This is a genomic window from Streptomyces sp. NPDC006602, assembly GCF_042870385.1.
Classification (GTDB): Bacteria; Actinomycetota; Actinomycetes; order Streptomycetales; family Streptomycetaceae; genus Streptomyces.
Window position 1 is genome coordinate 55691 of the sequence record NZ_JBIAHG010000011.1, and the last position, 230686, is coordinate 286376.

Consider the following 230686-nt stretch of genomic DNA (forward strand, 5'->3'; position numbering starts at 1 on the left):
CCGGTCGGGGCCGGTCATCACGCACAGCAGCAGCGTGATGGTGGCTACCGTCGAGAACGCCACCAGTGACATCGCCTGCGCCGAATCGCTGAATCCCGTCATCGCGTCGCCGCCTCCTCCCGCTTGACGTTCAGTTCCGACTCCCTGCGGATGCGGTCCGCGATCGGATCGACGTAACGGCGGGCCGTGTGCTCGTACAGCGCGATCGCCAGCCCGGTGACGGGCAGTTGAAGCAGCGCGAGCAGCAGACCGGTGGGCAGTCCGTCGGCGACCGTGCTCGTCATGAAGCCCGGAGCGGACGCGGACAGGATCAGGAAAAGCGTGAAGTACCCGAGCGCGGCGAGCGTGGCCGTGCGCCGCTGCCAGCGGTAGGCGCTGCGCAGGATCCGCAGGTCGCTGTGGTGGCCGAGGGCGGAGTGCCGTCGGGGACGCTGTCTCGCCGGTTCGGGTGGGACGGGTGGCTGCCACGGATAGGTGGCGTACGACGGTGACGCATCGTGCGGTGGGTGCTGAGTCGGGTGCTGATTCGGGTGCTGACGTGGGTGCTGATACGGGTACGACGGTGACGGGTCGTAGGACATCCCGGTGCTCCTTGCGCGGCTCAGGAGTTGGGGGGGCGAGCGGAGCCACGCACGCTACTCGGAGGTAGGCCTGTGCGCGAGGTTTTCACCAAACTGATTGGTCGGTACGCGCTTACTCCGCTGACCTCGGGTGTTACCCGCATTAACTCCGATTTTTGGGCGGGGTGTCACACTCGCGGCCGCTCTCCTCCTCTTGCTGGCGAGACCTCAAGACCTCAAGACCTCAAGACCCCAAGAGGAGACAGAACAATGGACATTGTCGTTTTCGGCGCGAACGGGCCGACGGGCCGGCTGGTCGTCGAGCGGGCGAGCGCGGAGGGCCACGCGGTCACCGCCGTCACACGCCACCCGGAGACCTTCCCGGTGCGGGGCCCGCTACTGCGGGTGATCGAGGCCGACATACACGATCCCGCCGCCGTCGAGCGTGCGGTGGCCGGGCAGGACGCCGTCATCTCGGCGCTCGGCGTCCCGTACGGCAAGGACCCGGTGACCGTGTACTCCGCCGGTGCCACCCACATCACCCAGGCCATGACCAAGCACGGCGTACGACGCCTCGTCGCCGTGACCTCCACGGTCCTCTTCGGAACACCGGCGCCCGGCGAGAACCTCCTGTTCCGCAAGGTGCTGGAGCCGGCCGTCATGCGGTTCATGGGCCGCACGGTCTACGACGACATGCGCCGCCTGGAAGCCGTCGTCCGCGACACCGACCTCGACTGGACGATCCTCCGCCCGGGCGGCCTCTTCGACACGGACACGGTCAGCGACTACGGGGTCGGCACGTCCCGCCTGCCCGGCCGCTACACGGCACGTATCGATCTGGCACACGAGCTGGTACGCCAGGTCGTCGACGCCGGTCACGTGCGCGCCTTCGTCGACGTCCGCACGACGGAGAACACGCCGACCTTCCTCCAGCTCATCCGGAAGGAGGCGGCCGGCGGCAAGGGGGTGCGGGGATGAGATGGAAGCGCGCCACGTCCATGAGTTTCACCCGGCCGATCAGCTCACCCTCCCTGTCCAGCACCATGTGGAAATGCCGGTGTCGGTCGTCGGGGTCGTGCTGTTCACGGCCGGCAGTCTCAGCCGCCGGGCGAGCGCCCACGCCGAGGCGATGCGCGAGTTGGACCGGATCGCCGACGCGCGGGAGGCCTGAGGATGGGTAAGGCAGTAGACCCGCTCACTGTTCCGTCAGCACCGGAAACCGTCGCGGCGCCAGCACCAGCAGCACCACGAACGCGAGAGCCGCCGCCCCCGCCGCCCCCAGGTACACCGCGTGCACCGCGTCCGCGATCGCGTGCCGGGTCGCTTCGGGCGCGGGGCCCGCGTCCAGGGCGCGGGTCACGGAGTCCAGGTCGCCCGCGCCGCCGAGCCGGCTCGCCAGTACGCCGTTGGCGACCGCGCCGAAGAGGGCCGCGCCGATGGTCTGGCCGGTCTGGCGGCAGAAGAGGACGGATGCGGTGGTGGTGCCGCGTTCCTCCCAGGTGACCGTCGACTGCACCCCGACGAGCAGCGGGAGTTGGAACAGGCCCAGCGCACCGCCCAGGAGCAGCATGAGCAGCGTCGGCTGCCATGCCTCACCCGGGTACGGCAGGAACGGGAACGCGAACAGGATCAGTGCGGCCGTGCCGATGCCCAGCATCGCCGTGTGGCGGAAGCCGATGCGCCGGTAGACGTGCTGGCTGAGCGCCGCCGACACCGGCCAGCTCAACGTCCATACGGAGAGGACGAATCCGGCGGTCACCGGTGCCAGGCCGAGGACGGACTGGGCGTACGTGGGCAGGAAGACGGTCGGGGCCACCATCAGCAGCCCGAGTGCGCCGAGGGCCAGGTTGACCGCGGCGATCGTACGGCGCCGCCACACCCACCCGGGGATGATCGGCTCGGCCGCCCTGCGCTCCACCAGCACCACGACCGCCACCAGTGCGAGTCCCGTACCGAACAGGGCCATCGAGGGGGCTGACAGCCACGGCCAGGCCACCCCGCCCTGTACCAGCGCGGTGAGCAGGACGCCGCCGCACGCGAACACCGCGAGCGCGCCCGCCCAGTCGACACGCGCGCGCGTGGCGGTCTTTCCCTCCTCCTCAGGTCGTACGTCTCGCTGCGGCTCGTGCAGGTGGCGGGCGATCAGCCACAGGGCGACCGCACCGATGGGAAGGTTGACCAGGAAGATCCAGCGCCAGCCCGCGTACGCCGCCAGGACGCCGCCGACGCCGGGTCCCGCGACCGCGGACACCGCCCAGACCGTGGACAGCTTGGCCTGGATCTTCGGGCGTTCCTTGAGGGGGTACAGGTCGGCGGCGAGCGTCTGGACCGTGCCCTGCAACGCCCCGCCGCCCAGGCCCTGCACGACCCGGAAGGCGATCAGGGCGCCCATGTTCCAGGCCAGGGCGCAGAGCAGGGAGCCGAGGAGGAAGAGGGCCGCGCCCGCTATCAGTACCGGTTTGCGGCCGAAGGTGTCGGAGAGCTTGCCATAGACGGGGAGGGTGACGGTGACGGCGAGCAGATAGCCGGAGAACAGCCAGGAGAAGACCGAGAAGCCGCCGAGGTCGCCGACGATCTGCGGTACGGCGGTGGAGACGATGGTGGAGTCGAGTGCCGCCAGTGCCATCGCGAGCATCAGGGCGGCGACCACGGCACCGCGTCGGTCGGGAGCGGCGGGTTGCGCGGCCTGCCGTATCGCGGGTTGCGCGTCGCCCACGCGGAGTCCTTTCCCCATGCATCCATCTGCCGTCGGACAGCTTCCCATCTGACGCGTACATCGCGGGAGGGCTTGACCCTGACGCCACGGGAGGGTGGAGCCTGACTGGGCCGCCGGGTGGAGCGGACCCCGAGAACGCATCCACCCGACGGTGGACTGCCCCTAGGGGTACCTCCGTACTACGGCTGGGGGAGGGTTCGTACCGCCGGAGGACGAGACGGCGGGGGGACGGTCCTTAACCTGGCTTTACGCCGCTGGGGAGCGGTCGGGGGTGGTTCACCGAAGGTCCGGGGGTGGGGTTTTCCCCAGCACAAGACGGGGCCGGGCACCAGCGCGCCGGACCCCTTCCCGGCGCCAGACTCATCGACGTACCACTTCGAACGGCTCATTCGCTGAGCAGCAGAAACAAGAGATTGACCTGTTGACCGACATAGGAGACATACCGTGACATCGGCTGTGACCATCACCAGGCACGGGGGCACTGGCGGGCGTACGGCCGTTGCCGCGCGGGCGCGGCAGGTCGTGAAGGCCTACGGGTCCGGAGAGACCCGCGTCGTCGCGCTCGACCACGTCGACGTGGACATCGCCCGCGGTCAGTTCACCGCGATCATGGGCCCCTCGGGGTCCGGCAAGTCCACCTTGATGCACTGCCTCGCCGGGCTCGACACCGTGACGTCCGGGCAGATCTACCTCGACGAGACCGAGATCACCGGGCTGAAGGACAAGAAGCTCACGCAGCTGCGCCGGGACCGGATCGGGTTCATCTTCCAGGCGTTCAACCTGCTGCCGACGCTGAACGCGCTCGAGAACATCACCCTCCCCATGGACATCGCCGGGCGCAAGCCCGACAAGGCGTGGCTGGGGCGGGTCATCGACACCGTCGGGCTCTCCGACCGGCTCAAGCACCGGCCCACCCAGCTCTCCGGCGGTCAGCAGCAGCGGGTCGCCGTGGCGCGGGCGTTGGCCGCGCGGCCCGAGATCATCTTCGGTGACGAGCCGACCGGAAACCTCGACTCGCGCGCGGGTGCCGAAGTACTGGGCTTCCTGCGGCAGTCGGTGGACGAGCTGGGCCAGACCATCGTGATCGTCACGCACGACCCGGTGGCCGCCTCGTACGCGGACCGGGTGCTGTATCTCGCCGACGGCCGGATCGTCGACGAGATGTACAAGCCGACCGCCGAGGCCGTCCTGGACCGTATGAAGGACTTCGACGCCCGGGGGCGTACGTCATGACCGTCCTGAAGACCTCGATGCGCAACTTCTTCGCGCACAAGGGGCGGATGGCCCTGTCGGCCGTCGCGGTCCTGCTGTCGGTGGCGTTCGTCTGCGGGACGCTCGTGTTCACCGACACGATGAACACGACCTTCGACAAGCTGTTCGCGACGACCGCGTCCGACGTGACGGTCTCCCCGAAGGAGGCCAAGAGCGACGACACGCCGCAGAACGGCAAGCCCGAGTCGCTGCCGGCCTCCGTGGTGGAGCAGGTCGAGCGGGCGGACGGCGTCAAGTCGGCCGAGGGCGGGGTCGGTTCGTCGGCCGTGACCGTCGTCGACAGCGACAACGAGAACATGGGCTCCAGCACAGGCGCCCCGACGATCGCCGCCAACTGGACGAAGAACGAGCTGCGGCAGATGGAGATCACCTCCGGGCACGCCCCGCGCGGGCCGACCGAGCTGATGGTCGACGCCGACACCGCCGACAAGCACCACCTCGAGCTCGGCGACGAACTGCGCACGATCTCCGTCGCCGGTGACTTCACCGCGAAGATCGTCGGCGTGGCCACCTTCAAGGTGACCAACCCCGGTGCGACGATCGTCTACTTCGACACCCCGACCGCACAGCGCGAACTCCTCGGTGCCACCGGCCGGTTCACGCAGGTCTACGTCACGGCCGCGGCCGGCGTCAGCGATACGCAGCTCAAGCAGAACGTCGCCAAGGCGCTGGACGGCACGTTCAAGCTGCAGACGGCCAAGGAGAACGCCGACGAGAACCGCAAGGACGTCGGCGAGTTCATGAACGTCATCAAGTACGCCATGCTCGGCTTCGCCGGGATCGCGTTCCTGGTGGGCATCTTCCTGATCATCAACACGTTCTCGATGCTGGTTGCCCAGCGCACCCGCGAGATCGGCCTGATGCGGGCCGTCGGCTCGTCCCGCGGGCAGGTCAACCGGTCCGTGCTGGTCGAGGCGACGCTGCTGGGCGTCGTGGGATCCATCGTGGGCGTCGGGGCCGGCGTCGGCATCGCCATCGGCCTGATGAAGCTCATGTCGGCGGCCGGCATGAACCTCTCCACCGACGACCTCACCATCAAGGCGACCACTCCGATCGCCGGTGTCCTGCTGGGTGTCGTGGTCACCGTCCTCGCCGCCTACCTCCCGGCCCGCCGCGCCGGGAAGGTTTCCCCGATGGCAGCACTGCGCGACGCCGGTACGCCGGCCGACGGCAGGGCCGGCCTGGTGCGCGGCCTGATCGGGCTCGTGCTGACGGGGGCCGGCGGGTTCGCCCTCTATGCGGCCGGCACCGCCGACAAGGCGAGCGACGGTTCGCTGATGCTGGGCGCGGGAGTGGTGCTGACCCTGATCGGCTTCGTCGTCATCGGCCCGCTGCTGGCCGGTGGGGTCGTCCGGGTGATCAGCGCGGTGCTGCTGCGGGCCTTCGGCCCGGTGGGACGCATGGCCGAACGCAACGCCCTGCGCAACCCGCGCCGTACCGGTGCCACGGGCGCCGCCCTGATGATCGGCCTGGCCCTGGTGGCCTGCCTCTCGGTGGTCGGCTCCTCGATGGTCGCCTCGGCGACGAGTGAGCTGGACAAGTCGGTCGGCGCGGACTTCATCGTCCAGGGCAACCAGCGGATCGTCCCGCAGGCCCAGAAGGCGATGGAGCAGACGCCCGGCCTGGCCCACGTCACCAGCTACAAGGAACTCAACGCCACACTCACCTCGCCCGACGGCAAGACCGACGGCTCCGGCGTCACCGCCGCCGACCCGTCGTACGCCGAGGACCTGCGCCGCGCGACCACCGCGGGCACCCTGACGGCCGCGTACGCCAAGGACGCCATGTCGGTCGGCTCGGACTACGCCAAGGCGCACGGCGTGAAGGTCGGCGACACCATCGACGTCGCCTTCAAGGGCGGCAAGACGGCGAAGCTGAAGGTCGCGGCCATCACGAGCGACGACAGCGCCCTCGACCAGGGCGCGCGCTACATCAGCATCGAGACGATGCGGAAGTACGTCCCGGCCGACCAGATCCCGCCGAACACGATCATGTTCGCCAAGGCGAAGGAAGGTCAGACCGAGCAGGCGTACGCGGCGCTGAAGAAGTCCATGCACGGCTACCCGCAGTACCAGGTCCGCGACCAGACCGACTACAAGCAGGAACTGAAGGATCAGATCGGCCAGCTCCTGAACATGGTCTACGGCCTGCTCGCCCTGGCGATCATCGTGGCGGTCCTGGGTGTGGTGAACACCCTGGCCCTCTCGGTGGTCGAACGGACGCGGGAGATCGGCCTGATGCGGGCCATCGGCCTCTCGCGGCGCCAGTTGCGGCGGATGATCCGCATGGAGTCGGTGGTGATCGCGCTCTTCGGCGCGCTGCTGGGCCTCGGGCTCGGAATGGGCTGGGGGGCCACGGCCCAGAAGCTGCTCGCCCTGGAGGGCCTCAACGTCCTCGAGATCCCCTGGCCGACCATCATCGGCGTCTTCATCGGCTCCGCCTTCGTGGGCCTGTTCGCGGCACTGATCCCGGCGTTCCGGGCGGGCCGGATGAACGTCCTGACCGCGATCGCGACCGAGTAGCCACCGCAGCCACCGCGAACGGGGAATGCCCGGCGCCGAGAAGTCACGGGGGGCTTCTCGGCGCCGGGTTCTTGTTTTTCGAGGCCCACGTCCTGACCCACCGAGTCGAGGGGTGGGCCGGCATAGGCCGGGGTCCAGGGGGCGCAGCCCCCTGGTACGGGCCACACCGGTGCCGAGTACCAGGCAACGGAGGTTATCCACAGCCCCGGCACCCGCCCGCGCAGCGACGTACGCTGGAGACCCCCGGCCGGTCCCCGCGTCGGGCCCTTCGCGATGCCCACCCCCAGACGAAAGCCGCCCCCGAATGAGCCTGCACGGTCTGCTCGACGCCGTAGTCAAGGACCCCGCCCTCACGGAAGCCATCACCGCGGCCGCAGACGGCAACCGCATGCACGTCGACCTGGTCGGCCCGCCCGCCGCCCGCCCCCTCGCGGTCGCCGCGCTCGCCCGCGAGGCAGGCCGGCCCGTGCTGGCGGTGACGGCGACCGGACGCGAGGCGGAGGACCTGGCCGCGGCGCTGCGCTCGCTGCTCCCGCCCGACGGCGTCGTGGAGTACCCGTCCTGGGAGACCCTGCCGCACGAGCGACTGAGCCCCCGCAGCGACACCGTGGGCCGGCGGCTCGCCGTGCTGCGCCGCCTGGCCCACCCCCGCCCCGACGACCCCGAGACCGGCCCGGTCTCCGTCGTCGTGGCGCCCGTGCGGTCCGTGCTCCAGCCGCAGGTCAAAGGCCTCGGCGACCTGGAGCCGGTGGCCCTGCGGACCGGGCAGACCGCCGACCTGAACGAGATCGTGCAGGCCCTCGCCGCCGCCGCGTACGCGCGCGTGGAGCTCGTCGAGAAGCGCGGCGAGTTCGCCGTGCGAGGGGGCATCCTCGACGTGTTCCCGCCCACCGAGGAACACCCTCTGCGCATCGAGTTCTGGGGCGACGACGTCGAGGAGATCCGCTACTTCAAGGTCGCCGACCAGCGCTCCCTCGAAGTCGCCGAGCACGGCCTGTGGGCGCCGCCCTGCCGTGAACTTCTGTTGACGGAGGACGTCCGCACGCGGGCGCGTGCCCTCGCCGAGCAGCACCCGGAGCTGGGCGAGCTGCTCGGAAAGATCGCCGAGGGGATCGCCGTAGAGGGAATGGAGTCCCTGGCGCCGGTTCTGGTCGACGACATGGAGCTGCTGCTGGACGTCCTGCCCAAGGGCTCCATGGCCGTCGTCTGCGATCCGGAGCGGGTACGCACGCGTGCCGCCGATCTCGTGGCGACGTCGCAGGAGTTCCTGCAGGCCTCCTGGGCGGCCACCGCCGGCGGCGGCGAGGCGCCCATCGATGTCGACGCGGCGTCCCTGTGGGCCATCGCGGACGTCCGGGACCGGGCGCGCGAGCTGGACATGATGTGGTGGTCGGTGTCGCCGTTCGCGGCGGACGAGGAGCTCGATGCCGACACCTTGAAGCTCGGCATGCACGCGCCCGAGACGTACCGCGGCGACACCGCGAAGGCGCTCGCCGACACCAAGGGCTGGCTCGCCGACGGCTGGCGTGTGCTGTACGTGACCGAGGCGCACGGCCCGGCGGCCCGTACCGTCGAGGTGCTCGGCGGTGAGGGCATCGCGGCCCGTCTGGAGGCAGACCTCGTATCGCTGAGCCCTTCCGTCGTGCACGTGGCGTGCGGCTCGATCGACTACGGCTTCGTCGACCCGGGGCTGAAGCTCGCCCTCCTGACGGAGACCGACCTGTCCGGGCAGAAGGCGGCCGGCAAGGACGGCGTCCGGATGCCCGCCCGGCGCCGCAAGACCATCGACCCGCTCACCCTGGAGGCCGGCGACTACATCGTCCACGAGCAGCACGGCGTGGGCCGCTACATCGAGATGGTCCAGCGGACCGTGCAGGGCGCGACCCGCGAGTACCTGGTGGTGGAGTACGCCCCCGCCAAGCGCGGCCAGCCCGGCGACCGCCTCTACATCCCCACCGACCAGCTGGAGCAGATCACCAAGTACGTCGGCGGCGAGGCCCCCACCCTGCACCGCCTGGGCGGCGCCGACTGGACGAAGACCAAGGCGCGCGCGAAGAAGGCGGTCAAGGAGATCGCCGCCGACCTGATCAGGCTCTACAGCGCACGGATGGCCGCCCCCGGGTACGCCTTCGCCCAGGACACCCCCTGGCAGCGCGAGCTGGAGGACGCCTTCCCGTACGCGGAGACGCCCGACCAGCTCACCACCATCGCCGAGGTCAAGGAGGACATGGAGAAGACGGTCCCGATGGACCGTCTGGTCTGCGGCGACGTCGGTTACGGCAAGACGGAGATCGCGGTCCGCGCCGCCTTCAAGGCGGTCCAGGACGGCAAGCAGGTCGCCGTGCTCGTCCCCACAACCCTGCTGGTGCAGCAGCACTTCGGGACGTTCGGCGAGCGCTACTCGCAGTTCCCGGTGAACGTACGCGCCCTGTCCCGCTTCCAGACCGACACCGAGGCGAAGGCGGTCCTGGAGGGCCTGCGCGAGGGCTCGGTGGACGTCGTCATCGGCACCCACCGCCTGTTCTCCGCCGAGACCAAGTTCAAGGACCTGGGCCTGGTCATCGTCGACGAGGAGCAGCGCTTCGGCGTCGAGCACAAGGAGCAGCTGAAGAAGCTGCGCGCGAACGTCGACGTCCTGACGATGTCCGCGACCCCGATCCCGCGCACCCTGGAGATGGCGGTCACGGGCATCCGCGAGATGTCGACGATCACCACGCCCCCCGAGGAGCGCCACCCGGTGCTCACCTTCGTCGGCCCCTACGAGGAGAAGCAGATCGGCGCCGCCGTCCGCCGTGAACTGCTGCGCGAGGGCCAGGTCTTCTACATCCACAACCGTGTCGAGTCGATCGACAGGGCCGCGGCCCGTCTCAGGGAGATCGTCCCCGAGGCACGCATCGCGATCGCCCACGGCCAGATGTCGGAACAGTCGCTGGAGCAGGTCGTCGTCGACTTCTGGGAGAAGAAGTTCGACGTGCTGGTGTCGACCACGATCGTCGAGTCGGGCATCGACATCTCGAACGCCAACACCCTGATCGTGGAGCGCGGCGACAACTTCGGCCTCTCCCAGCTCCACCAGCTGCGCGGCCGGGTGGGCCGAGGCCGCGAGCGCGGCTACGCCTACTTCCTCTACCCGCCGGAGAAACCCCTCACGGAGACCGCCCACGAGCGCCTGGCGACCATCGCCCAGCACACGGAGATGGGCGCGGGCATGTACGTCGCGATGAAGGACCTGGAGATCCGCGGCGCCGGAAACCTCCTCGGCGGCGAACAGTCCGGCCACATCGCGGGCGTCGGCTTCGACCTGTACGTCCGCATGGTCGGCGAGGCCGTCGCGGACTACCGCGCCTCCCTGGAGGGCGGCGTCGAGGAGGAGGCGCCCCTCGAGGTCAAGATCGAGCTCCCGGTCGACGCCCACGTCCCGCACGAGTACGCCCCCGGCGAGCGCCTGCGCCTCCAGGCGTACCGGGCGATCGCCTCGGTCAACACCGAGGACGACATCAAGGCCGTACGCGAGGAACTCGTCGACCGTTACGGCAAGTTGCCCGAGCCGGTGGAGAACCTGCTGCTGGTGGCGGGGCTTCGCATGCTCGCGCGCGCGTGCGGCGTCGGCGAGGTCGTCCTCCAGGGCAACAACATCCGCTTCGCGCCGGTCGAGTTGAGGGAGTCCCAGGAGCTGCGCCTCAAGCGGCTCTACCCGGGGACCGTCATCAAGCCGGCGGCGCACCAGGTGCTGGTGCCGCGTCCCAAGACCGCGAAGGTGGGCGGGAAGCCGTTGGTCGGGCGGGAGTTGCTGGGCTGGGTCGGGGAGTTCCTGACGTCGATTCTGGGGTCGTAGGCGGTGGTCCGGGGGCGACGACGTGGCTGACACAGGTTGGCGCGGGCGTCGCCCTCGGGGCGCGAGGGGGCGTGCGGCGCCCGTGCCGTAGCGGGAACGCGAGGAGGCCGGCCGGGCGGTGGCTGCGGTTGTCCGGTTGGCCGGCTGCGCTCGTGCTCAGGCCACCGGTCGTATGCGTGCGCCGGTGGCCTGGTGCAGTGCCGCCGCGAGCCGGTCGCGCACGGCGATCTGTGCGGCGATGCGTTCGTCCATGACCGCGAGGCGTTCGGCGGCGACCAGGAGTGCCTTGTCCGAGGCCGGTGCTGCCGTGACGTCGCCGTCCAGGCACGGCAGGAACACCCGTACGTCATCGAGGGTGAGGCCGGCGTTCAGGAGACGGCGGATGTTGTGGACGCGGACCACGGTGGCGGGGTCGTAGAGACGGTAGCCGTTGGAGGCCCGCTCGGCGGTGATGAGCCCCGCCTGTTCGTAGTGGCGCAGGGAACGCGGCGATGTGCCGGTTGCCGCCGCGAGCTCGCCGATGCGCACGTGGGTCTGTCCCATGCCGGCCAGTCTCATGCGACGACGGCGCCGCCGTCCACCGGAAGAACCACGCCCGTGATGAACGAGGCCTCGGGTGCGGCGAGTCGGGTGATGGCCCAGGCGACCTCCTCGGGTCGGCCCACCCGCCCGAGCGGGGTGTGGGCGAGCTGCCACTCGCGGATCGAGGCCCGGTCCTCGGGGGTGTACCCGGCGTGGTCGCCGATGGGCGTGTCGATCGCGCCGGGTGCCACGGCGGCGACGCGGATCCCGAGCGGGGCCAGCTCCACCGCCCAGCTGCGGGTCAGCACTTCCAGGGCCGCCTTCCCGGCCGCGTACAGGGAGTTGCCGGGCCAGCCACGCTGACCGACGGACGTCGTCACGTTCACGACGACCCCGCGGCTCTCCTCCAGGGCGGGCAGCGCGGCCTGGGTGAGCAGGACGGGGGCGAGGAGATTCGTCGCGAGGTGGGTGTCCGCCGATGCGCGCGTATAGGTGCGCAGGGACTCTGTGTTGACGATCGCGGCGTTGTTGACCAGTACATCGATACGGCCGTGTCGCTGGAGTGCGGCACGGACGATGGTTGCCGGGCCGTCCTCGGTCGCGATGTCCGCCGTGAGCGGGACGATGCGGGCCTCGTCGTACGCGGCGGTATCCGCGAGCGGCGCGGCGCGTCGGCCGACGGCGACGACGTGCGCTCCCTGCGCGGCGAACGCGCGTGCGGTGGCCCGGCCGATTCCGGTGCCGGCGCCGGTGACGAGGACGATGCGGGGCGTGTGGGCGTTCATGAGGTGATGGTCGAACCCTGACGCCGGTGACAAGGTCAAGCAGGCGTCGGTGTCGTTGCCTCGGGCGGCCCTCAGTCGGCACGGAACAGCGTGGTCGCCAGGGTCCGGAACACCTCCTCCGGGTCCTGGTCGCCGACCGCGCCGTCCAGGTTGTGGCCGAGGAGCAGCGTGGCGAAGCCGTGGGCCAGGGACCAGGCGGCGACGCCGGCCAGACGGGCGTCGACGCCGAAGTCCTCGGCGCGTACGGCGGAGACCGCCTCGCGCAGGGCGTCGGCGGCGACGGCGCGGCCGGTGGTCAGTTCCAGGTCGTCGCCGCGCAGCAGCTCGGGCGTGAACATCACCTGGAAGTACGCCGGGTGCTCGAGCGCGAAGCGCACGTAGCGCACGCCCGCGTCCTTCAGGTCCGAGGCCTCGTTGAGGGTGTCCGCGAGCAGCCCGAAGCCCTCGGCCGCGATCGCCGTGAGCAGTCCGGTGCGGTCTTTGAAGTGGTGGGCGGGCGCCGCGTGCGAGACACCGGCGCGGCGGGCGAGGTCGCGCAGGCTCAGCGCGGAGGGGCCGTCGGCGGCGATGACGTCGAGCGCGGCGGTGAGGATGGCGCGGCGCAGGTCGCCGTGGTGGTACGGGCGGGGCGTGCTGGGCCGGTGGGCGTCCGTCTTTTTCGGTTCGGTGGGGGGCATGGGCAGCAGCCTACGCTCGATCTAGGCATTGACAAGTTCGGGCGGGTGAGGCAATCTTGTCAGTGTCAAGTTATGCGGGTGGTCGGGACACGGCGAGGAGGCACGTCATGGGGGAGTGCGGCGATGAGGTCGGTGGGGTCGCGACCGGAGGCGGCGGTGGTGTGGAGCTCGCCCGCGTGCGTCAGCTGTGGCAGCTGCTGGAGCCGTTGCACGCGGTGCTGTATTACGCGCCGGAGGTCTTCGCGGAGGCAGCGGCACTTGGGTATGACACCGAGGAGCGCTGGCCGACGTACTTTCCGTGCCGTGCGGCCCCGTTGGGTGTCGTGGGCGCCGAGCGGGTGACGTCCGCCTTCTACAGCTTCAGCCCTCGCATGGTCGCCGAGCACGTCGATTCTGCGTGGTCGGTCGCGAGTCCCGAGGCGATGCTGCAGGCGCGGCTGCGAGGCGTCGACGGGGCGTACCGCGCGATATTCGGCGACCGGGCGGACAGCCCCGAACTGGCGGAGGCCGCCGCCCTCGCCCGGCGCGCGGCCGAGGCGGCGAACACCGCGGGCCGCCCCCTCGCCGCGGCCAATGCCGCACTGGAGTGGCCCAAGGCCCCGCACCTCCAGCTGTGGCACGCGGCGACGATCCTGCGCGAGCACCGCGGCGACGGCCACGTAGCGGCCCTGCTCGTCGCCGGCCTCGACCCGGTCGAGTCGCTCGTCTCCTTCGCCGCGATAGGCGCCGCGAGCGTCGAACGCTTCGAGAGCCGCGGCTGGAGCGCCACGGAATGGGAAGCCGCACGGGAGCGGCTGTCCGCCCGCGGCCTGGTCGACGAGGACGGTACGGCCACGGAGGCGGGCCGCGCGCTGCGGCGCCGCGTCGAAGAGGACACCGACCGACTCGCCGCCGCCCCCTGGCAGTCCCTCGGGCCGGAGGGGGCCGGCCAACTGGTCTACCTGCTCGGCGACTTCTGGGTCTCGGTGCTGTCGTCCGGACTGCTGCCGTCGGAGACGACGTTGGGAATCGGGAAAGTGTGAGTCGGGCTCGCCGGCCCGCTGTGCGGTGAAAGACAGGAAGCCGCCCGCGAGAGGTGGGTCTCCGTGGACGGCCTCTGTTTCACCTGGTGGTTCAGGGAGCCCGGCCGGGTCGCTGTGCCCGGCGGGCCTCATGACCTCCGTGAGTCTCCGGCCTTACGGCTGTTCGCGCCTGTCGCGATCCATACCGAGCTGGCCTTCCATCCGCTGTTGAGCGTCGTCGACCTGGCTCTCGTACTTGTTGCCCGTCTTCTCGTTGGCTTTCCGTTCCGCGGCGTCGGACATGTCCTTGCCCTTGCGGCCCTTCGCCTGGTTCTTGAATCTGTCGAGGATGCCCATCCAGAGCTCCTTCCGGAGGCGACTCGCAATCGACCATACGCCCGACTCGCGAGCAATGCCCATTTAGGGCCCATATGGTCTGGACCTCTCGGCCGCTACCGTGAGACCGGCACAACCCGCCCGAGCAGGACGGGAACCGGGGAGGCAAGGGGAGGGGCGCAACATGAGGAGTCCGAGGGGCGGAGCGACAGCCGCCGTCAGGACCGGGCTTGCGGTGTTCGCCGTCCTGGCCCTCGTCACCGGATGCGAAGAACTCGCAGACGGCGGCTCTTCGACGGGCACCGGTGCCCCGGCGCCGGACGGTCATGCCGTCAGCCCGCTGAAGAACCCGGACGGCACCGAACCGGGCCTCGCACCTGTGACCAGTGAGACCGACCAGGCCGCGGCCCGCAAGCTCATCGAGAGCCTGCGGACGAAGGGACGCGGACCCAGGACGGGCTACGACAGGGACGAGTTCGGCTACGCGTGGATGGACACGGCCAACGGAGTCCCGCTGGCCCGCAACGGCTGCGACACCCGCATTATCTCTATGGTTCGCGCTGTAATGGGGCTTTTCTCGCAGCGTATGCAGGGTGTGATCGGCTGTGCATAGTGAGAGGCACATGAGTCACGGGCTCCTGCGGACTCGCGGGAAGAAAGCCGTGCTTACGGTCGTCGTTGTCGCCGCGTTCGTCGCAGGCTGTGATGGCCTGGAGCCGGGCGGAAGCTCCGCAGGATCCGGACCGGACGCAACTGCCGGCCAGGCGGTGAGCCCGCTGACGAATCCCGACGGGACGAAGCCGGGACTCGCCGCGCTCACGTCGGAAGCGGACAAGGCCAACGCACGCAAGCTCATCCAAGGACTCACAACAAAGGGGCGTGGGCCGAAGACGGGCTACGAACGGGATGAGTTCGGCTATGCGTGGATGGATACGGCGGACGGGGTACCGCTGGCGAGGAATGGTTGTGACACGCGGAACGACTTGTTGAAACTCCATGGGCGGCACGTGCAGTTCCGTTCAGGTTCCGACTGCGTGGTCGTTTCGATGGACCTGTACGACCCGTACACCGGCAAGAACATCGCCTGGAAGAAGGCGAAGGCCACCGAGGTGCAGATAGACCACGTGGTCCCGCTGTCCTACAGCTGGCAGATGGGCGCCGCCCGATGGCCGGAGAGCAAGCGCAAGCAACTGGCGAACGACGTGCTCAATTTGCTTCCTGTCGAAGGGCGCGCCAACTCGGCGAAGCGGGACTCGGGGCCCGCGTCGTGGTTGCCGCCGAACAAGAAGATCCGGTGCTCGTACGCGGTGCGGTTCGCGCAGGTCGCCGACAAGTACGAGCTCCCGGTGACGATGGCGGACAAGGCGATGATGCTGAAGCAGTGCGAAGGCTGATCGAGCTGCGGTGACCTGGGAAACGCCATCGCTTTCGGACTGTGGGACACATACGGTCCCTACTGTGGCTGACCGCATACAGAAGATCGTGACGAAGCTGCCGGGACTGAAGAGCGTCACCGGAATATGGGAGACGGCTGACCGCAGTCTGGCGCGGGGTGATGCTGCCTTCCTCGCGGATCTCGGCATAGCTATGGCCGGGGCTTACGCCTCCGACGCCGGGCGGATTTGGCAGTACGGGAGCGTCTTCGACTACCTGCTCCGGTTGCTGTCCACCACGCCCGGTGCCGGGAACGTCGCCGCGGCGCTGCGGCTGGTCTCCTCCACGGAGGCTGCCGACAGGAAGCTGGACCGCTATGCGGCCTCCCTACTGGCCTCCAGCCACCCGGTGGAGGAACTGGCCGTAGCGTTCACCGGGAACGCCTCGGAGGAGCTGCGTGCGTGCCTGGTCCATGAAGCGGTGCTCAGGGGCGCCCACGTCACGGAGACTCCGGGGATCGCAGGGTGGGCGACGTCGCCGCACTGGAGGCACCATCCGCTGGGATGGCTGCCGTTGGCGCTGTCCGATGTGGAAGGCCAGCCGGATCTGCCGAGCTACAGCGCTCGCGGCGGCAGCCACTCGATGCCGTTCGGCTCGCCGGCGAATCGCGCGATGCGGGCCGATGCCGGGGCGCATGTGCCGTCGGTCGAGGAAACGACGACCGAAGCCGCCGCCAAGGGCATCGGCACCGCTGTGGCGAACTGGGCTGAGGAGTCGAACGGCCGGATCGAGGCGCGGGTCTTCGACCTGGCAGCTCCTCTGGTAGCCGAGTCGGTGCCGAGCATGTTGCTGGGACTGGGCCTGGAATGCCTGAAGAGTGCAGGGAAGAAGACCACCTTCTCGGTCGCGGCCTGCCCGCCGGACCAGGCATGGAGGGTCCTCTTCGCCGCCGCGTCCACGGGAGGTGCCTATAACTCCGGCGCACGCGGTGCTTACGGACGGCTGGCCGCGTGGCAGTCCCTGGCCGGCCTCTCCGGTACTGCCGAGGGCGCCCCCGCGGAGGAGGTCGAGGCATGTGCACGGGAGTGCGCCTGGTACGGCTTCGGAGCCGACGCCAAGTGGTTCGAGCGCGTGGCCTGGGACATCGGCCTGACCTCGGTCTCTCCAGGACGCCGACGACTGGCGGTGTTGGCCGCGACGGACACCGATTGATCATGCCCGGAACCTGCTTCGGTGAAGTCCTGACCGTGGGAACGACGTGCCTTGTGGCTGTCCGGTTAACGGGGTGAGAACCGGACAACCACAAAGTGTGGCCATGCAGCACGGGTTACGGGGTCGGAACGGACCGCATGGCACGGCGGAGACTGGCTCGCGCGGCGGTGAGGTCGTCCTCCGCCACACGCAGTTGGCCCTCCAGGGCGGCTATCTGATCCCTGGCCTCTGACAACGCTTGCTCCAGCGCGGTATTCCGCTGCTCGATCTGCTGTACCCGCTCGATCAGCTCATTCCGGTTCACGCCCTCCAACTCGGCGCCGAGAGACAGCCTGACCCGGTTACGGAGCCGATCGCGCTCCTTCTTGAGGTCCTTGATCTCTTCGCGGGCCAGTGCAAGATCCGTCCGCAACCCGGCCGGAGACACCTGAGATGCCTCCGGAGCGAGGGAGTTGCGGCGCTCCCGCGCTCGCTGGGCGGTGATGCCGTCCTGAACGGCCTGGTGCACATGAGGCTGGTTGTAGACGAACCACGTGGACACCGAGGCTTCCCGTGCCACTTGGGTGACGGTGATCCGTCGTCCCGAGCGGAGAAGGCCGTCCACGGCGTCGAGTGCACGCCTGGTCTTGTCTTCGCTGTCCTTGGCACGGCTGACGCGCAGGCGCTCGACCCGGGCGTTCCGGTCGTTGCCGCCGGAAGGAGCAGGGATTTTCATTCGGAACTCCGTGTCGTCAGCGCCTGTAGAGGGACGAAGGCCGCTGCCGAACGTGCCTTGCGCAGCTCGCGTGAGGCGGATTCGACGGCGGCCCGCTCCTCGGCGGGCAGCGCGTCGAGTTTCCGCCGCATCTCGTCGGCCGACTTCGAGTAGGCGCGGATCTGGTCGTCGAGATTGCGCACGACCCAGTCGGCGGCCTCCATCGCCAGGGCGGCTTCCTTGTCGGCCCGCAGGTCCGCGATCTGCTGTTCCAGGGCGGGGAGGTAGGAGGGATCGGGTCGGTAGAAGTCGCATCCGGCGCACTCAACCTGATGCCGGCCGAGGGCCGCGCCAACTCGTCCAAGGGTGACTTCGGACCCGCCTCCTGGCTCCCGCCGAACAAGCAGATCCGCTGCGCCTACGCGGTCCGCTTCACGCAGGTCGCCCTCAAGTATGAACTGGCGGTGACCGCGCCCGACCGGCTGATGATGTTGGAGCAGTGCGGCGGGTAGTCGGCGACGGCAGCCCGTGAAATCGGCGGGCACGCCGCAGTACCAGGCACGCCGCAGTACCAGGCACGCCGCAGTACCAGGCACGCCGTAGGACCAGGCACGCCGTAGGACCAGGCGATCCGTAGGGCCTGGCGAGCCGTATGGCCATGTGAGCCGTACGGCCAGGGCAGCCGGATGACCAGACGAGTCCGGTGAGGTTCTCGCAAAGAAGTCCACAAGGGACAAAGGGGTCGGCTCCGCTCAAGGCGGGCTGGTTCAGCAAGAAATGGTCAAGACCAGTCCATGATCCTTCCTTTGCTCTGTTCACGGCTCTTTCACAACAGGCAAGCTCTGCGCGTTTCTGTGGCTTCTCTGTCAGCGAGTTGAACGAGTTCGGCAAGTTCAGCAAGTTCAGCAACCGCCGTTGCGACTTGCGATGCGACCTCCGTTGCGACGTCCGCTGACGGTCGGGCCTGCCCTGTTGTGCCCTCCCGACCGTTGGAGTCGTAGCCGTGCGCGTTCGGCCCTACCGCCGTGTCCGCTCCGCCCGCCGTACACACCGCGCACAGCGGCGCATCGCCGTGCTGGTGCTGACGGCGCTCGCCCTGATGCTCACGACCCAGCAGGCCATGGCCGAAGGCGCCGAGCTGCACGCGGTCGACCTCTCGTTGCCGAGCCTCGCCTCGGTGACCGCCTGGCTGAAGGACCCGCACTGGGGGAAGCTGCCGGCCCAGGAATCCGGCACCGCCGCCGGAAAGCGTCACCACGTCTCCGCGCAGGCCACCGCCGCGCACCGGGGCGCCGGCCGCAAGCCGGGCCGGGGCAAGGGCGAGCTCGCCGCGTACCACCCGCACAAGTCGGCGGTGCGGCAGGGCAAAAGCCAGAGTGGCGGCCACTTCAACCCGAGGACCAGCAAGCGCAGTGCCACCAAGTCCTCGCGCACCGAGACCGTCTACACCAACGCCGACGGCAGCGTCACCCGCGAGATGTACACCAAGCCCGTCAACTACCAAGTAAGCAAGGGGAGATGGGCGCCCATCGATGTGGACGTGCGGGCGGGGCCCGACGGTCGCTGGCACGAGAAGGGCAACTCTCTCGCCGTCGACTTCGGGTCCAAGGCCACCGACGACGACCTCGCCTCCCTCACCGTCGACGACGATCACTCCATCGCCTACGGGCTGAAGGACGCCGCGCCCGTCAAGGGCACGGCCGACGGTTCCGACGTCACGTACCGACACGTCCTGAGCGACACGGACCTGCGGCTCGCCCCCACCGGCACCGGGATCAAGGAGTCGGTCGTCCTGCACTCCGCGGACGCCGCGAACAGCTGGACCTTCCCGCTCGACCTCAAGGGCCTCACCCCCGTCGTCACCGACAACGGCTCCATCGCCCTGCGTGACGCCGACGGCCGGACCGTCGAGCGCATCCCCGCGAGCTACGCCTTCGACTCGAAGGTGAACCCCCGCTCCGGAGACCCGGCCACCACCCACGACGTCACCACCGAACTGGTCCACACCGACGATGGTTACGCCCTCGAGCTGACCCTGGACGACGCCTGGCTGCACGATCCGCGCCGCGTCTTCCCGGTCACCGTCGACCCGACCGTCGACGACGGCTGGACCACCACCTACGCCGAGTCCGGGTCCGGCAACAACGTCGACCACTCCTACGAGCAGACCATCAAGGTCGGCTCCTACGACTCCGGCACCCACGCGGCGATCAGCTTCGTCAACCACTGGGACACGGCCTGGGACGCCAGCAACGCCACGGTCACCGAGTCGCACCTGGACCTCTTCGACACCTGGGCCTCCACCTGCACCGCCGAGCGGTTCGACGTCGCCCTGATCACCCAGGCCTGGACCCCGGAGGGCGTCACCAGCTACCCGGGCCCCACGCACGGCGCCTCCATCGGCAATCTCACGCCGTCCGTGCCCAACGCCTGCGCCAACACGGCCGCCGACCGGTCCGTCGGCGACTGGGTGAAGGTCCCGCTGTCGACCTCCGCCATCCAGGGCTGGTTCAGCGGCACCACCGCCGACCACGGCCTCGCCCTCTACGCGTCGACCACCGACAACCTGCACTGGAAGCAGTTCGGGGCCTTCAACGACCCCGCCCTCGGTCCGCACATCCTGGTGACGTACACCGGCAACACCGCGCCGCAGCTGTACGAGCAGTTCCCCGCCGACAACGCCGTCGTGGGCACCACCACCCCGGAGTTCACCGCCTGGGCCGGCGGCGCCAACTCCACCAGCGGCAGCAACAACCAGTACCGGTTCAAGGTCTACGACGCGAACAACGCGCTGGTCGTCGACTCGGGCCTGGTCGCCACCGGCGACTGGACCGTCCCGGCCGGAAAGCTCGCCTGGGGCAAGAACTACACCTGGCAGGTCCAGGCGTACGACTCCGCGACCGCCCTGTACTCACCCGCTGATCCCTACGCGCTGTCGGTGCAGGTGCCGCAGCCGGTGATCACCTCGGGGCTGTCGCAGAACAGCAGCGACCACGGTTTCGACGCGTCCATCGGCAACTACACGACCTCCGACACCGACGCGTCGATCTCCACCGTCGGCCCCTCCCTCGACGTCGAGCGCGACTACAACTCCCGCGACCCGCGCTGGACGGGCGCGTTCGGCGCCGGCTGGTCGAGCATCTTCGACGCCCGCGCCACCGAGCAGTACAACGCGTCCGCCGCGGTCACCGCCGTCAACGTCACCTACCCCGACGGCTCCCAGGTCGGCTACGGCAAGAACAGCGACGGCACCTTCACCCCGGGCGCCGGCCGCTGGGCCACGTTCACCTCGGTCACCGGCGGCTACAAGCTGACCGACAAGGACGACACCGTCTACACCTTCACCCAGTCCCTGGGCTCGGGTGGTTACGGACTGACCTCCGTGACCGACGCCAACGGCCGTGCCATCACCCTGACCTGGACCAGCTCTCACGTCACCAAGATGGCGTCCGCCGTCTCCGGCCGCTCCCTCAACCTCGCCTGGTCCACACCCAGCGGCGCCTCGGCCGCGCACGTCGCCACCGTCACCACCGACCCGGTCACCGCCGGCGACTCCACCACCGCGCTGACCTGGACCTACGGCTACACCGGCGACCAGCTGACCAAGGTGTGCGCACCCACGTCGGCCACCAAGTGCACGACGTACGGCTACCAGACCGGTTCCCAGTACCGCAACGCCTCCCTCGACCTCGACGCGGACGAGATGTGGCCGCTGACGGAGTCCTCGGGCACCACCGCGAAGGACGCCGTCCTCGCCAACGAGGGCACGAAGAACGCCACCTACGAGAACGTGACGCTCGGCGCGGCCGGTCCGCTCGCCGGCTCCTCGGCCACCGCCGCCTCCTTCAACGGCACCACCTCCGACGTCGCCCTGCCGAAGAACACGGGCAACGACACCGACTCCGGCGCCCTGTCGCTGTGGTTCAAGACCTCGGCCGGGCCGGGCGTGCTGTACTCGTACGCCTCCCAGCCCATCGGCTCCGGGCAGGCCGCCGGCTTCTACACGCCGTCCGTCTACGTCGGCACCGACGGCAAGCTCAACGCCGAGTTCTGGTACAGCGGCGGCGTCAACCCCATCGTGAGCGCCGCGTCCGTCGCCGACGGCAGGTGGCACCACGTGGTGCTGTCCGCCGCCGGCAACTCGCAGACCTTGTTCCTCGACAACACCAAGGTCGGCTCGCGCACCGGCACGGTCTCCATCAAGAGCGCGGACGCCTTCGGCAAGAACCAGGTGTTCAACTACCTGGGCACCGGCTTCCTCGGCGGCGACTGGCCCGACGAGCCGCACAGCAGCACCACCAGCGACGACGGCTACGCCACCTACTTCAACGGCTCCATCGCGCAGGCCGCCTGGTACGGCCGCCCGCTGGTCGCCGCCGACGTCAACGCCCTGTACCAGTCGGGCACCCACGCCTCCAGCCTGCTCACCTCCGTCACCCGGCCGTCCGGCAAGACCTTCGCGGCCATGACGTACGACCCGGCCTCCACCACCCTCACCCAGCTCACCGACGAGAACGGCGGCGTCTGGAAGCTCGTCGCGCCCACCGTCACCGGCTCCAGCCAGACCTACCGGGGCGCGGTCCTCGGCGCGGCGCCCGCCGGGTACTTCCGCCTGGGCGAGGCGGCCGGCGCGGGCACCGCTCTCGACGAGGTCCGCGGCGGCAACGGCACCTACAGCGCGGTGACCCTCGGCGCGACCGGCCCGTTCAGCGACCAGAAGGCCGCGACCTTCAACGGCAGCACCTCGTACGCGGAGGTGCCCACCTCCGTGCTGCACGGCACCAACGACCGAAGCGTGGAACTCTGGTTCAAGACCGCCGCCCAGGGCGTCATCGTGGGCGACCAGTCGGTGGCGATCTCCGGCGCGACCGCGGCGTCCGGCACCTGGTCCCCGTTGCTGTACGTCGGCACCGACAACAAGCTGCACGGCCACTTCTACGCGGGCAGCGGTTCCGCCGCCGCCACGTTCGGCTCCACCGGCACGGTCACCGACAACGCCTGGCACCACGCGGCACTCACCGTCTCCGGATCCACCCAGACCCTCTACCTCGACGGTGTCCAGCAGGCCACCTACTCCGGCGCCCCCAACGACCAGTCCAACACCCACCTCTACCTGGGTGCCGGCTTCTCCAAGGGCTGGGTCAACTCGCCCGCCGACGTCAGCCACTTCACGGGCTCCCTCGCCGAGGTCGCCCTCTACCACTCGGCGCTCACCGCGCAGGATGTCGCCGCCCACGTCGACGCCGCGAAGAACTCCACCGGGCTCCTCCCGGTCGAGACGGTCAAGGTGACCTCGCCGACCAACTCGACGCTCACGTACACGTACGACGTCACGAACAGCAACCGGGCCCTGACCGAGACCGACGGCCTCGGCAACAAGACGAGCTTCGGCTACGACACGGCCGGCTTCGAGCACACCGTCACCGACCCCAACGGCGCTGTCACCACCACCGGCCACGACGTGCGCGGCAACGTGGTCTCCTCGACGTCCTGCCAGGACCAGCCCGCCAACAAGTGCAACACCGAGTACTACACGTACTACCCGGACGACACCACGGCCCAGCTGACCACCGCCGACCCGCGCAACGACCAGCTGCTGACCGAGCGCGACGGCCGTTCGACGTCCGCGACCGACACCACCTACCTGACGTCGTACACGTACGACTCGGCGGGCAACCAGACCGCGATCACCGGCCCGGCCGTGCCCGGTTCCCCCGGTGGCCGCACCACGACCACCGTCGACAGCGACGGCACCAGCACCTATCCCTCCGCCGACGGCGGCGTGGTGCCCAAGGGCCTGCCGGTGAAGACGGTCTCGCCGGGCGGCGCGGTCAACCAGGTGTCGTACCTCAAGAACGGCGACGTGGCCTCGACCACCGACGCCATCGGTCTGGTGACCACCTACACCTACGACGGCATCGGCCAGGTCCGCACCCAGAAGGTGGTCTCCGACACCTACCCGAACGGCCTGGTGACGACGTACCGGTACGACGCCGCCGGCCAGGTCGTGGAGGAGGACGACCCGCAGCTCACCGACCGCGTCACCGGCGCCACGCACGCCGCCGTCTCCACGACCGTCTACGACGAGGACGGCAACGTCACCTCGCAGACCGTCTCCGACGCGAGCGGCGGCGACACCTCACGCACCGAGACCCAGACCTACGACGCCTACGACCACCTGCTGACCGAGTCGGACGCCAACGCCGCCGCGAGCGCGTCCAACGGCAACACCACGACGTACTCGTACGACACCTCCGGCAACAAGACCAAGGAGGTGACCTCGGCGGGCGTCGACACCCGCTACACGTACGACGACAACGGCAACCTGCTCACGCAGGGCCTCATGTACACCGGAGACCCGGTCAACCCGCAGACGGCGACCCTGCTGACGGAGTCCTCCCGCGCCTACGACCCGGCCGGGCGGCTCGCGTCCGTCACCGACGCGATGGGCAACACGACGGCGTACACGTACACCGACGACGGTCTGACCGCGACGGTGAAGCGGACCAGCGCGGACGGCACCAGCAGCTACGTGCTGGAGTCGGACCTCTACGACGCGGCCGGCAACCTCACCCAGTCCACCACCGACAACGGCGAGACCGTCACCAAGTACGCGGTCGACGCGGCGTCCCGCACCACCTCCACCGAGCTGGACCCGACCGGCGTGGACCGCGTCACCACGGTGTCGTACACCCCGGACGACCAGGTGGCCACCGAGAACGACCACGACTCCTCGGGCTACGACCGCACCACCACCAGCACGTACGACGACATGGGCAACCTGCTCAGCGAGACGCTGTACGGGGACGCCTCCGGTCACCCGGCCGGCTGGTGGAAGCTCAACCAGACCTCCGGCACCAACGTCACCGACGCCTCCGGCACCGGCAACACGGCCCGGGCCACCGACGTCACCTGGAACGGCGACGCCGCCACGCTCAACGGCACCAGCAGCAACGTGGCCACCAACGGTCCGGTGCTGGACACCACCGCCTCCTACACGGTTTCCGCCTGGGTGAACCTGAACTCGACGCCGACCCGCAACATGACCCTGCTCGGTCAGGACGGCGCGACCAACAGCCCCTTCTACCTGCAGTACAACTACTCCCACTCCGGCGCGCCGCTGTGGTCGTTCGACCTGACCAGCGGCGACACCACCTCGCCCTCCTTTACCGGCGCCTATTCGAGCGCCGCCGCGACCAGCGGAACCTGGACGCATGTGGTCGGCGCGTACGACGCCGCCACCGGTGCCATGAAGCTCTACGTCAACGGCTCCCTCGCCGGAAGCAACACCGACTCCGTGCCGTGGTCGTCATCCGGTTCGCTGACCATGGGCCGGTCCAAGTACGGAGGCAACCCGAGCGACTTCACCGACGGCTCGCTCGCCGATGTGCAGGTGTACCAGCGGGCCCTGTCCGCCGCGGACGTCACCTCGCTGTACGGCAAGGGCCGCACCGGTGGCACGGTCGGCTCCTCCACCGAGCAGACCACCAAGTACGCGTACGACAAGCGCGGCCTGCCGACGTCCACGACGGACGCCGAGCAGAACACCACGACGTACGCCTACGACGAGGCGGGCAACCTCGCGGTCACCACCGCGCCGGCCGTCCAGGCCGAGCCCGACGGCACCACCGCGGCGACCGTCCACCCCGTCACCACCAGCGGCTTCAACACCTTCGGTGAGGGAGTCGAGGAGCAGGATCCGAACGGCCTGGTGACGACAACGGCGTACGACGCCGACGGCAACAAGGTCTCCGAGGCGCTGCCGTCGTACACCCCGGCGGGCGCCTCCTCGCCCGACGCGGGCACCACCGTGTGGACGTACGACAGCGAGGGCAACCAGACCTCCGAGACCAGCCCGGGCGGGCGGACCACCTCGTACCTCTACGACCAGATGGGCGACCTCGCCCAGACCACGGCACCGGACGGCACGAAGACGCACGCCACGTACGACACGGCGGGCGACCAGTTGTCGGCGACGGACGGCACGGGCGCGCAGGCGCAGGCCACGTACGACTTCCTGGGCAGGCAGCTCACCTCGACGACGATGGAGCGCTACCCGTCGACGCGGACGCTGACGTCCACGAACTCGTACGCGGTCACCACCGGCAACCCGTACGGCGCGCACACCGCGTCGACCACCTCGCCGGGCGGTGTGACGACGTCGTACGGCTACAACCGGGCCGGTGACGTCACCTCGGTGACGGACGGCGCGGGCAACACCACCCGCTACACCTACGACTTCCAGGGCAACCAGCAGAAGACGATCCTGGCGGACGGCACCTGGACGGAGACCGACTACAACGCCGCGGGCGACCCGGCCTACGACAAGCAGTACGACGCGAACAACAACCTGCTCGCCCAGACGTCTCAGCAGTACGACGGCGTGGGCAACCTGACGGCGGCGACCGACGCGAACGGCCACACCACACGCTGGACGTACGACGCCGCGGGCACCATCACCCAGCAGGTGGAACCGGTCGACGCGGCCACCTCGATCACCACGACCTTCGGCTACGACGCGGCGGGCAACCGCACCCGCTTCACCGACGGCCGGGGCAACTCCTGGCGCTACACGTACACGCCGTGGGGCCAGCAGGAGAAGGTGATCGCACCGGCGACCGCCCAGTACACCTCGGCCGCCGACTCGACCACGACGTTCGCCTACGACGCGGACGGTCAGCTCACCACGGCCACGCTGCCGGGCGGCGTCACCACGTCGATGACGTACGACGCGAACGGGCAGTTGAAGACGATGTCCGGCTCCGGCGCGGACGCGGCGACGGCGAAGCGCAGCTTCAACTACGACGCGGACGGCCGGGTGCTGTCGGCGGACACGGACGAGGCGGGCATCGCGGGGGCGGCGGACCACCAGGCCGCGACACACGACGCGTTCACGTACGACGACCGGAGCGACGTCCTCACGGCGTCGGGCTCGGCCGGCTCCTCCAGCTTCACGTACAACGACGACGCGTCGATGCTGACGCGGACGGACGCGGCGGGCACCACGTCGTACGGCTACGACACGGCGGGCCGCCTGTCCTCGCTGAACGACGCGGCGACCGGCAGCCAACTGACGTACACCTACGACCAGTTGAACAACCCGAAGACGGTCAAGTACGGCTCGACGGGCCAGACCCGCACCTTCGGCTACAACAGCTCGCACGAGCTGACGAGCGATGTGCTGGTGCAGGGCGCGTCGACGGTGGCGAGCTTCGCCTACGGCTACGACCCGGTCGGCAACCTGACGTCGAAGACGACGACGGGCGTGTCGGGCGCATCCACCAACACCTACACCTACGACTGGTCGGACCGTCTGACCTCGTGGAACAACGGTACGAACACGACGCAGTACGCGTACGACGCGTCGGGCAACCGCATACGCAACGGCGCGGACGTCTACACGTACGACGCCCGTGACGAGCTGACGTCGGACGGCACGAACACCTACGGCTACTCGGCGCGCGGCACGATGACGCAGGAGTCGCAGGCTTCGGGGTCGGTGGCGTACAAGACGGACGCGTTCGGCGGCCAGATCACGGCCGGAACGCAGTCGTACACGCTGGACGCGCTGGGCCGGAACATCACCGACACCGACACCACGGACCAGTCGACGCGGACCTTCGCCTACTCCGGCGCGGACAACACGATCGCCTCGGACGGCGACAACACATACACGTACGATCCGGCGGGCGGCGTGATCGGCGTCAAGCCGGCGGGCGGCACGGGTGCGCTGGCCCTGACGGACCAGCACAGCGATGTGGTCGGCACCTTCACGTCGGGCGCCACGTCTCTGGCGGGTTCGGCCTCGTACGACCCGCTGGGCAAGGTGGTCTCCCCGACCGACACGGTCACCGGTCACCTGGGCTTCCAGTCGGGCTGGACGGAACCGGGCACGGGCGACGTGGGCACGGCCTCGCGCTGGTACAACCCCGGGACGGGCGAGTTCCTGAACAAGGACAGTCTGTCGCTGGACGCGGTGCCGAACTCGGTGGCGGCGAACCCGTTCGCGTACGTCGACGACAATCCGATGGCGGGTACGGACGAGTCGGGCAACTGTTCCTGGTACGACGTGGTGTGTGGTGCGAAGAAGGCCGTGCATCACGTCAAGAAGGCCGTCTCGCATGTGGCGCACAAGGTGTACCACGCGGCCAAGCACGTGGCCCGCAAGGTCGTGCACGCGGTCAAGCACGCGGCGCACAAGGTGGTCCACCGGGTGCGGGACGTGTACCGGGCGACGGTGCGGGTGACGCGGCGGGTGTACCACTACGCGTCCCGGCATGTCAGACGCGCGTATCACGCTGCGGTCCATGCGGTGCATACCGCGTATCACAAGGTGTCGCATGTGGTGCACCGGGTGGTGCACGCGGTCAAGCACGCGGCGCACAAGGTGGCGCACGCGGTGAAGAAGGCGGCGAAGGCGGTCGCTCATGCGACGCGGACGGCGTATCACGCGACGGTGTCTGCGGCGAAGTCGACGGCGAAGTTCGTGAAGCACCATGCGGCGGCGATCACGTCGTTCGTGGTCTCCACGGCGGTGTTCGCGGGCTGTGAGGCGGCGACCTGGGGTGTGGGCACGATCGGCTGTGCCGCGCTGGCGGGTGCGGCCGGGTCGCTGGTCGAGCAGGGCTTCAAGTGCGCGCAGAACGGCGGCGGTGACTGCAGCGCGGGCGCCTTCGCGGGCTCGGCCGTGGAGGGCGCGGCCGCGGGTGCGCTGGGCGGTGCGCTGGGCAGCCTGGGCGGCAAGCTGCTGGCGAAGGTGGCGCCCAAGGCGATGGAGGCCGTGGGCGGCCTGTTCGGCAAGGGTGCGGCCGAGGCGGGCGACGCCGCGGCGACGGATGCCACGGACGAGGCGGCTTCGGCGGCGCAGTCGGAGGGGGCGGGGACGCGGAGTCAGTCGGGGTCGGGCAAGAGTTGCCCGGTCCACAGCTTCACGGGTTCGACCCGGGTGCTGATGGCGGACGGCTCGGCGAAGGCGATCGACCATGTGCGGGTGGGCGATGTGATCGCCAACTCGGTGCCCGGGGCTGCGGGTACGGCGGCGCACAAGGTCACCGCGGTGATCGTGACGCACACGGACCACGACTTCGTCGACGTGACCATCAAGAAGGCGGCACAGTCGGCGGCCGAGCAGACGGTGAAGGGCGGGGCGAAGTCCTCCCTGGCCAGGAAGGTGGCTAGGAAGGCGGCCTTCGGCCTGGCGGCATCGGCGGCGGTTCTGGGCGCGCTGGCGGCAAGCCACGGCCACGGCCAGGAGCCGGCGACGGCACCAGTGGCGGCGGTCAGCACGGTGTCGTCCGCCCAGGACCCCAAGGCTGCGGCGCCCGGCGCGACGGCCGGGGACACGTCGGACGCGCAGGGCGCGCACCTGACGACGACGTTCCACCACCCGTTCTACGACGAGACCCAGTCGGCGTTCGTCGACGCCAAGGACCTCCACACCGGAGACGTCCTGCAGACCCCTACTGGCACCGCCGAGGTCACCAGCGTCCGCCTCTACCACGCGAACACGACTACCTACGACCTCACCATCGGCAGCCTTCACACCTACTACGTGGAAGCCGGGAACACTCCGGTCCTCGTCCACAACTGCGACAACGTCGACCGTGCTGAGGAAATCCGGCGCGGGATTCACGACGGTTCGAGGGATGGAGGCAGGCCATACAAGAACCAGACCGTTTCGGTGGTTCGCGCCGACACGGGAGACGGCGTAGTCTCCGTGGTTGCTGCCAGCGGAGATGGACTAGCGCCCGAGCAGCTTGGCGCTCTTGGTGCAGGAGAAGTGCCGGCACTGAACGACCCAGCCGAGCATGCTGAAGCCAATGCTCTGCAGCACATCGCGAACCAGGGGTGGACGGCAATTGACGGGGGGGCCAGCAGAAATGTGTGTCCCTACTGTGAAAATTCGATTCGGGATGCAGGGGGGCAATTGACTGGCCCCGCTAGCTGGAAGGGTAGGATTAATTACTTCCTCAAGGGCATCCCGAAGTTCCAGTTCAGGTGGGGACAACGCTCCTTTAGTTTCGGCAGGAGGTGAGAGGACATGCCAGAAGACCTCGCCAGTGCTCGGCGAATTCTGAGGCTTCGCGTCGCGATGAGGCGTTTTGCTCCGATCTTCGAGTCTGCTCTGTCCGACGTATGGCTCATGTTGTCCGAAGGGATTCCTGGAAAGAATGAATCTATTCGCATCGCTCGGATCTCTGGTGATGTCGAGAATGCATTGAGTCTCGACGATGTCGAGCAGCTCCAATCCTTTTTGGGTGAAGTTCTCGACGTGCTGGACGAGGATCCGGTGGGTGACGTCTACTACCCGTATACCGCTGCCATGCTCCTCGAGTTGTACTGCCGATCTGCGACAGGTGATCTGCCTGATGATGCCCCGGTCTCTCTTGAGGAGTGGGTAGCCCGCTTCGCGCGTCACGTCGACTGGCAACTCGAAAAGAGTGGCATCCCTGCTCCGGAGCCCGCGTTCTTCGCGCGCCAAGAAGAGGATCTTGCCGCTCTGGAGGTTTCGCTATCAGGTAATCGCGACGCCGCTTGGGTGGCCGCGATGGAGAAGTCCAGCCAGCTGGGGGAGCAGTATCTACAGCACTTGACCCGCGCGGTTCGTGCAGGGTGATAAGCGGTCGACAGACGTGACTCAGCGGCAACGCCAGCAGACGCCGGAGCCCTCACCTGCTGTCGTGGTGGAGGCTCCGGCGTCTGGCAGCAGGGCCTGCAGGGACGGTTCAAGGTGTATTGATGTCAAGATCTGACCGTGTGGACCCAGTCCAGATCGTCGCCCGCATCGGAGGGTGACGGCAGAGCTAAGTGACAGTGATAGGGCGTTCGAGGTCTGGGTGTACTTGGCACGCCAAGCCGGCTGGGATGTCATCGAATTCCCTCCGGATCCTCAGGCGTCGGCCGAGAGCGACTTTGGCTCTGTCATTGTTGAAGGAATCAAGTACAAAATCTGCTACGGGCTCCGGGTTCGGCAGACGTTGGCCGACGATTCGACCGGTAATCTGACCCGCAGGCCTGTTCTTTCCTATGCTTCGTGGGCGGAACCAGATCTCGAGTCTTATACATTGGAGTAAGGTGAGAAGAAAGCCCCGCACGATTTGTGCGGGGCTTCTGGCACTGGAGATGATCCATGGCAGCCGCAAAGCGTGTCACTTGCGACTGGGTGGTGGTCTTCCCGAATTTACGGCATGGCGAGAGCTCATCCCGTGAGATCTCACTGAAACTCGATCGCCTCAGGAGAAATTGCGTCTCGGGATCACGATGCACGAGCTCTCCAGGGATCATATGGATGTCGACGTCACTGAATTACTCCTCGGAGATGTCGATGGCGCAGTCCACACCCTCGTAGAAGGAAGTCGCTGCAGCGCGGAACGCCTCCTGTACCTGAGGAGAAAGTGCGCAACTCGGAAATGTTGTCATAAGGGGACCGGCCTTCCCCTTGAGGGCGACGGGACGAAATACGCAGGCCTCCAGGTGCAACAGGCGGGAGATCGACAGATCCTCTACGAGAACATCCTCGAATCTGACGCCGTGTATTGAGCAGTTCACATCAGATCGCAGATATCACGGCAGCTGAAGAAGCTGGGGCTGAAACCGGGTGAGCAGGTATGCAAAATCAACATGAGTAAACGGTGCTAGAGCGTGGGAGTGGGCTGTGTCTTTGCTGGGACTCGATGTGACGAGGACGGTGGGTACATCGGCGGGGATGTTCGCACTGTGGCGACTCTCACGCTTCGCTTCGGTCACTGACCTCGACGACTGGGAGGACGAGGTCGCCGACGATGAGAGCCTGCTGGAGGCTGTCCGGGAAGGCGCTCTCGTGCCCATCAACATCGGGGGCGATGGTGCCTACCAGTTCACCGTACGCGGAGTACCAGTGCTCGGCGGCCTCAGGGAGCGCGAGGCACGGTACCGATTGGTCTCGTCGCAGCCATACCTTCTTGTTTCTGATGGGCTCGTGGGCCTGGGGGGACTCGAGGCTGTGGGGGAGTACACCGGAGCGGACCGGCTGCAGGTTTCTCTGGAGCCGGGAAGGTACGAGGTCCAGGTGCACCTGATCGACTGGAAGGCCGAGCCCGGAGCGGCTGATGCAGACGGGAAACCGACGAAGGATGCCCTGGGAGATTTCGTCATCGAAATCTCCCAGCAAGTGCCGGAGACGAGCCGCCAGTATCGCCGGAGCCTGGAGACGTTCTCTAGGTAGTGGCGGCGTGCCCGGCTGCGGCATCACGGCACTACGCGCTCAGACGGCAACGGTCCCCGCCGCCGGGCGACGGGGACCGATCGCAGTTCCCCGGAGTGCCCGCGGGCCACACCGCCGACTGGGCCGGGTACGCGGCGGCTCCGACCGGTTCGTCGTACACCGTCGCCGGGACCCGGTTCCCCTCGGTGGACAAGGACGGTTCGGCCCTGGTCATCGGGGACGAGGGGGTCAGCCTGACGGCGGGGGAGGAGACGGCCACGGTCCTCTACCGTGCCTGTGCCGCCGTACTGAACTGGCCCGACGGAGGCCGCAGGCTCATCGGCGACGACGGCCTCTCCGTAGCGGTGGAGCCCGTCCTGTACGGGATCGACGCGCACACGATGGCGACCCTCGACGCTGCCGTGCCCCCGACCGCCACGGTACGGCTGCCACCTCGGCAGAGGCAGCCACGGCCGAACGCGGACATCGCTTCCGCGGCGGGCGATGCGGCGCGCGACGCAGGCGGTCCCGCCCGTCGTACGGGTTCCGGCACCGGATCCGGCCGGGCGGGGAAGACGGCGCCGGCGTGGCGTACCGGCGGCCAGACGGCGGCGCTCGTCGTCTTCGGGATCCTCGCGGGCCTCTGCTCCTGCGTGGCGCTCGCGTACACCGTCTTCGGCGTCTCGGATCCGCAGACCACCACCGGCGAATGGGCCGCGCTCGCGGCCTTTCTCTGGGGCGTCGCCGCTCTGCCGGCGTGGCCCGCCGTACGGATCGTGCGGCGCACCCGGCGCGTGTGAGCCGCGGGCGCCGACCCGTCCGTACGGAGGCGGTTTTACCGTGCCTTGAAGGAACCTTGTGAGGATCAAGGTGCCCGGTTTTCCAGGCGGGGAGGCCGCATCAGGTACGGTGCGATCCTCCCCCGGCGTCAGGTGGCCGGACACCTTGCGTAGGTGTGCCGGAGGGGTGCCGGTGTCAGGGGCTCAATCATTTTTGGTCCGCACGTCACGCATGCCGTGACGTGCTTTGTGAAGCGTGAACATGGGGTGGGGATGTCCAGTCATCGGCTGTCCAAGAAGGGCCGTTACATAGCCTGGGCGACGGCGGGTACCGCCGTCGTGGCCGGAGCCGGGATCGCGGCGCAGTCCTCCATGGCGGCGACAACCACCTGGCCCGCGCAGAAGACGTACACCGGCCGTGCCTTCGACGCCTGCGCCGCGCCCTCGCTGTCCGCGATGAAGGCCTGGCACACCGGCTTCTACGGAGCAGCCGCCGTCTACATCGGTGGCAAGAACCGCGGCTGCGCCCAGCCGAACCTCACCGCGTCCTGGGTGAAGTCGGTCAACACGGTCGGCTGGAAGCTCATCCCGCTCTACGTCGGCGCCCAGCCGCCCTGCCAGACCGGCTCCAGCCCCGAGAAGATCGCCGCCTCCACGGCCGCCTCCCTCGGCGCGACCGACGCGGCGGACGCGGTCGCCAAGGCATCGGCGCTCGGTATGAAGGCGGGCAGCGCGATCTACCTCGACATGGAGCCGTACGACATCACGAACAAGGCGTGCAACGACGCCGTGCTGACGTACGTCCGCTCCTTCACCAAGACCCTGCGCGCCAAGACGTACCGCGCCGGCTACTACGGCTTCACCAGCTCCAGCGCCAAGGCCATCGCGACGGCCACCGACAAGACGGACCTGCCGGGCAACCTCTGGTACGCGCTCTGGGACAAGCAGAACACCACCACCGCGGACTGGCCGTGGGGCTCCACCCAGTTCACCAACCACAGCCGAGGCCACCAGTACCTGGTCAACAGCAAGGAGTCCCGCGGTGGTTACACCATCACCGTGGACCGCGACGCGTGGGACGCGCCGGTCGCCATCGTCGGCTGAACCGGACCGAGCGAGGGGCGTGAGATGAAGGTCGTCGTCGCCGGGGCGGGGCTGCGGACGCCCGTGGTACGGGCGGGGTTCGCCGTACTGCCCTTGGTCAGCCTGGGGCTGCTGTGTCCCGTACCGTCCCTCGTACTCGCCCTGCGGCGGCGCGCCCGGGCCGACTGGTGGGCCTTCGCCGGCTTCAGCGCGGTGCTGGTGGCCTGGCTCATCGAGCTCGCGCTCACCCCGGTCGACACGCACGGGCCGCTGTTCGCGGTCGACGTGCTGCTGATCCTGCTGTCGATGGCGGGAGCCTCCACGCACGCGTGGAGGACCTGGCCGCGGAGGCAGGCAGGGGAGCCGGGGAGCACGGCAGTAGAGCAGTGAACCGTAGGGCAGTAGGCGTAGGGGCGTAGGGGCGTAGGGAGTAGTCAGTGGTCAAGCAGGTCAGACAGGTGTCCCAGGCGCGCCCGGCGCAGCGGAATCGGGTGGGGCGTACAGGGCGGTTGTCCGCCGTGGGGCGCGCCGCCGTCGTGTGGCTGCGCGCGCTGCGTGGGCGCACCATCGCCTTCGCGGTGGGCGCGCTCGCCGTCGTCGCCGCGCTGGCCGTGGCCGGCGTACTCCTCTTCTCGCACGACGACGGGCGGCCCCCCATCCCGGACGCCCGCGCACGCGTCTACGCGGACGTCGACGCCTGCCTGCTCACCGGCAAGCAGGGCATCACGGCCGACACCACCGCGGCCGCCGCCTGGCAGGGCATGCAGGACGCGTCGCTGAAGACGCACGCGCGCGTGAGCTACGCCCCGGTGACCGGCGAACAGAGCGCCGCGGCGGCGCGCCCGTTCCTCAACGGTCTGCTCCAGCGCTCCTGCGACGTCGTCCTCGCCGTCGGGCGGCCCGAGGTCGAGGCGGCCGAGCAGACGGCACCGCAGTACGGCAAGATCGGCTTCGTCCTGGTCGCCGACGGCGGCGGCCAGAAGGCCGGTACGAACGTGACCGCCGTCCCCGGCGGCGACGGCGTACGCGCCGGGGTCGCCGCCGCCGTGGAGCGAGCGGTGACCGGCCGGGGCTGAGCATCGGCGGGCCTCCGGGCTGAGCGCGTCCCCGGGGAGGACGCACGCCCGTTCCCGAAGTACTGGCGAATCGTTGGTCGAATGGGTTGGCCAGAGCTTGCCCACTGCCTACCATCGATCACCGCAAGACCTTGTGCGCCCGCCCGTCGCCCGACCGCCACCCTCAACGAGACGCTGCGCGCCGCACCTGCTTGTCTGCACAAACCCCTCGGGAGGCTTCCTTGCACCGCCGCCGTCGTCGCACCGCGCTCCTCCTCTCCGCCGCGATCGCCGCGGCCCCCCTCCTCACCGCCTGCGGAAACGATGCGCACCCCGGCGCGGCGGCCGTCGTCGGCGGCCAGCGGATCACCGTCTCCCAGCTGGAGAACCGGGTGAGCGAGGTACGTGCGGCGCAGCGGGCGGCGGTACCGGACGACGCGCAGTACGAGCAGGCCATCGCCAAGACCGGCACGCTCGCCCGTGACACCCTCCACAACATGGTCCTGGAGCGAGTGCTGCAGCGCGCCGCCCAGGACGCGGGCGTGACGGTCAGCCGCAAGGAGATCCAGCAGATGCGCAGCGGCCTGGAGCAGCAGACCGGCGGCTCCGAGGCCCTGGAGGCCGCCTGGCTGCAGCAGTACGGCATCGCTCCCGAGCGTCTCGACGAGAACCTCCGCCTCCAGCTGGAGGCCCAGAAGCTCGCCGCCCACCTCGGCACCGAGACCGGCGACCCCGCCTTCTGGAACGCCCTGGCCAAGGCGTCCGCGAAACTGAACGTCGACCTCAACCCGCGCTACGGCAGCTGGGACGTGGACAAGAGCAGCCGCGTCGACACGAAGACACCGTGGCTGCGCGAGGTCACGGCGACGGGGACGCAGGAGACGGCATAACCGGGGACGCAGGAGCGGCATAACCGCACGGCGGGGTTGTTCATACGATCACACTGCGCCCCCCTCGCCTGTGGATAACTGATCGCCTCGTCGGCGACGTGCGTTAGCTTCGAATCGTGAACGCAACCAGCCCCGAAGCCGCCACCAGCTCCGAAGCCGCCACCGGCCGCATCGTCCTGCTCACCACCAGCCACCGCGTCGCCCCCGGCCTGCTGTCCTGGCCCGCCTGGCAAGCACTGCACGCCGCCGACAGCGTGCTGTGCGCAGACGGGACGCACCCGCAGCTGCCGTATCTCCGCGAGGCCGGCATAACGGTCGACGAGGCGTCGCCCACCGCCGGGGAACTGGTCGACGCGTGCGCCGGAGGGCGGACGGTGGTCGTGGTGGCCACCGGCGAGGGCGAGCCGGCCCTCACGGACGGCCTGGCACGCCTCGCGGGCTCCGGCCGCGTCCACATGCCCGAGCTGGAGCTCCTTCCCGCCTCGTACGACCTGCCGGGCGCCCGCCTCCTCGACCTCGTCCAGGTCATGGACCGCATCCGCGCCGAGTGCCCGTGGTCGTCCCAGCAGACCCACAAGGGCCTGGCCAAGTACGGCATCGAGGAGGCGTACGAACTCGTCGAGGCCATCGAGGAGGGCGACCGCGACGAACTCCGCGAGGAACTCGGCGACGTCCTGCTCCAGGTCGTCTTCCACGCCCGCATCGCCGAGGAAGGCCGCCCGGAGGACGGGGCCGCCCCCTTCTCCATCGACGACGTCGCCGCCGGCATCGTCACCAAGCTCATCCACCGCCACCCGCACGTCTTCGGCGACGAGACCGCCACGACCCCCGACGAGGTCAAGGAACACTGGCTGCGCACCAAGGCGATAGAGAAGCAACGCGAGTCGGTGACAGACGGCGTCCCCCTCGGCCAGCCGGGTCTCGCCCTGGCGGCGAAGCTGGCCTCACGCGTCCGCACGGCGGGCCTCGAGGTCCCGCTCCCGACCGGCGAGGGCATCGGCTACGAGCTGCTCGCGCTGGCGGTACGGGCGGAGGCGGACGGGGTGGATCCGGAGGCGGCGTTGCGGGCGGCGGCTCGGGCGTACCGGGACGCGATCAGACAGACGGAGACGCGGTCGGAGTCGGCGGAGTGACCAACCAGCCCACGCCGCCCGCCCCCACTCCCGCCCTCTTCTCCTGGGAGTTCGCGACGGACCCCTACCCCGCCTACGCCTGGCTCCGCGAAAACGCCCCCGTCCACAAGACCGAACTCCCCAGCGGCGTGGAGGCCTGGCTGGTCACCCGTTACGCCGACGCCAAGCAGGCCCTCGCCGACCCGCGCCTGTCCAAGAACCCCGCGCATCACGACGAGCCCGCGCACGCCAAGGGCAAGACCGGCATCCCCGGGGAGCGCAAGGCCGAGTTGATGACGCATCTGCTCAACATCGACCCGCCGGACCACACGCGGCTGCGTCGGCTCGTATCCAAGGCGTTCACCCCGAGACGCGTCGCCGAATTCGCGCCCCGCGTGCAGGAGTTGACCGACCACCTCATCGACCAGTTCGCCGACAAGGGCAGCGCCGACCTCATCCACGACTTCGCCTTCCCGCTCCCCATCTACGCGATCTGCGACCTGCTCGGGGTCCCCCGCGCGGACCAGGACGACTTCCGCGACTGGGCGGGCATGATGATCCGGCACGGGGGCGGACCGCGTGGCGGGGTCGCACGGTCGGTGAAGAAGATGCGCGGCTATCTCGCCGAGCTCATCCACCGCAAGCGCGAGGCCCTTACGGCCCAGAGCACCCCCGGTGAGGACCTCATCTCCGGTCTGATCCGGGCCTCCGACCACGGCGAGCACCTCACCGAGAACGAGGCCGCGGCCATGGCCTTCATCCTCCTGTTCGCGGGATTCGAGACCACCGTCAACCTCATCGGCAACGGCACCTACGCCCTCCTGACCCACCCCGAGCAGCGAGGCCGGCTCCAGAAGGCCCTCGCCGCCGACGACACGGCACTGCTCGAGACCGGCGTGGAGGAACTCCTCCGATACGACGGCCCCGTCGAGCTCGCCACCTGGCGGTTCGCCACCGAGCCGCTGAGCATCGGCGGGCAGGACATCGCGGCCGGCGACCCCGTCCTCGTCGTACTGGCCGCTGCCGACCGGGATCCGGAGCGGTTCGCCGATCCGGACACCCTCGACCTCTCCCGGCGTGACAACCAACACCTCGGATACGGCCACGGCATCCACTACTGCCTCGGTGCCCCCCTGGCCAGACTGGAGGGGCAGACCGCGCTCGCCACGCTGCTCACCCGCCTCCCGGACTTGCAACTCGCCGTGGATTCCGCTGATCTGCGGTGGCGGGGCGGTCTCATCATGCGCGGACTGCGGACGTTGCCCGTCGAGTTCACGCCGCGTGTATGACTGCGCTCACCTGCGTAAAGCTGACCCACCCTCAACTCTGTGATCTTCACGTGATCTACGCGGCATTAACTTGTGACAAGTGATCGGCTGCCTATACGTTCACGGATCAGCGCGGCGCCTCACCCGCCGCGCTGGTCACTGTTGCCTCGCGAAAGGTCTCCGCATGCTCTCCGGGAACGGCCGCCATCGTCGCCCCCGCCAGGCTCCGGCCATCCTCGTCGCGGCCGGAGTGACCGGCTCCGCCATCGCGATCCCGCTCCTCGGTGCCACCGGCGCCAGCGCGGCGACCGGCACCACGTGGGACCAGGTGGCCAACTGCGAGACGGGCGGCTCCTGGAGCCAGGACAAAGGCGACGGGTACTACGGCGGACTGCACATCGCCCAGGAGGACTGGGAGCAGTACAGCGGCCTCGACTTCGCCTCGAGCCCCGACCAGGCCAGCCGCTCCCAGCAGATAGCCGTCGCCGAGAAGATCCTCGCGGCCAAGGGCGTGGGCTACTGGTCCACCTGCGGTCTGCTCAACGGCCTCAGCAAGGACTCGGGGGCGGCCGACGTCGACACGGGCGTGGCGGACGAGGTGACCTCGGGCGCCGACGAATCGTCCGGCTCGACCGGCTTGTCCGACTCCTCCCGATCGTCGGCCGACTCGCCCGGTGACACGTCTTCGGATGCGCCTTCGTCGTCCGCGTCGACCTCTCCGTCCGACGCCCGGTCGAATTCTTCCGGGAAGGCCGACAAGACCGGCGAGGGCGACAACCCGGCCAAGTCCGACACCTCGGCCGATTCCGACTCGACCCCCAGTGCCTCGCCGGACTCCGGCGGCGACTCCACAGGCGCGCCGAAACAGGACGACTCGGACAACTTCTGGCAAGAGGGCGGCTCTTCGGCCCTCGTCGACACCGGCGCCCTCGTCGCGGGCAAGCACCGCGGCGGCAGCGCCGACGAGACCGCGGTCGGCACCGACACCGCCAGTGCCGACACGAGCGCCTCCGGCGGCCGGCACGCCGCCCGCGCGGACTCGTACACCGTCCGCCCCGGAGACACTCTCGCGTCCATCGCCGACTCCCTTGACCTCGAAGGCGGGTGGCGTGAGCTCTACGCGGAGAACAAGCAGGCGATCGGCGCCGACCCGAGTGTCATCGCGCCCGGTCAGACCCTCATCGTAGGTATCGAATAGGGCGAAAACGAGCGGGAGTTCGCGCCGCATTTCGCGCTGAATGTCCGGTTCGGTGAAAGTGTGGGATGACTCTCAGAAGCCCTGATCGTCTTTGAAATTCCGCGGATCGCGTGTCTACCGTCAGGACCGCTCGCCAACACGAGCCCCGACTGCCGCAACGCCGAATCCTGCCAGCGGCCGTACGGGAACAGTCGTCGCGTAAAGCGCCGTAGGCAGGAGCGGGGGACCCAAGGTAAGTGCCGGGACCAGCAGTTGAAGCTGGCTCCGGCTTGGGGTGAAGCCATGTTCCGCAAGGGACGTGGCCGGGCAACTCAACCGGCCCGAACCCGACAGCTCACCTCGCAGGCGTCGGTGAGGGGATCCACCATGCTGTTTTCCGGCAAGGGCAAGCACCGCCGTCCGTCCAAGGCCACTCGTGCCATCGCCATCGCCGGTGTCACCGGTGCCGCCGTCGCCGCCCCGCTGATGGCGGCCGGCAACGCCTCCGCCGCCACCGCCTCCGAGTGGGACGCCGTGGCCCAGTGCGAGTCCGGCGGCAACTGGTCCATCAACACCGGCAACGGCTACTACGGCGGTCTCCAGTTCTCCGCCTCCACCTGGGCCGCGTACGGCGGCACGCAGTACGCCGCGCAGGCCAACCAGGCCTCCAAGTCCCAGCAGATCGCCGTCGCCGAGAAGGTCCTCGCCTCCCAGGGCAAGGGCGCCTGGCCGAACTGCGGCGTGAACCTGTCGAGCTCCGCCTACAACGGCAGCGCCGACACCTCGTCGAACACCTCCAGCGGCTCCTCGGGGACCACGACCCGTTCCACCGAGCAGCAGGCCTCCCGTTCCGCGGACCGCCCGGCCTCGAAGAAGACCGTCACCACCCCGACCGGCAAGAAGGTCAAGAAGGGCGACGGCGAGTACAAGGTCGTCTCCGGCGACACCCTCAGCTCCATAGCCGAGGAGAACGACGTCAAGGGCGGCTGGGCGAAGGTGTTCGAGCTGAACAAGGACATCGTCCAGGACGCCAACCTCATCTACCCGGGCCAGCAGCTGCACCTGAAGTGACACGCGGCTCGTAGCTGAACCACAGCGCTCTCCTGGACGTGGACTCCATAGTGGAGGCCTCGTGAGGGCCACCCCCGTCCCCACGGGCTCCCCGCTCCGGTGCGTCGTCCCCCGTACGCACCGGGGCGGGGCTTTTTGTGCCCCGCTTTTTGTTCCGTTCGGAAACAATTTACTTTCGGTTCTGTCCATGAGGTGGTCGACAGGCTGGCCGATCGCCCGGAGCCGGTTAGGCTCGTCTCGCAGAACCCACCGTGGTTCCGTGAGACCAGCGTCACATTGAAGAAGGAGATGCTCGTGCCGTCCATCGACGTCGTCGTAGCCCGGGAAATCCTGGACTCCCGAGGCAACCCCACGGTCGAGGTCGAGGTCGGCCTCGACGACGGCAGCACCGGCCGTGCCGCCGTTCCGTCCGGCGCCTCCACGGGCGCCTTCGAGGCCATCGAGCTCCGCGACGGTGACCCCAACCGCTACCACGGCAAGGGCGTGGAGAAGGCCGTCCTCGCCGTCATCGAGCAGATCGGCCCGGAGCTCGTCGGCTACGACGCCACCGAGCAGCGCCTGATCGACCAGGCGATGTTCGACCTGGACGCCACCGACAACAAGGGCTCGCTCGGCGCCAACGCCATCCTCGGCGTCTCGCTCGCCGTCGCCCACGCCGCCTCCGAGGCCAGCGACCTCCCCCTCTTCCGCTACCTGGGCGGCCCGAACGCGCACCTGCTGCCGGTGCCGATGATGAACATCCTGAACGGCGGCTCGCACGCCGACACCAACGTGGACATCCAGGAGTTCATGATCGCCCCGATCGGTGCGGAGTCCTTCTCCGAGGCCCTGCGCTGGGGCGCCGAGATCTACCACACCCTCAAGAAGGTGCTGAAGCGCAAGGGCCTGAACACCGGCCTCGGCGACGAGGGCGGCTTCGCCCCGAACCTCGGCTCCAACCGCGACGCCCTCGACCTCATCCTCGAGGCCGTCAAGGAGGCCGGTTACACCCCCGGCGAGCAGATCGGCCTCGCGCTCGACGTGGCCGCCTCCGAGTTCTACAAGGACGGCGTCTACCTCTTCGAGGGCAAGGAGCGCTCCGCCGCCGAGATGACGGAGTACTACGCCGAGCTCGTCGCGGACTACCCGCTCGTCTCCATCGAGGACCCGCTGTTCGAGGACGACTGGGCCGGCTGGAAGACCATCACCGACCAGCTCGGCGACAAGGTCCAGCTCGTCGGTGACGACCTGTTCGTCACCAACCCGGAGCGCCTGGCCCGCGGCATCGAGGAGGGTGTCGCCAACGCCCTGCTCGTCAAGGTCAACCAGATCGGCTCGCTGACCGAGACCCTGGACGCCGTCGAGATGGCCCAGCGCAACGGCTTCAAGTGCATGATGTCCCACCGCTCCGGCGAGACCGAGGACGTCACCATCGCCGACCTCGCCGTCGCCGTGAACTGCGGTCAGATCAAGACCGGTGCCCCGGCCCGCTCGGACCGCGTCGCCAAGTACAACCAGCTGCTGCGCATCGAGGAGATCCTCGACGACGCCGCGGTGTACGCCGGCCGCTCGGCCTTCCCGCGCTTCAAGGTCTGACCCTTCGAGGTCTGACCCTTCGAGGTCCGACCGCTTCAAGGGCTGCCCCTTACGGGGTCAAAGCCTTAGCCAGTCGTACGTACGTCCCCGTACCGGTCCCGTACCGTGTGCGGGGACGTACGCACGTGTGAGACGGGAGGCGGGGAAACATGGCCGTGAAGGACCGGGACCGTTTCTCCACCGCGACCAGGATCAAGCTGCTCGGCGAGCAGACCGCGGCGCGCGTCTACCGCTCCCAGACCAAGCGGCAGGCCCGCCGCTCCCGGCTCACCGGCCGGGCCGCGCTCCTCGCCCTGGTCCTGTGCACGCTGATCGTGGCCCTGGCGTATCCCATAAGGCAGTACGTCTCCCAGCGCGCCGAGATCGCCGGTCTCGAGCGGCAGCAGGAGCGGGCCCGGGAGCGGGTCGAGCAGCTGCGCGACCTCAAGGCGCGCTGGCAGGACGACGCGTACGCGCAGCAGCAGATCCGGCAGCGGCTCCACTATGTGCTGCCGGGGGAGACTGGTTACGTCGTCATCGACCCGGACGCGGCCAAGCAGTCGCGCGCCGACCTGGGTGCGGCCGACCGCCCCTGGTACGCGAACGTCTGGGACGGCGTCGACAAGTCCGACGCCTCCGACCAGTGATCCGACCAGTGATCCGACCAGCGAACTGACCGATAGAAAGACAGGCATGGAAACGCCCCCGCCCCCTACTGCGCGCACCGAGCCCACCGACGCGGACGTCGAGGCCTTCAGGCAGCAGCTCGGCCGGCCGCCGCGCGGTCTGCGCGCCATCGCCCACCGCTGCCCCTGCGGTCAGCCGGACGTCGTCGAGACGGCCCCCCGCCTCCCCGACGGCACGCCGTTCCCCACGCTGTACTACCTGACGTGCCCCAAGGCGAACTCCGCCATCGGCACCCTCGAGGCGAACGGCGTGATGAAGGAGATGACCGAGCGGCTGGAGAAGGACCAGGAGCTCGCCGCCGCCTACCGCGCCGCGCACGAGGACTACATCCGGCGCCGCGACGAGATCGAGGAGCTGAAGGGCTTCCCCAGCGCGGGCGGCATGCCGGACCGGGTGAAGTGCCTGCACGTCCTGGTTGCCCATTCCCTGGCGGCCGGCCCCGGGGTCAACCCGCTGGGCGACGAGGCGCTGGAGATGCTGCCGGAGTGGTGGCGGAAGGGGACGTGCGTGACGTCCGCCCAGGACGCCGCCCAGGTTCCGGAGGAGGCCAAGTGACCCGGGTCGCCGCCATCGACTGCGGTACGAACTCCATCCGGCTCCTCGTCGCCGACGCCGACCTGGCGACCGGCGAACTGGTCGACCTGGACCGCCGTATGACGATCGTCCGCCTCGGCCAGGGCGTCGACCGCACCGGCCGGCTCGCCCCCGAGGCCCTGGAGCGGACGTTCGCCGCCTGCCGCGAGTACGCGGCGGTCGTCAAGGAGCACGGTGCGGAGCGGCTGCGCTTCGCGGCGACCTCCGCCACCCGGGACGCGGAGAACCGGGACGAGTTCGTACGAGGGGTGCTGGACATCCTCGGGGTGGAACCGGAGGTCGTCACCGGCGACCAGGAGGCGGAGTTCTCCTTCACCGGCGCCACCAAGGAACTGACCGGCCGCGACGACCTCGCCAAGCCCTACCTCGTCGTGGACATCGGCGGCGGCTCGACCGAGTTCGTCGTCGGCGACGACCACGTGCGCGCGGCGCGCTCGGTCGACGTGGGCTGCGTCCGGATGACCGAGCGGCACCTGGTCCACGACGGGGTGGTGAGCGACCCGCCGTCCGAGGAGCAGATCGCGGCGATGCGGGCCGACATCGAGGCGGCCCTCGACCTCGCCGAGCAGACGGTCCCGTTGCGGGAGGCGCACACGCTGGTGGGTCTGGCCGGCTCGGTGACGACGATCTCTGCGATCGCCCTGGACCTCCCCGAGTACGACTCGACGGCCATCCACCACTCCCGTGTCCCGCACGAACGGGTCCGCGAGATCACCGAGTGGCTGCTGCACTCGACGCACGCCGAGCGCGCGGCGATTCCGTCGATGCATCCGGGCCGGGTGGACGTGATCGCCGCGGGTGCCCTCGTCCTGCTCTCGATCATGGAGCGGATCGGCGCGGAGGAGGTCGTGGTGAGCGAGCACGACATCCTCGACGGCATCGCGTGGAAAGCGGCGGAAGAGCTCGCGTAGCACTCTGCTGAGCAGGCCGGATGCCCGTTTGAGCACGTGCGAGAGGCCTTCACGGGGCACTCGGTGCGACACCGCCGAGAAAGTTCGTGAAGTTCTTCACAAGGAATTCGGCCCTCTCGGGGGACGAAGATGGGTCCGTTGGCCCTTCCGGGCGCCCCGCGCCCCTGTGAACGTGTTCAAAACAGACGGGCACGGACGTATCGCGGGGGCGATGGGGAGGGGGGTCGCAGGCGCCTCACGGGAGTGGTTTCGACCCAGAGAGGCAGCTCACGCGGCATTGACAACGCCCCGCCCTACACGCCGGTTCCTGCTCCGCACCATGACGTGGATCACGCGAGCGGCGGAGAATAGCACACACCCCCGGGAAGCTTGTGAAGGGGCGCACGAGCGACCCCCCTGAGGCGGGTGGATACTCGATGGCATGAGCACCACGGAGCGTCCCAGGATCCTCGTAGTAGGCGGTGGGTACGTAGGCCTGTACGCAGCTCGGCGCATCATGAAGAAGATGCGCTACGGCGAGGCGACCGTCACGGTCGTCGACCCCCGGTCGTACATGACCTACCAGCCCTTCCTTCCCGAAACCGCCGCCGGCAGCATCTCCCCGCGCCACGTCGTCGTCCCGCTGCGACGCGTGCTGCCCAAGGCGGAGGTCCTCACCGGCCGGGTCACCACCATCGATCAGGACCGCAAGGTCGCCACGATCTCCCCGCTGGTCGGCGAGGCGTACGAGCTGCCCTTCGACTACCTGGTCGTCGCCCTCGGCGCGGTCTCCCGCACCTTCCCGATCCCCGGCCTCGCCGAGCAGGGCATCGGTATGAAGGGCATCGAGGAGGCCATCGGCCTGCGCAACCACGTCCTCGAGCAGCTCGACAAGGCCGACTCCACGAACGACGAGGAGATCCGCCGCAAGGCGCTCACCTTCGTCTTCATCGGCGGTGGCTTCGCCGGTGCGGAGACCATCGGCGAGGTCGAGGACATGGCCCGCGACGCGGCCAAGTACTACAACAACGTCTCCCGCGAGGACATGCGCTTCGTCCTCGTCGACGCCGCCGACAAGATCCTGCCGGAGGTCGGCCCCAAGCTCGGCCAGTACGGCAAGGAGCACCTGGAGGGCCGTGGGGTCGAGGTCTACCTCTCCACCTCCATGGACTCCTGCGTCGACGGCCACGTGGTGCTGAAGAACGGCCTCGAGGTCGACTCCAACACCATCGTGTGGACGGCCGGCGTCAAGCCGAACCCCGCCCTCACGCGCTACGGCCTTCCGCTCGGCCCCCGCGGTCACGTCGACTGCGAGCCGACGCTCCAGGTCAAGGGCACCGACTACATCTGGGCCGCGGGCGACAACGCCCAGGTTCCGGACGTCGCCGCACGCAAGGCCGGCAACGAGAACGCCTGGTGCCCCCCGAACGCGCAGCACGCCCTCCGTCAGGCGAGGGTCCTCGGCGACAACGTGATCTCCGGTATGCGGGGCTTCCCGCAGAAGGACTACTCGCACTCCAACAAGGGTGCGGTCGCGGGCCTCGGCCTCCACAAGGGCGTCGCGATGATCGTCATGGGCAAGATGAAGATCAAGCTCAAGGGTCGTCTCGCCTGGTACATGCACCGCGGCTACCACGGTCTGGCCATGCCGACCTGGAACCGCAAGATCCGCGTCTTCGCGGACTGGACGCTCGCCATGTTCCTCAAGCGCGAGGTCGTCGCACTCGGTGCGCTGGAGACTCCGCGCGAGGAGTTCTACGAGGCGGCCAAGCCGGCTCCGGTCGCTGCCGCGAGCAAGGCCGAGAGCAAGCGCCAGGCCGAGGAGAAGCCGAAGGCCGAACAGGCCAAGGCCTCCTGACCTCCGGTCACTGAACGCCCCGAAGGGGCCGCCCGCCATCCGTGGTGCGGGCGGCCCCTTCGGCCTTTCCCTGCGTGGGGGCCGGCGTCCCCGGGGGCTCCGCCCCCAGCCCCCGGGGACGCCGGCCCCCACCACCCGACTCGGTCCGACAGGAGGTGACCGTGGCCTCCGAGGGGGCGGGCGGGCGGGTGAAGTCCGTGTGGGATGCATTCATTTTGCGCAGCTGTAACGCGAACGAGGGACTGCGACGCCGCCTCGCAGGTGTTTACGTGGGTACTGGACATTCCGGGATCCCTCGTCACGGAGGTGAACGCCATGGCAGACGCCGCCCTGCGGCTGAAGAGCCTCGTCGAACAGTTGTTGGGTGTACCGCTACCGGTGCGCATCCGCGCCTGGGACGGTTCACAGGCGGGGCCGCCGGGCGCGCCGACACTCGTCGTGCGTAATCGGCGGGCCGTGCGGCGGTTGCTGTGGAAGCCCGGCGAGCTGGGGCTCGCCCGTGCCTGGGTCGCCGGGGACCTGGACATCGACGGGGACCTCTACGCCGGCCTCGACCTGGTGTCCGGCCTCCTCTGGGAGCGCGGCGAGGACGCCCGCACCCTCGCCCAGGCCCTGCGCGACCCCGAGGTGCGGGCCGCCGTACGCGGGCTCGTCGCCCTCGCCGGGCCACCGCTGCCGCCCGCCCCGCCCCGCGAGGAGGTCCGCAGACCCCGCCGCCATCTGCACACCAAGCGCACCGACAGGCGCGCCATCAGCCACCACTACGACGTCGGCAACGACTTCTACGAGATCGTCCTGGGCCCGAGCATGGTGTACTCCTGCGCCTACTGGCAGGCCCCCGAGTCCGACGGCGGCACCCTGGAAGCCGCCCAGCGCGACAAGCTCGAACTCATCTGCCGCAAGCTCGGCCTGACGCCCGGACAGCGTCTCCTCGACGTCGGCTGCGGCTGGGGTTCCATGGCCATCCACGCCGCCCGCGAGCACGGCGTGAGCGTCGTCGGCATCACGCTCTCCCGTGAGCAGGCCGCGTACGCCCGCAAGCGCGTCGCCGACGAGGGACTCACCGACCGGGTGGAGATCCGCGTACAGGATTACCGGGACGTGACCGACGGGCCGTACGACGCGATCTCCTCCGTCGGGATGGCAGAACATGTGGGTGCCGAGCGGTACTTGGAGTACGCCGAGGTGCTCGGCCGGCTTCTCGAGCCCGGTGGGCGGCTGCTCAACCATCAGATCGCCCGCCGGCCCCAGCGGGACGAATCGACCTACAGCGTCGACGAGTTCATCGACTCCTATGTCTTCCCCGACGGCGAACTCGCCTCCGTCGGCACCACCGTCACCCAGCTGGAACGCGCCGGGTTCGAGGTGCGGGACGTCGAGTCGATCCGCGAGCACTACGCCCTCACGCTGCGCCGCTGGGTCACCAACCTGGAGGCGGAGTGGGCGCGGGCGGCGCGGCTCGCCGGGGCCGGGCGGGCCCGGGTCTGGCGGCTGTACATGGCCGCCTCCGCGCTCGCCTTCGAGCACAACCGCATCGGCGTCAACCAGGTCCTCGCGGTCCGCACTCCCGAGTCCGGTGACTCGGGGATGCCGCTGCGGGCCCGTACCTGGAACTGAAGCAGACAACAAGAGGGGCCCGTCGCCACCGGCGACGGGCCCCGACTGCCGTACCACTACTCCGACTTGATCGCCGCCAGCATGTTCAGCCGGCCCGCCCGCCGGGCCGGCCACAGCGCGGCCAGCACGCCCACCGTCGCCGCCAGGAGCAGGAAGACCGCCATCCGGGCCCAGGGCAGGACGAGTTCGTACGTCGACATCCTCGTGCCCAGCAGTTCGCCGGCCGCCCAGCCGAAGAACACGCCCAGGCCGATGCCCAGGACCCCGCCGAAGAGGGAGATGACCAGGGACTCCAGGCGGACCATCCGCTTGATGCCCTTGCGGTCCAGGCCGATCGCGCGGAGCATGCCGATCTCCTGGGAACGTTCGAAGACCGACATGGCCAGGGTGTTGATGACACCGAGGACCGCGACGAGGACGGCCATGGCCAGCAGGCCGTAGACCATGTTCAGCATCAGGGTGAACATCTGCGCGATGTCGTTGGAGAGGTCCTTCTTGTCCTGGACCTTGATGGCCGGGTTGGAGCCGAGGGTCTTCTCCAGCTCGTCCTTCGTCGCGCTGGACGCGCCGTCGGACGTCTTGACCATCACCTGCATGTCGGCGGGGTCCGACTGGTGCGAGGAGAGCGTGGCGTTGTCCAGGATGATGCCCTGGATCATCTCGTTGCCCTCGTAGACCCCGGCGACGCTCAGTTCCTGCTTCTTGCCGTCCTCGTAGGAGACGGTGAAGCGCGAACCGGCCTTCCAGCCGTGGGACGTGGCCGTCTTCTCGTCCACGACGACCTGCGCGCCGCCCACCTTGAAGGAACCGCTGTCCACCTTCAGGTCGGTCAGTTCGGCGATGGTGGCGCCCGTGACGCCGGTGAGGTACTCGGTCTCGCCGTCGATGCGGGAGGGCGCGTTGCGCAGCGGGCTGGTGGCGGTGACGTCGTCGACCCGGCCCAGCTTCTGCTCGACGTCCGGGGACAGCTCGTTGCCGTTCGCCATGGAGACCACGTAGTCCGCCTTGATCGCGGAGGCCGCCATCTTGTCGATCGACTTCTGCAGGCTGCCCGCCATCACCGTCATGCCGGTGATGAGGGTGAGGCCGATCATCAGGGCGGAGGCGGTGGCGGCCGTACGGCGCGGGTTGCGCACCGAGTTCTGGCGGGCCAGCTTGCCCGAGACGCCGAACACCCGCAGGAGCGGTGCCGCGGCCGCGATCAGCGGGCGGGACAGCAGCGGGGTGAGGATGAAGACGCCGATGATCAGCAGGACGGCGCCGAGGCCCATGGGGGCCTGGCCGTCCGAGCCGGACATCGTCGTCGCCGCGAGGATCACCGCGATGCCCGCCGCGGAGAACAGCGCGCCCAGGGTGTTGCGCAGCACCAGCGACTTGGTGGTCGCCGCGGCGTGCAGGCTGCTCATCGCCGCCACCGGCGGGATCTTCGCCGCCCGGCGGCCCGGCAGCCAGGCCGCCAGCATGGTGACGAGGACGCCGACCGCGAGAGCCGCCCCGACCGTGCCCGGCGTGATGATCAGCGGCCCGTCCGGGACGGTCGCGCCGAGCGAGCCCATCAGCGACCTGAGCCCCGCCCCGATGCCGATACCGGCGGCGAGGCCGGTCACCGCGGCGACCACGCCGACCACGAACGCCTCGAGGAGGACGGAGCGGGTGACCTGCCGGCGCGAGGCCCCTACGGCCCGCAGCAGCGCCAGCTCCTTGGTGCGCTGGGCGACCAGCATGGTGAAGGTGTTGGCGATGATGAACGTACCGACGAACAGCGCGATGCCCGCGAAGACCAGCAGTCCCTGCTTCAGGCCGGACATCGAGGAGGAGATCATCTCCGCCTGGTCGTCGGCCAGTTGCTGTCCGGTCGTGGTCTCGACGACGTCCTTCGGCAGCGCCTTGTCCAGTTCGGCCTTCAGCGCGGCCTGGCTGACGCCCGCCTTTGCCCGCACGTCGATCTGGTCGTACGTGCCGGTCTTGCCGAACAGCCGCTGGGCGGTGGCCGTGTCGAAGAGGGCGAGGCTGCCGCCGGCGGCGACATTGCCGTCGTCGGTGGTGAAGATGCCGGTGATCTTCGGGTCGAGAACCGGGCCGTCCACCGACAGCCGTACGGTGTCGCCGACCTCGTACCCGGCGCGCTGCGCGGTCTGCGAGTCGATGAGCACCTCGCCCGCACCGCTCGGCACATGCCCGCTGACCAGCGGATACCGGGCGTCCTTGGGGCCCCAGTAGTTCCCGCCCCGGGACTGGAAGCCGCCGCCGATCAGCTTGCCGTCCTTGTCGGCGATGGCGGTGAAGCCGTTGACGACGCCGATGGCGGAGGCGGCCCCCGGAACCTTCGCGCTCTCGTCGAGCAGTGCCTCGGTCAGCTCGGCGGTCTTGCCGACGGTGTCGCCCTTGTCCTCCTGGGTCTCGGGCTCCACGGCCACGTCGACCTGGTCGAAGCCCTTGGCCGAACTCTTCTGGTACGCCTCGGAGATGGTGTTGGTGAAGACCAGGGTCCCCGACACGAAGGCCACGCCGAGCATCACGGCGAGCACGGTCATGAGCAGTCTGGCCTTGTGCGCGAACACGTTGCGCAGGGCGGTGCGGAACATCAGCTGGTACGGCCCTTCGCGTCGAACTCCTTCATGCGGTCGAGTACGGACTCGGCGGTGGGCTCGTACACCTCGTCGACGATCCGCCCGTCCGCGAGGAACACCACCCGGTCCGCGTACGCCGCCGCCACCGGGTCGTGGGTCACCATCACGACCGTCTGCCCGAGTTCCCGTACGGAGTTGCGCAAAAAGCCCAGTACTTCGGCACCCGCGCGCGAGTCGAGGTTTCCGGTCGGCTCGTCGCCGAAGATGATGTCGGGCCGGGAGGCCAGGGCGCGCGCCACGGCGACGCGCTGCTGCTGGCCGCCGGACAGCTGGGAGGGGCGGTGGCCGAGCCGGTCGGCGAGGCCGACCATCGCGATCACCGAGTCCAGCCACTGCTTGTCCGGCTTGCGGCCCGCGATGTCCATCGGGAGCGTGATGTTCTCCAGGGCCGTCAGCGTCGGCAGCAGGTTGAACGCCTGGAAGATGAAGCCGATCTTGTCCCGGCGCAACTTGGTCAGCTGCTTGTCCTTCAGGGAGCCGAGCTCCGTCTCGCCGATGCGCACCGAACCGGAGGAGAAGGTGTCCAGACCGGCCACGCAGTGCATCAACGTCGACTTGCCGGACCCCGAGGGTCCCATGATCGCGGTGAACTCGGCCTGCCGGAAGTCGACGGAGACCCGGTCGAGGGCGACCACCTGGGTCTCGCCCTGTCCGTAGATCTTCGACAGATCCGTGGCACGCGCGGCCACGGTGGTGGCCCGGCCGGCGATGGATGCGGTGGTCACGAGAAGGCACTCCAGGAGGACGAGGGATGTGTCGGAGGGGACGTCATCCATCGTCGGGGCCGCGAGCCGCCGTGTAGTCAGCCGCTGTTCCGGTTCTGAAGGCAGCCTCGGGTCGGACCACACTCCGCGGTGTCATACCTGGGGATGACGGCCACCCTGACTGTCGCCTGATCGCCTCCACGCGGGCCGCCTTGCGCAGAACAGGTGGAGCCCCCTCGTTCGGACGGTGAAATTCCGTCATTCCGCAGGCGCGTCCGGACGTCGCACGCAAGGCTATTGGCAAGTGCGGATGGCCTGATCCGGGTGCTGATGCTCCCTCAGGCATCAATAAAATAAGACAACATGGGTCCACCCCGCGGATGTTCGGGGCATGTATCCCGATAGGCTCGGAACCTCGATGCGGAGCCCATGGCCTGCCCGGATGGTGGAATGCAGACACGGCGAGCTTAAACCTCGCTGCCCCTTCGCGGGCGTGCCGGTTCAAGTCCGGCTCCGGGCACTTCGGGCACCTGCACCCTCCATCAAAGAGTTCACCGCGCGACCGTTGACAGCGGGCGCGTGCGGTCGGAAACTCATGTCCGAAAGTAAGTGAAGTAAACTTCACTATGCGAACGCGTCACACTGATGGAACAACGGACACACGGAGGCTGGTCGATGCGCACCACCGTCGGCATCATCGGAGCGGGCCCCGCCGGCCTCCTCCTCGCCCGGCTGCTCCACAACGCCGGCATCGCCTCGGTCGTCCTGGAAAGCCGCGACCGCGCCTACGTCGAGCATCGGCAGCGGGCCGGAATCCTGGAACAGGGCACGGTGGACGTACTGCGCGCGGCCGGCGCCGGGGAGCGCATGGACCGTGAGGGCCTGCGCCACGACGGCATAGAGCTGCGCTACGCCGGGAAGCGCCACCGCGTGGACTTCCCCGCCCTCACCGGCGGCCGGTCGGTGATGGTCTACGCCCAGACCGAGGTCTGCAAGGACCTCATCGCCCTCCAGCTCAAGGAGGGCGGCCCGCTTTTGTTCGAGGCGGAGGCGCTGGCCGTCGAGGGCGCCGACACCCCCAGCCCCCGCGTCCGCTTCCGGCACGAGGGCGTCGAGGACGTCCTGGAGTGCGATTACGTCGTCGGCTGCGACGGCTTCTGGGGAGTGGCCCGCGAAGCGGTCCCGGCCCCGGTGTCCCGGACCTTCGAGCGGACGTACCCCTTCGGCTGGCTCGGCATCCTCGCCGACGTCCCGCCCTCCCACGACGAGCTGGTCTACGCCCACCACGACCGCGGCTTCGCCCTGCTGTCCATGCGCTCCCCGTCCGTCTCCCGGCTCTACCTCCAGGTGCCCGAGGGCGCCGACGCCGAGGCGTGGAGCGACGACGACATCTGGGCGGAACTGGAGCGCCGGTTCGAGACCGCGGACGGCTGGCGCCTGGAGCGCGGCCCGATCACCCAGAAGTCGGTCACCCCGATGCGCTCCTACGTCCACGAGCCGATGCGGCACGGCCGTCTGTTCCTGGCCGGCGACGCGGCCCACATCGTGCCGCCCACGGGAGCCAAGGGCCTCAACCTCGCCGTCGGGGACGTCGTCACCTTCGCCAGGGCACTGACGTACGAGAAGGAGACCGGCTCGGCCGAGCTGCTCGACGCCTACTCGGCGACCTGCCTCAGCCGCGTCTGGCAGGCCGAACGGTTCTCCTACGACATGACGACCCTCCTGCACCGCGCCCCCGACGCCACTCCCTTCGAGGACCGCCTCCAGCTGGCCCGGCTGGAACGGCTCGCCTCCTCCCGGGCCGCCGAGACCGACCTGGCCGAGGGGTACACGGGGTTCCCGTTCGGGTGAGGGGGGCGAGAGAGGGTGGGGCCCGCCGTGGCTGGGAATCACGGGGCCGCGTAGCGTGTTGCGCACCACGACGAGGGAAAGATCCTCCCCAAGCACTAGGGTCATTCCTTTGCCTACCTATTACTCTTGAGCCAAGGCCCACACAGACGGTGGCCATGGAGGAGTGAAATGAGGAGCAGCAACCCGGTCTTCTCGCGACGGGGGTTCAGCCGCGACAACGGCTACGCGGGCTTCAACACCGCGCCGCAGGCCGGGGGCGCAGCTGTAGGCACCCAGGGCAACCCGTACGCGCAGCCGCAGGCCGGCAACCCGTACGCGCAGAACCCGTACGCGCAGCAGGACCTTCAGCAGGGCGCACCGCCGCAGGCCCCGGTCACCACCGGCCGCATGACGATCGACGACGTCGTCCTGCGTACCGGCACCACACTCGGCGTCCTGATCGTCACGGCCGCGCTCGCCTGGGCGCTGCTGCCGATCGACGACGCCAACATCAGCCGTTCGTACGGCATCGGCATCGGTGCCGCGCTGATCGGCATGGTCCTGGCCTTCGTCCAGTCCTTCAAGCGCAAGGCATCGCCCGCGCTGATCCTGACGTACGCCGCGTTCGAGGGTGTGTTCCTCGGCGTCCTGTCCAACATCGTCGACAACCGGATCGCCGACGGTGCGGCCATGCAGGCCGTGATCGGCACGATGGCGGTGTTCGCCGGTGTGCTGGTGGCGTACAAGGCGGGCTGGATCCGCGTCAACCGCCGGTTCGTCGGTTTCGTCATGGCGGCCGCGCTCGGCTTCATCCTGCTGATGATGGTGAACCTGCTGTTCGCCGTCTTCGGCGGCGGTGACGGCCTCGGCTTCCGCAGCGGCCCGCTCGGCGTGGTCTTCGGCGTCGTCGGCATCCTGCTGGGCGCCTGCTTCCTCGCCCTGGACTTCAAGCAGGTCGAGGACGGCATCGCGTACGGCGCGCCGCGCGAGGAGGCGTGGCTGGCGGCCTTCGGGCTGACGCTGACGCTGGTGTGGATCTACATGGAGTTCCTGAGGATCATCGCGATCCTCAACAGCAGCGACTAGCACGTACCGCGTGCGACGACATGCGCGAAAGGGCCCCGGGTTCCGTCCCGGGGCCCTTTGTCGTGGTGCTGCCGTGGTGCGCGCCTAGAGGAAGTTGCGCGCCGCCCTCCTCAGGTCGTACTCGTGGACGATCGCCTTCGCGTGGCCGTACGCGAGGTTGTGCTCATGGCGGAGCCAGCTGACCTTTTCCTCGAAGCGGAAGAGAGAAGGGCCTTCTTCGACGGTGCGGAGCCAGTCGGACACTTCACGACCGGTGCACTGGGGGATGCGGGCGAGCATGTTGCGGTGGGTCTCCTCGGAGAGGACGTGGGACATCGGCGCCTCCGGACGCAAAGGGGATGTAAGCCGGTCCTTCAGGTCACGGTGCCTGAGCGCGCGCCCGTTGGCAACAGTCCCGGTGGGGCGCGTACGCTCGCGGCGTGGTGGATACGACGCGTCTGTGCCGTGCAGTGGATCATTTTGCCGACCGGTTGCGGGCCGCGCCGCAGAGTCGCCTGCAGCGGGGGGCTGCCGCTGAGGCGCTGGGTCTGGCCAGGGAGTTCGCTCGGTGGGCGCAGGAACTGGAGGCGCCCGGGGCGGAGCCTCGGGAGATGCCGGATGCGGGGATGTTCGCCGCCGCCGACCAGATCACCGTCGCGGTGCATGACTTGGCCCTCGTGCTTACGGACGAGGGCCAGGTCGATGATGCGGTGCGGTTGGTGGAGGAGGCGCAGAAGCGGGCGGGGGTCTGAGGCGCGTGGGCGGGTGCGAGTCCGCTGTGGCTGGTCGCGCCCACGCGGCGGAGCCGCACATCGCTTCAGCCCCGCGCCCCTGGGCGTGCTGCGGTCCCCGGTGCCTTAGAGCTCCGAACAAAAGTGGAGCCCGGCTCGCGGCGTCTGGCACGCACGCTCGCCGCGTTGCCGAAAGCCCCTAGTAGCTCCGCTACGAGGAGCTTCCGGCGCCTTGCGATCGCACGCACCAGACGCCGCGAGCTGATCGGACTCCACTTTTGTTCGGAGCTCTTAAAGCGAGGCTATGACTTTGTCCGCCAGGATGTAGACGTTCTCCTCGCCGCACGCGAACGTCAGCGTGTACGCGCCCGAGATGCCCGAGCCGCCGAGCAGGGTCGGTGTCTCGCCGGCGCTCAGGGCCTTCGCCAGGCGTTCGGCTGTCTCGCGGTGGCCCGGGGTCATGCAGAGGGTGGTGCCGTCGGCGAAGACGTAGACGTCGAGGGTGCCCAGGGGGCCGGGGCGGACGTCGGCCAGCTCGACCTGGGACGCGGCGAGTTCCTCCAGCGTGGCCACCGTGCGTTCGTGGTCGTTCGCGACGGGTGACGAGACCGGGACGAAGTCCGGGTGCGAGGGGTGGCGGCGGCGGGCGGCGGCCAGCTCCGCGGAGTCCCCGGCGAACTCGTCGGCGTCGGCGCCGTGCTCGGCGACCGGCTCCAGGCCCACGAAATCGGCCTGCCGGGGCAGGAACAGCTCACTGTCGGGCAGACCCAGCAGTGAGGGCGCGTCAGAGGCGTCACGGGCCTCCTGCGCGGCCCAGAAGGCCCGCGCCTCGGCGAGCTCGCGCTCACGTTCCTCGGCGAGGGCCTCGGCCACGGCGGCGCGTATCTCATCGACGTCGGCGGAGTGGCGGGCGGCCGGCACGCGACCCAGCGCCGCGGTGGCGTTGCCCGCGGCGATCTCGTTGTGCAGGGCGGCGACCTGTCGGCGCAGCACCATGAGGGTGCGCAGCACGGCGACGCCCACGGCGCCCGTGGCGGCCGTGGTGACCAACAAGGCGATCGGCATGGCGCTCACTGACGTACTCCCGGTTCAAAGTCGACCCCCGACTTCCTACATCAGCTTGAAGGGCGGACTATCCAGCTGTCAGTGCGTAACGTCACGAAACGGACAGCGCTTTGGCCTGGGGGGTGTTGCTGGAGTGGTGCTGACCTGCGTGAATCCCTTTTCGGGGGAGATAGGTCACATCCTGGGTGAGATTGGATCACAAATCGGCCCAGAGCCTGGGGGGTTCCCAGGTTCCGGGCCGATGGGTGACGCTTGGTTCCTGTGCGATTACCGTGAGTTGGTCAGCTCAGGCGCTCGATGACCATCGCCATGCCCTGGCCGCCGCCGACGCACATCGTCTCCAGGCCGAACTGCTTGTCGTGGAACTGGAGGGAGTTGATGAGCGTGCCGGTGATGCGGGCGCCGGTCATGCCGAAGGGGTGGCCGACGGCGATGGCACCGCCGTTGACGTTCAGCTTGTCGGGGTCGATGCCGAGCTCGCGGTAGGAGGGGATCACCTGGGCGGCGAACGCCTCGTTGATCTCGACCAGGTCGATGTCCTCGATGGTCAGGCCCGCGCGGCGCAGGGCCTGGTTGCTCGCGTCCACGGGGCCGAGGCCCATGATCTCGGGGGAGAGGCCGGAGACGCCGGTCGACACGATGCGGGCGAGCGGGGTCAGGCCGAGTTCGCGGGCCTTGGTGTCGCTCATGATGACCAGCGCGGCGGCGCCGTCGTTCAGCGGGCAGCAGTTCGCGGCGGTGACCATGCCGTCGGGGCGGAAGACCGGCTTGAGGCCCTGGACGCCCTCCAGGGTGACGCCGGCGCGCGGGCCGTCGTCCTTGGAGACGACCGTGCCGTCCGGGAGGGTGACCGGGGTGATCTCGCGCTCCCAGAAGCCGTTCTTGATGGCTTCCTCGGCGAGGTTCTGGGAGCGGACACCGAACTCGTCCATGTCCTGGCGGGTGACGCCCTTCCAGCGGGCGAGGTTCTCGGCGGTCTGGCCCATCGCGATGTAGGCGTCCGGCACGAGGCCGTCCTCGCGCGGGTCGTGCCAGGTGGTGCCCTCCTGCTCCGCCACGGCGGCGGTGCGGGCCTCGGCCTCGGCGAAGAACGGGTTGTGCGTGTCGGGGAGGCTGTCGGAGTTCCCCTTGACGAAGCGGGAGACCGTCTCGACGCCGGCCGAGATGAAGACGTCGCCCTCGCCGGCCTTGATGGCGTGCAGGGCCATGCGGCTGGTCTGGAGCGAGGAGGAGCAGTAGCGGGTGACCGTGCAGCCGGGGAGGTGGTCCATCCCCATCTGTACGGCGACGATCCGGCCGAGGTTGTTGCCCTGCTCGCCGCCGGGCAGACCACAGCCGAGCATGAGGTCGTCGATGTCCCTCGGGTCCAGCTCGGGGATCTTGGCCAGTGCGGTCTGGATGATGGTGGCGGTCAGGTCGTCGGGGCGCAGGTCCTTCAGGGAGCCCTTGAAAGCGCGGCCGATGGGAGAGCGGGCGGTCGAGACGATCACGGCTTCGGGCATGACGGCTCCATTGGCGTACGGGGGTTGTGCAGGGCTGTCTGGGAAGTTACCCGTACGTATGGTCGGGGTCACGCTCATGGCGGTGTGACCCTGACCGCAGTTTTCTAAGCGCTTGCTTTTCTCGCCCCCGCCGCCCCTTCCCGTCCCGTCCCCGGGGGCTGCGCCCCCGGAACCCGCTTCGGCCCGAAAGGCCTCGTCCTCAAACGCCGGACGGGCTGAGATGGGGCTGACCATGTGGGTGGGCAGGGACCCGCGCCTCCACGCATCTCAGGGAGACGGGGAAACGGGGGTCGGTTCCGACACCGGGACCCGCCGGCGCCGGCGGCGCTTGAGCAGGGCCCACGGCCCCTTCGGGCCCGTCGGCATCGCCGCCGTGACCTCCGTACCGGCCTCGGACGCGGCCTCCGCCGCGGCTCGGGCGACCGGCAGGAAGCCCTCGCGGCGGGAGGCGTCCGGGCGCTCCTCGTCCGCGGGCCAGAGGCCGAGGGCTGCGCAGACCGTGGGGAGGACCGCCATCGCGGCCGTGGCGTAGCCCTCCGCCGAGGGGTGGTAGTTGTCGGGGCCGAACAGCTCGCGCGGGTTCGCCGCGAACTCGGGGCCCAGTAGATCGCCCAGCGAGACCGTACGGCCGCCCTGCTCGACGGCTCCGATCGTCTGGGCGGCCGCCAGCTGGCGCGAGGCCCGGCGGGCCAGCCAGCGCAGCGGCTGCTGCACGGGCTCGATCGTGCCCAGGTCGGGACAGGTGCCGACCACCACCTCCGCGCCGGCCGTGCGCAGCCGTCGTACCGCCGCCGCCAGATGACGTACCGAGCGGGTCGGCGGCATCCGGGTGGTCACGTCGTTCGCCCCGATCATGATCACGCAGATGTCGGGGACCGGATCCGGGTCGGCCAGGATCAGCGCCACCTGGCGGTCCAGGTCGTCGGAGGTCGCCCCGGGGAGGGCGACGTTACGGAGCACCACCGGGCGTTCCGCCACCGCGGCCAGGCCCGACGCCAGCAGCGCGCCCGGCGTCTGTCCGCCCCGGTGGACGCCCTGGCCGGCGGCCGTGGAGTCGCCCAGCATCACCAGCCGCAGGGGCGGTTCGCCGGGCCTGGTGTAGGAACTGCCGTACCGGCCGTCCGCCTGCGGGACGCACGCCGTCCCGTTGCCCACCTGGCGCTTGGCCAGCTGCACCTCCGCCAGCACCAGACCCATGGCCGCCGCGCCCACCAGACCGATACCACCGCCGCCGTACGCGGCACCGGCCGCGATCCGCCGGGCCACCCTCGCCCTCGACATGCTCGTCATGCGTCGCCGCCACCTCCTTGTGTCCGTACATCAAGTCCTTGCCCCGTACGGACCGTCGCCCAATCTCAACGGGGAGTGAACGACCGTCACGTGTTCCGAAGAAGCCATAGGCTGGCGGAACCAATCACGACCATTTCTTTTGCAAGCATCCGGAGACAAACGGTGCAATTCCACGACTCGATGATCAGTCTCGTCGGCAACACCCCGCTGCTGAGGCTCAACAGCGTGACCAAGGGCATCAGGGCGACCGTCCTGGCCAAGGTGGAGTACTTCAACCCGGGCGGCTCGGTGAAGGACCGCATCGCCCTGCGCATGATCGAGGCGGCGGAGGAGAGCGGCGCGCTCAAGCCCGGCGGCACGATCGTCGAGCCGACCAGCGGGAACACGGGTGTCGGGCTGGCCATCGTGGCGCAGCAGAAGGGGTACAAGTGCATCTTCGTGTGCCCCGACAAGGTGAGCACCGACAAGATCAACGTGCTGCGGGCGTACGGCGCCGAGGTCGTGGTCTGCCCGACCGCCGTGGACCCGGAGCACCCCGACTCCTACTACAACGTCTCCGACCGGCTGGTCCGTGAGACGCCCGGCGCGTGGAAGCCCGACCAGTACTCCAACCCGAACAACCCGCTCTCCCACTACCACTCGACCGGCCCTGAGCTGTGGGAGCAGACGGAGGGGAAGATCACCCACTTCGTCGCGGGCGTGGGCACCGGCGGCACCATCTCCGGTACGGGCCGCTACCTGAAGGACGCCAGTGACGGTCGCGTGAAGGTCGTCGGCGCCGACCCCGAGGGTTCCGTCTACTCCGGCGGCTCGGGACGGCCGTATCTCGTCGAGGGTGTCGGTGAGGACTTCTGGCCCACCGCCTACGACCGGACCGTCGCCGACGAGATCGTGGCGGTGTCGGACAAGGACTCCTTCCAGATGACCCGTCGGCTGGCCAAGGAGGAGGGCCTGCTGGTGGGCGGCTCCTGCGGGATGGCAGTCGTCGCCGCGCTGAAGGTCGCCGAGCGGCTCGGGCCCGACGACGTCGTGGTCGTCCTGCTGCCCGACAGCGGGCGCGGCTACCTCAGCAAGATCTTCAACGACGAGTGGATCGGTCAACATGGGTTCAGCGAAGACCAGCCCAGCACCGAACCAACAGCCGGGATGGTACTAGCGAAGAAGGCAGAGGCAGAGGCGGGAGGCATCCCGAGCTTCGTGCACATGCACCCTGACGAGACCGTTGGGGAGGCAATCAGCGTGCTGCGCGAGTACGGGGTATCTCAGATGCCAGTGGTAGCCCCCGGAGCGGGGCACCCTGACGTGATGGCTGGGGAGGTGGTTGGCGCAGTGGAAGAGCGAGTCTTGTTGCACGCCGTGTACGTCGACCGCACCCCCTCAGACGCGCCTCTGTCGAAGCACATGTCAGACCCGCTGCCGGTAGTAGGTGCAGGTGAACCGGTAGCGCGTCTGATGTCCGCCCTCGAAGGTCGAGACGCGGCGGTCGTCCTGGTGGATGGCAAGCCCGCCGGGATCGTCACCCGTCAAGATCTCTTGGCCTTCCTGTCCACTCAGGAGCGCAAATGATCGAGAAGCCAGAAGTTTCAGAGCACCGTGACGCGTGGGTCGAACGGGAGCTGAGCAAGCTCCTGCCAGTCATCACGGAGGAGTCATGGAACGAAGTGTGGGCCGTGATCGGCCCTAAGGCAGCCTGACCCTTTAAACAGCACGGCCCCCAGGGGAACCGCTAGCGCTAACTAGCGACCTGGGGGCCTACCGCTAGCGCTAACTAGCGGGAACACCTTGAGAGGCATCCTCAAGATGCAGGTCCAGCGTACAAGGCACACCCGTGCCTACGTACAGATCCCCAACGGGATCGCACGTCACGAATCCCTCAGCCTTGAGGCTGTCGGACTCCTCACCCGTCTCCTGTCGCTCCCGGACGCCAACGGCGCAACGGTCGAGCGCATCACCTCCAAGGTTCCCAACGGCCGCCGCTCTGTCGGCAACGCCATGAACGAGCTGATCCACCACGGCTACGTGAAGCGGGCCAAGGTCCAGGACCCCGAGACGGGGCGATGGGTCACCCTCACCACCGTCACGGACTCTCCGGGTGACCACATGCCGACTGTCGGGGAGCCGACTGGTCAGGCTGTCGGCGCTTCTCCCAAGGGAGAAAAGACCCCGGAGGAAATGACCTCCCTACCTGAGCCCGTCGAGCAGCCTTCTGGCTGCACGGACGAGAGCAAGCAGGAAGGGGAGGGATCTTCCGACCAGATCGACACACAGACTTCCGGAACCGCTGACTCGGTGACCGGTCGAGCCGTGGCCTGTCTCGGCCGCCTGGGGCGCGTAGAGCCCCAACTGAAGCTGTCCATGCGGGAATGCATGCGCCTCGCTCCGCTGGCCGCTCAGTGGCTCTCTGATGGCTTCCACGAGATGGAAGTGATCAAGACCCTCACCAGGGCTCTCCCCGAGCCCGTTGAATCCGCGGTGGCCCTGGTCTCCTACCGCCTCAAGAACCACGAGCCCCAGAAGGCCGCCCCGGTGCTGTCGACGCCTGCCGTCGCTCCTGTGCAGCGGGCCAAGTGCCCCGAGTGCGAAGTGATCTTTCCTCTCGGCCACCCCGGCGGCATCTGCCGCAACTGCCGCTGACTGCGGCTGAGCACTCCCAACCACCCACTCTGAAAGGACGAGTGTGTCTACCTCCGCAACCCCTTGGTACATCAAGGGCATCCTGTACGTAGCTCTGCCGGCTGCATGCCTCGCTGCCCTCTACCTCTCGATTCCCGGAGAGGTCGACTTGGCGCGAACGGCCGGATGGTCTGAGAGGTACGCGCCTGCCATGCCCGTGTGCCTCTCGGTGTACGCCCTCTCTGCGGGTGCCATCGCCACGTACCGCAGGAAGATGAAGCTCCCCGGACAGGTGACAGCTCTCATCGGATCTGTCATGGCGCTGCTGTTGGCCATGAGCGCGCAGAGCATCTCTCACCTGATCGAGCAGAGCTACATGGAAGGTTCCGCTCTCCTGGTGGTGGCGGTCTCTTGCGTCCCCCCTCTCACCATCGCGCACCTGGTGCACATGGCTGAGACTCCCACGCAGGTCAAGTCTGCGGCTGAGGAGCTGGAAGAGCTGAGGGACCTCACGCAGACCCTCATGACGGCCCTGGTTGCCTCTGAGAGCCGTGCTCTCCTCTCTCACTCCGGTCGGGTGCTCGTGGAGGTGGAGAGGGTCTCTCAGACCGTGGAGGAGCTGACGGAGGAAGCTGAGGAACTCTCCGAGGAACTTGAGGGATCTCTCAACGAGGGGCGGGCTGCCAAGCCTCGCAGGAAGGTTCTCGCTCTCACCCGAGAGACCATCGAGCAGACTCGGGAGACCCTCAAGGCTGAGGGCAAGAAGCCGACCGTTGAGAGGGTCTGTGAGGCCCTGGGGATCTCTCAGGCGTCCTACTACCGGTACCGAGCGGCGTAGCCCCTCAGACGCGAACGAGGGCCCTCCCCGGGATACGTGGGGAGGGCCCTCAGCTCTGAGTGTACGTGATCAGGTCAGACGGTCTGCTGCCTGGCGAAGTCAACGAAGTGATCCCACTGAGAGAGGGGGAAGGTGAGAGTCCCTTGTTCGGGGCTCTTGCTGTCCCGGACAGGGACAAGACCAGAGGTAGCGGCGACGTTGGGGGCCACTTCAAGGCAGTTTCCCCCTCCGTTGCCGCTGTAGCTCGACGCGACCCACCGGGCTCCGGTCAGGTCAGGGGTGGTGCTCATCAGGAAGTGCCTCCATAACGGACCGGATCAGGTCCGCAGACTTGATGGGGGACAGGGCAGAAGCGCTGAGCAGATCGTAGGCCCGAACCTTGGCCAACACCTCTGCCTTTTCTTCCAGCAGTGTCCCCGAACTGATGCTCTCCTCATAGGCTACTTGCTGCCCTGAGTCGAGCGTCCAGAGCGACAGTGACCCACCTGCAAGAGCGTGGCCCCCGTGGGAGAACGGAAGCACCTGGACGAACGAGGTTGGTGTGAGGGCAAGGTCCGCAAGCGCGGCCAACTGTTCCCCCATGACGTGTGGGCCGCCGTAGGGCCGTCGCAAGACAGCCTCATCCAGGATCACCGAGTAGTCCGGCCGTGGCTCCCCCAGTAGAAGCGCCTGACGGCTCAGGCGGAGCGTCCACAGCTCTTCAATCTCGTCCTCACTGGCCTTGGGGTTGTGCGTGCGGAACTGGGCACGCGCGTAGTCCTCGGTCTGGAGCAGGCCAGGAACGATCTGGGGTGTGTACTCCCGGATGATGAGCGCTTGAGCCTCAAGCTCCATCCGACGCCGGAACTTGTCCGGGTGGGCTTCCTTCTTACAGAGCGCGTACAGCTCAGTGAAGATCCCACCCGCCTCGAACAGCTCGTCAAGCTGTGCCGGCAGCTCGGGCGGAGGCATGTACTCAGCCGTCTCGACCCGCGCTAAGTGGCTCTTGCTGATGGTCAGCTTCCCCGCCAGGGCCTCAAGGGTCAGCGACCGATCTTCTCGATACCCCCTGAGCTTCGCCCCGAACAGGTGTCGGGCGCTGAGTTCAGGAGTCAACTCCCTTGATGGCCTTGGCATGTGTGCACTCCCGTTTTCCCAAGATTGAAGTTGGGACAAGAACTGCTAGGGATCGTAGGCGACTGAGGGTGACGATGGGAGTGCACAGGGAGAACGGCCCCTGAGAGAGGTATCCCCCATGCCTGAAGCAGCCAACGAGACCCCCCAAGCCACGACAGTAGAGGCGCGATGGCGGCCCAAGACTGACGAGATCGTCAGGGACGCCGAGAGCGACAAGGTCGGTGTCTACAAGGCGACTTATGACGGAGTCGCCTACCTCCGCCCCGTGGGTGGCGGGTGCGAGTGGCCCACCGATCAGGGGAACCTGCGTAAGGCCACGCAGGAGGAGAAGGTAACCGCTCGGCTCAAGGCGGAGAACCGTAGGAGCAGTGGCTACTGATGACCGTCCGAGCTGTACTGAGGTACGTCACCTACCTCCTCCGGAAGGACGAGACGGCAGAGGACGAGTTCGCAGCTCGTTGTGTCTGGGGAGACGAAACGGAGTGTGGGGCGGAGTCGGGGAACATGCAGACTCCTGAAGAGGTGCACGACTGGCAGGTGAAGCACACAGAGGAGACCCGGCACAACCGGTACCGCCGTGTACGGGCTGACTACCAACTGTGGGTGCCCACCGAGCACGTACCGCCGGCAGAGCGGCACCCCTCCAATCCCCAAGGTCTTGAACCGGCGAAAGTCGACCGGGTGAAGGTGTGACCGGTGACCAGCCGTCCACTGACGACTGGATTTTAGGCCGCTGCTGGCTGTACTGCCTTCGCGTCGACATTCCTGTCAAGTGGATAGGGCCCATACGAATACGCCTTGGCGAGGTTCCCATGTTCGGTTGCGCAGACTGCCGCACCCAACTTGAGGCCTTGGCCGAGCAAGTCATCAGGGAAACGGACCTGCATACCGCCTTGGTGGCTCGATAGACACCCACCCCGCCGGATGACACGTCGATGGTTTCCCCCAATTGTCGAACAGGCCCGGCGGGGTGGGGCTGCACTTCTCTGTCGGTGTCCTTGAATTGGGCGATCCTCAAGGGGGGGACAACGAGTGTCCGACAGAGAGCCCATGAAGTAGCCATGTCGCGGGAAATAACGGCCTCGTCGGCTGCATCCGGTCCGATCCCGGACATGGGCGCAGACTGGCCCCGACCGTTCTCGTCCCCCCGAAGGGCGGTCGGGGTCTCTTCGTACCTGAGAGAGGGAAAATGCCTTTCCGCTGCACTGCCAGGGCGTTCATGCCGCCCACTACGGCTCGGTTGGGGCGAGAGGTCGCCCCCTACCTGGATGACAAGGACGAATATCCAGACGAGGGACCGGAAGAGCCGTATCAGTGCCAGCTAGCGGACACCGAGCACGACTTTCACGCCTGCTTTTACCGGACCATCGCAGCTTCAGACAAAGAGGTCTGGTTCTGTTGGGACGAAGAGACTGATCTCTACTACGTGACCATCCGTGAAATCTGCTGGAGCCAGCGAAGGACAGGCTCTAGCGCGTGTGTGTTGTTCAAAAGCCATCCGGGAGTCTGTGACTGGGGATACGTCGATCCTGATTGGATCGCCCTCTGTGCCAAGTTGGACCAGGCGATATCCCATTACCAAGAACACGGCGTCATGCCGGACTTTAATGACCTGTGAACACACTTTCAGTAGGGGAAATGGAGCAGACCACCGTTTATCGAGACCTTCGGGGTCTCCTAGTCGATCCTTGCCGGAATTGCGGTCGTTGGTCGGGTGCCGGCATCACTTGCTGTGTGCCTTGTTCCAATGGCGGTAAATACCCCCATCAGGCATTGTGCGAGAGAAACGAGCACGAACGCACGAGATACCCCAGAGAATTCCTTGATCCTCGGGATATCTGCCCCAAGTGTGAGAGGTCACTGATCACTGAAGACTGGGTCTTCAGGGATAGTCGATGGCGGTGCAGGAACATCGCCTCTTGCGGGTGGAGAGGCGACAGGCCAAGCACCTGAGCCGGGGTATACCAACCGGCTCCATAGATTACGTACGTGTCCTCTGGCCTCGAACGGGACGAAGAAGCCCTGAAGTGTGAGCCACGGAACAATGATGTTGTTACCTCACCCAAGTGATGCATCATTGCGAGCCCGCTGAGGGGGCCTCGAAGCCGCGGTGCCGGCTGTGGGAGGTCGAGTAAGGGAGCTGGAGCGCGGACCAGCGGATTAGCGCTTGTTCCCTTGTGAATGTTGAAACCCGTACACGATGGAAGGAAGGCGCCCCTGCGGTCCTCGTGAGTTCATTTTCGTTATATTACCCCGTATGTATGCACCACATGGTGTGAGGTAACATTAATAACCTTGTGCGCTTGTGAATGATAATGATGCATAGGCTAAGTGATGCATAGATACGAGCGTCAATAGGAGCGCTATTCGTGCGTGAATTCAGGTGCATTCTTTGTGCGTTTGTGAACACTGCACGCTGCCCCTGGGGGTGCAGTCGAGTGCGCAGCCCTAGGCCAATTGTGTGATGTGGGTCACGGACATAGCTACGTGAATGCGGACACAATAGGCATGGCTCAATGTCCAATATGAGGCATCTATATACCTGGCATGGGTATATATGAAACAACCTTGCATATCACAGACGCATAACATGCCTGCCTGCTATGCCCCTTTATGACTGATGTAAAGGTAAAGGGAATGCAAATAAGTTGCCTGCCGGGTGGTGGGGTATTCTGTCCTAGTTTGGTGTGATTGCCGGCCGGGTGGCTCACCCCTTCTGACCTGCGGTTTTGCGGCACTATGCGTGAGCGCGCGTCTTCATCCCAAGCTCATTCCCAAAGTTGCCTGCCGGGTGGAAATCGGGAAACGTACTCCCTGCAACACCGACCGCGCCGAACCGGAGCGGCCCCGGAGTACCGCCCCAGAAGGGGAGTGCGGAAACGGGGTCAGCAGAGAAGGGGATTCAGGCGCAAGGGGTTAGGGGTTGATGAATGACCAGCCTCGGTGGTGGTCCGGCCGTGAATGCGACGGGTGACACCGAAGAACACGTTCCTTGATAACTGGATAGCGAGTCTGAGTGGCAGTCGTGCTGACTGGTCATTCTCTGAGCGTGAGTATGTGACGCGCTCTCTGAACGGGTCTGTAGGTCTCGTGAGTTAACCGGTACACCGTGGGTGTGCGTCGGGCTCTCACCTGAAACCACAAGCCTTCTGAGAGCGTCTGACGGGGTCTTGCCTGCCGTGGCAAGGGCTAGCGAAAACGCATTGACGGGATGACACAAGAGGCAGGCTGACACGACGACGCGCGTCCTCTCACTCTCCGAGTGAGCATCCATAGGAGCAGGCTGCCAACCTGCGACCGATAACCGGGATTGGTCTTCCGGGATGAATAGACCTACATGCCTAGCAATTGTGGCGTGAGACAAGCTGTGAAAGCCGTTGTGCCGTTCCCACGGAACCAATCAACACAAGCGGAAACAGTGCGGCTGACAAAGCATGAGGGAAGCACGTAACGCACAACTGAGATTGCCTACGGCTCACACACAACGGATTGCGGCAAGCGTGCTAGCGGCACGGTGACTGATACTCGCCCGACCGTCTGAGTGCGTCTCTAAGCGTCCACCGTGAGTGAGTCGGGGGGAGTGTCGGTTAGGCACTTGCAAGGGCCCGTGAGGGCCGTATTGCAGACATGAACGGAGAGAGATGGTCTGCAAATGGAACAACACATGCCCGTGTGAAACGGGAACTGTGCGCGTCCGATTCTGTTGGTGGAAAGACAGGGACGTCGTGCGGGAAGTGACTGTCACTATGCGGCCGGAATTTGCAAGCCGCATCCTGGCACGTCTCAAGGTTACTTCTCCGGATACGACCATGACGTACAACCATTTCTAGGGGGAGTAATGGCAGTAACCGCTGAAACCACGTCCGCTAACCGTGAGCGCGGGCTCATCCCGGTTGGTAGCTACTCGTTTCACCGCGAGTACGCCAATCACGATGTGTTTGAGGTGAGCGTCACGGATGCGGCAGGCACGTTCCGCTATGAGGTCCGGGCATGGGGAAACATGATCCGTAGCGTAGAGGCATTCACCAGCAGCATTGCGCATGTGGGTATCTGTCAGCGTGCAAAGGTGGATATCTACCGCACGGGCTATGCCCTGGTGAACGGCTACAACGTGCGAGTCACCCCGCTTTCGTAGGGGAGTCGGGTACACAGTGGATTTAGGGATACGTCTCCTGTGTGCCCTCTCACCCATTACGAATAGACGTAATGGAGCAAGGGGAGGAAACGCAATGAAGGTTATTGAGTGGCACTACGAGTTTGGTCGGGGCATGGGCTTTCAGCTCGTCCAGGGTCACATCCAGCTCAATGTGATTTGGGAATACGGGAAGGATGTCATCCGCGTACAGCGGACTGAGGGTGACACGCCCTTTGAGGACGTGCGCACGTTCCCGATTCCGTCCGACTACCGGGGTAAGTCTCGGCTGGACATTGCTGAGGGCATGCGGGATCACATGAAAACCGTGTGCCGGATCATGTGGCGTAAGGAATACGGCCAGGACGGGGTGACCGAATTCGACCGTGAATGGAAGCTCCTGGCGTTCCCCAAGGGAAGCAAGGTGCAGGAAGACACCGGTTTCAGTGGTCGCCTCTTGGGTGTCGTCGTCGGCCACGTGCGGTGCGGATCCGTGCGTGAAATCGAGATGCGCGTTACGTCGCGCAGGAATCCCCACTACAGGTGCGGGGAGATCATCCGCGTAGAGGTTACGAACCCCTGGCTTAAGTCTCGGGAGGTCTGAGCATGTCTCGACACCCGCGCATCGTCCTGGAAAGCACGTTGTCCCGTGAGCCTGAGGTGTTGTTCTACATGCTCAGGGGCGGCGTCCTCATCTCAGACGACGACCGGTATTTCTCGCGTGAAAGGGCTATCGCTGAGGTCGAGCGACGCAACGTCACAGACCCCGGACACACGTGCGTAGGTATTCCGTCCCGACTTACGGCATGCGAGGGGTGCGAGAACCATTTGGTGGACGTCATCTTTGATGCCGACGCGCGGCATCTGACGAACATCACATGGAAGCTCTGCGCGCGCCACGAGGAAGACTCCTACGCCTGCTATTCGGCCGAATACTGAGAGGGAAACAATGTCAAACAGAGTAGGCGTGCACTACAGCAGCTATGCAGCGGCGCAAGGGGTTAAGTGCATCCCCTTCTGTACGGAGGCAGTCACGCACTGGGCATGTGTTGAGGTCCGAGGAGACAAGCACCACCACTGTCAGGCTCGGTGCGAGACACACCGAAAGTCTGGCGAGTCCGGCACCACATATCGGCCTGTCAAGTAGGGGGAGCAATGTACGTAGCTCACATGGGCCCGTCGTGGCACCAGCGATTCAGGCAGCGCGCGGACGCCGTGGCGTACGCAGCTCGGTACGGGCTCGGTCCGTCATTCGTAGAACTGAACATGAGTAAGACCCGTTACCGGGCTCGTCCGGTAGTGGAGGCAAAGGGACTGACCCGGTTGCGCATTATGGGCAGCGGTTCGTAGTCGGCAGTTATGGCACACGGGTTTAGGGATACGTCCGTGTGCCTCACTGTTCACTGCGCCACAAAGGGCCCGGTAGACAAGTGGAGGGATCGTTATGTGTGAGGCAACGCGCACTAATGGGGACGGGTGCCCTAACCCAAGCAAGTTCATCGTTAACGGGCTTTTGCGAGCTGCGCAGTCCGCCGTATGCGGAGTGCACTTGCCTGGCACGGTTCGCCGATTGGCGACGTTCGATGATGCACGCTACTCGCACTCTGGGCGGCATGCGGGGACCGTGTTCCTGATTAAGCAGGGAGAGGCGTAATGACCGCATGGCTGGAGGCGGGCCGTAAGGCTGCCTCATACCTCGGCACGTCCGTTCCTGCGCAGTACCTGAAGCGGGGGGACATCATCACAGGCTTTCACCTGGAGCCTGTAGCGGTTGTGGAGGGTCCGGCCGTCCCACACCCGACCCATGAGGGTTGGTGGGTTCTCCGGACGTCTAACCACTACGGCGTAACCTCCAATGTCCTCACGGACGGGGAATGCAGGCGCGTCGGACGCGTTCCCCTGCGGAACACGGACCGCGACGCGTACGCGTCCCTGCTCGGTACCTGGGTGACCCCGTGTGGCTGCGTGCTCAACAAGGGCGAGCACTGCGAGGAATGCGGCCCGTACAACGGCGCGTCCCCCCTCTGCATGAACACGTGGCAGCGACGCCGATGAGTTGTGATCACGCGGAGTAGCTCCCGCCGGCACAACGTGACCGGACCAGTAGGACAGTTGGGCACGGAGGTTTAGGGATACGTCTCCGTGCCCTTCTCATGCCCGCTCGCAGGAGCGGAGAGAAGGGAACACGAAATGCAGGATTGGGAAACGGGCAAGTTCGTCATGACCAAGGTCGTGCGCCGTACGGCGTTCATCCTGGGCAAGTCGTCGCATCTGCGTGAGCAGCACGTTGCGCAGATGGCTAACGGGGACGTCCGCGTAATCTCCGTGCGGAATCCGGAACTGTACGACCGGACGGTGACGAGTCAGCGGCTTTGCAGCTCTTATGAGACTGCGGTGGGACTCGTAAGGGTCGTGGAAGCGTCGTACATCACTCAGGAACTCCCGGAGGTGAACGCGTAATGCGTATCCGACTCGTCATGGTCGCGCTCGCGGTTGTCTCCATTCTCGCGGGTGCAGTCAAGGCAGAGGCTCACACGGGCCACCACACTCCCCACATGTCCTACCGGGCCCGTGTGCTGGCCGGAACGGTCACCTATCGGCCCTGTGTCGTGCTGCGGCAGACCAGGGAGGGCCGTACGTGGTTCGTGGACATGGTCAGTGACACGTACGACGACGGAAAGCGTCGCACGGTCGCTCAGCAGATCAGCTATGTGCGTGAGGGCTGCCGAGAGATGACCCGCTAGCGATTGACCGTAGAGGGCATGGAAAGGTCACCCGGAATTCCGGGCGGAGATCATCCATGCCCTACTCGGCCAGTCTCTAGAGACAAGCTCAGAGGCTCGGGAAGAAAGGTGAACGAATGGCAGGAAGAGCGCTGTTCACCATCGAGACAATCCGCGCGACTAAGCGCGGGCTGTACGCGCTCCAGTCGCTTGAAATCACGTTCCTTGACGGAGACGTGATCCTCACGGGACGAGTGGTTGGCATCGGTAGCCGGATTTCCGCACGTACGGACATGCGGTTGCACGAGGACATTCACGTAAACCGCGTGCTGTCCGTGGAAGTCATCTAAGAAGGGGGCACACCTATGCCGGAATGGCAGCAGGGTGGGTATGACGGAGTCTTCTACCTGGGTAAGCAGGGGACCGAGGAATACGGCGGTTACGTCGTCAAGGTCGACAGTGAGCCGAACCCTGAGAAATGGTTCGCCTACGAGTACGACACGGACAAGCGCACTACCGTGTGGGTCGGGTGGGCGCCCACTCGGGAGGCCGCACAGACGGCCGTAAAGGGTGAGTTCCGGTGCGAGGTGTGGCGTAGCAAGGAACAGGGGCACTGCCCATTCCCTGGTGCGGTCGTCCGCAGCAAGGAATACCGGGGTGAGTTGCTGCGAATGGTTCTGTGTGGTGAGCACTCGGCAGTTATGGACGGGTGGGAGACGCACCGAATCGAGGAATTCCGGGCCAGATACGGGCTGCTGCCCGATGTGGCTGTTTACGGGGAGCGTGCTGTTCCTCTGCTGGATCACCCGACCATTCGGGAATGCGTCTTGGACGCAACCACCATGACTGAGCGGAACATGTGGATTGCGCTTAACCGCGTGGTCCGTCCGCTGGCCGAACTCCAGCGCTCGCGTGCCCACTACGCACGCTTTCCACTCGACCTGAACAAGCGCCCGTGCATCGATGCACGGGCGGGGTGGAAGCGGACGCAAGAGCAGGCACAGGGCATGTACGCGGTCTACATGCGCGAGGACCACGGGCAGGAAAACGCCACTCTCCCGAATGAGCTGCTGCGGCTCATCGAGCGTGAGGCCGCCGAATACCTCAAGAACAAGAAGGGCGGTAAGTGAGAATGCGTCGCCAGTCTCAGGCAATCGCAATGACGCTTCGCTGGCTCTTGTACGTCAGTGAGCCGGGGGCTAAGTACAAGACGTACCCGAACGGTCCGGGCTCCCGTCCGGTCTTGGTGACCTACACCGAGCAGGAACGGGCGGAGTGGGGCCAGGAGCGGGACCGGGTGTTGGCCGAATGGGAGAGCACCGATTCGGACGGTTTCCACTCCTGGAAGGTGGCAACGGCGGCCATGCGCGGGGGTGACGACTCGGCCCTTTCTAAAGGCTGGTCGGCCCTGATGCTGGCCGAGGACGGAATGCGCATCGTGGACCCGTGCGCGCATTGCCAGGAATGCCGCTCTAACGGTCGCTAGACGCTGAGCTTGGGGCACGGAGGAATAGGGATACGTCTCCGTGCCCTTTGCTTTGTCTCTAAGGAAGGGAACAAACATGGTGCACATGACCTGTGGAGCGTGTGGCGGATTGGTACTCGTCACCGTAAAGCAATGGAGGGAAGAGAACACGGTTCCCTGTCCGGGCTGCCCCGATGGGGGCGTTGACCTGGTGCATGCACGACGTCACGCGGACGACATCTAACCGAGAAAGGAACGCACGCAATGACTGAGCAGACCCCCGAACTCCCCGAGCTTGACCCCGTACTGAAGACGGGACTCAATGACCGAAACGTCAAGAGTGCGACTAAGGCACTCGCCCGTATTCACGAACTGGGCTGGGAGCCGCTCGCGCCCTACCCCGGAAGTGACACGCACTGGAAGGTGCGTTGCCTCCTGGGATGCCAGGAGGAAGGCAACTGGGAAGGCGTCATGTTCTACAGCCACATGCGCCGTGCACGGCGTCACAAGCGGTGCCTTTCCAAGGACCTTCAGGCACTGGCCATTGAGGCTCTGAACAACTCCCGCAAGTAGTCGGGTGAGCTTGGGACGCGGTGAGTCGGGATACCTTCCCGCGTCCCTTACTCGGTCGATTCGAGAGGGGAAACACATGCAGGTAACCGAGGCCACTGCCACTCATGCGGCAGTCGGCATCATGTCGGAACCCCTGGACTTGCGCGTATCCATCTATTGGCGCGCGGGAGAACAGGGATTCCGAATCGTCCTCAAGAACGAGGGCATGACCGAGGAATACGGTGCATGGGATGCCCAGACGGCAGAACCGATGCGCGGGGAGACCTTGCCGGATCACGAGCTAGACCGCTTGGTGTGGTCGTGCCTCAGCCCTTACCGCGTGGTCGGTAGCGGGTGGGTCGTTGACCCGATTTCATGCGCAGCCCACTTCTCCACCGAATGGGGATGGGACTGGACCACCGAGCGTTTCGCTCAGCCCGTACACAAGGAGGATTCATGAGAAAGGCAGAGTTCAAACCGGGTGATCGTGTCTCGCACTTCCGCGAGCCCGGAAACGTGGGCAGGGTCGTGAGCCTGGAGAAGCGCGGCGTGTGGCCGTGCCGACGCTGGGTCTATTGGGTTCGGTGGCGCGACGCGTACGGGCCCGTCCCGCTGTCCTACGGGCTGTGGCCCATGCACCAGACCGACGCTCAGCAAATCCGCGGTGAGGCCGCGTGAGTGCGTCGAACCGTTGGGGTGTGGACGTGGCGCACGCTCGCGCTCGGGCTAGGGCCTCCGCCGGCACCTCGGACCCGTGCGCCCGGATGCGGTCCTTCCTCGACCTCTGCGGGGAGTTGGGCGAGACCGCCAATGTGTACGCCTGCCCGTTGGTGGCCGCTCGCGCCCTGGTGGGCGAGGCCGCTCGGGCTTTCGTGAGCGAGCTGAGAAAGGCGCGTGTGTAGTGGATTTCGAAACGCTGGCACAGCTCAGTGGCAATGCGACTCACCGAGTCGTCTATCAGGTGGAGTACGCCAAAGACGATTCGGATAAGTGGGAGTTCGTTCCTGTCTCGCAGCACTCGGTCACGCTGGGACTCTGGATTGGCCAGAACAGGGCTGCGTGTGAAGCGGCCGAGTCCCAAGCTCGGGCATCCCTCGAAAAGATCCAGAGCGAGCACAGGTTTACGCGCATCGTCACGTACTCCGCCCACGTGATGGAAGAGCGGGAGTGTGCACCGGTCAAGATTTACGTTGACGAGTTCGAGCCGGGTAAGGCTCTCGTCACCCTGCCGAACGGCGGTGCCCGAATTGGGCGGCAGGGCAGCACCTTTTGGGTCGACTGTACGGAGTGGGACGAGTCTGACGTGTCCCCCCTTCCGCGTAAGGGAGGGTTCCCCTCTCAGGTGGAAGCCGCTACTTGGATGGCCAGGGAGATGGGTCACAAGGGCTTGCTTGATATCCGGGAAGAGAAGGAGTTCTGACGTGAGTAAGGCATTCGAGTTCCTGAACAACCAGGAAGGCGTCATTCGTGCAGCGCTCGGAAAGTACGAGCGCGACATGAGGGAGGCGGAAAAGGAGGCACGGGAGGCGTACCAAGCGGGACAGGCGGACCCGCAGGTAAAGGCTGCTCAGGATGCCTCCGTGATCGCGAATCGCGGCTACTTGCACGCGGCCAACATGTTCAGGGAGAGCGCGGAGAGCGCTGTTACTGCCCTTGAGGAAATGATGGACGTCCTCTTGGACTAATAGCCCAAAAGGCAACTGAGCTGCTTTGGTGAGGGCCGGAAGGGATACGTCCGGCCTTATCCATGGACGCTCACACGCTCAAGTGTGGACGTGCAACCCAACCGCAGTTGAAGGGAAGGACATGGACGAAAAGGCTCGTTACGAGCCCATGGCCTACGGGCCTATTGGTGCAGCCGTCAAGGCTGCCATGCCGTACACCGAGGCGGACCCCGTAGGGGTGCATGCGGCAGTCCTGGCGCTGTTCTCCGCTGCCCTTAACGGCAGCGTGTTGCAGCCCAACGGACGGCCCGCTGTGGTCTGGACGGCTCTTGCTGGTCGCTCGCGAGTGGGGCGTAAGGGATACGCGCTCTCAACCGCTGAGGCGATCGTGCGGGACGCCATCGGGGATTTCCTTGCGCTCCGCCGGCAGGGTGGCATTTCGTCGGGCGCGTCTCTGGTGCAGACCCTTTACGAGACCGAACAGGACTCGCTTACGTCTGAAGGGGGCATGGACGGACGAACGCTCATCGTGGATGAGGAGTGGTCAACCACTCTGAAACTCACGAACCGTGATGCCAAGTATTCGGGTGTGCTCCGGACAGCTTGGGACGGAAAGCGCGTTTCCAACGTCACGAAAAAGGACGGAAAGCGGGTTGAGGTCACCGTTGACACTCCCGCCCTCGGATTTCACGTGCACATCCAGCCTGCCGCTTGGGCTAAGTACATCAGTCTGACGGAGGCACAGGGAGGCTCGTTCAACCGCATTCTTCCGGTCATGGTCGAGCGGTCTAAGCTTCTCCGGACGGCCAAGAACCGACGCAACCCCCTTAACGAGATCAAGGTGAGCACCTCCATGCGTCTCGCCTATGAGTGGGCGCGTAAGGAGGTGCGGGAAATGGAGTTGAGCGACGCTGCGGCGGAACGCTACGACGACATCAGAGCCGAGTATGAAGACGTCATGGACGAACTTCCCGAGGACGTCTCATGCTTCATCGAGCGGGCTGACGAACAGGTCATGAGGGTTGCGTGTGTGCTGACTGCGGCCGAGCGAAAGACCTTGATCAGTGTCAAGGCCCTTGAGGCCGCTCGGGCGTTCGTTGAGTTCTCCATTGCATCGGTCAAGCAGCTCATCTCTCAGAGCAACGTGCAAAAGGCTCGTACGATTCTGCCTTTGGACATGAAGATTCGGGAGAAGCTGACCCTGCACAACGGTGAGATGACCTCCACACAGCTCTACCGGGCTCTCAGCTCCCGCTACACGGCAGGACAGATCATCGATGCCGTGGACGAGATGCCCGACGTCGAGGCGGAAGAGGTCAAGTCCAAGCGTCCGGGACTCAATCCGACGGTCTTCCGGCTGGTGGATGTTCCCGCCGAGCCAGAGCCCGAGCCCAAGCCTGTCAAGGCTCCCGTCAAGCGTGCGCCTGCCCGCAAGGCACCCGCCAAGAAGGCTGCGGCTCCCGCGAAGAAGGCCACCGCGGGCTCTCCGCCGGCAACTCGCAAGGTGGTGAAGAAGGCAGCAACGGCAAAGAAGGCTGCCCCGAGGAAGGCACCGGCCCGTAAGCGGGTCGAGGTGGCAGCCTCATGAGTCACCGCGTACGACTCCACCCGGAAGGGCGCTTCCAGTGCACCAGTTGCCGTGCCGCGTTCGCCACGGAGGAAGGCGCCCGAGCATCAAAGTTCGAGTGCCCCAGGGAACCCCTGGCCCACGGCCACCAGTACGAGAGAGAGCACGTGCTCTACCCCTTCTCGTACGACAGGGGCGACGGATACGGCCCTGATCGGCTGTGCGATGTCATTGACTGCCCGCTCTGCGTCGGTCACTCGTGTGACTGTGACGTGTGCACCGATCAGTTGGAAGTGCCTTCTCTGAAGGTGCTGAACGACAGTCACGAACACGGGAACAGAATGCGTTCCCCCAACTGGGAAGAAGAGGACAAGGTGGAAGACCTCAAGACGATGCTTGCTCGGGTCAAGGCAGGCGACTACGTGACCGCCTTCGGGAAGGACACCCGAGGGCACGAGGTGACCCGTACGGGGACGCTACTGGCCGACCCTCAGGACATGAAGGCCACCCACAACGGGGCCAAGGTCAAGGCAGTCCGGGTGTGCGTGGGGGAGAAGGGCACCGACCCGGCCACGCGGTCGACCTGGACCACGCTCATCCCCGATCACGGGTTCATCCGGTCCGCTGAGCCTCCGAAGGCAGGCGAGTGGATTCACGGAGAGATCAGGAACATCCCTGCCGTGCGGTCCGCCAGGGACAGCGTGAACGCCCCTCTGATCTTCGGGGGCAAGGGCGGCAAGCGGTCGACCGAGCCGACCGACAGGGGCACGCTTGTGGTGCTCTCCTACGCGGGCTCGGGACGGTACGAGTTCAAGGCTCAGGAGTCCGGAGAGGTCATCTTCACTGGCTCGCTTCAGTCTCAGGTCTGGTGGTCCTACGCCCCCGAGGACAACGAGCACCAGGACCAGGAGGACCAGGAGCCGGACGAGCACCAGGACGTGAACGAGCTGAACTATGGCAAGCCCGTGTACCACGTGGAGACGGGCGAACTCGTCGGTTTCTGGACGCTGGAGAAGTTCACGCCCATCGAAGAGATTCAGGGCTGAGGTCAGGATGAGTGAGAAAACTGTTCACCGCCCGAAGGGCCCGGCCCCCTCCGATATGCCGATGGTTCGAACTTCAACGGCCCGAGTTGTACAAGGCCGTTACACATCTCTCTGCCGAAAGTGGTCTGACGGTACGTGGAGAGATTGAAACCAGTTTGAGTATGTTCCATGTATGTGGCAGCCTCCTGTGACACATACAGGGACCTACACGCAGAACACAATGGAGGGCCTTCGTAGGGGTACGACGAAGGCCGACCTCCGCCGTGAACAGAATGACCGAAAAGCAGGAAGGCACCACCATGGCTCAGAAGGTTCAGGTTCTCCTCATCGATGACCTCGACGGGGGCGAGGCCGACGAGACCGTGACGTTCGGCCTGGACGGCAAGACGTATGAGATCGACCTCAAGGGCAAGAGCGCTGACAAGCTGCGCAAGTTCCTTGAGACGTATGTGCAGGCGGGGCGCAAGGTCAGCGGGAAGGCTTCCGCCGGCACCCGCAGCCGAGCCGCCAAGGCTGCCCCGAGCGTGGCTGAGCCGTCCGCCGAGGTTTACCGCAAGTGGGCCGCTTCCAACGGCTACAAGGTGAGCAACCGGGGACGCGTTCCGGCCTCCGTCAAGGAAGCGTACGCGGCGGCCAATAAGTAACCGCCCCCGCAGCAACAGCAGTCGAGCGGCTCACTCCTCCAAGGGGGGTGGGCCGCTTTGCGTTTGGGAGAAACAATGGCGGCCGATTACGGCAAGGCGTATTCAGTCATCTTGCGGACCATGGTGCAGGAGCTGGAGCAGAGCAAGAGGCTAGGCCGTGGCCAAAAGCGGATATCCAACGCCCGCATTGGGGCGTGGAGAACTGCACTCATACTCATCCTTCAGACTGAACACGGGATGAGCGAAGAGCAGGCCGAAGCGGCAGTTCTGGAGACCGTGAAGCGATGGAAGGGGACGCACAGTGAGTAGCTTTACGACGGCCGAACTCCTGGAAGAGGGCGAGGAGATCGATGCGGGAGACCAGACGGAAGAGTCGGTGATCCTTATCGTTGACTACGTGGATGTGGAGGGCGAAGAGGTCCGTATCTGGACCAAGGAACTGGCCTTTCCTCTCCTGTCCAAGGTGGGGGAACAGGTAACGTACGCCAACTAGTGAGGGAGGGGCCGTGAGTTGCAAGTGCGGAGCCCGCTCGTACGCGGAACACCTCAAGCGGGCTGAGGGTGGCTACCCCGGACACACGTACCGGGGATGGGTCTGGGGAGTGCAGTGAAGAACTACAGGGTCCAGTGGACCGAGGACGGCCAGGAGCACGAATCCGCGGTGGCATACAACGACCGCACGGCCGCTGAGCGCGTGGCCGAGCTGGAGGCGCGCGAGGGCATCGCCAACGCCCGCAGCGTGCCCGTGAAGCCGGGAGAGTGACGTGTCAGTGATCGAGGTAGTTTTGACGCCTGCCCCGGACGAGGACCGCCAATACGGGTGGCCCACTTGGCTAATCGAGATCGACGGCAAAGAGTCAGGCATCGTGTATCTCGACGTGCCTAAGGGCCGATTCGTCGTCAGTGTGGACACGGCCTTTGGCTATGGGAAGCTGATCGACGAGGCAGTTGGGGAAATTAGCCGGGGAGCTGGGGTAGGCGAGATCAACGCAGCTATACGACGTGGATACGAGGCACACCTTCAAGTGCTGAAGCGGTTGAAGGTAGTTGACCGAGAGAGCTACCCGAAGATGATCAGCACTCCCATGGGCGGCAAGCCTAAGGCGTAACGCAAAAAAGGCCCCCTCCCATTCGGGAGGGGGCCTTTTCGTGTTTCTCTCTACCCCAGGTGCACCCCTGCACCTAGTTCGTGTGTCGGGCTACTCGCCCGACTCCCCGCGAAGCTCAGCCTCAAAGGGGCTGTCCTCGTACAGGGCCTTGAGGGTCTTGGTGTCCTCGTGGGAGGCCGCTACGACACCGAGGCCGAGCAGGGCCGCAGAAGCGGACACGAGAGCCTCCCAAGGGACGTTGGGCCAGACCAGTACGAGCGCCGGCACCAGGGCCGCGAGCACGGAATAGATCCGAACTCCATGCTTGGAAATCACGTTGACCATAGGGCCTCCTTAGCTGAACAGCATCTTCCAGGTGAGCGGGCCCGGGTATCCGTCCGCATCACTCTTCAGTTCCTTGTGGGCAAGCTGGAATGCCTTCACTGCGGCTCGGTCAACGGCCGTCCACTGAGGGCCTGGACCCTGCTTGTAGAACCGCCCATAGCCCTTCTTGACGAGCTGCTTCCCGAGCGTGGTCACGTACTGGTTCTTGGCACCAGCGCGGAAGTAGTACCGCCCGGGGAAGGCGGGAGCCGAGGGCTTTGGGGTACTCGGCTTGGGCTTGGCGGGAGTCGACGGCTTGGACTCGGCAGGCTCGTCCTCGGAAAGGGTGGCCTTGATGTCCTTTCGGACAGCGTCCATGTCCATCATCTTGCCCGAGGAAATACCCGGGTCCCACTTACCAGGGCTGCCCCACTCGCCATGGCCAATCACGCTGTGCTCGTCCCAGTCGTGGAAGTCGCAGACAGCCGCAGCGAGCTTCCGCAGAGTCGCGTACTGGGCATCGGACATCTTGTGAGATCCGGAATACCAAATCTCGATCCCGTAAAAGCGGGCGTTCCCATCAGTGTTGCTCTCGTCATCCTGGGGAATGTCCTTCTCGGCAATGACAGCCTCAAGAACATCATCGTCACCAGAACCCGCGTGATTTGCGCGGCCCCAGCCGACAAGGTGAATGGTGCCGTCCTGAGACAGGCCGAAGTGGCAGAGAGGGCCTGGAAGGGCCGCAGTGCCCGCATACAAAAGCTCGCGCTGATCCTTGGCATCTGAACCCGTGTGGTGGACCATCAGGCCGTGAACGGGGCCCCAAGCCCCCTTATGGTTCCGGTTGTGGTTCTTCCAATCCTTGTACTCCTTGAACGGAATACCGAACTTCTTGAGCTGGGCAAGAATCTGCGCAGCGGTCATGGGAGTTGCCATTAGTCAACCTCCGTAGTGGGGTGAGACAGCAGCCGATAAGCGGTTAGCTGTGTGGGGTCGAGAGAGGTGAGGAGCTGGATAAGTCGCCGGTTGTCTCGCTCGATCTGAGTCAGCCGCTCCTTGATCTCCGTCAGGTCCGTCTCAAGGCGGTTAGCTCTTGCCTTCTGGGCTTCCGCCTCTTCCTTCCAGACCCGAGCGGTATTCGTTCGGAAGGCAGCGAGAATGACCACGGCAGCAGCTACTACAGTCGCCAGGGGGCCCGAGTAGGACAGGAAATTAGAAAGGGTCATGGGGCTCCTTGGAGGCAGCAAAAAGGCGGCCACGGGTTATCCGCAGCCGCCTTCGGTGGGGGGTTAGGAAGGAACTCGGTCCTCGGCATAGTTGTTGCCGGCGACAGTCGTAATCGCGGTGAACCGAACCCGCTCGTTCGTTCCCTCCTGGAACACGCCCGCAGTGAGGCCGTGCAGGTAGGCGCCGATCACGTTTACGTCTCGCGCGTTGGCGACGCGTACGCCGTACTGAGGGCTTGTGTTGGCCGTGCCCCCGTCGTCGGTGCCGACATAGCAACCGAGGCCGGTCACGACTACCGGAGCCCGGTTGAGTAGCGCGAGGCCCGCGTAGCCTCCACCACCAGGGCCGCCGTTGCGCCCGTCCCGTCGCGTGTTGAGGGCGCTGACGAGGAAGGGACCATTACCGGTCGCGTCGATCCTCACTCCGTCCCACCCATTACGGTCCGTCGAGCAAGCAGACATGGTCATAGAGCCCGAGCCGGGCCAGTTGCCCCACGCTCCGGTGAAGTGAAACCCATGCCCGCCGCACCACTCCGCGCGGCAGTTCTCAAGGATGGTGTTTGCGGCATTGGAGAGCTTGACGCCAGTAGCCCAGCAGCCAATTACCTGAACGTCGATCATCGAAAGGTCTGTCTGCCGCTCGAAGACGATCCCATTCGCGTGGCAGTTGTCCACCATCACGGAGTGCAAGCGCCATGAGTAAGGCCACTCGCCCCCGGCATTGCTTCCGGTGATGATCCCGTTGTTCGGCATCTTCCTAACGCAAACGTCCCTCATGACGACGTTCTGAACGTTCCCCTTGCCGTAGATGCCATCCAGATTTCCGGTCGTGACCTTGGAGCCGTCGAGCATGAGATTGAAAATCCTCTGCTCACCATTGATTGCCGGGTGAGTTCCGTCGTTGTCGCCAATGATCTGAATCATGGCGCCTGTCGTCATCGACGGAAGGGCCTGGATGTAGCAAGGGAAATCCTCGTCCAGCATCCCGGGGCCAATCATCAGGTTGGAGTGCGAGCCCATGAGGGTCACTCCGCGGGGAAGGTCCAGGGCTGCCGAGATGCGGTAGACACCCCTCGGGAAGTAGACGATTCCGCCGATGCCGGCTGCGTTGATGGCTTCCTGGATAGCCGCCGTGTCGTCAGTGACTCCGTCGCCTTCGGCGCCGAACTGGGGGGACTGGACGTTGAGCCAGTCGAGCAGGTCAGGAGGCGTGAGAACGGGAATCTGAGACGTTGGCACCTTGCCCGTGGTGTCGAGCGTCGCGAGGCCGCTAGCGCTACCGCGAAGAGCGTCCAGCTCGGCCATGACCGCAGCACGAGAACCGTGGGGGTCGTCGGCCGCCACGTGTGCCGCCAGTCGCTCGCCAACGTCGTTGGCCACCAGGGCAACCCGAGGGCCTCCAAAGTCGAGCCAGAGCCGTTCTGCCATCTCAGGCCCGAAGAAGCCGGGGATCATCCCGTCTTCGTCGGCAACGAGCTGGGTGAGCGGAGCACCAGACAGGTCAGTCAGGTCAGTGATCTGAGCAGCTCCGTCTGAAGAACCGTCCCAAACCGTTCCGGTCGCGCCCGGTACACGGGCGCCTGATACGTCCTCAGCAACGTCAGCAGCAGTCCCACCAAACAGAAGTCGGGCCATAGTGAATCTCCTTACGGGCAACAAAAAAGCCCCCGGAGGGGCTGAATCGGTCCTTCTGTCGGGGGTTAGAGTTCTGCGGCCTCGTAGACGCCAGAGATAGTCAGGAAGCCCTTGCGGGGGAAGTATTCGATGCCATCAAGGCCCGTATCGGTGGTGTAGTTCTTGTTAGGCATGTACAGGTACATGGTGGAGGTGCTTGAACCTCGGTTGGTCTTTACCGTGAGGTCCACGAAGTTTGGGAGGTTGGGAGAAGCCCCCGAACCGTTGTTGTCCATGTGGCCCTGGAACACCTGACCCGTACTGCCGTTGGCTGGCACGGGAAGCGTCACGCCATACGTAAAGTTGTCGCTGGACACCTTGAGGTCAGAGGTGGAGGTACTAGCGATGTAGACCGAGAACCAAACGGTGTTCGGGGCGATCCAACGCCAACGCCCCACACGAGTGGATGGGTTACCGATGTTCACCATGCTTGGGGTGTAGGTCCGGGACTTGCCGAGATGGCGCGTTACCACGTAGCCGTCTCGGCCTAGGAATCCCTCCTTCTGTGTGTCTCCTCCGTTGTTGTCCATGTCGTAAACGAATGAACCGCGAGGCAGAAGGGCCGCCCCCGTTTCGGTGTTCCACGGGTAGGCGACTCGGCCAGGAACGTCGAACGGCATGCGGCTGCTGATCGAGATCGAAGCGTTGTTGGCCGCAGCGTCGACCTCGTATAGAGGCATCTCCCAGATACCGCCCGCCTGCCGGCGGGGAGCTGGGGCTACTGGAGAAGCCGCGGCAGTGCCCGTGAGAACGGCGATGTTCACAGCACTCTTTGCCATATCCGCTTGAAGAACTATCAGGTCCTTACGGGGCTTAGTGGTGCTGTTGTTGGCGATCGTCACGGACTGCTGAGCCGTGAGGCTGTAGTAGAAACCGCCGACCCAAGCCTTACCCGGGTTGATCTGGACCGTACGACCGTTCACGATTGTCGCGTTGAACGGCAGGAAGTTGGCTCCGTAGGTGGTGGCGGTGAGTTGGAAGTCGACTCGGTCACCTCCCCACATCCGGGCCATGGCTTGCCACTGCGTCTGAGAGACGATCTGAGAACCGCCGTTGGCGTTAGCCTCGTTGAACGGGTAGCTAATCTCTGCCATTCGTCACATCCTCGCCTCTAGCTTGCGCAGCTTCTTTTGCATGTCGTAAACGGTCTTGTACAAATTCAGTGGGTCCCCTGTTCCCTGTTCACCGATCTTCGGGGAAACGTCCTGTACGTTGCCCGCGTCATCAACGGACACAACTACCTCGCGCACAATGTCGGAATACTCGGTGCCATCAACGGCTACGGTTACCTTGTCGCCCACGTAGTAGTGGACTCCGAAAGCGCAGTCGGGCGTGTCAATCGGGTAAATCTGGAAGTTGCCGTTTCTCTCACCCTCGGTAAGAGCGTCGGTGGCTGCCTCCGCAAGGGCCGTCTTAGCGGCCTCTACGTCATCAGCGGTCATGGTGGTATCCGACTTCACGGGGTTACCCGTGGCCTTGTCCACCTTTAGCTGAATGTCTCGTCGGTCAAGGAACGTTTCCACCTGCATTCCCCACTCTGCCTCAGAGGCAGAGTCCGTCTTTTGGTAGTAGTACCGCTCAAGGCCCTCGCCGGCACAGCCGACGATGACCCGAGTTACCTTGGGCGCGCTAAGGGTCCAGATGTATTCCCGCAGGTTCCCCAGCTCGGGGGAAAAGCGGACCTCCTTGGAACGGTCCCGAGGGGCAAAGATGTCTAGATCAATCTTCTGGGTGTTCCCGTTGTAGAGGAAGCGGTAAGCGAAATCACGCTTGTCGTACCATTCCTCAATCTTCGTGCCGATGGAGTCGAACCGGAGAGAGTCAGTGAGCGAGGCCCAAGCCACAGGAAGGGGGTTGGTCGGCTTCGTGCCAAAGTTGATTCCGCTAACCCGGCGGTCTGTCAGGGCCGAGGAACCAAGGGCGTCTTGAAGTTCCTGCCAGATGACTTCGGGCGCGTATGGCGTCTTCACGAAGCGGCTGGGCAAACGAGCCTCGTACTGCTTGTTAACGGCCTTGGTGGGATCAGGGAAAGCCAGCCGTCTGTACGCGAGGGTGTTGTGACACTTCCCCGCGATGTAGAGGCTTCCTGGCCCCGTGTGCTGCAACTTGGTCCAATACTTCTGGTAGCTCTCCACCTGACCCGACAGAAGGGGCTTTGAGACCCCGTCCTGCCAAATGGCGATACCGCCGCCCTTCTCAATGAGCTGAGACTGAGGCGTGCCGTCCTTAATGAGGAGCTGCCAGGCGCCTTCCTGGCAGAGCCTTACCGTGAAGTCGAGCGAGAGCCATTCATCAATCTCGCCCACACGCTTCAGGTTCTTGTCGAACACCTCAACTCTGTAGCCCAAGAGTCCCCCTATACGAAAGATGCGTACCGGGGTTGGAAGGTGAGCACGACTGCTGCCTTGCCTGATCCGGTTACCACAGAAACGGTTGCGTTGGTGTCACCAGGCTCGACCGACCAGAACGCAGGGTTGGTGTCGAGCTTGGACCAGTAATTGACGCCTAGGTCGTCCTTCACGGTCTTCTTTCCAGGGCGTGTGTCAATCGTGAGCACTCGGCCCGAGGGCACGAGATCGGAGCTGTCTGCGGGTGCAGAAGCCTTTACGGTGTCACCATCGGGACTCGTGAGAGTGAATGACTTGATGGGGCCGTAAAGCTTCCATACGGGCCATGCCTCTATGTCTCCTGGATTGGAGATCAGAAGGCTTTCCCCGGGGCCACCCATGACACCGTCACTGATTCGCATGGGAAAGAAAGCCGCGGTGGAACTGAGGAGCGGGTCACCAACACCGAAGGACCACCGGACGGACTCTGAACGGTCCTGGTAAAACCACGGGTCCATGGCCGTGAAGGTGAGGCCGTACTTAGCCCAGGAGAACCCGGATGCGTCGGTTCCTTCGGACCCCTCCATGCCGCCCTTGTAGTAGGCGGCAAGTTGCCGAGTCCTGCTGTTTCCCTCAGTGAACTTCAGGAGGCAGTACCCGCGCTTAGGGTTGAGCGCCTGGAAGAACTTGCGCTTCAGGGAATTGATGGTCTGGCGGTCGATCCCATAGAGAAAGACCGGAATCATGATCTCTCGTGCAGAGGCACGAGCAGACCGGTATATGGAGCCGTCGAGGTTGGGGCTGTCATCGGAGAAGAGGGCGAACGGTGGCATGTCTAGGCCCGTGGCACCGGGCTGCATGATTACTGCTGGCCACGCGCGGCCGTTGAACGCGGTCAGGGGGATTTCCTCCCCCTGACCGTTGTTCCCGACCACTGAAACGCTCGTCCGGCTCCACTTGACCGGTGCCGGCGGAGTAGGCGTGATGACTACTGGCGCCGCCGGTCTAGTACGCACCGGGATTGGCATTGGCGCCTCCTTACAGGGTCGTGTAAAGGGCCTCCGCAGTCCGAAGAGCCCTCAGCACGGCCTGAGGCGTCGGCTCATTGCGAGCCTCATGCACGTGGATTTCGTACTTCTTGCCGTTGAGAATCCCTTCGGTCTCCTCGTTGTCGAACACCCGCTCACCGCCACCGAAGGCCACAAGTTCACGGCCCTTCTCGCCCACCATGGCAAGGCCAGGAGAGGCGGAAAGCGTGCCCGTTGCGTAACCCTTGTTTCCAGCAAGAACCGACTGCCAGTTAGAGCCGTAGCGATTTCTGGCGTAGTTCAAGCCTGCATAGATGTTGGCGAGTGCGTTCGTGGAGGTGCCATACATGAAGGGACCGGTCTCCCTGAACATCCCGGAATACGCCTTGTAGGTGGGCCCAATAACCTGCATGAGGCCGACACTTGGCGTGCCGTTCTTCCAGTTGATATCCGTCCTATTGACGGCCAGGGGGTTACCGCCGGACTCCAGTTGAATACGCTGAAGCACCGTACCGAGGGCCGTTGGAGGAAGCCCGAGCATGCTGAGAGCCTGAGCGGCAATAGGGCTCCATCGCTGGACGCCCTTACCTGTCGGCGTTTGCATACTGGCCCCGAAGTCGGGGACCTTTGCGTCAACCTTTGATCCCTTGTCGAAGTCGAAAAGGCCATCAAGGTTAGGCATCGCCTCTTGGGCATTCGCCATGAAACCATCGAGCACGCGGCCCGCGTAGCCCATGGGGGCATCCCGGATTTCCTTGACCGTCTCGATCATCCCGATCAAGTTGTTGTACGAGCCAGAAACGATGTCGCTGACGTCGCCAAAAACATTGGAGAACGAATCGATCGGATTGGTTACCGTGTCCCAGATGGCCCCGACAGAGTCAGTGACTCCGCCCCAGAGATTTTCCCAGACTGCGGAAAGGGTCTTCATGGAAAACACGTCGCCGAGGTACTTTTCGCCTCGCTCGACAATGTTCCCGCTGCCCTTCCAAACGTCATTCCAAAAATAGTCTCCGAGAACTGGATTTAGGGCTCCGCCGAGAACACCAGCAACCTGACCGATGAAACTGGGGACCTTCTTGAGGACGGAAAACACATCCTCGGTCATCCAGTCGTACATGCCCTTGAACTTCTCGGCACCCACAGCGCCACCGATGCCGGCTGAGACGTCACCAGTACGCAGAATGCCACCCTGAGTGCTTCCGCCCAGAGGATCAGAAGAACCGTCGAGCTTCATGGTCTTCAGCATTGCGGTGCCTACTGGGGCAATGTTCTGAAGCTCGATCAGTTCCTTGATCTGGTCAAGGTCGAACTTCCCTCCACCGCCGCTACCGCGAGCGTGACGACTGATCTTTCCTCGGATAGCGAGAGAGTTCCAAGAGTTGATCGTGTCCGAACCAATAGCCTGAGTGACCTCGGGACGAAGAACAGCCTCACCCGGCGACAGAATCGCCGGAATGTTGTCCACCCAAGGCGAGTAGCCGGGCATAACCCCGCCCACGTCAGACGTGCGCATAACGCCGCCTCGGGCCTTCTTCTTCTTGCCGCCCGAGGAACTACCCCCACCACCAGGCGACTTCTTGCCGATACGGTCAAGAGCGTCGTCCAGGCCGTCACCCTCGTCCTTGGCGTTCTTGAGCGCCTTTTCGAGATCCTTGACCTTGTTGGTGATGTCCTTCAGGGAACGGCCATTGAGCAGGCCAATGCGACCCGCGAGGGAGCCGGCACCTGTGCCCTGGCCAACCTTCTTGTAGGCGTCATCAGCGGAATCCGTGAGCTTCTTGAACTCCTGGATGACGTCCGTCAGCCGACGCTTGTTCAGGTTTGCCACACGGCCAGAGGTGGACGACGACATAGCGCCATCCCCGATCTGATCCGCAGCCCTCTTTGCCGAGTCTCGGAGATCGTCAATCGAGCCCTTGACCCCGTTGACATTCTTCTTGTCGAGGTTGCCGACCCGGGTGTTGTCGGAAGTTATTTCCCTGCCCGCGTCCTGCGCAGCAGACTTGAGGCTGTTGAACTCGGCAGTGACCTTGTTGAGGTTCTTGCCATCCAGATTTCCGACTCTGGTGTTGTCGGAAGTGATCTGCTTTCCGGCCTCTTCCGCAGCGGACTTGAGCTGAGAGAACTCGGTGGTGACCGCGTTCAGGTTCTTGCCGTTCAGCGAGTCCACATCGTTCTTGACCGAACCCAGACGTGTGATCACGTCCCGTGCAGCCTTCTCGACCTTCTCAACCTCCTGGCGGAGCTGGTCAAGAGAGGTGTTGTTGGCCTGCTGGGCTTGCTGCTGGACGGAGTTGACTGCCTGACCCGCCTGGTTGGCTGCACCCTGGACCGAACCGTTGCCGTTGCCGGCGAGAGCGGCGGCGATCTGCCGCATTGACTCGCGGTTGGTCTCACGCAGCTCGTCACGGAGATTCGCGGCCTGGTCACGGGCCTCGCGGATCTGGTCCTCAAGGGCCCTGATCTGTCGCTGTCCATCAGCCTCGCGGGAGTCACGGCCCATGAAGCCGTCCAGAAGGCGCCTGCCAGTCGTACGGCTGTCACCGTTCCGGTTGGTCGTGCGCTGCTGTCGGTACGCGTCACGGCCTGCCTGCCGGGCGTCCTGGCGAGAGGAACCGTTGTCACGGGCCTCGTTGCGAGCGGCCCGAGCTGCTGCACGCTGGCTGCGAACGTTCCGAGTTCCCTCGGTGGCACGGACACCACCGCGGACTACTGCGGCAGCGGGCTGGAACATCCTGCCGACCAGGCCCACGGCCTTACCGACCACCTTGGACAGGAGGCCAACGGCAAGGATCAGGGGACCCCACTTCAAGAGGAAGTCGGTGATCGGTCCGCCCAGTTCAGCCAACCCGGACTCTTCAATCCAGGTTGCTGCCTTGTCGATGACGCTGATGAAGTGTGAGGTCCCGTCGAGGAACTTCCCTAGGAAGTCATCGACCTTGGGGGCCCACTTCTTGGCCATATCCTGAACCTGATCAAGGATGCCGTCCTTACCCGCGAGCTTGTTTCCAAGGTCGGTGTACTGGTACTGACCCCCCTTGCCCTCCTCAACGAAGAGATTTCCAAGCTCGAAAGTTGCGCGCTCCTTCATCTGCTGGAGTCGACCGGTGATGGTCTGGCTCGTCATCTGGGCCGCATAGCCCTTAGAGCCGTCACCCTTCTGGTTTCCCTTGTACTTCTCAGGGTTCCAGTAATTCAGCATCGCATTGGAGATCTGGCTACCGGTGACGCCTCCACCATCCTTGGCAGGAGTGCCAATGATCTTCCACATCTCGGAAGCGTTCTGGAAGCCGAGAAGCTGAGCCAGTTCGGAGGCGGGCATACCGGAAGCCGCAGCGAGCTGCTTCACGTTCTTCGTAGGCGCCCGGTCCATATCCATAATCATGTCCATCGCGTACATTGCACGCTGGAACTGTTGTGGATTCAGGTTTCCGGCTCGGGCCATCGAGTCGCCCACGGACATAATGAGGTCAGTGGTTCTCTCGGCTGCCTTGTTGGCTGCCCCCGTACGGGTAGAGGCGTCCTTGCTGTACCAGTTCTTGTCAGCACCGGCTACCGAACGAATGAGCTTCATTTGGTATTCGTGCATTACGTCGATACTGAAGGGGGTATCGATCGCATAGTTCTGGATCGCGGACATCTGATTAGCAGAGACCGACTTGGAGACACCAGCCGAAGAAAGACCAAGCTGCCCAAGTAGCCGCTTATCCGCGTTCTCGACACCGACAGCCGTAAGGGCTGCACCAGCCGTAGCCAAAGGAGCCAGGAAACGAGTCGTCAAAATATTGGCGGCCTCGTTGATGCTCACACCCACCTGGTCAAACCAAGTGCCCATGCGCTTCAGGCTGGTTCCAGTCCTAGTGAAGTAAGACTGAGTCGTTGTGTTGGTGCTGTTGATGTCCCGGTTGATATTCCGGATCTGGTCCCGGAGCTGCACCATGCGGCGCTGCTGATCGGCAATGCCGTCCTGAAGCGTGGCCCGCTGTGCGGCGGCCTGCTCTCGAAGCGCTGCAACCTGCTGCCGTACTGCCTCCCGCTGGGCGGCTACCTGCTGCCGCAGGGCCTCACGCTGGGCCTGGAGAGCAAGCCGAGCCTGCTTCTCTTGCTCCAGACGCTTTTCCCGCTCAATGCGGTCGTGCTCGCGCTGCGTCTGGGTCTGGGCCTGTCGCTTCTCGCGCTCCAGACGCTCAGCAGCGGTCTGCCTCTCCTTAGCAGCACGCTCCTCCTGACGAACGGCCTCCCGGAGGGCTTGCCTAGTAGTGGCTGAGGCTTCCTCGGTCATTCCCTCGTATGACTCGTAAAAGCGCCGAAGCTCCCGGAGTCGCTTCTTAGCCTGTTCGCCATACTGCTTGGTTACGAACCGCTCCAGCTCAGCGATAGTCTCGGCAGAGTCCTTTGCCTCTTCCTCAACAGCAGCCCGAGCCTTCTTGGCTTGCTTCTTGGCTTCCTTCGGCAGGCCGGCAAGGCCCTCTTGTACTCCCTTGGATATCTCCTTGGAAGCGGAAAGGCCAATCTTGGCCATCTCGCCTGAGACCTTCTTACGAAGCTCCTCAACATCCTTTTGGAGTACCTTCGGGATGATCTCGACGTAGCCAGTACCGACCTTGATTGGGCCGCGTCCTTCAGCCATGGACCCCCCTTAGAGGCTGTTAAGCCGTCCAAAGAAGTCCGAGAGTTCATGTGCGTCGCTGAACTCGCGCTCTGGTGCGGCCTGTGGCTCCGGTTCGCCGGGCCGTGGAATCGGTGGAGGTATCTCAAGGTCGCGGGAATCTTCTTCAGCAGCGTTTGCCTTGAGGAAAAGGAAGTTGGAAAGCTCAAGCGCGTCAGAGATACGCGCGAGCATGTAAGTGTGCTCGGACCATGTGGAACGTTCGTCCATGGCCATCAGAAGAGTTGAGCGTCCGGGCTTGCTCATCAGGGATTGGATGAGAACGCCGACACGGCGAATTGAGAGCCGTCCACGCCATAGATCCAGGAAGTCAACCCCGAAGAACTCAAGCAAGTCAGCTTCCAGTTCATCGGGGAACTCCTGAATGACGCGGACGACTGCCATCAGTTTCCCGAGTCTTCGTCCCGCCCCTGAGCCTCGCTCATCTTCGTGGCGAACTCGCCGAAGTCCTCGATGTCGGGGCGGGTACCGAGGTACGCGGCCCACTGGTCCTCACCAAGGATGAGCTGAGTAGCAACCAGCTCGTCATCAGTCATCAGGACCTCAAGCGGGAAGTTCCGGGGGTGAGGAATCTTGAAGGTGAGGCCGCGATGCTCGAACGTGGCAAAGGTCTTCGTCGCCTCAGCCTTAGCCGCAGCAACCTTCTTGGCGCCGTTCTTCTTAGGACCAGGCTTCTTCTCAGTGGACATGGGGAACTCCTTGGGGTGGGTGAGAGAGTGCCGGGGACATAACCCCGCCCCGGCTCAGGGCACTACTTACGGAAGGATGTCGTCGTTCGTCAGGACGTAACCAAGCGAACCGTTTGAGTCGAGCGCCTCAATGGTCAGCTCGTACTTTCCGTTTTCGGTCCGAGAGAGCTGGATAGCGCCTCGGTCGGAAATCATGGCGCGAGGGATGACACAGCGGTTCCGGATGGCACCCTGATTCCAGTCCACGACCAGAGAGATTTCCTTGAGGTCCGGAGTGGACGACAGGTCGAGCTTGAAGACGCCAGTACCAACAGGAGTTGGGTCGGTCGACATGACCTCAACCCACTCAGCACCCCAGAAGAGTTCCGTGGTGATCTCGTTGGTCTCCTGAAGGGTGGCCTTCACAGAGAACGACGCAGAAGTAACGTTGTACAGAACGGCGGTTGCGGACTGCCACGCGTTAACGGGCTGCGTCTCAATCGCCGGGGTCAGCGTGACTCCACCCTCATCGACGTAGCCGAGTGCCTTGTAGCCCGCCGGGGCAGTGTTGGCAGTCCCGAGGTCAGCAGGAACAACCAGGCTCTCACTGGAAGGCGCCACATAGATGGAGCCGTTCGGAGCGAACCGGATCTTCTTTGGATCATTGGCCATGGGGCCTCCTGAGGGCATAAAAAAAGCCCCCAGAAGGGGGCCGAACGATTAGGGGGAAGGAGGTTTATGCTGCGGTGAAGAAGACCGCGACCTGTCCGCAGTAAACGTGCTCACGGGACGAGTCGTCAGGGTCGTACTTCGGAGAGTCGATCTCTTCAACGTCGAGCACCAGGACGCCGCCAACAGACGTGTTGGGTAGGGCCTCCAAGAACCTCTCTCGCACGAGAAGCGCGAGATCGACAGCTTCCTTACGGTCCATCGAGTAGGCGGCGTACTCGACGTCAACCCGGTCCATGCTGTCTCGGACTACACGGAAGCCGCCCATGTGCTCTAGATAGATGGCGGTCTCACCGGTGACGTGGTTGGTGAGGTCACCCAGAACCGACCCATCAGGGATGTCCGGAACTGAGTCAAGGTAGGTAGCCAGGAACTCAATAGGATCGAGTCTCATCCGTCGATCCTCGCTTTCAATAGGGCGCCCTTGAGCCAGTGCCGGCCAGCCACCTTGCGACCTCTCGGGGTCGTAAAGCCCCGCTCCTGGAGCATCGCGTGTCGAGCGCGAGGGTTGGCCTCAGTGAACACACCGCCGTACCAACCATCTCGGTCCATGGCGACAGTTGAACCAATCTGGTTCCTGATGCTGTTCCAGGCCGTTCGGTTACTGGCGCGCCGTGGTGCGTCGCCCTTGGCGTAGGCATCAATCCGCTTGACTGCCAGTTGTAGGGCCTCGCGAGTGCCCAGGGCGCTGTACACGTCTCGTTGCCAGCCCCGGTGAAGGACGAGCTTCGTCCGGTAGGAGGCACTCACTTCAGGGCCCTCCAGACGGACAGCTTCAGGTGCCGGCGGGAGGTGTAGCCCCACCGCTCAGGTTCTCCGTCAACCTCGTACGTCTGGCCGTCGAGCTTCACCCTGTCGCCAGAGGAGACAACTGCCATGTAAGGGAGGAAGACAGTGAGTCGTTCCTGAGACTGGTCGCGGGAGGGGCTGTAGCTCTCGTACGCCTTGTCAGGCTGGACAGAGGCCGAGCCTTCCCAGACCTTGACGGCCTGGTCCCAGTCGGGGCGGGTCGTGTACGCGTTCTTGATCTGTGCGGAGGTCCGCCAGACCTCGACCGGATCAGTCATAGACAGCACGAGGCCCCCTCAGGTCGAGAACGGGCCCTTCCCTACGAAGGGTCAGGGAGCCAGCACCACGACGCCTGTATGGGCGGAGGCTGGTCCTGGTGGGTGCTGAGAGCGTCTGCGCCGAGCTGGCTCCCGAGAAGGTCACTTCGACCTCGCCCACTCGCTCACTCTCAACACCAGGGCTGAGGGCAAGCCACCTGATCACTTCAGAGCATGCAACGGCCTTGAGGGAGGCGGGAGTTACCTCGTACCCCCAAGAGCCTGTGAGGGTCACCGCGGATTCGCCCCAGCCCGCCTCAAGGACGAGCTGACGGCCGTTGAAGGTCCAGCCGGTGACCTCCTGGCCGTTCTGTACGACGCTGGCAACAGTGAGCAAGGTCTGAAATCGAGCGGGGACAGGGAGGACACAGCCACCCTCCGGATAGAGGGTGATGATCTGGCCGCTCCGCCTGTCCATGTCCCTGCCGCAGTAGTCCTCAACGAGCCCTGTCACGTCTGCCAGAAAGGCAGTGACACGAGCTGTCTCGTCTGCGGCGATGGGCCGCCCAATACGGGCGGCCACATCATCAACGGAAGCCAGAGGCAACAGGGGCCCCCTTACGCGTTGTGGGTCGAGATCAGCGCCTCAACGTTCTGAGCCACAACGAGCTGTTCCGGCCGAATGACCTTGGCATCGTAAATGACCCTCGACTTAATGGCGTTGGTGAACTTCGCCTCAGGCTGGTAAGCCTGCATCTCCGCGAACGGAACGATGAGCGAAACCGCAGCGGTCGAGCCCATGAACATGTCCACCGAAGAGAAGTCGGTGTGACGGTTCTTGACGAGCTTCTCAGTGGAACGGGTGTGGGAGCCCAGGGTGTTCGCGACGCGAACGGGGACACTGAGAATCTGACCGATGACGCCGGAAGCCATGACGGAGCCGCTACCGAAGTGCGAGGCGTCAATGAACTTCGGGTCACGCAGAAGCGCGGAACGCAGCTTGGGGGAGATGAACAGGAAACGATCCTGCGGAGCGCCCTTGATGTCGAGCTTCTCAAGCATCTCGACCACGAAGTCATAGACGCTGATGTCGATCCCAGCGGTGAAGTCAGCATCAACAACCGCTTCAATCTTGCCGTGCAGAGCAGGCAGACCGGAGACGGTTGCGTTGCGGTCCTCGGTGCCGTTCAGATCCTTGCCGGCTACAGCCGCAAGCAGGGTCTTGGCAATCAGAGAGTCCATGGTGTTCGCCAGAGTGCGAGCACGCTGCTTGACCAGGTTCGACATGAGGTCAATGCCAGTCTTGGTCTGGAGCTGGTGAAGGTTGTCAAGCTCCAGGTGGAAGCTCGAACCCTTCGCAACGGTCATCTTGATGTACTCAAGCGCCGCGTGGTCCGCCGTACCGATGGAACCGTACGCCTTGACGATTCCCTTATCCGTCACAGTGTCAACGAAGTGCGGGATTCGCACAACGTCGCCCTCACGCCGGAACTCGCCCTCATACTGGCGATTCACGATGTCCGGGGAGCCGAGTACAAGATTGTCGTCCAGGTCCTCAAGGAGCTGGGAAACCCAAATCTCGGGAATGAAATGGCCGCCTGCGGCCTGAAGTGCACCGGCACCAGCGTTGTTACCGGCCTGAGTCGTAAAAGTCAATGTGGTACCTCTTTAGGTCAGAGGTCCCCCTTCATCAGTGCGTCGAGCTTGCCCGCCTTACGGGCAGCGGCAATTTCCTGGGGGGACATTCGAGAAAGGGCGTCACGGCCGATCTGACCGGCTGCGTAAGAGCCGGAATCGCCCTGACGGCCAAGGCCAATCCCCTGGGCAAATTCGGGGGCATTGGACGGCTTGGGGAGGGACGACACGAACGCCTTGATGGCGTCGGTGTTCACCGCACCGTCAGCACCGATAAAGGCAGTGGTGTTGAGGTATTCGGCGGGCGGAAGAGACACGCCGGCAGTCGCGGCCTGAACACGAAGCTCCGCGTCGACGAGACGCGAACCGACTTCAGAGAGAGCCGCATTTCGCGCCTCGGTCTTCGCGGCCTCAATGGCCTTTTCGGCGTCCGTCATCTGGGATTCCTTCAGCGAGGAAAGCTCAGTGCGGGCATCGTTGTAGTTCTTCTCGTTCTGACGAGAGAGGGCCTTCCACCGCTCGACATCTGCCTGAAGGGCTGCCACATCGGGCACGCCCTCAGAGGTCTTTGGTTCGGTGGTGGTCTGCTGGTCGTTCTGGTTCTGCGTGGTGTCGTCCATGGGAGCCTTCCATTTCGGTGGCATCAAAAAAGGCCCCCATTGCGGGAGCCGTCCTTTGGTGAATTGGGGTTACGCAGACTTGCGGGCTGCGTTCCCCGAGTTGCCCTGTGGGGCCTTACGAGCTTGCTTCTCGTTGGCCTTGGGGTCATTAGGCTGTTCCGGCTGTGGGGCCGGGTACTTCTTCGCCAATTCCATTACGTCCTTGGCATCCTGCTCCCGCATCGAGCGGAAGCGCTCAATCTGCTGCGGGGTGTACCCCGAATCAAGAAGGAGCTGGTCTCTTGGAGCACCGAGCAACTGGCGCTTGAGAAGTGCGTCCATGTGCTGTGCTTCAGTCTTATTCGCGGGATCTCGCCAGATGACCTCAGCCCCGTGGGCTTCGGCCCGGCTGTCCCCCATAACCCGGAACGCCAACCTCATAATCCGTTCCCAGGCTTCACCGAAGTGGAGCATTCGTTCCCGCGTCTTCGCGATGAGCCCAGCCTCAGCAGAGGTAATCGACTCACCCGATGGAGCGGTACCGCCGTTCAACAGGAAGTAGTGGAACGGGATACGGGAGATAGAGGCCATGTGCTGAACGAGCATGTTCGTGAGATTCACGTAGTTCTTGAGGTCAGCAGCCTCGAACTGGCCAAACTTCACGTCGGGGTTCTCGGCCTGAAGGAGCTTGTCAACAGCGACCTTGTAAGGCTCGACAGGACGGCCTTGCTCGTCCTCCTGGATCTCAAGGCCAGTCACGTACCTCTGCGGCCAAGCCGCATACTCACTGGCAACGAGAGCGTCAGCGACCGTCTTATTGATCGCGTCAGCGAGAGGGATGATGACCGCAAGGTCAGAGACGAACGGGCCAGTGAGACGAGACCTGTTGGGGATCGGGATGACGGGAGGTTCACCCAGGGGGTTCCGCTTCTCCGTGTAGTCGCCCCATGCGCCCGTAAGGCCAGTGCCCGTGTAGACACGGCCGTTCCACCAGAGGGTGACGAACTCGCGTCCCCAATCGTCCTGGTAGAACTTCGCGGCGGCCTCGATGTCCCAGCGTGAGCCGGGCTTGTACTGGACCACGACGTTCTCAGCACTCTCAATGCTGATGGTCGGCTTGCCGGCGGAGTCCGCCCACACGATGGCGTACGAGACTCCGTGAACCATTGCGTCCAGGTGAGCCGCGTTCGACTCGGCATCCAGGTGGTTCCGCTGCCAGATCTCCCGAGCGTCCTTGTCCCCGCCCGGTTCATCGGTCATCTGGAACCCGTCGATGAACATGCGCTCATTCACCGAGTCGACAATGAGGCCGCAGAAGTTATCGGACCAGCCGTCAAAGATGCGGCCAAACTCGCTCTGGTACTTGGCCTGAGCGAACACCATCTTCTGATGCTTGCCGTCGTAGTAGTCCGAGCAGAAGCGCAGATAGGTCCGGCGCCTGAGTAGCTTGGAATGGAGCCAATCAACCCAACCAGATGGATTGTTGGGTGGAGACCCAACTTCAATGTCGGCCAATGGCTACCACCCCACTACTCGTGACCTCCGGATCTGCATACGGCCATCAGCGATGGCGTCAGCTCTCGCCTCCAGGGCGAGCACGGCGCATACGGCAAGGTCGATCTTCCTTTTGGATCTCGGGCTGTCCTTCTGAATCAGAAGGCCCTGAGGTACTTCACGGGTCACGGCATTGAGCACATGGCGCGTAAGACGCGGGTCTCCGTCGTGCTTCAAATCGCCCACCATTGCGGCGGTGCGGAAACGTTCGACGGCTTGGACCATGCGTGTTGGCTTGTTGGTCCAGAACTCAAAGACGTAGTCCTCGCCATGCTCAATGGACCAACGGCCGATGTTCTCTTGCCAGTAAGGCGGGTCTCCGTAGAACCACTCAACGCGATACGTCTTGAAGGCCGTATTCACAGCGGCCTCTACGGAGAGAACATCAACTTCCCAGTCATCAGGAGCGTGCTCAGGACGCTCCCAGACACCGAGGACGAACAGCTTGGCATCACGCAAGCGCACTCCGACAAGGCCCGTAGCGTCACCGCGGATCGATCCGTCAAAGCCGATGGCTATTTGATCGCCCGGCTTGATTGGATCGTCCTCGTCCAGGCACCCATCCCACTCGGCCTTACTCATCCAGCCGTCGCTACTTTCAGCGATCTGGTTGAAGAAGAACCGGCAATAGGTGCTGTCGGGTGTCGTGCGGTCGTAGAGAATCGTTCGGGTCAGGCCGTCGATGTCTGCCCAACTCGCGTCTCCGTACGCCTCTATGAGGGCCTGACGGACCAGAGACTCATCCCTGATGTCCTCGACGTCAATCGAGCCCTCTAGGCAGTCGTACAGCCAATACCCCTGAGTGACCATGTCGGACTCGTGGATGATCTGAGCCACAGAGTCTTCATTGGGGTTGTAGGCGTTTGTCGTAGAGCACCAGCGCGAACCCGCCTTGGTCGTCTTCTCGATGTTTCGTTTGATCGTCTGGTAGAAGTCCGGACCGCCGTTGCTGGAAACCCAGTGGTGGACCTCGTCCATGAGCGCAAACGTGGGCCGGTTGCCCTCGTTGGTCCTGCCGGCGGTTGCCTTGGGCTTGATGCTTCCCGGCTTACCCGACTTGAACTGAATCGTTGACTTGGTGATCTCCAGACCGAATTCGCTTTCGGCGGGTGATTCGGAGAGCATTCCCCGGATGAAGTCAACGGTCTGCTCGGTTTGATCGAGTGCCGTAGCGCCGATCTGCACAACAGGCAGGGGCACCCGCTTACCGACAGGGAGACCGAACACATCGAAGTGCGAGAAACGGCAGGGCCCCAGGAACTCGACGATGGCGAGTGCTGCCAGCAAAGGCGTCTTGCCCCAGCCCTTAGCGCGCCGAAGGGTGGCCGCACTGTACTTCCAGGTTCCATCCGGGTTGATGGCATAGAACCAAAGAACGAAGCGGAGTTGCTCCGCCGTGAACTTCCATGGCTCACCCGCCGTGTCTCCGTCCGGCTGGACGATGTACCGCTGACACCAACGAATGATCTGGTAACCGAGCGTCTCGTGAGGCTTCGGGACCCCTGCGGGCAGATTGCCTGTCTGCAAGGATCACCGCCTATCTAGGAGCCGTTCAGCAGCTTGTAAAGCTCCTCGTCCATGTCGACCTCCGGAGGGGCCTCAGAGGGCACCGCGGATTCGTTCTCATCGGTCTTGTCGAAAGTCATTCGGAGCCTGGCCCTGTCCTCGACAGTCGCGCCCCACTTGGCAACCCGCTGCCGGATTTCTCCGGCAAGCTTCAAGTCGCCCTTGAAAAGGCCGTCAACGAGCTTTGCCGTCAGCTCAAGCTCAGCCCAGTCGGTCTCAGTCCAAGCCGCTGTCTGGGGCGCAGTGCTCCACGTCTTCCAGAACCGCTTAGCTCCGGGGGTCGTGATGCCGAGCCCCTTGGGCAGCTCGCGGCCGGGTTGGGCTTCAGCCGGCAGGCTCTGTGCGTGCTCGTGGACGTTGCGCCTCACGGCGTTGTCCTTGGGGGCTGGTCCTCGCGTCACCGCAGCCTCACCCCCGACACGTTCACGTCGTACAGGTCGGCCAGGTCCTCAAGCTCGAAGAGCGCATCTTGACGCCAACCGGCCTTGCGCTGAGCCCTGTTGGGCAGGTCAGCAGCTCGGAGCCGGGGGCCCTCGGGCTCCTCCTGGACGTCGTGCATTGGTGCATCACTCCTACTGAGGTAACAACAACAAAGGCCCCTCCTCGGGGGCCTGGTGGTGGTCTAGCTAGCAGGTCTCGAACCTGCGGCCTCTCGCTCCCAAAGCGAGCGCTCTACCTACTGAGCTATAGCCAGAAGCGGGGCGACGGACTTGAACCGACCCACCGCCTGTTTCGCATGAGGTGACTAGCCTCAGCTACTCGGGCAGTGCTCACCGTGAGCTTTCCCCTTGCCCTATCGTTGCAGCGGTCAGGCCGCTATTTTCGGGCCAAGCTGAGCCGGTTGGATTCGAACCAACATCGTCCGGTTTTGGAGACCGGTGCTCTTCCAATTGAGCTACGTCCCATTGCAAGAGAGCCGCTGTCTCACAGCGCCAAGGGAGTGCATGCCCTACATATGTCTCTTGCTCCGTGAATCTGGTAGGACTCGAACCTACGGCCAGAGGATTAAGAGTCCCCCGCTCTACCAACTGAGCTACAGATCCAAGTGGCGAGAACCGGGCTCGAACCGGTGACCTCCGGGTTATGAGCCCGGCGCGCTACCAACTGCGCCATCCCGCTACGGCTGACATGGCTGGACTCGAACCAGCAACCCGAGCATTAACAGTGCCCTGCTCTGCCATTGAGCTACACGTCATTGGTGGATCGTGTCGGATTTGAACCGCGACTTCTCCTTGCAAGGGAGACGTGTTACCTCTACACCACACAACCCAAGTTCCGGACGGTCATAACGCGTAGCCGGTTACGCGGACGGACGAGTTTAGACATAGGAGTGTTGCCGTCATCACTCCTAGCGCTCCCTACCGGATTCGAACCGGCAGCCTTCCGCTCGACAGGCGGGCGCTCTGGCCATTGAGCTAAGGAAGCATGAGGCGCGTTACGGGATTCGAACCCGCGTTGCCTCCCGGAAGGGGAGGAGTCCTGAGCCACTAGACGAAACGCGCGTCCCTTCGGTCACCTGATCAGGGCGACTTGCCGGGACAGGGGAGCTACCCCACTTTCACGGACAGGTGCACGCCGCCTAAGTCGCGCTTTAAGCCCTCAGGAAAGGGCGCCTGTCCTCGTTGACCATCCAGGATTTGAACCTAGGACCCCCGCCTTATCAGGGCGGCGCTCTAACCAGACTGAGCTAATGGCCATAGACCCGGCAGGGATCGGGCTGCGGTCCGATATCGCATACACCCGCCGGGCTACCCCGTGTTACTCGGCACGGGTACCTCGTCGGCCCCACTGGATTCGAACCAGTGACCTCCGGGATTTCACTCCGGTGCTCTTCTCGCCTGAGCTAGAGGCCGTTACTGCTTCCGCCGTTCCTTGGCGGTCTTCTCTGCATGGCACTGCCGGCACAGGGTCTGTGCGTTGTCCAGGGTCCACGTACCGCCCTGGGCGATGGGAAGGATGTGGTCGACCTCCAGGGCCTCACGCTCACCGCAGAGGACACAGGCGAATCCGTCGCGAGCGAGAGCCCGCGGCCTGACTCGTCGGTCCCATAGTCGGCGGGCAGCGTCCCGGAGCTGGTTCCTCGCGCTGGTGCGTGACCAGGGGCGGTCAGGTGGCGCATGGTCGTCGCATCGGCCGGACCGTGCGGTTCGCTTAGTGCACCCGCGAACGAGGCAGATCGACGCAGCCCGAGGCATGGCCTCCACCCCTATTCGCTTGTGTGTTCGAACGTATCTAGTCGCCTTAGCTGATCCCTTACGCCAACAGGCTTGGTGGTGGCCCCGGAGGCTTCTAGTCTGGCTCCGGGGCCACTCGCCCCGTCTGGCTCTCTACCTGGGTTGACCACCACAGGGAGACTCAACAGAGGGGGAAGACTGCTGTTGAACGGACCAGTGACGGACTAACCCAGTCCCATTTCAACAACAAGTTTCAGTTACTTAGAGTAGTAGTAGAGCTACCGGAACAACTGCATCCGTTCTCTTTGGCTCTCACTAAGTATGTACGTGTCCTCTGGCCCTGCCTCGGACACTGTGGCGCTGGTCTGAGACCTGGATCACACTGGTATCAATACGCGGTGCCTGGCCCCAGCTAGGCCCGCTACAGTACGTAGACTCTCCGCGCACCTACCCGCTGGAGGTGGCTGAACCCACAATGATGAATAGCGAATAGCGATAAGGGACGGGAAATGAGAAGGCCAATTCTTCCCAGTGATACCGAGCTTCTGAAGAAGGAAGAAGCTGGGTTGACCCATCGCGAAATCGGCATCGAGTTCGGCGTGAGTCGGCAGGCCGTTACCAAGCGGTTCAACGCCATGGGGAAGTACGTTCGTGCCGCCTATCGGGATGCCACGGCTCTTCTCCCCTGGGATCTAACCAATCACCCCGCCAAGGATGCGCTCAGGAAGGACGAGAGCTTTTGGGGGCTCCGGGCCTTCGTCCGTCAGCAGATGGGCGGGGAGGTCTCCAAGCGGTCAGAACTGGCGTTGCGCACATTCGAGAACCACATCAAGGCTGGACAAGTCCTAGACCTGGATCCTGTCCAAGGTGTTCGCTGGGTGAGGCGCGAACCTGAGCGGGATGGCTCTCTCGTCATCAGGTGGCCGGACGACGTTCCTCAAGACGAGCGGACGGCGCTGTTCCGTTACTCCCCAGCTCAGAGCGGTGCTACCGCCGAGTAGCTAGATCGACCCGACGAGGCCCGAGTAGGTATGACCTACGAGGGCCTGTTTTGGTTGCATTGCGAACATATAGCGCTTGCTGTGATCCTGACCACACCAGTTTTCACATTTGCTTCACGTCTGCACAGGCGTACTCTCGTTTCTCACCGGCCGGTCGCTCGCACGACCGTTCGAGGCAGTTGGGGCGGGGAGAGCGAGGGGGACGGTGGTACTCATGGTCACGGGGGCGGTCTGCCGGGGGCAGACGCGTGCCGAGCTGCGGGCAGTGATACACGCGGCTCAGGTCGTGCAGCGGGCGGAGGTCTACACGTCCGATGCTCTGCGCATCAAGCGTGTGGCGACGCTGACCGCTGGGACGTACTTCATCGTCACTGAGTCGGATGCCTTGTGGGACGAGGATGTATCGGCTCTCTTGAGGGTCAGCGCGGAACTCAGGTCGCCTTGGCGAAATAGGGTTGTGGAAACGGACTCTTACGATCACCCTCACAGGTGGTTTCCGTTGTCCACGAAGTTCTGGGTGCACGTGGTGCATCCCGAGTTGCAACCCGATTGGGAGGCCCATGAGCGACCGTTTTTCTGTGCTGGCAACCATGTCAAGGTCAGTCAGCCAAGCAGAGCAGTACGAAAAGTGCCCGCACCAGTACGAGCTACAGCGGCTTAGGAAGGTAAAGCCCCGCCCGGCGGGGTGGTCTCATCAGGGATCGGCATTTCATCACGCCATCGAGGCGTACGAGAAAAGTGGGCGAAAGCTCACCGCGGATCAGGTAGCCGATCTGTTCCACGAGGACTACACGAGGCGCATCAACGAAAGCCTCGCGGACGAGCCGAACCTTGACCGGTGGATGACAGCCGGCACCGATGGCCAGTCGGACATTGAGGCCCGGTACGTCCTCGGGATGAAGCAGACGCGGGCGTATGTCCAGTGGGCCGAGGAGCACAAGCCTGCCATCTGGAAGGACCCCGCCGGCACCCCCGGCATCGAAAGGCACTTGACGGCTGACATCGGTGGTGTCACTGTCCAGGGCTACGTGGACCAGCTCCTAGACCAGCCTGACGGGTCGGTCCGGGTGCGGGACCTCAAGACAGGCAGCACGAAGAGCAAGTTCCAGCTCCAGACGTACGGGGTCCTGGTACGGAAGGTTCTGGGGGCGGAGGTCAATGATGCGGACTGGTACATGGCCAAGACGGGCGGCCTGTCTCGACCTGTCGACCTGACAGGCGTGACGGAGGCTGACGTTGCGGATCGTTTCGTGAAGATGGACCAGGGCGTGAAGGCGGGGGAGTTCCCTGCCAAGCCTGGTTTTCACTGCCGATTCTGTGATGTCGCTTACGCCTGTTCCTCACGGCGCGGGTAAAACGTCATTGCTCAGGTGAGTGACGCTGGCATATGCTGTAGATAGCAGGACACGCCCCATCCGGGGCTTTTTTAAGGCAATGAAAGTTGCCTGCCGGGTGGGGCGTGCGAACAGGAAGGAAGGTGAGCCGTTGTTCTCCCTCGCGCAGTCGGTAAGGATTCGGGGGGCCGCTGGCGAGCCGATTCCACACACGTTCAAGTCACTGAGGCGGCTAGAGGTCGAGTTCCGGCGGTCGGAGCTTTCTCTAGTGGTTGCGGGACCTGGCACGGGCAAAAGTCTCTTCGCGCTGTTCCTGGCGATGACGGCTAATGTCCCAGTCCTGTACTTCTCTGCTGACTCAAGTTCCGCAACGCAGGTATCTAGGGCCACGGCGATGATCACCGGGGACGACTCCAAAACCGTCAAGCGCGCCTTGACGGAAGGTGATTTCACGGAGTATGAAGCGGCCCTAGGAAAGCGGTGGTGGACGAGATTCAATTTCTCGGCCAGGCCGACCCAACAGGAGATTGAGGTTCACCTCTTGTGTTATCTGGAGGTATACGGATGTACACCTCACCTTCTGGTGGTCGACAATGTTACGAATGTTGACACGGGAGTCGTAGGGGATGCGGAGAGCTTCACATTTGGCTTGGAGGGCCTGTGCGAATATCTGGACGACATGGCGCGGGCAACGGCCGCTCATGTGCTCGGCCTCCACCATGTCACTGGTGAACACTCTGACGGCCTCAAGCCCATTCCGCTAAGTGGAGTGAAGGGCAAGGTGCACCGCGTGCCCTCGCTCATCCTGACGATTCACAAAGAGGTTGACGGAATGAACAGCCGCATCCTTAATGTGAGCCCAGTGAAGAACAGAGAAGGATTCGAGGACTCCTCCGGGGGGACCTTCGCTAGCTTCCGACTCAACCGCACCAACCTGCGGTTGGAGGAGCTTGACGAGGAGTTCCCGGATTCTTTCGCTGGTTAATAAGTTGCCTGCCGGGTATGAAAGGCGTACGTTGAAGATGGAAAGCACAACGAAGGTGCAGAGCATCAGGGGCGGCTTCAAGGCTGAGCGTGAGTTCGGCTTCGCGCTTGAGGGCCGGTTTCCCGGCCTGGATCTGTCGGGGGTGGACACTGAGGGTGTCGCCATGGTCGTTGAGATCAGCGACCCTAAGCGTCTGAATCTGCACCAGCTTTCCAGGGTTCTCGTGGGGGCCGCCAAGGGCGGGGTGAAGACGGCAGTCATCGACTTCCAGAACAAGGGCCTGACAACGGCGGTGCCGCTGTTCAACCTGTTCGCCATGGTGGACGAGAACGCCCGGCTCAAGGAACTCCGCAAGCTGGAGAAGGCCATCAGGACGGGGGTCTAATGGCCGAACCCCGCAAGGGATACCGGGAGTGCACAAAGTGCGGGAAGAACAGGTCTGAGAGGTTCTACACCTCCTCTCGGGGGAAGGTCTGTTCTTCCTGCCGCAAGGCGGGCCGCCGGCAGGCATCACGTAACGCGCGACTACAGGCAACATACGGGCTATCTGCCGAGGAGTACCGGCGCCTCTTCGAGGCGCAAGGGGGAAAGTGCGCGATCTGCCAAGAGACGCGCAAGACCAATTTGGCCGTGGACCACTGTCATAAGACAGAGGCGGTTCGCGGCCTTCTTTGTGCCCGCTGCAACTCGCAGCTCCTAGCCCGAGGGGCTAGGGACCGGCCTGAGGTACTAAGGCGGGCAGCCGACTACCTAGAGAACTATCCAGCTTGGAAAGTCCTCGGACCTCGTTACACATTCGACAAAGGGAACGAAAATGGCTGAGGCTGTAAGCACCACCGTTGAGAAGCTCGTCACCGAGAAGAAGAAGGTTACGGCCTTCAACCTGACGCTCTCGGCGGAAGAGGCTGAGGCGCTCATGGCGCTGGTCGGCAACATTTCCGGGGACTCGAATTCACCGCGCATGCACACCGATTCCGTGTACTACGCCCTCAGCAACGCCGGTGTCTCCGTGCGCGACAAGGACGTTTCCAAGCAGATGACAGGCAACCTGCGTTGGCTCTCGCAGCCCAAGGCCCCGTCCTACCGCTTCTGATCTCCCGAGTACCCAAACACCTTTAAGGATCGAACATGGCTGAGGCCAAGCGCACCATCGTGGACAAGGAAGTCAAGCGAGTTGAGAAGGTGCCGGGTATCACCCTCACCCTCACCATCGCGGAAGCGGAAACGCTGATCGCTGTGGGCGCCAAGATTGGCGGAGACCGTGAGCACAGCCCGCGGAAGCACTATGAGGCCGTCACCAAGGCCCTGCTGGGTGCTGGCGTCCGTGACTACACCGTGAGCGGTAAGCACCCGTTCAAGCACTTCGAGAGCAACACTCGGGGGCTGTACTTCAACGTCGATCCTCGGTCCGGCAGCACCTTCAATTTCTGATGAGCGACACCTACACGGGCTCTGACCCGTCGTACTCGCGGAACTGGCGCGGCAACTACCACATGTGGCAGGCCGCAGCCCGGAAGTACGAATTCCCGGTGACGCGCTACAAGGTGGGTCCAAATGGTGAGCGACAGCTCATCGAAACCACCGATCGGTAGAGTCCTCGCCCACTACTACGGGTTTGAAGCGAAGGCGACGAGTGGGCGAGTGAAAATCGCTTGCCCCCTCCCTTCACATCCGGACTCAAATCCTTCCGCGTCGGTGGATCTCGATAGAAACCGATGGAACTGCTTCGCCTGCAACCTGAGCGAAGACAGCTATGCCGTGATCATGAGGGAGGAAGGTATTGGCTTCCTTGAAGCCAAAGAACACGCACGTACAGAATTCGGTGGAGATAGCCAAGCGATATCACCAGAGCTACCAGGGCAGTCCGGCCGAGGAGTACGTAGCGGCTCGGGGCCTCGCCAAGGTGGCAAGCAGCTTCGGCCTGGGCTACGTCGATTCGGCGATACCTGGGCATGAGCGTTACGCGGGCTACCTGGCTCTCCCCTACATCCGCCCTGCCGGCGGAGAGGACGGGGTGGCAACCGTTCGCTTCAGGTGCATCGCAGATGCGTGCGTGAAGGACTCTGACGGGACGTACTTCTTCCTGAAGGGTGAGAAGGAACGGCACCAGGAGCACGGCAAGTACAGGTCACTTCCTGGGGACCCCCCGAGGCTCTACAACACGTCGGCCCTGATCGAGCCCAGTCCGGTCCTGGTGGTCGTTGAGGGCGAGTTCGACACCCAGTCTTGGGCTCTCGCCGGAATCCCCTCTGTGGGCGCCCCTGGCACCGGTACATGGCGCGACTACTGGACTCCCGCTCTCTTGGGCTACGAGACCGTTTTTCTCATCGCAGAGGACGAGCCGGGGCTTGTCTTCATGGACGAGCTAGCGGCCGATTTGCCCAATGGCAAGGTCGTGAAGATGACCGATAGCCGGGACTCCAACTCTGTACTCCTGAACTTCGGGCCTGAGGCCCTGGCGAAACGGATCGGGATGTGAAGGTCAACGACAAGGTCATCATTACCGAGGGCGAGCATTCGGGGAAGCGTGGCCGCATTGCAAGCGTGAGGCCCCCCGATTATTCCCCGTACTCCTACTACGTGAAGGTGTACGGCTCCGTTATCCGCTACCTCTGGTTCAAAGAAGACGAAGTAAGGGCGGACGTAGTGAAGAGTGACCCGCTCGGTAAGAGCGATTCCGTCAACCATCCGAACCATTACACGTGGCTTCCCAACGGCATCGAGGTAATCGACCTCACCGAGCACATGAACTTCAACCGCGGAAACGCCGTGAAGTATCTCGCTCGGGCTGGCCGGAAGTCCAAGGCAAGTGAGTTGGAAGACCTGAAGAAGGCCCGTTGGTACATCCATCGGGAGATTGCCCGGCTGGAGACCACATGAGGCGCATTGCTGTAGCTCTTGGGGCCGCTCTGGCGGCCCTTTCTCTTTCCGGGTGCAGTTCCGTGACGGAGCCGTGGAACGACGCTCCGGTGTCCTACAAGGACGACGGCCCGGCAGTCATTCACTCCATGCCAGACGGCTTCGCCAACTTCGCCTCTAAGTGCGACGGATTCGGGCACCGAGTCTTCACCACCAGGGGCGGAGACAGCGCCGGAAAGTCGATTGCCGTTATTGCTGATCCGAAGTGCTATTCCAAGAAGGGGAACAACTGACGTGATCAACGTAACCGATGCCCAGGTCAGGGAGACGCTTCATGCGGTCGTTTCCGAGCGCCCCGAGTTCGTCTACTCGTCACCTGAGTACATGGAGAACGACGAGGGCCTTTCCTGCTTCTACGTCCACGACGACGAGGACGGTAATCCGGTGAGCGCCGGTTGTGTGGTCGGTGTCGTGCTCAACCGCCTCGGTGTTCCTCTGGAGGAGCTGAAAAAGCACGAAGGCAAGACCGCCGCTCAGATGGTCAAGCACGTAGTTACCGGAGCAACCCGCAGCATCGGGATAGTGCTCAGCAACGTGCAGTTCGATCAGGACGAGGGTGCTTCCTGGGGCGAGGCTTACGCAAAGGCGACGGGGGAGACCATTTGAAGCGTGTAGTCGTCATCAGTGACCTTCAGGTTCCGTACCACGATCAGAAGGCCCTCAACAATCTGATCGGCTTCATCGGGGATTACCAGCCTGACGAGCTGTACCAGATTGGCGACCTCAATGATTATGAGACGCCAAGCCGCTGGAATGAGGGAACGAGGTACGAGTATCAGCAGCAGGTCAAGAGCGAGTCCGAGAAGACTAAGCGCGTTGTCTTCGAGCCCATCCGTGCCGTCTACGACGGACCCTTTGGGATTCTGGAGGGCAACCACGATCTACGGCCCCGTACGTACCTGAGTGCCAAGGCTCCTGCACTGGCCGAGTACGCGAGCGACTTCCACTTTTCCAAGTTGCTGGACTTCGATGCGTTCGGTATCGACCTCACCCCGCCATTTCACAAAGTGGGACCGGACACCGGACTCATCCATGGCCACGAGATCAAGGGCCTGTCGAGCATTGCAGGTACAACCGCCTACGGCCACGCAAGCAAGGCCACCATGAATCTCGTCATGGGCCACACTCACCGCCTGGGCGTCCGCCGGCACGGCCCTTCGCATCTCGGGGGAATGCGATGGGGCTTCGAGGTGGGACACCTCATGGACCCGAGGAAAGCTCAATACCTCGGTCCTGGTGCAGTGGCCAACTGGCAAGCCGGGTTCGGAATCCTCTACGTCGGAGACCACGACGTATCCCCCTACCCCGTAGACATTCGTCGAGACGGCTCTTTCGTCGTGGAAGGCGAGCGCTACGGCAGGCTAGTTCGTGGCGCAGGGGGGCGCTTTGCAAAGAAGGGGGACACCACGTGACTGTGATCGACTGGGCTCACGTGGCGGATATCGCGGACAAGGCGGCTCGGTCCATCTCCTCAGCGTGGAGTGTGGTGGAGAAGGACGACGTCAAACAAGCAATTCTGCTGCATGCCTACGAGCGCAAGACACTGATCGAGAAGAACTACACCGATACCTTCCTTTGGCAGTTCGCCAAGAAGGCCGGGACACAGTTCGCCTCAAAGGAGCGCGACGCGCGAGACGTTGAGGATGGGAATTACTACTACACCCCCGATGAGGCGAAGTTGGCCCTAGCCACCTTTGTCTACTCAGACGATGAGCTTGGTCAGATGCTCGGCAGACAGGATGACCTTCTTTCCTGCCGGATCACTGACAATCTCGTCTCCGCGCGTCTCGATGCCTCTTTGGCGCTGAACCGACTCCCCAAGCATCAGCGGGAGATCCTCATGCGGCGGTACGTCTTCGGACTCCCCCCGAAGGACGACACCGAGCGCAAAGCCAGCAACCGCGGGCTCGATGCCCTGGCTCGGCAGATGAACCGCGACCTACGAAAGGTGACTGCATGACAGCATTTCCAACCGAGACGGCCAGGACCGTCTATGAGCGTACGTACTCCCGCGTGAAGCCGAATGGCCAGCAGGAGACATGGGCGGAGACCGTTGAACGCGTCGTAGACGGCAACCTCTCTCTTGTCCCCGGGCGGTACATCGAGGCCGGGGAGCGGGCGGCATTGCTCGACCTGATCGGTAGCTTCCGGGTACTGCCGGCGGGACGTCATCTCAAGTCCAGCGGGGTCAACGACTTCGCCCTGAACAACTGTTGGGCAGCAGCCTGGGACGCGGAGCGTCCTGAGGAGCACTTCACCTTCGCTCTCCTTCGCTTGGCGGAGGGTGGAGGAGTCGGGGCCAACTACAGCTCTCGCTACTTCGACGGCTTCCCCGAGCTGGTCATCCCGGTAGAGGTCCACATCGTCTGTGACCCGGACCATGCTGACTTCCTCGACCTCGTTGAGGCTGGTCTGATCAGCACGGAGTACAGCCACGAGTGGACGGGGGCCTATCAGGTCCAGGACAGCCGTGAGGGCTGGGCTGAGGCCCTGGGAGACCTCATCCGGACCGCGCACGCTCCGGGCACGCGTCACGCAGCTCGTGTCTACGACGTGAGCCGTGTGAGGGCCAAGGGAACTCCCCTGAAGGCTTTCGGCGGTACGGCCTCGGGGCCCCAACCCTTCGGGCAGATGCTCAAGGCCGTGGGCCAGGTGCTCAGGGACGGGCACGGCCGCCCGCTGCATGGCATTGACGCTATGCAGATCGATCACGCTGTTGCTCAGTGCATCGTCTCCGGGGGCGTCCGCCGATCTGCCCGCATGTCGATCATGCATTGGCGTGACCCGCTTATCTGGTCGTTCCTGCGGATCAAGGCTGAGGGAGGTCACTGGACGACGAACATCAGCGTTGAAATTGACGACGACTTCATTCGTCTTCTCCGCAAGATGTCGTCACCGTCCATGCCGATCCTCCGGGAGATTGCAGCCGGAATGCTCCGGAACGGCGAACCCGGTGTTTGGAATTCGAGTCTGACGGCAGAGGGGGAGGTTGATGGAACGTACACGACCAATCCGTGTGGCGAGGCAACCCTTACCCCTTGGGAGCCATGCAATCTTGGTTCTGTGAACCTCGGTGCGTTCGTCAGCGATGACGGGGAGATAGACGACGAGGGGCTTCGGAAGGCACACAGGTACCTCACGAGATATCTGATACGGGCCACTTTTGCCAAGGTGGCTGATCCGAAGTCGGCTGGGGCAATTGCTCGATACCGCCGCATTGGGGTTGGACACCTGGGATTCGCTGACTTCCTGGTGAAGCTGGGGGTCAAGTATTCCAGGGCAGTGGAAGGGGGGATCGGTTATGAGCTTGATGTAATGGCTCAGACTGTCACCCTGGCTGCGAGGGAGTACGCCAACGAGCTGCGGATTCCTGTCCCGATCAAGACGCGGGTGATAGCCCCTACAGGCACGACGAGCAAGCTCGCCGGCACCAGTGGCGAGGCCGTTCACGCGCCGTTCGCGGGGTACTTCAAGCGCCGTATCCGCTTCTCTGACCTTGAGCCCTCCGAGAAGGCTCAGGTGGAGGAGTACCGGCGTAAGGGCTACCACGTGGAGCCCGACAAGTACGCGGCCAACACCTCTGTCGTTACCATTCCGACGAAAGACCCGCTTGTGGATGTCGGGGGCAGAGTCTTCCAGCACGCGGGAAATCTGACCCTCAGGGACATGCTTTCTGTGCAGGCTCTCTATCAGGAGCATTGGGCGGATCAGGCAGTGTCCTACACGGTGAACGTCGACCCCGAGGCTTATTCGGTTGACGACCTCATTGAGGCCCTGGTGCCCTTTCTTCCGAAGCTCAAGGGAACCACGATCTTCCCGGAACTCTCCTTTGAGCAACCGCCTTACGAGCGGATCACCAAGGAAGAGTACGAGGAGCTTGCGGCAGCCGTAGGAATCGACACCGCGGATACCTCTTACGACGAAATCTGTGCGTCGGGCGCCTGCCCGATCTAGGGACTTTTTTCATGCCCAGATAGTTGCCTGCCGGGTGACTAGCAACCAACCGGAGCGAGCTGAATGAGCTTCCCGAACCCATTCGATGGTCCCTCGCCCTGGGGCGAGCCCGAAACTCCAAAGGAGACCCCGCCTATGACCCAGAACACCGTGACCGCTACCACTCCGAACAAGTTCCGGATCGGCCTGACGTTCAAGGCTGCTGCCGGATACGACGCCGAATGGATCACCCCGACCGTTTACGGGGAGTCCGCCGAAGAGGTCGCGGTCAACGCGGTGGACGTGATGAAGGCCCTTGCGGACAAGGGTGTCATCGACCTCGCAGCCCTGGCGGCAAAGAAGGTTCGTGAGACCCACCAGCCGACCGCCGGAAAGGGCGGCAACTCGGCGCCGAAGACCTTCCAGGGCGGGAAGGTCCAGCCGCAGCAGGGTGCCCCGTCACCGGATAACGACTCCTGCCAGCACGGCCGGACTCTGCGGGAAGGCCAGGGCGCCAAGGGCGCTTGGGCCGCGCTGTTCTGCAACGCCCCGAAGGGCTCGCAGTGTGACCCGCTCTGGCGGCAGAAGGACGGCTCTTTCACGTAAGGGCTGACCGCTCTTTCAAGGCACCTCAGGGGGCCGGGGATTCCTCGGCCCCCTTTTCCTTTGGAGTCGTCCATTGACAGACATCACCACTAGGTCAGACGTAACCGTGAAGATGGTCAACCTATCGGCCAACGACGTAATGGTTGCCAAGGCCGCACGGGTCTCGACCATCGGCAAGCGCTCGGCCGCTGACGATCTGCCGACCGAGGGCCTTATCAACTTCCTGATGCGAGACAGGCACGGGAGCCCTTTCGAGCACAACCATTTCACGTTCCTCGTAGAGGCCCCCATATTCGTTGCCCGTGAACACATGAGGCACCGTGCCGGCTGGTCTTACAACGAGGAATCCGGCAGGTACAAGGAGCTAGAAGGCGTCTTCTACAAGCCCGCACCTGAAAGGAACCTGGTTCAGGTTGGCAAGGCGGGCGCCTATCGGTTCGAGCCAGGCAACGAGGCACAGAGGCACGTGGTTGAGCGTGACTTCTACTCGGCCTATGCGTGGGCCTTCCAGCACTACACAGGAATGCTCAACCGAGGCATTGCCCGTGAAGTGGCACGGATGGTTCTTCCTGTCGGCATCTTCACGTCGTACTACGCGACGTGCAATGCCCGATCTCTCATGCACTTCCTGAGCCTTCGAACCATCTCCGAGGACGCTCAATGTCCCTCATTCCCTCAGCGGGAAATTGAGATGGTCGCAGAGGCAATGGAGCGGGAGTTTCGGGAGTCCATGCCCTACACCCATGCCGCCTTCGTCAAGCACGGTCGCGTAGCGCCGTAGAGGGGGTACGGGGGATTCCAAAACTACTTGACCTCTACTGCTGCCAGGGGGGAGCAGGTAAGGGGTACCGCGATGCGGGGTTTGAGGTGGTGGGCGTAGACATCGCCCCGCAGCCTCGCTACCCGTACAAGTTCGTCCAGGCCCATGCGATTCAGTACCTATTCCAGCACGGGCACGAGTTCGACTTTATACATGCCTCGCCTCCGTGTCAGCGCTACAGCAAGACACAGCGAATACAGCAGAACGAACACCCCGACCTCTTGGCCCCGACTCGTGGTGCTTTGAGAGAAGTAGGTGTTCCGTGGGTGATTGAGAACGTAATGGGTGCCCAGCCGAAAATGCGGAATCCCGTTCTGCTGTGTGGGACCTACTTCGGGCTCAACACCTATCGGCATCGCCTCTTTGAGTCGGGCGGCTGGGAACTAAAGCCCCCGGATCACCCGGAGCACATAAGGCGGCAAACAAAGATGGGCCGCCGTCGAAAGCCCGACGAGATGGGGATTTACGTCGGGAACTTCATTGGGGTGGACGATGCAAAGGATGACCTAGGCGTTCCCTGGATGTCCCGAGAGGGGATCAGGGAGTGCATTCCGCCTGCCTACACGGAGTTCGTAGGAAAGGCATTCATTGAACAACTCTAGACGGGGGAGGTCTCTTGCTACATCTTACTTACCGGCTGAAGGGTCAGCCGATCTCGATTCGCGTTGTCGAGGATGAAAGGGACCTCCCTGAGTTCGAGGAGTTCATTTCTCGTCATCGCATCTTGGGGTTCGACACGGAAACCACTGGGCTCGATTGGTGGGCGGAAGGCTTCCGGTGCCGGCTGGCTCAGTTCGGTACGGGCTCTGAAGCATGGGTCATCCCCGTGGAGAAGGGCCCGGTATTCGGTGAAGCCGTGCGGTGGGCACTGCGCCGCCTTGAATGGCTTGTTGCCCACAACGGCACCTTTGACCTACATGTCGTGGAGGCAACGCTAGCAATCCCCGTGGAGGAGCTTGCTCCGAAGATGTGGGATACGCGTCTACTGGCCCACCTCGTTGACCCGAGGGCGGTTAAGGAGCGCGGGCCTGGGCTCAAGTTGGAAGAGCTGACCAAGTTCTACATCTGCGAGACGACCGCAGATGAGGTCAAGGGCTCGATCACGGGCATTGCCAAGAAGTACAAGACCACGAAGGAGAAGATTTGGAAGCTGGTTGACCTGTTCGATTCGGATTTCTTGCTCTATGCGGGCATGGACCCGGCTCTTGCATATCGCCTCTTCCAGCTTCTCTATCGCCTTGTACCGGCCCGTTCCAAGTCTCAAGGGCTCATAGGTTGGGAACACCAGCTAGCCCACGTGACAGCCAAAATGGAGCGTACCGGCTACCTCCTTGACGTCGAGTACGCCGAAAGGCGGTGTGAGGAACTCTCGGCGGAACAGCAGCGGTGGGAACTTGTCGCCAAGACGTTTGGCGTCGAGAACGTCAACAGCAACCAACAGCTCATCGACGTATTCACTGACCTTGGAGTGAAGCTCACCAAGCGAACCGCCAAGGGCAACCTGTCGATTGACGACGACGTTCTATCGGCTATCAACCACCCGCTAGCAAATGCCGTTGTCCAGGCGAAGAAGTCGGGCAAGTGGCGTAAGACCTGGTTTGAGCGAGCTTTGAATGGCCGTGACGCGAACAATCGCGTCCACGGAAGCATAAATTCGCTCCAGGCTAGAACGTCCAGGATGAGTATTTCCGGGAGCATTCCGGCTCAGACGTTCCCTGCGGGGGACGGCTATGTTCGGCACATGTTCCTTGCCGATGAGGGGCACGTTAGCTGTTCCATCGACTTCGGGAATATGGAACTCCGCTATCTGGCTGCGTTCTCTCGTGACCCAACGATGATGAACGCATTCCTCAACGGCCTGGACCTGCACCAGATAACCGCTGATGCTGCGGACGTTGCCCGCAAGATCGGCAAAATGGCGAACTTCCTTACCGTGTATGGGGGTGGCTGGGCTGCCCTCATGGAACAAGCGCACGTCGATGAGGAAACCGCACGGAAGGTGCTGGACGCCTTCGCCAGGACGTATCCGGGAGTTGGCGCATTCGGGAAACGCCTAGCGGACGAGGCCCGGCGAACAGGCTTCGTCTACACGGCAACTGGTCGTCGTCTTCCGGTCGACCCGGGCAAGTGGTTCAGGGCATTGAACTACTTCGTCCAGGGGGGATCTCGGGACGTGACGGCTCGCGCTTTGATCGAACTCGACAAGGCAGGCTTTACGCCTTATGCACGCCTCCCAATCCATGACGAGATCGTTTTTTCCTTCCCGGAGAAGGAAGCACCGGACATGGCCCGCGAAGCGGCACGGCTGATGGAGTTCTCTGTTCAGGGGCTACTCATTCCGGCTGACGCGGAAATCGGTGGACGTTCCTGGGGCAGTGTGTTGGAACTCGAAGCAAGTAAGCACTAAGAGGGGGATGTAGTGAACGAGAACGAGAACGAGAACGAGAAGACCGAAGCCGCGGGCTCCTTCGAGGAGCTGATTTCGGGCATTGAGACCGAGATGAACGCTGAGCGACTGCATAAGCAGGGCGCCTATGCGGTCACTGCCGCTCGCATCTCGGGGACTGTCATCACTGAGGCTGTGGCCTCGGGCGTGCCTTACGAACTGGCTAAGGAGATGGCGGCAGACACCTGGAACTCCATCATGGGCTTTCACCCGCTCTTGGAGGCCGAAGAGAGCCAGGGCTGATCCGGCTTCTCATCACCGGCTCTCGGACATGGTCTGACGTTGGCCTTCTACAAGGGGTCATCGGAGAGGTTCTCTGGCTCGGGAGGTACAGGCCCCGTGATTGCCTTCTGATTCATGGGGCCTGCCCTCGGGGGGCCGATGCCATGGCCGACCGCTTCGCACGAGAGATCGGGATGAACGTCCGCCGGCACCCGGCTGACTGGGACGCCTACGGGAAGCGTGCCGGATTCCTCCGCAACGCGGAGATGGTCAGTGCTGGAGCTGACCTCTGTTTGGCCTTAATCAAGGGCGGGAGCCCTGGGGCCTCAATGACTGCAAGCCTCGCCAAGAAGGCGGGGATACCCACTCAGATTTACGAGGACATGTGATGGCGACGTTTCCGCGCTACGAGTACGAGGGCAATAGCCAGTCTCACAAGCTCGACCTGACGAACATTCCGAAGGAGTGCGTCACGGTAACCGTCAGCATCAAGGACGAGAAGCTGAAGGACGCGATTCAGGGTCGGATTTCTGCGCTGAAGGGGAGCAAGGCCCGTGCCATTGATTTTGAGCAGTGGGGTGCGGTTCACAGGATCGAAATCAAGCTGAATGTTCTTGAAAGCGTCCTCAAGGAGGCGAACGTCTGATGTTCGAGGATATGGAGATGGACTGTGAGTGACCGCGACTCGTTCGGCAACGTCATCGAGCCGGGGGATTACGCGCTCTCGGCTTCTACCAGTGGCGGTCAGGTCAAGATGGGCCGGATTGTTCAGGGACCTAATCAGCTCATGATTGAGGTGGACCACCTAAGCGTGTGGGGGACGGCTAAGACTCCAAGGAATCGCCGGACCATCCTCGGTTATAACGTCATCATCCTTCGCAAGGCTGACGGCTCGATCCCGCTTCCCATGGCAGCGGTGTTCGGTGATGACTGATCGTCCCTCTTGGGATGACTGGGCTCTAGGTATCGCTGACGCGGTAGCCCCTCGGGGGGACTGCACCAGATCACGTGTTGGTGCGGTCCTCCTGGACCGTAGGCGCCGTGTCGTCATGTCGGGGATGAATGGGACTGTCCCCGGTGAGAAGGGCTGTCTAGCGGGCGCCTGTCCACGAGGACGGCTGACGTATGAGCAGATACCCGCCGGCAGCGATTACGGGAACTGCATTGCGATCCACGCCGAAGAGAACTTGTTGATCAATGCCAGGCGTGAAGACCTGGAAGGCGGGACGGTCTATGTAACTCGTGCCCCGTGCTACCGCTGCTTGCCTCGCCTCAAAGCGGCTGGTGTTTTCCGCGTTGTGTGGCGAACGGAAACGGGCTGGGAAGCCAAGGTATTGGACTGGGGGAAGTATGACGCTGGAGGAATGGGTAAGGCGGGAGCTGGATAAGCTCCCGCCCTTCTCGGAGGAACAGGACCGAGACCTTCGTCAGATTCTCGGTCTGTCTGAGATCACCGCCGGGGAATGACCTTCAGTAGGTTGGGGTCGAACGGTGCTTTCCTCGACCGACCCTCCGGAATCGGCATGATGATGACGGCCCGGATAATCTTCCCAATGGCCATCCGCTTCTGAGTCAGGTCCATCGGAGGTATATCCTTCTCAGGGTCTCCATACCATCGCGACCGATCCCAGCCATTGAAGGCGTTTGTCTCGGCAAGCGCTACGTTGTGCTCTTCCCGGTCTTGCTCAAGACCCTTGATCTTGTCGTCAAGGCCGGGAAGCAGCTCATAGAACGTGTCATCATCAATATCGCCCTCCATCCACTTGGATGTGAGGGTCTTTTTTCGTTCCTTGATCTGCTTGAGAAGCTCCTCACCGTCCCAAGGGCTCTCCTTCTTGGGAACTGTCTTGTACCGGGCTTCGAGGGCAGCCACAACCAGGGCCTCAAGGTGCGCGTCCACTTCCTTCCCGTTCCGGGCGACGCCCCCACAGCCAAGCTCGTTGCAGACGTACTCATGCATATCAGGGTCCGCCTTAGTCGGTCGTCGAGTCCCTCCAATCTTCGTGTTGCACATGACGTCAACCGGGATATTGCCGCATCGGAGGTAGCCGCTGAACTTGTATTTACGGGCTCGTCCCTCTGGCGGGCCAGGGTTCTTTCCTCCGCCCTTGGTCAGTCTGCTTCCGGTTTTTGCGCCTCTCTGCTTTGAGAGGTTACACATATACTCCCACTCTTCCGGGGTGCCGATGGTCTCCCACTTGCCGACTACGGGGTTTCCGTCCTTGTCGACTACGAGCTTTCCGTTAATCTCTCGGTACCCGTAGTTAGTGGCATTGGTGAGGTACTGGCGGACGGTTTCGCCGCTCCACTCCGCTCCAGAGGCGCCCGTGATGCCGCGCTCACGGAGCCGTAGAGCAATGGTTTTCCATGCTGCCCCTTCCATGCCCCATTTCTTCATCTCGATAGCCCAGTAACCCTCTTCGGGGCAAAGCTTCTCGTTGACCTTGCGGCCCGTCATCGGGTCCTGAGGCAGGTACCCGAACCGTCGACGCCCGCCGGGTGTGGTGCCGTCCTGAGCCCGACGCTTGATGTCGCGGAGGATGCGTTCCTTGGTCTTGGTGACCTCTCCTTCAGAGACACCGGAGTTGACCAGGCCGACGATGTTCCCGCCGACGCTGGCAATGTCGTATTCCTTGCCACGCTCGATGAAGATTCCGTCTCCGGCGGTGATCACGGCACGGCGGAACCGGATGTAGTCCTCAGGCAAGCGCCACACGCGCTCATGCTCGGTGGCGACGATGGCGCGCACGGGGAAGCCCTCAGGGACCTTGCGGTGAAGGAGGGCCTTCGTCATCTCCAGGAAGGCCGGTCGGGTCACCTCAGGGTCAGCCGCAGTGATGTTGTTGTCTTCGTAGAAGCGGACGATGGCGATGTTGTGGGCTGCCGCAACCTCCTGGGTCTCCTCGTGTTGGTGGCGGACACCTACCCCCTTTTCCCGAGACAGGGCCTTCGTGGCCGACCTGAGGGCCTGGTCCCCGCTGATGCGGGCGTAGTCCAGGCCGGGCACACGGCCGTCTAGCCACTCCTCGAACGTCATGCCTTGCTGGATTGCCCGCACAAGCTCCGGGTTGAGGTAGCTCTTTGAGCTGCCTGCCATCGTCCCTCCCCTGGGTCTGCTACACCTAGGTTGCCTGCCGGGTGCCCGGCAGGCAACTGTCTTACGGTTCACAGATTGACTTAGACGAGTGGATGGCCGACTACGGTTTCCTCGAGGACGAGGGCCCCAGCGCCCGCGTCGCGGACGTCCTCAACGACAAGGTGCACGGCGCCATCCCGTCCCTCGTCCACATGCACCCGGACGAGACCGTCGGCCAGGCCATCGAGGTGCTGCGCGAGTACGGCGTCTCGCAGATGCCGATCGTCAAGCCCGGCGCCGGTCACCCGGACGTGATGGCCGCCGAGGTCGTCGGCTCCGTGGTCGAACGCGAGCTGCTCGACGCCCTGTTCACCCAGCGGGCCTCGCTCGAGGACCCGCTGGAGAAGCACATGTCCGCGCCGCTGCCCCAGGTCGGCTCGGGCGAGCCGGTCGGCGACCTGATGTCCGTACTGGGCGCGGCCGACGCGGCGATCGTCCTCGTCGAGGGCAAGCCCACCGGGGTGATCAGCCGGCAGGACCTGCTGGCCTTCCTCGCCAAGGGCGGGAAGTAGGGCCTGTGCTGCGGGCGGGCCCACAGGCGGGAAACGTCCGGTGAACAGGCCGTGGCCACGGCGAACTTGCGGTTTCCCACCTGAAAGGTGGACTTCGCAGAAGTGGTACGAGGGCGTCACGTCCACGCAGCACCCGCTTAACACGGGTCCGGCACATTAGTGGTTGTCGGCAGGGCGGGAGCGGCTCCCCGCCCCGGCCGGCACCAAAACGGCGTCACGGACCTCCGGAGCGGCTCCCGGACCTCCACAGACGCCTAGGACGCGCAGTCTGGCCCTGACCCGGCTCGCGTCCCTCGCGGGGACCGCCGTCGTCCCGCCCCCCGGCAACGGGGGTGCGGCGGTCCCCGCGCATAGCTTTTTCCGGGACCTTTCGGCCCACCTGAGTGGGCCGGTCAGTCCTCCCACTCGCTGTCCTGGGACGACCCACGCCTGCGGCCGCGGAACAGGCCCGGGTTGGTGCGGGCCACCTGGACGGCGTTGACCCCGACGATCCCGATCCAGGCGACGAGCAGGCCCGGCAGGTGGCCGACGCCGCCGCCGATCGCGGACAGCGGGATCGCCAGCACCAGCGAGACGATGCCGAAGCCGAAGCGCTCGCCCCAGGAGTCGGTCGCCTTCGGCGACCGGGAACCCCGGGCCACCACCATCTGCTGCTCGGCCATCTGCCGGCGCACCCGCCGCTCCACGGCCCCGTCGATCCGCTGGTCGACCTTCTCCAGGAACGAGTCGACCAGCGCGGACTCGTACTCCACGCCCAGTTCCCTGCGCGCCTGCAGGGTGGCGTCGAGTTCCTTCTTGAGTTCCGCGTCCCGCGCGTCCATTCCGGTCATGCGATCCACGTTAAGCAGCCGGGACGCCTGCCGCACTGGGGTTATCCCCCCGGTTCGGCAGGGGGTCTTCAGGCCCGCTGTGTCAGTCGGTGCTGCTCGGCGTACGCGTTCGCCACGTCCTCAGGGTCCTTCTTGTCCTTGTCCACTTGGCGGTTGAGCTCGGTGAGGTCTGCCGTGGTCAGGACGTTGCCGAGCTCGACGAGGGCCCGAACCGCTCGATCACCTGCTGGACGACGCTGCTCACCGAGTCGTCGCTGGTCACGTCGAGGGCGAGGAACGTCACACCGCCGTCAGAAGTGTCGTCGCGGGTGTGCCCGATGATCAGATCCACCTCGCGTGCGGCGCCGTCGGCGAGCGCCTGCCACGGTGCGGTCGGCAGGACCTCTCCGTCGACCACGGGGGAGTAGGCCGTCAACGTGTGCGCGATCGGTCCCCAGCGGTCCGCGTACTGACTCATCCGGGCGCCGAGGGCAGCCCCCGCCCCTGGGAGTTTGTGCGGATCCACCGCCGCGAGGTCGCTCACCGTGGGCCGCAGTCCCAGCTCGCCCGCGAGGGCGGTGGCGATGTCGGTGGCCAGCTCGTCGGAGAAGAAGGTGCCGGGCACGCTCTGTGCGATGGCCCGCCGGAACAGGCCTCGCGCGCTCGGCATCGCCAGCAGCGCGGCGACGGACCCGGCGCCGGCTGATTCGCCGAACACGGTGACCTGGCCGGGGTCGCCGCCGAAGGCGGTGATGTTCTCCCGCACCCACGTCAGGGCCGCGACCTGGTCGAGCAGTCCGCGGTTCGCCGGCGCCCCCTCGATGCGGGCGAACCCCTCCATGCCGACCCGGTGGTTGAAGGTCACCACGACGAGATTCCCGTCACGGGCCAGCCGGCCGGCATCGTAGGCGGGGTCGTCGACGGAACCGAGCTTGTAGGCACCGCCGTAGATCCACACCATCACCGGGCGCCTCGTCGCCGGGTCCGGATCCGGTGTCCAGACATTGACGGTGAGCCAGTCATCTCCTCCGGGCGGGGGAATGGGTATGGCAGGGCTCAACGGCTCCTGCGGTGGCGGGGGCCCGAACGCGAACGACTCGCGCGTGCCCTCCCATCGACGCACCGGCTGCGGCGCGGCGAAACGCAAGCTCCCCACCGGGGGTTCGGCGAACGGGATGCCCCGGAAGACCGCGAGACCGTCCTCCTGGCGGCCGCGCACGACGCCCCCCGCGGTGGCGACGTCGGGAATCGGTCCTGTGGTCACGACACTCCTCATTGAGCTCTGCCGACCGATGCGGTCGCTGTACGAAAACCAGGCGTCGGCTGCATGGCTCTTCAGGGCCCCGGACGGCCGCGCGGGTTTGATCGTGGAGCCGGGGCGACGACGAGACCCTCGTCCGGGCGTCCGGGCGTCCGGGCGTCCGGGTGTTCGGGTGTTCGGGCGGACAGGCCCCGCATCATCCTCAGGATCGTGCGGTCCGAACCCGCGGGGCTGTCTGTCCGTGACGGGCGGGCACCTCAGGCGAGCGAGGTCCACACGCTCTTGACCTCCGTGTACGCGTCGATGGCTCCGCTGCCCATCTCCCGGCCCCAGCCGCTGGCCTTGAACCCGCCCCAGGGGGCGGAGGCGTCCACGGGGTTGGGCATGTTGATGAACACCGTGCCCGCGCGGATGGAGCCCGCCACGCGGTGCGCCGCGCCGATGTCGCGGGTCCATACGGCCGCCGCCAGGCCGTACTCGGTGTCGTTGGCGCGGGCGACGGCCTCGTCCTCGTCGTCGTACGGCAGGATGGACAGCACCGGGCCGAAGATCTCCTCGCGGGCGATGCGCATGTCGTCCCGTACACCCGTGAACACGGTCGGCTGGTAGAAGAAGCCCGGCAGGTCGTCGACGGGGGCCCCGCCGGCGAGCAGCTGGGCGCCTTCCTCGACCCCGCTGCGCACCAGTGCGTGGACGTGGTCACGGTGTTCGCCCGTGACCAGGGGGCCGAGCTCGGTGTCGGGCGCGCTGCCCGCGCCGAGTCGCATCCCGCTGACGGCCTTGGCGCAGCGCTCGGCGAACTCGTCGGCGAGGGAGCGGTGGACGAGGAACCGGGTGTAGGCGGCGCACACCTGGCCGCTGTTGAGGAGCGCGCCCTGAAGACAGCCCGTCACGGCCGCGTCCAGGTCGGCGCCGGGCAGTACGAGGCTCGGTGCCTTCCCGCCGAGTTCGAGCGTGACCCGCTTGAGATTCCCCGCGGAAGCCCGGACGATCTCCCTGCCGGTCTCGGTCGAACCGGTGAAGGAGACCTTGTCCACGCCGGGGTGCTCCACGAGGGCCCGGCCGGCCTCGGGACCACCGGTCAGCAGGTTGATGACGCCGTCCGGCACACCGGCCGCCCGGCACAACTCGACGAGCCGCACCGTGGTCATCGGGGTCTGTTCCGCGGGTTTGACGATCACGGTGTTCCCGCAGGCGAGGGCCGGTGCGATCTTCCAACTCGCGATCATGAGCGGGAAGTTCCACGGGGTGATCAGCGCGCACACTCCCACCGGCTCGCGCTTGGTGTACTGCAGCACGCCGGGGAAGGACAGCGGCGCCGTCTCGCCGTAGATCTTGGTGACCCAGCCGGCGTAGTAGCGGAAGTGCTCGGCAGCAGCGGCAACGCTGACCGCCATGGAGACGCCGAGCGGCTGGCCCTGGTCGCGCGTCTCCAACTCGGCCAGTTCCTCGCCGTGTTCTTCGATGAGGTCGCCGATGCGCCACAGGATCCGGGCGCGGGCGGCGGGGGTGAGTCCCGCCCACTCCGGGTTCTCCAAGGCGGCGCGGGCGGCCTGTACGGCCGCGTCGGCGTCCGCGGTCCCCGCCAGGGACACCTGGGCGTGGGGCTGCCCCGTCGCCGGGTCCAGGGTCTCGAACTCCGCTCCGGAGGCCGCGGCTTGCCACTCGCCACCGATGAGAAGGGTTTTGGTCACAGTTGTGCTCCCAGGATGAGGTCGGCGCAGCGCTCGCCGATCATGACGGCAGGTGCGTGGGTGTTGCCGGAGGTGACGGAGGGCATGACGGAGGCGTCCGCGACGCGCAACCCGGCCACGCCGTGTACGCGCAACTGCGGATCGACGACCGCCATACGGTCGATGCCCATACGGCAGGTGCCCACCTGGTGGTGATAGCTGAGGAGGGTCCGCTTGATGTACGCGGCGACCTCCGCGTCCGTACGCACGTACGGTCCGGGTGCGACCTCGCGGGCCCGCCAGTCGCCCAGCGACTTCTCCTCGCCGATCTCCCGCACCTGCTGCACGGCCAGCACCATGGCCGCGAGGTCCGACGGCTCGGAGAAGTAGGCAGGATCCAGGGCAGGAGCCTGGGTGGGGTCGGCCGAACGCAGCCACAGACGGCCACGGCTGAGCGGACGGATCGTCCCGGCGAGGACCGAGAAGCCGTGGCCCTCCTCCGGAACGGTCATGTCGGGCACCGGCAGTGGCAGGTGGGACATCAGCGGCTGCAGGTCCGGCACGGCCAGCGCCGGGTCGGACTTGGCGAAGTAGTGGGCCTCCAGCGCGTTGGCCGTACCCTTCGGCACCGGCCGTGCCGACTCCCACACCACCGGAGCGAGGGTGTGGTCGTGCAGGTTCTCGCCCACTCCCGGCAGGTCCGCGGTCAACTCGATACCGAGGGCCCGCAGCTCGTCCGCCGGCCCGACCCCGCTGAGCAGGAGCAGCTGGGCCGATCCGATGGTGCCGCCGGACAGGATCACGTCGCCTTCGCAGCGCATCTCCGTCGTACGGCCCTCGCGCAGCAGCTCGACGCCCCGCGCCCGGCCGCCGTCCACCAGGACGCGCGTGACCGCCGCGCCGGTCATCACCGTCAGCAGCGCACTGTCGAGCACCGGCTCCATGAAGGCGGTCCACGCGCTGACCCGCCTGCCGTCGCGGATGTTGCGGTGCAGCAGGTTCACGCCGAGCTGGTCCTGGCCGTTGCAGTCGTCGTTGTACGGGATCCCGTAGTCCTGGCAGGCCTCGATGAAGGCGGTGGTGACCGGGTTGGGGGCGTGGTTCCGGCTGACGGGCAGCGGGCCGCCGGCCCCGTGGTAATACGACGCGCCGTCCTCGAAGTCCTCCGAGCGTTTGAAGTACGGCAGTACCTCGTCGTACGACCAGCCCGCAGCTCCCTGGTAGGCCCAGCTGTCGTAGTCGGCCCGGTTGCCACGGACGTAGATCATGCCGTTCAGGGCGCTGGAGCCGCCGAGGACCTTGCCGCGCGGCCAGAACACCTGGGTGCCGGAGGCGTGCCGTTGGCGTTCGGTGGTGTACGCGTGGTCCTGCGGGGAGTTCCACAGTTCCCACAGTCGCCCCGGGTCATGGATGGCCGGGTTGTCGTCCCGGTCGCCCACCTCGATCAGCAGGACGGTCCGGCCGGCGTCCACGAGTCTGCGCGCGAGCGCACAGCCCGCGGACCCGGCGCCCACCACGATGTGGTCGTAAACGGTGTGTGTTGCTCGCATGACGGGAGGGTCACAGGCGGACGGGCTGCCGGCTTGTGCCGTCGTGCACGGGCTGTTGCGGGGGCGGGCACGAACGGCTGTGCACGGGCGGGCGGACCGGTCCTGTGGCCGGGCGCACGTCGCCCCCGCAGGCCTGTGGGCGACCCGGCAGCCGCGGTGGGTGACCGGGCCGGAGCGCGCGGGCGAACGGCTGGTCCGAGGCAGCACGCGACGGGCCAGGACCACCTCGGTGGTCCTGGCCCGTCGTGGGAGTCGCAGAAGGGGGGCGGGTCAGGACACGGCGGCGGCGCTCGTGGTTCGCTCCGTGGCGCCGACGCGGACCGCCGCCGCGTTGACCGCCGCTGAGCGCTCGCTAGTGCTCTGACCGCAGATCTGCTGCAGCTTCTGCCCCTCCTGGTCGGTCAACCTGCGCACGCGGACAGGCTCAGCCACCGCACCCCCAGCACTCGGATCGGACGTCACGCAACATCCAACCGCCCCGACCACCAACCCGGCGAACCAATGTGGTCAGAGCACTAGCCGCCGCCGGACACTCGCCCGCACCGGGCCGCGGCATTCGAGGCGCTGACGGAGGTGTACTCGCCGAGGACCGCGATGCCGGTGGACTCGCGGTTCCAGCCGTAGGTGTGGGCGCCGAGCACCGGGAGGCCGACGCCGCCCTTGCGGCCCTCGAAGATGGTGCCGCACTTGTCGACGAGGAAGTTGTAGCCGACGTCGTTCCAGCCGTTGACCTGCGTGTGGTACGCGTAGATGCCCCGCACGACCGACGCCGAGTCGGCGCAGGAGTAGTCGTTGGCCCCGGTGGTGTGGTGGACGAACACGGCCTTCACGTCGGCGTTGTACTCGGACGGGTCAGGGCTGAGCGACTCGTCCGCGCCCCAGCCGGCGCGCGAGGTGATCGGCGGCTTGGGCACGGTGGACGGCGGCGCGGACGGCACGGTGGCCGACGGGCTCGGGGACGCACTCGTCGAACTCGAGGGGGACCCCGAGCCGGAGGGCGTCGCCGCGGCCGTGGTGTCGGTCGGCGTGGGGGACGTGGTGGTCTGGCCGTCCGTCGGCGTCGGGGACACACCGTCGGCGGGTGTCGCGGAATCGGTGGGCGTGGCCGCCGGGCTGCTCTCCTCGGCGGCGAACGCCGCCGGCTCGGTCGCCTTCGTCCCCGGCGTCGGTCACCACGCCCGGGTCGACCAGGTTGACCTCAAGCCCCTTGGGCAGCGCGCCTGTGGTGCCCTCGTCATGAACGACCTGAACCTGAACACCGTCGGAGGGACCGACCCACAGCGGCTCGGACGCGCCGCGCATCCCGGCCTCGGGATCCTCCGGCGGATCGATGTTCACTTCGAGGTCCTGCCAGCCACTCCACTCGCCGCTCTCCAGGCCGCGGGTACGCACCTGCGCCGTGCCGTCGAGCCGCTTGAGCGCCCCTGTCCAGGAGACGCCGACCAGCGAGAACTGCTTGGCGTCCGTACGCGACAGCTCCCGCTTGCCCTTTGCGGTTCCCTGCAGCGCCACGTCGTAGACCTTCACGGGCCGCTTGGCCCGGTCGCGCCGGGATCGGCGGACGGGCTGGCGACGGCGTAGGTCACCAGGCCTCCGCCCCCCACGATCACCGCTCCGAGTGTGAGCCAGGCACGCCGTTTCATGCTCAGCGGTCTGTATGCACGCGAAGTACGACGACTCAAGACGATCCACCTCGAAAAGGCCCGGGAAAGGCCGCAGAAGGAAGTCACGGGAGGCACACCCGTCACACAGATAGCCCGCTCTGCCAGCGCAGTACAGTCGCGAAACGTCACGGCCCAGCAAGACTGGGTGACGTAGATCACTGCGCGCGATGACCGGCAGCGGCCAGGGAAGACGGGTCAGCCGATGGCGATCCGGGGGTGGGCGGACGGTGTGATCCAGCTCATAATCCGGTCCATGGTGGCCCGAGACACGGAAACGCAGCCGGCCGTTGCGCCGTTGCCGTTGACGTGGAGGAAGATGCCGGCGCCGCGGCCGGGGGTGGCGGGCCACCGGTTGAAGTTGATGACGAGCGCCTTGGCGTACTGGGTGGGGTAGTTGACCAGGTGCTCGCTGCCCCGGTCGCCGGACTCGGTGAGCGGGAAGTCCGCGCCCTGCTCGCCGTGCATGGAGTTGTAGAACTTCGACTCGGGGTCCTCCACCCACCAGTCGTCGTCCGTGACCACGTGGTACGGCATGGCGGTGCCCCCGGCCACGACGCCGAAGCCCTCAGTGAGGGTGTAGGTGCCGGTGGGCGTGGTGTAGGTGCCCTGGCGGCGAGTCGCCCCGTCGGTCACGCCGTTGGAGCCGACCCGGCCCGCGCCCGTGCTGAACTGCGCTTTCCAGCCGGAGGATCCCTTGGCCCAGACGGTGACGGTGGCGTAGGAGCCACTGGCCTTGACGGTGATCAACTGGGCTGCGTCACCCACATCCACTGGCACCGGGAAGTCGGGGGCAGCAGGTGCCGGGGCCGCCGTCACACCGCCGGATCCCTCCCCTGTGCCGCTCGACGAACTGCCCTTCTCCTGCGCGGCACGACTGGCGACGGACGCGGTGACGGACGCCGAAGCCGAGGCGGACGGGCGGTCGGCGACGGACGGGCTGGCGGACGCGGAGGCACCCGGCGATGCAGATCCGGAAGCACCGGGAGAGCTCGCTCGGGGTGTCGGTGACATCTCAACAGAGTCCGAGCCCGCCTGCGGTCGGTCATCGTGCCCACCACAGGCGGACGTCACCGCCACAACACCGAGGACAGTGACGGTGGTCAGCAACCGCCGTGGGAAGACCCGCACAGTGAACTCCTCACAGAGCGAAGGCAGTAGGGAATGGCAGACGGGAATCGGGAACGCGCAGACGGGCACGGTGACGAGCCCGTCCGGCGACTTCCCAGCCGCCGTACCCGGACGGAAGGGCACACGACAGGGCGGCAGCACCGCGCGGACGCGTGCCGCGCGGCCTGCTAGAACGCCGTCTGCAACGAGCCGAGGTTGTAGTCATCCGGCCGAACCGGTGTCAAGCGAGGCGGCAAAGACATCGATCGGGCGCAATTCGGCCCAACAGGGTGTCTCTGTGATCCTCATCCTCACCGCCGGGGTCTTTGACCCCCCACCGGCGATCCGCACGCTTGTCCGCCCGGCGAGGCGCACGCAGATCGCGTCCCGAGCGGACGCAGAGGTAGGCCGGATCGTCAGCCCTCGGTCGCGTCCGTGCCGGGCAGGGTGCCGGAGCAGGTGGCGCGGCCGAACACGCCGGTAGCAGTGGCGCTTTGGACGTGCCGGCCGCGGACGGCGACCGCGCAGCGGGCCTGGCCGCCGCGCTCGCCGAGGACGATGCTGACGATCGGGTCCTGGCCGAGTGGTACGTCCACGGTCGTGTGCCAGGGCAGTGCGGCCGCCTTGACGACGGTGGCCTTTCCGGACTCGTCGCGGGCCTGGTAGCTGATGTCGGCGGTGCCGTCGCCGGTCACCTCGTAGGTCACCGAGGCGGTGGGGGTGCGGTGTTCCGGCGTGCCGTCGCTCGGGGCGCTGTCGAGGACCCCGTAGAGGACGAGCCCGGCGCAGGCGGCCAGCATCGCGGCACCCGCGATCAGGCCGGCGCGGTCGGCGCGACGGGACCGCGCGGGCTTTTCCGTTTCGGGCTCAGCATCCGGCCGCGTCTCGACTGCCCCGGCCTTTTGTGCGTCCCGGGACGTTGCGGATTCCCGGATTGTGTCGCCCATGTCGCCCATTGATTCTCCCCCTCGGAGCATTTCCGTGCTCGGGATCAGATTTGCTCGGCTCGGCTCGGCTTGGAACGCGGCGGTTATACACGATGGCGCGTGGGGGTGGCCAGCGAGCGGAAATAACGGACACCCGGACGCCGGATAAGAGTCTGTTTGGTGCGCAGTTGCCGAATATTCCTGTCAGTTGACTTTGTATCAGCTGTGTGGCTAGAAACTCGTCGCCGCCTCGTGTGATTTCCCTTCCCTGCAGGTGGGGGAGCCGGCGGCACGTTTCGATCACAATGTTCGAGGAAAGGTTTGGCGTGAGACCCAGATGGGGCACGCTCATAGCGTGCCTAGTGGTATCCGCGGTGACGAGTACCGCGCTGCCACAGGTTGCTTATGCCGCGTCCGCTTCCGGCGGTGACGACAAGGGAATTGTCGATGCCGTCAAGGGCTGGTTCGCGGATGACAGCAACGGAAACGACAAGCCACCGTCACATGACGAATTGGGAATTGCCGACCGGCAAAAGCTCCCCAGGGGCAAGAACGACCCGAAGGCGAAGCGGGTCAGGGAGCTGACCGGACGGCGTACCGCGAACGCCCGCTTCTGGCAGTTGTCCGACGGCCGCGTCCAGGCGGAGCTGTCGGCGGTGCCCACGTCGTACCGCTCCGGCACGGGCAAGACGAAGTCCTGGAAATCGATCGACACGACCGTGCGCGGCACGCAGGCCAAGGGCTTCGAGTTCGCCAACGCCACCAACAACGGGCGCAGTTGGTTCGGTGGGGACGCCGATCGTCTGGTGCGCTTCGCGGCGCCGGACGGCCGCTCGGTCACCCTCGGCCTGGAGGGGACGGGCGGCTCGCTGAAGCCGAAGGCCAAGGGCTCCACGGTCACCTACAAGGACGCGGTGCATGGCGCCGACCTGGAGTACGCCGTGGGCCCGGGCCGGGTGAAGGAGAACATCACCCTCGCCGAACGCCCCGACGGCCCGCTGAAGTTCACCTTCACGCTGGACACCGACGGACTCACGCCGAAGGCCCGCGAGGACGGCTCGATCGCGCTGTACGGCGAACTGCCGCACACGCCCGAACTCGTCATCCCCGCTCCGTACATGACGGACGCGAAGAAGGCGGACAGGTCGGTCTTCGGGAAGACCTACAGCACCAAGGTCACGCAGAAGCTCACCCGGGACGGCAAGTCCTGGAAGCTGACCGTGGCGCCGGACACGGCGTGGCTGGCCGCGAAGGAGCGGCAGTACCCGGTCGTCATCGACCCGACGATCACCATCGCGCCCTCGCCGACCGACTCCCAGGACACGATGGTCCTGTCGGATCAGGCGTCGACGAACTTCAACACCAGCTGGAAGCTGGCGGCGGGCAAGACGGACACGGGGACCGCCCGTTCGCTGATTAAGTTCCCGCTGAGCGAGATCCCGTCGGGTACGACGATCGACTCGGCGCGCCTGGAGATGTACTTCGACCAGGCGCACACCACCAATGCCAACGATGTCACCATCGGCGCCTACCGGGCGACCGGGGCGTGGGACGAGACGTCGGCGACCTGGAACAGCACCAGTTCGTACGTCGGCGAGCTGTCCGGCACCAGCGTCCAGGTGGACGACGGCGACGCGGGCACCACGGCGGCCGTCGGCTCCTGGCCGGCCTCCACCTCGTCGCTGGCCCAGTACGGCATCGGCGCCGACTACCGCGCCAACAAGGACGCCGTCGCCGGGGACACCTACACCTGGCAGCCGAACATCAAGGACACGGGCAGCTACAAGGTCGAGGCGCACTACGTGGCCGCGACCGACCGTGCCACCAACGCCCCGTACACGGTGACGTCCCAGGACGGCACCGCCACCTACCCGGTCAACCAGCAGACCGGCACCAACGGCGTGTGGGCCGCTCTCAACGGCGGCTCGCAGATCAACTTCGCCAAGGGCACCGCGGGCAAGGTCGTCCTCGGCGACGGCCCGGCCTCCACGTCCACGGCGGTGATCGCGGACGCGGTGCGGTTCACCAACCCGGCGTCGATCGTGAAGAACACCGGCGAGTACAACCAGTGGCACAAGTTCCCGGTCACCGACACCGTGCAACAGTGGCTGAACGGCACGGCCAACAACGGATTCGTGCTGAAGGCCACCGACGAGACCTCGACCGCCCCGACCGGCGGCCCGCGCTACGAGTCCGGTGACGGCGACTACGGCGGCGAGACGTCGACCATCCCGCGCCTGACGGTCACCTACGGCAAGGTCGGCACGACGCTGAACTCGCCGACCGTGGTGCACGGCACGGGCCCGGAGCTGAGCTGGAAGGCGTACTCCAACACCACCGGTGACAGCGGTCTGGACATCGCCGAGTACCAGCTGCACCGCTCCACGCAGCAGGTGTTCACGCCGTCCGCGGCCACCCTGGTGGCGCCCGTCGACAAGGCGGTCACGGCGTACACGGACACCACCGCGACCCCCACCCCGGACTCCTCCTCGGCGGAGATCGGCCGCTCGTACTACTACCAGCTCGCGGTGAAGACGAACGACGGCCAGCTCCTCGGCTCGCCCACCCGCATCGTGGGTGTGCCGAAGGCGGGCCGCACCATGCGGCTGATCCAGGGCACCTCCGGCGTCACCGACACGACCCTGTCGTCCGCGCAGCCGACGACCAACGAGGACACCATCCAGTCCTTCAACGTCGGCCAGAAGTGGCTGAGCGTCGGCAACAACTCCTCGACGTACGGCAAGACCCGCGCGGCCATGAAGTTCACCACGTCGAGCATCCCGACCACGGCCACGGTGCTGGAGTCGCGCCTGTTCATGTGGGGCGCGGAGACCACCACCGGCACCAACGGCGCGATCTACGAACTCCACGGCCTGACCAAGGACTTCGCCGAGACGACGGCGACCTGGAACAACGCCACGTCGACCACGCCGTGGACGGCGGCAGGCGGCGACTACTCCGCCACCGTCTCGGACACGGTCGGCACGGTCTCCGAGGTCGGCCGCCACTGGTGGGACGCCACCAGCCTCACCCAGGGCTGGACCAGAACCCCGTCCAGCAACCACGGCGCGCTGGTCAAACTCAAGGACGAGACCACCGGCCCCCAGGAACGCACCCTGTTCCTGACGTCGGAGGCGCCCGACCCGCAGCTCGGCCCGCTGCTGCGCGTGATCTACGTCGACTCCACCACCGACGACACGTACTACGCGCCGCAGACCCCGGCCCGGATGACCCCGAACACCACGTACACGGTGGAGTTCACGGTCACCAACACCACCGCTTCGGCGTGGGCCACCGGTGAGCGGGAGCTGTCCTACACCTGGAAGCTGCCCGACGGCACGGACGTGACCACCGGCGGCAACCAGCTCAAGGTGCCGATCCCGGCCCTGCTGCCGGGCAATTCGGCAACCATCCAGGCCGAGGTCGCCACCCCGATCAACTCCGACTCCGGCAACAAACGCAACGAATACGTCCTCGGCTGGGACGTCCGCAAAATCTCGGACGGCACCTGGCTGTCCGCCGGCACCGGCGCCATCCCGTCACTGAAGCAGAACGTGGCGGTCGAGGACCCCACCTCCAACACGCTGGGCCTGGAGAAGTTCTACGGCTACACCGGGAAGAACACCGGCGCCGGTGCGAGCTTGATGAACAACCTCGCCTCCGGCGATGCGGTGTGGTCCTACAACGCGTTCAACAACCCGGGTCGGGGTCTGAACACGTTCTTCCGGCTGGCCTACAACAGCCTGGACACCTCCGACACGGTCTCCGGTGCGGGCTGGTCCATGCAGGCGTCAGGGCCGATCCGGCTCGGGGCACCGCTGGACTTTCACCCCAACCCCAACCCCACCGAGGTGCGCCTGCCCGATGGCGACGGCACCACCCACGTGTTTCGTTGGGACTCGGCCACGAGCTCGTGGAAGGCGCCGGCCGGCGTGCATTACAAGCTGGCTGCCAAGGCGGGTCTGGACTGCACCCCGAACAAGGACCCGATCCCGGACGCCTGGACGATGACCCGGCCGGACGGTACCCGGTTCCTGTTCGGCTGTGACGGCTACCTGACCTCCACGGTGGACAAGAACGGCAACACCATGCTGTTCACCTACGAGGAGCGCAAGTCCAACAACAAGCCGACCAAGTTCCTGACGTACATCACCGACCCCGCGTCGCGGCAGACGCTGACGGTGGACTACTTCAAGAAGGGCGATGCCTCCTACGAGTACGTCTCGAGTACCGGCACCATCGCCACGGGCTCGAACCTGACCAACTCCAAGATCTACGACCACATCAAGTCGGTCACCGACGTCTCCGGCCGTAAGATCAACTTCTGGTACACCGACAAGGGTCTGCTCGGCCAGTTCACCGACGGCGTAGGCTCTTCGCAGCCCAAGGTGTTCAAGTTCGTCTACGACGCCACGCAGGGCAACAAGAACGTCAAGATGGTGTCGGCCACCGACCCCCGGGGCAACGCCACCAGGCTGGACTACTACGCCCCGCAGACCGGTGACGACCCGAAGTACCACTGGTGGACCAAGACCATCACGGACCGGCTGAACAACAACACGACGTTCGCCTACCAGGCGGACACGACGAACACGAAGTTCACCGACACCAAGGTCACCGACGCGGAGTCGCACGTCACGGACTACGTCCTGGACGACTTCTCCCGCCAGGTGAAGTCCACCAACGCCAAGTCCGAGACCATGGACCTGTCCTGGGACGCGGACAACAACGTCGTCCTCCAGAAGGAGGCAAACGGCGCTCAGACCACCTGGACGTACGACCAGAAGACCGGCAACCCGCTGACGATGAAGGACGCGGAGGCCAACAAGAACGGCACCGCGGGGACGGTCTACACGTACCAGACCCGTGCGGACGGCTTCTCGGCCGATCTATTCACCAAGACCTCCCCCGAGGGCCGCAAGTGGCAGTTCGGCTATGACGCCTTCGGCAACCTGAAGACGGTCACCGATCCCCTGGGCGTCGCCACCACCTCGGTGCCCGACGACTACACCACCAAGTACGACTACGACGGCTACGGGCAGTTGGCCAAGGCCACCGACGCCAACGGCAATGCCACCGTCAACTCCGACTTCGACGTCATGGGCTACCCCAAGACGATCAGCGACGCGGAGAGCCACGCCACCTCGTTCGTCTACGACGGGCGCGGTCAGGTCACCTCGGTGACCGACGTGCTGGGCACCACCACCACCCAGACCTACGACGCTTTCAAGCGTCCGCTGGTCAACAAGGTGCCCAAGGAGCAGGCGCAGGGGGTGTTCATCACCACTCCGGCCCCGGTGTACGACGCCAACGACAACGTCACCAGCAGCACCGCCCCGGACGGCGTGGTGTCCACCGCGGTCTATGACTCCGCGGACCAGGTGACCGAGTCGACCGGCCCGGACAACAACCTGAGCGGTCGCACGACGCGCTACGCCTACGACAAGGTCGGCAACGTCAAGACCACGACCGAGCCCAAGGGTGTGGCGACGACCTCCGTCCCGGACGACTACGTCACCACCAACAGCTACAACGAGATCTACCAGCTCATGGCGGTGGTGAACGCCCAGGGCGACAAGGTCTCCTACGAGTACGACAACGTCGGCAACGCGGTCACGGTCATCGACCCGAAGAAGAACGCCACCGTCGACACCACCGACTACACCAGCAAGAGCTCCTTCGACCTCAACCACCGCGTGACCAAGGTCACCGACGCGGCGGGCAAGTTCACCACGAGCGAGTACGACAAGGACTCGCTGATGGTCAGGAGCACCGACAAGGAGGGCAACACCAGCGAGGTCGTCTACGACCAGCGCGGCAAGACGATCGAGCAGAGGGTCCCGTACTCGGCCGGCACCCTTCGCATCACGAAGTACGAGTACGACCAGATGGGCAACGCCACCAAGGTGATCAGCCCGCGCGGCACCGCCACCGCGGCCGTGGACGACTTCACCAGCCGCACCGAGTACGACAAGCTCAACCGTCCGGTCAAGCAGTACCAGCCCTACGACCCGGCGGACGCGCGCTACAACGACCCCAACGTTTACACCCAGACGACCTACGACGCGGTCGGCCGCACCTCGCGGGTCTCCGCGCCGCCGTCGGCGGGTCAGACGGTCCGCAGCGACACCGACTACACCTACTTCGACAACGGTTGGACCAAGACGTCCACCGACCCGTGGGACATCGTCACCTCCTACGGCTACAACCAGACCGGCCAGCAGGTCTCGCGCACCCTCACCTCCGCCGGTGGCTCCAGCTCGCGGACCCAGGGCTGGGCGTACTACCCCGACGGCAGCATCCAGGCCCGCTCCGACGACGGCGTGCCGGTCGGCGCCCACGTGGTGGTGGCCGACAACTCCGACAGTCAGACCGTCGCGGCGACGGGCACCTGGGCCACGGCCACGGCCACCGGCCAGCAAGGCTACGACCACCGCACCCACGCGGCTGGGGCGTCGACGGACACGTTCACCTGGACCCTGAACGTTCCGCAGGACGGCAGCTACACCGCCTACGCGAAGTACCCGACGACCTCGGGCGCCTCCACGGCGGCGAAGTACACCGTCACCCACGACGCCGGCACCACCGCCAAGACGGTCAACCAGACCACCGGCGGCGGCACCTGGGTCTCGCTGGGCTCGTTCACCTTCAAGCAGGGGAACACGTCCAAGATCACCCTGGCGACCGACGCCTCCGGCAAGGTCGTCGCCGACGCGGTGAAGATCGTCCGTACCGTCACCGAGACGGACAACGAGAAGAAGAACTTCACCTACTCGTACGACCTCAACGGCAACCTCACCTCGATCGGGGACACCTCCTCGGGTGCCAAGGTCGACACCTACTCGATGACCTACACCGGCCTCAACCAGGTCCAGAAGGTCAGCGAGTCGCTGTCCGGCGTCGAGAAGAAGGCCACGTCGTTCACCTACGACGCCAACGGCCAGAAGCAGACGACGAGCCACCCGGACCAGTACGCGCAGTACATCTACGACCTGCGTGACCTGGTCAAGACGGTGAAGGTCGGCAAGTCCGCATCGGACGCCTCGCCGAAGACCACCGACTACACCTACACCGACCGCGGCCTGCGGCTGAAGGAGACCAAGGCCAACGGCAACACGGTCGACTACACCTACTACCTCAACGCGGCGCTGAAGGCCCAGACCGAGAACAAGCCCAACGGCATCCTGGTCTCCTCGCACACCTACGCCTATGACGCCAACGGCAACCAGGCGCAGGACGTCGCGTCGAAGATGAACGCCGACAACCACGGCGCGTATCTGAACTCCACCACGAACTACACATACGACCCGGTCAACCGGCTCGCCCAGTCCGTGAAGACGGGTACCGGCGCGGGCACCGAGACTTACGTCCACGACAACAACGCCAACGTCGTCACCCAGACGATCAAGGACGTCACGACCAACTACACCTACGACCGCAACCGGCTCCTCAGCTCCAGCATCGGCGCCGCGAGCAACAGCTACAACTACGACCCGTACGGCCGACTGGACACGGTCGTCGCGGCCGGCAAGGTGGTCGAGGACCGGGACTACGACGGCTTCGACCACGTGGTCAAGAACGCCAAGCTGCAGGCCGACGGGGTCAGCACGAAGACCACCACCTACGTCTTCGACCCCCTGGACCGCACGGCGTCCAAGACGGAGGCCGGCAAGACCACCGACTTCAACTACCTCGGTACCTCCAGCGAGGTTCTCAACGAGGCCGTTGCCGGCGCGGTCACCAAGTCCTACCAGTACAGCCCGTGGGGCGAACGCCTGACGCAGCTGAAGCACAACACCGACGGCTCCGAGGAGCTCGGCGTCTACGGCTACAACGGCCACACCGACGTCGAGACCCTCACCGACACCACCGGTGACACCAAGTCCACCTACGGCTACACGGCCTACGGCAACAACAACGACGCCGAGTTCACCGGCATCGACAAGCCCGACACCGCCCAGCCCGACAAGGAGGCGTACAACCCCTACCGCTTCAACGGCAAGCGCTGGGACGCCGCCAGTGGCACCTACGACATGGGCTTCCGTGACTACAGCCCCGGCCTGAACCGCTTCACCAGCCGGGACATGTACAACGGCGCCCTGTCCGACATGCGGCTGGGATCGGACCCCTTCACGGGGAACCGCTACGCCTTCACCGGCGGCAACCCGATCAGCAGCGTCGAGATCGATGGTCACAACTGGTGCGAAGGTGGCTCCTTCTGCCCCTGGGACGACAACTTCGCCTCTGCGTGGGTCGGCACCGTCACGACTGTCGCCGACACGCTTGCCAGCCCCGTGGTCGCCGCGGAACCGATTCTTCGGGAGAAGTGCCCTGGATGCTTCGGAACTCCTGGTAACCCCAACGGGGTGGATCTGGGATTCGAATGGGTCTCAGGCAGCGGCCCCAGGCATCGGGACTTCGGCGGAAACGACGCCTTCACGCAGTCGCTCATGGACCACTACCACGTCCAGCGTGTGCGGGAGATCGCGGCCGACAACATCAACATCGGAAACTATAATCTGGGCAAGAACGTCCACCAGTACACAGACGACTCGGGGGTCGTACGGAATAACGGCTTGGATCACTCGCTGAACAGCAAGTCTCTCATCATGGACTTCACGTCGAACATGTCCGCGGCGTTCCTCGGTTCCTACACCATGGACTACACGGTCAAGTCGGTCGACAAGGAGGCGGGGACGGCGACCATTCAGTTCCATGTGAACAACAAGAGCACCATGAACTCTGGAACGCATATCGCCCCGGAACTCGGCGGGTACAGCGAGTGGTGGACCGAACACATCGCCGAACCCCTCAATTCGTATTACGGTACGGGGCGTTTCAGCACGAAAAAGCAGGATATAACGTGGACGGAGACGGTGGACCTCGAAGATCCCAAGACTCCGTCGCAGTCATCGTCATCGTCATCGTCGTCGGAGGAGTCGAGTGGCTTCCTGGACACCGTGACAAGTTGGCTGGGCAGCCTCTTCTGACAGCAGGCTGACGTGCTCGCTCCCGGCCGGTTGTCCGGTCGGGATGCGCCTTGAAAAACGGCGTGGCCGCCCCCGGGGATACCTGGGGGCGGCCACGCCGCCCGGAACGACTGGAAGCAGATGGCGTGAAGCCCGACGTATTTCGCATCAGTGCAAGCCTTGCGACTGCCACCTTGACGGTGCTCGCCTCGACCGCTTGCGGGACAGGCAAACCCGCCTACGTCTATCCGGAGACCGTACATCATTCTGAATTGGTTGGTCGATGGGATGGGGATCGGAAATGCGGATCCCCGCTTCCGGTAATTCGGTTGCGTGATGACTACGCGTTTTCTGTCAAGGATTATCCGATCGAGTGGGACGGCCCCGTGCCGGACGCAAAGGTGACGCGCATTTCAGCCGACGGAAAATGGCATGCGGTCTCAAAAGACCCTGGCCTGCCTCCCTATTTGGTTCTCAATTTCGAGAACCGGAATGACAGCAGGTTTCTCACATTCACTTTGGAGCAGGGGAAGCTGCGGATGGATGGGAGTGTCCAGGCGGGCGGCGGGGACCCCTATATCTACCCATGTCACTACAAACGCACTTCTGTAGACCCCGAATTCGGCCGATAGTGGGCCTGTTCGAAGAGGGGCAACCTAACGGAGTCCTACTAGGCGCCCAGCGCCGTGCGCCCGGCCCCGCGTGCCTCCGACGGGCTCATGCCGTAGGCGCTCTTGAAGGCGTGGCTGAAGTGGGCGGGGTCCGGAAAGCCCCAGCGGCTTCCGACGGTGGCGACGGGCATATGGGCGAGCGCGGGGTCCGCGAGGTCGCGCAGGCACTCGGTGAGGCGACGCTCCCGGAGCCAGCCCGAGACCGTGTATCCCCGCTCGGCCAGCAGCTTGTAGAGGAAGCGCCGCGAGATGTGGTGGGCGGCCGCGATCCGGTCGGGGCCGAGCCCCGGGTCGGAGAGCCGCTGCTCCATGTACGTGAGGATCCGCCGGGCCAGCAGCTCCCGCCCGTCGTCCTGCCGCGTCACGTGCACGGCGCACCGCTCCGAGAGCATCGCGCCGACCAGGTCGACCACGCTGTCCGCGAGCCGCTGCGTGCCGAGAGCGTCCAGTTGCCGCACCTGCCCGGCCAGTCCGCACAGGAGCGGGTGCACCACGGGCCCCAGTCCGTCGCTGCACGACACGGTGGTGGCGATCATGCGGTTCAGGTCGCGTTCGGGCAGCCTGAGCATGACCCGCGGGAACATCAGCACGAGTGTGCGGTACGGCTGGTCGAAGTCGAGTGTGTACGGGTGCCGGGTGTCGTAGATGGCCAGCTCGCCCGGCTTGAGCAGGGCCTGGCGGTCCGCCTGGGTCAGCATGCACTGCCCGGCCAGCTGAAGACTCACCTTGACGAAATCGGCCGGGTCGGCGGCGATGTGCCTACGGGTGTGGGCGACGCCGTGCGGATCCGCGGCCACGACAGACACCTGCACCGCGCCGAGCTGGGAGGTGTGCAGGGAGGCGTGGAAGTCGGGAACCTCGCGCGGCAGCGCTTCCAGCGGCACGAAACTCTGGCCGACCACGTCCCGCCAGAACTCGAAGCGTCCTGCGGAGGTGTCGTCCGACGGAGTCGTCATCGAGGGCATGGGTCTCCTCTGCGGGCCCTTCGGCAAGCCGGCAGCTAGGCGTGCCGCCGGATACTAACTGTCGTATCCGGTTTTTACAAAGTGTGATGAATGGGGTGTATAAGAAGATCCTGTGTCTGTCGAGGGCGCGGCGAGGGGGTCCCGGAAGGGCGCGAAGCACCCCCGGGTCCCCCCACCGCCCGGAAGCATCAGCCGAGGCCGTCCGCACCCACCTGAACCGCGGACTCGTCGAGAACCGTGTCGGTCACGGGCTGCGGGTGCCCGGAGAGGTCGAGGACGGGGGCGGCCTCCTTGTACCAGGACTCGATGACGGCGTTGCCCCAGAAGTCGCGGCGGCGGTCGTCGCGCACGTTCCAGCGGTACGTCTCGTGGTCCGGGTCACCGGTGTAGTAGTCCGAGGTGTAGATCTCCACGCGGTGGCCGTCGGGGTCGCGCAGGTAGAGGTAGAAGGCGTTGGAGACGCCGTGCCGACCCGGACCCCGCTCGATGTGGTGCTCTTTGTGCAGCGAGCCGAAGATGTCGGCCGCGCGCAGTACCTGGTGGGACTCGTGGGTGGCCACACCGACGTGGTGCAGGCGCGGCCCGGCACCCCCCGTGAAGGCGACGTCATGGACGGTCTGCTTGCGGTACATCCAGGCCGCGTACAGCTCGTGCTCGTCACCCTCGATCGTTTCCGAGCAGCCGAAGCCGAGGGACTGGTAGTGGGCGTAGGCGGCCGGGATGTCGGGGGTGCAGATGTTGAAGTGGTCCAGGCGGGCGATCTCGGCGCCGTGGCGGAGGTCGTAGCGCTGGATGAGGCGCTCGGCGCGGGCGATCTCGTGAAAAAACTCCACGGGGAAGCCGAGCGGGTCGATGACGCGGACCGCGTCGCCGACACCGTGCGTTCCCTCGCCCTTCTTCAACCGCTTGACCGGGCAGCCGAGTCCGGCGAAGAACTTCTCCGCCTTGTCGACGTCCTCGGGGGTGCGGACGCGATAGGAGATGTGGTCGAGGGCCGCCAGGTCGCCCTTGCGCAGCACCAGCGAGTGGTGGGTGAGTTCGTCCGTGCCGCGCAGGTACAGCGACCCGGCGTCCTCGTACTGGATGTGGAAGCCGAGCATGTCGACCCAGAACCAGCGGGCGGCACCGAGGTCGGTGACGGCGAGCTGGGCGTAGGCGGACCGTACGACGTCGGGGGCGTTCGAGGCGGTCATGAGGTGGCTCCGAAGCGGGGGGTGTGCACCTCGGCGAGGGCGACGTGGACGATCTTCGATTCGGTGTAGAAGTCGATGGAGTGCGCGCCGCCCTCGCGGCCGACGCCGGAAGCCTTGACCCCGCCGAACGGAGTGCGCAGGTCGCGGACGTTGTGGGAGTTGATCCAGACCATGCCGGATTCGACGGCGTGCGCGATGCGGTGGCCGCGCTTGAGGTCCGAGGTCCAGACGTAGGCGGCCAGACCGAACTGCGTGGCGTTCGCGAGTTCCACGGCCTCGGTCTCGTCGTCGAAGGGAGCGACGGCCACGACCGGGCCGAAGATCTCCTCCTGGAAGATACGGGCGTCGCGTTCGACGTCGGCGAAGACGGTGGGCTGGAGGTAGTTGCCGTCGGCGAGGTGCTCGGGGCGGCTGCCACCGGCGACCAGACGGCCCTCCTTCCTGCCGATCTCCACGTAGTTCAGGACGCGCTCGTAGTGTTCGGGGTGGACCAGTGCGCCGACCTCGGTGGCCGGGTCGGAAGGAAGCCCGACGCGTACGTTCGCGGCCCGCTCCGCCAGTCGCCGGGTGAACTCCTCGTACAGCGGGCGCTCGACGAGTACGCGTGAACCTGCCGTGCAGCGCTCCCCGTTGAGGGAGAACACGCCGAAGACGACCGAGTCCAGCGCGGCCTCGAGGTCGGCGTCGGCGAAGACGACGACCGGCGACTTGCCGCCCAGCTCCATCGACACCGTCTTCAGGTGCTCGGCGGAGGACCGGATGATGCGCCGGCCCGTGTCGGAGGAGCCGGTGAAGGAGATCAGCGGCACGTCCGGGTGGTCGACGAGGGCCTGGCCGGCCTCCTCGCCGATGCCGTGGACGATGTTCACCACCCCGGCGGGCACGCCTGCCTCTTCGAAGATCTCCGGCCACAGCGACGCGGACAGCGGGGTCCACTCGGCCGGCTTGAGGATCAGCGTGCAGCCGGACGCCAGCGCGGGTGCCAGCTTCCAGCTCTCCAGCATGAACGGGGTGTTCCAGGGAGTGATCAGCCCGGCGACTCCCACCGGTGTGCGCACCACATAGCTGAACTGGTCGTCGCCCTGCCGGAACGCCTCCTCGCCGAGGGCCACGATGACATCCGCGAAGTAGCGGAAGTTCTCGGCGGCGCGCCGCGCCTGGCCGCGGGCCTGCGTGATCGGCAGCCCGGAGTCGTACGACTCGAAGGCGGCGAGCCGGTCATGACGGGCCTCGACGGCGTCGGCGATCCGGTACAGGACACCCGCGCGTGCCCGGTTGGACAGCCCGGCCCACTCCGGGAACGCGACACGGGCAGCCGTCACCGCCCGGTCCACGTCGGCCACGGAGCCACGCGCGGCCTGTGCGTAGGCCGTGTTGGAGACCGGGTCGGCGACGTCGAAGGTGCGTCCGTCCGCGGCGTCGACGAGGGCACCGCCGATCCAGTGCGGGATCACGGAGGGAAGGTGCTCAGGGGTGGAGGGAAGGTGCTCAGGGGTGGTGCTCACTGCGCGGCTCCGATCTGCTGGGTGAGGTCTCCGCCCTCGCGGAGCAGCGCGCGGATCTTCGACAGGCCCGCGTCGGTGGGAGAGGTGAGCGGCGGTCGGACATGGGGCGACGCGATACGTCCCTGCTGGTGCAGCACCCACTTCGCCGGCGCCGGGTTCGTCTCGACGAACAAGAGGTCGACGAGCGGGTGCAGGCGGTAGTGGAGATCGCGGGCACCGTCGAAATCGCCCGCCTCCCACAGCTCGTACATCCGAGCCACCGCGCCGGGCGCCAGATTCGCGACGGCTGAGACGAACCCGGCACCGCCGAGCGCGAGCAGCGGCAGACAGAGCAGCTCGATGCCGGACCACACCAGCAGTGAGCGCCCGCAGGCGTGCAGCACGCGTGAGAAGTGCTCGAAGTCCTTGGTGGTCTCCTTGACGCCCACGAAGTTCTCGAAGTCGGTGAACAGCCGCTTCACTGTCTCGGGCGCGATGTCGACGGCCGTGCGCGAGGGCACGTTGTAGGCGACGATCGGCAGGTCCGGGAACTCCCGTGCGACGATCGCGTACCACTGGTACAGCGCCTCCTGCGTGGGGCGCGCGTAGTACGGCGTGATGACGAGCGCGGCGTCGGCGCCCAGCTCCGCCGCGGCGGCGGTGAGTTCGAGGGTCTCATCCAGCTTGTGGGATCCGGTCCCGGGCAGGAACGGGACGCGGTCGCCGATCTCCTCGACCGCCGTCCGCATCCCCGCGATCCGCTCGCTGACGCTCTGCGCGCTGGGCTCGCCGGTGGAGCCGCCCAGCGAGATGCCGTGCGAACCGGACTCCAGCTGGAAGCGGATCAGCGCGCGCAGGCTGTCGTGGTCGACGGCTCCGTCCGCGGTGAAGGGGGTGATGGCGGGAGCGATGGATCCACGGATGGCGGACGGGTCGCTGCGGAATTTCATGTGGGCTCTCCTTGCGTGCTGTGCTGCTTGCGCCACCGCTCGTACATCTCGTGCCAGTCGGGGCCGAGGGGATACAGGCCGTCGATGTCGTGTCCGGCGCGCACCTGCTCGGTGATGAAGCGCTCCTTCTGTTCCTGCTCCCGGCAGTCGGTGATCAGGTCCTCGGCCAGCTCGGGCGGCACGACGACCACGCCGTCCGCGTCTCCCACCAGCAGGTCGCCGGGCTGCACGAGGGCTCCGCCGCAGGCGATCGGCACTCCCGTGTCCCACGGCACATGGCGGCGGCCGAGGACGGAGGGGTGGGCTCCGCCGTGGTAGACGGGCAGACCCAGTTCGGTGACGGCGGCGCTGTCGCGCAGCCCTCCGTCGGTGACCACCCCGGCCGCGCCGCGCTGTTGGGCGCGCAGGGCGAGGATGTCGCCGAGCGTGCCGGCGGAGGTGTCCCGGCGGGCGTCCATGACCAGCACATGGCCGGGTCGCAGCTGCTCGATGGCCCGCTTCTGCGCGTTCATGCCGTTGCCGTACCGCTTGAACAGGTCCTCGCGCAGCGGCAGGTAGCGCAGCGTGTGGGCGACGCCGACCATCTTCGTGTCCGGCTGTGTGGGACGTACCCCGTCGATGGACATGTGCGGCAGTCCCCGTCCCCGCAACTGTGCGCTGAGTGTGGCGACCGCGACCGAACGCAGTCCGTCCTCGATGCGTTCGTCGAGCAGTGGCTCGGGTGTGTACGCGGCTCCGTGGGCGGCCTCGCGTTCGGCCGCGTCCGTCCTCGGCATCGCTCCATACGTCTCCAGGGCGGGCCCGGAGGCGATGGGGTTGCGCAGCCGCCCGGTGGACTGTCCGCTGCCGGTGACCTCGACTTCCACCGTGTCGCCGGGGGAGACGACGGACGCGCCGGCCGGAGTGCCTGTCAGGATCACGTCCCCGGGCTCCAGGGTGACCAGTCTCGACAGATCGGCGACGAGCTGTCCGAAGGGGAAGAGGAGCGTGTCGGTGGTGTCGTCCTGCACGAGTTCGCCGTTGACCCAGGTACGCAACTGGAGTGCGTCCGGGTCGAGTTGGCGGGCATCCAGCAGCCGCGGCCCGATCGGCGTGAAGCCGTCCGCGCCCTTGGAGCGGAGGTTCGAGCCGCGGTCGGCATACCGCAGGTCGTAGACCCCGGCGTCGTTCGCGGCGGTCACCCACCGCACGTGGGACCAGCCGTCCTCCGGCCGCACCCGCTGGGCCCGGCCGCCGATGACCAGGGCAATCTCGCCTTCGAACCCGAGCAGTTCACACCCCTCCGGGCGGACGATGGCCTCCTTGGTGCCTGCCAGCGACGAGGGGGGCTTGAGGAAGTAGGAGGGCTGAGCCGGGATCCGGCCGCGCTCCTTGGCCCGGCTGGGGTAGTTGAGATGGACAGCGATGATCTTCGACGGGGGGTTCCCCAGGGGGTGCGTCATCAGGAGCGCTCCAGGCTGCGCTGATTCAAGAAGTCCTGGACCTTCGCCTTGTACGGCTCGCGGTCGTACGACTTCACGTACGCGCCGGCCATGCGGACGGGGTCGCCGAAGAAGTAGTACTCGTACAGGGCCTGGCGGCTGGAGAAGGCGGAGATGCAGGTGTCCCAGACGAGACGGAAGAGCTTCACGCGCTCGGGGCCGGTGAGGGTGGCCGACTGGAGGTAGGCCTCGATGTCGGCGGCCGCCGGGCCGGTGATGTCGAGTTCGGTCGGGGTGGCCATCAGGCCGGAGGCGCCGAGCTTGCGCAGGATCTGCGGGAAGCGCTGGTAGAGCTTGGGGTAGAGGTTGCGGGCGGCGTTGAGGGGGGCCCAGGCCGGGGTCAGCACCCCGTACTCGTTGACCTCGGCGTCGGCTTCCGCCGCGCGAAGGAACGCGCGCAGCGTCTCCAGCGTGGTGATGATCTCGGCGATGTCCTCCTGGACGTGCTGGAACTGCTCGATGCCGATGGCCTCCGTGAGCAGTGTCACCAGTCCGAGGATGTACTCGGTCTTGGCGGTTGTGCGGGTGACGACCTGGTGGGTCATGTGCACCACGGAGGACGTCTGGGAGTAGAAGCCGTTGCACAGCTCGGCGTCACCGAGCGCGAAGCAGCGCTCGAAGGGCACGTGCACGTCGTCGAAGACGACCACACAGTCCGATTCCTCGAAGCGGGAGGCGAGGGGGTGGTCGTGGCGCGGGCGGTCGTAGTCGAGGGGCTCGCGGGCGATGTAGCGCAGGCCGGGGGTGTCGTTGGGGATGGCGAAGGCGTACGAGTACGGCTTGTCCTCGGGCGTGCCGCGGAGCACGGTCGAGGGGAAGACGAGCATCTCGTCGGCGAAGGGGGCGATGGTGGCGAGCATGCGCGCCCCGCGGATCACCACGCCGTTGTCGTCCTCCTTCACGATGCGTGCCGCGAGCTTGCCGCCCGCCTGCTGGGTGCCCGCCACCGCCCGGTTGACCTGCGGCGGGATCAGTGTGTGCGTGCACAGCAGATCCTCTTCGCGGGCCTTCTCGTAGTAGCGGCGGATGTTCTCGCCGAAGGCGGGGTTGGCCTGTGCGAACCAGTCGGCGGCCGACGCGAGCGCCATCAGGGAGCTGTTCATGTAGTCGCCGGTGCGGCCCAGCATGCCGTTGCTGTGGTCGGCCCACACCTTGAACGCCTTACGGCGCTTGACGAGCTCGTCGGGTGTGCGCGGAGTGAGGAAGGACGTGCCGACCGGCTCACCGGAGGTGGGGGACGTGTACGTGAGGACGTCCTTGTGTTCGTCGCTGTGCTGCAGGTCGTACAGCTCGGCGTAGGTCTGCACCACGTTGCGGAAAGCGGGGTGTTCCTGGATTCCCCCGGTGAGCGTCTCGCCCTGGATGTGCACGGTGGGGCGGGACTGGGAGAGGCGATCGAGGAATTCCTTGCCGGTGCGTGCGGCCATGGCGGTTCTCCTGGGGAGTGCGGTGGGGCTTGAGAGGGGGTGGGGCGGGCGGAAGAGCTTCAGAAGAGGTGCTCGATGCCGTCGGTCGACTCGGTCGTGGACGCGAAACGGCTCCAGGCGTAGGTCAGGGCGTCGCCGTCGCGGTGACCGAGGTCGGTGACGCGGCCGAGGACCAGGGTGTGGTCGCCGCCGTCGTACGCGCGCCAGGGCTCGCACTCCACCCAGGCGAGCGGGTCGGCCAGCCGGGGGACGCGCGCGCCCGCTGCCCAGCGGGGCTCCGCGGTGCTCGGGGCCCCCGCGAACAGCCGAGCCAACTCCTCCTGTTCGGCACCGAGGATGTTCACGCAGAAGGGCCCGTCGGCCAGCTGGTCGTGGCAGCGGGCCCGGCGGGCGACGCTGACCAGCACGAGCGGCGGTTCGGCGGACACGGACGTGAAGGAGTTCATGGTGGCGCCCCGCGGACCGCTGTCGGTCGCGTACGACACCACCGTGACGCCGGTGGCGAAACGGGACATGCAGGCACGCAGCGCGCCGGGACTGGGGGGAGCGAGTGCTTCGGGCATACGAGGTTCCTTGGGATCGATCGCCCGCCGGACCGTCCCCGTCGACGGAGAAGGAGGAACGGCCGGGGCTACCCGGCCGCGCATCGGGACGCACGGCCGGGAGGAGACCTGTCCCCTGACAGACCCAGGGGACAAAGCAGGACAACTACTGCTCAGGGCATGTAATCAATGCTTTGATTAATTGGGGACCGTACCCCCGCCGGCATCTGGGGGGAAGCCCTCGGGTGAAGGTTTTTTACGGTCCGGAAACCTGGACGGGGTGCCGACGTGTGCCCGCCTCCCGCATGCGGTCAGTGATGCCGCCCGTGATGCCGCCCGTGATGCCGCCCGTGATGCCGCCCGACCTAGACTCCGACTGTGACCCAGGAACCGGAACCGCTGGATGCCGACCACCTGCACTTCTGGTCGTTCATCGACCACGCCGTCGACCGGGCATCGCGGGAACTCCCCGGCATCGACCCGCTCGCCATGCGGCTGGTGCTCACCCTCCACCGCGCGGCCAACATGCTCGTCTACGACCTCGAATCCGCCGTACACCGGCCTCGCGGCTGGTCATGGCCTGGCTTTCGAGTGCTGTTCGCCATCTGGCTGTCGGGCCCGGTCGAGGCGAAGAAGGTCGCGGAGCTGTCCGGCATGAGCCGAGCCGCCGTGTCGGCGCTGGTGAACACGCTGGAACGGGACGGCCTGGTGAGCAAGGAGCGCGCCTCCTACGACGGGCGCGCGGTCCAGCTCGGCCTCACCGAGGCCGGCCTGCATGCGATCACCACTGCCTTCCAGGCGCACAACGCACGTGAACAGGAGTGGACGGGCGCCCTCAGTGAGGACGAGCAGCAGACCCTCATCGAGTTGCTCGGCAAGCTGACCGCGCACTCCGCGCACTTCGACGTCCGGCATCGGACCTGAGGGGTTTTCCCGGGGCAACTCAGCGATGGGCGTCAGCGGGCCGCCCGGTCCCTCCCCGAAGGCGGCCGGTCAGCCGATCAGATGCAGCCCGTCCCCGAAGTCGATGCGCGCGAGATCGGCGCGCGAGACGATACCGAGCTTGGGGAACACGTTGGCCAGGTGATGACCCACCGTGCGAGGACTGATCAGCAGCTGTGCCCCGATCTCCCGGTTGGTGAGCCCCTGCGCGGCCAGCCGTGCGACTCTCAACTCCTGCGGCGTGAGGATGGCTGCGGTGTCCCGGGCCGGTGAGTCGCGGCGCAGGTGCTGCCCCGTCAGCTCCTGTTCGGCCCGGGTGCGGGCAAGCAGGGGCGCCGCGTCCAGTCGCCGGAAGATCTCCGCGGCTTCGGCGAGCTGGGTCCGGGCGTCGGAACGGCGGCCGGCCCGCCGCAGCCACTCGCCGTACAGCAGGCGCGTGCGGGCGTAGTTGAAGGGCCGCGACCGGGCTCCGGGAACATCCAGCGCAAGCCGGAACTGCTTCTCCGCGTCCGCTCCGGAGGCCAGCAGGGCATGGACAAGGTGCGTCGCGGAGATCGCCCACGCCGCCCCGGTCCGCTCGGCCCACCGCCGCAGCCGCCGCGCCTGTTCCTCGGCCGTCGCCCGCTGCCCTGTCTGGAGGGCGGCCTCGGCGGTGTCCGCCGCGGCGAGCACGGCGATGGTGGGGTGCGCAGTGTGGTGCCCGTGCTCGGTCAGCCGGACCAGGTGGTCCAGGGCCTCCTCGGCCCGGCCGGCGAAGAGCGCCGTCATGCCGAGGTTCCACTCCGCGCCTGCGCTGAAGGCGCGCATCCCACACGGCAGCCACACCTCGATGGTCCGGGCGGCGAAGTCTGCGACGGTCTGCTCCTCGCCTCGCGCGGCCGCCAGCCATCCGAGACTGGCGCGGCACTGCGCCGCCAAGAGGTCGTCGCCGGTCCCCTCGGCCACGTGGAGCCCCTCAAGAGCGTTCGACGTGGCCGAGGTCCAGGAGCCCTGGGCGATGCCCAGCGCAGCCGTCTGTGCCAGCGCCTGGGTCAGGGCGGTGACCTGGTCCGTGTGCCGCAGCGTGTCGATTTCAGCGCGCCCGGAGCCACTGCCGGCCACCCGAGTTCAACGACACCTGGCCAAATCTTGACGGACACGGTGACGGACACGGTGACGGATCCGTTTTCCTCGCTTCCTCCGTAGCGTCGGGCTCGATCAGTGCACTCGCTGCCCACCGCAGGGGGAAGACATGGTGACGGCGATCCTGGGTCGTAGCGTCGGCAGGACAGGGCGACGCTCCCGCCGCTGCCGAGAGGGGTCTCGGAGAGCTGGAACTCCGCTTGGGCGACTACCTCCGCATCGCACGTCAGGAGAGCCAATGAGCACCGACTGCGAAGATCCGTTCGCGACCAGCGGATGACGCCTCCGGGATCACCTCCAGCGCCACGATCCAACGGCCTCCACCTGTTCGACACCGGCGGCCGGCGGGGGTTTCGGCATGTCGGAGACCAGGGGGTGGCCACCTTCAACCACCGGGACCGTCCCCGAAAACAGGGCTCGGTCGGCGTGTCGCTCTGAGGTGTTCAAGTCCGAAGTGGTGTGTGAGGACGGCATCGAGGCCGCCGTCGACGAGTGCGGCGGGTGATGCGAGGACTGCGGTGGCGGTCTCGGTCACCTGCTCGTCGTCCGCTCGTGATCTTTCCCGTAACGCACCCACGTATCCGGATCCTTTCTCGGATAGCCGGGCGTGACCCCTTGCCAACGACCGACGACCACCATATGGTCGTACGAACGTAAGGCATACGAACGTAATCTAAAACCAAGGGGATCCGTGATGGCGACAAACCAGCCGGTGGCGCTCGTGACAGGCGCGTCATCGGGGATCGGCAAGGAAACGGCCCGCGCCTTCGTCGCGGCGGGTTTCGAGGTGATCGGGACCGGCCGCAAGACCTCCGGACTCACCCCGCCCGACGGTGTGACGTACGTCGATCTCGACGTGGGCAGTGACGACTCGGCCACCGCCGCGGTCGCCGAGGTGATCGACCGGTTCGGACGCATCGACGTCCTGGTCAACAACGCGGGCATCGGCGCGTCGGGCGCCGTCGAGGAGAACTCCGTCGCCCAGGCCCAGAACGTCTTCAACATCAACGTCTTCGGTGTCATCCGTATGACGAAGGCGGTCCTGCCGCACATGCGCGCCCAGGGCGGCGGACGCGTCATCAACGTCTCGTCCGTCCTCGGGGTCGCCCCCCAGCCCTTCATGGCCCTCTACGTCGCCTCGAAGCACGCCATCGAGGGCTACTCCGAGTCGCTGGACCACGAGGTCCGCGAGCACGGCGTGAGGGTCCTCATCGTTCAGCCCGCCTACACCAAGACCAGCTTCGAAACCAACGCCGCGCAGCCCGACACCCCGCTGCCTCTGTACGCGGAGCGACGGCGCGTCTTCGACGAGGTGGTCGCGGAGGCGATGAAGGCCGGCGACGACCCCGCCGTCGTCGCCAAAGCGATCGTCACCGCGGCCACCGTCAAGAAGCCGAAGCTGCGCTACACCGCCGGCCCGCTGGCCTCACGCGTCACCACCGCGCGCCGCCTCGTCCCCGCCGGAACGTTCGACAAGCAGATCCGCAAGGGCAACCGCCTGCCCACCTGACCTACCGGCCCGGCTTCAAGGGCGCCGATGACCTGCCGGCCCGGCTTCAAGGGCGCCGATTGCGCCCGAATGTCTCCGCTGTACCCGACATCACTGGCCTCCCTGATGTCGGCGGAAGTCCATCGATCAGTCACTCGTTGATTTGCCAAGGAGAGTCATGCAGCAGCAACGCCAGCACACGGCCCGGCACCGCGCATCGAGCGCAAGGCGTTTCCTGAAGAAGAAGGTCGGAATCGCGCTGGCGGTCACCGCGACGGCGGCCGTCCTGGGGTCGGCCACGTCGGCGTCCGCATGGACGGGAGGCTCGTACAGCGGATCCATTGTCACCGACGTACAGACCGCGGCGAAGTTCGACTTCGACGCCGGCGAGATCCCCGAGAACATCACCGCCAACCCCGACGGCTCAGTGACCCTGTCCATGCTCGGCAGCTGCGCGGTGTGCGAGCGCACCCACGGGCCCGAGCTGATGCGTATCTCCCCGACCGGAGAGCGCACGGTCCTCGCCACCGGGCAGATCGGCGAGGCGATCAGCGGCAACGCCCGCGGCAGCGACGGCACCGTCTACTACGCGTTGTGGGCCCCGGGCAACGCGGACCGGAACGGCGTGTACAAGCTGCTTCCCGACGGTACCCCTCAGCGCGTCGCCGCTCTGCCCGCCGACTCGGGCCCCAACGGGCTCGCCGTCGACTCGGCCGGACGCACCCTCTACATCGCGGACAGCCTGAAGGGCACCATCTGGTCCGTTCCGGTCTCGGGCGGAGCGGTGACCCCGTGGCTGACCGACGCCGCTCTCGCACCGGTGCCCACCGAAGCCCTGCCGATCGGCGCCAACGGGCTCAGGTTCCACAACGGCGCCCTGTGGGTCACCAACTTCAACAAGGGCACCCTGCTGCGCGTACGGGTCACCACCACCGGCGCGCCCGGCCCCATCCGCCAGGTCGCGGGCGGCCTGCCCAACATCGACGATCTCAGCTTCCTGACCCCCTGGTCCGACGTGGTCTTCGCCGCGCAGAACGGCTCCTCCTCGCAGAACGGCCCGGACAGGGTCCTGGTGATCTACCCGGACGGCACCTACAAGCCCGTCCTGACCAGCGCGGACGGTCTCGCCTCACCCTCCGCGACCGCGGTTCTCGGCGACCGGCTGTACATCACCGACGGCGGGGTCCCCGAGCCCCACGACCCGAAACTGCAGACCGCGACGATCAACTTCACTGCTCTCCTTGCAGGCGCGGCACACTGACCTGACCAGCGGCAGCCGGGGCGCAAGCCCCGGCTGCGATGGAGGAACGCATCGTGCGATACACGAAAGAACACAAGCAGGAGACAAAACAGCGGATCATCACGACGGCCGGCCGCCGGCTCAAGCGCAACGGCATCGACGGCTCCGGCGTCGCGACGCTCATGAAGGACGCGGGCCTGACCAACGGCACCTTCTACGCCTACTTCACCTCCAAGGACGAACTCGTCGCCAAAGCGGTCGCCGACCAGATGCGCGCACAGCACGAGAACATCGTCGCCCAGGCGGCGCCCGGCCGTGCCGGACTCGAGCAGATCGTGCGCTGGTACTTCTCCACCGAGCAGCGCGACAACATCGACGACGGCTGTCCCAACGCCGCCCTGCTCGACGAGATCGGACGCTCCACGGATTCCACCCGGCAGGCATACACCGACGGCGCGCTGGTCCTCATCGACGGCTTCGCCGCCCGCCTGGCACCCCACGACCCGCCCTCGGCGCACCTGAAGGCACTCAGCCTCCTCGGCATGATGGCCGGGACCCTGCAACTCTCCCGTGCCCTGACCGACCGGCAACTCGCCGACGAACTCCTCGAACAGGGCATCCGCAACGCCCTCGCACTGCTGGATGCCGAGCAGCACAACTGATCGCTTCAGTCGGTGACCTGTATTCCATGTCGGGGATATCGAACTCGATGATCCCGACCCGGCGGGATCCCGGTGAAGATCACCCCGTTCGGGATCTGGCCACACCGATGGGCCTGCGGCCGCTCCCACTCGGCATCACCAGGACACCTCGCCCACGCCCACAACAATGCCTCGGACACGAGGCAGTCACATGACCGCGGTTCATCGCTTGCCGCACTGATTCCCGGACCGGTCGACGGTCCCCTTCCCCCTCCGGAGTTCTCCGTGTTCATCGCCTATGTAGTCCTCGCTGTCGTGCTGTCCCTGGTGCTGCTTTTCTCCGCCCGCCCGGACATCACCGGCGACCCGAAGATCACAGAGGGGCTCAAGGCGCTCGGGGTGCCCGACAGCTGGTTCTTGCCGCTCGGCCTGGTCAAGATCGCGGGCGCTCTGGGGCTGCTCGCCGGCATCGCCTACCGACCGTTGGGCATCGCGGCGGCGATCGGTGTCGTCCTGTACTTCCTGGGCGCCGTGATCACGCACCTCCGTGCAGGCGACAAGAAGGGAGTCGGCACCCCGGCCGCCATCATGCTCGTTTCCGTGGCGCCGCTGGTGCTGGGGTTCGCGACGGTCTGATCGCGCTCCACGATGGTTCAGAGGGCTTCGGCGTGTGCCTCGCCTTCGTCGCGCAGGCAGTCGGTCGTGGCGGTTGTCACGGTGGCCGGGACCGCGGGCCTACGTCAGAGGTCCTTGGCGGGCCAGTCCAGCAGCCGCGCGCCGATCACCGCCGTCTGGAGCATGTAACGGTGGGCGGGATCCGCGGGGTTGGCGCCGGTCAGCTTGTGGATGCGTTCCAGACGGTAGGTCAGGGCGCGCACGCTGAGGGTGAGGCGGCGTGCGGCCTCGGCAGCGACGCAGCCGGAGTCGAAGTACGCGGTGAGGGTGTCGAGGAGGGGCTGGGCGCCGCCGCGGGTCGTGGTGAGAGGGCCGAGGGTGTCGAGGACGAGGTCGGCCATGGCTTGGCGGTCGCGGGTGAGGACGGGGTAGACGAGAAGGTCGGCGGCTCGCAGGACGGGGTCGTCGAGGTCGAGGCGCTCGGCGAGTTCGAGGGCGTTGAGTGCCTCTTCGTAGGACTGGACGACGCCTCCGGGGCCGGGCTGGGGGCGGCCGATGGCGACCCGGCCGCCGTCGGTGGCGGTGTGCGCCTGCTTGGCGAAGTAGGTGAGCACCTCGTCCTGGGGACCGGGGGCAATGCACAGCAGCCGGCCGTCCTTGGTGGTGAGCAGGACGCTGCGGTCGCCGAAGCGGGAGATGAGCGCCCGTTCCACCTGCCGGGGCACCGGGTCGCCCTCGTCGTAGGCGTCCGGGCCCTGTGCGACGGCGACGGCGTGGGCGTGGGAGAGGCGCAGGCCGAAGCGTTCGGCGCGTTCGGCGAGGCGGCCGAGGTCGCTGCGGCCGTAGAGGAGGTCGTCGATGAACTCACGGCGGGCGGCCTCTTCCTGGCGTACGGCCAGGCGCTGGGCGTGTTCGTAGCCCTCGGCGAAGGCGTCGATCACTTGCTGCACGGCGGCCAGCGCGCTGTCGGTCGAGCCCGGCGTATGCGGCCAGGCTGCGCGCGCGGCGGTCAGGTGCGCGCTGATCAGGGCGCGCAGTCCGTGGCCGGCTTCCGCGGCCTGTTCCCCCAGGGCACGCCGGGAGGCGATCTCGTCCCGGGTAAGGCGCCGGCCGGTGGCCGAGACGTCCGTCAGGATGCGGTCATAGCCGTCGAGATACTGCTCGGGAATCTCCCGGTCGGTCACGTCGTCCCCGATTCTTGACGCGCCGATGACGGCTTCTTGACGGCCACCGGCATGCAGACCCTAGTGAACACTGCCGGGAATCGGCAATGCGCCGCCGGGATCCGATCGTGCAGCATGGTCGTGGGGAGCACGGCGGATGGTTCTGGTGCCGGATACCGGCAGGTGCCCGGCACCGGCAGGTGTCCGGCACCGGAGTCCGAAGGGGCTGTGCACCGTCGGACTCGACTGCTGCGCGCCGCGGCTGGGGAGGGGACTGGGAGATGCGGACGTTTCTGGTGGCCGCCACGGGACTGCCCACGATCCTGCTGACCGCCGCCCTGGTCGTGCTCGTGTGCTTCTGGCTGCTGGTCGCCGTCGGTCTCACCGGCGTCGACAGTTTCGACACGGACGTGGACCTGCGGGGGTGGCGCCTGGACGGGGTTCCCGCGACGATCGCTTTCTCGTTGCTGACGGTACTCGCCTGGTCCTTGAGCGTCGGGGCGGCAGTTGTGCTTGTTGTGTTCGCGCCTCCAGGACCTGCCACCGGGCTGTTGCGCCTCATCGTCCCGGTGGGAGCACTGCCCGTCGCCTGGGCCATGGCCTGCCTGATCGTAGGGACGTTGCACCGCTTCTTCCCGAAGCTGATGAAGCTCACGAACAGCGATGACACGAACGCCGGACAGGTGAAGCAACTGCTGGACAAGGCCGGTGAACTGGGCCTGGCTGACACCTCGCCCGCCGCGCTCAACGGCAGCGCAAGGGTCTGACCCGCCGCCGGGTCCTGACCGGCACGGCCAGGACCCGATCTGCGCTGACACGGCCTCACCTGGCCCGTGGTCCGGAGCTGCCGCACAGGGGACGGCAGCTCCGGACCACGTTTTTCTCCGACTTCCGAGAGGGACACCATGACCACCGGTCCGGACCCCGGCACGTACGAGGTGCTGCGCGACCGCCTCACCGCCCAGGTCGGCGAACTCGCCCGCCGCGCCGAGGCGCTCAACTCCCGCCGCGCCGAGGAGTTCGGCTCCACCCGGCTGGAGCTGACGCGCACCGAGCGGCTGCGCATCGAACACACCTGCGTCCCCCGCGACATCGTTTCCATCGGCGACGCCGTCCTCTTCGGCCACAACATTTTCCCCGGCCGGGGGCCCGAGACGGCCGTCGGCGATGTCTTCACGCTGCACGACGGCGACCTGAACCGGCTCCCCGACAACGCCGTGCCCGGCCTGCTCGACGACCCCGCCTTCGTCCGCGAGTTCGCCGCCCTCCACCGCTACTACCGCCAAGCCCGCATCCGGTGCTGGAGCGTTTGGTCCGATGGATCGACAGCGAGGTGTACCGGGGGATCCTGCGTGCTTCCGGCGTGGAGCAGCCGACACGCGCGCGAGCCCCACGGCCCGGTCAGGTGCTGCTCAACGCCCCTGCGGCGCCCAGCAGTTCGTGCAGCAGGTGTGAGGCCGTGATCACGCCCAGCAAGCGGGTGCTGCCTTGCTCCCGGCCGCCAGGTTCGGCCTTGACCTTTTCGGCGACCGCCACCAGCGGGCTGCGTACCTGTGCCATCAGAGCGGCCACCTCCAGCGCGGTGTCGTCGGGGTCGGCGATCGGCGGCGGTGCCGCCTTGCTGGACAGGCAGTCCCCGACACGTCGGCCGGCCAGCGCCTGACAGAGCCGGTCGGCGTGCTTCTCGTCGACGACGGCGGCGAGGGTGGGGTCCTCGATGACGTAGGCGGGCACCAGCACTTTGATCATTTGGGAGGCTGGCAGGATCGCCTTCGGCTGGCCCCGTTCGTCCAGTACCAGCAGGCCCGGCAGCTTGTGCTCGGCCATGAGCCGGGCCGCGTCCATGGCGTCGCTGTCGACGCTCACCGTTTCGTATTCGACCGCCAGGTCTCGAGCGCGCACGGCGGGCTCCTCTCCCACTGGAGATGTTCCTGCAGCCAGGGTCGTACGTCGTCGGAGTGGGGGCCAGGACATCGACGCGGAACATACGTGGCGGGCCCATGTGCACCAGCTGGGCGGTCGGGGGTGCCGGCCGATTTTCATCCGGAGCCCGTCAGCGACGCGTCCTGGTCACCGGTGAGAGCCACGTAGTGGGACCTTCGCCCAACTCAGGCTGCAACCACCGGGAGTTACTTGTCGGCGCGGTAGAGCTTGATGGTCTTGTTCACGAAGAGATGCACGTACCCGCAGCGTTGGCAGATGAGCCCCCTCGCTGTCTCGTCCGCCCACGCCATCTTGAAGAACTCCAGACCGACGCTGTTGAGCATCACGTCCCGCTCCCGGAACAGGTCGCCGCGGCAGACCTGACAGGTGATCCAGACACCCCCGATCGCCGCCCGCACTCGCTTGCGCGCCATGCAGTTCTCCTCACCGTTGCGGTGACCGGCATCAGGAGGAAGACCGGTGCCTGTGCCGGTAGCGACCATGACGCCGGGCGGCGTTGGCCGGGGTGCGCCCGGGCGGTTCGAGCACCGTCCGGGCGCGCTGCGCCGTCGGGCGCCGACGTCAGCCGGTGACCTCGATCTTTCCGTTGGCCTCGGCGGGCGCCGTGGTCGTGGCCTGCGTCCCGCCGGTCCGCCGGGTCATGCCCTTCAGCAGTTCGGCGAGGTCGACTCCGGTGGTGGAGCTGAGGAGTTCCATACCCTGGGCGACGTTGTCGGCGACCGTCCGCGACAGCTGGCTGGCGCCGTCGGTGGAGATGACCGTCATCTTGTCGATGGCGCTGAGCGGCTCGGACGCCTTGGCCACGACCTGGGGCAGGACCTCGACGAGCATCTGCAGCACGGCCGCGTCGCCGTACTGGGCGAACGCATCCGCCTTCTTCTGCATCGCCTCGGCCTCGGCGGCACCCTTCGCACCGATCGCGGCGGCCTCGGCCTCGCCCTCGATACGGACCGCGTCGGCGAGCGCGGCGCGGTGTGCCTTCTCGCCCTCACCGGTCAGCCGGGAGCGCTGGGCGTCGGCCTCGGCCTGCTTGACCAGGGCGATGCGACGGGCCTCGGCCTCCTGCTCGGCCTGGTAGCGGGCGGCGTCGGCGGGCTTGCGGACCTTGGTGTCCAATTCCCGGTCGGTCAGCGCGGCCTGCCGTTCGGCGACCTTCTCCTGTTCGGCGAGGACCTCCTGGCTGCGGGCAGCCTCGGCCAGCGGTCCCGCGGCAGCGGCCCGGGCAGCGGCCTCGTCCGTCTCGGCCTTGATCTCGGCCTGCTTCAACGCGAACGTCCGCTGCGCGATCGCGATCTCCTCCTCGGCCTTCAGCCGCGCCTGCTCGGCAGCCCGCCGGGCGACCGCCTCGGCGATGTCGGCCTCCTGCTTGGCGCGGGCGGCCTCCGGGCGGCCGAGGTCCTCCAGGTAGGAGCCCTCGGTGCTGATGTCCTGGATCTGGAAGGCGTCAAGGACCAGGCCCTGCCCGGACAGGCTGGCCTCGGCCTCCTCGGCGACCTGACCGGCGAATGCGGCGCGGTCGCGGATGATGTCCTCCACCGACATCCTGCCGACGATGGCGCGCAGCGCGCCGGAGAGCACTTCCTGGGTGAAGCCGACGATGCCGTCCTGCTGCATCAAGAACCGCTGGGCCGCGGCGCGGATGGAGTCCTCGCTGCCGCCGACCTTGACGATGGCGACGCCTTCCAGGTGGGCCTTGACCCCGCGCAGGGTGACGGCGCCGCGCACCGCGACAGGGATGTGCCGTGAGGAGAGGTCGAGAGTGAACTTCTGCTGGACGAACGGCACGACGAACACGCCGCCGCCGACCACGACCTTCTGCCCGCTGTTGTCGGTGAAGATCCGGCCGGTCTCCGGATCGGTGGCTTTCTTGCCGCGCCGCCCGGTGACGATGAACGCCTCACTGGGACCGGCCACCTTGTAACGCGTGACCACGACCAGTGCCAGCAGGACCAGGAGTACGACGACTCCCACGACCGCGACGAGGACAGGACTCATGACTATGCCCCTCTTTGAAACCCAGCCCCCTGTATGCGGGGCGGAACGAAAAACAACAACGACGAACGGACGATGACTCAGCGGTCGACCGGGCGTACCGCCACGGAGGTCGCCGAGAGGGCTTGTTCGACCCACACCTCGGTACCGCGCTCGACGGGGCCGGCGCCTTTCGCCGCGTACTTCACCGGCTGGCCCGCCAGGTACACCAGCACCTCGCCGTAGCCGTCGGCCGGGATCGGCGTGACCACGGAACCGGACGTTCCCACCAGGTCCGTACCGCGCGGGCTTGTGCCGGGTTCCTCCCGCATCAGGGCCCGGCTGAGGCGCCAGGTCAGCCAGCCCGCCCCGACTCCCACGCCCGCCCCCACCACGGCCGCGCCACCGGCCCCGAGACTCGTGGTGCCGAGCACGATCGCCCCGCCGAAGCCGAGCATCGAGACGAACCCGGCGATCACCGGAAGCGACAGCAGCCCGTCGAACAGCCCCTCCAACGCGCCGACGCCGTCGAAGAGCCCTTCAAGGAGGCCGTCGAAGACGAGCGCGAGCACCAGCAGGAGGAGACCCGCGATGCCGAGACCCAGAAACAGAGTCACGGAACTTCACCTCCCGGCTGTCGTCCGCGCCACGCCAGGGGATGGTCTCACGCGCCGACTACTGCGGTCATTGCCGGATTACGGCAGTCTTTACGCGCTTTTGATGCCTGACCCAAGCGTCTGCGGACCCCGTCCCAAACAGCGGCCGACGGCTGAGGAGTCGGCCGGGCCCTGGCGTCGCGGCGAGCACCACAGGTCCTGGCGCGCGCAAGGACTTGGCGATGGTGTGCGCCCTTCGCCGCCGTCCGCTCAGATGTTGGATGCGAACACCTCGGCGATCAGGAACGGGGCGGCGGGCAGGGCCAGGCGCTCGCACACCAGCAGCGTCACCGGGACGATGAGCAGGACCGTGGTGACGTTGTCGAGCAGCGCCGAGGCCACCGCCGTGATCACGATGAGCATGACCATCACGCGGAAGGGTCTGGCCTGTGCCCGCTTCACCGCCCAGATGGCCAGGTACTCGAACAGTCCGGTCTTCTTCAGTACGCCGACGATCATCATCATGCCCATGAGCAGGAAGATGACGTTCCAGTCGACGCCACTGTGCTCGGAGAAGAAGGCCGACTTGTCGTCGGTCGCTCCGATCGCGAGCATCAGCGCGGCACCGCCGAGGGCCGCGCCCACGCGGTGGATCTTCTCGCTGATGATCAGACCGTACGTCGCGACGAAGACGACGATCGCCGCCCAGCTCTGCCAGCCGTTCACGTTCCTCCGATGAGTCGTTCCATCAGGCTGGCGGCCGTCACCGCGCCGACCAGCCAGGTCTGGTCGCCGTCGCGCTCGACGACGGTGACCAGCGGGGTGTGCGTGCGCGCCATGAGAGCTGCGATGTGCAGGACACTGGCGTCCGGCTCGACCGTCGACGGCCGGAACCGGTGGCGCGGCAGCCTCCCCCACTCTCGGCTTCGCTCGAGCGGGGGGACCCCCATCGCGACCGTGAGCCCGACGAGCCTGTCAGGTACTTCGTCGAGGTCCCGGTCGTCGAACCCGGCCGCGGGCGGCGGATCCTGCAGTGGGCACTCGGGCACGAGCCGTCCGACGAGCTGCGATCCGGGCACGACGGCGTACGGCTGGTCGTCACCGTCGACGACCAGCAGTGCGGGCAGCTTGTGCTCGGCCAGCAGCAGGGCCGCATCGGTGGCGGCGTCGTCGGTGGACACGTACGGGTAGGGCTCGGCGAGTTCATGCGCCAACACGGCCGAACCACGCTCTCATCTCAAGCCGCCGCGCTCAGCGTCGAACTGGATCACGAGTTGTCCCTTGCTCGGCTGTATAACGTCATGCACAGTTCTTCGTAGGTGAATAGCTTGTCAACGCCTCAGTGCTGATCCGAGGTAACGGATGGCCAAGAGGCAAGATCGGGTATCCGGACTGGGGAGGTTTTGGGCTTGATGTCGTCTCGGATCGTGGACGCACCGTGGACCGCGGGCTCTGGTCTTGTCGTCCTCGACGGGGTCGCTCTCGGCGTCGCGGACGTCGTGCGCCTCGCCGACGGGGCCGCCCGGCCGGTCCCGGGCAGCGAGGCGGTGCGCCGCGTCGAGGAATCCTGGGACGCCGCCCGCCGGATCGCCGCGACCGGACGCGTCTACGGCCGCTCCACCGGCGTCGGCGCCAACCGGAACGAGGACGTGCCCACCGAGGCGGCCGCCGAGCACGGTCTGCGGCTGCTGCGCAGCCACGCCGGCGCCATCGGCGAGGAACTCCCTGCCCGGCAGGTGCGGGCGATGCTCGCCGTCCGCGCCAACCAGCTGCTGGCGGGCGGCGCCGGCCTGAGACCCACCGTCGTCACGGCTCTGTGCGAGGCGCTGGAGAGCGGGGCGTATCCCGTCGTCAACGAGTTCGGGTCCGTCGGCACCGGGGACATCGCCGCCCTCGCCCAGGCCGGTCTCGCGCTGGCCGGGGAACACCCCTGGCGGGGAGCGGGCGCCCCCGAGGCCCAGCCCCTCGACAACAACGACGCCCTGGCCTTCATCAGCAGCAACGCCCTCACCCTCGGGCAGTCCGCCCTCGCCCTGCACGAACTGCGCGGACTGATCGAGGCCACCCAGGTCGTCGGCGCCCTCTCTCTGCTCGCCGTCGACGGCTCCCACGAGGCGTACGCCGCGCCCGTGCACGCCGCCCGCCCGCACCGCGGCTCCAGCGAGGTCGCCCGCCGGATGCGGGAGTTGGTCGGCGCCGCGGACCGGCCGACCCCGCCGCTCGGCCGCATCCAGGACCCGTACGGCTTCCGCTGCCTGCCCCAGATCCACGGCCCGGCCCACGACGCGGCCGACGCCCTGGAGGGGGTCCTCGAGATAGAGATCAACGCGGCCGCCGAGAACCCCCTGATCTGTCCCGAGGACCTGGCCGCCTACCACCATGGCGGCTTCTACCAGGCCCAACTCGCCCTCGCCCTCGACCACTTCCGGCTGGCGATGACCCAGGTGGCGCGGCTGTCGACGTCCCGGCTGTCGTCCCTGAACGAGCCCGGGTTCACCAGGCTGCGGCCCTTCCTCGCCGACCAGGAGCCCGCCTCCTCCGGCGTCATGATCCTGGAGTACGCCGCCGGCGCCGCCCTCGGTGACGTGCGGGCCTTCTCCGCGCCCGCCTCCCTGGGCCACGCTGTACTCTCCCGAGGCGTCGAGGAACAGGCCAGCTTCGCCTCGCTCGCCGCACGTCAGACACTGCGCGTGTGCGGCGCGTACCGTCTGGTCGTCGGCTGCGAACTCGTCGCCGCCGTACGGGCGCTGCGCCAGCGCGACCTGAGGCCCGACCCGGACCTTCCGGTGGGCCGCGCGCAGGAGCTCGCCGAGTCGGTGCTCGACGAGGACCCGACCGACCGGCCGCTCACGGACGACGTGACGGCGGCGGCCGCACTGCTGGACCGGTTCACGGACATCTGGAGGGGGAGCGAGTCATGAGCGCGGACACGGAGACGGGCGCGGTGGGCACGGAGACGGGTACGGGCGCGGTTGTGCCGGACAGGAGTGTGGCCGTGCCGGACAGTCCCGCCGCGCGGTTGCAGGCATTGTTCGAGGGGCACCGTCTGACGCCGACCCAGCGGCGCATCGCGCACAGCATGGTGCGGCGGGCCGCCGACGTGCCGTTCCTCTCCAGCGTGGAGCTGGCCGAGCTGGCCGGGGTCAGCCAGCCCTCCGTCACCCGCTTCGCGGTGGCCCTCGGCTTCGACGGCTACCCCGCCCTGCGCAGGCACCTGCGCGAGGTCGCGCCCAGCGAGCAGACGGCGGCCTCCGCGTCCTACAACGAGTACCAGCAGGCCGTCGAGGCCGAGATCGAGAACCTGCGGCATCTCGCGGAGGTGCTGGCCGACCCGCGGCCCGTGCAGAAGGCGGGACGGCTCCTCGCGGCCTCGCGCCCGCTTCCCGTGCTCGGGCTGCGGGCAGCGGCCTCGCAGGCGTACGGCTTCGCGTACTTCGCCGCCAAGGTCCATCCGGACGTACGGCTGCTCAACGAGGGCGGCACGATGATCCACGACCGGATCGACGCCGCCGTACGTGCCGGCGCCTCGACCCTGCTGTGCTTCGCGCTGCCCCGGCATCCGCGCGAGGTCGTGGACACCCTGGCGTACGCCAGGGAGGCGGGCCTGACGGTCGTCAGCGTCGCGGACTCGGCCTTCGCACCGGTCGCCAAGGTGTCCGACCTGCTGCTGCCGGCCGCCGTCGGCACCGGGCTCGCCTTCGACACGGCCTGTGCGCCGATGCTGCTCGGCCGAGTCCTGCTGGAGGCGATGTGCGACGACCTGCCGGACGCGCAGGCACGGCTGGAGGAGTTCGACGCGCGGGCGGCGGCGCGGGGGCTGTTCGTGGAATGAGGTGCGGGTCGTTCCAAGACGCTGCGGGTCGTTCTAAGACGCGTCTCACGTTCGCTCGCTAATCTGTGCGACCAGAAAATCGTGCTGAGGCGACGAGGAGGCGGATCGTGTCACGCGGAGGTCGCGAGGGTCGCGGTGGAGGTCGCGAGGGTCGCGGAGGTCAAGGTCTGGCTCGGGTGGCCGTGGTGGTCCGGGCCGGAGCCGCGCCGATGTGGTGGCTCGGTGTGTTCGCGGCGGGCGTCGGCGTACTGGTGCCGGGTATCACGGGCCGGCGGATCGGGGTGATGGCCGGGGCCGCCCTGTTCATCATCGCGGCGGTCGTGGTGGCGTACCGCGGACGCAGGCGGTACGGCGTGCTGGCGCGCTCGGCCGTGCGCGCCGGGAAGCACGACGTGCTCCAGGACCGTGCGGTGAGCGCGCGCAACTGGCGCCGGGGACACCGCTGGTGGCTGCTGCTCGCGTGGGTCGTCGCGCTGGGCAGCTCGTTCGCCGTGCCCGCCGCGGGCGGCATGCTGCTCGCCGGCTGCGGTACGGGGCTGCGGCTGAAGGCCGCCTGGCTCGGGCGGCGCGAGCGGGCCGAGGACGCGCTGCTGTGGGTGCGCGTCGACTGGCTCGCCGAGAACGGCGGCAGTCCGGCCGGCAAGACGGTCAAGGCCTACCGCAGCACGGGGATCGCGGCGGGCGACGCGGCCCCGGGTGGAGCCCGCCGCCGCACCGCGGCCCTCGTCTAGCGGACTGTCAGACCTCCAGGTCTTCTTCGATCTTCTTCAGCTGGTGGCGGGCCATCGCCAGGTTGGCCCGCTTGGCGTCCAGGACCAGGTAGAGGAAGAGACCGTTGCCGCCGCGTCCGCTGATCAGGCGGATCAGGTGGTATTGGTCGGTCAGCGTGATCAGGATGTCCTCGATCTGGGCCTTGAGCCCGAGGTGCTCCATGGTGCGCATCTTGGAGCGGACCACGTCGGTGTTGCCGGCGGCGGCGACATTGAGGTCGAAGCTCTTGCCGCCGCCCAGGGTGCCCAGCGCCATACCGCTGGTGTAGTCGACGAGTGCGACGCCGGTGGCGCCCTCGATGGAGGCGAGCGCTTCTTTGAGTGCGGTTTCGGTGTTGGTCATGACTGTTCCCTCGGTTCCTCTCAACTTTCGGTGGTGGTGCGGGGGTTGGTGGTCGTAGTGGGGCGCGGTGTGCGCGGGGTTCTGCTCCGCGCGGGGGTGGCGGTCTTGGCGGATGTCTTCGCGGCGGGCTTGGTGGGGGTGACCGCGCCGACCGGGGTGGCCTCGGCTGCCTGGGGTGCCGCCGCGGCGTCGACGAGTTCGCCGATACGGGCGCCCGCCCGCCGGCCCTCCAGGTGCAGGCGGCCCACGTTGACGCGGTCCTGGGCGAGCAACGTCAGGACGGCACCGCGGCCCGCCGCGTATGTCGCCACACAGCCGTAGACCCCGCGCACGAGCAGCTCGCGGAAGTCCCCCTGCCCGCTCGCCTCGGCCAGTTGCGCGGCGAGGCCGCGGGCGGTGGTGGTGAGCGCGGCCAGGTTCTCCGGGTCGATGCCGGGGGTGTCCTGGGCGAGGACGAGACCGTCGGCGCCGGTCGCGAGAGCACCGGTGAGCTGGGGCACGCGTGCTCTGAGCCGGCGCAACTCCTCCAGGATGTCGGCCTCCGCTGCCATCAGCCTTCTCCTCTCGGCGCGGGTCCGCTGCTGTTGCCGTTGTCGTTCAAAGGGCCTCCAGCGCATCCCTGAGCCTTTTCAGCAGCGTGATGTGGGGGTCGGTGATGTCGGTGGGGATGCCCGCGAAGGGGTCCGGTGCTTCTGGTGCTTCCCGTGTCTCGGGTGCTTGAGGTGTGCCGGCCGCTTCGACCGGGGCCGGTCGGGCGGCGCGGCGGTCGTGGCGGGGCGATACGACACCGGCCGCCGCCAGCCGCCGTATGTCCACCAGCGTGTGGAACGCCGGGCGGCCCAGTTCACGGGCGATGTCCGTCGCCGTGCGTACGACGGCCGGCTCGGCCAGAACCGCCAGGACGGCCCGCTGGCGGGAGGTGGGCGCCGGGAGTGCGGCGCGGTGCGTCCGGGTCAGCGGGGCCTCGTCGGTCGTCGGGTCGGGCCAGATGCGGTGCAGGAGGTCTCGGCGGCGCAGGGTCTCGCGCTCCAGGGCGGCCACGGGCATGGGGCACCCGCAAGCGGGCCCGGGCCCCGTATCCGCTTCCGTGCCGTAGCGGAAGCGGCCCGGCGTGCTGCTGGGCGCGAGGGCGAAGTACGCGGCGTCGTACAGCGCGGTCAGCCGGCACAGCTCCAGCGCACCCGGGGTGAGGTGGCCGTCGTCGACCAGGAGGTGGCCGGCGCGGTGCCGGTCGCCGGTCTCGGCCAGCGCCTGCCGCCAGGTGCCGGCGTCGAGGGTGCCGTGGGCGGTGAGCAGGACGTCCAGACCGGGGGCCGCTGGGCTGTCGGCGTGCACCACCCGGCCCTCGGCGAGACAGAGCGTGCCGCGCTCGCGGACCAGGACGCCGGTGGCCCGCTCGTCGGCCAGCCGGGCCAGCATCGGCGAGACGCCGCCCCAGCCCCGGTTCCGGGCCGCCACCTTGTCCCGCACCGGCAGCCGGGGCGGCGGGGTGGTCTGCACGGCGGTCATCCCAGCACCAGCCGTCCGGCCATCTCGCCGAGCCGGATGCGGGCCAGCGCGAGGTTGCCGTCCGCGCGGGCCAGCCACAGGTGCAGACACACGCTGCTGTCGAAGGACGTCCGCACGAACCGCAGCACGTGATAGCTGTCCCGGTTGCTGATGATCAGGTCCTCAACGGGCGGATCGGCACCGTCGTCGTGCCCTGCTTCCCCTTCCTCGCCGGGGTCGGCTGCGAAGGCGTGCTGCTCGGCGGCGAGCCGGGCGAGCTCCGCGGCCTCCACCGCGGCCGCCTCCTGGTCGCCGCCCGGAGCCTCCCCGACGGCGCCCAGGGCCAGCCCGCTCGTCCAGTCGACCAGTGCGGCACCCCGGGCACCGGGCAGTCGCATGGCTTCGAGCAGGCACTCGTCTATTCCGGGCACCGTGGCTTCCCCTCCCGCCTCGGGTTCGGCTGAGTGACGCCGAAGCTACGCAACGTGTGCGTGAGGGGTGAGGATTTTGGCATTTTCCGGTGGAACATGCGGCGAGTGACTAGGGTGGGTCAACTGGCCTGGTCTCGATACCGGTTGATCACCAGAGGGTACCGGAGTGCCTCAACCGTGCCCGGGCGTGCGGAGGCTGGTGAGCGCCGCGGCGTGCGCCCCTCCCGACTCGGCCACGATCTCCTCGACGGTCTGGGCCTCCCGCACGGTCGCGAACGCGGTGCCTCCCGCCCCGTCCGGCGCGAAGCCGTAGACCGCGGGCCGGGCGAGGGAGTTGTACGCGTAGTGGTGCGCGAAGTAGTACGCGCCCGTGTCCAGCGCCGCCGCGTAGTCGCCCTGTTCGAGGAGCGGCAGCCCATACCCCTGGGCGAGCAGATCGCCCGCGAAGCACGCCGGCCCGGCGACGTCCTGCACCACCTCGGGCCCTTCCTTCGGCCGCCCCTTGCCGTCGTACCCGGCGATCCTGAGCGGCCACGCCCCCGGCGCGTACACCGTCCGCGTCGCCACCTGCACGCCCGCGTGCGTCACCGCGACCGGCCGCCCGCCCGCGCTCTTGGCGTACTCGACCCGCGCCACCACCGTCCCGTGTTTCGCCAGCAGCGACCGCCCGAACTCGGTCACCAGCCCGTAGCGTCCGTCGAACAGTCCCGGCACGGCTTGCTTCAGCACGCACGCGTAGTCCGCGTACGTCGGTGACGTCGCGTCCGACCCGAAGTTCACCGGCAGCCCGCCGCCGATGTCGATCGTGTCGATCTGCGGACGCCCGATCCGCCGGTTGATCTCCTCCGCGAGCGCGTACGTGGCAGCCACGCCCTCGGCCATCAGGGAGAGCGGGACGCCCTGCGACCCCGTGTGCGCGTGCAGCCGGGACAGCCAAGGGCGCTCGGCGTATGCCCGCACCACCCATTCACGCGCCCCCTCGTCCCGCAGCGCCACCCCGAACTTCGAGGTCGCCGTGGCAGTGGAGAGGGCTTCGATGGCCCCCGCCCCGACCTGCGGGTTCACCCGGATCCCGAGGGGGGAGCGGCTGGCCGCCGACCTCATCAGAGCGTCGATGCGGTACAGCTCCTGCGGGTTGTCGGTGTTGACGGCGATCCCCAGCGCCAGCGCCTCCCGCAGCTCGGCCGGCGTCTTCGCGGGCGAGTCCAGTACCGTCCGGCCCGGTGGCAGCCCCGCCGCCCGCGCCAGCGCCAGCTCGCCCGGGCTCGCCACCTCCGCGCCGATGCCCTCCTCCCGCAGCAGCCGTAGCACCGGCACCAGCGGGGTCGCCTTCACCGCGAAGGCGTGCAGCACGGGCGTGCCCGGCGCGATGACCTCGTCGAAGGCCTGCCGCAGGGCCGCGGCCGACTCCCGGATGCCGGTGACGTCCAGCAGGCCGACGATGGGGGTGCCGGGTCCGAGCAGCCCCTGCTCCACGGCCGCGCGCACCGCGTCGTCCCGGCGGACGACCCGTTCCCCGCCGGTGTCGCCGCCCAGCTCCCCCGCGTTGCTGTTGCCCTTGTCCACAGCTTCCCCCGTCCCGTCGTTTCGTGCGCCCATGAGTCCAGCGAAACATCCGTGCCCCACCAACACCGACGCGGGAACGTATTGACTAGTTCTATTCAGGAAGTCAGGATGTGAATATCGGCAGTAAGAAATTCGCTGGGAGCAATCCACCAGGAGCCAGGAGGCAGACCATGTCAGGACCCCGCCCCGTACGAGCACCGCGCGGTACGGAACTGAGCGCCCTGGGATGGCAGCAGGAAGCCGCACTGCGGATGCTGCAGAACAACCTCGACCCGGAGGTCGCCGAGCACCCCGACCAGCTCGTCGTCTACGGCGGCACGGGCAAGGCGGCCCGCGACTGGCGCTCCTTCGACGCCATGGTCCGCACACTGCGCACCCTCAAGCAGGACGAGACGATGCTCGTCCAGTCCGGCCGCCCCGTCGGCGTCATGCAGACCCACGAGTGGGCCCCGCGTGTCCTCATCGCCAACTCGAACCTGGTGGGGGACTGGGCGAACTGGGAGGAGTTCCGCCGCCTGGAGGCCCTCGGCCTGACCATGTACGGGCAGATGACCGCCGGTTCCTGGATCTACATCGGAACCCAGGGCATCCTCCAGGGCACCTACGAGACCTTCGCCGCCGTCGCCGCGAAGAAGTTCGGTGGCTCCCTCGCCGGGACGATCACGCTCACCGCCGGCCTCGGCGGCATGGGCGGCGCCCAGCCGCTCGCCGTCACCATGAACGACGGCGTCGCGATCTGTATCGACTGCGACCCGCGTGCCATCGAGCGCCGCATCGAGCACCGCTACCTCGATGTGAAGGCCGACTCCCTGGAGCACGCCCTCCAGCTCGCCGTCGAGGCCCGCGACGCCCGCCGCCCCCTGTCCATCGGCCTGCTCGGCAACGCCGCCGAGCTGCTCCCGCGCATGCTCGCCGAGGGCGCTCCCGTCGACATCGTCACCGACCAGACCTCGGCGCACGACCCGCTGGCGTACCTGCCGGTGGGCGTCGACTTCGACGACATGGCGTCGGCCGCGGCCAAGGACCCGGCCGGCTTCACCACCCGCGCGCGTGAGTCGATGGCCCGTCATGTCGAGGCCATGGTCGGCTTCATGGACGCCGGCGCGGAGGTCTTCGACTACGGCAACTCGATCCGCGGCGAGGCCCAACTCGCCGGATACGACCGAGCGTTCGCCTTCCCCGGCTTCGTCCCCGCCTACATCCGCCCCCTGTTCTGCGAAGGCAAGGGCCCCTTCCGCTGGGCGGCGCTGTCCGGCGAGGCCTCCGACATCGCCAAGACCGACAAGGCGATCCTCGACCTCTTCCCCGAGGCTGAGTCCATTCAAAACGCGTCCCTGCACCGCTGGATCAAGATGGCCGGCGAACGCGTCCACTTCCAGGGCCTGCCCGCCCGTATCTGCTGGCTCGGCTACGGCGAGCGCGACAAGGCCGGCGAGCGGTTCAACGACATGGTCGCGAGCGGCGAGCTGGCCGCGCCCCTCGCGATCGGCCGCGACCACCTCGACGCCGGGTCGGTGGCCTCGCCGTACCGCGAGACCGAAGCGATGCTCGACGGTTCGGACGCGATCGCCGACTGGCCGCTGCTGAACGCGATGGTGAACGTCGCCTCAGGTGCGTCCTGGGTGTCCATCCACCACGGTGGCGGCGTCGGCATGGGCCGGTCGATCCACGCCGGGCAGGTGACCGTCGCCGACGGTACGAAGCTGGGCGGGGAGAAGATCCGCCGGGTCCTGACCAACGACCCCGGCATGGGTGTCATCCGCCACGTGGACGCGGGCTACGACATCGCGGAGTCGGCGGCCGAGGAGCGGGGCGTGCGGGTTCCCATGCGCGAGGGTGACGACGCGTGACCTTCCACAGCATGTGGGCGGAGTTGCTGCCGATCGGCCGCAGCTCCGCCTCCGGCGGCTACCGCCGCTTCGCCTGGACCGGGGCCGATGCCGAGTGCCGGGCCTGGTTCAAGGCGCAGGCCGAGGCGCGGGGCCTGACCTGCGAGCTGGACCGGAACGGGAACCAGTGGGCGTGGCTCGGGGATCCGGGTGCCGGGGATGCCGTCGTCACGGGGTCGCATCTTGACTCCGTGCCTGATGGTGGGGCGTTCGACGGGCCCCTCGGGGTCGTGTCCTCCTTCGCCGCGCTCGATGAACTCCGCGCTCGGCAGGTCACGTTCGCCAAGCCCCTCGCCATCGTGAACTTCGGTGACGAGGAGGGGGCCAGGTTCGGGCTTGCCTGTGTCGGGTCGCGGCTTGCCGCCGGGCAGCTCACCGTCGAGCAGGCGCATCGGCTGACCGACGGTGACGGGATCGGGCTGCCGCAGGCCATGGAGGCCGCTGGGTACGACCCCGAGGCCATCGGGCCGGACCCGGAGCGGCTCGCCCGTATCGGCGCCTTCGTCGAGCTGCACGTCGAGCAGGGGCGCGCGCTCGACCTCAGCGGCGACCGGGTCGGCATCGCCAGTGCCATCTGGCCGCACGGACGGTGGCGGTTCGACTTCCGGGGCGAGGCCAACCACGCGGGGACGACCCGGCTGGTCGACCGGCGCGACCCCATGCTGTCGTACGCCGAGACCGTGCTCGCCGCCCGCCGCGAGGCTCAACTCGCCGGTGCCGTCGCCACCTTCGGAAAGATCGTCGTCGAGCCGAACGGCGTCAACGCCATCCCCTCCCTGGTGCGCGGCTGGCTCGACTCCCGCGCCGCCGACCAGGAGTCCCTCGACACCGTCGTGGGCGGGGTGGAGAAGGCCGCCCGTGAGTACGCCGCCGCACACGGCGTCGACCTCGACGTCGTCCGTGAGTCCTTCACGCCCGTCGTCGAGTTCGACCACGCCCTGCGTGACGAGCTCGCCCGCATCCTGGGCAGGGACAACGGCAAGGAGACCGGCAAGGACACCGGGCTGAAGGTCCCCGTCCTGGGTACCGGTGCCGGACACGACGCCGGGATCCTCTCCGGGAGCATCCCGACCGCCATGCTGTTCGTGCGCAACCCCACCGGCGTCTCCCACTCCCCGGCCGAGTACGCGGCGGAGGACGACTGCGTGGCGGGTGTGGTCGCTCTCGCCGACGTATTGGAAGGGCTGGCCTGCAGGTGACGCAGACGGAGCAGACTCGTACGTACTGGCTGGAGCACGCCTGGCTCGGCACCCACGTCGAGCCGGGAGTCGTCGTCGAGGTCACGGACGGGCGCATCACCGCCGTCCGCAGGGACGCCTCCACCCCGCCCCCCGGCGCCGAAACCCTCCGCGGCCTGACCCTCCCGGGCCTGGCGAACGCCCACTCGCACGCCTTCCACCGCGCCCTGCGCGGCACCGTCCAGGTCGGCTCCGGCACCTTCTGGACCTGGCGCGAGGTCATGTATTCCGTCGCCGACCGGCTCACCCCGGAGACCTACCACGCGCTCGCCCGCGCGGTGTACGCGGAGATGGCGCTGGCCGGTGTGACGGCCGTCGGCGAGTTCCACTACCTGCACCACGCCCCGGGCGGCACCCCGTACGCCGACCCGAACGCGATGGGCGAGGCCCTCGTCGACGCCGCCTCCGAAGCCGGTATCCGCATCACCCTCCTCGACACCGCTTACCTTTCCTCCGGCTTCGGACAGCCGCCCAACACCCACCAGCTCCGCTTCTCCGACGGAAGCGCGGACGCCTGGGCGGAACGCTGTTCAGTTCTCAAGGACCGGGATCACGCGCGGATCGGGGCCGCCATCCACTCCGTACGTGCCGTACCCGCGCGGCAGTTGGCGACGGTGGTGCGATGGGCCGAGGAGCGGCGGGCCCCGCTCCATGTGCACCTGTCCGAGCAGACCGCCGAGAACGACGCCTGCCGGGCGGCGCACGACTGCTCGCCGACCCAACTCCTCGCCGAGCACGGGGTGCTGGGCCCGCGCACCACCGGCGTCCACAACACGCACCTCACGGACGAGGACATCGCCCTTCTCGGCGACTCGGGCACCGGCACCTGCATGTGCCCCACGACCGAGCGCGACCTGGCCGACGGCATCGGCCCGGCAGCCGCCCTCCAGAAGGCCGGCTCCCCGCTCTCCCTCGGCTCCGACAGCCACGCCGTCATCGACCTGCTCGAAGAGGCACGCGCGATGGAACTCGACGAGCGCCTGCGCACCCGCACCCGCGGTCACTGGACGGCAGCCGCCCTGCTGCGCGCCGCCTCCGCCGACGGCCACGCCGCCCTCGGCTGGGACGAGGCGGGCACCATCGAACCCGGCGCGCTCGCCGACCTCACGACCATCGCGCTCGACTCGGTCAGGACAGCGGGGACGCTGCCCAGGCTCGGCGCCGAGACGGCCGTATTCGCGGCGACGGCAGCGGATGTACGGCACACCATCGTGGGCGGGCGGCACGTCGTACGCGACGGGGCACACACGCTCGTACCGGATGCTCCGCGGGCGCTGGCGGCCGCGGTCGAAGCCCTGCGTTCCTGACCCCCACCGACGCCCACGAGGACACGATGAGCAGCACTGTCATCACCAACATCGCCACGCTGGTCACCAACGACCCCTCCCTAGGTGACGGATCCCCCCTCGGTCTGGTCCAGAACGCGGCCGTCGTCATCGACGGCGACCGCATCGCGTGGACCGGTGAATCAAGCAAAGCACCCGCCACTGACAACCGGGTCGACGCGGGCGGCCGCGCGGTCCTCCCGGGCTTCGTCGACTCCCACTCCCACCTGGTCTTCGCGGGCGACCGGACGGCGGAGTTCAACGCTCGGATGTCGGGGCGCTCGTACACGGCGGGCGGCATCCGTACGACGGTCGCCGCGACCCGAGCGGCGAGCGACGACGACCTCGAACGCAACCTCACCCGCTACCTCGCCGAGGCCCTCCGCCAGGGCACGACCACCTTCGAAACGAAGTCGGGCTACGGCCTGACGGTCGAGGACGAGTCCCGAGCGCTCCGCATCGCCGCCGCCCACACCGACGAGGTCACCTACCTCGGCGCCCACATCGTCTCCCCCGACTACACCGACGACCCCGCCGCGTACGTCGCCCTCGTCACCGGCGAGATGCTCGACGCCTGTGCTGCGTACGCCCGTTGGATCGACGTCTTCTGCGAGAAGGGCGCCTTCGACGGCGACCAGGCCCGCGCGATCCTCACGGCGGGCAAGGCGAAGGGCCTGCACCCGCGCATCCACGCCAACCAGCTGTCATACGGCCCCGGCGTCCAGCTCGCGGTCGAACTGGACGCCGCCAGCGCCGACCACTGCACGCATCTGACGGACGCGGACGTGGACGCGCTGGCGAGCGGCAACACGGTGGCCACCCTGCTCCCCGGCGCGGAGTTCTCCACCCGCGCCGAGTGGCCGAACGCCCGTCGCCTCCTGGACGCCGGCGTCACGGTGGCCCTGTCGACCGACTGCAACCCGGGCTCGTCCTTCACCTCGTCCGTACCCTTCTGCATCGCCGTCGCGGTACGGGACATGGGGATGACGCCGGACGAGGCGGTGTGGTCGGCGACTGCGGGTGGCGCACGGGCGCTGCGCAGGGAGGACGTCGGACGCCTCACGCCGGGGGCGTATGCCGACCTGACTCTCCTCGACGCGCCGAGCCATGTGCATCTCGCCTACCGGCCGGGGGTCCCGCTGGTGAATGGGGTGTGGCGGCGGGGTGTGCGTGAGGTCTGAGCTTCGAACGCATTCCGTCCGACTGCGGCCCTGCTTTCGTGCGTAGCCCCGAAAATCCTGCGACTTACGGCGAGGGGCGGAGTCACCCGGCCCCCGCCCTCCACCGCTGCCCCGCACCCCCGGTCAACGGCTCCAGCGACAGCCCGCCCCCAACCGGCGTCAGCGCTGTCGCGATGGCGATCGTCGGGCGGATCACCCCGTCGTCGTCGACCGTGAACCTGAGGTTGTCGCCGTTGCGGCCCTCCACCGACTCGCACTCCCAGATGCCGACGCCCTTGTCCACGCTGCCCCTGCTGTCGAGGCAGAAGTCGGGGTCGGCGGAGGACTGCAGGACACCGCGGTCGGCGTCGACGCGCCAGCGCTGGGTGGGGGACGCGTCGCATGGGGCGGTGACGACGTCCGTGCGGTTCTCGAAGGGGCCGGAGACGTCCAGGCAGCGGCCCGAGGCGACGTTCACCACTTGGGCGTACGTCCCGCCCGGCGGGCGGAACGGCGACGGGGACGGTGTGGGGCTCGCCGACGCCGTCCTCGTCGGGGTCGGGCTCTTCGTCGCGGAGGGGGAAGGCGAGGGCGACTGGCTGGTCGCCGACGGCGATGGTGTCGCGGAGTCCGTCAACGTGAACGGAGGTGGGCCTGACGGGGTCGGAACGGCCGTGCCCGCCGACTCCTGCGGCGCCGAACCCCCCTGCGTCAGCAGGACCACCAACAGCGGTATCACGGCCACGCCCAGTGCCGCCGACGTCATCACCCATCGGCGGGTCGGCTGCCGAGTGTCGGAGAGGCTATGGGACTCCACGCTTCGGGGCCGTTCCTCGCGCGCCGCATACGCCGTCCCCGCCCAGGGCAGCAGCCCCTCCGCCAACACCGTCCGCGGGGCGTCCCGCAAGGCGGACAGTTCCTCGTACGCCGCCGTGCAGTGCGCGCAGTGCGCCATGTGGGCGTGCAGGTCGGGACTCTCACGCGGGCTGTCCGGTCGTACGGCCTCCTCGATGAGCCGCCGGAAGTCGCCGCAGCGAGGATCCTCGGAGGCGGCGAGGCGGGCGCGCAGGCAGGCCGTGGCCATGGACTGGAGCGCCTGGTCCGTGCCGTATCTCACGTCCTCGCGCGTGATGCCCAGGTAGGCGGCCGTTCTCTCCGGCGGTTCCTGCTCCAGCACCCCGTACCAGACCAGCCCCTGTGCCTGGGACGGCAGCGTCTGGAACGGGGCGAGGAGGGGTGGGGTCGAGCCGTCCGCACCCGTCGTGTTCAGGACCAGCAGCAGGCTCGCGTCGAGGCCGGCCGCGCGTTCGTCCGTGGACCAGGACGCCGCCACCCGTCCGGTCAGCAGCAGGAGGCGGTGCCGCCACGGGACGCCGGGGTCGATGCCGCGGGCCGTCTCCCGGGCCGCGAGGGTGAAGACCGCCGCGGACAGCTGCCGTGCGACGGAGTCGCTGGTCGCGCACAGGCGGGCGTAGGCGAGGACCGGCGTGTGGTGGCGGGCGCGGAGTTCCTGGAGGGCCAGGTACGCGGTCGTCGTGTCGGCCCGCAGCAGTTCGGTGAGGCGCGCGTCGGAGGCGGCCGCGTACGGGCCGCTCCCGCTCGCGTCGCCCACGTCACCGTCGATCCCGTCGGCCCCAGCCATCCACCCGCCTCCTCGCCCCCGCGAAGCCCACCCAAGTCATCTCAAGCCGCCCCAAGCACAGCCGTCCTGACGTACCAGCCAGTCTGTGAAGCGTGCCCATAGTGGTGGACGAGGCCCCGTGAGGAAAGGGGTTCCCCTGGGTAACCGCAAGCTTTCGGCCGACGAAACGAGACAACCGCGACCCGGCCCGCACCGGGCCGGGTCGCCACGTCGTCACCGTCGGCGGGCGCTCGCGGTCACTCCTCGACGGTCAGCCCCTTGCGCAGCCGTACCAGCGTCCGCGACAGCAGTCGGGACACGTGCATCTGCGAGATGCCGAGTTCGTCGCCGATCTCGGACTGGGTCATGCCCGCGACGAAGCGCAGGGAGAGGATCGTGCGGTCGCGGGAGGGGAGTTCGGCGATGAGCGGCTTCAGCGACTCGACGTACTCGATGCCTTCGAGGCCGTTGTCCTCGTAGCCGATGCGGTCGGCGAGGGCGCCTTCGGAGTCGTCCTCCTCGGGCTGGGCGTCCAGGGAGGAGGCGGTGTACGCGTTCGAGGCTGCCATGCCCTCGACGACCTCGTCCTTCGAGAGGCCCAGGCGCTCCGCGAGTTCGCCCACCGTGGGCGCGCGGTCGAGCTTCTGGGCCAGCTCGTCGCCGGCCTTGGCCAGGTCGAGCCGGAGTTCCTGAAGCCGGCGCGGTACGCGCACGGACCACGACGTGTCGCGGAAGAAGCGCTTGATCTCGCCGACGATGGTTGGCATCGCGAAGGTGGGGAACTCCACTCCGCGGCTGAGTTCGAAGCGGTCGATCGCCTTGATCAGGCCGATCGTGCCGACCTGGATGATGTCCTCCATCGGCTCACTGCGGGAGCGGAAGCGGGAGGCGGCGAACTTGACCAGGGCGAGGTTGAGTTCGACGAGCGTGTTGCGGACGTACGAGTACTCGTGGGTGCCCTCCTCCAGCGACTCCAGGCGCGCGAAGAGGGTTTTGGACAGGGCCCGTGCGTCCACCGGCCCCACCTCGTCATAAGGGGGGATGTCCGGGAGTCCTGCGAGTACGTCGTCCTGCCCGATGGGATCCAGATGTTCCGGGGGAGATGCCGACGTCGCCTCATGGGTATGCGATGCGTCGAGCCGGGGTGACATGATGTCCTCCATCGTTCTCGGCATAAGGCTGCCGAAGCCAGTTCGTGCACTGCGGTGTGCGGCGCCTCCAAAGCCGGCCGTGTCGAGTACGTGTCTCTACTAGCCCTACCCGGTTTCCCGAGGCCACCGCAAGTGCGTCATGTGCGGTTATGTCCGTTTGCGGGGGGTTGTTCGGGTGTCGGAGGATGTGGAGAAGGCGTAGTGTTCGGGGGCGTCAGTCAGCAGCCACGACGTCGGGAGAGAAGACGGCATGGACCGCGGGACAGTCGGCAGCGCACAGTCGGGCCGGCTTCTGGTCGAGGTTCGGGAAACGGACTCCAGCGCCGTTGTGACCCCGGCGGGTGAGTTGGATCACCACACCGCCGATTTGTTGCGTGAGCCACTCGAGGAGTGCCTCGCCAAGGGCTTCAGCCGACTGGTGGTCGACTGCTCACGTCTGGAGTTCTGCGACTCCACGGGGCTGAACGTGCTGCTGGGCGCACGACTGAAGGCCGAGGCTGCCGGGGGTGGGGTGCATCTGGCGGGGATGCTGCCCGTGGTCGCACGCGTCTTCGAGATCACGGGGGCCGATGCTGTCTTCACTGTCCATGACACCCTGGAAGCGGCCCTGGCCGACGAGTCGGGCGAGACCGGCTGAGCCGGCGGTTCGGGCCCGACCATGGTGACCGTGCCACGCTCGTCCCCCTGTGACCGGCGCTTTTCAGGCGTCACGGCTTTCGTGCCGAATACAGGGGTGTTCTGCCGGTCCGGTCGGGCAGGAGACTCCCGTACTGACTGTTCGGTGACCGACTGCGCAGCAACCGACTGCGCGGGACCTTTGAATCGTGAACTGGTGAATCGGTGAGGTGAAGCGCTGATGAGCACCACCCGGCCTTACCCGCCGGGCGACCGCCGCCCGGAGCCCAGCGGCGCTTCCGGGGCGTCCGAGGGGGACGTGCCCGCGAACGGGGCGTCCGAGAGGGGCGCGCCCGAGACGGGGGCGTCAGACGGGGGCGCGGCCGTGTCGTCGGGGGGGCGCGGGCGTCAGGTCCGCAGACTGAGCTTCGACGGCGAGAGCGGTGTCGTACCGCTCGCCCGCGACTTCACCCGCCAGGCGCTGTACGCGTGGGGCTGGCTGCCCGCCGCGAGTGCCGACCAGCGCGCCGCCGCCGAGGACGTCCTGCTCGTCGTCTCCGAACTGGTCACCAACGCCTGTCTGCACGCCGAGGGCCCGGACGAGCTGTGGATCACCTGCGACAACAAGGTGATCCGGGTCGAGATCTCCGACAAGGGCACCGGCCAGCCGGCCCCGCGCACCCCGCACCGCGCCGGCCGCCCCGGCGGCCACGGCATGTTCATCGTGCAGCGGCTGTGCCTGGACTGGGGGGTCGTGCGCACCCCCGGCGTCTCGGGCAAGAGGGTCTGGGCCGAGCTGGGGGCGCCCGCGTAACCTGCGAACAGGGGTTACCCGCGGTTCGATTTCTCTTTCGCGAGACGTCCTGCCCCACGTCGTACGTCACGTCACCCGCGCCGGACCACCACAGATCCGACGCGCACTTTGTCTTCCCTCTCCACGACCCCGGGCGTACCTTGACGGCCGATCTGATGTGCCGTCAGGAATGAGGGGACAGTGGGCATCGTGTCGAACCGGACGTACCAGAAACGAACCGCCGCGCTCGCGTCCGCCGCGGCCCTGGCCGGCTCGGCGGTGCTGATGGCCGCCCCCGCCGCCCATGCCGAGGTCGTGAACGTCAACTACCAGTGCAAGACGCCGATCGGCGACAAGAGCGCCGTCTCGCCCATCGACATCGAGGCCGCCAAGAGCGGCAGCGGCTACAAGGTGACCATGTCGTGGCAGAAGGGCGTCTCCTCCAGCCCCGTCGAACTCGGCAAGGGCGCCATGAACCCGAGCGCCACCATCAAACTCGGCGGGGTGGACAGCGGGACCCTCACGGTGACCGGCCCCGCCAACCAGGCCGCGATCCCCGCCAACACCCCCATCAAGATCAACGATCTGTCCGGCACGTACACGCCGAAGAAGACCGGCAAGGTCACCTTCACCGCGGGCGTGCTCACGATCAAGGCGCTGGGCACGACGACGACGTGCACGCCGACGAACAGTCCCGGGCCCTCGCTCGGCCTGGACGTCACGGCGGCCGGTGGCGGCGTCCCCCAGAGCGGCTCCGACTCGGGCTCCGACTCGGGCTCCGACTCGGGCTCCGACTCCGGCGCCGGCCTCCCGCAGACCGGCCCCGAGGACTCCGCGATCGCCCTCGGCACCCTCGGCGGCACGGTGCTGCTCGCGGGCGCGGCTGGCGCGCTGTGGCTGACGCGGAGGAACCAGGCGTCGCGCCGCTGACGGACGCGGCGGAGCGGCCGAAACCCCGCGTATCGACGTCGAGTTGACGGGAGCGATGACGTGAGCGGCAAGGTGCGGCGGATTCCGTGGGTGGTCATGGTGGTCGCGCTGCTCGTGCTGTCCTCGGCGGGAACGGGCACGGCGGCGGCCGCGGACGGGCCGAGTGTGAAGCTGTCCAAGTCGCAGGCCGGGACCGGTGGTTCGATCACCGTCGCCGGGGAGGGCTGGCGGGCTCGGGCGCTGCTGATGATCCTGATCTGCGGGCAGTCGGTGCCGTCGCGGGGTGTGGTCGGCGGGACCAACTCCTGTGCGAACGCGGACGGCCGGGCCGTGACCACCGACGCCGAGGGGCGCTTCAGCCGGAAGCTGCCGGTCGCCGAGCCGCCGGTGCCGTGTCCGTGCGTGGTGCACGTGGCGACGGTGGAGGGGGCGAAGGCGGAGGCCGACGCGAGCTTCCAGGTCGCTGGGCACGCGGTCGAACCGCTGCCCGCCGAGCCGTCGGGCGGACGGCTGTCGGTGCTCACCGACACCCGGCTCGACGGGTCGAGCGGGCTGCTGACCTGGTTCGGGGCACCGCCCGCGCGCACCCTCGTCTTCACCGTCGGCAACGTCGGCACGTCCGCCGTCAAGAACCCCGTCTTCCAGGTCGGCACTTCCCACGGGGTGTTCGCCCCGCAGTGGGAGGAACAGCAATGGCGCGGCACGATCCAGCCGGGCCGGAAGGCGCGGATCGAGCTGCCCGTCGAGCTCACGGGCGGCGCGCACGGCGACTACACGGTGGCGCTGAAGTACGGCGGGAAAGTCCTCGCCGAGCAGCCCTGGGGCGTGGGGCGGCCCTGGGGCGTGACCCTGTTCTGGGTCCTGGTCTTCCTGGTCGTGCCGGCCGCGGTGTTCCGCGCCGGGATGGCGGTGGTGGACCGGGTGCGACCGCGGCGTGCGGGCGGGGCACGCGGCGGTCGGCGCCGCGGGCTGCGCATGCCCGAACTCGCCTTCAGTCTCCCGGAGTTGCCGAAGTTTCCGGGATTGCCGGGGATGACGTCCTCCTCGGCTCAGCCGCCCCCCTCCACTTCGACCCTGCCGTGGTTCACCCCGGACGCCGATCCGGGGACGGCCGGTCGGCTCCCCGCACCGCACGACGACAGCCCGACGAGGCCTGCGAGTCCCACGACTCCCACCAGGAAGGGAGCCACGTGAGCTGCGAGGGAGTGCCACATGGGTCCGCGTGCTCGGCGGAGTCGGCTTACGAAGAGCGGGGCGGGGGCGGCGGGCGGCGTCCTGGTGCTCGGCGTCGCCGCCGTGCCCGCCCAAGGCCGCCGAGGTGGCCTACCCGACCCGGCCCCACGAACGCCCACGCGAAGGGCCACCGCACCCCGTGGTGTGGTGGCCCTCCGTCGGTCGAGCCAGGTCGGCAGGGCTCAGTGGACGCCGCCCATGAGTTCCTTGACCTTGCTGCGGTACATCCAGACCGCACCACCGGCGATCACGGCGAGCGTGGCCTCCAGGGCCACGACCCCCGTCTTGTCGAGGTCGACGCCGGCGATGGAGAGCAGGCCGGTCGTCGCGTCGCCCGCGGTGACGGCGAGGCACCACCTCGCCAAAGGTCCCCACGGTGCTACAGGCGCCTATTCACCAAACGGCAGGATACCGTATGAAATGGAAGGAGTTGAGACCTGAATCACAGGTGGCAGAGGAACCGTACAGGCCCTTTCGAAGGTCCTTGGGCATTTCTCACCCCACACACGCAGGTTCGTGCCGGTACGCCCGAAGGTAAGAATCACTCACTGGCGATCACACCCCAGCACTGGTCATGAGCGGACTACCATCACCTCATGACCCGTGTACTGCTCGCCGAGGACGACGCGTCCATCTCGGAGCCGCTGGCCCGCGCACTGCGCCGGGAAGGTTATGAGGTGGAGGTGCGCGAGGACGGACCCACCGCGCTCGACGCCGGCATCCAGGGCGGCATCGACCTCGTCGTGCTCGACCTCGGGCTGCCCGGTATGGACGGCCTGGAGGTGGCCCGCCGGCTGCGTGCCGAGGGCCTCGCCGTCCCGATCCTCATCCTGACCGCGCGCGCCGACGAGGTGGACACCGTCGTCGGTCTCGACGCGGGCGCCGACGACTACGTCACCAAGCCCTTCCGGCTCGCCGAACTGCTCGCCCGCGTGCGGGCGCTGCTGCGGCGCGGGGCGGCGGAGCCGTCGCAGCCGCCGGCCACGCACGGCGTGCGGATCGACGTCGAGTCGCACCGGGCGTGGATGGGCGACGAGGAACTCCAGCTCACCGCCAAGGAGTTCGACCTGCTGCGGGTGCTGGTGCGGGACGCGGGCCGGGTCGTCACCCGGGACCAGCTGATGCGTGAGGTGTGGGACACGACCTGGTGGTCGTCCACCAAGACGCTCGACATGCACATCTCCTGGCTGCGCAAGAAGCTCGGCGACGACGCGGCCAATCCTCGCTACATCGCGACGGTGCGTGGCGTGGGCTTCCGCTTCGAGAAGAGTTGAGCCTCCGCCCGCCCGGCAGGTGTCCGGCAGGTCTGACAGGTCTGACAGGTAAGAGGACATGCGCCGTCGACTGATCCAGTCCACCCTCGCCGTCGTGCTGGTGGTCATCGCCGTCTTCGGTGTGTCCCTCGTCATCGTCGAGACCCGCACCATCAGCACCAGCGCCCAGGAGCGGGTGGAGCTGGAGGCGGCCCGGCTGGCCAGCATCGTGGACAGCCGGATGCTCGGCGCCGGGAGCGTCGACGCCGAGGTCCTCAGGGACCAGGTCACGGCGGATCGCTACGCCGTGATCCGGATTCCGGGGGAGCCGGTCATCGAGGTCGGCACCAAGCCCAGCGGTGACGCGATCCGGGCGCAGGCCGAGGGGGAGGAGGGCGAGACCGTCGTCGTCCAGGAGCCCCGGTCTTCGGTGACGCGGGAGGTCGGCCGGACGCTGCTGATCATCGGGCTGGTGGCGCTGCTCGCGGTGATCGCAGCGGTGCTGCTCGCGGTCCGTCAGGCCAACAAGCTCTCCTCGCCGCTCACGGACCTCGCGGAGACCGCCGAACGCCTCGGCTCGGGCGACCCGCGGCCCCGGCACAAGCGGTACGGCGTCCCTGAGCTGGACCGGGTCGCCGACGTCCTGGACTCCTCCGCCGAGCGCATCGCGCGGATGCTGACGGCGGAACGCCGACTGGCCGCCGACGCCTCCCACCAGCTGCGTACGCCGCTGACCGCGCTGTCCATGCGCCTCGAGGAGATCACCCTCACCGACGACCCGGACACGGTGAAGGAGGAGGCGAACGTCGCGCTCACGCAGGTCGAGCGCCTCACCGACGTGGTGGAGCGGCTGCTCACCAATTCCCGCGACCCGCGCACCGGTTCCGCCGTCACCTTCGACCTCGACGAGGTCATCCAGCAGCAGCTCGCCGAGTGGCGTCCCGCCTACCGCGGCGTCGGCCGGGCCATCGTCAGCTCCGGCAAGCGGCACCTGCAGGCGGTCGGTACACCGGGGGCGGTCGCGCAGGTGCTGGCCGCACTGATCGAGAACTCCCTCATGCACGGCGGCGGCACGGTCGCACTGCGTACCCGTGTCACCGGTAACCAGGCGGTCATCGAGGTCACCGACGAGGGACCGGGCGTCCCCGCCGACCTGGGCGCCCGCATCTTCGAGCGCGCGATCAGCGGACGCAACTCCACGGGCATCGGCCTGGCGGTCGCGCGGGACCTCGCGGAGGCCGACGGGGGCCGCCTGGAGATGCTCCAGACCCAGCCGCCGGTGTTCGGACTGTTCCTGTCGCGTACCCCGCTGAAGAAGGCGCTGGCGGAGGAGGACGAGGAGCCGACGGTTCGCTAGGCCCCTCAGGCCCCCCTTCAGGCCCTCAGGCCCCTGAGTCGCGTCTATCGCACGTCTACGGCACGCGCTGCTTGAAGCGCGGCTTCTTCGCCGCCGTGGCCAGAATCGACTCCGCGCTCGCCACCGCTTCCTTGGCCGGAAGTGTGCGGAACACCCAGGTGCGATACGACCAGAAACGGAAGAGCGTCGCTACGCCGATGCCGACGAACTTGAAGATGTTGCTCTGCAGTGAGCTGTCCCAGCCGAAGCCGTAGGTCGCCGCGTAGAGCAGGCCGTTCTCGATGACCAGGCCGACCATGCTGAACAGTAGGAACAGGGTGAGTTCCTTGGTGCGGCCGGTCTTGTCGCGGTCACGGTAGGTGAAGTAGCGGAACCCGACGTAGTTGAAGACGATCGCCACGACCGTCGCTATGACACTGGCCCGCACGACCTGGAGCTCGGTGGTGTGCCGTACCAGGTTGAACACCAGGAGATTGACCAGGACGCCCGCCGCGCCCACCGCGCCGAACTTGGCGGCCTCGCGCACCAGCCTGTCGACTCGCTGCCGCGCCGTACTGGCGGGCGCCGGGGGAGTGGGCACCGTACGAGACCCCGAGGAACCACTTTCCATGGCCATCCAGGCCCCCGTCCGTCGGTTTCGTCAACCCAGCCATGCTAACCACCCCCCTTCGTGATCGCTTATGGACGAGCTCACACCCCGGCAAAGGAGCGGCCTGTCGACGGTGAAATCGGCCACTGCGGCGTGGCCGATACCCTAGGGGCGTGACGTTCCCGGTAGTCGGCATGGTCGGCGGGGGTCAGCTCGCTCGTATGACACACGAGGCAGGCATCCCGCTCGGCATCAGGTTCAAGCTCCTCAGTGACACTCCCCAGGATTCCGCGGCGCAGGTCGTGAGCGATGTCGTCATCGGCGACTATCGCGACCTCGACACGCTGCGCGAGTTCGCGCGGGGCTGTGACGTGATCACCTTCGATCACGAACACGTCCCCATCGAGCACCTCAGGGCGCTGGAGGCGGACGGCATCCCCGTCCGCCCGGGGCCCGACGCGCTCGTGCACGCCCAGGACAAGGGCGTGATGCGCGCGAAGCTCGACGCGATCGGGGTGCCGTGCCCACGGCACCGGATCGTGCGCGATCCCGAGGACGTGGTGGCCTTCGCGGAGGAGGGCGAGGGGTTCCCCGTCGTCCTCAAGACCGTCCGCGGCGGCTACGACGGCAAGGGCGTGTGGGTCGTCGACAACGTGACGGAGGCCGAGGACCCGTTCCGCGCGGGCGTTCCCGTCCTCGCCGAGGAGAAGGTCGACTTCGTACGGGAACTCGCGGCGAACGTCGTACGGTCCCCGCACGGCCAGGCCGTCGCCTACCCGGTCGTCGAGTCCCAGCAGGTGAACGGCGTCTGCGACACCGTCATCGCGCCCGCCCCGGACCTTGACCGGGCACTGGCCCTGAAGGCCGAGGAGATGGCGCTGCGGATCGCCAAGGAACTGGACGTCGTCGGCCACCTCGCCGTCGAGCTCTTCGAGACCCGCAACGACGACGGGTCTTCCAGTGTCCTCGTCAACGAACTCGCGATGCGCCCGCACAACTCCGGCCACTGGTCGATGGACGGCGCGATCACGTCCCAGTTCGCCAACCACGTCCGGGCCGTCCTCGATCTTCCCCTCGGAGACCCGCGCCCGCGCGCGAAGTGGACGGTCATGGTCAACGTCCTCGGCGGCGACTACCCGGACATGTACTCCGCGTACCTGCACTGCATGGCCCGCGACCCGCAGCTGAAGATCCACATGTACGGCAAGGACGTGAAGCCCGGCCGCAAGGTCGGCCACGTCAACACCTACGGCGACGACCTGGACGACGTCCTCGAGCGCGCCCGTCACGCAGCCGGTTACCTGAGAGGCACGATCACCGAATGAGCCCCGTTGTTGGCATCGTCATGGGGTCGGACTCCGACTGGCCCGTCATGGAGGCCGCCGCCCAGGCCCTCGACGAGTTCGAGATCGACTACGAGGTCGACGTCGTCTCCGCGCACCGGATGCCGCGCGAGATGGTGGCGTACGGCGAGCAGGCCGCCGAGCGCGGACTGAAGGTGATCATCGCGGGTGCGGGCGGCGCGGCCCACCTGCCCGGCATGCTCGCGTCGGTCACGCCGCTCCCCGTCATCGGCGTGCCCGTTCCGCTGAAGTACCTCGACGGCATGGACTCGCTGCTGTCGATCGTGCAGATGCCGGCCGGTGTGCCCGTCGCGACCGTCTCCGTCGCCGGCGCCCGCAACGCCGGGCTGCTCGCCGCCCGCATTCTTGCCACTCACGACGAGGAACTCCTCGGCCGCATGCGGGAGTTCCAGCAGGAACTGAACGACCAGGCCACCGAGAAGGGCAAGCGGCTGCGCGCCAAGGTGGACGGATCGGGCAACGGCTTCGGCTTCGGGAAGTGACGGCCATGACCTCCCCTTCGCTGGCGGAAGCCCGGGAACTGCTGCGGGAGTTCCCCGTCGTCGACGGGCACAACGACCTGCCCTGGGCGCTGCGCGAACAGGTTCGCTACGACCTCGACGCCCGGGACATCGCCACCCACCAGAACGCCCACCTGCACACCGACATCCCCCGCCTGCGCGAGGGCGGGGTCGGCGCGCAGTACTGGTCGGTGTACGTCCGCTCGGACCTGCCCGACGCGGTGCCGGCGACGCTGGAACAGATCGACTGCGTACGGCAGTTGCTCGCCCGCCACCCGCGGCACCTGCGGCCCGCCCTGACGGCCGCGGACATGGAGGCGGCGCGCGCGGAGGGCCGTATCGCCTCGCTGATGGGCGCGGAGGGCGGCCACTCCATCGCCAACTCCCTCGGCACGCTGCGGGGGTTGTACGCCCTCGGTGTCCGCTACCTGACCCTCACCCACAACGACAACGTGGCGTGGGCGGATTCCGCGACCGACAAGCCCGGCGTCGGCGGGCTGTCGGCCTTCGGCCGTGAGGTCGTGCGGGAGATGAACCGGGAGGGCATGCTGGTCGACCTCTCGCACGTGGCGGCGACGACGATGCGGGACGCGCTGGACACCAGCTCCGCCCCGGTGATCTTCTCCCACTCCTCGTCGCGGGCCGTCTGCGACCATCCGCGCAACGTCCCGGACGACGTGCTGGAGCGGCTGCCCGTGAACGGCGGTGTGGCGATGGTGACGTTCGTGCCGAAGTTCGTGCTCCAGGCCGCCGTCGACTGGACCGCCGCGGCCGACGCGAACATGCGCGCCCACGGCTTCCACCACCTCGCCACCACCCCCGAGGCGATGAAGGTGCACCGCGCCTTCGAGGAGCGCATCCCGCGTCCCGTCGCGACGGTCTCGACGGTCGCCGACCACCTCGACCACATGCGCGAGGTGGCAGGGGTCGACCACCTCGGTATCGGCGGCGACTACGACGGCACCGCCTTCACCCCGGACGGCCTCAGCGACGTCTCCGGCTACCCGAACCTCATCGCCGAACTCCTCGACCGCGGCTGGTCCAGGCCCGACCTGGCCAAGCTGACCTGGCAGAACGCGGTACGGGTCCTCGGCGCCGCGGAGGACGTGGCACGCGACCTCCAGGCCACGCGGGGACCGTCCAACGCGACGATCGAGTCACTGGACGGCTGACCCGGACCCCGTGCGGTGAGGCGGGCGCCGAGGCGCGGGGTCAGCCGCGGGGCATGGTGTAGCCGAGGCCGCGTACCGTCCTGATGAGCGACTGGTCGTCGTCGCTCAGCTTCCGGCGCAGGTAGTAGACGTACGTCTCGACGGTCCCGGTGCGAAGAGGTGCTCCCCAGACGCGCTCCAGGATCTGTTTCTTCGTGACGACCTGGCCCGCGTTGTCCAGCAGGTAGCCGAGCAGCTCGAACTCCCGGGTCGAGAGCTCGATCCGGGTCCCGTCCCGCCAGACCTCGCGGCGCCCCGCGTCCACCGCGAGGTCCCCGTGGCGCAGCAGCCGGCTCTCGTCGGCCCGGTCACGGGCCAGCAGTTCCTGGACGCGGGCGATCACTTCGGCGAGCTCGAACGGCTTGGTGAGGTGGTCGTCCGCGCCCGTCATCACGTGGCTCACCTGCTTTCCGGCCGCACTGTCGTCGCGCGCGGTCAGGAACAGCACCGGCGCGTGGACGCCCGCGGCGCGCAGTGCCTCGTACGTCCCGACGGCGTCGCCGTCCGGCAGGGCCATGTCCAGGACGACCAGGTCGGGCCGTACGGAGCGGCCGACGGGTATCGCGAACCGGCCGCGGTTGGCCGCGTACACCTCGAAGCCGCGTTCGCCGAGCGCTGTCATCAGGGGGCGGGCGCCTGGGTCGGCATCCACAACAAGGAGGCGGACCGGTTTTTGAACCTTCACGTACTGGAGGACGAAGATCCATGGCCAAAGGTGCCCGCTTCCCTACCCCGAACGCCCCGCCCACCAGGAAGGCCTCCCGGCTCCGTGCGACGGTGACCGTACTGCGATCAGGACGGAGCCCGCCATGGCAGACCTCCAGGACGAACTGCACACCTCCACAGAGCTCGGCGAGCTCGACGACCTGCCGGAGTCCCTCCCCGAGCCCGTCCCGGCCGAGCCGTACGCGCCCGTCGCCGCCTCCGGCACCACCCTGCTGGAGCGGGCCCACGCGATCCTCGACGTGTACCCCGTCGCCGACGGCTACAGCGGCCTGCCCTGGGCGCTGCGGCACCTGCCCTGGTACGACCTGGAGCTCGGCGAGAGCGCCGTCGACACGGACGTGCCGCGGCTGCGCGAGGGTCATGTCGGCTCGCTGCTGTGGTCGCTGCACCTGCCCGAGGGCCTCGACGGCGACCGGGCCGTCGGCGCCACCATGGAACAGCTCGACCTGGTCAAGACGGTGGTGCGCAACCACCCCGAGGGACTGCGCCTCGCCCACACCGCCGGCCAGATCACCGACGTACGCAACTGCGGCCGCGTCTCCGTGCTGCCCGGCCCCGCCGGAGCCGCCGCCCTCGGCGACTCCCTCGGCATCCTGCGCTCGCTGCACGCCCTGGGCCTGCGCGTCTTCACGCTGACCGGGGTGACCTGGGCGAGCGAGGCCGGGCTCACCCGGTTCGGCGAGGAGATGCTGCGCGAGATGAACCGCCTCGGCGTCGTCGCCGATCTCTCCGGCGCCTCCCCGGACACGATCCGCCGCGTTTTCGCGGTGTCCAAGGCGCCGGTGATGTGCACCCGTTCCGCCGCCCGCGCCCTGCGCCCGCACCCGGCCAACCTCCCCGACGACCTGCTCGCCGAGCTCGGCGAGGCCAAGGGGCTGTGCATGGTGCCGCTGACCGCCGAGCAGACCGGCCCGACCGTGCGGGACGTCGCCGACCATCTCGACCACGTGCGCGAAGTCGCGGGCGCGGAGTGCGTGGGGCTGTCCGGCACCTACGACGCCGGCACCGCCCATCCGCAGGAGCTCGCCGACGCCTCTTGTTATCCGCACCTCATCGCCGAACTTCTGCGCCGCGGCTGGTCGGAGGCAGACATCGCCCTGCTGACCTGGGGCAACTTCCAGCGCGTCCTGCGTGGCGCTGACTTCACCGCCCACGCGGCCCAGCAGCGCCGGGAGCCGTCGACGGCGACGATCGCCGACCTGGACGGGTGAGGGCGGGCGGCCCGGACGGGCGCCCGAGGGACCTACAGCGGGTCGATCCGGCAGAGGCAGAAGGGGTGGCCGGCCGGATCGGCGTACACCCGGAAGTCCTTCTTCTCGTAGTCCTCCCGGTCCAGGACGCGCGCCCCCAGCGCCAGTACCTTCTCCTCGGCCGTGTCGATCTCCTCCCAGGTCGTCCCGCCGTCGAAGTCGAGGTGGAACTGCTGCGAGTTGCGGTCGGCGCGCGGCCACTCCGGCGGGCTGAAGCCGGGCGCCCGCTGGAAGGCGAGCCGCGGCCCGTCCGGAATCCGCAGGACGACCCAGTCGTCGTCCTCGGCCTCCGGGGTGCCGCCGCCGACCTGGGCGTAGAAGGCGGCGAGAGCCTGCGGGTCGGGGCAGTCGATCACCACGGAACGGAAACGTGCCACGGGTGCCATGAGAATCCTCCCGGCTCGACGGCGGTCGGCGATCAGCAGGCGCAGAGACAGAACGGGTGCCCCGCCGGGTCCGCGTAAACCCGGAAGGTCCGGGTTCGGTCCTCGGCGTCCAGCGGCTTGGCGCCGAGCGCCAGCACCCCGGCCTCGGCCGCGTCCAGGTCCTCGACGGTCAGGTCCAGATGGAACTGCTGCGAGTGGTCGGCCGCGGGCCACTTCGGCGGTACGTACCCGGGAGCGGCCTGGAAGGCCAGCATCTGCCCGTCGGACAGCTTCAGGTCCACCCACTCGCCCTGGTCCTCCACGGTGCCGCCGAGCACACCGGCGTAGAAACCGGCGAGGGCGCTCGGGTCGGGACAGTCCAGGACGACGACACCCAGCTTGGCGAGAGCCATGACTTCCTCCTCGAAGTCGCGGTTACCTGAAGGAGCGGGTAACCAGTAACGGTTACTGCATGCTCCCCCATTGAAGGTAACCTCGCAAGCGTGAACGAGAGATCCCCCGCGCCCGGCGGCCTGGCCCTGGTCCAGTCCCTGGTGAACACGCTGGACATCGAGTCGGACGTCGACTCGCTGGACGGCGGGACGTTCGGGCTGACGGAGGAGGAACTCCCGGCCGCCCGCGAACTGCGCGAGTCCCTGCGCGCGGCCCTGCTCGCCCACGCGGGCCACCCGCCGCACCGCACGGTGACCCCGCTGGGCGAGCTGCTCGCGCGGGCACCCCTGGTGGTGACGGTCGACGCCGGCGACGGCTCGGCGGCCCTCGCCCCGGCGGACGAGGGCCCGCTGCTCTCCCGAGTCGCGGCAGCCGTCGCCCAGGCCCTCGTCGAGGGCACCTGGACCCGGCTGAAGGCCTGCGAGGCAGTCGACTGCCACTGGGCGTACTACGACCGCAGCCCGGCCGGCCGCGGCCGCTGGTGCTCGATGCAGGTGTGCGGCGCCCGCGCGAAGATGCGCCGCTACCGGGCGAAGGACTGACCTACGCCTCCGCCTCCTCCTCCCTGCGCGGTGCCGCCGCCCGGGATCCGACGACCAGCAGACACAGCACGGCCACACCGGCGACGATGCCGGCCAGCACCAGCAGGGGGTCGAGCGGGCGGACCGACGAGGCGGCGGTCTGGGACTGCACCACCTGCCCCGGCTGCGGGGACTGCGGTGCCTGCGGCGCGGCCGCACCGGAGGCGGTGGACGCCGGCATGCTCATCGTCGGCGCCTTGCTGCTCGCCGGTGTGCGGCCGGGCGAGGACGACTGATGGTCCCCGTGCCCGGTCGAGGAACCCGACGTACCGGACGAGCCCGAGGAGTACGAGGAGCCGGATGATCCCGAGCTGCCCGAGTGGTCGTGCGTGGGCGCCGGCGTCGGCGCCGGTGCCGCCGCCTTGACTGTGATGCCGGCCGTCATGTCCGGATGGACCGTGCAGTAATAGGCGTAGGACCCGGCCGCGCTGAACGTGAAGCTCCAGCTCTGCCCCTTGTTGAGCATGGGGGAGTGGATCGAGACCGGGCCCGAGGTGGTCTTCACGTCGTGCGGTGCCGTGTCCTGGTTGGTCCAGGTGACCGTGGAGCCGACGGGGACGGACAGGCTCGCGGGCGAGAAGGCGTACCCCTTCATCGCCACGCTGTACGAGGCCGCCGAGGCCTGGCCGGCCGGGAGCAGCGGCAGGGCGAGGAGGGCGAGGACGGCGGACGCGGCGGCACTTGGGGCCGTCCGCCGGGTCATGCGCCGGGCCGCCCTCACGCGAACTCCGCCGCGACGAGCAGCCGCAGCCGGGTGGCCGGCACACGCCACGGCAGCCGGAACCCGGTGGCGCGGCGCAGCAGCCGGTACGGCAGCCGGGCGGTGCCCACGACGAGCAGCCGGTCGTCGGCCCGCTCGACCACGCGCAGCCGCAGCAGCACCGGGAAGGCGACGTCATTCAGATCGAGGTCGCCGCTGAGTTGGAGACGGCCGTCGGACTCGTGCACCTCCTCGGCGGTGAGCGCGGCCTTGAGACCACGGCGGTCGTCGAAATCGAAGCGGAAGCGCGGGCGTTCGGCTTCGGTGAGGAGGGTCTGCGTGTCGGTGTCGGACCGGGGGCCGGACACGTCGAGGGACGCCCCGGCGAGCCGGACGCGGCGCCGACGGGTCGGCAACGGCCCGTACCAGGCGGTGAGTTCGGCGAGCGAACGGCCGGGCGCGACCGTGTACCGGCCGGGCAGAGGCAGCAACCGGCCGGTGCCGGCGCGCGACTTCGGCGGGGGAGGGACGGTGGGCAGGGTGACGGTCGTCATCCCGGACTCCTTGGAAGCGGTTCCCGAAGCATGGCGAAGGTGTGGAGAATAGGAGGGCGCCGCTCCGGCCGGCTGAGCCCCGGCCGGAGCGGCGTCCCCGTGGTTCGCGGATCGCGTCAGCAGTTGTTGGTGACGTAGTCCGTGGTGGGAGCGAGCAGCTGCCCGGCCCAGACGGTGTGCATCTTCACGTAACTGTCGACGTTCAGCAGATCGGTGACCTGCTGCCCGAGCGACTCCTCCAGGTGCGCCTTGTTGATGTGGTTGAGCAGCACGCTGAGGGTGTCGTCGAGCACCGAACCGCCGTCGGCGACGGCCGGCTTGAGGATGCTCTCGATCCACACCGTGTGCATCTTGATGTACGAGTCGAGCGCGAGAGCGTCCTGCACCTGCTGGCTCGGTGACTCTCCCAGGTGCGCCGAGTAGAGGTGCTGGAGGATCGGCGTCAGCACGTTCTGGAAGCTGGCGCACTGCTCGTCGTCACCGGAGCCGCCACCGGTGCCGCCCGTGGGGGTCGGCGTGGCGGTCGGCGGCGTGGTGGGAGTGGGGGTCGGGCCGGTCGTGGGCGGGGTGGTGGGGGTCGGCGTGGGTGCCGTGGGGGTGGGGGTCGGTGTCGATCCACCGCCATCGCCGGCCGCGACGACCTTCACCGACGCCACCATGTCCGGGTGCACCGCGCAGTAGTACTCGTACGTCCCCGCCTTGGTGAAGGTGTAGGACCACGAGTCGCCCTGGTTGAGCGTGCCCGAGTCGAACTTGACCGGCGCCTTGGTCGTGGTGACCGTGTGCGGCACGCTGTCGTGGTTGGTCCACTGGACCGTCTGGCCGACCTCGACGACGAGCTGCTTGCCGTCGCCGAACTTGTTGCCCATGATGTCGACCTGGTAGTCGGCCTCGGCGTCCGCGGCGGGCTGCGCGGCAGCGGCGGCGGGCGCCTGAGCCGCGTCCGCCACCTCCGAGGTCTTCGTGGATCCGGAGGCCGAGCTGAGCAGCCCGAGACTGAGTGCGGCGGCCAGCGCGGCACCGAGTCCGGCGACCAGCAGTCCCCGGTTCCCGGCCGGCGGCTTGCGCCGCCGCTCACCGGTGTTGTTGCTCTGTGTCACTACAACTCCTTTGTGCATTGGGGGAGTTCAGCGGCCGGGGTCGGCCGTGACCAGCAGACTCGTCACGACGAGTACGACGAGGACGAGCCCCGTCTCGACCGCGACCGAGTAACCGAAAGGCCGCACAGTCGCGGCGTCACCGCGCAGGAGCACGGCGAGATCGAGGCGCGTACGCACCCATTGGCGGCTGGCGTACGCGGCGAGGAGGACGGCGCCGAGGACGGCTGTCTTCAAGAGCAGGAGATGTCCGTACGAGCTGTGCAGCAGGGCGTCGTACGACCCCACCACCTGCCAGGCGAGTACGAGCCCGGCGACGACGATGCCCGTGACGCTCACGGCCGCCAGCCGCGAGTAGCCCGGCATCACCGCGGCCAGCTCACCGGGCCGGCGGCGCGGCAGCACGGCGACCGTGAGCATGGCCAGCCCGCCGATCCACAGCGAGGCGCCGAGCAGGTGGACGAAGTCGGCGACCGCGCCCCAGGTCGGCTCGCTGCCGTCCCTGTTGTGGCCCGTCATCCCGGTCGTACGCAGCAGCCCGAACGTCACCGCCAGGGCGCCCACCCGCCAGCCCGGGGAGCGGGAGGTGTCCGGCCCGCCCTGCATCAGCGCGCCCAGCACCACGGCCGCGAGCACCCACAGCATTGCGCGGGCGGCGAGCACCACGCCGGGTTCGGTGGCCAGCACATCGGCGTACGTCGCCGGGCGCAGCGCGTCCCGGAAACCGCCGAGCGCGGTGTACGCGCCCTGGAGGCCGATGCCGGCCACCGTCGCCAGCAGGCCGCAGAGCCAGGCGAAGGCGAGCAGCGCCCGGGCCCGTGGCTCGTGCGCGCCGCGCGGCCACAGCATCGTGACGAAGGCCAGCCCGCCGACGAACAGCGCCAGCGACAGGTAGCCGGCCCAGCGCGCGGCGACGAGGCCCTTCCGCACCGAGGGGGGCGGTGCGGGAACGGGGGACGCGGCCTCGTCGCCGCCGGTCGTGGTGGCCGCGGCGGCAGCCGCGCCGGAGCCTGTTTTGCCTGCCGTGCCCGTCGTGAAGGTGAGCCGGCCGGAGGACGCGTGTCCGTCCTGTTCGTCGATCACGGACCAGACGACCGCGAGCTCACCCCCGTCCGGGGTGGCGAGGGCGACCCGCACGCTGTCGGAGCCCGTGGCCGGCGTGCGGGACACCGGGAGGCGGTCGCCGTCCATCGTCAGCACACGGACGTCGTCGAGGTCGACGGGTTCGTCGAAGGTGAGGGTGAGGTGGTCGGGAGCCTTCTCGAGATGCGCGCCGTCCTTGGGGGAGGAGGCGACCAGGTCGGTGTGGGCGGAGGCCGCCTGGGGGGCGCCGACCAGGGCGTACAGCAGCGGGGTGAGGACGAGCAGGAGCAGGCTGCGGCGGACGTTCATGGTCACGGGGTCGCCTCCGGCAGCGGGGAGGCGCCGACACCGAGGAGACCGGTCACGGAGACGGGGGCGAGGCCGACACAGGGCGAGGGCTGCGGTTCGGGCGTCTCCGTGGTGTCGGTGCCGGTGTCGCTGCCGTTCAGGAGGCCGAAGACGGGGTCGGTGAGTCCGGTGAGGAGCGGCTCCACAAGGGTGACCTCGCCGTCCTCACAGGTGTCGGTCGGTGACGGGGTGGGGCTGGGGGAGGTGGTGCCGGGGGGCGGCGAGGTCTCGTGACCGGAGTGGCCGGGGTCGCCCGTACCACCCGTGCCGCCCATACCGCCGGTGCCGCTCTGGCCACCGGTTCCGTAGCCGGTGCCGACCCCGCCGACCCCGCCGACCCCGCCGACTCCTCCGTACGACGGCAGCCCGCCGCCCGAACCGGCATCCTGCGCGCCGGTGCCGCCGGAGCCCCCCGGGGGGCTTGCCGGTGCGGTGGCCGCGGGCGGCGGGGTCGGGGGAGTGGCGGCCTCGGCGGTGCTGGACGGGGCGCCGATGCCCGAGGCGTACCCCAGCACGATCACGACCGCGCCGACGAGCGCGCCGGCCACCACTTCGTCGCGGTGGTCCCGTGGCCACTCCGCCCTGCGGAACAAGGGCATGTCTCACTCCTGGCATGGTCTGGTCAACCAAATGGAAGGTGTGGCGAATGACGACCAGTGGAGTGGAACGTGGATTCCGCTCGGCTACGCGTTTGTTAAACGGCCGTTTCCTAGCTCTCTTTCGGGGGGACCCTTTCTGTGAGAACGGTCAATTCCGCATGCTGCTCGAAAGAGAATCGAACTCCTGTTGAGGATTTCGGGCACGACCGGCATATGCCTGTCACCGTGTACGTACATACCGTGCGGGACTTGGCTCGGAGGCCGCACGACATGGGGGCCGTACGCGGGAATCCCCGCGTACGGCCCCCATGGGATCACCGTAAATGCGACCGGTCCTTCACCAAACGTGCGGGAAATAACGGAGTTCCGTCAAACCCGTCAGCAATTCATGAACCGGGCTTTGTGGCCCCCATTCCTTTTCAGGCCGTCGGCCGCCCCATTGCCCGGTATCGCCATCCCGCCCGCCGCCACAACTCCGGATCGAGGGCATTGCGCCCGTCGAGGATCACCCGGTCCGTCGCCACCTCGCCGAGCGCCGCCGGGTCCAGCTCGCGGAACTCGCGCCATTCGGTGAGGTGAAGGACCACATCGGCGCCCCGGACCGCCCCGACCGCGGAGTCGGCGTACCCGAGCGTCGGGAAGAGGCGGCGGGCGTTGTCCATGCCCTTCGGGTCGTACACCGTCACCTGGCCGCCCTGGAGGTGGATCTGCCCGGCGACGTTCAGCGCGGGCGAGTCGCGGACGTCGTCCGAGTCGGGCTTGAAGGTGGCGCCGAGCACAGCGACCCGCTTGCCCAGGAAGGAACCGCCGCCCAGCACCTGCCGGGTCAGTTCCACCATCTGCCCGCGCTGACGCATGTTGATCGAGTCGATCTCGCGCAGGAAGGTCAGCGCCTGGTCGGCACCCAACTCACCGGCGCGCGCCATGAAGGCCCGGATGTCCTTCGGCAGACACCCGCCCCCGAAGCCGATCCCGGCCCGCAGGAACTTCTTCCCGATCCGGTCGTCGTACCCGATGGCCTCGGCGAGCTTGGCGACGTCACCGCCGGAGGCCTCGCACATCTCCGCCATCGCGTTGATGAAGGAGATCTTGGTGGCCAGGAAGGAGTTGGCGGAGGTTTTCACCAGCTCGGCGGTCGGGAAGTCGGTGACGACGAACGGCGTGCCGTCGGACAGGGGCGCGGCGTACACCTCGCGCAGCAGCTTCTCCGCCCGCTCGCTGCGCACACCGACCACGATCCGGTCCGGGTGCAGCGTGTCGTCGACGGCGAAGCCCTCGCGCAGGAACTCCGGGTTCCAGGCCAGCTCGGCGTCCTCGCCGACGGGCGCGTTCTCGGTCAGGTAGGCGGCGAGACGGTCCGCGGAGCCGACGGGGACGGTGGACTTGCCGACGACGAGGGCGGGGCGCTTGAGGTGGGCCGCGAGGGAGGCGATGGCGGAGTCGACGTAGGACATGTCGCAGGCGTACTCGCCGTGCTTCTGCGGGGTCGTCACGCAGACGAAGTGGATGTCGCCGAACTCGGCGACCTCGGCCCAGTCCATGGTGAAGCGGAGCCGCCCGCTGGAGCCCTCAATGCCGGCGACGTGCTTGCGCAGCAGCTCGTCGAGCCCGGGCTCGTACATCGGGGCCTCGCCCCGCTCCAGCTTCTCGATCTTCTCGGGTACGACGTCCAGCCCCAGCACCTCGAACCCGAGCTCGGCCATGGCGGCGGCGTGTGTGGCGCCGAGGTAGCCGGTGCCGATCACGGTGATCTTGAGGCTCATAGGTGCTCCAGGGGGCGGTCGAGGGGTACGGCGAGGTGCGCGGGAAGAGCATAGTCGGGGCGTGACACGGTCCCTCGGCGGGCAATTTTCCTGCTGACTTCCCGCTGTCGCCAAGCTCACGTATCACTACCGTGAGCAGGCCTCTAAAATTTGAGTTACTTAACGGTAATTAGCGCCAGCATCACAGCGTCTTTGGAGCGTGAGAGACCTTGGCCGGATCGGCTGACTTCGACCTGTACCGCCCGTCCGAGGAGCACGACATGCTCCGCGACGCGATCCGTTCACTGGCCGAGGCGAAGATCGCGCCGTACGCCGCCGTGGTGGACGAGGAGTCCCGTTTCCCCCAGGAGGCGCTGGAGGCCCTGGTGGCGGGCGACCTGCACGCGATCCACGTACCCGAGGAGTACGGCGGCGCGGGTGCGGACGCGCTGGCCACGGTGATCGTGATCGAGGAGGTGGCGCGCGTCTGCGCCTCGTCCTCCCTCATCCCCGCGGTGAACAAGCTCGGCTCCCTCCCCGTGATCCTCTCCGGCTCCGAGGACCTGAAGAAGAAGTACATGACCCCGCTCGCCAAGGGTGACGCGATGTTCTCGTACGCCCTTTCCGAGCCGGACGCGGGCTCCGACGCGGCCGGCATGAAGACGAAGGCGGTGCGCGACGGCGACCACTACGTGCTGAACGGCGTGAAGCGCTGGATCACGAACGCCGGGGTGTCGGAGTACTACACGGTGATGGCGGTCACCGACCCCACGAAGCGCAGCAAGGGCATTTCCGCCTTCGTCGTCGAGAAGTCTGACCCGGGTGTCTCTTTCGGCGCCCCGGAAAAGAAGCTCGGCATCAAGGGCAGCCCCACCCGCGAGGTCTACCTGGACAACGTCCGCATCCCGGCCGACCGCATGATCGGCGAAGAGGGCACCGGCTTCGCGACGGCGATGAAGACCCTGGACCACACCCGCATCACGATCGCGGCCCAGGCGCTGGGTATCGCGCAGGGGGCGCTGGACTACGCCAAGGGCTACGTCCAGGAGCGCAAGCAGTTCGGCAAGCCCATCGCCGACTTCCAGGGCATCCAGTTCATGCTCGCCGACATGGCCATGAAGATCGAGGCCGCCCGCCAGCTGACGTACGCCGCGGCAGCCAAGTCCGAGCGCGGCGACGCCGACCTCACCTTCCAGGGCGCGGCGGCGAAGTGCTTCGCCTCGGACGTGGCGATGGAGGTCACGGTCGACGCGGTCCAGCTGCTCGGTGGCTACGGCTACACCCGGGACTACCCGGTGGAGCGGATGATGCGCGACGCGAAGATCACGCAGATATACGAAGGCACGAACCAGGTGCAGCGGATCGTGATGGCGAGGAACCTGCCGTAACGCCCGCTGGATCTGCCGTGTCCTGTCGCCCTCCGTCCGAACTTCGGGTGGAGGGCGACGCGGGTGTGTCCCCTGGAGCCGCTTCAGTCGGCGCGAGTCTCTTCTTGGCCGACACCGCGCAACGATGACCGCCATGTCGGGCCCGGGCGGTCATGGAAAGCCCGGTCGGGCCTGGCTGAGGCGGCCGGACCGTCGGGTCACGTCCTCGGGGCGCCGGTGGGGCGCTCAGTCCTCGAAGCCCTCCGCCACCCGCCGCTCCCGTAGCTCCATGATCTCCCGGCGTCGTGCCAGCCGGTGCGTGCGGCGGATCTGGGCCTCCTGGTAGCGCCGCTTGTCGCGCTCGGTCTCCGGGAGCACCGGCGGCACCCGGCGCGGTTTGCCGTCGGCGTCGACGGCGGCGAAGACGAGGTAGGCGGAGCCGACCTGGGTGGCCGGGTTCGACTCGTTCCACCGCTCGGCCAGCACCCGAACCCCGACCTCCATCGAGGTCCGGCCGGTCCAGTTGACCTGGGCCTTCACATGGACGAGGTCGCCGACCCGGACCGGCTCCAGGAACGCCATCTCGTCCATGGACGCGGTGACCGCGGGCCCGCCGCTGTGCCGGCCGGCCACGGCACCGGCCGCGTCGTCGACCAGCTTCATGATCACGCCACCGTGCACGGTGCCCAGCAGGTTCGTGTCAGCGTGGGTCATGATGTGGCTGAGCGTGGTCCGGGACGCCGAGGTCGGCTTGCCCGGGATATCCGGAGTCTCCGATTCCGCGGCGGAGGCCTGATCTGTCATGGCCTCCACCTTATGCCGAGGTGACAACCCGGGATTTTGTGTCAGCTTCGCAACAGCAGTGCCCTTATTTTCCGACGAACCTTGTAAGGGACATAGCACTGCCCTGCACACTGGGGCCCATGAACGATTGGCCCGAGGCATGGTCCGACGACAACCGCGGCAGCCGGTACGGACGCGGCAGCGCAGGCGCACAGCCCGAGAGCGCCCGTGTCATGCGGCAGATCCGCCGCGGCCAGGCGACTCCGCCCGGGCAGGGGGCGTACGGCGGCCCGGGCGCCCCGGCCCCGCCGTACGGCGGGGTCCCGCAGCAGCCCTCGTACGTCAACGGCGGTGACGACACCGTCTACGACGACGGGTACGACAGCGGCTACAACACGGGACAGGTCTACGGCGGGGGCCCCGGCGGCGGTGGCCCCGCCGGTCCCGGCGGCAGGGGCACCCGTGGTCCGCGCCCGGCCCCGAACTGGCGACGGCGGATCAAGCTGACCTCGATCACCGTGCTGGTGGTGCTGGTCGGGACGACCGTCGCCACGTACTTCTGGGCCGACTCCAAGCTCAACCGCGAGGTCGACCTGTCCAAGGTCATCGACCGGCCGGAGACGGGCGACGGCACGAACTACCTGATCGTCGGCTCCGACAGCCGCGCGGGCATGTCGGCCGAGGAGAAGAAGAAGCTGCACACCGGGTCCGCCGAGGGCAAGCGCACCGACTCGATGATGCTGCTGCACGTCGGCGGCAACGGCGACACGCTGGTCTCCCTGCCCCGCGACTCGGACGTGGAGATCCCCACGTACAAGGGCTCCGACTCCGGCAAGACGTACCAGGGCACGGGCCGCCACGTGAAGCTGAACGCGGCCTACGCGGAGGACGGCCCCGAGCTCCTCGTCCGCACGGTCGAGTTCAACACCGGCCTGCACATCGACCACTACGTGGAGATCGGCTTCGCCGGCTTCGCGAACATCGTGGACGCGGTCGGCGGTGTCGAGATCGACATCCCGAAGGGCGGCATGAAGGACACCAAGTCCGGCGCCGATTTCGAGGCGGGCAAGCAGACCCTGAACGGCGAGCAGGCGCTCGCCTTCGTCCGTACCCGGTACGCGCTGGCCGGCTCCGACCTGGACCGCACGAAGAACCAGCAGAAGTTCCTCAACGCGCTCGCCAACCAGGTCGCCACTCCGAGCACGATCCTCAACCCGTTCAAGCTCTACCCGACCATGGGCTCGGGCCTGGACTCGCTGATCGTCGACAAGGACATGGGCCTGTACGACCTGGCCTCCATGTTCTGGGCGATGAAGGGCGTCAACGGCGGCGACGGCACGTCCATGAACATGCCGATCTCCGGCTCGACCGGGGGCAACCTCGTCTGGGACAAGGCCAAGGTGAAGACGCTGGTCGACCAGCTGAACAACGACGAGAAGGTCACGGTCTCCAGCGGGTGACCAACCCGCTGCCTCTTCCTCTTCGCCGACGTAGACGACACGATCAAGGGCACCCCTCGGGGTGCCCTTGAATTCTGGCGGGCGGAGTCACATCGTGGCTCCCGCCATCGCGCGGCAGGTCTGGGCGCAGCGGCGGCAGGCCTCGGCACACGCCATCATCTGAGAGTCGTCGGGCATCGACATGCATGCCTCGGCACACGTGTCGCAGGCCTTGGCGCACAGGGCGCACATGTCGGTGGAGAGGGACGAGCGGCGCATCATCATGTCCGAGCACATGCGGGTCGTCTCGGAACAGTCGATGAGAGCCCGCATGATCTGCATCTGGGCCTGTCCGCCCTTCTGCATACAGGAGCTCATCGTCTCCTCGCATGCGCTGTGACAGGACATGCACGCCTCGATGCAGTCCTGCATCTCCTTGGTGAGCTGGGTCGTGGTGGGCTGGGTCATGGTTCCTCCTCGAGGGGCGGGAACCGCGGGACCGGTTCCCACTCTTCCGTGGTACGCCTACCCGGGCGGGTCCGCCATGGGGCGGACCGGGGGAATCCGGGACGAACCCGGATCGCCCTACGAGCACAACACCTCGTCCCCCCGCACCACCCCGGACTCCCCCTGCGCCGGATCCACCGCCCGCACCCTCCGTACCTCACGGAAGTCCGCCCCGACGATCACCTTCAGTGTCGCGCCGAGCCCCTTCACCGGCCGCAGCCGGCTGCCCGGCAGCGCGGCCGCGAGGGACTTGGCGGAGCGGTCCCAGCGGGGGTCGTAGGCGACGACCGTGCGCTTCAGGGTGCGGTCGGCCGCGTTCACCGGGCGGCGGGTCGTGCGGAAGTCCGTCGCCGCCAGGGCCGTGTCGACGCGCTTGCCGAGGCCGGCCGTGGCCGTGCCGTTCTCCACCTGAACGCGGATCTGCTGGGGGGCGACGTCCACGCGGAGAGCCTTGGGCTTCGGCTTGTGTGGGGACGACAGGGGCTTGTCGTCGCGGAGGGACCGGAAGAGGCGGTCGGCCTTCCTGGTGTCCCATTTCAGCGTCGAGCCGACGCCCTTCACGGCGTATCCCATCTGCCCGATCGGCACCGTCGTGAACTCCGAGGAGGAGGGGGAGAAGTTGCGCATCGCCCGACCGAGGTCGAGCAGCTCGTGCGTGCCGAAGCCCTTGTCGGCGCGTACGGAGCCGAGGGCGGCCCGGGTGATGTCCCGGAACTTCATCGGGTTGAGCAGGATCCCGGAGGACGTGGTGCGGTCGACGAGGGCGGCCAGGAAGCGCTGCTGGCGCTGCATCCGGCCGAGGTCGGAGGCGCCGTCGACGTGCCGGGAGCGGACGTACTGGAGGGCCTGGCCGCCCTGGAGGGTGTGCGTGCCGGGCCGGAGGTCGAGGCCGGTGTATCTGTCCTTCAGCGGCTCGGCGGTGCAGATCCTGACCCCGCCGAGCACGTCGACCGTCTTCATGAAGCTGGTGAAGTCGACCTCCAAATAGTGGTCGATCTTCACGCGGGTCATGCTCTCGACGGTCCGGACGGTCAGCTGGGGGCCGCCCTCCGCGTACGCCGCGTTGAGTTTGACGGGGTGTCCGTGATGCCGTTCGCCCGTCGTCCGGTCGGTGTGGGCCGGGGTCACGGCGTACGAGTCGCGCGGCAGGCTCACCACGCTCGCCCGCTCCCGGTCCTCCGAGATGTGCACGATCATCATCGTGTCGGTGCAGTGGCAGGGGGCGCCGCCGAGCCGGTACTCCCGCCGCTCGGCCTCGGTGACCTTTTCGCGGCCGTCCGTGCCGACGAGCAGGACGTTCATGCCGTGGCCCGCCCGCGGGCGGTTCTTCATGTCCTTGAAGGCGTCGACCCGGGAGATGTCCGCGTCGAGGCTGGTGACGATCGCGTGGCCGATGCCGGCCGAGGCGAGCACGACGACGGAGAGGGTCGTCACCGCCCGCATGGCCCAGCGCGGCTTCTTCCGTTGTACGGGCCGTACGGGCCGTACGGGGGGTCGCGCCGACCGCCGTGGCTGCGGGCGGCGCCGGCGTCGGGCGGCGGGGGAGCGGGGCGGCGTGGGCAAGGAAGGACACCTCCGCGAGGGCCGTGCGTGGGATCGTGAGCACCGTAGGCCCATACGATCTGCGGTCCGGGGCACCGCCCCGGGTGGGGCGCGGTCGTGTCCCCCATTCGCGGTAACGTTTGCTCCCTATGAACGCCAAGCCCGACGTGCAGCTCCCCGCCGTGTCCGTCATCATGCCCGTCCTCAACGAGGAACGGCATCTGCGCGGAGCCGTCCAAGCGATCCTCGCCCAGGAGTACGCTGGCGAGATGGAGGTCGTGATCGCCCTCGGTCCCTCCACGGACCGTACGGACGAGATCGCGGCCGAGCTCGTCCGTGAAGACCCCCGCGTGCACACCGTGCCGAATCCGACCGGTCGTACGCCCGCCGCGCTGAACGCCGCGATCAAGGCGTCCCGCCACTCGATCGTCGTGCGCGTCGACGGCCACGGCATGCTCTCGCCGAACTACATCACCACCGCCGTACGGCTCCTGGAGGAGACCGGCGCGCAGAACGTCGGCGGCATCATGCACGCCGAGGGCGAGAACGACTGGGAGCACGCGGTCGCCGCCGCCATGACCTCGAAGATCGGGGTGGGCAACGCCTCCTTCCACACGGGCGGGGAGGCCGGCGAGGCCGAGACCGTGTACCTCGGAGTGTTCCGGCGCGAGGCGCTGGAGCAGCAGGGCGGGTACAACGTGGAGTTCGTCCGCGCCCAGGACTGGGAGCTCAACTTCCGCATCCGCGAGGCGGGCGGGCTGATCTGGTTCTCGCCCGAGCTGAGGGTGTCGTACCGGCCCCGGCCGAGCGTGCGCGCCCTCGCCAAGCAGTACAAGGACTACGGCCGCTGGCGGCACGTCGTCGCCCGGTACCACGAGGGCTCCATCAACCTGCGCTACCTCGCCCCGCCGACCGTGGTGTGCGCGATAGTGGCGGGAATCGTCATCGGCGCCCTGCTCACCCCGTGGGGCTTCGTGGTCCCGGGCGGCTATCTCGCGGCGATCACCCTCGGGTCCGTGCCCGCGGGCAGGGGGCTGCCGCTGAAGGCACGGCTGCGCATCCCCGTCGCCCTCGCCACCATGCACATGTCGTGGGGCTGGGGCTTTTTGACCAGCCCGCGCTCGCTCGCCCGCAAGGTGATCGCGAGCCGGCGGCCCGCCGTGCACGTCGACGCGCAGGAAGCGTCGGCCTGACCGTCAGGACCACGTGAACCCCGGGTTCACGTGCATGCAGGCGTCCTCGTCGGCGCCGTTGAGCGCCTCGGCGGACTCCGGGGTCTTGTCGTCCTCCACGGGCGCCTTGTACGTCGTCCCCTCGCGCCAGTCGGCGCCCACGACGACCGTGACCCCGGAGACGTCCGTCGACCGCTCCACCGAACTCGCGGGAATGCCGAGGGACTTGGCGACGCGCTGAGCGTCGCCCGCCAGCTCGGCGCTCGGGTAGCGGACGACGGTACGGTCCTCGCTGAGCGCGGACGAGGTGTCCGCGGCCGCCTTGGTGAAGCCCTTCTCCGCGAGCAGCCCGGCCACCGTGCTCGCGCGTCCGGAGGCCGCGCGGAGGGTGTCGGTGCGGGTGCCGTTCTGGACGAGTACGCCGATCTCGTCGTCGTCGGCGGCCGGGTCGCCGGAGGCGGTCGCCGACGGGGCCTCGGCCGCCTTCTTCTCGTCCTTGCCGTCCAGCGCGATGTCCTCCCGGACCAGGCGGAACAGTTTCTCGGCGTCCTCCGTCGGCTCGACGCGGGAACCGACGTACCGGTTGGGCATCGTGGTCATGGTGATGCGCTTCGGCTCGACCTTGCGCAGCTCGTTGCTGACGTCGTAGAGCTTCTTGACGGTGTCGAGGCCCGAGTCGACCGTGAGGGCACCGGTGGCCTCCTCGGCGAGCTTGCGCAGCTTGTTCGGGCTGCTCAGGGTGGCGTTCTCGCGCAGCGTCCGGATCAGCGAGTTCATGTACATGTGCTGAGCCTTGGCGCGGGCCAGGTCGCTGCCGTCCTCGAAGCCGTAACGTGTCCGCAGCCACTGCAGGGCCCGCTCGCCCTTCACCGACGTGGTGCCCTTCTCCAGCTTCAGGCCGGAGCCGTGGCCCTGGCTGTCGCGGGAGAGGATGTTGGCGTCCACGCACACCGGGACGCCGCCGACGGCGTCGGCCATCGACACCACGCCCGCGAAGTCGACCATCACGAAGTGGTCGATGTGGACGCCGGTGAGCTCCTGCCAGGTGGCTACCGTGCAGCCGGGACCGCCGTGGCCGAGGCTCTGGTTGGTCATGACGCGGCCGTCGCTCGCCGGGTACACCTCGTCGTCGTCCGGGTCGGTGCACTTCGGGATCTTCACGAGGGTGTCGCGGGGCATGCTGACGACCGACATGTTGGAGCGGTCGGCGGACAGGTGCACCAGCATCTGCACGTCCGCCAGCGGCGTCGAGCCGAACGTCTCGCGGGCGCCGCCGAGTTCCTGGTTCTCCTCGGTGTCGCGGGCGTCGGAGCCGATGATCAGGATGTTCAGCGGCGTCTGGCCGGCCGCGTTCGGCGTCGGCTCGGCGACCTTGTTGTCGCCGAGGTTGAGTTCCTCCTTCTTGATGTTGCCGTTCAGGTGCCGGTAGTAGAGGTAACCGGCGGTGGCCGAGCCCAGTATCAGTACGGCGAGCGTCGCCGCGGACCAGCGCAGCAGCCGACGCCCCCGCGGCGACCGGAGCCCGCCGTGCCGGCTGTGCCGACCGTCGCCGGTGGTACCGACCTTCTCGGCAGCCGGTTCGACTTCCCGAACACTGTTCCGCGTCACTTCGAGTCCTCCCCGACTACCCGCCCTCGCGCCATGGCGCGGCCCGCCGTACGTCCTGGAGACATACGACGGGCCCGTCAGGTTGCTCTATTTCGTCAACTTGCCTGTGCAGCCGGTCAATTTGCCCCAGTGACCGGTCAACTTGCCCACACGAACGGTCAACTCGCGCACTGGACCTTGTCGGCCGTGGACTTCTCCACGTCCGGCGTCTCGACGGAGGCGGCGTTGAGCTTCACGCCCGCGCCCTTGAAGTCCTTGCCCAGGATGAGGGTCATCGTGGGCAGGCCCTGGGCGTTGGTGACACTCTTGCCCGGCTTCATCGCCGAGCCGGACAGACCCATGATGTCGGCCAGCCGACGGGCTTGGTCGGCCTGTTCGGGCGCGTACTCGACGGTCGTCTTGGCCTGGTCGGCGCCCGCGTTGCCCGCATTATCCGACTTGCTGACGCCCGCGCTGTTCTGCAGCCAGTCCAGTTGCTTCTGCGCGCTGCCGGACGCGGCACCGCCGTTGAGGATCTGGACCCGCACCTCGGAGGCGTCGGCCTTGGTGCCCTTGAGGCGGGCGGCCACCGCGGCGGCCTCCTGCTTCTGCTGCGCCTTGACCTCGGTGAACGAGATGTCGTTCTGGATCATGTTGAAGACCTGGGGCGCCCTGGTCTCGTCGACGATCACCGTCGCCTTGATCTGCTCCGTGGGGTTGTCCACCACCGGGATCGTGGCGAAGGTGATGTTCTTCGTCGGCACCTTCTTCAACTCCAGGGCCATGTCCTTGAGCGTGCCGACCTTGCCGATCGCGGTGTCCACGGTGAGCGCGTTGGTGGCCGCCTCGGCCAGCTTCAGCAGCTTCGTGGGGCTGGTGAGGGTGTCGCTGGAGGACATCTTGCGCATCAGCGAGCCCAGGAACTGCTGCTGCACCTTGATGCGGTCGAGGTCGCCCTGGTTGCCGAAGCTGTGCCGGGTGCGCAGGAAGGCGAGGGCCCGCTCGCCCTCCACCTTGGACTCGCCCTTCGGCAGGATGAGCTTGGACTCCTTGTCGTTGACAGCCTTCGTCACGCACACCTCGACGCCGTCCACCGCTGTGGTCAGTGTCTTGACCGCGTTGAAGTCGGCCATCATGAAGTGGTCCGGCTGGATGCCGGTGGCCTCCTTGACCGTCCGCATGGTGCAGCCCGCGTCCCGGCCGCTCTCGCCGAGGCTCTTGTTGAAGCGGACGCCCCGCTGGGCCGACACGGTCACCTTGGTGCCGTCGTCCTTTGTGGCCTGGCACTCCGGGATGTCGACGATCAGATCGCGCGGGATGCTGAGTGCGGTCGCGTTGGAACGGTCCTTGGCGACGTGCAGCAGGATCGTGGTGTCGGCGTGGCCTACGCTGCCGGCGTCGCCGTAGCCCTCGTTGCCTTCGCCGGTGCGCTTGTCGGTGCCGATGACGAGGATGTTGAACGCCTCGTCCTTCTTGAAGCTGCTCGCGCCCGCGTCGCCGACGTCCGTCGTCTTGACGTTGCCCTCAAGGTGCTTGAGGTAGAGGTAGCCGCCGCCCGCCGTGGCGACCAGGACCAACGCCATGCCGCCGCCGGTCCACAACAGCGCCTTCTTCGCCTTGGACTTCTTCTTGACCGGCCGGCGTCCGCGCCTGCCGGGCAGCGGTTCCTCGGGGACGCGCCTGCGCGGCGGCGGGACCTCACGGCCGGGGGCCGCGGGGGGCGCCGTACGGCCGCCGCGCGGCTGGGGAACGATCCGGCGTTGCGCGGAGGGCGTCAGCCGCAGCTCGTATTCGCCGGTGTTCGGATTGAGTACCCACTGGTCTGCGGGGTCGACGTGCTCCGCCCGCTCACGGCCTGGTGCGTCCAAGGTTGTCCGAATCCTCCGTCAGGGCCACACGGCACCTTCCCCACTGAATTGCTCACACTATCCGCACGATTTGGCGTCGAGTGAACTTTCCCCGGATTCCTGTGGCAGCGCTCTACCAGCGATACGGCTTGTACACGTCCATGCACTGCTTGGTGTCGGAGCCGTTGATGGCGTCGGAATTGCTCGGCAGATCCCCGGCCCGAGGTGTCTTCTGCTTCGGATAGGCCGTGCCGGAACGCCAGTCGGCGCCGACCACGACGGTGACACCGGAGACGTCGGTCGACTTCTGCACCGAACTCACCGGGATCCCCAGGGACTTGGCCACCGCCTGGGCGTCGCCCGCCAGTTCGGCGCTCGGGTAGCGCACCACGGTCCGCGCCTCGGCGAGTGCCGCCGAGGTGTCCGTCGTCGTCCTGGTGAAGCCCTTGCCCACGAGCTCCTGGGAGATGTCCCTCGCCCGGCCGCTGACCGGGCCGAGAGTGGCGGACCGCGTGGCGTTCTGCACCACGACGCCGATCTGGTCGTCGGCCGCGGCGGGGTCGTCGGTCGTCCTGGCCGCGCTCGGCGTACTGGCCGGGCTCGCTGTCTTGCCGTCCGACGAGGCGCCCTTGTCGTCGAAGGGCACGTCGTCGCGGAGCATCGCCCACATCTTCTCGGCGTCCGCCCCGGCCGGCAGCAGGTGGTTGGCGTTCTCGTTGTCCTCGATGGTCGGCATCGTCGTCATGGTGATGCGGTCCGTGGGCACCGTCTTGAGCTGCGTGCCGAGGTCGTAGAGCTCCTTGACCGTGCCGATCTCCTCAGAGACCGTCAGCGACTTGGTGGCCGCCTCGGCCAGGCTCGTCAGCCGGCCGGCGTCGGTGAAGACGTTCTGGTCCTTCAGGGTGCGGATCATCGAGTTCATGTACATGTGCTGGGCGCGGGCCCGCAGCGGGTCGCTGCCCCAGGCGTGCCGGGTGCGCAGCCACTGCAGGGCCTGCTTGCCCTTGACCTTCTTGGTGCCGGCCGTCATCTTCAGGCCGGAGCCGCCGGGCACACCCGGAAGCGGGCGGTCCCACACGTTCTGGTTCACACAGACCTCGACGCCGCCGATGGCGTCCGCCATGCTCACCACGCCCGCGAAGTCGATCGTCATCCAGTGGTCGATGTAGATCCCGGTGAGATTCTCCCAGGTGGCCAGCGTACAGCCGGCTCCGCCGCGGCCCAGCGTCGTGTTGATGATCTCGTTGGTGGCCGGGTACGTCTTGTCGGTGTCCGGGTCCTTGCACGCCGGGATGTCGACCCGGGTGTCACGCGGAATGCTCACCACCGCGGCGCTCTTGCGGTCTGCGGAGAGGTGGATGAGCATCTGCACGTCGGCCAGCGGCGGGTTGCCGCGGTCGTCCTTGCCGCCGCCGAGCGCCACGTTCGCGTCGGACGCACGGCTGTCCGAGCCGATCAGCAGGATGTTCAGCGGCGTCTGCCCCGCGGCGTTCGGCTCGGTCTTGCGTGCCTTCGAGTCGCCGTTGCTGCGCCGGCCCTTCTCGATGTTGCCGTTGAGGTGCTGGTAGTAGAGGTATCCGGCGCCGGCCGTGCCCAGTATCAGCACCGCGAGACTCGTCGCGGACCATCGCAGCACCCGGTGCTTGCGTCTGGCCTGCCGTCGTCGGCCGCGCCGCCCGCCGTGGCCGCCGTGCCCGCCGCCGGAGGATCTGCCGGAGCCGTCCCCGTCGTCCCCACGACGGCCGCCCTCCCGCCCCGCCTTGCTCACATGCCGGACGCCCGGTCGCGTCCCCTCCCCGTGCACACTGCTGTACGTCATCCCTGTTCCCCCCTGCCCTCGCGCCGTCGACGGGCCTGGCTTACGCCCCTTTACGCCCTGTCAGACGCGCGACAGGCACCTCAGGTCACTTGGCGCACTCGACCTTGTCCGCGGTGGACTGCTGAACCCCCTCCGGCGCCTTCGTCGGAGCGGTGAGCGACACGCCCGCGCCCTTGAAGTCCTTGCCCAGGGTCAGCGTCATCGTCGGCAGGCCCTGGGAGTTCTCCACGCTCTCGCCCGGCTTCATCGCCGAACCCGACAGGCCCATGATGGCGGCCAGCCGACGCGCCTGGTCGGCCTGTTCGGGAGCGTACTCGAGGGTCGTCTTCGCCACCGGGGCATCCGCGTTGCCCGCGTTCTCCGACTTCAGCACACCCGCTTCGTTCTGCAGGTACTCCAGCTCCGCCTGCGCGCTGCCGGCCTCCGCACCGCCGTTGAGGATGCGCACCCGGACCTCCGAGGCGTCCGACTTGGTGCCCTTGAGGCGGGCGGCGACTGCGGCGGCCTCCTTCTTCTTCTGCGCCTTGACCTCGGTGAACGACACGTCGTTCCTGATCATGTCGAAGACCTGGGGAGCCGACGACGGGTTGACCACGACGGTCGCCTTGATCTTCTCCGCCGGGTTGTCGATCACCGGCACCGTGGTGAACGTCAGGTTCTTGACGTTGAGCTTGCCCAGCTCCAGGCCCAGGTCCTTCAGCTTCGTGATGCTGTCCAGCTTGGAGTCGACGGTCAGTGCCTTCGTCCCCGCCTCGGCCAGCTTGATCATCTTCGCCGGGTTGGTCAGCGTGTCGTTGGACTTCAGCTTGCGCATCAGCGCGCTGAGGAACTGCTGCTGCAGCGTGATCCGGCTCAGGTCGCCGCCGAACCCGACCGCGTGCCGGGTGCGCACGAACGCGAGCGCCGTCTCGCCCGAGATGTGCTGCGTCCCCTTCTTCAGGTCGAGGTGCGAGTCCGGGTCGTTGATGTCCTTGGCCAGACACACGTCGACCCCGCCGACCGCCGTGGTCAGCGTCTTGACCGCGTTGAAGTCCGCGACGATGAAGTTGTCGGGGGTGACCCCGGTCAGTTCGGTGACGGTCCGCATCGTGCAGCTGGGCGTACGGTCGTCCTGGCCGAGGCTGGTGTTGAAGCGGACGTCCGTCGTGCCCTTGATGATCTCCTGCGAGCCGTCCTTCTGCGTGGTCGGGCAGTCGGGGACGTCGACGATCAGGTCGCGCGGGATGCTGAGCGCGGTCGCGTTGGAGCGGTCCTTGGAGACGTGCAGCAGGATCGTGGTGTCCGCGTGGCCGACGCTGCCGGAGTCGCCGTAGCCCTCGTTGCCCGCACCGGTGCGCTTGTCCGTGCCGATCATCAGGATGTTGATCGGCTTGTCCTTCTGGAAGCCGCCGGTGCTGGCGCCGTCGTCGGCGACGGACGTGATGTTGCCGTTGAGGTGCTCGATGTAGAGGTACGCGGCGCCCGCCGCGGCCACCAGCACGAACGCCATCGTGCCGCCGGTCCACAGCAGGATCTTCTTCGCCTTGGACTTCTTCTTCACCGGCCGACGGCCGCGCCGTCCCGGCAGCGGCTCCTCGGGCACGCCCCGGCGCCTGCGCGGCGGCGGCACCTCACGGCCGGGCGCCACCGGAGCCGCGGGCGCCGCCGTACGACCGCGTGCCGGGGCACCCGCTCTGTCGGTGACCGCTCTACGGGGACCGGGAACGACCCCCAATGATTGCGGTGCGGAAGGGGTCAGTCGCAGTTCGTATTCGCCGGTGCTCGGGTTGAGTACCCACTGGTCTGCGGGGTCGATGTCGTCCGCCCGCCCACGGCCTTGCGCGTCCACGGTTGTCTGAACCCTCCGTCGGGGCCACGCGGCGCCTTCCCCCTCCAAGGCGCTCGGGTCTCGGTCACACAGTGCTCGACCACGGGACAGACCCATGGCCGGGTGCACCGGACCGCTCACACTAACCGCCTTGTTCGGTTCCGAGCGACGCCGGTGATTAATTCCACGTCACTACAACTGGGCAATCCGCCCATTTACCCGGGAGCCTGTGCTTCACCTTGGTGAACGCTTTACGCGCACGTGTCCTCGGCCGCGGTGTTCCCGCGGAACGTGGGCGCGGGTGAATTGACGGCAGAGGGTTCACCGGACTGCTCGCTGCCCGTCTTCCCGCCCCCCTCGCTGTCCGCGCCGTCGCCGCTGTCCCCGTCGTTCTCGGCCGAATTGCGGCTTTTAGCCGTCGAATCCGCCGAGCCGGTCGTGGGATTCCCGGAGTTTCGCGGAACGTTCTCCGCGACCTCCACGGGCGTGTCCGAGCGCAGCCGCTCGAACAACTTTTCCGCCTCAGGCTCCACGAGCTGGTCACGATTGGCGTTGTAGACGTACGACTCCCTCGGGACCGTAAGGAATTGCACACGTTCGGTAGGGATGTCGCGCAGCCCGCGCACAAGCTCGTACAAACCACGCAAGCTCGCCAGATCAGGGTCCGTCGTCAGCGAAGAAGTGGCCGCGTCGAGGACCGGATAGAGCTTCACCGGATTCAGCAGTACGTCGTTGCTCTGCACCTTGTTGACCAACGCCCCCAGGAACCGCTGCTGGCGGTCCATCCGGTCGGTGTCGCTGCCGTTGCCCAGCGACTTGCGGGCCCGCACATATCCGAGCGCCTGCTCGCCGTCGAGCGTCACCCGCCCCGCCGGCAGCCTCAGCTTGGCGGCCTTGTCCCGGATCGGCTCGGCCAGACACACCTCGACGCCGTCGACCGCGTCGACCATGTCCTTGAACCCGTGGAAGTCGACGACGATGTGATGGTCGACACGGATGTTCGTCAGCCGCTCCACGGTCCGGATCGTGCAGGCCGACCCCCCGACCTGGAACGCGTAGTTGAACATCGTGAACATGGGCTCGCTCCGGCTGCCGTCGGGCCGTCGGCAACTCGGCACGTCCACCATCAGATCCCGCGGCAGCGACACCGCGGTGGCACTGCCGCGCCCCGCGGCCAGATGCAACAGGATCGTGGTGTCGGACCGCTCGGTGCCCGAATCCCGCCCGTAGCGCCGGTTCTCGTCCCCGGACCGCGAGTCCGACCCGATCACCAGAATGTTCTGCGCCCCCCGCACCAGCGAGGTCGGCCGCTCCCCCTCGTACCGCGCCAGCTCGGCCGCCGCCGCCTCGTCCGACGTGATGTTCCCGTCCAGCTTCGCGTAGACGGCCCACCCGGCCCCGCCGGCCGCGAGGAGGACGACCACGACCGCGCCCCCGGCCCACCGCAGCCACCGCCGCCGACGCCGCCGCACCAGCCCCGCACCGGTCGCCGAGGCCCCCATCCCCGGCCCGAACGCGCGGAAGGGCGTGGAGGGCGCGCCTGCGGTGTCGGTCACGTCGGCATCCACCCCTCATGGCGTACGAGCGTGTCGTGCAGCTGCCTCTACGACCATGGCGTGGATGGAGGGTCGGGGTGTGGGTGGAGGGGGCTGAACGGGTGACGGGCGGTGAGCCGGGGCGAGGGGAGCTTCTTGTCCCACCGAGTCGGGCGGTGGGCGGGCGTAGGACGGGGGTCTGGGTGGCGGAGTCCCCAGGGGGCGGTCACCTCTCGACGGACCGAGTCGGGCGTCAGGGTGGGCGTAGGTCTAGGTCTGGGGGCGGGGAACCCCCAGGAACGCCCGCACCGATGCCGGGTGCACGAGGAGCAGGCGGCGCCTACCGAGCCGTAGCCGTGACCCGCTCACTCTCGATCCGCTTCGCCAACGCCTCCTCGCCCAGCTGGTCAAGATTCCGGCACAGCACCACGGACCCCCCGGTCGCCAGCGGCCCGTACAACCCCGCGTTCAACCCCTCCCACGTGTCGTACGACAGCCCGGACAGCAGCCGGGACGCGGGCCCCATGAGCCCCACCCCCGTCGCCTCCGCGCGCGCCCGCTCGACGACCTCCGCCGCGCTGAACCCCCGCCCGGCCGCGATCAGCGCCGGATCCTCGGGGTCCACCGGCGCGAACGGCACGAACCGGTCCCCCTGACCCGGCACCTCGACGGCATAGTCGGCGAAGCCGGCCGGCGGCTGCGGAAACCGCCCGCCGAGTGGCCGCAGGGCGAGCGCGATCCGCTCCCCGGGGCACGCCCGCGCCGCCTCAAGGGAATCCGGCCCGCTCACCACCACGTCGGCCGCCGCCGGATCGCCGCCCATGTCGGCGATCGCGCCCACCGACGAACACGCCAGCAGCCACACCGCCGTCTGCCAGTGTGCGGGCAGCAGCAGCGCGACCCGGTCACCGGGCCCCGCGGCGAGATCGCCCTGGAGGAGGTTCGAGGTCTTGGCCACCCAATTGGCGAAGGTGGCCACGGACAATTCGACGCGTTCGCCCGTGGCATCGTCGTAGAAGGTCACCAGGGGGCGGCCGGGATCCGCGGCGAGCGCGGAACGCAGCAGGTCGGCAGGGGTGCGATCGGTGGCGTTCACCCGAAGAAGCGTACGCGGGTGCCAGGTCGCGCACCGGCCGGTGGGGCCGCGGATAGCCGTCGGTTCGCCACCGGTTCGGCGCAACGCGGCCCGACGGTCCGTCAATTCCCCGATGGACAGATATATGTGACTATGTCCAAGATCAGGGGCATGCGTGGATTCCTTGCTTCCTCGATCGGTGTCACTTGCGCGGCCGCCTTGGCCCTTACGCTGACCCCGCCCGCGGCCGCGGCGACCCTGCCGGCCACGGCGACCGGGCTGTCGGCGAGATCCCCGGTGGTGAGTGCGCGGGCGGTGGGTGCGCGGGCGGTGGGCGCGTCGGCAGTGAGCGCGCGGACCCTGAGCGCGCCGGCGATGGGCGCGCCGGCGATGGGCGCGCCGGCCAAGGCGGCCGCGAGACCGGCGCCGACCGCGGAGGCGCCCGGCAGCACCCAGTCGCTGCCCCTCGCGCCCCTCACCTCCCGCGACCGAACCCTCGCCCCGAACGCCGAACAGGGCCTGTCCCGGCAGGACGTACGGCACTTCTCGCTCGTCGGCGTGATCTGGGACAACCCGAACGCCGAACTCCACGGCCGCGTCCAGATCCGCACCCGCGCGGCCGACACCGGCACCTGGTCCGGCTGGCAGGACGTCGAGACCCACAACGCCGACCACGCGGCCGACCCGGACACCGCCGAGCGAACCTCCGGCCGAGTACACGGCGCGACGGCACCGCTGTGGGTGGGCGACTCGGACGGCGTGGAGGTACGGGTCCGCGCGGACGCCGATACCCACGCCGACCGCGTCGAGGAGACCGCCCGCGGCCCCCGTACGGTAGGGGCCGGCTCCCCGCTCCCCTCCGGCATGCGCCTCGAACTGGTCGACCCGGGCGCCCCGTCTCAGGAAGGTTTGGACGTCGCCCCGGGCGCCCCGCCCCAGGATGGTCCGGACATCGCCCCCGGCGCTCCCCGTGCCCGGGCTCTGACCGCCGAACCGGTCGAAGCTCTCGCCGCCGTGCGCGCGTCCGCGGCCAACGCCGGCCTCGCTCCCCTCGGCGCCACCGAGATCCCGGAACTCAGCCGGAGCGACACCGAACGGGAGCTGTTCGGCCTCAGGGCCGCCGAGCTGACGCGGGAGCAGCGGGTGACGCCGAAGATCGGCCCGCGTCCGCGGATCATCACGCGGCGCGGCTGGGGCGCGGACGAGAAGCTGCGGGAGAGGGCGTTCGTCTACACGAACAAGGTCAAGGCGGCCTTCGTGCACCACACGGCAACCGGCAACGGGTACCGCTGCGCCCAGGCTCCCTCCGTCATTCGCGGTATCTACCGCTACCACGTCAAGAGCATGGGCTGGCGCGACATCGGCTACAACTTCCTCGTCGACAAGTGCGGAAACATCTACGAGGGGCGTGCGGGGGGCGTGGCGAAGCCGGTCCTGGGCGCCCACACGCTGGGTTTCAACACGAACAGCATGGGGATCGCCGTCCTCGGCAGCTACGGCGCCACCAAACCGTCCGCCGCCGCAGTAAGGGGCATCGCCCGGCTCACCGCATGGAAGCTCGGCCTGCACGGCGCCAATCCGCGCGGCAAGACATACCTGAAGTCCGGCGGTGGCAATCTGTACCGCAAGGGAAAGAACGTACGACTGAATGTGATCTCCGGTCACCGGGACGGCTTCCCAACGGCCTGCCCCGGCTGGCGGCTCTACAGCAAGCTCGGTAAGGCCCGCTCGACGGCGGCCCGCTACCAGGGCCGATAAGCCCGTAGCCGGGCTGAGGGAGCAGCCGTAGGACGACGCCGTAGGACGGCACATTCACCGCCGTCGGGGGGCAGAGGCGGAATGCCGCACGGCCGTCGAAGGCACCGCACAACGGTCTGCATACACTGGCCGGTCGAAAGACAGTTCGGCCGGTCCCGGCAGGAAGCAGAGACGCAGGTGACAGAAGCGATACTCCTGGTCGGCGGCAAGGGCACCCGGCTGCGCCCGCTCACGGTGCACACACCCAAGCCCATGGTCCGCGCGGCCGGGGTCCCGTTCCTCACGCACCAGTTGGCGAGAGCGAGAGCGGCGGGCGTCGACCACATCGTGCTCGCCACCTCCTACCTGGCCGAGGTCTTCGAACCGTACTTCGGCGACGGCTCCGCCCTCGGACTCCACATCGAGTACGTCACCGAGGACGAGCCCCTCGGCACGGGCGGCGCGATCCGCAACGTCGCCTCCCGCCTGCACTCCGCCCCCGAAGACCCGGTCCTCGTCTTCAACGGCGACATCCTGACCGGCCTGGACATCAGGGCGCTGGTCGAGACCCACGAGCGGACGGCCGCGGACGTCTCCCTCCACCTGACGCAGGTCACCGATCCGCGCGCCTACGGCCTGGTCCCCACGGACGAGACGGGCAAGGTCCTGGCGTTCCTGGAGAAACCGCAGACGCCCGAGGAGATCGTCACCGACCAGATCAACGCGGGGGCGTACGTCTTCCGCCGCTCGGTCATCGACACGATCCCGCAGGGCCGCCCGGTCTCCGTCGAGCGCGAGACCTTCCCCGACCTCCTGGCGGCAGGAGCCCACCTCCAGGGCATGGTCGACTCGACGTACTGGCTGGACCTCGGCACCCCGGCCGCGTTCGTCCGCGGCTCCGCCGACCTCGTCCTCGGCCGCGCCCCGTCCCCTGCGATCCCCGGCCGCTGCGGCGACCGCCTCGTCCTGCCCACGGCACGGGTCGCCCCCGACGCGAAACTCACCGGCGGCACGGTGGTCGGCGAGGGCGCCTTCGTCGCCGAGGGCGCCCGCGTCTTCGGCAGCACGATCCTCCCCGGCGCCGTCATAGAACCCGGCGCCGTCATCACGGACTCCCTCATCGGCACCCGGGCCCGCGTCGGCGAACGCTCCGTCCTCACCGGCACGGTCATCGGCGACGGCGCCGTCATCGGCCCCGACAACGAACTCCGCGACGGCATCCGCATCTGGTGCGACGCCCGAATCCCAGCGGGAGCGGTCCGCTTCTCCTCGGACCAGTAGGGGCGAGGAGTTCGCTGAACGGCCGAGCTGCATGAGTCAGGAATCCCCCTCGCCTGCCGGGGGGAGGGATCAAAACCGCCCGATGTCCCACTGGGGCATCCGGGGTGCTCGCCGAGGCGGCGTGCGCCCGCCTAGCAGGATCAGCCGGGCAGCCCTATGGCGCTGCCCGGCATAGGGCTCCAGCAGCTCCAGCATCACGGAGTCATCCGCGTCCCGGTCCCCGGCCAGCGCCCACCCCACGATCCCCGGCAGATGCAGATCCCCCACCGTCACCGCATCCGCCGCCCCATGACTCCGCTGCACAACCTCCGCCGAAGTCCATGGCCCCACCCCCGGCACAACCTCCAACCGAGCCTGCGCCTGAGCCGGAGTCATCCGTACCGCTTCCTCCATCCGCCCCGCCACCCGAACGGCCCGCAGAATCGTCGACGCCCGCTTGTTGTCGACCCCCGCCCGATGCCACTCCCACGACGGAATCAACGCCCACGTACGAGGCGCCGGCATCACCCACAGCCGCCCACCCGCCGCAGGCCCCGGCGCCGGCTCCCCGAACTTCCGCACCAGCGAGCGCCACGCCCGGTACGCCTCATCGGTCGTGACCTTCTGCTCCAGAATCGACGGGATCAACGACTCCAGCACCAGCCCGGTCCGCGTCAACCGCAACCCCGGCCGCCGATGCCACGCCCTCGCCACCACTCGGTGCCGCGGAGCGAACACGGTCGGATCGTCGTCGGCCCCCAACATCGCCGGCAACCGCTCCAGCAGCCACTCGGCCCCCGGCCCCCACGCCTCCCCGCGCACCGCACCACCCACCGCGGCGACCCGCAGGGTCCCCGGCCCGGCAGGCGTAAGACTGGCCCGCCACACGGACCCGTCCGGCATCGCCCGGAACGTCGGATCCCCGGGTCCCCGCCGCAGCGGCCCGAGCACCAGCCCGAGGTCGAGCGGTCCGTCCGGCACGTACGTCCGCACGAGCCCCGGTGCCTCGGTCTGCCGCGGCACACCGCGCGCCGCGGGCACGCCGACCTCCCCACCGCGCACAGTCGTACGCGTGGGCCGAGGAGCGAAACGTCCTGCCACGAATGAAGTCCCGGGGAAGTCGGAGGTGTCCTGGCTGCCCTACGAGACTAGGCGGCCGTACGACGCCACAGCGTCCGTATGACCAGGCTCACCGCACCTCGAGTCGGCTCACCGCACTGCGACCAGGCTCACCGCACCTCGATGAACGCCCCGGCCTCCCGCTCCGGCCGAGCCCGGGGCTCCTCCGCCGGTTGCCCCACCGCGACGGCCCCCATCGGATCCCACCCCTCCGGCAGCCCCAGCACCTCCCGCACGACGTCCGGGCAGAACATCGTGGACGACACCCACGCCGACCCGAGCCGCTCCCCGGCCAGCGCGACCAGGAAGTTCTGCACGCCGGCCCCCGCGGCGACCACGAACATCTCCCGCTCGGCGGCGTCCCGCCGCGGATCGCCGTACGTGTGCGACCCGTCCATCACGAGGCACGGCACCACGAGATACGGCGCGTTCCGCAGCACATCTCCCCGGCGCACCCGCTTGCCGATCGACGCCTCGCTCTTCCCGTCCCGCCGCAGATCCGCGACCCAGGCGTCGCGCATGGCGTCCAGCAACTCGGTCCGGGCGGCCTGCGACTCCAGCAGCACGAACCGCCAGGGCGTCGTGTGGTGCGGCGCCGGCGCCGTGACCGCCGCGGCCACGGCCCGTCGTACGGCTCCCGGGTCGACGGGCTCGTCGGTGAAGGCCCGTACGGTACGGCGCTGGGTGACCGCTTCCCGTACCGCCTCCGAGGTCCCCAGCCGGAACATGTCGTCGCGCGCGCCGCGCACCATGGCCCGTGCCCCCTCCCCGTGATCGTCGGCCACCACGTGCGACAGCCCGCGCACCACGGCGACGGGCAGCCCGGCGGCCTTGCCCTTGACGAGATCACCGGCCGCGGCCAGTTCGTCCGCCGTCGCGACGACCGTCGCGCTGAGCGGATTGCCGTACGCGTCCGTGCCCCCGCGCAGATCGTCGAGCACGCGCACGCCGGCGGCGCCGATCGCGACATCGGTAAGGCCCGTGCGCCACGGCCGTCCGAAGGTGTCCGTCACGACGACCCCGACGTCGACCCCGAGGGCGTCCCGCAGCCCCTCCCGGATCGCCCGCGCGGACGCGTCCGGATCCTCCGGCAACAACAGCACGGTCCCCGAAGGGGTGTTGGAGGCATCGACCCCGGCGGCGGCCATCACGAGCCCCTGCCGGTTCTCCACGATCCGCAGCGCTCCGCGTCTGGCCACTACCCGCACGGTCTCGGCGTCGATCGCGGCCTCCCGGTCGACCGCCTCGACGATCCGTCCCTCCGCCTTGGACACGATCTTGGAGGTGACGAGCAGCACGTCCCCGTCCACCAGATCCGGCTCCGCGGCGGCGATCAGCTTGCCGAGATCGTCCCCCTGCCGCACCTCGGGCAGCCCGGGCACGGCCCAGACCCGATAACCGTCGACAGGTACGCCGCTCAAACCGCCCGCCGGGCCGTCGCCACCGTCGGTCGTGGCCGCCCCGCCCGGTGCCCCCTCATGCGCCTCGCCGCTCAAACCGCCCGCACCTCCTCGGCCAGCACCAGCGCCTCACGCGCCATCTGCGCGGACGCGTCCACGTCGGTCATCATCAGCGGCACGGCCCGGCACAGGATCCCGGCGGCCTTCACCCGGTCCACCACGCCCGCGTCCACGGTGTCGACCAGCCAGCCGTCCAGCAGCCCCGAGCCGTAGTGCTCGGCGACCGCCGCGGCCGTCGACTCCACGCCCACCGCCGCGAGCACCTTGTCGGCCATCCCGCGCACGGGCGCGTCCCCGACGATGGGGGACAGCCCCACCACCGGCACCCCGGCGTCGGCGATCGCCTCCCGGATGCCGGGCACGGCGAGGATGGTGCCGATGGAGACGACCGGGTTGGACGGCGGGAACAGCACCACGTCCGCCTCGGCGATCGCCTCCAGCACACCCGGCGCCGGCTTCGACTGCTCCGCGCCCACCGGCACGATCGCCTCGGCCGGCACGGAAGCCCGCAGCCGCACCCAGTACTCCTGGAAGTGGACGGCCTTGCGTTCCCCGTCGACCTCGACGGCGACATGCGTCTCGACCCGGTCGTCGGTCATGGGGATCAGTCGCACTCCCGGCTTCCACCGGTCGCACAGCGCCTCGGTCACCGCACTCAGCGGATACCCGGCGCCGATCATCTGCGTCCGCACGATGTGCGTGGCGAAGTCCCGGTCGCCGAGCCCGAACCACTCGGGCCCGACGCCGTACGCCGCGAGCTCCTCCTTGAGGTGGAAGGTCTCGTCGGTCCGCCCCCAGCCCTGCTCCTCGTTGATGCCGCCGCCGAGCGTGTACATCACCGTGTCGAGGTCCGGGCAGACCTTCAGCCCGAAGAGGTGGATGTCGTCCCCGGTGTTGCCGATGACCGTGACGTCCGCGTCCGGCGCGGCCCGCTTCAGACCACGCAGGAACCGGGCACCACCGATGCCGCCTGCCAGAACCACAATGCGCATGGAGCAAGTCTTGCAGGCGGGTACGACATCGCGTCAGGCGGTTACGGCGACGTACCGCCTCGTCGTGCGTCAGGCGGTCACGACGACGTTCGCCTCGTCCGCCTCGTCCGTGCGTCAGGCGGTTACGACGTCCACGTCGTCGTACGTCGCCGGGGCCGAGCACTGGGGCGCGTGCATCTGCATCTCGGTCAGGCCCGGGTAGTAGACGTGCAGGCTTATCGCCGGCTCGAGCGTGTCGTTGACCACTTCGTGCACGTACCCCGGCGCGAACACCCGCTGCGCCCCGGCCGCCAACGCGCGCGTGCCCCGCTCGGTGCGCTCGGTCAGGGTGCCGTCGAGCACGGTGAGGACGCCGGAGGAGCGGCCGTGGTCGTGCAGTCCGCTGCCCTGTCCGGGCACCCAGGACAGCAGCCACACCTCGTAGCCGGGGCCGGTGCGCAGCCGGTGGTACCAGCGGGTGGTGGCGTCGTACCGGACGAGGTGCTCCCACTGGGCGCGGTCGGCGGCGATGGAGCGGGACAGCCCGACGAACTCGGCGACGGTGGCCGGGTGCTCGCGCGCGGGCTGGAGCAGGTGCGGGACTTCGAGGATGTCGCCGGCGATCTGGAGGTCGCTGTCGCTGTTCATGGAGTGCGGTGGTTCCTCGGCGGAGAGTGGGGGATGGCTGGGTGTCACGTACCGTCCGCCCGGGTCGCGGGGAGACAGAGGTGCCCTGGTCCGGGCGTGGGGAACAAGCAGCCGAGTCTCGATGGACTCAGAGGCAGCCGGAGCGCGCCTGGCTCAACAGCTGGAACAGCAACAACAGCTACAGCGAGCGTGGGCAGCACCGGGGGACCCGGCGGAGCGGGTCGAGGTGAGTGCCAAGTTCGCGAGCATGCCCACAAGGACAGCGGTTCACACCATCACTGTCAACTCGACGCCCGGTATGTGGGACATGTTTCACCTCATCCGGTTCATCTCCAAGGTGAAAGGTTTGTTCATGCGCCCACCGGGACACATGGCGCAGAACCAGGCGCACGAGCCTCGGAACGAGATCGAACTCCTGGGCGTCCTTCTCCGTACAGGCCCCAAGGCGCGGTGCGGGAGCGGAGTCCCTCAAGGGTCTCATCTGCCTGTCAAGGTTTATGCCGATTTGAACACTTTCTGCTAGGCCTTGGTTCCGCAGAGTGAATAAGGGGCCCAATAGCAGATCTCGGCTTGACTCGCCCGGAGCAGCACACTTGTAATTTCACTCGTGTCGTTCAGCCGAAATCGGTACGGCTACATCACGGGGACGCGAAAGACAGACGAGGGGCGCACATGACCGAGACGGTGCAGCAACTGCTGGTCGACGACGCGGACGAGGAACTCGGCTGGCAGGAGCGCGCGCTGTGCGCCCAGACCGACCCCGAGTCCTTCTTCCCCGAGAAGGGCGGCTCCACCCGCGAGGCCAAGAAGGTCTGCCTCGCCTGTGAGGTCCGCTCCGAGTGCCTGGAGTACGCCCTCGCCAACGACGAACGCTTCGGTATCTGGGGCGGTCTGTCCGAGCGCGAGCGCCGCAGACTGAAGAAGGCCGCGGTCTGAGCCGAGGGAGCATGCCTCGAGTCCGCACACACATACGTCACGAGCGGCCCGTCGCAGGTGGGTTATCCACAGGCGGCGGGCCGTCGCCATGCCCAGCCGATAGTGTGGGCGCTCGTCCGAGACGCCCCGCTGCCCCCTCGGGGCACAGGCGTCCACCGCAGTCCACCGAACCGGGGCCCGTACCTCGATGTCCGTGCACAGCCACACGGCAGCCCAGCAAGACACCGCTGCCACACCTGAGTTTCCGCGTCATGTGGTGACCGCGGTCCTCGTCTCCCACGACGGCGCCCGCTGGCTGCCCGACGCGCTCGCCGGGCTGCTCGGCCAGGAGCGCCCCGTCCAGTTCGCCATGGGCGCCGACACCGGCAGCGCGGACGACTCCGCCCAGCTGGTCACCCATGCCCTCGGCGCCGACCGCGTGCTGCACCTCGCCCGGCGCACCGGCTTCGGCCAGGCCGTCGAGGAGGCTGGCCGCATGGCTCCCGTCCTCACCCCGGACGACCTGCCGTACTTGAAGCGGCCCAGCGGCTGGGACCCCGTCACGCGTACCTGGCGCGACGACGCCTACGACCTACCGGAGCTCCCGCACGGAGATCCGGTGCAGTGGCTGTGGCTGCTGCACGACGACTGCGCCCCCGAACCCGACGCCCTGGCCCAGTTGCTGCGGGTCGTGGACACCGAGTACGAACTGGGCCGGGACGACGTGGCCGTCGTGGGCCCCAAGCTCCGCGGCTGGTACGACCGCCGGCAGCTGCTGGAGGTCGGCGTCAGCATCGCCCACTCCGGCCGCCGCTGGACCGGCATCGACCGCCGCGAACAGGACCAGGGCCAGCACGACCACGTCCGGCCGGTGCTGTCCGTGTCCACCGCCGGCATGCTGATCCGACGCGACGTCTTCGAGCAGCTCGGCGGCTTCGACCGCCGCCTGCCCCTGATGCGCGACGACGTCGACCTGTGCTGGCGCGCGCACGCGGCCGGCTACCGCGTCCTGATCGCCCCGGAAGCCGTCGTACGACACGCCGAGGCGGCCTCGCGCGAGCGCCGCACCGTCGACTGCGCGGGCCGCACCACCGCCTCCCCGCACAAGGTCGACAAGGCCGGCGCCGTCTACACGCTGCTCGTCAATACGCGTACGGCCGTGCTGCCCTGGGTCCTGGTGCGCCTCGTCCTCGGCACCCTCCTGCGGACTGTTGCCTACCTCGTCGGCAAGGTCCCCGGACAGGCCGTCGACGAGATCCGCGGCCTGCTGGGCACCCTGCTGCGGCCCGAGCGGATCCTCGCCGGGCGCCGCAGGCGCGGCCGTCCTGTCGTCGACAAGGACGAGCTGCGGCCGCTGTTCCCGCCGCCGGGCGCGACCGTCCGCGCCACGGTCGAGCAGGCCGCCGGCAGCCTCTTCGGCAGCTCCGACCCCGAGGCGACCTCGGGGGCGGGCCGGCACGGCGGCGCGGTCGAGTCCGGGCCCGGCGGCGACGACGCCGACTTCCTGGAGGTCGAGCAGTTCGTCCGCATCAAGCGCATCGCCCGCAAGCCCGGCCCGGTGCTCTTCCTGGTGTTGCTGCTGGTCTCCCTGGTCGCGTGCCGCGCCCTCCTCGGCGGCGGCGCGCTCGCGGGCGGCGCCCTGCTGCCCGCCCCGGCCGACTCGAGCGAGCTGTGGTCGCGCTACCTGGACGCCTGGCACGCGGTGGGCGCCGGAGGCACCCCGTCCGCCCCGCCGTACCTCGCGCTCGTCGCGATGTTCGCGTCCGTGCTGTTCGGCTCGACCGGCCTCGCGGTGACCGTCCTGATGGTCTGCTCGGTGCCGCTGGCCGGATTCGCCGCCTACTTCGCCTCCCGCCCACTCGTGGAGTCGCGCCTCCTGCGCGCGTGGGCGGCCGTCGTCTACGCCTTCCTGCCCGCCGCCACCGGCGCCCTCGCCGGCGGCCGCATCGGCACCGCCGTCCTGGCCATCCTGCTGCCGCTCATGGCGCGCGCGGGCGTCGCGGCCAGCGGCCTGGCGCACAGCTCCGGCGCGCGTGGCAGCTGGCGCGCCACCTGGGCGTACGCCCTGCTGCTGACCGTCACCACGGCATTCACGCCGATCGTGTGGCCCATCGCGCTCATCCTCGGCATCGGCCTGCTGGCCGTGCGCCGCGCCGAGATCACCGCCTACGGCCTGCGCTTCCTGGCCCAGCTCGGCACGCCCCTGCTGATCCTCGCCCCGTGGTCGCTGTCCCTCCTCCCCTTCGGCTTCTTCCAGGAAGCCGGCCTGGAGTACGGCGCCTCGACGGCCTCCGCCCTCGACCTGCTCGGCATCAGCCCCGGCGGTCCCGGCACGGTCAGCGGGCTGATGCTCATCGGCGTCGTCCTGGCCGCACTGGCCGCGCTGCTGCGCTCCGAGCGACAGTTCGGGGTCTGGACGGCCTGGGCCGCCGCGCTGGTGGGCCTCGTCTTCGCCGTCCTGTCCAACGCCTCCACCTGGGCAGGCCCCGCGACCCTCGTGTACGGCCTCGGCCTCCTCTCCGCCGCCGTCCTGGGCGCCGACGGGGCACGCGCGCGTGTGGCCGAACAGAGCTTCGGCTGGCGCCAGCCGGTGGCCGCCCTGATCGCCTTCGCCTCGGCCGCGGGCCCGCTGCTCGTCGCCGCAGGCTGGATGATCGGTGGCGCCGACGGCCCGTTGGAGCGCCGCGACCCGGTGCAGGTGCCCGCGTTCGTCGCCGAGGAGAGCGGCACCCGCGACCAGGCCCGCACCCTCGTCCTCGACAGCGACTCCGCCGCCCATGTCGGCTACATGCTGGTGCGCGGCTCCGGCGCCCGCCTCGGGGACGCCGAACTGACCGCGGCCGACGGCGAGAACAGCAGCCTCGACAAGATCGTCGCCAACCTCGTGGCCGGCTCCGGCGCCGATCAGGCCGACCAGCTCGGCAAGTTCGCCGTGCGTTATGTCCTCGTCCACAAGGGCGCGCCCCGCGAGGTGACTCGCGTCCTGGACGCCACACCCGGCCTGTCCCGGCTCAGCCAGCAGGACGGCAGCGGCCTGTGGCGGGTCGACCAGGAGGTCGCGCGCGCCACGATCGTCCCCACGTCGGGTGATCCGCAGCCCGTCGCCGCCGGCCCCGTCGAGATCCACACCACGATCCCCTCCGGCGCCGACGGCCGCGTCCTGCGTCTCGCCGACACCGCCACCGAGGGCTGGACGGCCACCCTGGAGGGCACGCCACTCACCCGCACCACGCTCGACGGCTGGGCCCAGGGCTTCCGACTCCCCGCCTCCGGCGGGAAACTGGACGTCACCTTCGACGACCCGATCACCCACACCGCCTGGCTGTGGACCCAGGGCGCCCTCGCCCTCGTACTGGTCGTCCTCGCCCTGCCCGGCCGCCGCCGGGACATCGACGACGACCTCCCCGAGGAGCCGGCCGTCCCCGCCCAGGCCGTCGCCGGCGAGGGCCGCCGCGCGCGCCGCCTGCGCGCCCAGGCCGAAGCCGAAGAAGGCGGTCGGCCCGACGAGTTCACGCCTCCTCCTCCGAATGAGGCCCCCGCCGCGGTCCCGCAGCAGCAGTCCTACGGTCAGTGGGACACCCCGAGCTACGCGGGCACCGAGTACGGCGCCGACTACGGCGAGCAGTACCAAGGCGCCCAACAGCAGTACCCGGCAGGCGGATACGACCAGCAGCCCTACCAGGCGGACCCGTACCAGGGCGGCCAGTACGACCCGTACGCGCACGGCGGCCGGCCCCAACAGGCGCCCTACGACCAGGGATACGGCGGGCAGTACGACCAGCAGGGCTACGACCCGGCGTACGACCCGAACGCGCCGCAATCGCACGGCGACGGCAGTGAGCGCCCCGACGGGAGTCAGCAGTGAACCGCACCACCCTGTCCCTGATCGCCGGCACCGCCGCGCTCGCCGCAATCACCGGGTTCGCCACACTCACCACACCGGACGCCGCCGGCAAGGACACCGCCGAGGCGGCCGCAGTACTGCCCGTGGAGCGCACCAGCCTGCTGTGCCCGGCGCCCAGCATCTCCGACCTCGCGGACACGTCGTACACGTCGTACACGCCTGTCACGAAGGGCGCGGAGAACGACGGCAAGGCCGAACTCCGGCCCGCCACGGACCATTCGGCGCAGGGCAAAGGGAAGAAGAAGGCCGACAAGCCGGTCCTGACGCCGAAGGAGCCCGGCACCCCGGTCACCGGGGACGCCTCGGGCGGCAACTCGCCCGCGCTCGTCGGCACCGCCGAGGGCAGGTTCGCGCCCGGCTGGACGGTCCAGGAGACCACCGAGGTCGCCGCGGGCACCGGCCGCGGTCTCCAGGGCGTCAACTGCACCGCACCGGACACGGAGTTCTGGTTCCCGGGCGCCAGCACGGCCGCCGACCGCACCGACTACGTGCACCTGACCAACCCGGACGACTCCGCGGCCGTCGTCGACATCGAGCTCTACGGCAAGGACGGCGCCCTGGACTCCACGGTGGGGGAGGGCCTCACGGTCCAGCCGCACTCCAGCGAGCCGGTGCTGCTGTCCACGCTCACGGACGAGAAGCAGGAGAACCTCACCGTCCATGTGAACGTCCGCAGTGGGCGCCTGGGCGCCGCCGTACAGGCCCTGGACGACAAGCTCGGCGGCGACTGGCTGGCCGCGTCCACCGACCCCACGGGCAGCCTCGTCCTGCCGGGCATCCCCAAGGACGCCACCGCGGTGCGGCTGGTCGCCTTCACACCCGGCGACTCCGACGCCGACCTGAAGGTGCGGCTCTCCTCGCCGACCGGCGAGATCACGCCGGCCGGCAACGAGACACTGCACGTCAAGGCGGGCATGACCACCGCGGTCGACCTCGGTGACCTGACCCGTGGCGAGGCCGGCTCCCTGATCCTGACCCCCACCGACCAGTCCGTGCCGGTGGTCGCCGCCCTGCGGGTCGTACGCGGCAAGGGGGCGAAACAGGAGACGGCGTTCATCCCGGCCACCCGCCCGGTCGGCACGCGCGCGACGTCCGCCGACAACAGCGCCAAGGGCACCACCCTCTCCCTGGTGGCACCCGTCGGGGCCGCGAAGGTCAAGGTCACCGCGTCGGCGGGCAGCGACGGCGGTACGGCCGTCTCGAAGACGTACACGATCAAGGCAGGCACGACCGAGAACGTCGAGGCCCCGACCCCGAGCGGCCTGAAGGGCACGTACGCCCTGACCGTCGAGCCGATCTCCGGCGGCCCGGTCTACGCGTCGCGGACCCTGACGGCCACGGAGGAGGGCGTCCGGGGCTTCACCATCCAGACGCTCCCGGACGACCGGGGAACCGTGGCGGTACCGGAGGCGGACCAGGACCTGTCGGTATTGCAGAAATAGGCGGGGGCGGGCCGCGCGATCCGCGGGCGGTTCAATCCTCGCCGTACCGCGGATCCACCGTCTCGGGAGTCAGCCCCAGCAACTCGGCGACCTGCTCCACCACGATCTCGTGCACGAGGGCGGCCCGCTCGTCCCGCCCTTTCGTGCGGATCTCCACCGGCCGCCGGTAGACGATCACCCGGGCCGGCCGCCCCTCCCGAGAGGGAATCGTGCCGCCCATCGGAACCGCCTCGTCGTTCCAGGCCTCCCCGGGCGCGTCCAGCCGCGGCACCTCGAGCACCAGGAAGTCGATGTCGGCCAGCTGCGGCCACCGCCGCTCCAGACGCTCGACGGAGTCCTGCACCAGGTCCGCGAACGCCTCGGCACGGCTGGCCGCGAGCGGCACCTGCGGCGGTGCGATCGGCCCGCGCATGCCCCGACCGTGGCGATCACGACGGCGGGGCCCGGGTCCGGCGGAACGGGGCGGTACGGGGTTGTCCATCACTGGTGAAGAGTAGTCCCCGCCCGGGCCGCGTGCCCGGCGCCCACGCGGCGGCAGGGACCGCTCCCGCCCATCCCCCACGGCATGTCGGCAGTTGACCATTCCAGCCAAGGTTGGGCTCGATTCCATGGCTCTTCAAGACCGTCGATCTCAAGGCAATTGACGTGGTTTGTGCCGAGTGGTGACCGGTTTCAGAACCGTTCGACCCCTCGGCCTCATGTGTCCGTGCAGGTCAGCGGGGTGTGGCCGGAGGGGCGTGTGGGGCGTTTCACATGACGACACGGTGGAGTGGCCTCGGGGAGAGTCGTCGCGGCCCGCTCAAGAGTGCGGTACCGTCCAACGTCGTGAGCCCTGTACGTCGTTGTTCGCGCACTGCTTGCGGCCGTCCCGCCGTCGCGACGCTGACGTACGTCTACGCCGACTCGACCGCGGTCCTCGGCCCGCTCGCCACCTACGCCGAACCCCATTGCTACGACCTGTGCGCCGAGCACTCCGAGCGCCTCACCGCCCCGCGTGGCTGGGAGGTCGTCCGCCTCCTCGACGGCTCGGCTCCGGCCCGGCCCAGCGGCGACGATCTGGAAGCGCTTGCCAACGCCGTGCGCGAGGCGGCCCGTCCGCAGGAGCGGGCGGCCGGGGCCGGTGGCGGCGGGAGTCGAGGGGCGGACCCCATGGAGGTCGCGCGCCGCGGCCATCTCCGGGTGCTGCGCTCCCCGGACAACTGACCTGCTCGGCCCCCTTCTTGAGAGCGTGATCCCGCCGCGGAACCTCGACGTCGCCTGCGCGGCCGTGGGCCTCGGCGGCCGCGCAGGGGACCTGCTGCGCAAGATGCCGCCCTGACGGCGCTGTTCCGCTTCTGACCTGAGGTAACGGCTGGGAGTCCACTCGGCTACCGCAGACCGCATGGTCAGTGAGTGCGGGTAGTTTGTGGTGACCAGAGGACTTTCAGAAGGGGTGGCCGTGGCCGCTGATCTCTCCCAGCTCGTGAAGGCGTACGACGTACGCGGGGTTGTTCCGGACCAGTGGGACGAGCCCCTCGCCGAGCTTTTCGGGGCCGCGTTCGTCCGGGTGACCGGCGCGAGCGCGATCGTGATCGGGCACGACATGCGGCCCTCGTCGCCCGGACTGTCGGCCGCCTTCGCACGCGGAGCCGCAGCCCGCGGTGTGGACGTCACCGAGATCGGCCTGTGCTCGACCGACCAGCTGTACTACGCCTCCGGCGCGCTGAACCTGCCCGGCGCGATGTTCACGGCCTCGCACAACCCGGCCCAGTACAACGGCATAAAGATGTGCCGAGCGGGCGCGGCCCCGGTCGGCCAGGACACGGGCCTCGCCGAGGTCCGCGCGCTGGTCGAGGGATGGAGCGAGACGGGCGCCCCGGCCCCCGCGGCCACGACGGGCACGATCACCCGGCGCGACACGCTGACGGACTACGCGGCCCACCTCCGCGCCCTCGTCGACCTGACCTCCATTCGCCCCCTGAAGGTCGTCGTCGACGCGGGCAACGGCATGGGCGGCCACACCGTCCCCACGGTCTTCGAGGGCCTGCCCCTGGACCTCGTGCCCATGTACTTCGAGCTGGACGGCACCTTCCCCAACCACGAGGCCAACCCCCTCGACCCGGCCAACATCGTGGACCTCCAAAGGCGTGTCCGCGAGGAGGGCGCCGACCTCGGCCTGGCCTTCGACGGGGACGCCGACCGCTGCTTCGTCGTCGACGAGCAGGGCGACCCGGTCTCCCCGTCCGCGATCACCGCCCTGGTGGCCTCCCGCGAACTCGCCAGGCACGGCGGCAAGGGCATCGTCATCCACAACCTGATCACGTCCTGGTCGGTGCCGGAGGTCGTCAAGGAGAACGGGGGCACGCCGGTACGCACGCGCGTGGGCCACTCCTTCATCAAGGCCGAGATGGCCAGGACCGGCGCGATCTTCGGCGGCGAACACTCCGCGCACTACTACTTCGCGGACTTCTGGAACGCCGACACCGGCATGCTCGCCGCCCTGCACGTCCTCGCCGCCCTCGGTGGCCAGGACGGCACTCTCTCCGCGCTGGTCGCCCAGTACGACCGCTACGCCGCCTCCGGCGAGATCAACTCCACGGTCGACGACCAGGCCGGCCGCCTGGCAGCCATCAAGGCCGCGTACGAGGGCCAGGAGGGCGTCACCCTGGACGAACTGGACGGCCTCACCATCGCCACCGCCGACTGGTGGTTCAACGTCCGCCCCTCCAACACCGAGCCACTGCTGCGCCTGAACGCCGAGGCGAGGGACAAGGCGATGGTGGCGAAGGTTCGGGACGAGGTATTGGGAATCATCCGGGCCTGAGGGCCGGTCCTTGCCGAACTGGCCGGTCTTTGCCGAAGCTCTCGACTGACCGAGACGGATGGTGGCTGGGCACAGGCCGGGTCCAGACAGGCCGGGTCCACGGAGCGGAGCCCCTGGCGGGAAGCCGGGGGCGCCGAACCTCGAACCCCAGCTCGTCCCGGTCCAACCCCCGCCACCCCACCCCTCCCGGCGGTAACCTGACCAGGCACATCCGCACAGGCACACGTACCAGCGCATTCTCGAAGGGACACACCCCATGCCGCTCGAAGCCGGCCTCCTGGAGATCCTCGCCTGCCCGGCCTGCCACGCCCCCCTCAAGGAGCAGGACACGGAGCTGATCTGCACCGGCCAGGACTGCGGCCTGGCGTACCCGGTCCGAGACGGCATCCCCGTCCTCCTCGTCGACGAGGCCCGCCGCCCCGCGTAAGCGACGACCTGGCGACCCGGAGACCCGCGAAACCGACGACCCGGCGACCGGAGGCTGCCCGCCCATGCTCGACGAATCGCTGCTCGACACCCCCGAGGCACTCTCGGAGGCCGACCACCGCGGTCTGCTCCGCGGCGCCGCCGAAGCAGGCGCCCGCGTCCGCACCGCCGCCCGCCACGCCGCCGAGGCCGGCGTGGGCGACCTCAAACCCGACGGCCGGCCCCGAGCCGTCCTCATCGCGGGCCCCGGCGCCGCCGCCACCCACGCCGCCGACCTCCTCGGCACGCTGGCCGGCGCCGGCAGCCCCGTCACCCGTCTGGCCCCCACCGGCGTCGCCCCCGCGGCGGGCGCCATGCGCTGGGAGCTGCCCGGCTGGGCCGGCTCCGTGGACCTGCTGCTGATCGCCACCCCCGACGGCAGCGAGCCGGGCCTGTCCCTGCTCGCCGAACAGGCCTACCGCCGCGGCTGCAGCCTCGTAGCCGTGGCCCCCTCCCACTCGCCGCTCGCCGAGGCGATCGACGGCGCCCACGGCCTCTTCGTACCGATGGCGATCGCCCCGTACGACCAGGACGAACCACTCGCCGCGTCCGCCCCCGGCGTGCTGTGGGCGCTGCTCACCCCGCTTCTCGCGCTCCTGGACCGTACCGGCCTGCTCGTCGCCCCGCCCGACGCCCTGGAGAAGGTCGCCGACCGCCTCGACCGGATCGCCGAGCGCTGCGGGCCCGCCATCGCGACCTACAGCAACGCGGCCAAGACCCTGGCCGCCGAGCTCGCCGACGCCCTCCCGATCATCTGGACCGAGGGCACCTCGGCGGGCCCCGCGGGCCGTCGGTTCGCCGCCGCACTCGCCGAGCTCTCCGGCGCCCCGGCCGTCGTCGCCGAACTGCCCGAGGCACTCGCCGCGCACAGCGCCCTGCTCGCCGGCCCGCTCGCCGCCAGCGCCGACCCGGAGGACTTCTTCCGCGACCGCGTCGAGGAACCGCCCGCCCTGCACGCGCGCGTGGTGCTGCTCCGCGACCGCCCGATCGGCGGCCTCACCGCCGCCCCCGCCGCCCGTGACCTGGCCCTCAGCCACGACACGCCGATCAGCGAACTGGAGCCGGAGCCCGGCGGCGAACTGGAGACCCTCGCGGAACTGATCGCCGTCACGGATTTCGCGGCCGTTTACCTGGCGCTCGCATCGAGGGCCTGATCTGGTCCCGCGCCTTTCCGACCGGAGCCCGCCGAGCAGCGTACGTACGGAGACAGAGACACAGCATGGACCGCCTCGACAACACCGTCCGCCCCTACGCCTGGGGATCCCCCACCGCCATCCCCGCACTGCTCGGCACCGAGCCGACCGGCGAACCACAGGCGGAGATGTGGATGGGCGCCCACCCCGGCGCGCCCTCGCGCACCGACCGCGGCACGCTCGTCGAGGTCATCGAGGCCGCCCCGGAACGGGAACTGGGCGAGAAGGCCGTAGCCAAGTTCGGCCCCCGGCTGCCCTTCCTCCTCAAGATCCTCGCCGCCGGCGCCCCGCTCTCCCTCCAGGTGCACCCCGACCTCGCCCAGGCGAAGGAGGGTTACGAGGACGAGGAGCGCCGCGGCATCCCCGTGGACGCCGGGCACCGCAACTACAAGGACGCCAACCACAAGCCCGAACTCATCTGCGCGCTCACCGAGTTCGACGGCCTGTGCGGCTTCCGTACCCCGGCACAGGCCGCCGACCTCCTCGACGCCCTCGGCGTCGACTCCCTCAAGCCCTACGTCGACCTCCTGCACGCCCAGCCGGAGGATGCCGCCCTTCGTGAGGTCCTCACCGCCGTCCTCACCGCCGACCGCGAGGAGATGGCCCGCACGGTCACCGAGGCCGCGGCCGCCTGCGCCCGCCTCGGCGGCGACCACGCGCCCTACGCGGACATCGCCCACCACTACCCGGGCGACCCCGGCGTCATCGCCGCGATGCTCCTCAACCACGTCCGACTCCAGCCCGGCGAGGCCCTGTTCCTCGGCGCCGGCATCCCACACGCCTATCTCAGCGGCCTCGGCGTCGAGATCATGGCCAACTCCGACAACGTCCTGCGCTGCGGCCTGACCCCCAAGCACGTCGACGTCCCCGAACTCCTGCGCATCGTCCGCTTCCAGGCCGGCGACCCGGGTGTGCTGCGCCCGGAGGCGTCCCCCGACGGCGAGGAGGTCTACGAGACCCCGATCGACGAGTTCCGGCTCTCCCGGTACGTCCTCCCGGAGGGCAGCACCACCCACGACCTCACCCGCGCGACCCCGCAGATCCTGCTCTGCACGGCAGGCACCGTCCGGGCGGGCGAGCACGAACTGACCCCCGGTCAGTCGGTCTTCGTCCCCGCCGGAGAACAGGCCGAAGTGTCCGGGATCGGCACGCTCTTCCGGGCGACCGTCGTCGTCTGAAACGACCACACGGTGCCCTCGCGCGCCGTCGTCATGCCGGGCTGCAACAATGGCCCACCGCAAAGGACGGGCAAAGCCCGGGACCGCGTACGAAGGGACAACGCGAACACATGAGCGCGTCAGGCGGCACCAAGGCGATCGTGGCAGCACTCGGAGCCAACCTAGCGATCGCGGCATCGAAGTTCGTGGCGTTCGCGTTCAGCGGTTCCTCGTCGATGCTCGCCGAGGGCGTGCACTCCCTCGCCGACTCCGGGAACCAGGCCCTGCTGCTGGTCGGCGGCAAGAAGGCCCAGCGCGAGGCGACCCCGCAACACCCCTTCGGCTACGGCCGCGAGCGCTACATCTACGCCTTCCTCGTCTCGATCGTCCTCTTCTCGGTCGGCGGCATGTTCGCGATCTACGAGGGCTACGAGAAGATCAAGCACCCGCACGAGATCGAGCACTGGTACTGGCCGGTGGGCGTCCTGGTGTTCGCGATCATCGCCGAGTCGTTCTCCTTCCGGACGGCCATCAAGGAGTCCAACCCCCTGCGAGGCGACCACTCCTGGCAGGAGTTCGTCCGCCGCGCCAAGGCGCCCGAGCTGCCGGTGGTCCTCCTGGAGGACCTCGGCGCGCTCGTCGGCCTGATCCTCGCCCTCGGCGGCGTGGGCCTGGCCCTCGCGACCGGCGACGGCGTCTGGGACGGCATCGGCACCCTCTGCATCGGCGTCCTGCTCATCGTCATCGCGCTCGTCCTGGCCGCCGAGACCAAGTCCCTGCTGCTCGGTGAGGCCGCGGGCGTCGAGGAGATCCGGAAGATCGAGGCCGCCATCGTCGACGGCGACACCGTCACCGGCATCATCCACATGCGCACGCTCCACCTGGGGCCCGAGGAACTCCTGATCGCCGCCAAGATCGCCGTACAGCACGACGACACGGCCGCCGAGGTCGCCACCGCCATCAACACCGCCGAGTCCCGCATCCGCGAGGCCGTCCCCATCGCCCGCGTCATCTACCTCGAACCGGACATCTACAGCGAGACCGAGGCCGCCAAGGGCGCCGACCGCGAGGCCACCCCGGGCGGCCCGACAGCGCACGGCGCCGGCCACTGACTTCTCGTACGGCCGTCTCGGACACCTTTCTCGTAAGGCTGTTTCGTAAGGCCGTTTCGTACGGCAACGGGGGGCCCACCGAGTTGCTCGGTGGGCCCCCCGTCGTGCGCCTACCGGATGTCCCCGAGCACGCCGAGCACAGCGTCCTCGTCCTCGGCGGTCATCAGCCGCTCCCGGAACCCGGCGTCCGTCAACTTCCGCGACAACAGCGCCAGAATCCGCAGATGCTCGTCGCCCGCGGCAGCCTCCGGCACGGCGATCATGAACACCAGCTTGGCCTTCGTCCCGTCCAGGGAGCCCCACTCGACCCCCTCGACGGACCGCGCGAACCCAACCACGGGCGCGGTCACCGCGTCGGTCTTGGCATGCGGAATCGCGATCTCCTCACCGAGCCCGGTCGTGCCCTGCTCCTCCCGCCGCAACGCCGTACGCACCAGCTCGTCCGCGTCCGCCACCTTGCCGCTACGCGCAAGCAGCCCCGCCATCTCCCGGACGGCGGCCTCCTTCTCACGCGCGTCGAGCGAGACCTTCACGGTCTGCGCGGTGAGGTAGCCGGAGAGGGCCGTGTCGGGACCGCCGGCTTCGCCCGCCGCGGTCTCCCTTGCGGGAACGCTCACGCCCGCCGGGGCAGCTGACGTCCCGGTCACAGCCTGCCGCGCTACGACGGCACCCGCGCCCACCCCGACCAGCGCAGGCTCGGCCCCCGGCGCGCCCCCGCCGACGACCGGCGCACCCCGACGCTTCCGCTCGCTGATGTCGACCAGCGTGACCGTCGTCAACGCGGTGACCACCGTGCCGATCACCACCGCCACGAAGAACATCGGCACGCCACTCACCGCGCCCAGCACCGCGACGATCGGCCCGCCGTGCGGCACCGCGTCCTCCACGCCGGCGACGCCGGCGACCGCACCGGCCACCGCGCCGCCCAGCATGTTGGCCGGGATGACCTGTGCGGGCCGCGCCGCCGCGAACGGGATCGCGCCCTCGGAAATGCCGAAGCAGCCCATGAACAGCGAGGCCAGGCCCGTCTCCCGCTCCTGCTCGGTGTACAGCCGCTTCCGTGTCAGCGTGGCCAGGCCCTGGCCCAGCGGCATGACCGGGATCGCCGCCGCGCACATGCCCATGACCGTCTGGTTGCCGGTCGCAATGAGCCCGGCGCCGAAGAGGAAGGCCGTCTTGTTGACCGGTCCGCCCATGTCGAACGCGATCATGAGACCGAGAATCGCGCCCAGCAGGATCGCGCTCGTGCCGGTCATCCCGCTGAGCCAGTCGGTCAGGTGCTCGAAGACCCAGGAGATCGGCTTCCCGATGACGTAGATGAAGAACAAGCCGAGCGCTGTCGTGGCCACGATCGGGATCACGATGATCGGCATGATCGGCTGCACGAACTTCGGGACCTTGACCTTCTTGATCCACAACACCAGATACCCGGCGAGGAACCCGGTCACGATCGCCCCGATGAAACCGGCGCCCGCCTTGGAGTCGTACAGCGACCCGGTATTGGCGATCCAGCCACCGATCATGCCCGGCACGAGCGCGGGCCGGTCGCCGATGGCGTAGGCGATGTATCCGGACAGGATCGGGACCATCAGCGTGAAGCCGATGACGCCGATGTTGTTCACGTCCATCCAGAAGGAGTCCTTCGGGATGACGAGGCCTCCGGACGGGTCGGTGTGCCCGCCGAGCGACAGCGAGGCGGCGATCAGCAACCCGCCGACCACCACGAACGGGATCATGTAACTGACCCCGTTCATCAGCGCCTTGTACCCGACGCTCCGCTCCTTGCCGAGGCCCTCGGCAACGGGCTTGATCGAGCCACCTTCGGTGTGCACCGGCGCCGACTGCACCCGCTCGATCAGCCGCCCGGGATGGTGAATGCCCTCCGCCACCCCGACAGTGAGGACCCGCTTGCCCACGAAACGGCTCAGGTCCACGTCCTTGTCCGCGGCGACGATGACGCCGTCCGCGGTGCTGACATCGTTGTCGTCGAGGACGTTTTCGGCCCCGATGGATCCCTGCGTCTCCACCTTCATGTCGATACCGCGGCTCTCGGCGGCCTGCGCGAGCTTCTCCGCCGCCATGTACGTGTGCGCTATGCCGGTCGGACACGCGGTCACCGCGAGCAGCTTCAGCCGCCTGCGCTCGCCATCGCCGCTGCCCGTGGGGGGAGGGCCGGCCGGACTTGTCACGTTGATCTCCTAACGTCTTTGTCCCGCGGAACGCCGTCCCGGACGCCCCACAGGATCGATCAGAGGTCCCGATCTACCCGCATCCTGCAACACCCACGCCGACGCTCAAGGTGCGAAAGTCCCTTCCTGTCCCAGTCTGTTGAGCTCTGCCCTCCCGTCCGTAGGTGTCCTGTTGTCGCTGTACGGCCGCCCACCACCGATGCCGACGACACTCCGTGATCGGCGTGATGTGTTCGGAGGCGGACTGGGGACGGCCGGGTCCACCGGTGTAGCTTGGGTCGGAGCCAGACGTCGCTGCTGATGGCGGTCGGGCGGTCCCTTCGCGGACCGACCGAGGGAGAGAGGGCCTCCGACGGACTGTGCTGCGCGCACGCGGGCATGCCTGTGTCCTCCTTCGGGGCACCCCTGTGTCCGCCGCCGCGCAGACCAGCCGTACCCACCTCGACCCAAAATCCCGAGGAGCAGCTCGTATGACGACTGTCGACAACCGACAGGACTTCAAGGTCGCCGACCTCTCCCTGGCCGAATTCGGCCGCAAGGAGATCACTCTCGCCG

Annotated in this window: 207 protein-coding genes, 11 tRNA genes, 9 pseudogenes and 1 riboswitch (2 of these 228 cut by a window edge); of the genes and pseudogenes, 123 read left to right on the forward strand and 104 right to left on the reverse strand. The window is 67.6% G+C overall.

All coding sequences use genetic code 11. The annotated features are described in order from the left end of the window. Together ACFYO2_RS26195 and ACFYO2_RS26200 are read right to left on the reverse strand one after the other, a co-directional pair. Positions 1-102: the beginning of a cation acetate symporter gene (locus ACFYO2_RS26195; RefSeq protein WP_388353679.1), read on the reverse strand. It extends 1509 nt beyond the left edge of the window; 102 of the gene's 1611 nt are visible here — the first part of the coding sequence; its start codon is at positions 100-102; the stop codon falls past the left edge of the window. Further along, positions 99-581, reverse strand: coding sequence for a DUF485 domain-containing protein (locus tag ACFYO2_RS26200; RefSeq protein ID WP_388353681.1), 483 nt, complete (start codon positions 579-581; stop codon positions 99-101). The genes ACFYO2_RS26195 and ACFYO2_RS26200 overlap by 4 nt, the downstream gene beginning before the upstream one ends. Before the next feature lie 249 nt (positions 582-830). On the opposite strand from ACFYO2_RS26200, the gene ACFYO2_RS26205 reads away from it, so the two are divergent. Next, on the forward strand, positions 831-1538 hold the full coding sequence (locus tag ACFYO2_RS26205; RefSeq protein WP_388353683.1) for an NAD(P)-dependent oxidoreductase: 708 nt from the start codon (positions 831-833) through the stop codon (positions 1536-1538). 217 nt (positions 1539-1755) lie between these two features. Here the strand turns inward: ACFYO2_RS26205 and ACFYO2_RS26210 are convergent, their stop codons facing one another. Next, positions 1756-3294, reverse strand: a complete 1539-nt coding sequence (locus ACFYO2_RS26210; RefSeq protein ID WP_388353686.1) for an MFS transporter — start codon at positions 3292-3294, stop codon at positions 1756-1758. Between the two features lie 426 nt (positions 3295-3720). On the opposite strand from ACFYO2_RS26210, the gene ACFYO2_RS26215 reads away from it, so the two are divergent. The 3 genes from ACFYO2_RS26215 (at position 3721) to mfd (ending at position 10905) form a co-directional block, all read left to right on the forward strand. Further along, positions 3721-4509: an ABC transporter ATP-binding protein gene (locus ACFYO2_RS26215; RefSeq protein WP_388353689.1), complete on the forward strand. Its 789-nt coding sequence runs from the start codon at positions 3721-3723 to the stop codon at positions 4507-4509. Then, a complete protein-coding gene (locus tag ACFYO2_RS26220) occupies positions 4506-7070 on the forward strand; it encodes an ABC transporter permease (protein WP_388353692.1) in 2565 nt (854 codons plus the stop codon). The genes ACFYO2_RS26215 and ACFYO2_RS26220 overlap by 4 nt, the downstream gene beginning before the upstream one ends. Before the next feature lie 304 nt (positions 7071-7374). After that, complete coding sequence (mfd, locus tag ACFYO2_RS26225; protein ID WP_388353695.1) at positions 7375-10905, forward strand: transcription-repair coupling factor; 3531 nt, start codon at positions 7375-7377, stop codon at positions 10903-10905. A gap of 156 nt (positions 10906-11061) precedes the next feature. Here the strand turns inward: mfd and ACFYO2_RS26230 are convergent, their stop codons facing one another. From ACFYO2_RS26230 to ACFYO2_RS26240, 3 genes are all read right to left on the reverse strand, one after another. Beyond that, positions 11062-11433 carry a MerR family transcriptional regulator gene (locus tag ACFYO2_RS26230; protein ID WP_388354214.1) on the reverse strand — a complete coding sequence of 124 codons (372 nt, stop codon included), beginning with the start codon at positions 11431-11433 and terminating at the stop codon, positions 11062-11064. A gap of 26 nt (positions 11434-11459) precedes the next feature. Continuing rightward, positions 11460-12212, reverse strand: coding sequence for an SDR family NAD(P)-dependent oxidoreductase (locus ACFYO2_RS26235; protein WP_388353697.1), 753 nt, complete (start codon positions 12210-12212; stop codon positions 11460-11462). Between the two features lie 71 nt (positions 12213-12283). After that, on the reverse strand, positions 12284-12889 hold the full coding sequence (locus ACFYO2_RS26240) for a TetR/AcrR family transcriptional regulator (protein ID WP_388353700.1): 606 nt from the start codon (positions 12887-12889) through the stop codon (positions 12284-12286). A gap of 107 nt (positions 12890-12996) precedes the next feature. Here ACFYO2_RS26240 and ACFYO2_RS26245 point away from each other — a divergent pair, with 107 nt between their 5' ends. Beyond that, positions 12997-13911: a hypothetical protein gene (locus ACFYO2_RS26245; protein ID WP_388353703.1), complete on the forward strand. Its 915-nt coding sequence runs from the start codon at positions 12997-12999 to the stop codon at positions 13909-13911. A gap of 153 nt (positions 13912-14064) precedes the next feature. Here ACFYO2_RS26245 and ACFYO2_RS26250 read toward each other — a convergent pair whose 3' ends face one another. After that, on the reverse strand, positions 14065-14247 hold the full coding sequence (locus ACFYO2_RS26250) for an Rv0909 family putative TA system antitoxin (RefSeq protein ID WP_388353706.1): 183 nt from the start codon (positions 14245-14247) through the stop codon (positions 14065-14067). Positions 14248-14461: 214 nt separating this feature from the next. On the opposite strand from ACFYO2_RS26250, the gene ACFYO2_RS26255 reads away from it, so the two are divergent. The 3 genes from ACFYO2_RS26255 (at position 14462) to ACFYO2_RS26265 (ending at position 16812) form a co-directional block, all read left to right on the forward strand. After that, entirely contained in the window at positions 14462-14839 is a 378-nt protein-coding gene (locus ACFYO2_RS26255; RefSeq protein WP_388353709.1) for a hypothetical protein, read from the forward strand. A gap of 10 nt (positions 14840-14849) precedes the next feature. Next, complete coding sequence (locus ACFYO2_RS26260; protein ID WP_388353712.1) at positions 14850-15620, forward strand: HNH endonuclease family protein; 771 nt, start codon at positions 14850-14852, stop codon at positions 15618-15620. A gap of 64 nt (positions 15621-15684) precedes the next feature. After that, positions 15685-16812: a DUF6183 family protein gene (locus ACFYO2_RS26265; RefSeq protein ID WP_388353715.1), complete on the forward strand. Its 1128-nt coding sequence runs from the start codon at positions 15685-15687 to the stop codon at positions 16810-16812. Between the two features lie 115 nt (positions 16813-16927). On the opposite strand, the gene ACFYO2_RS26270 is transcribed toward ACFYO2_RS26265, so the two are convergent. Next, a complete protein-coding gene (locus ACFYO2_RS26270) occupies positions 16928-17527 on the reverse strand; it encodes a DUF6262 family protein (RefSeq protein WP_388353718.1) in 600 nt (199 codons plus the stop codon). Beyond that, positions 17524-17730, reverse strand: a complete 207-nt coding sequence (locus tag ACFYO2_RS26275; RefSeq protein ID WP_388353721.1) for a hypothetical protein — start codon at positions 17728-17730, stop codon at positions 17524-17526. Before ACFYO2_RS26275 ends, ACFYO2_RS26270 begins: the two co-directional genes overlap by 4 nt. Before the next feature lie 84 nt (positions 17731-17814). On the opposite strand from ACFYO2_RS26275, the pseudogene ACFYO2_RS26280 reads away from it, so the two are divergent. The 20 genes and pseudogenes from ACFYO2_RS26280 to ACFYO2_RS26375 form a co-directional block, all read left to right on the forward strand. Then, positions 17815-18018: pseudogene (locus ACFYO2_RS26280) on the forward strand (HNH endonuclease); the annotation flags it as partial. 491 nt (positions 18019-18509) lie between these two features. Continuing rightward, complete coding sequence (locus ACFYO2_RS26285) at positions 18510-29540, forward strand: LamG-like jellyroll fold domain-containing protein (protein WP_388353724.1); 11031 nt, start codon at positions 18510-18512, stop codon at positions 29538-29540. 6 nt (positions 29541-29546) lie between these two features. Beyond that, the gene (locus ACFYO2_RS26290; protein ID WP_388353726.1) at positions 29547-30122 is read left to right on the forward strand and encodes a hypothetical protein; all 576 of its coding nucleotides are present in this window, start codon (positions 29547-29549) and stop codon (positions 30120-30122) included. A gap of 644 nt (positions 30123-30766) precedes the next feature. After that, positions 30767-31045, forward strand: coding sequence for a hypothetical protein (locus ACFYO2_RS26295; RefSeq protein ID WP_388353729.1), 279 nt, complete (start codon positions 30767-30769; stop codon positions 31043-31045). Positions 31046-31160: 115 nt separating this feature from the next. After that, positions 31161-31709: a hypothetical protein gene (locus tag ACFYO2_RS26300; RefSeq protein ID WP_388353731.1), complete on the forward strand. Its 549-nt coding sequence runs from the start codon at positions 31161-31163 to the stop codon at positions 31707-31709. 95 nt (positions 31710-31804) lie between these two features. Beyond that, positions 31805-32488, forward strand: coding sequence for a hypothetical protein (locus ACFYO2_RS26305; RefSeq protein WP_388353734.1), 684 nt, complete (start codon positions 31805-31807; stop codon positions 32486-32488). A 252-nt stretch (positions 32489-32740) separates the two neighbouring features. Continuing rightward, on the forward strand, positions 32741-33571 hold the full coding sequence (locus tag ACFYO2_RS26310) for a glycoside hydrolase domain-containing protein (protein WP_388353736.1): 831 nt from the start codon (positions 32741-32743) through the stop codon (positions 33569-33571). 24 nt (positions 33572-33595) lie between these two features. Continuing rightward, positions 33596-33940: a hypothetical protein gene (locus ACFYO2_RS26315; protein WP_388353739.1), complete on the forward strand. Its 345-nt coding sequence runs from the start codon at positions 33596-33598 to the stop codon at positions 33938-33940. Between the two features lie 47 nt (positions 33941-33987). Further along, complete coding sequence (locus tag ACFYO2_RS26320) at positions 33988-34626, forward strand: hypothetical protein (RefSeq protein WP_388353742.1); 639 nt, start codon at positions 33988-33990, stop codon at positions 34624-34626. 221 nt (positions 34627-34847) lie between these two features. Continuing rightward, positions 34848-35495, forward strand: coding sequence for a SurA N-terminal domain-containing protein (locus ACFYO2_RS26325; protein WP_388353745.1), 648 nt, complete (start codon positions 34848-34850; stop codon positions 35493-35495). Between the two features lie 116 nt (positions 35496-35611). Then, positions 35612-36628 carry a nucleoside triphosphate pyrophosphohydrolase gene (locus tag ACFYO2_RS26330; RefSeq protein WP_388353748.1) on the forward strand — a complete coding sequence of 339 codons (1017 nt, stop codon included), beginning with the start codon at positions 35612-35614 and terminating at the stop codon, positions 36626-36628. Beyond that, a complete protein-coding gene (locus ACFYO2_RS26335; protein ID WP_388353751.1) occupies positions 36625-37896 on the forward strand; it encodes a cytochrome P450 in 1272 nt (423 codons plus the stop codon). Before ACFYO2_RS26330 ends, ACFYO2_RS26335 begins: the two co-directional genes overlap by 4 nt. 163 nt (positions 37897-38059) lie before the next feature. Beyond that, positions 38060-39073, forward strand: a complete 1014-nt coding sequence (locus tag ACFYO2_RS26340; protein ID WP_388353754.1) for a transglycosylase family protein — start codon at positions 38060-38062, stop codon at positions 39071-39073. A gap of 194 nt (positions 39074-39267) precedes the next feature. Then, positions 39268-39436: riboswitch (cyclic di-AMP (ydaO/yuaA leader) on the forward strand. 3 nt (positions 39437-39439) lie between these two features. Beyond that, entirely contained in the window at positions 39440-40123 is a 684-nt protein-coding gene (locus ACFYO2_RS26345; RefSeq protein ID WP_388353756.1) for a transglycosylase family protein, read from the forward strand. 288 nt (positions 40124-40411) lie between these two features. Further along, positions 40412-41698, forward strand: coding sequence for a phosphopyruvate hydratase (gene eno, locus ACFYO2_RS26350; protein WP_388353759.1), 1287 nt, complete (start codon positions 40412-40414; stop codon positions 41696-41698). A gap of 149 nt (positions 41699-41847) precedes the next feature. Next, positions 41848-42324: a septum formation initiator family protein gene (locus ACFYO2_RS26355; RefSeq protein ID WP_388353761.1), complete on the forward strand. Its 477-nt coding sequence runs from the start codon at positions 41848-41850 to the stop codon at positions 42322-42324. Positions 42325-42370: 46 nt separating this feature from the next. Further along, complete coding sequence (locus ACFYO2_RS26360) at positions 42371-42919, forward strand: DUF501 domain-containing protein (RefSeq protein ID WP_388353764.1); 549 nt, start codon at positions 42371-42373, stop codon at positions 42917-42919. Further along, on the forward strand, positions 42916-43869 hold the full coding sequence (locus ACFYO2_RS26365) for an exopolyphosphatase (protein ID WP_388353768.1): 954 nt from the start codon (positions 42916-42918) through the stop codon (positions 43867-43869). Before ACFYO2_RS26360 ends, ACFYO2_RS26365 begins: the two co-directional genes overlap by 4 nt. 421 nt (positions 43870-44290) lie before the next feature. Beyond that, entirely contained in the window at positions 44291-45706 is a 1416-nt protein-coding gene (locus tag ACFYO2_RS26370; RefSeq protein WP_388353771.1) for an NAD(P)/FAD-dependent oxidoreductase, read from the forward strand. A 315-nt stretch (positions 45707-46021) separates the two neighbouring features. Beyond that, positions 46022-47323, forward strand: coding sequence for a class I SAM-dependent methyltransferase (locus ACFYO2_RS26375; RefSeq protein WP_388353774.1), 1302 nt, complete (start codon positions 46022-46024; stop codon positions 47321-47323). 56 nt (positions 47324-47379) lie between these two features. Here the strand turns inward: ACFYO2_RS26375 and ACFYO2_RS26380 are convergent, their stop codons facing one another. Together ACFYO2_RS26380 and ACFYO2_RS26385 are read right to left on the reverse strand one after the other, a co-directional pair. Next, on the reverse strand, positions 47380-49908 hold the full coding sequence (locus ACFYO2_RS26380; protein ID WP_388353777.1) for an ABC transporter permease: 2529 nt from the start codon (positions 49906-49908) through the stop codon (positions 47380-47382). Further along, positions 49908-50678, reverse strand: a complete 771-nt coding sequence (locus ACFYO2_RS26385; protein ID WP_388353780.1) for an ABC transporter ATP-binding protein — start codon at positions 50676-50678, stop codon at positions 49908-49910. The genes ACFYO2_RS26380 and ACFYO2_RS26385 overlap by 1 nt, the downstream gene beginning before the upstream one ends. A gap of 415 nt (positions 50679-51093) precedes the next feature. On the opposite strand from ACFYO2_RS26385, the gene ACFYO2_RS26390 reads away from it, so the two are divergent. The 3 genes from ACFYO2_RS26390 to ACFYO2_RS26400 all read left to right on the forward strand — a co-directional run bounded on the left by ACFYO2_RS26390 (position 51094) and on the right by ACFYO2_RS26400 (position 53573). Then, positions 51094-51177 (forward strand) — tRNA-Leu (locus tag ACFYO2_RS26390). 155 nt (positions 51178-51332) lie between these two features. Further along, a complete protein-coding gene (locus tag ACFYO2_RS26395; protein WP_388353783.1) occupies positions 51333-52508 on the forward strand; it encodes a 4-hydroxybenzoate 3-monooxygenase in 1176 nt (391 codons plus the stop codon). 168 nt (positions 52509-52676) lie between these two features. Further along, entirely contained in the window at positions 52677-53573 is an 897-nt protein-coding gene (locus ACFYO2_RS26400; RefSeq protein WP_388353785.1) for a Bax inhibitor-1/YccA family protein, read from the forward strand. An 84-nt stretch (positions 53574-53657) separates the two neighbouring features. On the opposite strand, the gene ACFYO2_RS26405 is transcribed toward ACFYO2_RS26400, so the two are convergent. After that, the gene (locus ACFYO2_RS26405; protein WP_388353788.1) at positions 53658-53888 is read right to left on the reverse strand and encodes a DUF4287 domain-containing protein; all 231 of its coding nucleotides are present in this window, start codon (positions 53886-53888) and stop codon (positions 53658-53660) included. A gap of 104 nt (positions 53889-53992) precedes the next feature. On the opposite strand from ACFYO2_RS26405, the gene ACFYO2_RS26410 reads away from it, so the two are divergent. After that, positions 53993-54304: a hypothetical protein gene (locus tag ACFYO2_RS26410; protein ID WP_388353791.1), complete on the forward strand. Its 312-nt coding sequence runs from the start codon at positions 53993-53995 to the stop codon at positions 54302-54304. A gap of 270 nt (positions 54305-54574) precedes the next feature. Here ACFYO2_RS26410 and ACFYO2_RS26415 read toward each other — a convergent pair whose 3' ends face one another. From ACFYO2_RS26415 to ACFYO2_RS26425, 3 genes are all read right to left on the reverse strand, one after another. Further along, positions 54575-55357 carry a hypothetical protein gene (locus tag ACFYO2_RS26415; protein WP_388353794.1) on the reverse strand — a complete coding sequence of 261 codons (783 nt, stop codon included), beginning with the start codon at positions 55355-55357 and terminating at the stop codon, positions 54575-54577. Positions 55358-55629: 272 nt separating this feature from the next. Beyond that, positions 55630-56850 (reverse strand): acetyl-CoA C-acetyltransferase, encoded by a 1221-nt coding sequence (locus ACFYO2_RS26420; protein WP_388353797.1) that lies wholly within the window; start codon positions 56848-56850, stop codon positions 55630-55632. Positions 56851-57117: 267 nt separating this feature from the next. Continuing rightward, on the reverse strand, positions 57118-58140 hold the full coding sequence (locus tag ACFYO2_RS26425) for an SGNH/GDSL hydrolase family protein (protein WP_388353799.1): 1023 nt from the start codon (positions 58138-58140) through the stop codon (positions 57118-57120). Positions 58141-58302: 162 nt separating this feature from the next. On the opposite strand from ACFYO2_RS26425, the gene ACFYO2_RS26430 reads away from it, so the two are divergent. The 4 genes from ACFYO2_RS26430 to ACFYO2_RS26445 all read left to right on the forward strand — a co-directional run bounded on the left by ACFYO2_RS26430 (position 58303) and on the right by ACFYO2_RS26445 (position 61591). Next, positions 58303-59706, forward strand: coding sequence for a cystathionine beta-synthase (locus ACFYO2_RS26430; protein ID WP_388353802.1), 1404 nt, complete (start codon positions 58303-58305; stop codon positions 59704-59706). Then, positions 59703-59834: a hypothetical protein gene (locus ACFYO2_RS26435; protein WP_388353805.1), complete on the forward strand. Its 132-nt coding sequence runs from the start codon at positions 59703-59705 to the stop codon at positions 59832-59834. The genes ACFYO2_RS26430 and ACFYO2_RS26435 overlap by 4 nt, the downstream gene beginning before the upstream one ends. 106 nt (positions 59835-59940) lie before the next feature. Beyond that, a complete protein-coding gene (locus ACFYO2_RS26440) occupies positions 59941-60774 on the forward strand; it encodes a hypothetical protein (protein ID WP_388353808.1) in 834 nt (277 codons plus the stop codon). 43 nt (positions 60775-60817) lie between these two features. Next, positions 60818-61591, forward strand: a complete 774-nt coding sequence (locus tag ACFYO2_RS26445) for a hypothetical protein (protein WP_388353811.1) — start codon at positions 60818-60820, stop codon at positions 61589-61591. A 74-nt stretch (positions 61592-61665) separates the two neighbouring features. Here ACFYO2_RS26445 and ACFYO2_RS26450 read toward each other — a convergent pair whose 3' ends face one another. After that, a complete protein-coding gene (locus ACFYO2_RS26450; RefSeq protein WP_388353812.1) occupies positions 61666-61881 on the reverse strand; it encodes a DUF397 domain-containing protein in 216 nt (71 codons plus the stop codon). Beyond that, complete coding sequence (locus ACFYO2_RS26455) at positions 61865-62707, reverse strand: Scr1 family TA system antitoxin-like transcriptional regulator (protein WP_388353815.1); 843 nt, start codon at positions 62705-62707, stop codon at positions 61865-61867. Before ACFYO2_RS26455 ends, ACFYO2_RS26450 begins: the two co-directional genes overlap by 17 nt. 118 nt (positions 62708-62825) lie before the next feature. Here ACFYO2_RS26455 and ACFYO2_RS26460 point away from each other — a divergent pair, with 118 nt between their 5' ends. The 21 genes from ACFYO2_RS26460 (at position 62826) to ACFYO2_RS26560 (ending at position 77609) form a co-directional block, all read left to right on the forward strand. Continuing rightward, positions 62826-63086, forward strand: a complete 261-nt coding sequence (locus ACFYO2_RS26460) for a hypothetical protein (RefSeq protein ID WP_388353818.1) — start codon at positions 62826-62828, stop codon at positions 63084-63086. After that, entirely contained in the window at positions 63086-63400 is a 315-nt protein-coding gene (locus ACFYO2_RS26465) for a hypothetical protein (RefSeq protein WP_388353822.1), read from the forward strand. Before ACFYO2_RS26460 ends, ACFYO2_RS26465 begins: the two co-directional genes overlap by 1 nt. A 3145-nt stretch (positions 63401-66545) precedes the next feature. Continuing rightward, the gene (locus ACFYO2_RS26470; RefSeq protein ID WP_388353823.1) at positions 66546-66842 is read left to right on the forward strand and encodes a hypothetical protein; all 297 of its coding nucleotides are present in this window, start codon (positions 66546-66548) and stop codon (positions 66840-66842) included. A 94-nt stretch (positions 66843-66936) separates the two neighbouring features. Continuing rightward, positions 66937-67443, forward strand: a complete 507-nt coding sequence (locus tag ACFYO2_RS26475; protein WP_388353826.1) for a hypothetical protein — start codon at positions 66937-66939, stop codon at positions 67441-67443. A 2-nt stretch (positions 67444-67445) separates the two neighbouring features. After that, on the forward strand, positions 67446-67778 hold the full coding sequence (locus tag ACFYO2_RS26480) for a hypothetical protein (RefSeq protein ID WP_388353829.1): 333 nt from the start codon (positions 67446-67448) through the stop codon (positions 67776-67778). A gap of 1251 nt (positions 67779-69029) precedes the next feature. Further along, entirely contained in the window at positions 69030-69299 is a 270-nt protein-coding gene (locus ACFYO2_RS26485; protein WP_388353832.1) for a hypothetical protein, read from the forward strand. Beyond that, positions 69299-69583 carry a hypothetical protein gene (locus ACFYO2_RS26490; protein WP_388353835.1) on the forward strand — a complete coding sequence of 95 codons (285 nt, stop codon included), beginning with the start codon at positions 69299-69301 and terminating at the stop codon, positions 69581-69583. The genes ACFYO2_RS26485 and ACFYO2_RS26490 overlap by 1 nt, the downstream gene beginning before the upstream one ends. Positions 69584-69699: 116 nt before the next feature. After that, entirely contained in the window at positions 69700-69912 is a 213-nt protein-coding gene (locus ACFYO2_RS26495) for a hypothetical protein (protein WP_388353837.1), read from the forward strand. 15 nt (positions 69913-69927) lie between these two features. Further along, the gene (locus ACFYO2_RS26500) at positions 69928-70692 is read left to right on the forward strand and encodes a hypothetical protein (RefSeq protein WP_388353840.1); all 765 of its coding nucleotides are present in this window, start codon (positions 69928-69930) and stop codon (positions 70690-70692) included. Positions 70693-70805: 113 nt separating this feature from the next. Next, complete coding sequence (locus tag ACFYO2_RS26505; RefSeq protein ID WP_388353842.1) at positions 70806-71048, forward strand: hypothetical protein; 243 nt, start codon at positions 70806-70808, stop codon at positions 71046-71048. Between the two features lie 243 nt (positions 71049-71291). Then, the gene (locus tag ACFYO2_RS26510; protein ID WP_388353845.1) at positions 71292-71600 is read left to right on the forward strand and encodes a hypothetical protein; all 309 of its coding nucleotides are present in this window, start codon (positions 71292-71294) and stop codon (positions 71598-71600) included. A 76-nt stretch (positions 71601-71676) separates the two neighbouring features. Next, positions 71677-72039: a hypothetical protein gene (locus ACFYO2_RS26515; protein ID WP_388353848.1), complete on the forward strand. Its 363-nt coding sequence runs from the start codon at positions 71677-71679 to the stop codon at positions 72037-72039. Next, positions 72036-72257 carry a hypothetical protein gene (locus ACFYO2_RS26520; protein WP_388353851.1) on the forward strand — a complete coding sequence of 74 codons (222 nt, stop codon included), beginning with the start codon at positions 72036-72038 and terminating at the stop codon, positions 72255-72257. The genes ACFYO2_RS26515 and ACFYO2_RS26520 overlap by 4 nt, the downstream gene beginning before the upstream one ends. A 223-nt stretch (positions 72258-72480) precedes the next feature. After that, positions 72481-72999: a hypothetical protein gene (locus ACFYO2_RS26525; RefSeq protein WP_388353854.1), complete on the forward strand. Its 519-nt coding sequence runs from the start codon at positions 72481-72483 to the stop codon at positions 72997-72999. 1 nt (position 73000) lies between these two features. Beyond that, a complete protein-coding gene (locus tag ACFYO2_RS26530; RefSeq protein ID WP_388353856.1) occupies positions 73001-73264 on the forward strand; it encodes a hypothetical protein in 264 nt (87 codons plus the stop codon). A gap of 121 nt (positions 73265-73385) precedes the next feature. Beyond that, complete coding sequence (locus tag ACFYO2_RS26535; RefSeq protein WP_388353859.1) at positions 73386-74831, forward strand: DUF3987 domain-containing protein; 1446 nt, start codon at positions 73386-73388, stop codon at positions 74829-74831. 320 nt (positions 74832-75151) lie between these two features. Continuing rightward, complete coding sequence (locus tag ACFYO2_RS26540) at positions 75152-75856, forward strand: hypothetical protein (protein WP_388353862.1); 705 nt, start codon at positions 75152-75154, stop codon at positions 75854-75856. Between the two features lie 299 nt (positions 75857-76155). Further along, positions 76156-76500 (forward strand): Lsr2 family protein, encoded by a 345-nt coding sequence (locus tag ACFYO2_RS26545; RefSeq protein WP_388353864.1) that lies wholly within the window; start codon positions 76156-76158, stop codon positions 76498-76500. Between the two features lie 301 nt (positions 76501-76801). Beyond that, a complete protein-coding gene (locus ACFYO2_RS26550; protein ID WP_388353867.1) occupies positions 76802-76993 on the forward strand; it encodes a hypothetical protein in 192 nt (63 codons plus the stop codon). 114 nt (positions 76994-77107) lie between these two features. Further along, on the forward strand, positions 77108-77263 hold the full coding sequence (locus tag ACFYO2_RS26555; RefSeq protein WP_388353870.1) for a hypothetical protein: 156 nt from the start codon (positions 77108-77110) through the stop codon (positions 77261-77263). A 1-nt stretch (position 77264) separates the two neighbouring features. Then, positions 77265-77609 (forward strand): hypothetical protein, encoded by a 345-nt coding sequence (locus ACFYO2_RS26560; RefSeq protein WP_388353872.1) that lies wholly within the window; start codon positions 77265-77267, stop codon positions 77607-77609. Between the two features lie 90 nt (positions 77610-77699). Here the strand turns inward: ACFYO2_RS26560 and ACFYO2_RS26565 are convergent, their stop codons facing one another. The 30 genes from ACFYO2_RS26565 to ACFYO2_RS26710 all read right to left on the reverse strand — a co-directional run bounded on the left by ACFYO2_RS26565 (position 77700) and on the right by ACFYO2_RS26710 (position 98831). Next, positions 77700-77933, reverse strand: coding sequence for a hypothetical protein (locus ACFYO2_RS26565; RefSeq protein WP_388353875.1), 234 nt, complete (start codon positions 77931-77933; stop codon positions 77700-77702). 9 nt (positions 77934-77942) lie between these two features. Beyond that, the gene (locus ACFYO2_RS26570) at positions 77943-78836 is read right to left on the reverse strand and encodes a peptidoglycan-binding protein (protein WP_388353877.1); all 894 of its coding nucleotides are present in this window, start codon (positions 78834-78836) and stop codon (positions 77943-77945) included. Between the two features lie 365 nt (positions 78837-79201). After that, entirely contained in the window at positions 79202-80773 is a 1572-nt protein-coding gene (locus ACFYO2_RS26575) for a glycosyl hydrolase family 28-related protein (RefSeq protein ID WP_388353880.1), read from the reverse strand. Positions 80774-80838: 65 nt separating this feature from the next. Next, complete coding sequence (locus ACFYO2_RS26580) at positions 80839-81906, reverse strand: hypothetical protein (protein ID WP_388353883.1); 1068 nt, start codon at positions 81904-81906, stop codon at positions 80839-80841. 3 nt (positions 81907-81909) lie between these two features. Further along, the gene (locus tag ACFYO2_RS26585; RefSeq protein WP_388353885.1) at positions 81910-83142 is read right to left on the reverse strand and encodes a siphovirus ReqiPepy6 Gp37-like family protein; all 1233 of its coding nucleotides are present in this window, start codon (positions 83140-83142) and stop codon (positions 81910-81912) included. Between the two features lie 26 nt (positions 83143-83168). Further along, the gene (locus tag ACFYO2_RS26590) at positions 83169-84074 is read right to left on the reverse strand and encodes a phage tail domain-containing protein (RefSeq protein ID WP_388353888.1); all 906 of its coding nucleotides are present in this window, start codon (positions 84072-84074) and stop codon (positions 83169-83171) included. A 103-nt stretch (positions 84075-84177) separates the two neighbouring features. Then, a complete protein-coding gene (locus ACFYO2_RS26595) occupies positions 84178-88800 on the reverse strand; it encodes a transglycosylase SLT domain-containing protein (protein WP_388353891.1) in 4623 nt (1540 codons plus the stop codon). A gap of 9 nt (positions 88801-88809) precedes the next feature. Then, entirely contained in the window at positions 88810-89223 is a 414-nt protein-coding gene (locus ACFYO2_RS26600; RefSeq protein ID WP_388353894.1) for a hypothetical protein, read from the reverse strand. Continuing rightward, positions 89223-89528, reverse strand: a complete 306-nt coding sequence (locus ACFYO2_RS26605; RefSeq protein WP_388353897.1) for a hypothetical protein — start codon at positions 89526-89528, stop codon at positions 89223-89225. Before ACFYO2_RS26605 ends, ACFYO2_RS26600 begins: the two co-directional genes overlap by 1 nt. A gap of 66 nt (positions 89529-89594) precedes the next feature. Beyond that, entirely contained in the window at positions 89595-90179 is a 585-nt protein-coding gene (locus ACFYO2_RS26610) for a hypothetical protein (protein ID WP_388353900.1), read from the reverse strand. Positions 90180-90243: 64 nt separating this feature from the next. Continuing rightward, entirely contained in the window at positions 90244-90630 is a 387-nt protein-coding gene (locus ACFYO2_RS26615) for a hypothetical protein (RefSeq protein ID WP_388353903.1), read from the reverse strand. 352 nt (positions 90631-90982) lie between these two features. After that, positions 90983-91303, reverse strand: a complete 321-nt coding sequence (locus tag ACFYO2_RS26620; RefSeq protein WP_388353905.1) for a head-tail adaptor protein — start codon at positions 91301-91303, stop codon at positions 90983-90985. Then, on the reverse strand, positions 91296-91865 hold the full coding sequence (locus ACFYO2_RS26625) for a phage gp6-like head-tail connector protein (protein ID WP_388353908.1): 570 nt from the start codon (positions 91863-91865) through the stop codon (positions 91296-91298). The genes ACFYO2_RS26620 and ACFYO2_RS26625 overlap by 8 nt, the downstream gene beginning before the upstream one ends. Positions 91866-91900: 35 nt before the next feature. Further along, entirely contained in the window at positions 91901-92938 is a 1038-nt protein-coding gene (locus tag ACFYO2_RS26630) for a hypothetical protein (protein WP_388353911.1), read from the reverse strand. 17 nt (positions 92939-92955) lie between these two features. Next, complete coding sequence (locus tag ACFYO2_RS26635) at positions 92956-93537, reverse strand: hypothetical protein (RefSeq protein ID WP_388353914.1); 582 nt, start codon at positions 93535-93537, stop codon at positions 92956-92958. 69 nt (positions 93538-93606) lie between these two features. Continuing rightward, positions 93607-95031, reverse strand: coding sequence for a phage portal protein (locus ACFYO2_RS26640; RefSeq protein WP_388353916.1), 1425 nt, complete (start codon positions 95029-95031; stop codon positions 93607-93609). A 3-nt stretch (positions 95032-95034) separates the two neighbouring features. Next, the gene (locus tag ACFYO2_RS26645) at positions 95035-96597 is read right to left on the reverse strand and encodes a hypothetical protein (RefSeq protein ID WP_388353919.1); all 1563 of its coding nucleotides are present in this window, start codon (positions 96595-96597) and stop codon (positions 95035-95037) included. A 14-nt stretch (positions 96598-96611) separates the two neighbouring features. After that, the gene (locus tag ACFYO2_RS26650) at positions 96612-97004 is read right to left on the reverse strand and encodes a hypothetical protein (protein WP_388353921.1); all 393 of its coding nucleotides are present in this window, start codon (positions 97002-97004) and stop codon (positions 96612-96614) included. Between the two features lie 29 nt (positions 97005-97033). Next, complete coding sequence (locus ACFYO2_RS26655; RefSeq protein ID WP_388353924.1) at positions 97034-97195, reverse strand: hypothetical protein; 162 nt, start codon at positions 97193-97195, stop codon at positions 97034-97036. Between the two features lie 59 nt (positions 97196-97254). Beyond that, a tRNA-Pro gene (locus ACFYO2_RS26660) sits at positions 97255-97330 on the reverse strand. A gap of 138 nt (positions 97331-97468) precedes the next feature. Then, a tRNA-Trp gene (locus ACFYO2_RS26665) sits at positions 97469-97541 on the reverse strand. Positions 97542-97606: 65 nt separating this feature from the next. Next, positions 97607-97679: transfer RNA gene (locus ACFYO2_RS26670), tRNA-Lys, on the reverse strand. A 3-nt stretch (positions 97680-97682) separates the two neighbouring features. After that, positions 97683-97755 (reverse strand) — tRNA-Met (locus ACFYO2_RS26675). Positions 97756-97759: 4 nt separating this feature from the next. Beyond that, positions 97760-97831 (reverse strand) — tRNA-Asn (locus ACFYO2_RS26680). Between the two features lies 1 nt (position 97832). Next, a tRNA-Ala gene (locus tag ACFYO2_RS26685) sits at positions 97833-97906 on the reverse strand. An 82-nt stretch (positions 97907-97988) separates the two neighbouring features. Further along, positions 97989-98061: transfer RNA gene (locus tag ACFYO2_RS26690), tRNA-Asp, on the reverse strand. 4 nt (positions 98062-98065) lie between these two features. Continuing rightward, a tRNA-Glu gene (locus ACFYO2_RS26695) sits at positions 98066-98138 on the reverse strand. A gap of 120 nt (positions 98139-98258) precedes the next feature. Next, positions 98259-98333: transfer RNA gene (locus tag ACFYO2_RS26700), tRNA-Ile, on the reverse strand. 82 nt (positions 98334-98415) lie between these two features. After that, positions 98416-98489 (reverse strand) — tRNA-Phe (locus ACFYO2_RS26705). Then, entirely contained in the window at positions 98490-98831 is a 342-nt protein-coding gene (locus tag ACFYO2_RS26710) for an HNH endonuclease (RefSeq protein ID WP_388353927.1), read from the reverse strand. A 488-nt stretch (positions 98832-99319) separates the two neighbouring features. On the opposite strand from ACFYO2_RS26710, the gene ACFYO2_RS26715 reads away from it, so the two are divergent. The 23 genes and pseudogenes from ACFYO2_RS26715 (at position 99320) to ACFYO2_RS26825 (ending at position 114464) form a co-directional block, all read left to right on the forward strand. Beyond that, complete coding sequence (locus ACFYO2_RS26715) at positions 99320-99811, forward strand: hypothetical protein (RefSeq protein ID WP_388353930.1); 492 nt, start codon at positions 99320-99322, stop codon at positions 99809-99811. A 560-nt stretch (positions 99812-100371) separates the two neighbouring features. Beyond that, positions 100372-101166, forward strand: coding sequence for a RecB family exonuclease (locus ACFYO2_RS26720; RefSeq protein WP_388353933.1), 795 nt, complete (start codon positions 100372-100374; stop codon positions 101164-101166). 19 nt (positions 101167-101185) lie between these two features. Further along, on the forward strand, positions 101186-102130 hold the full coding sequence (locus ACFYO2_RS26725; protein WP_388353936.1) for an AAA family ATPase: 945 nt from the start codon (positions 101186-101188) through the stop codon (positions 102128-102130). Positions 102131-102167: 37 nt separating this feature from the next. Next, on the forward strand, positions 102168-102515 hold the full coding sequence (locus tag ACFYO2_RS26730; RefSeq protein ID WP_388353939.1) for a hypothetical protein: 348 nt from the start codon (positions 102168-102170) through the stop codon (positions 102513-102515). Further along, the gene (locus tag ACFYO2_RS26735) at positions 102515-102952 is read left to right on the forward strand and encodes an endonuclease VII domain-containing protein (RefSeq protein WP_388353942.1); all 438 of its coding nucleotides are present in this window, start codon (positions 102515-102517) and stop codon (positions 102950-102952) included. Before ACFYO2_RS26730 ends, ACFYO2_RS26735 begins: the two co-directional genes overlap by 1 nt. Then, positions 102945-103223, forward strand: coding sequence for a hypothetical protein (locus ACFYO2_RS26740; RefSeq protein WP_388353945.1), 279 nt, complete (start codon positions 102945-102947; stop codon positions 103221-103223). Before ACFYO2_RS26735 ends, ACFYO2_RS26740 begins: the two co-directional genes overlap by 8 nt. A 35-nt stretch (positions 103224-103258) precedes the next feature. Continuing rightward, the gene (locus ACFYO2_RS26745; RefSeq protein ID WP_388353948.1) at positions 103259-103561 is read left to right on the forward strand and encodes a hypothetical protein; all 303 of its coding nucleotides are present in this window, start codon (positions 103259-103261) and stop codon (positions 103559-103561) included. A gap of 123 nt (positions 103562-103684) precedes the next feature. Then, positions 103685-103894: pseudogene (locus ACFYO2_RS26750) on the forward strand (hypothetical protein); the annotation flags it as partial. A gap of 25 nt (positions 103895-103919) precedes the next feature. Then, a complete protein-coding gene (locus ACFYO2_RS26755) occupies positions 103920-104609 on the forward strand; it encodes a topoisomerase (RefSeq protein ID WP_388353950.1) in 690 nt (229 codons plus the stop codon). Further along, positions 104606-105010, forward strand: coding sequence for a DUF3310 domain-containing protein (locus ACFYO2_RS26760; protein ID WP_388353952.1), 405 nt, complete (start codon positions 104606-104608; stop codon positions 105008-105010). Before ACFYO2_RS26755 ends, ACFYO2_RS26760 begins: the two co-directional genes overlap by 4 nt. Before the next feature lie 273 nt (positions 105011-105283). Beyond that, positions 105284-105655: a hypothetical protein gene (locus tag ACFYO2_RS26765; protein WP_388353955.1), complete on the forward strand. Its 372-nt coding sequence runs from the start codon at positions 105284-105286 to the stop codon at positions 105653-105655. Further along, positions 105652-106461, forward strand: coding sequence for a metallophosphoesterase (locus ACFYO2_RS26770; protein WP_388353958.1), 810 nt, complete (start codon positions 105652-105654; stop codon positions 106459-106461). Before ACFYO2_RS26765 ends, ACFYO2_RS26770 begins: the two co-directional genes overlap by 4 nt. Then, complete coding sequence (locus ACFYO2_RS26775) at positions 106458-107009, forward strand: hypothetical protein (protein ID WP_388353961.1); 552 nt, start codon at positions 106458-106460, stop codon at positions 107007-107009. The genes ACFYO2_RS26770 and ACFYO2_RS26775 overlap by 4 nt, the downstream gene beginning before the upstream one ends. Continuing rightward, positions 107006-109003 carry a ribonucleoside-triphosphate reductase, adenosylcobalamin-dependent gene (nrdJ, locus tag ACFYO2_RS26780; protein WP_388353964.1) on the forward strand — a complete coding sequence of 666 codons (1998 nt, stop codon included), beginning with the start codon at positions 107006-107008 and terminating at the stop codon, positions 109001-109003. Before ACFYO2_RS26775 ends, nrdJ begins: the two co-directional genes overlap by 4 nt. Positions 109004-109138: 135 nt before the next feature. Then, positions 109139-109588, forward strand: a complete 450-nt coding sequence (locus tag ACFYO2_RS26785; RefSeq protein WP_388353967.1) for a hypothetical protein — start codon at positions 109139-109141, stop codon at positions 109586-109588. 112 nt (positions 109589-109700) lie between these two features. Next, positions 109701-110369 carry an FAD-dependent thymidylate synthase gene (gene thyX / locus ACFYO2_RS26790; protein WP_388354217.1) on the forward strand — a complete coding sequence of 223 codons (669 nt, stop codon included), beginning with the start codon at positions 109701-109703 and terminating at the stop codon, positions 110367-110369. Positions 110370-110383: 14 nt separating this feature from the next. Continuing rightward, positions 110384-111010: an SAM-dependent methyltransferase gene (locus ACFYO2_RS26795; protein ID WP_388354219.1), complete on the forward strand. Its 627-nt coding sequence runs from the start codon at positions 110384-110386 to the stop codon at positions 111008-111010. A gap of 14 nt (positions 111011-111024) precedes the next feature. Further along, positions 111025-112815 (forward strand): DNA polymerase, encoded by a 1791-nt coding sequence (locus tag ACFYO2_RS26800; RefSeq protein ID WP_388353970.1) that lies wholly within the window; start codon positions 111025-111027, stop codon positions 112813-112815. A 12-nt stretch (positions 112816-112827) separates the two neighbouring features. Then, positions 112828-113097 carry a hypothetical protein gene (locus ACFYO2_RS26805; RefSeq protein WP_388353973.1) on the forward strand — a complete coding sequence of 90 codons (270 nt, stop codon included), beginning with the start codon at positions 112828-112830 and terminating at the stop codon, positions 113095-113097. Between the two features lie 11 nt (positions 113098-113108). Continuing rightward, positions 113109-113465: an SLOG family protein gene (locus ACFYO2_RS26810; RefSeq protein WP_388354222.1), complete on the forward strand. Its 357-nt coding sequence runs from the start codon at positions 113109-113111 to the stop codon at positions 113463-113465. Next, positions 113465-113722, forward strand: a complete 258-nt coding sequence (locus ACFYO2_RS26815) for a hypothetical protein (RefSeq protein ID WP_388353975.1) — start codon at positions 113465-113467, stop codon at positions 113720-113722. Before ACFYO2_RS26810 ends, ACFYO2_RS26815 begins: the two co-directional genes overlap by 1 nt. 24 nt (positions 113723-113746) lie before the next feature. Then, positions 113747-114010, forward strand: coding sequence for a hypothetical protein (locus tag ACFYO2_RS26820; RefSeq protein WP_388353978.1), 264 nt, complete (start codon positions 113747-113749; stop codon positions 114008-114010). Next, entirely contained in the window at positions 114003-114464 is a 462-nt protein-coding gene (locus tag ACFYO2_RS26825; RefSeq protein WP_388353980.1) for a deoxycytidylate deaminase, read from the forward strand. Before ACFYO2_RS26820 ends, ACFYO2_RS26825 begins: the two co-directional genes overlap by 8 nt. 62 nt (positions 114465-114526) lie before the next feature. Here ACFYO2_RS26825 and ACFYO2_RS26830 read toward each other — a convergent pair whose 3' ends face one another. After that, positions 114527-116173, reverse strand: coding sequence for a recombinase family protein (locus ACFYO2_RS26830; RefSeq protein ID WP_388353983.1), 1647 nt, complete (start codon positions 116171-116173; stop codon positions 114527-114529). Between the two features lie 62 nt (positions 116174-116235). On the opposite strand from ACFYO2_RS26830, the pseudogene ACFYO2_RS26835 reads away from it, so the two are divergent. Beyond that, positions 116236-116724, forward strand: a pseudogene (locus ACFYO2_RS26835) (CBS domain-containing protein); the annotation flags it as partial. A 392-nt stretch (positions 116725-117116) separates the two neighbouring features. Here ACFYO2_RS26835 and ACFYO2_RS26840 read toward each other — a convergent pair. From ACFYO2_RS26840 to ACFYO2_RS26875, 8 genes and pseudogenes are all read right to left on the reverse strand, one after another. Then, positions 117117-117545, reverse strand: coding sequence for a hypothetical protein (locus ACFYO2_RS26840; RefSeq protein ID WP_388354225.1), 429 nt, complete (start codon positions 117543-117545; stop codon positions 117117-117119). Positions 117546-117622: 77 nt separating this feature from the next. Then, positions 117623-117760 (reverse strand): annotated as a pseudogene (locus tag ACFYO2_RS26845) (glycine betaine ABC transporter substrate-binding protein); the annotation flags it as partial. A 92-nt stretch (positions 117761-117852) separates the two neighbouring features. Continuing rightward, positions 117853-118809, reverse strand: a pseudogene (locus tag ACFYO2_RS26850) (carboxylesterase/lipase family protein); the annotation flags it as partial. A 242-nt stretch (positions 118810-119051) separates the two neighbouring features. Further along, a complete protein-coding gene (locus ACFYO2_RS26855; protein ID WP_388353985.1) occupies positions 119052-120488 on the reverse strand; it encodes an aldehyde dehydrogenase family protein in 1437 nt (478 codons plus the stop codon). Continuing rightward, positions 120485-122017 (reverse strand): GMC family oxidoreductase, encoded by a 1533-nt coding sequence (locus ACFYO2_RS26860; RefSeq protein WP_388353988.1) that lies wholly within the window; start codon positions 122015-122017, stop codon positions 120485-120487. Before ACFYO2_RS26860 ends, ACFYO2_RS26855 begins: the two co-directional genes overlap by 4 nt. 548 nt (positions 122018-122565) lie before the next feature. Then, positions 122566-123660, reverse strand: a pseudogene (locus ACFYO2_RS26865) (N-acetylmuramoyl-L-alanine amidase); the annotation flags it as partial. 216 nt (positions 123661-123876) lie between these two features. Further along, positions 123877-124446: a L,D-transpeptidase family protein gene (locus ACFYO2_RS26870; RefSeq protein ID WP_388353991.1), complete on the reverse strand. Its 570-nt coding sequence runs from the start codon at positions 124444-124446 to the stop codon at positions 123877-123879. A 758-nt stretch (positions 124447-125204) separates the two neighbouring features. Further along, complete coding sequence (locus ACFYO2_RS26875) at positions 125205-125735, reverse strand: hypothetical protein (RefSeq protein ID WP_388353994.1); 531 nt, start codon at positions 125733-125735, stop codon at positions 125205-125207. A 284-nt stretch (positions 125736-126019) separates the two neighbouring features. On the opposite strand from ACFYO2_RS26875, the gene ACFYO2_RS26880 reads away from it, so the two are divergent. Next, entirely contained in the window at positions 126020-134704 is an 8685-nt protein-coding gene (locus ACFYO2_RS26880; RefSeq protein WP_388353997.1) for a DNRLRE domain-containing protein, read from the forward strand. A 125-nt stretch (positions 134705-134829) separates the two neighbouring features. Further along, a complete protein-coding gene (locus ACFYO2_RS26885; RefSeq protein ID WP_388354000.1) occupies positions 134830-135315 on the forward strand; it encodes a hypothetical protein in 486 nt (161 codons plus the stop codon). Positions 135316-135353: 38 nt separating this feature from the next. Here ACFYO2_RS26885 and ACFYO2_RS26890 read toward each other — a convergent pair whose 3' ends face one another. The 7 genes from ACFYO2_RS26890 to ACFYO2_RS26920 all read right to left on the reverse strand — a co-directional run bounded on the left by ACFYO2_RS26890 (position 135354) and on the right by ACFYO2_RS26920 (position 143417). Then, the gene (locus tag ACFYO2_RS26890) at positions 135354-136310 is read right to left on the reverse strand and encodes a helix-turn-helix domain-containing protein (RefSeq protein WP_388354003.1); all 957 of its coding nucleotides are present in this window, start codon (positions 136308-136310) and stop codon (positions 135354-135356) included. 197 nt (positions 136311-136507) lie between these two features. Beyond that, positions 136508-137512 carry a 3,4-dihydroxyphenylacetate 2,3-dioxygenase gene (gene hpaD, locus ACFYO2_RS26895; RefSeq protein ID WP_388354006.1) on the reverse strand — a complete coding sequence of 335 codons (1005 nt, stop codon included), beginning with the start codon at positions 137510-137512 and terminating at the stop codon, positions 136508-136510. Then, complete coding sequence (gene hpaE, locus ACFYO2_RS26900) at positions 137509-139017, reverse strand: 5-carboxymethyl-2-hydroxymuconate semialdehyde dehydrogenase (protein ID WP_388354009.1); 1509 nt, start codon at positions 139015-139017, stop codon at positions 137509-137511. Before hpaE ends, hpaD begins: the two co-directional genes overlap by 4 nt. After that, positions 139014-139946, reverse strand: a complete 933-nt coding sequence (gene dapA / locus ACFYO2_RS26905) for a 4-hydroxy-tetrahydrodipicolinate synthase (protein ID WP_388354012.1) — start codon at positions 139944-139946, stop codon at positions 139014-139016. The genes hpaE and dapA overlap by 4 nt, the downstream gene beginning before the upstream one ends. Then, the gene (locus tag ACFYO2_RS26910; protein WP_388354015.1) at positions 139943-141388 is read right to left on the reverse strand and encodes a fumarylacetoacetate hydrolase family protein; all 1446 of its coding nucleotides are present in this window, start codon (positions 141386-141388) and stop codon (positions 139943-139945) included. Before ACFYO2_RS26910 ends, dapA begins: the two co-directional genes overlap by 4 nt. Then, positions 141388-142854, reverse strand: a complete 1467-nt coding sequence (gene hpaB, locus ACFYO2_RS26915; protein ID WP_388354018.1) for a 4-hydroxyphenylacetate 3-monooxygenase, oxygenase component — start codon at positions 142852-142854, stop codon at positions 141388-141390. Before hpaB ends, ACFYO2_RS26910 begins: the two co-directional genes overlap by 1 nt. A 59-nt stretch (positions 142855-142913) precedes the next feature. Then, entirely contained in the window at positions 142914-143417 is a 504-nt protein-coding gene (locus ACFYO2_RS26920; protein WP_388354021.1) for a flavin reductase family protein, read from the reverse strand. 357 nt (positions 143418-143774) lie between these two features. On the opposite strand from ACFYO2_RS26920, the gene ACFYO2_RS26925 reads away from it, so the two are divergent. Continuing rightward, on the forward strand, positions 143775-144320 hold the full coding sequence (locus ACFYO2_RS26925; protein ID WP_388354024.1) for a MarR family winged helix-turn-helix transcriptional regulator: 546 nt from the start codon (positions 143775-143777) through the stop codon (positions 144318-144320). A 69-nt stretch (positions 144321-144389) separates the two neighbouring features. Here ACFYO2_RS26925 and ACFYO2_RS26930 read toward each other — a convergent pair whose 3' ends face one another. Further along, positions 144390-145439 carry a response regulator transcription factor gene (locus ACFYO2_RS26930; protein ID WP_388354027.1) on the reverse strand — a complete coding sequence of 350 codons (1050 nt, stop codon included), beginning with the start codon at positions 145437-145439 and terminating at the stop codon, positions 144390-144392. A 715-nt stretch (positions 145440-146154) separates the two neighbouring features. Between ACFYO2_RS26930 and ACFYO2_RS26935 the strand changes: the two genes are divergently transcribed. The 4 genes from ACFYO2_RS26935 to ACFYO2_RS26950 all read left to right on the forward strand — a co-directional run bounded on the left by ACFYO2_RS26935 (position 146155) and on the right by ACFYO2_RS26950 (position 149466). Next, positions 146155-146970: an oxidoreductase gene (locus tag ACFYO2_RS26935; RefSeq protein WP_388354029.1), complete on the forward strand. Its 816-nt coding sequence runs from the start codon at positions 146155-146157 to the stop codon at positions 146968-146970. Positions 146971-147127: 157 nt separating this feature from the next. Then, positions 147128-148210: a hypothetical protein gene (locus tag ACFYO2_RS26940; RefSeq protein WP_388354032.1), complete on the forward strand. Its 1083-nt coding sequence runs from the start codon at positions 147128-147130 to the stop codon at positions 148208-148210. A gap of 50 nt (positions 148211-148260) precedes the next feature. Continuing rightward, positions 148261-148851 carry a TetR/AcrR family transcriptional regulator gene (locus tag ACFYO2_RS26945; RefSeq protein ID WP_388354227.1) on the forward strand — a complete coding sequence of 197 codons (591 nt, stop codon included), beginning with the start codon at positions 148261-148263 and terminating at the stop codon, positions 148849-148851. 264 nt (positions 148852-149115) lie between these two features. Next, positions 149116-149466: a DoxX family protein gene (locus tag ACFYO2_RS26950; RefSeq protein ID WP_388354035.1), complete on the forward strand. Its 351-nt coding sequence runs from the start codon at positions 149116-149118 to the stop codon at positions 149464-149466. A gap of 104 nt (positions 149467-149570) precedes the next feature. Here ACFYO2_RS26950 and ACFYO2_RS26955 read toward each other — a convergent pair whose 3' ends face one another. Continuing rightward, complete coding sequence (locus tag ACFYO2_RS26955) at positions 149571-150629, reverse strand: PucR family transcriptional regulator (protein WP_388354038.1); 1059 nt, start codon at positions 150627-150629, stop codon at positions 149571-149573. A gap of 260 nt (positions 150630-150889) precedes the next feature. On the opposite strand from ACFYO2_RS26955, the gene ACFYO2_RS26960 reads away from it, so the two are divergent. Together ACFYO2_RS26960 and ACFYO2_RS26965 are read left to right on the forward strand one after the other, a co-directional pair. Beyond that, positions 150890-151375: a hypothetical protein gene (locus ACFYO2_RS26960; protein ID WP_388354252.1), complete on the forward strand. Its 486-nt coding sequence runs from the start codon at positions 150890-150892 to the stop codon at positions 151373-151375. A 138-nt stretch (positions 151376-151513) separates the two neighbouring features. Further along, positions 151514-151903 (forward strand): annotated as a pseudogene (locus ACFYO2_RS26965) (DNA repair ATPase); the annotation flags it as partial. A gap of 106 nt (positions 151904-152009) precedes the next feature. Here ACFYO2_RS26965 and ACFYO2_RS26970 read toward each other — a convergent pair. The 6 genes and pseudogenes from ACFYO2_RS26970 to ACFYO2_RS26995 all read right to left on the reverse strand — a co-directional run bounded on the left by ACFYO2_RS26970 (position 152010) and on the right by ACFYO2_RS26995 (position 156336). Continuing rightward, positions 152010-152510, reverse strand: a complete 501-nt coding sequence (locus ACFYO2_RS26970) for a CBS domain-containing protein (RefSeq protein ID WP_388354040.1) — start codon at positions 152508-152510, stop codon at positions 152010-152012. Positions 152511-152737: 227 nt separating this feature from the next. Next, the gene (locus tag ACFYO2_RS26975) at positions 152738-152965 is read right to left on the reverse strand and encodes a hypothetical protein (protein WP_388354043.1); all 228 of its coding nucleotides are present in this window, start codon (positions 152963-152965) and stop codon (positions 152738-152740) included. Positions 152966-153113: 148 nt separating this feature from the next. Beyond that, positions 153114-154547, reverse strand: a complete 1434-nt coding sequence (locus ACFYO2_RS26980) for a flotillin family protein (RefSeq protein WP_388354046.1) — start codon at positions 154545-154547, stop codon at positions 153114-153116. A gap of 77 nt (positions 154548-154624) precedes the next feature. Beyond that, positions 154625-155140, reverse strand: coding sequence for a hypothetical protein (locus ACFYO2_RS26985; protein WP_388354049.1), 516 nt, complete (start codon positions 155138-155140; stop codon positions 154625-154627). Between the two features lie 252 nt (positions 155141-155392). Then, positions 155393-155845 (reverse strand): annotated as a pseudogene (locus tag ACFYO2_RS26990) (SLC13 family permease); the annotation flags it as partial. Next, on the reverse strand, positions 155842-156336 hold the full coding sequence (locus ACFYO2_RS26995) for a CBS domain-containing protein (RefSeq protein WP_388354052.1): 495 nt from the start codon (positions 156334-156336) through the stop codon (positions 155842-155844). The gene ACFYO2_RS26995 and the pseudogene ACFYO2_RS26990, both read right to left, overlap by 4 nt. 195 nt (positions 156337-156531) lie before the next feature. Between ACFYO2_RS26995 and ACFYO2_RS27000 the strand changes: the two genes are divergently transcribed. From ACFYO2_RS27000 to ACFYO2_RS27010, 3 genes are all read left to right on the forward strand, one after another. Beyond that, on the forward strand, positions 156532-158040 hold the full coding sequence (locus ACFYO2_RS27000) for an aromatic amino acid ammonia-lyase (protein ID WP_388354055.1): 1509 nt from the start codon (positions 156532-156534) through the stop codon (positions 158038-158040). After that, positions 158037-158951 carry a MurR/RpiR family transcriptional regulator gene (locus ACFYO2_RS27005; protein ID WP_388354058.1) on the forward strand — a complete coding sequence of 305 codons (915 nt, stop codon included), beginning with the start codon at positions 158037-158039 and terminating at the stop codon, positions 158949-158951. Before ACFYO2_RS27000 ends, ACFYO2_RS27005 begins: the two co-directional genes overlap by 4 nt. A 176-nt stretch (positions 158952-159127) precedes the next feature. After that, on the forward strand, positions 159128-159682 hold the full coding sequence (locus tag ACFYO2_RS27010) for a hypothetical protein (RefSeq protein WP_388354060.1): 555 nt from the start codon (positions 159128-159130) through the stop codon (positions 159680-159682). Between the two features lie 7 nt (positions 159683-159689). Here ACFYO2_RS27010 and ACFYO2_RS27015 read toward each other — a convergent pair whose 3' ends face one another. The 5 genes from ACFYO2_RS27015 to ACFYO2_RS27035 form a co-directional block, all read right to left on the reverse strand. Further along, complete coding sequence (locus ACFYO2_RS27015) at positions 159690-160064, reverse strand: hypothetical protein (RefSeq protein WP_388354063.1); 375 nt, start codon at positions 160062-160064, stop codon at positions 159690-159692. Positions 160065-160084: 20 nt separating this feature from the next. Further along, positions 160085-160615: a roadblock/LC7 domain-containing protein gene (locus ACFYO2_RS27020; RefSeq protein ID WP_388354065.1), complete on the reverse strand. Its 531-nt coding sequence runs from the start codon at positions 160613-160615 to the stop codon at positions 160085-160087. Positions 160616-160661: 46 nt separating this feature from the next. Beyond that, positions 160662-161573 carry a hypothetical protein gene (locus ACFYO2_RS27025; protein WP_388354067.1) on the reverse strand — a complete coding sequence of 304 codons (912 nt, stop codon included), beginning with the start codon at positions 161571-161573 and terminating at the stop codon, positions 160662-160664. After that, positions 161570-161983 carry a hypothetical protein gene (locus ACFYO2_RS27030; RefSeq protein ID WP_388354069.1) on the reverse strand — a complete coding sequence of 138 codons (414 nt, stop codon included), beginning with the start codon at positions 161981-161983 and terminating at the stop codon, positions 161570-161572. The genes ACFYO2_RS27025 and ACFYO2_RS27030 overlap by 4 nt, the downstream gene beginning before the upstream one ends. Positions 161984-162154: 171 nt before the next feature. Then, positions 162155-163582 carry a diaminopimelate decarboxylase gene (locus ACFYO2_RS27035; protein WP_388354071.1) on the reverse strand — a complete coding sequence of 476 codons (1428 nt, stop codon included), beginning with the start codon at positions 163580-163582 and terminating at the stop codon, positions 162155-162157. A gap of 137 nt (positions 163583-163719) precedes the next feature. Here ACFYO2_RS27035 and hutU point away from each other — a divergent pair, with 137 nt between their 5' ends. The 4 genes from hutU to hutI are packed head-to-tail and all read left to right on the forward strand — an operon-like array spanning position 163720 to position 169182. Beyond that, on the forward strand, positions 163720-165399 hold the full coding sequence (gene hutU / locus ACFYO2_RS27040; RefSeq protein ID WP_388354073.1) for a urocanate hydratase: 1680 nt from the start codon (positions 163720-163722) through the stop codon (positions 165397-165399). Continuing rightward, the gene (locus tag ACFYO2_RS27045) at positions 165396-166637 is read left to right on the forward strand and encodes an allantoate amidohydrolase (protein WP_388354075.1); all 1242 of its coding nucleotides are present in this window, start codon (positions 165396-165398) and stop codon (positions 166635-166637) included. Before hutU ends, ACFYO2_RS27045 begins: the two co-directional genes overlap by 4 nt. Then, entirely contained in the window at positions 166634-167983 is a 1350-nt protein-coding gene (locus tag ACFYO2_RS27050; protein ID WP_388354077.1) for a formimidoylglutamate deiminase, read from the forward strand. The genes ACFYO2_RS27045 and ACFYO2_RS27050 overlap by 4 nt, the downstream gene beginning before the upstream one ends. Before the next feature lie 26 nt (positions 167984-168009). After that, complete coding sequence (gene hutI / locus ACFYO2_RS27055) at positions 168010-169182, forward strand: imidazolonepropionase (protein WP_388354079.1); 1173 nt, start codon at positions 168010-168012, stop codon at positions 169180-169182. An 82-nt stretch (positions 169183-169264) separates the two neighbouring features. Here hutI and ACFYO2_RS27060 read toward each other — a convergent pair whose 3' ends face one another. After that, positions 169265-170803 carry a ricin-type beta-trefoil lectin domain protein gene (locus ACFYO2_RS27060; RefSeq protein ID WP_388354081.1) on the reverse strand — a complete coding sequence of 513 codons (1539 nt, stop codon included), beginning with the start codon at positions 170801-170803 and terminating at the stop codon, positions 169265-169267. Between the two features lie 236 nt (positions 170804-171039). Continuing rightward, on the reverse strand, positions 171040-171945 hold the full coding sequence (locus ACFYO2_RS27065) for an RNA polymerase sigma factor SigF (protein WP_388354082.1): 906 nt from the start codon (positions 171943-171945) through the stop codon (positions 171040-171042). A 238-nt stretch (positions 171946-172183) separates the two neighbouring features. Between ACFYO2_RS27065 and ACFYO2_RS27070 the strand changes: the two genes are divergently transcribed. From ACFYO2_RS27070 to ACFYO2_RS27085, 4 genes are all read left to right on the forward strand, one after another. Continuing rightward, positions 172184-172570 (forward strand): STAS domain-containing protein, encoded by a 387-nt coding sequence (locus ACFYO2_RS27070; protein WP_388354084.1) that lies wholly within the window; start codon positions 172184-172186, stop codon positions 172568-172570. A gap of 219 nt (positions 172571-172789) precedes the next feature. Next, a complete protein-coding gene (locus ACFYO2_RS27075; protein ID WP_388354086.1) occupies positions 172790-173362 on the forward strand; it encodes an ATP-binding protein in 573 nt (190 codons plus the stop codon). Between the two features lie 189 nt (positions 173363-173551). Then, complete coding sequence (locus tag ACFYO2_RS27080) at positions 173552-174271, forward strand: LPXTG cell wall anchor domain-containing protein (protein ID WP_388354089.1); 720 nt, start codon at positions 173552-173554, stop codon at positions 174269-174271. A gap of 96 nt (positions 174272-174367) precedes the next feature. Continuing rightward, complete coding sequence (locus ACFYO2_RS27085) at positions 174368-175465, forward strand: hypothetical protein (RefSeq protein WP_388354230.1); 1098 nt, start codon at positions 174368-174370, stop codon at positions 175463-175465. A 221-nt stretch (positions 175466-175686) separates the two neighbouring features. Here the strand turns inward: ACFYO2_RS27085 and ACFYO2_RS27090 are convergent. Beyond that, a pseudogene (locus ACFYO2_RS27090) lies at positions 175687-175860 on the reverse strand (MFS transporter); the annotation flags it as partial. A 240-nt stretch (positions 175861-176100) separates the two neighbouring features. Between ACFYO2_RS27090 and ACFYO2_RS27095 the strand changes: the two are divergent. Together ACFYO2_RS27095 and ACFYO2_RS27100 are read left to right on the forward strand one after the other, a co-directional pair. Further along, positions 176101-176778, forward strand: coding sequence for a response regulator transcription factor (locus ACFYO2_RS27095; protein ID WP_388354091.1), 678 nt, complete (start codon positions 176101-176103; stop codon positions 176776-176778). 58 nt (positions 176779-176836) lie between these two features. Then, positions 176837-178114 (forward strand): ATP-binding protein, encoded by a 1278-nt coding sequence (locus ACFYO2_RS27100; RefSeq protein WP_388354095.1) that lies wholly within the window; start codon positions 176837-176839, stop codon positions 178112-178114. 55 nt (positions 178115-178169) lie between these two features. On the opposite strand, the gene ACFYO2_RS27105 is transcribed toward ACFYO2_RS27100, so the two are convergent. Then, the gene (locus ACFYO2_RS27105) at positions 178170-178724 is read right to left on the reverse strand and encodes a GtrA family protein (protein ID WP_388354232.1); all 555 of its coding nucleotides are present in this window, start codon (positions 178722-178724) and stop codon (positions 178170-178172) included. Positions 178725-178876: 152 nt separating this feature from the next. Between ACFYO2_RS27105 and ACFYO2_RS27110 the strand changes: the two genes are divergently transcribed. The 3 genes from ACFYO2_RS27110 to ACFYO2_RS27120 are packed head-to-tail and all read left to right on the forward strand — an operon-like array spanning position 178877 to position 181739. Beyond that, positions 178877-180028 (forward strand): 5-(carboxyamino)imidazole ribonucleotide synthase, encoded by a 1152-nt coding sequence (locus tag ACFYO2_RS27110; protein ID WP_388354098.1) that lies wholly within the window; start codon positions 178877-178879, stop codon positions 180026-180028. Continuing rightward, positions 180025-180549, forward strand: coding sequence for a 5-(carboxyamino)imidazole ribonucleotide mutase (gene purE, locus ACFYO2_RS27115; protein WP_388354101.1), 525 nt, complete (start codon positions 180025-180027; stop codon positions 180547-180549). Before ACFYO2_RS27110 ends, purE begins: the two co-directional genes overlap by 4 nt. A 5-nt stretch (positions 180550-180554) precedes the next feature. Then, positions 180555-181739, forward strand: coding sequence for a dipeptidase (locus tag ACFYO2_RS27120; protein ID WP_388354104.1), 1185 nt, complete (start codon positions 180555-180557; stop codon positions 181737-181739). Between the two features lie 40 nt (positions 181740-181779). On the opposite strand, the gene ACFYO2_RS27125 is transcribed toward ACFYO2_RS27120, so the two are convergent. Next, on the reverse strand, positions 181780-182463 hold the full coding sequence (locus ACFYO2_RS27125) for a response regulator transcription factor (RefSeq protein WP_388354106.1): 684 nt from the start codon (positions 182461-182463) through the stop codon (positions 181780-181782). A gap of 124 nt (positions 182464-182587) precedes the next feature. Here ACFYO2_RS27125 and ACFYO2_RS27130 point away from each other — a divergent pair, with 124 nt between their 5' ends. Beyond that, positions 182588-183715 carry a dipeptidase gene (locus ACFYO2_RS27130; protein ID WP_388354109.1) on the forward strand — a complete coding sequence of 376 codons (1128 nt, stop codon included), beginning with the start codon at positions 182588-182590 and terminating at the stop codon, positions 183713-183715. A gap of 32 nt (positions 183716-183747) precedes the next feature. Here ACFYO2_RS27130 and ACFYO2_RS27135 read toward each other — a convergent pair whose 3' ends face one another. Then, positions 183748-184140 (reverse strand): VOC family protein, encoded by a 393-nt coding sequence (locus ACFYO2_RS27135; RefSeq protein ID WP_388354111.1) that lies wholly within the window; start codon positions 184138-184140, stop codon positions 183748-183750. A gap of 32 nt (positions 184141-184172) precedes the next feature. Then, positions 184173-184532 carry a VOC family protein gene (locus ACFYO2_RS27140; protein WP_388354114.1) on the reverse strand — a complete coding sequence of 120 codons (360 nt, stop codon included), beginning with the start codon at positions 184530-184532 and terminating at the stop codon, positions 184173-184175. Positions 184533-184622: 90 nt separating this feature from the next. Here ACFYO2_RS27140 and ACFYO2_RS27145 point away from each other — a divergent pair, with 90 nt between their 5' ends. Beyond that, positions 184623-185114 (forward strand): CGNR zinc finger domain-containing protein, encoded by a 492-nt coding sequence (locus tag ACFYO2_RS27145; protein WP_388354116.1) that lies wholly within the window; start codon positions 184623-184625, stop codon positions 185112-185114. Between the two features lies 1 nt (position 185115). Here the strand turns inward: ACFYO2_RS27145 and ACFYO2_RS27150 are convergent, their stop codons facing one another. The 6 genes from ACFYO2_RS27150 to ACFYO2_RS27175 form a co-directional block, all read right to left on the reverse strand. Then, positions 185116-185856 (reverse strand): cupredoxin family copper-binding protein, encoded by a 741-nt coding sequence (locus tag ACFYO2_RS27150; RefSeq protein WP_388354120.1) that lies wholly within the window; start codon positions 185854-185856, stop codon positions 185116-185118. Positions 185857-185870: 14 nt separating this feature from the next. Beyond that, positions 185871-186407: a hypothetical protein gene (locus ACFYO2_RS27155; protein ID WP_388354123.1), complete on the reverse strand. Its 537-nt coding sequence runs from the start codon at positions 186405-186407 to the stop codon at positions 185871-185873. Between the two features lie 116 nt (positions 186408-186523). After that, entirely contained in the window at positions 186524-187507 is a 984-nt protein-coding gene (locus ACFYO2_RS27160) for a plastocyanin/azurin family copper-binding protein (protein ID WP_388354126.1), read from the reverse strand. A gap of 27 nt (positions 187508-187534) precedes the next feature. Further along, positions 187535-188896, reverse strand: coding sequence for a copper resistance CopC/CopD family protein (locus tag ACFYO2_RS27165; protein ID WP_388354235.1), 1362 nt, complete (start codon positions 188894-188896; stop codon positions 187535-187537). A 2-nt stretch (positions 188897-188898) separates the two neighbouring features. After that, positions 188899-189534 carry a hypothetical protein gene (locus ACFYO2_RS27170; RefSeq protein WP_388354128.1) on the reverse strand — a complete coding sequence of 212 codons (636 nt, stop codon included), beginning with the start codon at positions 189532-189534 and terminating at the stop codon, positions 188899-188901. Between the two features lie 419 nt (positions 189535-189953). Continuing rightward, on the reverse strand, positions 189954-191297 hold the full coding sequence (locus ACFYO2_RS27175) for a UDP-glucose dehydrogenase family protein (RefSeq protein WP_388354131.1): 1344 nt from the start codon (positions 191295-191297) through the stop codon (positions 189954-189956). Positions 191298-191506: 209 nt separating this feature from the next. Between ACFYO2_RS27175 and ACFYO2_RS27180 the strand changes: the two genes are divergently transcribed. Continuing rightward, complete coding sequence (locus tag ACFYO2_RS27180; RefSeq protein WP_388354134.1) at positions 191507-192664, forward strand: acyl-CoA dehydrogenase; 1158 nt, start codon at positions 191507-191509, stop codon at positions 192662-192664. Between the two features lie 225 nt (positions 192665-192889). Here the strand turns inward: ACFYO2_RS27180 and ACFYO2_RS27185 are convergent, their stop codons facing one another. Continuing rightward, positions 192890-193447: an acyl-CoA thioesterase gene (locus ACFYO2_RS27185; protein WP_388354137.1), complete on the reverse strand. Its 558-nt coding sequence runs from the start codon at positions 193445-193447 to the stop codon at positions 192890-192892. Positions 193448-193566: 119 nt separating this feature from the next. On the opposite strand from ACFYO2_RS27185, the gene ACFYO2_RS27190 reads away from it, so the two are divergent. Continuing rightward, positions 193567-194886 carry an LCP family protein gene (locus ACFYO2_RS27190; RefSeq protein WP_388354140.1) on the forward strand — a complete coding sequence of 440 codons (1320 nt, stop codon included), beginning with the start codon at positions 193567-193569 and terminating at the stop codon, positions 194884-194886. Positions 194887-194973: 87 nt separating this feature from the next. Here the strand turns inward: ACFYO2_RS27190 and ACFYO2_RS27195 are convergent, their stop codons facing one another. Both ACFYO2_RS27195 and ACFYO2_RS27200 read right to left on the reverse strand, forming a co-directional pair. Continuing rightward, complete coding sequence (locus tag ACFYO2_RS27195; protein WP_388354143.1) at positions 194974-195333, reverse strand: four-helix bundle copper-binding protein; 360 nt, start codon at positions 195331-195333, stop codon at positions 194974-194976. Between the two features lie 117 nt (positions 195334-195450). Next, positions 195451-196989 (reverse strand): LCP family protein, encoded by a 1539-nt coding sequence (locus ACFYO2_RS27200; RefSeq protein WP_388354146.1) that lies wholly within the window; start codon positions 196987-196989, stop codon positions 195451-195453. Between the two features lie 74 nt (positions 196990-197063). On the opposite strand from ACFYO2_RS27200, the gene ACFYO2_RS27205 reads away from it, so the two are divergent. Then, complete coding sequence (locus ACFYO2_RS27205) at positions 197064-198107, forward strand: glycosyltransferase family 2 protein (protein ID WP_388354149.1); 1044 nt, start codon at positions 197064-197066, stop codon at positions 198105-198107. A gap of 3 nt (positions 198108-198110) precedes the next feature. On the opposite strand, the gene ACFYO2_RS27210 is transcribed toward ACFYO2_RS27205, so the two are convergent. From ACFYO2_RS27210 to ACFYO2_RS27235, 6 genes are all read right to left on the reverse strand, one after another. Next, entirely contained in the window at positions 198111-199694 is a 1584-nt protein-coding gene (locus ACFYO2_RS27210; protein WP_388354151.1) for an LCP family protein, read from the reverse strand. A 158-nt stretch (positions 199695-199852) separates the two neighbouring features. After that, a complete protein-coding gene (locus ACFYO2_RS27215) occupies positions 199853-201541 on the reverse strand; it encodes an LCP family protein (protein WP_388354153.1) in 1689 nt (562 codons plus the stop codon). Between the two features lie 112 nt (positions 201542-201653). Beyond that, positions 201654-203339: an LCP family protein gene (locus tag ACFYO2_RS27220; protein ID WP_388354156.1), complete on the reverse strand. Its 1686-nt coding sequence runs from the start codon at positions 203337-203339 to the stop codon at positions 201654-201656. Between the two features lie 85 nt (positions 203340-203424). Beyond that, positions 203425-205167, reverse strand: a complete 1743-nt coding sequence (locus tag ACFYO2_RS27225) for an LCP family protein (protein ID WP_388354159.1) — start codon at positions 205165-205167, stop codon at positions 203425-203427. Between the two features lie 230 nt (positions 205168-205397). Next, entirely contained in the window at positions 205398-206648 is a 1251-nt protein-coding gene (locus tag ACFYO2_RS27230) for an LCP family protein (protein ID WP_388354238.1), read from the reverse strand. Between the two features lie 373 nt (positions 206649-207021). After that, on the reverse strand, positions 207022-207777 hold the full coding sequence (locus ACFYO2_RS27235; RefSeq protein ID WP_388354162.1) for a TIGR03089 family protein: 756 nt from the start codon (positions 207775-207777) through the stop codon (positions 207022-207024). 132 nt (positions 207778-207909) lie between these two features. Here ACFYO2_RS27235 and ACFYO2_RS27240 point away from each other — a divergent pair, with 132 nt between their 5' ends. Beyond that, positions 207910-209514 (forward strand): peptidoglycan recognition protein, encoded by a 1605-nt coding sequence (locus ACFYO2_RS27240; protein ID WP_388354165.1) that lies wholly within the window; start codon positions 207910-207912, stop codon positions 209512-209514. A gap of 177 nt (positions 209515-209691) precedes the next feature. Next, positions 209692-210774 (forward strand): sugar phosphate nucleotidyltransferase, encoded by a 1083-nt coding sequence (locus ACFYO2_RS27245; RefSeq protein WP_388354168.1) that lies wholly within the window; start codon positions 209692-209694, stop codon positions 210772-210774. A gap of 69 nt (positions 210775-210843) precedes the next feature. On the opposite strand, the gene ACFYO2_RS27250 is transcribed toward ACFYO2_RS27245, so the two are convergent. From ACFYO2_RS27250 to ACFYO2_RS27265, 4 genes are all read right to left on the reverse strand, one after another. Then, positions 210844-211854 carry a DNA-3-methyladenine glycosylase family protein gene (locus ACFYO2_RS27250; RefSeq protein WP_388354171.1) on the reverse strand — a complete coding sequence of 337 codons (1011 nt, stop codon included), beginning with the start codon at positions 211852-211854 and terminating at the stop codon, positions 210844-210846. Positions 211855-211982: 128 nt separating this feature from the next. Further along, positions 211983-213293, reverse strand: a complete 1311-nt coding sequence (locus ACFYO2_RS27255) for a coenzyme F420-0:L-glutamate ligase (RefSeq protein WP_388354241.1) — start codon at positions 213291-213293, stop codon at positions 211983-211985. 71 nt (positions 213294-213364) lie between these two features. Further along, on the reverse strand, positions 213365-214324 hold the full coding sequence (gene cofD, locus ACFYO2_RS27260; protein ID WP_388354174.1) for a 2-phospho-L-lactate transferase: 960 nt from the start codon (positions 214322-214324) through the stop codon (positions 213365-213367). 114 nt (positions 214325-214438) lie between these two features. Continuing rightward, positions 214439-214951, reverse strand: coding sequence for a cysteine dioxygenase (locus ACFYO2_RS27265; RefSeq protein WP_388354177.1), 513 nt, complete (start codon positions 214949-214951; stop codon positions 214439-214441). Positions 214952-215623: 672 nt separating this feature from the next. Between ACFYO2_RS27265 and ACFYO2_RS27270 the strand changes: the two genes are divergently transcribed. The 3 genes from ACFYO2_RS27270 (at position 215624) to ACFYO2_RS27280 (ending at position 221212) form a co-directional block, all read left to right on the forward strand. After that, a complete protein-coding gene (locus ACFYO2_RS27270) occupies positions 215624-215887 on the forward strand; it encodes a WhiB family transcriptional regulator (RefSeq protein WP_010034659.1) in 264 nt (87 codons plus the stop codon). Between the two features lie 187 nt (positions 215888-216074). Then, positions 216075-219731: a glycosyltransferase gene (locus tag ACFYO2_RS27275; protein WP_388354179.1), complete on the forward strand. Its 3657-nt coding sequence runs from the start codon at positions 216075-216077 to the stop codon at positions 219729-219731. After that, positions 219728-221212, forward strand: coding sequence for a DUF5719 family protein (locus ACFYO2_RS27280; protein WP_388354182.1), 1485 nt, complete (start codon positions 219728-219730; stop codon positions 221210-221212). The genes ACFYO2_RS27275 and ACFYO2_RS27280 overlap by 4 nt, the downstream gene beginning before the upstream one ends. A gap of 31 nt (positions 221213-221243) precedes the next feature. Here ACFYO2_RS27280 and ACFYO2_RS27285 read toward each other — a convergent pair whose 3' ends face one another. Further along, the gene (locus ACFYO2_RS27285) at positions 221244-221693 is read right to left on the reverse strand and encodes a metallopeptidase family protein (RefSeq protein WP_388354244.1); all 450 of its coding nucleotides are present in this window, start codon (positions 221691-221693) and stop codon (positions 221244-221246) included. Positions 221694-221965: 272 nt separating this feature from the next. Between ACFYO2_RS27285 and ACFYO2_RS27290 the strand changes: the two genes are divergently transcribed. From ACFYO2_RS27290 to ACFYO2_RS27315, 6 genes are all read left to right on the forward strand, one after another. Further along, positions 221966-222415 (forward strand): DUF3499 domain-containing protein, encoded by a 450-nt coding sequence (locus ACFYO2_RS27290; RefSeq protein ID WP_388354185.1) that lies wholly within the window; start codon positions 221966-221968, stop codon positions 222413-222415. A 235-nt stretch (positions 222416-222650) separates the two neighbouring features. Then, entirely contained in the window at positions 222651-224015 is a 1365-nt protein-coding gene (locus tag ACFYO2_RS27295; protein WP_388354188.1) for a phosphomannomutase/phosphoglucomutase, read from the forward strand. 256 nt (positions 224016-224271) lie between these two features. After that, a complete protein-coding gene (locus ACFYO2_RS27300; protein WP_007382472.1) occupies positions 224272-224442 on the forward strand; it encodes a Trm112 family protein in 171 nt (56 codons plus the stop codon). Positions 224443-224506: 64 nt separating this feature from the next. Beyond that, complete coding sequence (locus ACFYO2_RS27305) at positions 224507-225634, forward strand: SIS domain-containing protein (RefSeq protein WP_388354192.1); 1128 nt, start codon at positions 224507-224509, stop codon at positions 225632-225634. 65 nt (positions 225635-225699) lie between these two features. Continuing rightward, entirely contained in the window at positions 225700-226851 is a 1152-nt protein-coding gene (gene manA, locus ACFYO2_RS27310) for a mannose-6-phosphate isomerase, class I (protein WP_388354195.1), read from the forward strand. A gap of 110 nt (positions 226852-226961) precedes the next feature. Continuing rightward, positions 226962-227942: a cation diffusion facilitator family transporter gene (locus ACFYO2_RS27315; protein ID WP_388354198.1), complete on the forward strand. Its 981-nt coding sequence runs from the start codon at positions 226962-226964 to the stop codon at positions 227940-227942. A gap of 110 nt (positions 227943-228052) precedes the next feature. Here ACFYO2_RS27315 and ACFYO2_RS27320 read toward each other — a convergent pair whose 3' ends face one another. Then, positions 228053-230131 carry a fructose-specific PTS transporter subunit EIIC gene (locus ACFYO2_RS27320; protein WP_388354201.1) on the reverse strand — a complete coding sequence of 693 codons (2079 nt, stop codon included), beginning with the start codon at positions 230129-230131 and terminating at the stop codon, positions 228053-228055. A gap of 470 nt (positions 230132-230601) precedes the next feature. Between ACFYO2_RS27320 and ahcY the strand changes: the two genes are divergently transcribed. Further along, positions 230602-230686 carry the start of an adenosylhomocysteinase gene (gene ahcY / locus ACFYO2_RS27325; RefSeq protein ID WP_388354203.1) on the forward strand. Its footprint extends 1373 nt past the window's final position, so only the first 85 of its 1458 coding nucleotides appear in the window; the start codon lies at positions 230602-230604; its stop codon lies off the right edge, out of view.

What these genes read in the sequence shown, in the direction of transcription:
- ACFYO2_RS26935 (WP_388354029.1), top strand. Translation starts at nt 146,155, where the DNA reads ATGGCGACAAACCAGCCGGTGGCGCTCGTGACAGGCGCGTCATCGGGG.
- ACFYO2_RS27165 (WP_388354235.1), bottom strand. Translation starts at nt 188,896, where the DNA reads ATGAACGTCCGCCGCAGCCTGCTCCTGCTCGTCCTCACCCCGCTGCTG.
- ACFYO2_RS26565 (WP_388353875.1), bottom strand. Translation starts at nt 77,933, where the DNA reads ATGGTCAACGTGATTTCCAAGCATGGAGTTCGGATCTATTCCGTGCTC.
- ACFYO2_RS27000 (WP_388354055.1), top strand. Translation starts at nt 156,532, where the DNA reads ATGTCGTCTCGGATCGTGGACGCACCGTGGACCGCGGGCTCTGGTCTT.
- ACFYO2_RS27070 (WP_388354084.1), top strand. Translation starts at nt 172,184, where the DNA reads ATGGACCGCGGGACAGTCGGCAGCGCACAGTCGGGCCGGCTTCTGGTC.
- ACFYO2_RS26435 (WP_388353805.1), top strand. Translation starts at nt 59,703, where the DNA reads ATGATCGAGAAGCCAGAAGTTTCAGAGCACCGTGACGCGTGGGTCGAA.
- ACFYO2_RS26580 (WP_388353883.1), bottom strand. Translation starts at nt 81,906, where the DNA reads ATGGCAGAGATTAGCTACCCGTTCAACGAGGCTAACGCCAACGGCGGT.
- ACFYO2_RS27075 (WP_388354086.1), top strand. Translation starts at nt 172,790, where the DNA reads ATGAGCACCACCCGGCCTTACCCGCCGGGCGACCGCCGCCCGGAGCCC.
- ACFYO2_RS26875 (WP_388353994.1), bottom strand. Translation starts at nt 125,735, where the DNA reads ATGGGCGACACAATCCGGGAATCCGCAACGTCCCGGGACGCACAAAAG.
- ACFYO2_RS26830 (WP_388353983.1), bottom strand. Translation starts at nt 116,173, where the DNA reads ATGGCAGGCAGCTCAAAGAGCTACCTCAACCCGGAGCTTGTGCGGGCA.
- ACFYO2_RS26860 (WP_388353988.1), bottom strand. Translation starts at nt 122,017, where the DNA reads ATGCGAGCAACACACACCGTTTACGACCACATCGTGGTGGGCGCCGGG.
- cofD (WP_388354174.1), bottom strand. Translation starts at nt 214,324, where the DNA reads ATGCGCATTGTGGTTCTGGCAGGCGGCATCGGTGGTGCCCGGTTCCTG.
- thyX (WP_388354217.1), top strand. Translation starts at nt 109,701, where the DNA reads ATGGTCAACCTATCGGCCAACGACGTAATGGTTGCCAAGGCCGCACGG.
- ACFYO2_RS26235 (WP_388353697.1), bottom strand. Translation starts at nt 12,212, where the DNA reads ATGAACGCCCACACGCCCCGCATCGTCCTCGTCACCGGCGCCGGCACC.
- ACFYO2_RS27105 (WP_388354232.1), bottom strand. Translation starts at nt 178,724, where the DNA reads ATGGAAAGTGGTTCCTCGGGGTCTCGTACGGTGCCCACTCCCCCGGCG.
- ACFYO2_RS26295 (WP_388353729.1), top strand. Translation starts at nt 30,767, where the DNA reads ATGCACGAGCTCTCCAGGGATCATATGGATGTCGACGTCACTGAATTA.
- ACFYO2_RS27285 (WP_388354244.1), bottom strand. Translation starts at nt 221,693, where the DNA reads ATGGACAACCCCGTACCGCCCCGTTCCGCCGGACCCGGGCCCCGCCGT.
- ACFYO2_RS26710 (WP_388353927.1), bottom strand. Translation starts at nt 98,831, where the DNA reads ATGCCTCGGGCTGCGTCGATCTGCCTCGTTCGCGGGTGCACTAAGCGA.
- ACFYO2_RS26440 (WP_388353808.1), top strand. Translation starts at nt 59,941, where the DNA reads ATGCAGGTCCAGCGTACAAGGCACACCCGTGCCTACGTACAGATCCCC.
- ACFYO2_RS27170 (WP_388354128.1), bottom strand. Translation starts at nt 189,534, where the DNA reads ATGCCCTTGTTCCGCAGGGCGGAGTGGCCACGGGACCACCGCGACGAA.
- ACFYO2_RS26605 (WP_388353897.1), bottom strand. Translation starts at nt 89,528, where the DNA reads ATGTCCACTGAGAAGAAGCCTGGTCCTAAGAAGAACGGCGCCAAGAAG.
- dapA (WP_388354012.1), bottom strand. Translation starts at nt 139,946, where the DNA reads ATGAAATTCCGCAGCGACCCGTCCGCCATCCGTGGATCCATCGCTCCC.
- ACFYO2_RS26980 (WP_388354046.1), bottom strand. Translation starts at nt 154,547, where the DNA reads ATGAGTCCTGTCCTCGTCGCGGTCGTGGGAGTCGTCGTACTCCTGGTC.
- ACFYO2_RS26815 (WP_388353975.1), top strand. Translation starts at nt 113,465, where the DNA reads ATGGCGACGTTTCCGCGCTACGAGTACGAGGGCAATAGCCAGTCTCAC.
- ACFYO2_RS27205 (WP_388354149.1), top strand. Translation starts at nt 197,064, where the DNA reads ATGAACGCCAAGCCCGACGTGCAGCTCCCCGCCGTGTCCGTCATCATG.
- ACFYO2_RS26490 (WP_388353835.1), top strand. Translation starts at nt 69,299, where the DNA reads ATGCGTATCCGACTCGTCATGGTCGCGCTCGCGGTTGTCTCCATTCTC.
- ACFYO2_RS26315 (WP_388353739.1), top strand. Translation starts at nt 33,596, where the DNA reads ATGAAGGTCGTCGTCGCCGGGGCGGGGCTGCGGACGCCCGTGGTACGG.
- ACFYO2_RS27095 (WP_388354091.1), top strand. Translation starts at nt 176,101, where the DNA reads ATGACCCGTGTACTGCTCGCCGAGGACGACGCGTCCATCTCGGAGCCG.
- ACFYO2_RS26370 (WP_388353771.1), top strand. Translation starts at nt 44,291, where the DNA reads ATGAGCACCACGGAGCGTCCCAGGATCCTCGTAGTAGGCGGTGGGTAC.
- ACFYO2_RS27035 (WP_388354071.1), bottom strand. Translation starts at nt 163,582, where the DNA reads ATGGGCGCACGAAACGACGGGACGGGGGAAGCTGTGGACAAGGGCAAC.
- ACFYO2_RS26345 (WP_388353756.1), top strand. Translation starts at nt 39,440, where the DNA reads ATGCTGTTTTCCGGCAAGGGCAAGCACCGCCGTCCGTCCAAGGCCACT.
- ACFYO2_RS27060 (WP_388354081.1), bottom strand. Translation starts at nt 170,803, where the DNA reads ATGGCTGGGGCCGACGGGATCGACGGTGACGTGGGCGACGCGAGCGGG.
- ACFYO2_RS26910 (WP_388354015.1), bottom strand. Translation starts at nt 141,388, where the DNA reads ATGACGCACCCCCTGGGGAACCCCCCGTCGAAGATCATCGCTGTCCAT.
- ACFYO2_RS26610 (WP_388353900.1), bottom strand. Translation starts at nt 90,179, where the DNA reads ATGGCCAATGATCCAAAGAAGATCCGGTTCGCTCCGAACGGCTCCATC.
- ACFYO2_RS26720 (WP_388353933.1), top strand. Translation starts at nt 100,372, where the DNA reads ATGAGCGACCGTTTTTCTGTGCTGGCAACCATGTCAAGGTCAGTCAGC.
- ACFYO2_RS27175 (WP_388354131.1), bottom strand. Translation starts at nt 191,297, where the DNA reads ATGAGCCTCAAGATCACCGTGATCGGCACCGGCTACCTCGGCGCCACA.
- ACFYO2_RS27190 (WP_388354140.1), top strand. Translation starts at nt 193,567, where the DNA reads ATGAACGATTGGCCCGAGGCATGGTCCGACGACAACCGCGGCAGCCGG.
- ACFYO2_RS27185 (WP_388354137.1), bottom strand. Translation starts at nt 193,447, where the DNA reads ATGACAGATCAGGCCTCCGCCGCGGAATCGGAGACTCCGGATATCCCG.
- ACFYO2_RS27025 (WP_388354067.1), bottom strand. Translation starts at nt 161,573, where the DNA reads ATGACCGCCGTGCAGACCACCCCGCCGCCCCGGCTGCCGGTGCGGGAC.
- ACFYO2_RS26510 (WP_388353845.1), top strand. Translation starts at nt 71,292, where the DNA reads ATGACTGAGCAGACCCCCGAACTCCCCGAGCTTGACCCCGTACTGAAG.
- ACFYO2_RS26480 (WP_388353829.1), top strand. Translation starts at nt 67,446, where the DNA reads ATGTCTCGACACCCGCGCATCGTCCTGGAAAGCACGTTGTCCCGTGAG.
- ACFYO2_RS26405 (WP_388353788.1), bottom strand. Translation starts at nt 53,888, where the DNA reads ATGTCCCACGTCCTCTCCGAGGAGACCCACCGCAACATGCTCGCCCGC.
- ACFYO2_RS26395 (WP_388353783.1), top strand. Translation starts at nt 51,333, where the DNA reads ATGCGCACCACCGTCGGCATCATCGGAGCGGGCCCCGCCGGCCTCCTC.
- ACFYO2_RS27275 (WP_388354179.1), top strand. Translation starts at nt 216,075, where the DNA reads ATGTCCGTGCACAGCCACACGGCAGCCCAGCAAGACACCGCTGCCACA.
- ACFYO2_RS26740 (WP_388353945.1), top strand. Translation starts at nt 102,945, where the DNA reads ATGGCTGAGGCTGTAAGCACCACCGTTGAGAAGCTCGTCACCGAGAAG.
- ACFYO2_RS26785 (WP_388353967.1), top strand. Translation starts at nt 109,139, where the DNA reads ATGACCCAGAACACCGTGACCGCTACCACTCCGAACAAGTTCCGGATC.
- ACFYO2_RS27005 (WP_388354058.1), top strand. Translation starts at nt 158,037, where the DNA reads ATGAGCGCGGACACGGAGACGGGCGCGGTGGGCACGGAGACGGGTACG.
- ACFYO2_RS26245 (WP_388353703.1), top strand. Translation starts at nt 12,997, where the DNA reads ATGGGGGAGTGCGGCGATGAGGTCGGTGGGGTCGCGACCGGAGGCGGC.
- ACFYO2_RS26450 (WP_388353812.1), bottom strand. Translation starts at nt 61,881, where the DNA reads ATGAGCACCACCCCTGACCTGACCGGAGCCCGGTGGGTCGCGTCGAGC.
- ACFYO2_RS26360 (WP_388353764.1), top strand. Translation starts at nt 42,371, where the DNA reads ATGGAAACGCCCCCGCCCCCTACTGCGCGCACCGAGCCCACCGACGCG.
- ACFYO2_RS27155 (WP_388354123.1), bottom strand. Translation starts at nt 186,407, where the DNA reads ATGACGACCGTCACCCTGCCCACCGTCCCTCCCCCGCCGAAGTCGCGC.
- ACFYO2_RS26715 (WP_388353930.1), top strand. Translation starts at nt 99,320, where the DNA reads ATGAGAAGGCCAATTCTTCCCAGTGATACCGAGCTTCTGAAGAAGGAA.
- ACFYO2_RS26595 (WP_388353891.1), bottom strand. Translation starts at nt 88,800, where the DNA reads ATGGCTGAAGGACGCGGCCCAATCAAGGTCGGTACTGGCTACGTCGAG.
- ACFYO2_RS26840 (WP_388354225.1), bottom strand. Translation starts at nt 117,545, where the DNA reads ATGGACGCGCGGGACGCGGAACTCAAGAAGGAACTCGACGCCACCCTG.
- ACFYO2_RS27065 (WP_388354082.1), bottom strand. Translation starts at nt 171,945, where the DNA reads ATGGAGGACATCATGTCACCCCGGCTCGACGCATCGCATACCCATGAG.
- ACFYO2_RS27240 (WP_388354165.1), top strand. Translation starts at nt 207,910, where the DNA reads ATGTCCAAGATCAGGGGCATGCGTGGATTCCTTGCTTCCTCGATCGGT.
- ACFYO2_RS26465 (WP_388353822.1), top strand. Translation starts at nt 63,086, where the DNA reads ATGACCGTCCGAGCTGTACTGAGGTACGTCACCTACCTCCTCCGGAAG.
- ACFYO2_RS27100 (WP_388354095.1), top strand. Translation starts at nt 176,837, where the DNA reads ATGCGCCGTCGACTGATCCAGTCCACCCTCGCCGTCGTGCTGGTGGTC.
- ACFYO2_RS27135 (WP_388354111.1), bottom strand. Translation starts at nt 184,140, where the DNA reads ATGGCACCCGTGGCACGTTTCCGTTCCGTGGTGATCGACTGCCCCGAC.
- ACFYO2_RS26380 (WP_388353777.1), bottom strand. Translation starts at nt 49,908, where the DNA reads ATGTTCCGCACCGCCCTGCGCAACGTGTTCGCGCACAAGGCCAGACTG.
- ACFYO2_RS27020 (WP_388354065.1), bottom strand. Translation starts at nt 160,615, where the DNA reads ATGGCAGCGGAGGCCGACATCCTGGAGGAGTTGCGCCGGCTCAGAGCA.
- eno (WP_388353759.1), top strand. Translation starts at nt 40,412, where the DNA reads ATGCTCGTGCCGTCCATCGACGTCGTCGTAGCCCGGGAAATCCTGGAC.
- ACFYO2_RS27200 (WP_388354146.1), bottom strand. Translation starts at nt 196,989, where the DNA reads ATGGGCCTACGGTGCTCACGATCCCACGCACGGCCCTCGCGGAGGTGT.
- ACFYO2_RS26920 (WP_388354021.1), bottom strand. Translation starts at nt 143,417, where the DNA reads ATGCCCGAAGCACTCGCTCCCCCCAGTCCCGGCGCGCTGCGTGCCTGC.
- ACFYO2_RS27140 (WP_388354114.1), bottom strand. Translation starts at nt 184,532, where the DNA reads ATGGCTCTCGCCAAGCTGGGTGTCGTCGTCCTGGACTGTCCCGACCCG.
- ACFYO2_RS27120 (WP_388354104.1), top strand. Translation starts at nt 180,555, where the DNA reads ATGACCTCCCCTTCGCTGGCGGAAGCCCGGGAACTGCTGCGGGAGTTC.
- ACFYO2_RS26730 (WP_388353939.1), top strand. Translation starts at nt 102,168, where the DNA reads ATGGAAAGCACAACGAAGGTGCAGAGCATCAGGGGCGGCTTCAAGGCT.
- ACFYO2_RS26460 (WP_388353818.1), top strand. Translation starts at nt 62,826, where the DNA reads ATGCCTGAAGCAGCCAACGAGACCCCCCAAGCCACGACAGTAGAGGCG.
- mfd (WP_388353695.1), top strand. Translation starts at nt 7,375, where the DNA reads ATGAGCCTGCACGGTCTGCTCGACGCCGTAGTCAAGGACCCCGCCCTC.
- ACFYO2_RS26975 (WP_388354043.1), bottom strand. Translation starts at nt 152,965, where the DNA reads ATGGCGCGCAAGCGAGTGCGGGCGGCGATCGGGGGTGTCTGGATCACC.
- ACFYO2_RS27270 (WP_010034659.1), top strand. Translation starts at nt 215,624, where the DNA reads ATGACCGAGACGGTGCAGCAACTGCTGGTCGACGACGCGGACGAGGAA.
- ACFYO2_RS26485 (WP_388353832.1), top strand. Translation starts at nt 69,030, where the DNA reads ATGCAGGATTGGGAAACGGGCAAGTTCGTCATGACCAAGGTCGTGCGC.
- ACFYO2_RS27265 (WP_388354177.1), bottom strand. Translation starts at nt 214,951, where the DNA reads ATGAACAGCGACAGCGACCTCCAGATCGCCGGCGACATCCTCGAAGTC.
- hutI (WP_388354079.1), top strand. Translation starts at nt 168,010, where the DNA reads ATGAGCAGCACTGTCATCACCAACATCGCCACGCTGGTCACCAACGAC.
- ACFYO2_RS26600 (WP_388353894.1), bottom strand. Translation starts at nt 89,223, where the DNA reads ATGGCAGTCGTCCGCGTCATTCAGGAGTTCCCCGATGAACTGGAAGCT.
- ACFYO2_RS26735 (WP_388353942.1), top strand. Translation starts at nt 102,515, where the DNA reads ATGGCCGAACCCCGCAAGGGATACCGGGAGTGCACAAAGTGCGGGAAG.
- ACFYO2_RS27150 (WP_388354120.1), bottom strand. Translation starts at nt 185,856, where the DNA reads ATGACCCGGCGGACGGCCCCAAGTGCCGCCGCGTCCGCCGTCCTCGCC.
- hpaD (WP_388354006.1), bottom strand. Translation starts at nt 137,512, where the DNA reads ATGACCGCCTCGAACGCCCCCGACGTCGTACGGTCCGCCTACGCCCAG.
- ACFYO2_RS26520 (WP_388353851.1), top strand. Translation starts at nt 72,036, where the DNA reads ATGAGAAAGGCAGAGTTCAAACCGGGTGATCGTGTCTCGCACTTCCGC.
- ACFYO2_RS26655 (WP_388353924.1), bottom strand. Translation starts at nt 97,195, where the DNA reads ATGCACGACGTCCAGGAGGAGCCCGAGGGCCCCCGGCTCCGAGCTGCT.
- ACFYO2_RS26455 (WP_388353815.1), bottom strand. Translation starts at nt 62,707, where the DNA reads ATGCCAAGGCCATCAAGGGAGTTGACTCCTGAACTCAGCGCCCGACAC.
- ACFYO2_RS27230 (WP_388354238.1), bottom strand. Translation starts at nt 206,648, where the DNA reads ATGGGGGCCTCGGCGACCGGTGCGGGGCTGGTGCGGCGGCGTCGGCGG.
- ACFYO2_RS26940 (WP_388354032.1), top strand. Translation starts at nt 147,128, where the DNA reads ATGCAGCAGCAACGCCAGCACACGGCCCGGCACCGCGCATCGAGCGCA.
- ACFYO2_RS26250 (WP_388353706.1), bottom strand. Translation starts at nt 14,247, where the DNA reads ATGGGCATCCTCGACAGATTCAAGAACCAGGCGAAGGGCCGCAAGGGC.
- ACFYO2_RS26880 (WP_388353997.1), top strand. Translation starts at nt 126,020, where the DNA reads ATGTTCGAGGAAAGGTTTGGCGTGAGACCCAGATGGGGCACGCTCATA.
- ACFYO2_RS26260 (WP_388353712.1), top strand. Translation starts at nt 14,850, where the DNA reads ATGAGTCACGGGCTCCTGCGGACTCGCGGGAAGAAAGCCGTGCTTACG.
- ACFYO2_RS26575 (WP_388353880.1), bottom strand. Translation starts at nt 80,773, where the DNA reads ATGGCCCGACTTCTGTTTGGTGGGACTGCTGCTGACGTTGCTGAGGAC.
- ACFYO2_RS27315 (WP_388354198.1), top strand. Translation starts at nt 226,962, where the DNA reads ATGAGCGCGTCAGGCGGCACCAAGGCGATCGTGGCAGCACTCGGAGCC.
- ACFYO2_RS26745 (WP_388353948.1), top strand. Translation starts at nt 103,259, where the DNA reads ATGGCTGAGGCCAAGCGCACCATCGTGGACAAGGAAGTCAAGCGAGTT.
- ACFYO2_RS26620 (WP_388353905.1), bottom strand. Translation starts at nt 91,303, where the DNA reads ATGACTGATCCGGTCGAGGTCTGGCGGACCTCCGCACAGATCAAGAAC.
- ACFYO2_RS26375 (WP_388353774.1), top strand. Translation starts at nt 46,022, where the DNA reads ATGGCAGACGCCGCCCTGCGGCTGAAGAGCCTCGTCGAACAGTTGTTG.
- ACFYO2_RS26890 (WP_388354003.1), bottom strand. Translation starts at nt 136,310, where the DNA reads ATGACGACTCCGTCGGACGACACCTCCGCAGGACGCTTCGAGTTCTGG.
- ACFYO2_RS27290 (WP_388354185.1), top strand. Translation starts at nt 221,966, where the DNA reads ATGACGACACGGTGGAGTGGCCTCGGGGAGAGTCGTCGCGGCCCGCTC.
- ACFYO2_RS26270 (WP_388353718.1), bottom strand. Translation starts at nt 17,527, where the DNA reads ATGAAAATCCCTGCTCCTTCCGGCGGCAACGACCGGAACGCCCGGGTC.
- ACFYO2_RS26205 (WP_388353683.1), top strand. Translation starts at nt 831, where the DNA reads ATGGACATTGTCGTTTTCGGCGCGAACGGGCCGACGGGCCGGCTGGTC.
- ACFYO2_RS26290 (WP_388353726.1), top strand. Translation starts at nt 29,547, where the DNA reads ATGCCAGAAGACCTCGCCAGTGCTCGGCGAATTCTGAGGCTTCGCGTC.
- ACFYO2_RS26275 (WP_388353721.1), bottom strand. Translation starts at nt 17,730, where the DNA reads ATGGAGGCCGCCGACTGGGTCGTGCGCAATCTCGACGACCAGATCCGC.
- ACFYO2_RS26200 (WP_388353681.1), bottom strand. Translation starts at nt 581, where the DNA reads ATGTCCTACGACCCGTCACCGTCGTACCCGTATCAGCACCCACGTCAG.
- ACFYO2_RS26570 (WP_388353877.1), bottom strand. Translation starts at nt 78,836, where the DNA reads ATGACCGCTGCGCAGATTCTTGCCCAGCTCAAGAAGTTCGGTATTCCG.
- ACFYO2_RS26355 (WP_388353761.1), top strand. Translation starts at nt 41,848, where the DNA reads ATGGCCGTGAAGGACCGGGACCGTTTCTCCACCGCGACCAGGATCAAG.
- ACFYO2_RS26470 (WP_388353823.1), top strand. Translation starts at nt 66,546, where the DNA reads ATGGCAGTAACCGCTGAAACCACGTCCGCTAACCGTGAGCGCGGGCTC.
- ACFYO2_RS27305 (WP_388354192.1), top strand. Translation starts at nt 224,507, where the DNA reads ATGCTCGACGAATCGCTGCTCGACACCCCCGAGGCACTCTCGGAGGCC.
- ACFYO2_RS26475 (WP_388353826.1), top strand. Translation starts at nt 66,937, where the DNA reads ATGAAGGTTATTGAGTGGCACTACGAGTTTGGTCGGGGCATGGGCTTT.
- ACFYO2_RS26825 (WP_388353980.1), top strand. Translation starts at nt 114,003, where the DNA reads ATGACTGATCGTCCCTCTTGGGATGACTGGGCTCTAGGTATCGCTGAC.
- hpaB (WP_388354018.1), bottom strand. Translation starts at nt 142,854, where the DNA reads ATGGCCGCACGCACCGGCAAGGAATTCCTCGATCGCCTCTCCCAGTCC.
- ACFYO2_RS26400 (WP_388353785.1), top strand. Translation starts at nt 52,677, where the DNA reads ATGAGGAGCAGCAACCCGGTCTTCTCGCGACGGGGGTTCAGCCGCGAC.
- ACFYO2_RS26220 (WP_388353692.1), top strand. Translation starts at nt 4,506, where the DNA reads ATGACCGTCCTGAAGACCTCGATGCGCAACTTCTTCGCGCACAAGGGG.
- ACFYO2_RS27195 (WP_388354143.1), bottom strand. Translation starts at nt 195,333, where the DNA reads ATGACCCAGCCCACCACGACCCAGCTCACCAAGGAGATGCAGGACTGC.
- ACFYO2_RS26340 (WP_388353754.1), top strand. Translation starts at nt 38,060, where the DNA reads ATGCTCTCCGGGAACGGCCGCCATCGTCGCCCCCGCCAGGCTCCGGCC.
- ACFYO2_RS27085 (WP_388354230.1), top strand. Translation starts at nt 174,368, where the DNA reads ATGGTGGTCGCGCTGCTCGTGCTGTCCTCGGCGGGAACGGGCACGGCG.
- hutU (WP_388354073.1), top strand. Translation starts at nt 163,720, where the DNA reads ATGTCAGGACCCCGCCCCGTACGAGCACCGCGCGGTACGGAACTGAGC.
- ACFYO2_RS26240 (WP_388353700.1), bottom strand. Translation starts at nt 12,889, where the DNA reads ATGCCCCCCACCGAACCGAAAAAGACGGACGCCCACCGGCCCAGCACG.
- ACFYO2_RS26420 (WP_388353797.1), bottom strand. Translation starts at nt 56,850, where the DNA reads ATGCCCGAAGCCGTGATCGTCTCGACCGCCCGCTCTCCCATCGGCCGC.
- ACFYO2_RS26425 (WP_388353799.1), bottom strand. Translation starts at nt 58,140, where the DNA reads ATGACGAGCATGTCGAGGGCGAGGGTGGCCCGGCGGATCGCGGCCGGT.
- ACFYO2_RS27015 (WP_388354063.1), bottom strand. Translation starts at nt 160,064, where the DNA reads ATGACCAACACCGAAACCGCACTCAAAGAAGCGCTCGCCTCCATCGAG.
- ACFYO2_RS26615 (WP_388353903.1), bottom strand. Translation starts at nt 90,630, where the DNA reads ATGAGACTCGATCCTATTGAGTTCCTGGCTACCTACCTTGACTCAGTT.
- ACFYO2_RS27220 (WP_388354156.1), bottom strand. Translation starts at nt 203,339, where the DNA reads ATGACGTACAGCAGTGTGCACGGGGAGGGGACGCGACCGGGCGTCCGG.
- ACFYO2_RS26635 (WP_388353914.1), bottom strand. Translation starts at nt 93,537, where the DNA reads ATGGACGACACCACGCAGAACCAGAACGACCAGCAGACCACCACCGAA.
- ACFYO2_RS26545 (WP_388353864.1), top strand. Translation starts at nt 76,156, where the DNA reads ATGGCTCAGAAGGTTCAGGTTCTCCTCATCGATGACCTCGACGGGGGC.
- ACFYO2_RS26500 (WP_388353840.1), top strand. Translation starts at nt 69,928, where the DNA reads ATGCCGGAATGGCAGCAGGGTGGGTATGACGGAGTCTTCTACCTGGGT.
- manA (WP_388354195.1), top strand. Translation starts at nt 225,700, where the DNA reads ATGGACCGCCTCGACAACACCGTCCGCCCCTACGCCTGGGGATCCCCC.
- ACFYO2_RS26535 (WP_388353859.1), top strand. Translation starts at nt 73,386, where the DNA reads ATGGACGAAAAGGCTCGTTACGAGCCCATGGCCTACGGGCCTATTGGT.
- ACFYO2_RS27130 (WP_388354109.1), top strand. Translation starts at nt 182,588, where the DNA reads ATGGCAGACCTCCAGGACGAACTGCACACCTCCACAGAGCTCGGCGAG.
- ACFYO2_RS26495 (WP_388353837.1), top strand. Translation starts at nt 69,700, where the DNA reads ATGGCAGGAAGAGCGCTGTTCACCATCGAGACAATCCGCGCGACTAAG.
- ACFYO2_RS26515 (WP_388353848.1), top strand. Translation starts at nt 71,677, where the DNA reads ATGCAGGTAACCGAGGCCACTGCCACTCATGCGGCAGTCGGCATCATG.
- nrdJ (WP_388353964.1), top strand. Translation starts at nt 107,006, where the DNA reads ATGACAGCATTTCCAACCGAGACGGCCAGGACCGTCTATGAGCGTACG.
- purE (WP_388354101.1), top strand. Translation starts at nt 180,025, where the DNA reads ATGAGCCCCGTTGTTGGCATCGTCATGGGGTCGGACTCCGACTGGCCC.
- ACFYO2_RS26540 (WP_388353862.1), top strand. Translation starts at nt 75,152, where the DNA reads ATGCGTTCCCCCAACTGGGAAGAAGAGGACAAGGTGGAAGACCTCAAG.
- ACFYO2_RS27300 (WP_007382472.1), top strand. Translation starts at nt 224,272, where the DNA reads ATGCCGCTCGAAGCCGGCCTCCTGGAGATCCTCGCCTGCCCGGCCTGC.
- ACFYO2_RS26310 (WP_388353736.1), top strand. Translation starts at nt 32,741, where the DNA reads ATGTCCAGTCATCGGCTGTCCAAGAAGGGCCGTTACATAGCCTGGGCG.
- ACFYO2_RS26210 (WP_388353686.1), bottom strand. Translation starts at nt 3,294, where the DNA reads ATGGGGAAAGGACTCCGCGTGGGCGACGCGCAACCCGCGATACGGCAG.
- ACFYO2_RS26960 (WP_388354252.1), top strand. Translation starts at nt 150,890, where the DNA reads ATGCGGACGTTTCTGGTGGCCGCCACGGGACTGCCCACGATCCTGCTG.